We start from the raw sequence: 230,686 nt of genomic DNA, 5'->3' as shown, positions 1-230,686 counted from the left end.
ACCTTCGACCTTTGGCTCGTCCAGCGCGGCAAGTCCCTGTACAAGGATGACGGCTCGCTCGGCTTCACCGAGGCCGACCTCACCGCGTTCTGGGAGCTGACCGCACGCCTGCGCGACAAGGGTGTCTTCACCCCGCCCCACCTCACCGCCTCCTACGACGGCTCGACCGCGAGTTCCCTGCTGGTACGCAAGCTGTCCACCGCCGAGTTCAACCTCACCGGCACCGTCATGCCCTACTTCGAGGCCTACGGCGACATCGCCCTCGTCCCCTTCCCCACCGCCTCGGCCTCTGCGCCGCTGGGACTGACCGCGGGGCCGGGGATGATGTGCGTACGGCAGAGCAGCGCGCACAAACGGCAGGCCGCGCAACTCATCGACTTCCTGCTGAACGACCCGGCGGCCGGCAACGCCCTCGGCGTGGTGCGCGGACTGCCGCCGAACCGGAAGATCATGAACCGCATCGCTCCCGGACTCAGCAAGGGCGATCGGATGGTGTACGCGTACGTGAGCTCGCTGGAGAAGATGTTCTCGGCGTCCACGCTCCCCCCGTCCGGTTCCGACGAGGACAAGCTGGAGTTCCGGCGGGTCAACGAGGACGTGCTGTTCGGGAAGAAAACCGTACGGGAGGCTGCGGCCGAGATGTTCGAGAAGTACAACTCCACCGTCCCCAAGGGCTGAGTTCCGCGCAGATCACCGGGAGGGTTTCACACATGATCATCCAGGAACTGCGGATCACCCCCATCGCCATCGCCGACCCCCCGCTGCTCAACGCCGACGGAGTGCACCAACCCCATGTCCTGCGCGCCGTCGTCGAACTGGTGGTGTCCGACGGCCGGGGCGGCAAGGTGACCGGCCTCGGGGAATGCGCCGGACACGCCTGGCAGTTGGACTGGCTGGAGCTGGTCGGCTCGCGCCTGCCGGGTACGAGCGTGTACGAGACGGGAGCCCTGGCCCTACTGGTGCGGGAACTGCTGACCGGCCGCGCGGGCGGCGTCGAGTACGGTCCCGACGCGCCCTGGCGACGCTGGGCCGACCGCGCCGACCCGCCCGAGTCACGCGGACCGGCACCCGTTCCCGCGCCCGCCTTCGACATACGGCGGGTGTACGCGGCTCTCGAAGTGGCGTGCCTGGACGCGCAGGGGCGGCTGGCGGGCGTACCGGTGGTGGACCTGCTGGGCGGCCGGGTGCGGGACACTGTGCCGTACAGCGGCTACCTGTTCTACAAGTGGGCCGGGCATCCGGGTTCGGGCGCGGACGAGTGGGGCGCGGCCCTGACCCCGGACGGCGTGGTGGCCCAGGCGAGGCGCATGGTGGACCTCTACGGCTTCCGCTCGCTGAAGCTCAAGGGCGGGGTGTTTGCGCCGGACGAGGAGATCGCCGCCCTCCGCGCCCTGCGGGCCGAATTCCCCGACCACCCCCTGCGTCTCGATCCCAACGCCGCCTGGACCATGGAGACCGCCCTGGCGGCCGTCGGCGAGCTGGCGGACGTCCTCGAATACCTGGAAGACCCGGTGGCCGGCGTCGAGGACATGGCCGCCGTCGCCGCGCGAACACCGCTCCCGCTCGCCACCAACATGTGCGTGACCTCGCTGGAGAGCGTACGCCCCGCCGTGGAGCGCGGCGCCGTACGGATCGTGCTCGGCGACCACCACATCTGGGGCGGCCTGCGGGCCACCGTCGCACTCGGAGACGTCTGCCGGGCCGTCGGCTGGGGCCTGTCCATGCACTCCAACTCCCACCTCGGTATCAGCCTCGCCGCGATGACCCACGCCGCGGCAGCCACCGCCGCGCTCGACCACGCCTGCGACACGCACTACCCGTGGAACGCGGCGGAGGACGTCGTCGTACCCGGCGCACTGCCGTTCACCGACGGCTCGGTCGCGGTGCCGTGCGGCCCCGGCCTCGGCGTCGAGCTCGACCGCGCCGCCGTGGACCGGCTGCACGCCGTGTACCTGGCCCTGGGGCGTGAACACCGGGACGACACGGCGTATCTGCGGAGTGTGCAGCCGGAGTTCGATCCGAAGCCGCCCCGCTGGTAGGCGCGGTGCGTGACGGGCTCGCGCCTGTCCAGAACCGACACGACCTCCGTCGTCCGGGCCCGTCCACGACGGTTCCGCAGATTCCTCCGGCATCCGGAACCGCGCTGATTGCCACCGGCGTATGGTCCGGGGAGCCCGGTGTACGAGGCGCGGGTCGTGGTACTGAGCAAAGTGCGCGGCTCCCGGCGCCCGCTACACATAGATGGCGGGTGCCCCGTGAGCGGGCACCGCACCGCCCCTAACGCCGCTCGATCGCCGCCGTCGACCCCCGCACCACCAGATGCGTCGGCAGTACCCGCTGCAGCGGCTGCATGTCCTCTCCGGCTGGCGTCCCCAGGATCCGGAACAGCAGGTCCACCGCCGCCCGCGCGGCGTGTGCCTTGGGCACGCTGACGGTTGTCAGCGGTGGGGCGGCCATCCCGGCGAGCGCGATGTCGTCACAACCAACCACGCTCATCTCGTCCGGCACCCGGACCCCGCGGGCTGTGAAGCGGCTGATCAGCCCGAAGGCGACGATGTCGTTGAAGGCGACCACCGCGCTGGCGCCGCTCGCCAGCACCACGTCGGCGGCGCCCGTGATGCCGCCGTCGAAGTGGGGGGCGACGCTGCCGACCTGGACGATCTCGACCTTGCCGGAGTCCGCCATGGCCTCGATCCCGGCGGCCCGCTCCTGGGCGGTCCAGGTGCTGCGGGGGCCGCCGACGTAGGCGATCCGGCGGTGGCCGAGGGCGTGCAGGTGGGTGAGGGCGTCGGTCATGCCCTCGGCCATGTCGGCAGTGACGCTGGCGAAACCGGGCTCCTTGCGGTGCAGCAGCACGACCGGCTTCTTGGTGAGTTGGTCCAAGGAACGCAGTTCCTCGCTCCTCAGATGGGGAGCGCACAGCACGATGCCGTCCACCTCCGGCGCCATCGTACGGATCGCGTCCAACTCCAGTCCCTCGTCCCGCTCGGCATCGCTGACGAACACGGCGTGACCGAGGCCCCGGGCGCGGGCCTGCACGCCCTTGCAGATGTCCGCGAAGAAGGGATTGAGCAGGTCCGGGACGATCACTCCTACATGGCCCGTACGGCCGGTGATGAGGCCGCGGGCGGCCCGGTTCGGCTGATAGCCGAGCCGGTCGGCGGCGGCCTGGACCCGATCCCGGGTGACCGCGCTGACCGTCCCGTCCGGCGCCAGTGCCCGGGACACCGTGGACGGGGAGACCCCGGCTGCCTTCGCAACTTCTCGAATCGTCACCTGCACATGCCGAGGTTTGCACCCCCGTCCACGAGCGTCAATGTGAGGCCAGTGGTCAGGGCACCGTCAGTGCGATGACTGGCACAGAGGTAGGGGGATTCCGGCTCCTTCAACGGAATCGGGGCGTCGCTCTATCACTCCTGGCGCGCCACCGGATCGGAGCCCGCGAAGGCCGCCTCGTCGAAGCTTCCCCTCGGCTCAATCTCGGCAGTGGTTCCGAGACGCAGACGTACCGGGTCGGGGCAGCATTCGAGGTCGCACAGGTGACCCACGGGCTGGTGGAAACTTCTGCCCTCACCAGCATTTTCGATCTTCGCCCCGAGGGAGGGAAGGTATCGGGCCTGAATCCGTTCCATGTGTGGCATGCAGCCCAATGTTCGCGGCGCTGAGTGGGATACTGCTACGTCAACTCCTTCTGATGATTCCGCTTCGTCGGCGAGAAGGTCCAAAAGACAGATCAGCAGCGGAGGATACCTCCCGTCACGTGGAGTTCTTGCACCGCCGCCCAGCGCGCGATGTCCCGCAGATGCGCTCGGAGTGTGGTCAGGTCCTCCCGCTTCTTGGACTCACGGATGTAGGCGTCCACCAGGAGAGCTCGTGAGTCGGGCTACACGCCCGGGTCTGCGCAGCGGCATCGGCGCGCACATGGAGACTCGTACGCCGGGCCGTGCCCGGACTCCCGGTGATCCTGGCAGGCCACACCAACCACGGCAGCGCCGCCCGGCTGCGGGGTCGGCCTCTCAGTCCGGTCACCTACCACGCAACGGCCCTGAGCCGATCGGCCCCAAGATATCCGAGTTCAACGGAGCGTAGTCAGCACCAAGTCAGCACGGGAGGGGTGAACACGGGTGATGACGTGGGCTTTTAGTCAGCACCAAACCAGCACGGGAGTCAGCGCCGCACCATCAAATCACCCCGAACTGTGCGTCCCGGACAGCACTCGTTTCGACCACCTTCGAGCCCCTGAACCGCCCTTCCGTGAGCCGGCATGGTGGCCGCACGCATAGCCAACACTCGAACTATGTTGCCCCACCACATGTGCCCCTGACCTGCATCTTCCTACCGTGTGCCGACACGTACCCGTCCCCACCGCACACGAGGAAGTGGCGCACATGGCCTCCGCAGCACCCGCTCCCCCACCGCCCGCCAACCTCAAACGCATCGTCACCGCCAGCCTCATCGGCACCACCATCGAGTGGTACGACTTCTTCCTCTACGGTTCCGCCGCCGCGCTCGTCTTCAACAAGCTCTTCTTCCCGGACTCCGACCCGCTGGTGGGTACCCTGTTGTCGTTCCTCACCTACGCGGTGGGCTTCGCGGCCCGGCCGCTGGGTGCCCTGGTGTTCGGGCACTACGGTGACCGGCTCGGCCGCAAGAAGCTGCTGGTGCTGAGCCTGCTGCTGATGGGTGGGGCGACCTTCGCGATCGGCCTGCTGCCCACGCACGCCACGATCGGGACGGCGGCACCCGTGCTGCTGACCGTGCTGCGGCTCGTGCAGGGCTTCGCGCTCGGTGGCGAGTGGGGCGGTGCCGTCCTGCTCGTGTCGGAGCACGGGGACGCGCGACGCCGGGGGTTCTGGGCCTCGTGGCCGCAGACCGGGGCGCCCGCCGGACAACTCCTCGCGACCGGTGTGCTCTCGCTGCTGACGGCCGTGTTGTCGGACGCGGCCTTCACGTCCTGGGGCTGGCGGGTCCCGTTCCTGCTCTCGGGCGTCCTGGTGATCGTCGGTCTGTGGATTCGGCTGTCCGTCGATGAGTCGCCCGTCTTCAAGCAGGCCCTGGCGCAGGCCGAGGCCCGGAAGGCGGACGCGGTCACTGAGAAGCTCCCGCTGGTCGCCGTGCTGCGGCACCACTGGCGGGACGTGCTGGTCGCCATGGGCGCGCGCATGGCCGAGAACATCAGCTACTACGTGATCACTGCCTTCATCCTCGTGTACGCCACCACGTCGGCCGGGGTCTCCAAGCAGACGGCGCTCAACGCGGTCCTCATCGCGTCCGCCGTGCACTTCGCCGTCATCCCGCTCTGGGGTGCGCTGTCCGACCGGGTCGGCCGACGGCCCGTGTACCTGCTGGGCGCGGCAGGAGTCGGCCTGTGGATGTTCCCGTTCTTCTCGCTCATCGACACCGGCGGTTTCGGCAACCTGATCGTCGCCGTGACCGTGGGCCTCGTCCTGCACGGCGCGATGTACGCCCCGCAGGCGGCCTTCTTCTCCGAGATGTTCGCGACCAGGATGCGCTACTCGGGCGCCTCCATTGGTGCCCAGTTCGCGTCCGTCGCGGCGGGCGCACCCGCCCCGCTCATCGCGACCGCGCTGCTGGCCGAATACGACAGCTCGACCCCGATCGCCCTGTACGTGATCGCGGCGGCCGTGCTGACCCTCATCGCGGTGGGCGTCGCGAAGGAGACACGCCACCGCGACCTGGCCGACGTCACGACGACGGCCGACGCGGAGCCGACCGCACCCCGGGGCGCGGACGCCCGTACCACCTGAACCGGGTGGCACGGGCTGCCCCGCTCAGCGCGGGGCGGGCGACGACAACCGCCGTAGCCGCAGGGCCAGTTGGACCTCCAGTACGCGGTCGGGGCGCTGCCAGTCCTCACCGAGCAGCCGCCCCACACGCTCCAGCCGCTGGGCGACGGTGTTCACGTGCACGTGCAGGGCGTCCTTCGTACGGACCGGGCTCATGCCGCAGGCGAAGTACGCGTCGAGGGTGCGCAGCAGATCCGTACCGCGCCGTTCGTCGTATGTGACGACCTCGCCGATCGTGCGCTCCACGAACCCGGGGATGTCCCGGTCCCCGGCGAGCAGCAGCCCGAGAAACCCGAAGTCCTGGGCGGCGGCGCCGTCTCCCGTCCGGCCGAGCAGTCGCAGGGCCTCCAGGCACCGCAGTCCTTCGGCGTAGGCGGCGGCCACGGCGTCCGGGTGGGCGGCGAGGTTCTCGACGGGGGCGGAGGCGCCGACGGTGACCGCCTCGTGGACGGCCGTGCCGAGGTGGACTGCCGTACGGCGGGCCAGCTCCGTGGCCGTGTCGCCCTCGTCGAGGGGCAGCAGCAGGACGGTGCCGCCGTCGCGGGCCGAGGCGAGTCCGTGCCGTGTGGCTCCGAGGTGGGACGCCGCGGACCACAGGCGCCGGCGGGCCGCGGCCTCCTCGTCCGCGTCGGCCGCCGGTCCGTCGAGGCGGGCGGCCAACACCACATGGGTGGCGTCGAGGTCGGCCTCCAACCGGGCCGCCCGCTCACGCAACAGCCGCGGGTCGCGGTCGCGTGCGTCGAGCAGGTCGTCCAACAGCTCGCCCCGGACGCGCTGTTCGGCCTCGGAAGCCGAGCGTCTGGCGAGCAGCAGGAGGGAGGTGACCATGGCGGCGCGCTCCAGAGTGCGCTGGTCGACGGGGTCGAGACCCGGATGTCCGCGCAGCACCAGCGCGCCGAGCAGCTCACCGCCGCCCGTCACGGCGGCGATCCAGTCGTCCCCGTGCCGTACCGCGTGGCCCTCGGCGCGGGACGTCTCCAGGGCCGCACCGGGTGCGGCACCCTCCTCGGCGAACTCCACGGTGCCGCCGAGGACCCGGGAGACGGCCGCGGCCACGTCGTGGACCCCTCCGCCGCGCAGCACCAGCTCGGCGAGGCGGTCGTGGACCTCCGAGGCGCGCTCGATGACGCCGCTGCGGTCCCGGATGATCTCGTTGGCCCGCTCCAGGTCGGCGAGGGCCGAGCGGGTCTCGGTGAGCAGGTTCGCGGTGTCGATGGCAGCCGCCGCGAGGGCGGCGAACGAACCCAGCAGGGCGATCTGCTCCCGCTCGAAGACCCGCTGACGCCGGTCGGCGGCGAACAGCACCCCGATGACATGGGGCCCGAGCATGAGGGGCACTCCGAGAATGGCCACCAGCCCCTCGTCCCGTACACCGGCGTCGATGGTCCGGGTGTGCTGGAAGCGCTCGTCCTTGAAGTAGTCCTCGGTGACATACGGGCGGGCGGTCTGGGCGACGAGTCCGCCGAGGCCCTCCCCCATGCCGAGTCTCAGCTGCTGGAAGCGCGCCGCGACCGAGCCCTCCGTGACGCGCATGTAGGTGTCGCCCTGGTCCGGGTCGTTCAGACTGAGGTACGCGACGTCCGTGCCCAGCAGTGAGCGGGCGCGCTGGACGATGGCCCGCAGCACGGAGCCGAGGTCCCTCAGTCCCGCCAGGTCGTGCGCGGTCTCGAAGAGCGCGGACAGCTCGGCCTCGCGGCGGCGCCGCCCCTCCATCTCCGACCGCACACGCAGCGCCAGCCGCTGGGCGTGTTCGAGCGCGGCGACACGCTCGGGCGGCCGGCCCTCGGCGCGGGAGAGGAGCACCGGCTGCTCGTAGGCGTCGACGGACGCGCCCCTGGCCAGGAGCTCCAGGAACGGTGTCTCGACGCTGTCGGTGGACTGGTCGTGATCGCGGGACATGGACACAGGATTACTCATCGCACGGACTCGCCCGCCAGGCCTGTGGACAACTCGGCCCGGCCCGCCGGGTGCACGGCTGTGGACAACCCGGAACTCCCTGGTCAGTGCGCGGTCCAGCCGCCGTCCAGTACCAGGGACGTGCCCGTCACGAAGGACGCCTGCGGGGCGCACAGATACGCCACCGCCTCCGCCACCTCGTGCGTCTCGATGAGCCGCTTGACCGCGCTGTCCGTCAGCAGCACCTCGGTCAGCACCCGCTCCTCGGGGATGCCGTGCGCCCGCGCCTGGTCGGCGAGCTGTTGTTCGACCAGAGGGGTGCGCACATAGGCGGGTGCCACACAGTTCGAGGTCACACCGTGGGGTGCGCCCTCCAGCGCCACGGTCTTCGAAAGTCCTTCGAGGCCGTGCTTGGCGGTCACGTACGCCGACTTGAACGCCGAGGCGCGCAGCCCGTGAACCGACGACACGTTGACGATACGGCCCCATCCCTGCCCGTACATGTGGGGCAGCGCCCCGCGGATGAGCCGGAAGGGTGCCTCCACCATCACGGTCAGCACGGTGTGGAAGACGTCGGGCGGAAACTCCTCGACGGGGCGGACCAGTTGGAGGCCGGCGTTGTTGACGAGGACGTCGGTCCCCGCGGCGGCGTGTTCGGCCGCGTCGAGGTCGGTGAGGTCGAGAACGCGGGGTTCGACGGAGCCCGTGAGGCCCCGGGCCCGGTCGGCGAGTGCGGCCAGGCCCTCGGCGTCCCGGTCGACGGCCCGCACTTTGGCTCCAGCGGCGGCGAGCCGCAGCGCGCAGGCCTGGCCGATGCCTCCCGCGGCACCGGTGACGAGGGCGGTACGGCCGCCGAGGTCGAGTGAGGTGGTGTGGGGACCCGGAGGGGCGGGGTGCGCGGTCATGCCGGGACACTAGGCGCCGCTCACGCCCCGACCGATATGGTCAGCCCCCACACTTCTCCCTCAGGTCATAGGGTCGAACCACGTGGGGCCATCGGACATGGCCTGCTTGATCCGGTGCAGCCCGAACTCGTTCAGCTCCGGCAGCGCGGCCACCTCGAACCAGCCGACTTCGAGCGACTCGTCGTCGTTGACACACGCCTCCCCGCCGACGGCCCGGCATCGGAACGTGGTGTCCATGTACTGGCAGACGTCCCCGTTGTCGTACCGCACGGGGCCCAGGGCCTGGACGACGACGACCCGCTCGGCCACGCACTGCACCCCGGTCTCCTCGAAGACCTCCCGCACGGCGCAGACCGCCGGCTGCTCCCCCGGGTCCGGGATGCCTCCGATCACCGCCCACTTGCCCGTGTCCGACCTGCGGTTCAGCAGCACTCTGCCCTCGTCGTCGAAGACGATGGCGGTGACTCCGGGGAGCCAGAGCAGCTGGTGGCCGGCGGAGGTCCGCAGTTCGCGGATGAAGTCAGGAGTAGGCATGAGGTGACCCTAACGGCCCGGTGGGCGGCCCCTTGACGGATTCGGCCGCGCACGACCGGCGTACGGCTACACGCCACCGGCGCGCCGCTGGCGCACTCCCGTCACGACGGCCCATCCGAGCCCACCTGCCGCGATGAGCACCAGGAGCATCTCCGGCAGCACCCCGAGGCGGGTCGCGGGAGTCTCGGAGGAGCGCAGGGGCACCTTCTGGACCAGCGAGTCCGCGACGAACATACCCGTCTTCTGCGTGATCTCCCCGTCCGGCATGATCACGGCACTGACTCCGCTGGTCACCGGAACGGTGACCGTGCGGCTGTGCTCGACGGCGCGAATACGGGACATGGCGAGCTGCTGGTAGGTCATCTCGCTGCGGTCGAACGTGGCGTTGTTGCTCGGCACCGAGATCATCTGCGCGCCGTCGGTGACCTCGGAGCGCACGGCCCAGTCGAAGGCCGCCTCGTAGCAGGTGACGAGACCGACCTTGGTGCCGTCCATGGTGAACACGCCCGGCTCGCTGCCCCGGCTGAAGTCCTGGCGGACCATGGACGTCCACTCGCTGTTGATGGCGCCGATCAGCGACCGCAGCGGGAGGTACTCGCCGAAGGGCTGTATCTGCCGCTTGTCGTAGGTGTCGGTCGGGCCCTTGCTCGGATCCCACAGGATCTGCTCGTTGTAGAGCTTGCCGTCCTTCACGACCACCCCGCCGACCGAGATGGGGGCGCCGATCGCCTGGGCGGCACCGTCGATGACGGCGTACGCGTCGGGGTTCCTGAAGGGGTCGATGTCGGAGGAGTTCTCCGGCCACAGGACGAAGTCCGGCCGGGGGACCTTGCCCGCCCTGATCTCGGCGGCCAGCCGCTCGGTCTCGCGCACGTGGTAGTCGAGCACGGCCCGCCGCTGGGCGTTGAATTCGAGCCCCGCGCGCGGGACGTTGCCCTGGATGACCGCGACAGTCGCTGTGCCGTCCTCGGCCGTGTCGCTCACCAGGGTGCGGGCCCCGAGGGCTCCCACCACGGGCACGGCCACGCTCAGCAGCGCCACCGACGCGGCCGCGCGCCGTACGGCATGGGTGCGGCGCGCCTCGACTGCCAGGCGCACGAGTTCGTACAGCCCGAAGCCGCACAGGACGACCGCGAAGCCGAGCACCGGAGTACCGCCCAGCGCGGCGAGCGGCAGGAACACGCCATCGGCCTGCCCGAAGGCGATCTTGCCCCAGGGGAAGCCGCCGAACGGTACACGCGCACGTGCCGCCTCACCCGCGATCCAGAGGGCCGCCGCCCACACGGGTGCCCCGGGCAGCCTCGACGCGACGGCGATTCCCGCGCCGACGAGCCCGACGAACACCGCCTCGATGACGACGAGCGCCAGCCACGGACCGGGGCCGACCTCCACACCGGTCCACACGAGCAGAGGCAGCAGGAACCCGAGCCCGAAGAGATAACCGAGCCCGAAGCCGGATTTCCAGGTGCGGCCGCGCAGAACCCAGCCGAAGACCGCGAACGCGGGCAGGGCCAGCCACCACAGGGTGCGCGGGGGAAAGCTGACGTACAGCAGCACTCCGGAGAGCGCCGCAGCTGCGGCGGGAAGGAGCCTGCGCGCCAGTCCGGCCACCCGCGATGCGGGCGCGGACTGGGGGTCGAGCTGTTCCGGCTCGCCCACGGATGTTGCGGTGGCGGTCACTCGGGGAGTCTACGGCGCACGAGCGGGCCGCGGACAGCGTGGTCCGCCCGGCCGGGCCAGGCATCACCCACGCATCTGCCGTGATACTCCTGCCCAACACATCCACAAACCGGCACTTCACCCGTTACGGTGTGCCCGAGCCTCTGACCTGCGGCCGGATCCGGCCAGGGCGGTCGGGGCCCGTCACAGTCGGGGGTACGACGGGTGGGGTCCACGGGTACGGAGTCCGCGGCCGGTGCGCGGGCCGCGGGCGAGAGACGTGACGTCGTGGACGTCACGGGCGTGATCGCGCTCGGTGCGTTCGCGACCTGGTCGCTGATCACGGCCACCGTGCACGGCGGCCGCCCGGAGGGCGTACTGCTGGCGGTGCTGGCCCTGGCCGCGGGGTATGCGGCGGGCCGCATCTCCGGGGCGCTCCTGCCGGTCGCGGCGCCCTGCGCCGCGTCCCTGGCCGCGCTCGGTGTCGCGATCACCGCCCCGTCCACCCCGGCCGCCTCGCCGCTGGTCATCCCGCTCGGTCGTACGGGCGCGACCGCCGCTCTGCTGGCCCTGTCGGCGGGTGCCGCGTGCTGTGCGGCCTGGGCGGCCCGTGGCCTGGTGCTGCGGCTGGCACTGTGGGGGCTGGCGGCCGGGATCACGGTGACCGCGGCCGTGCTGGGCTCGACCGCGGGAAGTGCGGCCTGTGCCGGAGTGCTGCTCTGGTCGCTCGCCGCGGCCCGGATGCGCCGCCGTGGCCCGGGGCTGGTGGGGCTCGCGCTCGTCGCGGCCGTGGTGACCGGGACGAGCTGGGCGGTCGCCGGGGGCGTCCTGCCGGGCGGGCCGGCCGCCTCCCTGGAGGACCGGCTCGGCCCGCACCGGGTGCAGCTGTGGCGTGACGCGCTGGACATGGCCCATCGGGAACCGGTGCTCGGTGTGGGCCCGGGGCACTTCGAGCACCTCAGCCCGACGCTCGCGCGGGCACTGGCACCCGGCGGCAAGCCGCACTCCGCGCCGTTCCAGCTGGCTGCCGAGCAGGGCGTCATCGGCGTGGCGCTGCTGGCCACGGTGTTCTGCTGGGTCCTGTACGCGCTGTGGCGGGCCGCCCGCCCCACGCCGGTCGTCCTCACGGCGGCTGCGTCCCTGACCGCGCTGGCGGCCGTCGCCGCGGTCGGGAACGCGCTGAGCTTCACCGCGGTGACGGCGGGCGCGGGGCTGCTCGCGGGGATCGCGACGGCACGGCCGCTCGCGGAGGCGGGGGCACGGCACGAGACTGATCCGTCGGTGTCCGGTGATCCACCGGCACCCTGAGGGCTCGTGTCAGCGCGCGGCCCCGGACGGTGCCGGGCGCAGCCGGTCGCGGATGACCCGTACGGCCGACTCGGCGTCGTCCACCGTGATCGTGAACGTGTGGCCGTCCCAGAGGCGCAGCACGAGCCCCTCACCGCGCCGGACGACGACGGCCGTGCCTTTCTGGGGCCGCCAGCGGTAGCCCCAGCCGCCCCAGTGGCGGGGCGTGACCTGCGGCGCGAAGTCGGCGCCTGCCACCTCTGAGAGGGGGATGCGGCGGCGCGGCAGACCGATGTGGCCGCACCGCACTTCGAGACAGTCCTTGTCGACCTTCACGGCGACGTGCACGAACGCGAGCGTGCCGAACAGCACCAGCAGCCCCGCCGCGATGCAGCCGACGACCGACATGGCGAGCGGAGCGATGCCCGACGTCCATGCGGAGTCGACGGCCAGCTCGATGCCGAGCGCCATGAAGGCGCATCCGCCGAGTGACAGCAGCCACTGGGCGCGGTTGGTCGCGCGCCCGGTCCAGACTTCGGGATGTGCGGAGCCGTGGGTACCGCTCTGGCCGTGGGGGTGGTCCCTCATGTTTCGAGACTACTCAGGTTCCGCTGCGCGGGCACCATGTTGCGGAGCGTCACTGATCCATGCGAGCGGACGGCGCGTGGGCTCACCGTCCGGCGGGGCTCACTGCCTGGAGGAAGCGGCCCTCCTCGTACGCCAGCGCGGCTGACGGGAGCTGCGCTTCACGTCCGCTGAGGATGACGGTGAGGGTGCCCTCTACGGGTGCTTCCGGCGCGGGCAGCTCATTGATCCTGCGCAGGGCCTGGGCGGCGACGGCGACGGCCGAGCCGTGCAGGACGAGCGGCGGCAGACCCGCCTGCTGCACCGCGGCGCGGATGCGTCCGGCAACGAGTTCGTAATGGGTGCAGCCAAGGACGACGGTCATTACATCGGCCGGGGTACGCTCCGCGGCGTCAGAGATCGCGGCGTCGATGGCCGCCTCGTCCGCGTACTGCACAGCCTCGGCCAGACCTGGGCACGCGACCTCCGTGACGGTCACGCCGTCAGCGAAGTCCCGGATGAGACCTCGCTGATAGGGGCTGCCTGTAGTGGCGGGCGTCGCCCAGATGGCGACGGGGCCGCCTCCGGCCGCGGCGGGCTTGATCGCCGGCACGGTGCCGATCACCGGCAGGTCCGGTTCGAAACGGGCTCGCAGGGTGGGCAGGGCGTGCACGGAGGCGGTGTTGCACGCGACGATCAACGCGTCCGGGCGGTGCGCGGTGGCGGCTTCGGCGACTGCTAGAGAGCGGGCCCTGATGTCCTCAGGGGTGCGCGGTCCCCACGGCATGCCGTCGGGGTCCGAGGAGAGGACGAGATCGGCGTCGGGTCGCAGACGGCGTACCGCGGCGGCAGCCGCCAGCAGTCCGATTCCGGTGTCCATGAGCGCGATCTTCACCCGGGCACCCTACCGGATCGGCCTCAACGACCCGGTGCGGTGGGGCAGACTGCGACGCGTGAGTGCCCTCGTGTGGACCGCTGTCGGATCACTGGCCGCCTGGCTGTGGCTGCTCCTCGGCCAGGGCTTCTTCTGGCGTACAGATGTACGCCTGCCGCCGCGCGGGGAGCCCGACGTGTGGCCGTCGGTCTGTGTCGTCGTCCCCGCACGGGACGAGGCGGCCGTGCTGCCCGAGAGCCTGCCCTCACTGCTGACGCAGGACTATCCGGGGCACGCGGAGGTCTTCCTCGTCGACGACGGCAGTGGGGACGGCACGGGAGAGCTGGCGCGGGAGCTCGCGCGACGGCACGGCGGACTGCCGCTGACCGTCTCCTCTCCCGGCGAGCCTCCTGCGGGCTGGACGGGCAAGCTCTGGGCCGTACGACACGGAATCGGGCTGGCACGCGCGCGTGAGCCCGAGTTCCTGTTGCTGACGGACGCGGACATCGCGCACGGCCCGGACAGTCTGCGGGAGTTGGTGGCCGCGGCGCGCACCGGCGGCTTCGACCTGGTGTCGCAGATGGCCCGGCTGCGCGTGGAGAGCCTGTGGGAACGGCTCGTCGTGCCGGCCTTCGTCTACTTCTTCGCGCAGCTCTATCCGTTCCGCCGGATCGGTGTACGGGGCTCGCGGACGGCGGCCGCGGCCGGCGGGTGCGTGCTGCTGCGGACCGACGCCGCCGAGCGCGCCGGTGTCCCGGACTCCGTCCGGCAGGCCGTCATCGACGACGTGGCCCTCGCGAAGGCCGTCAAGGGCAGCGGCGGCCACATCTGGCTGGGGCTGGCGGACCGTGTGGACAGTGTGCGTCCGTATCCGCGGCTGTACGACCTGTGGCGCATGGTCTCGCGCAGTGCCTACGCCCAGCTGCGGCACAATCCGCTGCTGCTGCTCGGCACGGTGCTCGGCCTCGCCGTGGTCTATCTGGTGCCGCCGGTGGCGTGCGTCGCGGGTCTCGTCACGGGGAGTAGGGCGGCGGCGGTCGCCGGCGGGCTCGCGTGGCTGCTGATGACGGCGACGTACGTGCCGATGCTCCGCTACTACCGGCAGCCGCTCGGGCTGGCTCCGCTGCTGCCGTTCACCGCGCTGCTGTATCTCTTCATGACGGTCGACTCCGCGGTGCAGCACTACAGGGGGCGGGGCGCGGCCTGGAAGGGACGTACGTACGCACGGCCCGCGCCTGAGCAGCGGTGAGCCGTCCTGCCCTGGCGTCTCCCGCTCGCGGTCACTTCCGGCCCGGGGTCCAGTTCATGCCCCAGCCGTAGGCGTGGTCGACCGTGCGCTGCGGGCTGACCCCGCGCTCGGGGACCAGGTAACGGGCCTCGCGCTGGACGACCAGGTCGCCGTTCTGGTGGGTGATCAGGGCGAGCGCGCACACCGTGGAGGGGACCGTGCACTCGTCCAGGGAGAAGTCGACGGCCGCGCCGTGCTGCGGCTGGAGGGTGACTGTGGCGTGCAGGTCGGCGAAGGAGCGGGCGCCTTCGTAGATGGTCACGAAGATGAGGATGCGCCGGAAGGCGTGCTGGTGGTCGAGGTTGATGGTGAGGTTCTCGCCGCTCGCGGCGGCTCCGGTGCGGTCGTCGCCGTCGAGAAGGATGTAGGGCGGCTGGTGCAGCGCGCCGAAGGCGTTGCCGAGTGACTGGATGACGCCCTTGCGGCCGTCGGACAGCTCGTACAGGGCGCACAGGTCGAGGTCGAGGTCCGCGTGCATGGCGACCGGCCGGCCCAGTTTGGCGGCCCACCCGCTGAACTGCTTGCGCACCTGCCAGTTCAGGTTCACGCGCATGGCGCCCGATGTTCCGCCCTGCTTGGTCAGGGAGACCGCCGGGGCCGCCTTCGTCAGGGTGACCTTGGTCAGGCGGACCGGGGCCGGGGTGCGGCGGGCGGCGGAGGGGCGTTCACCGGAGGTGGCACGGTGACGGGCGGGGCCACGGGGGTGGCGTGGTGCCGGGCGGGGCGAGGGGTGCCGGCGGCGCCGCATGCTGTGGTTCGTCCACGGTGATGCCGAAGTCCGTCGCCAGTCCTTCGAGCCCGGTGCTGTAACCCTGCCCGACGGCCCGGAACTTCCAGGCGCCCTGGCGGCGGTAGAGCTCGCCCAGGACGAACGCGGTCTCCACGCTCGCGTCGGTGCTGTCGTAGCGCGCGACCTCGGTGCCGCTGCGGTCGTCGACCACGCGGATGTACAGGCCCGGCACCTGCCCGAAGGAGCCGCCGTCGGCGGAGGCCGCGAGGACCACGGTCTCGACCGCGGGCTCCACGCGCGCGAGTTCGACGAGCAGCGTGTCAATCACCTGGCCGCCCGCGCTGCGCTTGCCCTCGTGACGGACCGCGCCGGAGGAGTTCGCGGGCTGGTTGTAGAACACGAAGTCCGCGTCGGAGCGCACCTTTCCGGAAACCAGCAGGAGCGCCGAGGCGTCCGCGTCGGGCACGCCGGGGCCGGCACGCCAGCCCAGTTCGATGCGCAGCGCGGTCGTCGGCACCGCGACATTCGATCCCTTGGGCATTGACATGTTCGCCCCCATGCTTGCCTGCTCACCGCCGGGCCACGCCCAGGGCAGTCCGATCCGTTCGTGCCAAACCTATTCCCTCGGGGTCGTCAACCCCCAGAAGCCGTACGGGAAGAGGCGGAGCCCAACCCGCCGGTAACCCGCCCGGAACTCGGCCTTTACAAGAATGTCGTGAGGCGCGTTGCCCTTTTTCGCCGAGTTCGCTCGCATTGGGGATCCGGAGTCACTGCCCACACGGAAAACAACCCTCTTATCGGTCTCCCCAACCAGCACATCGTGGGCTTAACTTATGTGCCATGACCTCCCCCCGCTCCTATGGCGGCGGCTACTACTCCGCCTCGTCCTTCGGCGACACGCCTATCTACGACTCTCTCGTGGCCGAGCGGGGCACCCCGCAGATCGCCCCGATCCGGGTCCCCGCGGCGTACGACACACCGGGCAGCAACCTGCCCGCACTGCCGTCGGCGCTCCCCGCACTGCCGGCCGGCCCGTCGCAGTCGGCTCCCTCGTACGGCTATCCGCCGGCCCAGCAGCCCTCGCCGCTGCAGCAGGCCCCGGCGGCGTACGTCCCTCAGCAGACCGCGGCCCCCCGCGGGTACCCGGGCACCCAGCCGCAGCAGCCGCGTCCGGCGGCGGGCGGCACGGGCTACGAGGCGATGCGCCCCGCGGCCCCGCGCCCGGCGCAGGGTGCCCCGTACCAGGACCCGTACAACGGTCAGCAGTACCGCGGGTACTGAGGCGCTCCGCGCGGGGCTGTCCGTGCCTGGTGGCAGGATGGCCCCATGGGGAATCCGTCGCTGCACTCGATCCATGTCCACCCGCTGAAGGCGGCCCGGGGCGTCGCGCTCCACGAGGCCGTGGTGGAGCCCTGGGGGCTGGCGGGGGACCGGCGTTGGGTGCTGGTCGACGAGGCGGGCAAGGTCATCACGCAGCGCCCGCATCCGCGCATGGCGCTGGCCGCCGCCGAGCCGTTGCCCGGCGGTGGCCTCGTGCTGTCCGCGCCCGGCCGTGAGCCGCTGACCGTCACGGTGCCCGAGCCGGCCGGCACGACGACCGTCGAGATCTGGCGGGACAAGGTGGAGGGGGTCCTCGCCGGCTCCGCGGCGCACGCCTGGTTCAGCGACTACCTGGGGCTCGACGTGCGTCTCGTGCACCTCGACGACCCGGCCACCCGCCGCCCCATCGATCCGGAGTACGCACGTCCCGGTGAGACCGTCAGCTTCGCCGACGGGTACCCCCTGCTGCTCACCGCGCTGGCCTCACTCGACGCCCTCAACTCCCTGATCGCACAGGGCGACCACCCCGACGAGGGCCCGCTGCCGATGAACCGGTTCCGGCCGAACGTGGTCGTGGCGGGTACCGGGGCCTGGGCCGAGGACGACTGGCGGCGGATCTCGATCGGCGAGGTCACCTTCCGGGTGGCCAAGATGTGCGGGCGATGCGTGGTGACCACCACCGACCAGGGCACCGCCGAGCGGGGCCGGGAGCCGCTGCGCACCCTCGGGCGCCACCGCCGTTTCGGCGACAAGCTGGTCTTCGGCCAGAACCTCGTTCCGGAATCCGCCGGTACGGTCCGGATCGGCGACCCGGTGCGCGTCCTCGCATAGCCCGGCCGGGCCGGGCGGCGGGATCTCGTTCCTCGAATCACTTGACGTGGGGAACACACGCCAGGCCCACCTTCGTTGAGACTTTGTGAGAAGTTCATGAGAGGCCTCCGGGAAGGGTGACTTCGCTCTCTCTTCGCCGGACTACCGCGTGGACGGCTCCCACTGGGGTTATCACGGACGCAGAAGGGGGTGCGGGACGGTGCGAGCAATCGGCGGGCTCTGGAGCTGGCGGCACAATCCGCTGCGCCGCACGACGGATCTGGTCGAGGCCTGGCTGGCCCTCGCCGCTCTGGTGCTGATCCTCGTGGCCGCGCCGGTGATCGGCGCCGTCGTCGGGTCCGCCGCCCAGGATGGCCTGCAGCGGTCCGTGAGGGAGCAGCGCAAGGCCCGGTTCGAGGTGCCGGCCACCGTCGTCAAGAAGGCCGACAGTTCTCCGCTGGATCCGGACCCGGAGACCGCGACCGCCCGTGACCGAAGCAGACGTGTGGTCGCCGACTGGACCGCCCCGGACGGCACCCAGCGGCACGGCACGGTGCCGGCGAGCCTCAGGGACCCGCGCCCCGGCGACCGCTTCAAGGTGTGGACCGACGGTCAGGGCCGAATAGTGGGCCGCCCGCTGGACTCCGCCACGGCGGCGACGCATGCGGCGCTGGCCGGTTTCGGCTCCGCGGTGCTGGCCGCGGGGAGCGTGGAGGGTGCCAGGCGGCTGATCGTCTGGCGCATGGTCCGCCGCAGGTACGCCCGTTGGGACCAGGCATGGGACAAGGCGGGCCCGGACTGGGGCAGGACGGGCACGGGCAGCTGACGGCCTTGCTGCTCTGGTCAACCACCCGTCCTCGCGCACGCTACGGTGGACCGGCCGAACTGTTCGGCAGACGACCCGCGTGCGAGGGAGCCGTCGGGGCTGAAGCGCCCCGAAGGCGAACGAGCCATGAGTACCACGAGGTGGGGGCACAGCAGCGCCATGGCACAGGGCACGGTCCAGGTGACGCACACCGGAACATCGAGGTGGCGGCGCCGTACAGGTGAGTACGCATCGCTCGCCGCGGCTCTGGAGGCCGCGAGCGACGGCGACGTACTCACCATCGCTCCCGGTACGTACCGGGAGAATCTCGTGCTGCAGCGGTCCGTGACCCTGCGGGGCCCCGAGGGCTCCCCGGGCTCCGTGCGCATCGCCCCGGTGGACGGGGTGCCGCTGACCGTGCGGGCCTCCGCGGTGGTGCAGGACCTGCACGTGGAGGGCCAGGACTCGGCCGCGCCCGCCCTGCTCGTCGAGAGCGGTGTGCCGGAGCTGCTGGACGTGCGGATCGTGACACGGTCCGCGGCCGGCATCGAGGTGCGCGGCGAGGCGCGTCCGACGGTGCGCCGGTGCACGGTCGACAATCCGGCCGGGATCGGCATCGCCGTGGTGGACGGCGGCAGCGGAGTGTTCGAGGAGTGCGAGGTCGTGGCGGCCGGGCAGGCGGCCGTCGCCGTCCGCTCAGGCGCCCACCCGCGCTTCGAGCGCTGCCGGGTCCACCATGCCTCGGGGGTGGGCCTGTCCGCGACCGGCGAGAACTCCTCGCTGGAGGCGGTCGGTTGCGAGGTGTACGAGGTCCGGGGCTCCGGTGTGCAGATCACCGGGCGGGCCGCGGCACACCTCACGGACTGCGATGTGCACCGGACGAGCTCGGACGGGGTCACCCTGGACACGGACGCCGTGCTCACGCTCGCCGACTGCCGTATCCACGACATCCCGGAGAACGCGATCGACCTGCGCTCCCGCTCGGTCCTCACGCTGACACGCACGACCGTGCGGCAGTTCGGGCGCAACGGCCTGTCGGTATGGGACCCGGGCACGCGCGTGGACGCGAACCAGTGCGAGATCTTCGACAGCACCGGTGACTATCCGGCGGTCTGGGTCAGTGACGGCGCGACGGCCGTGCTGGAGTCGTGCCGCGTGCACGACGTACCCGACGCCCTGTTCGTCCTGGACCGCGGCTCGCGCGCGGACGTCGTCGACAGCGACCTCTCACAGGTCCGCAACACGGCCGTGTCCGTCAGCGACGGGGCGACCGCGCAGCTCGACGACTGCCGGATCCGGGAGGCCGCGACGGGCGCCTGGTTCCGTGACCACGGCAGCGGCGGCACGCTGTCCGGCTGCACCGTGGACGGCACACAGACGGGCGTCATCGTCACCAAGGGCGCCGACCCCACCATCGAGCGCTGCACGGTCACCTCGCCCGCGGAGGCCGGCTTCTACGTCTCGGCCGAGGGCCGCGGCAGCTTCGTGGGCTGCCGGGTGACGGGCAGCGGCGGCTACGGCTTCCACGTGATCGACGGCTGCCGCACGACGCTGCGGAAGTGCCGTACGGAGCGCTGTGCGCGCGGGGGCTACGAGTTCGCGGACGGCGGCCCCGGCGACACGGGCGGCGGGCCCGTGGTGGAGGACTGCACGAGCGACGAGAGCGCCGGGGTACGGACTCCGGCGGCCCCGGCGGCGCGGGAGACGGCGGTGCAGACCGCGAGCCAGTCCCCCGGCCTGCTGGGTGCGATCCCCGGTCAGCGCACCACCGAGCAGGAGCCGTTCGTCGCGGCCGTCCCGGAGCCCGAGCGGCCCGCACGGTCGTCGCAGGACGTGCTGGGTGAACTCGACGCGCTGGTGGGCCTGGACAGTGTCAAGCAGGAGGTGCGCGCCCTCACCGACATGATCGAGGTGGGCCGGCGCCGTCAGCAGGCGGGCCTGAAGGCGGCCTCCGCCCGGCGCCACCTGGTCTTCACCGGCTCCCCGGGCACCGGCAAGACGACGGTCGCCCGCCTGTACGGCGAGATCCTGGCCTCCCTGGGCGTCCTGGAGAAGGGGCACCTCGTCGAGGTGTCCCGGGTGGACCTGGTCGGCGAGCACATCGGCTCCACGGCGATCCGCACTCAGGAGGCGTTCGACCGGGCGCGCGGCGGAGTGCTGTTCATCGACGAGGCGTACGCGCTGTCGCCGGAGGACTCGGGCCGCGACTTCGGACGCGAGGCCATCGACACACTGGTGAAGCTGATGGAGGACCACCGGGAGGCGGTGGTGGTGATCGTCGCGGGTTACACCGCCGAGATGGAACGGTTCCTTTCCATCAACCCCGGTGTGGCCTCCCGCTTCTCACGGACCATCAGATTCGGTGACTACGGCCCCGAGGAGCTGCTGCGGATCGTGGAGCAGCAGGCCGAGGAGCACGAGTACCGGCTGGGCCCGGGCGCCTCGGAGGCCCTGCTGAAGTACTTCACGACAATCCCCAAGGGGCCGACGTTCGGCAACGGCCGGACCGCGCGCCAGACCTTCGAGGGGATGGTCGAGCGCCACGCGGGCCGCGTCGCGCAGGTCGCCGAGCCGAGCACGGACGACCTCACGCTGCTCTACCCGGAGGACCTGCCGGAGCTGCCGTGACGGCGCGGCACGGCGAGCCCGCCCGGGTGTGACCGGGCGGGACCTGCCGTCCGCTCGCCGCGGCGCTCGGCGGGCCTCACACCCCGCCGCTACTCCCCGCCCCGCGGGACCGGCACCTCCGGCCCGATCCGGTCCAGCAGCCGCTTGCGTTCCGCCGCGAACGCCGGGTCGGCCTGGTAGTCGGAGTGGCCGAGGATCGGGGCCGGCAGCGGATGAGCCCGGGTCCGGCCGTAGGCGAGGGGGTCCTTGAAGGGCTCGGCGTCGACCCCGGGTCCGCGGTCGCCGGGCAGGCGCACCGGGCCGCCGATGGGGTCGGTGACGCGGTACAGGTTGCGCCAGCAGTCCACCTCGCGGTGCAGGGAGTCGAGGGCGCGCGGCCCGAAGTGGGCCGGGAACCAGCGTCCGTACAGCCGCTCCAGCGGTGAGCCGTAGGTGAGCAGCGCGATCCGTTTGCGGACCGAAGGCGTCAGTTGCCAGGCGGCGGCCGCCGCGAGGACGCTGCCCTGGGAGTGCCCGGAGATCACCAGCCGCCCGCCCGTGGCCCGTGTCCACGTCGCCATACGCCAGGTCAGGTCGGGCACGGCCCGCTCGGCGTAGCAGGGCGGTGCGAAGGGGTGGGCGGCGCGCGGCCAGAACGTGCCGACGTCCCACAGGATGCCGATGGTGCGCCGCGCGGAGGCGTCCTTGTAGGCGCGGCGGCCGGACGCGACGAACAGTATGAATCCGAACCCGATCAGCCAGGACCCGAGGGCCTGCGCGGTGTCGGCGGCGCCCTCCACGAAGGGGTAGGTGCCGCGGGCGGCCTCGCCCGGCGCCTTCTCCGTGATCGTCGCACCCACCAGGGCGCCTAGGCCCAGGAGCAGCGTCACGGTCGAGATGATGCCGACCACGAGGGGTGCCCGGTCGGTGAGGGTGGCCATGGCGCGCGTACCGGCGATACGGCGGGTACGCGCCGTGTCCTGCCGCTCCGGCTCCTCGCCGGACCGTCCGGCCTGCTCCTCCCCGCCCTCAGCCCGTACTCCCCCTCCACGACACCCAGTTCGCCGCGTCGCAGGACCCAGGTGCGCCAGGCCAGCCAGCCGACGAGCACCACGACGACCAGCAGCAGCGCGGGTATCACGGACGCCTGCCAGGTCAGCAGCACCGGCGGGCCCAGGAACGCGTCGCCGCCGCCGTCCAGCCAGTCGGCGACGCGCTGGGCCACCCCGCCGGACATCACTCCGCCGAGGGCGCACGCGAGCATGGCGACAGCAGGACCGGCCAGGCCGCGCATCGCGGTACGGGAGTCGGGCTGGGAGCGGTACAGGACATGCGCCACCACGGCGAGCACGATCACGAGCAGGCCCTGCACGAAGGCGATCCCGCCGAACGTCATGTCGCCCGGCAGCCGCCCCCGCGACTGCCACTCGGGGCGCGACCAGCCCGCGTACAGCATGGCGAGGGCCAGCACGACGATGGACGCCAGGGGCAGCCGGCGCACCAGGTTGCGGTCCAGCTCCCTGTCCAGGCGGTTCTCACTGCGGCCCCGCCGGCACACCACCCACACCACGACGACCGCGCCCCCCACGAGCAGCGCGTTCACCAGCCAGCCCAGGCTCTCCAGCAGGACGGGGCCGCCGGGCCCGCGGTCGTGGCGGGCCGCGGGGGAGCCGACGGCCGCCGCGACCGTCAGGAACCCGGCCGCCGTGTGCGCCGCACGCAGCCGGGCCACCAGACGGCGGCCGTACCAGAAGCCGGGGCGGCCGAGTGCGGTGCGGCCGGTGGTGGCGTCGTCGTCGTGTTCGTCCCGGCGGTTCATCGGCTTCGTGGACTCGTACGCGCTCCAGGTGCGGTGGGACAGGTACCACAGCAGCCCGGTGAGCGCGGCGGGCACCAGGGAGGCCAGGGCGAGGCGGCGGCCGGGCTCGCTCCACCAGCCACCGCCGGACGCCTCGGGCGACAGGAAGCCCAGCCACGCGTGGTGCTCGGCACACGCCGGGGTGCCCGCGCACTGCCAGGCGGTCAGGTCGAGGGCGACCTCGCAGGCGGCGGCGACGAGCAGCACGGTCAGGGTCAGCCCGGCCAGCCGGACGAGCAGTCCGTACAGGCGGACGGCACGCCGCCGGCCCCGAGCCGTCGGGCGCATCCAGTGGGCCAGGTTGACCACCATGAACGGCAGCAGCAACAGCCACAGGGCGCGGGAGCCGTTTCCGGAGGTCAGGTTGGACCAGACGTACGCCTCGGGCACCGGTTCGCCGCGGTGGTCCTCGGGGTGGTCCTCCGCGTCGGCGTCGTCGACGCGCCGGAAGACCGCCGCGGTCCCGTCGCCCGTGATCCGCACGGTCCGCGGATCGTTCAGCATCTCCTCGGGCGTGGTGCCGCCCACGCCGTGCACCAGCAGTTCGAGGGCCGCTCCGGCGGGTTCGGCCGGCCGGTCCGGTCCGTGGTGCTCCCCTGTCGGGGCGTGCTTGGTCGCACTCGCCACTGTTCTGCCCTTCCCCCGTGATACGCCTATGGCAGGTGTGATGTGCAGGCACATGATCTCCGCTCCGGACAGGGCGTACACCCGTGGACACGGAATCTCCCCCGAACCGGGCACGATCAGGGCCCGGAGTCGAACAGCGTGACGTGTTCACATCGGCACGGGCAGTGGCGCCCGCGGTGCCGGAGCGTGCGAGTATGGGACCTCCTCGGGAAGAGCGACGGGGAGAATGTGCTCGTCGGAGGGGGTATGGAGGCGTGATGGGGCGAAAGGACCGGAGCGGGCGTGAGTGAGAACCAGAACCTCCTCGCGGAGCAGCGTCGCGCCCTGATCCTCGACGAGGTGCGGCGGCGCGGCGGAGTCCGGGTCAACGAGCTGACGCGCAAGCTCGGCGTGTCCGACATGACGGTCCGCCGGGACCTCGACGCGCTGGCCCGCCAGGGCGCCGTGGAGAAGGTGCACGGCGGCGCGGTGCCGGTGGCCGAGGCGAGCACGCACGAGCCGGGCTTCGAGGCCAAGTCGGGGCTGGAGCTGACCGCCAAGGAGGACATCGCCCGGGCCGCGGCCGAGCTGGTCGCGCCGGGTACGGCGATCGCGCTGTCCGGTGGTACGACGACGTACGCGCTGGCCCAGCGACTGCTCGACGTGCCGGACCTGACCGTGGTCACCAACTCGGTGCGCGTGGCCGATGTCTTCCATACCTCGCAGCGCAGTTCGGGACAGCGGCAGGGCGCGGCCACCGTCGTACTGACCGGTGGGGTGCGGACCCCGTCGGACTCGCTCGTGGGGCCGGTGGCCGACCAGGCGATCGCCGCGCTCCACTTCGACGTGCTGTTCCTGGGGGTGCACGGGATATCGGTCGAGGCGGGCCTGTCCACACCGAACCTGGCGGAGGCCGAGACGAACCGGCGGCTCGTGCAGTCCGCGCGACGCGTCGTCGTGGTGGCCGACCACACCAAGTGGGGCACGGTGGGCCTGAGTTCGTTCGCGTCCCTGGAGCAGGTCGACACGCTGGTCACCGACGCCGGGTTGCCGGCGGGGGCGCGTGCGGAGATCTCGGAGCACCTCAGAGAGCTCGTGGTCGCGGGCGAGTCCGGGGAAGACGGTACAGACATCTGACGGCCCGCCAGCTAGGGTGACGCTGCCCGGCCCACCGCCCCTGCCGTCCGGGGCGGCCGTCCCGCGAGGGGGTCACGTCCATGGTTCGCCGTCTGCGTCCGGTGGGGCTCGACTTCGTGGGGACCGCCCCCGTGCGGTTCGTGTTCACGCGCGAGATGTCCGCACCCCCGGAGGCCGTGTTCCGGGCCATGGCCGAGGACGTGCCGGGCTGGAGCGAGTGGTTCACCGGCGTGGCGTATGCCCGCCCGGTCGGGGACGGCACCCGGCGCGAGGTCCGGCTCAAGGGCGGCACCCGTTTCCTGGAGACGATCGTCGCGGCCGAGCCCTCCACGGTGTACGCGTACCGGGTGGACGAGACCAACGCGCCCGGGGTGGGCGCGTTACTGGAGGAGTGGCGGCTTGCTCCTGCCGGGGCGGGGACCCGTGTGCGGTGGAGCTGGGCCGCTGATGGTTCCGCGGTCTTCCGGTTCGCTCTGAGGCTTGCCCGGCCGGGGTTGCAGCGTGCGTTCCGTGACTCGGTGGTGGCGTTGGACCGCCGGTTGTCGGTGGGTTAGCCGCGGTCGTGGAGAGTTGGGTTAGCCGCGGTCGTGGAGAGTGTCGAGTTGCTCCTGGACGTTCTCGGCTTCCGGGATGCGTTGTTGCGCCTGGTAGAGGGTGAGGGCCTGCTGCCAGGCGTCGCGGGCGTGACCGTACCGGCCGAGAGCGTGGTGGGTCTCGCCGATGCAGGACAGGGTGTTCGCCTCCTCGTAGGTGTCGTTGAGCAGACGGCGCAGAGCCAGTGCCTGGCCGTAGTGCTCCAGGGCTGGTTCCAGGTCTCCGCAGCGGCGGGCGGTGTAGCCGAGGCTGTCGAGGGTGGCGGCTTCGCCTTCGCGGTAACCGACCTTGCGGCACAGCGCGAGGGCGTCCTGGCAGCGGGCGCGGGCCTGCTCGTAGGCGCCGAGCCTGGCCTGGAACCAGCCCACCGTGTTGGAGGCGCTCGCCTCCCACACCGTGTCCTTCAGCTGCCGGTAGATCCGCAGTGACCGCTCGGCATGATGCAGGGCCTGCCGGTCGTCGCCGGTCTGCTGCCACGCCTGGGCGAGGGCTTGATGTGTGTGGCCCTGGTTGAGGAGGTCGCCGGCGTCCTCGAACAGGGCCAGCGCGTGCCGGAGGTGGTCCCGCGCCGTGTCGTCCTTGCCGACCCGCAGGTCGGCCGCGCTGACCCGTCGGTGGGCCAGGGCACGGGCGCCCGGATCGCCGAGCCGTTCCGCGGCGAGGATGCCGGTTCGCCAGACGGCGAGGTGATCGTGGATACGGCCGCGCCGCCACAGGAAGGTGTCCACCGACCAGGCCAACTGCCAGGCCCTGCCGTACCAGCCCCGTGTCATGGCGGACGTCTGGGCGGCGAGCACGCAGGCGTACTCGGACTCGAACCACGCCATCGCCGCCTCCGGTCCGTCCGGTGTGTACGGCACGCAGCCCTCCGCCGGGGGTTCCGCCTCGGTGGGCACGGCGTGCGGGTCGAGTATGGCGTCACTGGCTCGGGCTGTGTGGACGTAGAAGTCCACCAGCCTCAGCAGCGCCTCGTCGCTGTCGCCCGCCGGGTGCTCCCGCGCCCGTTCGGCTGCGTAGAGCCGGGTCAGGTCGTGCATGCGGTAGCGGCCCGGGGTGTGTTCCTGGACCAGGTGGGCGGCCCGCAGTCTGCGCAGGAGCGCGCGTGCCTGCGCGGTCGGGAGGGCGGTGAGGCCGGCGGTGGCGGACAGGCTGATGTCGGGGCCCGGTGCGAGGCCGAGCAGCCCGAACCCGCGGGCGCTGTCGGGGTCGAGGGCGCGGTAGGAGGAGGCGAAGACCGCGCGCAGGTCGGCGGTGATGTCACCGGTGTCCAGGGCGTCGAGTCGGGTCTGGGTCTCGTGGAGTTCCTCGGCCAGGGCCGCCAGGGGCAGGTCGAGGTTCGTGGTGGCACGGGCGGCCAGGATGCTGATCGCCAGGGGCAGCCCCGCGCAGTGTTCCAGCAGGGTGGCGACTGCTTCGGGCTCGGCGCCCGCTCGTTCGGCGCCCAGGTGGCGGGTGAGCAGGTGGTGGGCCTCGCTGTCGGTGAGCACGTCCAGGGTGAGGGAGCGGGCGCCGTGGGCGGTGGACAGGCCCGTGAGCAGGCTTCGGCTGGTGACCAGGACGGTGCAGGTGGGACTGCCGGGCAGCAGGGGAACGACCTGGGTGGTGTCGCGGGCGTCGTCCAGCACGACCAGCATGCGCTTGTTCGCGGTCAGACTGCGGTAGAGCGCGGTCTGCGCGTCGGGGTCTGCGGGGATCTGCGAGGGGTCGGTACCGAGGGCGCCGAGGAAGCCACGCAGTGCCGTGTGTGGTGGAACGGGTTCGCCGGTGGGGTCGAAGCCGCGCAGGTTGGCGTAGAGCTCCCCGTCAGGGAACCGGTCCTGCTGTTGGTGGGCCCAGTGCAGGGCGAGCCAGGTCTTGCCGATGCCGCCGGATCCGTCGATCGCGGAGATCACCACCGCGCGGTCCTGCTCGCTGTGGGGGTCCAGCAGACGGTCGAGGAGCGCGAGCTCGCGGGCCCGGCCCGTGAACCACCGTGGTGCGGCGGGCAGTTGGCGCGGCACGATATGGTCCCGGGACGACGGGCTGCCGGAGGCGGCTTCTCCACCGGCCACCGGGACCGCGGTGGGGGCGTCACCGGGGGTGTCGATCGCCGGGTCGCCTGCGAGGACACTCTGGTGCAGTCGCCGCAGTTCGGGCCCCGGGTCGCTGCCCAGTTCCTCGGCGAGGGCGCGCCGGACCCGCTCGAAGCAGCGCAGGGAGTCGGCCGTGCGGCCGCTGCGGTAGAGCGCCAGCATGTACTGCGCGGTGAGGCGCTCGTCCAGCGGATGGCTCCCGTGGCAGTCGGCCAGCTCGGTCAGCAGCACGCCGTGGTGGCCGCGGCGCAACTGGACGTCGTTGCGGTCGAGTCGGCAGACGTACAGCTCCCTCAGCAGCGACTCCCGCAGCGAGTTGAACCACGGTGTGTCCACCCCGGCGAACGGTTCGCCCCGCCACAGCCCCAGCGCCCGCTCGAACAGGGCCGCGGCTCGGCCGTCGTCGTCAGCGGCGGCGCGGGCCTGCCCGGCCAGGTCGCGGAAGACGTGCACGTCCACCAGGCCCGGATCGGTGAGCAGCGCGTACCCACCTGAGCGACGTTCGATGGAGGTCGTGCCGGCCAGGGAGGCGTCCGCCGCCGTGCCCAGCGCCTGCCGCAGCCGGGACAGATAGCTGTACAGCGTCGACTTGACGCGCTGCGGCGGGCGGGCCCCCCACACCCGGTCGACCAGGACGTCCACCGGCACCGTGCGGCCCAGGTCCACCAGCAGCGCGGCGAGCACACAGCGCTGCCTGGCCGGACCCAGGTCCACGGCGATGCCGCCCCTGTGCGCCTGAACCTCTCCGAGCACGCCGAACCCGATCGTCACCGCGCCCCCCAGTCCCCCTGTGCCCCCGTCGCGCCCAAGTCTTGGCCCAACCCGTCCCACCAGCCAATTCAAGATCTGGCCAAGGTTTGTCCATACGGGGGCGCCCACGATGGCCTTGCTGATCCGGACGACGGACAGCCCGAGCACGACCAACACCACGATGTCCCCAACCACAGTGAAAGGACACGCCATGCGACAGTGGTTGCAGAATCTCTCCGACTCCCTGGTCGACCGCCTGGTACCGAGGGCTGAGGCCGCGGCGGCCCAGTGCTGGCTCGAGTGGCGCTGCGTCCGCGGCGGCGACACCAGCGGCTGCGCCTCCACCGGTCACGAGTGGTGGCAGACCCAGGAGTGCTGCGACGACGGCAGGTGCGGCCCTTGGACGTACTACGGCTGCGCCGACTGCCGCTGACCTGAACCGCTGAGCCGACGGGGGAACCGGCGGGGTGCGTGGGGGGCGCGCCCCGCCGGTGTGCTTCGCCGGCCGTCCAGCCGATGAGGAGTCCGCACGCCATGCACTTCATGGACCTTGTCGTATGGGCCAGTCAGGGGTGCCTGCTGCTGGTCTTCGCGCTGTCCGCCCACGGAAAGGCTCGCGACGGGCGGGCCTTCGAGGAGTTCACCGAGTCGGTGCGCGCCTTCGCGCCGGCCTTCGCCGGGCACGCCCGGTCGGTCGCCGCGCTCGTCCTGACCGGTGAGGCGGCCGCCGTGGTGACCCTCGCCGTGCCGGCCACCGTCCCCCTCGGCCTCGCCCTCTCCGCCGTACTGCTGACGGCGTTCACCGTGGCCATCGCCGCCAGGCCGCGCACCGGCGACGGCGTCCCGTGCCGCTGCTTCGGGGCGGCATCGGCGCAGCCGCGCACCGTCCTCCTCCTGCGCAACGGTGCGTTGCTCGCCGTGACGGGCGGCGGCATCACGGCTGCGGCCGTGGGCGGGCCCGGCCACGCCGCCACCCCGGCGGCCGCCGCGCTGGCGCTGTGCGCGGGCGGTGTGCTCGGCCTGCTCGCCGCCACGCTCGACGACCTCGTGGGCCTCTTCCGTCCGTTGACCTGAAGGGAAATTCCATCGTGAGCTACCTCGCTACGGCCGTCGCCGGAATCGGCGCGCTGTGTCTGCTCAACCTGGTCTTCGCGCTGGGCGTCATCAGGCGACTGCGCGAACACTCCGATCGACTGGCGCAGTTCGACAGGCCGGGAGCCGGGGCGCCCGACCACACCGTCCTGCCGGCCGGTGCCACGGTGGGCTCCTTCTCCACCGAGACGGTGAGTGGCGGCCCGCTCACCGACGAGGACCTGGCCGACGGCACCCTGGTCGCGTTCTTCTCACCGACGTGCAAGCCCTGCCAGGAAAAGCTGCCCGTCTTTGTCGCCGCACTGGCCGACCGGCCGGAGGACGAGGAGCGCGTCCTGGCGGTCGTCGTCGGTGACACCGAGACCTCAGCACCCATGCTCGCGTCCCTGGCGTCCGTCGTGCCCACCGTCCACGACGCGGAGAGGGGGGCCGTGAGCAGCGCCTTCGCCGTCCGCGCGTTCCCGGCGTGCGCACGCGTGGGGCGCGAGGCCGACGGGCGGCTGGTGGTGACGCAGACCGACGTGTGGCCGCGTCCGACCGTCCCCGCAGCCGCATGAGCGCGACAAGGGCGGACCACGACGACGAGGGCACCGACGGCGCGCTGCGCGTACTGGCCGCCGCGATCAGCCTGGTGTGCCGGGCCGCCCCCGTCTGCCTCACCGCCTGCGTCCTGCTCACCGTCGCCACCGCCGCGGTGCCCGTGGCCACGGCCTGGCTCCTGAAGACCGTGCTCGACCGCCTCGTCTCCGGCTCCGGTGAACTCGCCGCGCTGGCCCTGATGCTGGTCGGCTGCGGCGTCGCGGTCGCGGTCGTCCCCCAGATCCTGCAGTACGTGCGGGCTCGGCTGCAACGGGCGGTGGGTATGCGGGCCCAGTTGGAACTGCACACTGCGGTGGACCGGTTCGTGGGACTGCCGCGCTTCGAGGACCCCCGCTTCCTCGACCGGTTGCGGCTCGCCCAGCAGTCCGGAGGTTCCGCGCCCGTCGACGCGGCCGACAGCACGATCGGGATCATCGGAGGGCTGGTGACCCTCACCGGGTTCCTGGGAGCCCTCGCTCTGCTCGGGCCCTGGATGGCGGCGGCCGTCGTGGCATCCGGGGTACCCGTCCTGTGTGCCGAGATCGCGCTCAGCCGCCGCCGGGCCGCCATGTCCTGGGCCGTCGGGCCGGTGCAACGCAGGGAGCTGTTCTACAGCACTCTGCTGACGAACCTGCGGGCCGCCAAGGAGATCAGGCTGTTCGGTGTGGGCGGCTTCCTGCGTGAGCGAATGCTCGCTGACCGGCGTACCGCCGACGCCGCCAAGCAGCGGATGGACCGGCAGGAACTGCTGGTCCAGGCGAGCCTCGCCCTGCTGTCCGCAGTGGTGGCCGGATTCGGACTGCTGTGGGCGGTGGAGTCGGCCCGCTCCGGGCGCATCAGCATCGGCGATGTCACGGTCCTCGTCGCCGCCCTGCCGGCCGTGCAGGCCGCTTTGGGAAGCCTGGCCATCGACCTGGCCCGTGGTCATCAAGCGGTGCTGATGTTCCGTCACTTCACGGCCGTGATCGAGGCCCCACCGGATCTCCCGGTTCCGGCCCGTCCCCGCCCAGTGCCGCCGCTGCGCCACGGAGTGGAGTTCCGCGATGTGTGGTTCCGTTACGGTGCCGGGCATCCGTGGGTGCTGCGCGGCGTCGACCTGGTGATACCGGCGGGGCGGGCCGTGGGACTCGTCGGGCTCAACGGGGCGGGCAAGTCGACACTGGTGAAGCTGCTGTGCCGGTTCTACGACCCGGATCGCGGACAGATCCTGTGGGACGGGGTGGATCTGCGTGAGCTGTCTCCGCGTGAACTGCGCCGCCGGATCGGAGTGACGTTCCAGGACTTCATGGAGTACGACCTCACGGCCCGGGAGAACATCGCCCTCGGCGATCTCACGGCCCTCCAGGACGCCGTCCGAGTGCAGAACGCGGCCCGCCTCGCCGAGGTGCACGACCAGCTCGCCTCCCTGCCACACGGGTACGACACCCTGCTCAGCCGTGTCTTCTTCAGCGAGCGGGACAAGGAGGACGCGGACACGGGGCTGGTGCTCTCCGGAGGACAGTGGCAGCGGCTGGCCCTGGCCCGTTCCCTGGTGCGCTCCGACGCCGATCTGCTCATCCTCGACGAGCCCAGCTCCGGGTTGGACCCGGAGGCCGAACACGCCGTCCACCAGCGCTTGCGCCGGCACCGGGCGAGCCGTGCGGGGCTGCTCATCTCGCACCGCCTGAGCACCCTGCGCGACGCGGACGTCATCGCCGTGCTGCAGAACGGCCGGATCACCGAGACGGGTCCGCACCAGGACCTCGTTCACCGTGGCGGCGCCTACGCCCGGCTCTTCCGCCTCCAGGCCAGCGGGTACCAGCCTGCCGACCAGAGCGCACCGACGGCCGAGCAGGAGAGGGCATCATGACCGGACTCATCCGCCGTCTTCTGCGCGGACGTCTCCTCGCCGTCACCGTGACGGGCTCCAGCATGGAGCCCTCCCTCCGCGACGGCGACCGACTCCTCGTCCTGCGCAGACACCCCCGGCGTCTGACCCGCGGTCAGGTCGTCGTCCTCAGACCGCCGCGACACCGGCCTGAAGCCGTGCAGCCCCGCAGGGACGGCGACGTGCTGGTCCTGCGTCAGGGATGGAGTGCCCCGCAGGGCTCCCCGAGCCTCGTCATCAAACGGATAGCGGCCGCCCCGGGTGATCCCGTTCCGGCGGCCCTGGCCCCGGCCCTCGGCTCCCACCCCGGCGGAACCGTACCGCAGGACCACTTCGTGGTCCTCGGCGACAACCCGGCCCGCAGCATCGACTCCCGGCATTACGGCTACGTGCCCGAGGACCGGGTGATGGGGGTGGCGGTGCGCCCACTGCGGCGCGCGGGCGCGTGACGCCGGGGTCACAGCCTCGCGTCCCCTACGGGGCCCGCCACACCCCCGTCCGCAAGAACGACTCGATCGCCGCCTCGTACCGCCCGATGTCCAGCCCCTGCTCCGCCAGCCAGGCATCGGAGTAGTACTTGTCCAGGTAGCGGTCCCCCGGATCGCAGAGCAATGTCACCACGCTGCCCCGGCGTCCCTCGGCCACCATCTCCGCCACGATCTTCAGGGCGCTCCACAGGCCGGTGCCCGTGGAGCCGCCGGCCTTGCGGCCGATGGCCGTCTCCAGGGCCCGTACGGCCGCGACGCTCGCCGCGTCCGGGACCTTCATCATCCGGTCGATGGCGCCGGGCACGAAGCTGGGCTCCATACGCGGGCGGCCGATGCCCTCGATGCGGGAGCCGCAGTCACAGGTGACGTCCGGGTCGCCGGTGGTCCAGCCCTCGAAGAAACAGGAGTTCTCCGGGTCGGCGACGCAGACGCGGGTGTCGTACTGCATGTAGTGGACGTAGCGCGCGATGGTCGCCGAGGTGCCGCCGGTGCCGGCCGTGGCGACGATCCACGCGGGCTCCGGGAAGCGCTCCAACTCCAGCTGGCGGAAGATGGATTCGGCGATGTTGTTGTTGCCGCGCCAGTCCGTGGCCCGTTCGGCGTAGGTGAACTGGTCCATGTAGTGGCCGCCGGTCGCGGCCGCGAGCTCGGCGGACGCCTCGTACATCGTCCGGGGGTCGTCCACGAAGTGACATCGTCCGCCGTGGAACTCGATCAGCCGGCACTTCTCGGCGCTGGTCGTGCGGGGCATGACGGCGATGAAGGGCACGCCGATGAGCCCCGCGAAGTACGCCTCGGAGACGGCCGTCGAGCCGCTGGACGCCTCGATCACCGGGCGGCCCGGCCTGATCCAGCCGTTGCACAGGCCGTAGAGGAAGAGGGAGCGGGCCAAGCGGTGCTTGAGGCTGCCCGTGGGGTGCGTCGACTCGTCCTTCAGGTACAGGTCGATGCCCCAGTGCTCCGGAAGGGGGAAGGAGAGCAGGTGGGTGTCGGCCGAACGCTGGGCGTCGGCCTGGACCTTGCGGACGGCTTCCTTGAGCCAGGTCCGGTACTCCGCGTCGCTGTGGTCGACGTCAAGGGTGTCGACGGTCTCACCGGTGGTGGTCGGGTGAGGAATGCTCACTGCGGGCTCCTTCCGCGTCGCGCCGACGGCGGGTCGCGCGGTCGGACGCCCTGATCATAGACAGCAGGAGCACGCTCCTCACCTGCATAAACGCCCCTTTGAGCAACTCAAAGCGCCCCTGTGGCAAGGGGTGCGCGGGCGCATGGGGGCGCATGCACCGAGTGCTCCCCCACTCGCACCCCCGCCGCACCCTACGCACTGGTGCTCGACGCGGCAGACGTGCAAACTGCACCGCATGGGCCGAGATGCCCGGACGGGGAGGCACACTCAAACGGGGCACGCACACTGGATCACGAGCCACCCGGGTTCGTGACAGGACAGAACCGACACGTGCAAAGGGGCGGGAAGCATGGCGGAGCAGGAGTTCACGGCCAGGGGGGTGCGGATCGAGAAGAGGCTGCGCTCACTGACACGCGCCGGTCAGGTGCGGATCAGGGACGGCAGGCTGCAGTTGCTGACCAGCTACGGCAGCGAGATCGACAGCGCTCCGGTACAGGCGGTGCGCGCGTCCAAGCCCTGGTTCGCCCACGAGGACCGTGCGTTGGCCGATGTGAACGGCACGCGTTACACGCTGACCCTCGGTGAGACCGACCCCGCTCCGGGGAAGCCCGGCCCGCCCTCGGCGCGCCGGTTCATCGAGGCGGTACGCAAGGCCGCGGGGCGCAACCGCTGAGGAGCCGCGAGTTGCGGGATCACCCGCCCTGAGTCACGCTGTTCTCACGTCACTCTGGGTTTACCGGCGATAACGCTGCGAACCAGCCGCCGGTCACGACCGCGGACGGCCGTCGTACGCAGCCACACCGCGCCAAGAGATGCGGCCGCAGTGCGCGGTCGCCCGCAGCAGGCGGCGATTGTCCCGCAGCCACCTCGCTGGATCCGTTCTCCGTCTTCTTCCGGACCTCATTTCGGGGAGTCGCAGCCGTGATCAGCAAGCCAAGCAGGCACTGCACGGTGGAGCTCCAAGCCCTGCCGTCGCGGATCGGCCAGGTCCGCAGAATCATCTCTGCGCAATTGCGCTACTGGCACCTTGATTTCCTGATCGACCGGGCGGCACTCGGAGTGACCGAGCTGCTGACCAACGTCCACCGGCACGCAGAGCCGGACAAGCTGTGCACCGTGGAGATCGAGCTGCTGCTCGACCGGCTGACGGTCTCGGTGCGCGACAACGACCCTCGCCTGCCCGTGGTGCAGGACGCGGAACCCTTCGCCACGTGCGGCCGCGGCCTCGCGATGGTCGCCGCGGTGAGCGAGAGCTGGGGTGCCCGGCCGCACGAGGAGTCGGGCAAGGTCGTGTGGTTCACCCTTCCGGCCCACTCGGAGCCGGTCGCGGTGCCGAAGCGTTCGCGGTACGACACGGGCCACCGGCCCGCCGCCCGCAGGCGCGGCAGGGCCGAACACGCTCCCGCCCGGTCCGCCGTCGCAGGCTGACCGGGCGGTGACCGGGTGACCGTCGTCGCAGGGCCGACGCGGCGGCGGTCACCTCTCACTCGATGGTGATGGCACGCCACTTGGCGGCGACGGCAGACTCGCCCTGTCCAGGGCCCGCAGGACCGGGTGAACTCCGTTCACCCCTTCCCCGCGCGGCCGAAGTGCTCGTCCAGGACGGACACCCGGCGCCAGTACTCGTCCTCGTCGATCTCTCCGGAGGCGAAGCGGCGGCCGAGGACCGCCATGGGTGAGTCGGGCGAGTCGACGGGCGGGCGATAGCCGCCCATCGTGCGCCAGGGTCCGTGCCGGCCGCGCCAGACGGTGCGGCGGAGGACGGTCAGGACGCCGATGACGACGGCCGCCCAGATCAGCGGGAAGAACAGGATCCACGGGCCGGGTCCGCCGTCCCAGTGCGCAAGGGTCTCCATCTCGAACTCATCTCCTCTGAGTCTCTGGCTGCCTCTTTGGGCCTCTGAGCCGGTGGGGCCTCGGGGCCCGATTTCCGAGATGCCTTGAGACTCGCGCAGGGAGGAGGCCCGCGTCGTCGTACGGCCAGCGGCAGTGCGCGTACCCCGCGAGGAGTAGGCGGGGCCGCGGCGGCTGCTTCCTGGGACTTCAGGGGCGCAAGTGGCGGTGCCGCCGGTGTCGCCGATGCCGCCACCGTCGGTCACTGGCGCTTTCGGCGCCCGCATCCGCATCCGCGGCACGGTGACGTCTCCGCCACCTTGCGGATCACCATCACCATCACATCGGCGGCACCTACGTCGACCGTGACGGCCAGGTGATCGAGCTCAGCCTCCGATCCGTCAGACCAGCGCCGCGAGGGGGTCGTCGAGGACCGGTTGCCAGGCCAACTCGGCCGCTCCCACGAGGCTGTTGTGGTCCAGCGTGCAGGCCAGGATCGGCACGCTCCCGCTCTGCCCCCACAGGCTGCGGTCGGCGACGACCGCCCGCAGCCGCTCGGGGTCGGCGTCGAGGAGCGTGCGGTGCAGACCGCCGAGAATGATGCGGTCCGGGTTGAGGATGTTGACCAGGCCCGCGAGGCCCAGACCCAGCCGGTCGATCAACGTCTCCGTGGCCGTACGGACGGACGGGTCGGCGTACCGGGTGCGGATCAGGTCGTTGGCCTGCTGGAGCAGCGACACCTCGGGGCCGGGATCGCGACCCGCCGCCAGGAGGAAGGCCAGCGGGTCGGCCTCGACGTCGAGGCAGCCGCGGCTGCCGCAGTAGCAGGGGCGGCCCTCGGGGTTGACCGTGAGGTGGCCGACCTCCAGGGCGAGGCCCGAACTCCCCGAGTGCAGGCGGCCGTCGAGTACGAGGGCGCCGCCCACACCCCGGTGCCCGGTGGCCACGCACAGCAGGTCACGGGCGCCGCGTCCCGCGCCGTGACGGTGCTCGGCGAGCGCGGCGAGGTTGACGTCGTTGGCCGCGAAGGCCGGCCCCTCGATCCCGGCCGCGCGCACCCGCTCGGCGAAGATCTCCCGCACGGGCGCGCCCGGTGGCCAGGCCAGGTGCAGCGGGTTGAGGGCCAGCCCTTCCGGCTCGGCGACCGCCGACGGTACGGCGAGACCGGCGCCCACGCATCTCCGGCCGGTGTCGTGCAGCAGCTCGGCGCCCGCGTCGACGACCGAGCCGAGTACCTTCGCCGGGTCGGCGTCGACGGTCTCGCAGCCGGGTGCGGTGGCGACGATCCGCCCGCCCAGCCCGACGAGCGCGGCCCGCCATCCGTCGGCGTGGACCTGCGCGGCCAGCGCGACGGGCCCGCCCTCGGCGACCTCCAGCCGGTGTGAGGGGCGGCCCTGGGAACCGGCGGCGGCCCCGGGGTGCGCGTCGACCCGGATCAGGCCCAGTGCCTCCAGCTCGGCGGCCACGGCGCCCGCGGTCGCCCGGGTGACCCCGAGTTCGGCGGTCAGCACGGCCCGAGTCGGCGCGCGTCCCGTGTGCACGAGTTCCAGCGCCGGGCCGAGCGCGCCGCGCCCCCGGTCCAGCCGCGTCCGCGTGGTCCCTTCGCCCGTCGCCCTGGGGGCCGCCTTGCCTTCCATGAGAGCGAGTCTCCCATGATCCGTATGCCGGGGGCGCCGGTGCGCGCCGCCCGTAAGGGCTGTCTCTCATCACGGTACTTGGGGCGCAGCCCCCGTTTCCGCGTCGAAGCCGCTCACCCGCAGCGTGATGTTCAGCCGTCCCGTCAGGCCCAGCTCGGGCGGTGCCGTGTCCGGGTACACCTTCGGCACCCCGTGGTACGCCGGGCGGGACGGCCCGCCGAAGACGAAGAGGTCGCCGCTGCGCAGCTCCAGGTCCGTGTACGGACGGGTACGTGACTCGGTGTTGCCGAACCGGAAGAGGCAGGTGTCACCGAGGCTGAGGGACACCACTGGGGCGTCCGCCTTCTCGTCGCTGTCGCTGTGCATGCCCATGCGTGCGTCGCCGTCGTAGAAGTTGATCAGGGCGATGTCGTACGGGGCCGTGGCCGCCTCGGGTCCGAGGGTGTCCACGACCGCGTTCCGGCCCAGCTCGCCCAGCCACCGCGGGAACGGCTTCACGGGGGCGCCGTCGCCGTCGACGACCGTGCCGGCGTAGGCGTACGGGTACCAGTGCCAGCCGAGGCAGACCTGCCGGGCGGTCATCGTGCCGCCGCCCGGCGTGCGGACGGTGCGGAGTCCGGCGGGTGGCCGGGCCCACTCGCGGCATGCCTCCAGCAGTCGCCGCTGCTGCTCCGCGTCGAGCCAGTCCGGGAGGTGCACCGCGCCCCGCGCGATCTCCGTACGGCTCCTGGGGAACAGCTCGGCGTCCATGGGCCCATCATCACGCACCCCGGTGAAAGGATCCCAGGGCAGGTCGGCGGGTCGTGAGCTGCGGCTCGGCGAAGGCGTGGGCCACGGCTCGGTTAGCCTGGGCGCACGATGAACGACCGTATGACCGCGCCCTGGGCCGAGTACGAACTGGCCCGCTTCCCCGAGGATCCCCGCGACCGGCTGCGTGCCTGGGACGCGGCCGACGCGTATCTGCTGCGTCACCTGGCGGAGAGCGGGACACCGCTGACGGGGTCGGTCGTGGTCGTCGGCGACCGGTGGGGCGCCCTCGTCACGGCGCTGGCGGCGCACCGGCCGACGCAGCTCACCGACTCGTTCCTGGCCCGGCAGGCGACCCGCGCGAACCTGGCCCGCAATCAGGTCGCGGACGACGCGGTACGGCTCCTGACCACGCAGGACACGCCTCCCGACCGTATCGACGTGCTGCTCGTCCGGGTTCCCAAGAGCCTTGCCCTGCTGGAGGACCAGCTGCACCGGCTCGCGCCCGGCGTGCACGAGGGGACGGTCGTTGTCGGCGCCGGCATGGTCAAGGAGATCCACACCTCGACGCTGAAACTGTTCGAGCGGATCATCGGACCGACCCGCACCTCCCTCGCGCAGCAGAAGGCCCGGTTGATCTTCTGCACCCCGGACCCGTCCCCCACTGGGGCGCGGGGTGCCAACCCTTGGCCGTACACCTACCAACTCCCTGACGACGTCGGCCTGTTGTCCGGCCGCACGGTCGTCAACCACGCGGGCGTGTTCTGCGCCGACCGGCTCGACATCGGCACCCGTTTCTTCCTCCGGCACCTGCCGCACGGCCGTGGCGGCGGGCGTGTCGTGGACCTGGGGTGCGGCAACGGGGTCGTCGGTACGGCGGTGGCGCTGGGCGATCCGGAGGCCGAGGTGGTGTTCGTCGACGAGTCGTACCAGGCGGTGGCCTCGGCGGAGGCGACGTACACGGCCAACGCCGAGGGGAAGGCGGAGTTCGTCGTCGGCGACGGGATGGAGGGTTTCGCTGCAGGCAGCGTCGATCTCGTGCTGAACAATCCGCCGTTCCACTCCCACCAGGCGACGACGGACGCCACGGCCTGGCGGATGTTCCAGGGTGCGCGGCGCGCGCTGCGGCCGGGCGGTGAGCTGTGGGTGGTCGGCAACCGGCACCTCGGCTACCACGTGAAGCTGCGGCGGCTCTTCGGGAACAGTGAACTCGTGGCCGGCGACGCCAAGTTCGTGGTGCTGAGGGCGGTCAGGCGGTAGTTCCGCGCAGGGAGCGCGGCGAGGCACCCAGTTCGCGTCGGCACGCCTTGTTGAACGCCTGGAGGTCGGGGATGCCGACGGAGGCGGCCACGGCGGGGATCGAGAGGGTCGTGGCGCGCAGCAGATGGTGGGCGCGGTCGAGTCTGCGGCGCCGGATGTAGCCGACGACCGTGGTGCCCGTCTCGGCGCGGAACAGCCGCGTGAGGTGGTTGTGGGACACACCGGCCGCCCGGGCGATGTCCGGGACGGTGAACGGGGTGGCCAGGTGGGCCTCGATGTGGGCGATCGCGGTCATGACGGCCGGGTGGGGGCAGGGGTGCGCCACGGCCGGGGTGAGGTGGGCAATGCGCCACAGCGCCGTCCAGATCTCGGCCCGGGTGCGCTCGGGCGTGCCCGGGGCGGCCGCCATTGCCTGGAGCAACAGGCTGGCGAGGAAAGGGAGTTCGGGTCCCGCGTCCTGCACCACGGGGATCGTGCGGGAGGGGCCGGCCGGTGGGATGCGCAGGTGTGCGTAGAGGTGTTCCGAGCGGCCCTGGTAGCGGTAGCGGACCGTGGTGCCGGGCGGCACGAGGCTGACCCGGCCGGGGCGGATGGTGTGCGCCGTGCCGTCGACGGTCAGTTCGGCGTCGTACTGGTAGAGGTGCAACTGCCACAGCTCCGGCAGCCGGAAGACGTCCGTGCGGCTCGCGACGCCGTGCACGCCGACGCCGACGGTCGCGACGAAGGGCGGCTCACCGAGGTGGATCTCCGTCTCCCGCATGGGGAGAAATTACCAGTACGGCCGTCATGGGGCGGTCCGCGCACACAGCACGCCGACGAGCCGGGTCACCGTCGTCACCATGGCGTCCCGTCCCGCACGGACGTACTTTCGCGGGTCCACGACGTCGGGGTGCTCGGTGAGAAAGTCCCGCACCGCGCCGGTCATCGCCACATTGAGCGCCGTCCCGATGTTGACCTTGGCGATGCCGCCCGCGACGGCCGCCCGCAGTTCGGGGTCGGGGACGCCGGAGGAGCCGTGGAGGACGAGGGGTACGTCCAGCGCGGCGTTCAGGCGCCCCAGCAGGGTGTGGTCGAGCGTGGCCGTGCGCGTGGTCATCGCGTGCACGCTGCCGATCGCCACGGCCAGGGCGTCCACGCCGGAGTCGGTGACGAAGTCGCGTGCCTCGTCCGGGTCGGTGCGGGCGCCGGGTGCGTGCGCATCGAGGAGCGGTGCCCCGGCCTCGCCACCGGTCTGCGCCGCTTCTTTCCCGCCCACCCGGACCGTGTCCTTCCCACCCACCCAGGCAGCCTCCTTCCCGCCCACCCGGCCCAGCTCAGCCTCGATCCACATCCCTTGAGCGTGCGCCCAGTCCGCGGCGGCACGGGTCGTGGCGAGGTTCTCCGCGTACGGCAGGCGCGACGCGTCGTACATCACGGAGCTGAAGCCGGCGTCGGCCGCCTGGTGCAGCAGGTCGTCGCTCTGGACGTGGTCGAGGTGGAGCGCGACGGGAACCCTCGCTTGTTCGGCGGCGGCGGTCGCGGCGCGGGCCAGTGGGAGCAGCCGTCCGCCGCGGAACCTGACCGCGTTCTCGCTGACCTGGAGGACGACCGGCGCGCCGGCGGACTCGGCGCCCGCGACGACGGCCTCGACGTGCTCCAGGCTGATGACGTTGAACGCGGGGACGGCGGTGCGGGCCGCGGCGGCCCTGGTGATCAGTTCACCGGTCGTGGTGAGCGGCACGGCTCCTCCTGGTCAGCGGTTGGTCGAGCCGAGGATCACCGAGCGGGTGAGGTGGCGCGGCTGGTCGGGGTCGAGTCCGCGGGCGGCGGCCACGGCCACCGCGAGCCGTTGGGCGCGGACGAGTCCGGCGAGCGGGTCGATGCCGTCGGCCACCCACAACCCGCCCGTTTCCCGCACCTGTTGAGCCAGCCCTTCGGGCGCCTCTCCGAGCATCCAGGTCGCGGTTCCCCGGGTAGTGATGCTGATGGGCCCGTGCCGGTACTCCATCGCCGGATACGCCTCGGCCCATGCCAGCGAGGCCTCACGCATCTTGAGTGCGGCCTCGTTCGCGAGCCCGACGGTCCAGCCGCGACCCAGGAAGGTGAACTGAGTGCAGTCGACGAGGCCTTCGGGCAGCGGGGTGTCCAGCGCGGCGCGCGCGTCGGCGACGGCGGCGTCGGTGTGCAGCCCGAGGTGGGCGCGCAGCAGGGTGAGGGCCGTGGTCGCGAACCGGGTCTGGACGACGGACCGTTCGTCGGCGAAGTCCAGTACGACGAGGTCGTCGGCGGTCGTCGCCACGGGCGTGTCCGGGTCCGCGGTGATCGCGACCGTGCGCGTAAGGCCGCGCAGTCGGCCCAGGAGGTCGAGGACCTCGGTGGTGGTGCCTGAGCGGGTGAGGGCGACGACCCGGTCGTACGGGCGGCCGTGCGGGAACTCGGAGGCGGCGAAGGCGTCCGTCTCGCCCTGGCCGGCCCGCTCGCGCAGGGTCGCGACGGCCTGCCCCATGAAGTACGACGTCCCGCACCCCACGATCGCGACACGCTCCCCCGGCTCGGGCAGCACACCTGCGTGCCCCGCCGCTTCAGCGGCCGCACGGGTCCAGCACTCGGGCTGGCTGGTCAGCTCGTCCTCGACATGCGTCATGCCGTACCCCTTCCCCGAATGCTTGTTCTTGCAACATAACGCGCACTTTCAAGCACTATCAAGCATCAGACCTTGACGCGTGTGCGTTAGGGTCGCCGGGAGATCGACGAACGGAGGGTGCGGATGTCGCGCGACGCCCGTTGGAAGGCGCTGCTGGAACTGCTCGTCGAACGGGGCAGGCTGGACGTCGAGGAGGCGGCGGCCGAGCTGGAGGTGTCGGCCGCGACGATCCGCCGCGACTTCGACCAGCTGGCCGAACAGCAGATGCTGGTGCGCACCCGGGGCGGCGCGGTCGTGCACGGCGTGTCGTACGAGCTGCCGTTGCGCTACAAGACCGCCCGCCGTGCCTCGGAGAAGCAGCGCATCGCGAAGGCGGTCGCGGGCCTCGTCTCCCCCGGCGAGGCGGTGGGCCTGACCGGCGGCACGACCACCACGGAGGTCGCGCGCGCCCTGGCCGTACGCGCCGACCTCACCTCCGGCTCACCGGCGCTGACCATCGTCACCAACGCCCTCAACATCGCGAGCGAGCTGGCCGTGCGCCCCCAGTTCAAGATCGTGCTGACGGGTGGCGTCGCCCGCCCGTCCTCGTACGAGCTCATCGGCCCGCTCGCGGACGGTGTGCTCAGCCAGATCACCATGGACGTGGCCGTCCTCGGCGTGGTCGCCTTCGACGTCACGCACGGCGCGGCGGCCCACGACGAGTCCGAGGCGGCGATCAACCGTCTGCTGTGCCAACGCGCCGAGCGCGTTGTCGTCGCCGCCGACTCCAGCAAGCTGGGGCAGCGGGCCTTCGCCTGGATCTGCTCCACTGAGGCGGTGGACACGCTGGTCACGGACACGGCGGCGGATGCGGGGACGGTGGGGCGGTTCGAGGAGGCGGGGGTGCGGGTCCTGACCGTCTGACCGCGCCCCGCCGGACGTGGCGTGTCCGGCGGGACCGGGTGGCCGGCCACCATGGAGCCGGTGGCCGGCCGACGTCGATCCGGTGGATCAACGGAAGTTGACGTCACTGCACAGGAAGTACGTCTGGTCCATGTGCGACGCCTGCCAGATCGTGTAGACGACGTGACGGCCGCTCAGGCCCGAGGTGCTCACGTCGATCGAGTAGTTCTGGCTGGGTGCGTACTTGCCGGTGCGGGCGACCAGTTGGAGGTCGCTCCACTTCAGCGGTTGTGTGGTGGGGTCGTATCCCTGGCGGGTGACGTAGACCAGGAAGTAGTCGGCGCCGTGACTGGCCTGGTCGTACAGCTTCACGGTGAAGTTGCCGCCGATGTCCGTCGTCTTCCACGCGCCCACGGCGTCCAGGGAGTTGTAACGGCCGCCCTCGGTCCGGCCGCCGCTGCACAGCTGCCCGTCGGGGACGACGGCCGGGAAGTTGCCGGCGGAGCCGTCGCGGTACAGGCCGTTCCAGTTCCACATGGCGTTCGGGTTGTCCTGCCACGCCTGCCAGCACATCGGATCCTGCTGCGCCATGTCCGGGTTCTGGAAGTCGTCGCCCCACCGGAGCCAGCAGCCGTAGTTGCGGGACGCGGGGTCGACGACCGACCCGTGGGCGGCGGCGGTGCCGCTCCACGGGATCAGGCAGAGCAGTACCGCACCCAGCACGCTCAGGAGGAGCGCCGGCCGGGACAGGGTAGATCGGGTAGATCGGGTAGATCGGGTAGATCGGGTAGATCGGGTAGATATATCATGCGCATGACAATTCATCGCGCCTTCCTTCACATGTGGGGGATGTGATGCGTTCAGTTGTGGGGGGTGTGGCAGCACAGACCGGATGGGAGCGCTCCCACTTCGTTCAGAGTCCGCCGCGCGAAACAAGGCCGCAACATTCGATTGCGCCACTTCCTCGCGCTCGGTGGCGCGTTCGATGCGTTCGCGCGCCCCTCCCGGCCGGCAGTCGTCGCCGTACCGTGGCCCTGCTCGGGCAGACGTCAACCGACGTGCCGACGTTTCTCCGATGGCCGGGAACGCGGCGTTGACAGCTCGGGCGGCCGGGGGGACGGTGGTGGCCCGTCGTGCCCGGAGGTCGTCCATGGCTCCCTCGTCAGCAGCCGGCACCGATGCCGGCCTCGTCGAACGTCTGCGGGAGGTGCGGCCGCTCATCCGCGAGCACGCCCTGCGCACCGAGCGGGAGAGACGGGTGACGCCGGAGGTCGTCGCGGCGCTGACGGAGGCGGGGGTCTACCGGATGAACGTCCCCCGGCGGTACGGCGGTTACCAGAGTGGGCTGCGCACCCAGGTCGACGCACTGGCCGAGATATCCGGCGGGTGCGGTTCCGCCGGCTTCATGGTCCTGATCCAGGCCGGTTGTTCCTTCATCGCGTCGCTCTTCCCGGACGAGGCCCAGGACGAGATCTTGACCAGCCCCGATGTACGGATCAGCGGCACCCTCATACCGGACGCGACGGCGGTCCCGGCGGACGGCGGCTTCGTGGTCAACGGCACCTCGCCGTTCGCCACCGGGTCCCCGTACGCCGACTGGCATCTGCTGACGACCCGGCTGGAGTCGGGCGACGGGCCGCCCGAAGTGCTGTGGACGGCCGTCCCCATGGCCGAGTTGGAGCTCCTCGACGACTGGGACGTCTCGGGACTGGCGGGCAGCGGCAGCAACAGTGTCGTCGCCCGCGACGTGTTCGTGCCCGCGCACCGCGTGTTACCCGTCGGCCCGTTGCTCGGCGGCGTGTTCCCGTCCAAGAGCAACGCCGACGACCCCTTCTACCGCATGCCTGTCCTGCTGCTGTTCTGCGCGTGGACAGCGCCGAACGCGCTCGGCCTCGCCCGGACGGCCCTGGCGGAGTTCACCGAGCGGATCCACCGCCGGGGCATCACATACACCTTCCATGAGCGCCAGAACGAGGCAGCGGTCACTCATCTGCAGGCCGCCGAGGCAGCCATGAAGATCTCCTGCGCCGAACTGCTGACCGTCGAGTTCGTGGACCGGATCGAGGCCGGTGCGGCGAGCGGCGAGCCGTTCAGCGAGGAGGAGCGGGCCAGGATCCGGGCGCAGAGCGGCTATGTGACGCGGCTGTGCAAGGAGGCCGTCGACCTGATCGGCTCGGCGTCCGGCGCGTCCTCCCTGCAGCGGAAGGTGCCCGTCCAGCGGGCCGTGCGTGATCTGCACGCCCTGAGCCTGCACTCGTTCGTGAACCCCGCCACCAACCTGGAGCTGTACGGCAGGGTCCTGTCCGGGCTCGACGCCGGTACGCCCTTCCTGTAGCGGTCCCGGCGGCTCACTGTCCCTGTGGGGTGGTCACCGGCCGGTCCTCCCTCAGTTGTGCGAAGAGCTGCCGTGCCCTGGGCATGTCCCACTTCACCGCCGTGCCCTTGGACGTGGCGAACGCCGGGTCGGAGACGGGGACGTTGATCTGGCGTCCGTTGCCGCCCGTGACCTTGCGCATCGCCTGGAACAGCGACGTGATCTCCCGCAGGCCCGTTCCCTCGTCCACGGTGAGGGTGTCGAGGCCCGCGCCGAGGGTCGGGAAGACCTTGGCCGGGTTGAGCAGCGTGCCCGGGGTGGCGGTCTTCTCGGCGAGCGCGGCGAGGAACTTCTGCTGGTTCCGGGTACGGCCGAGGTCGCCCTCGGCCTCCTGCTTGCGCTGCCGTACGAACGCCAGCGCCTGGGCGCCGTCGAGGGTCTGGCAGCCCTTCTGCAGGTCCGCGCCCGAGTTCCTGTCCTTGATGGCCCGGTCCAGGCACATGTCCACTCCGCCGACCGCGTCGACGATGTCGACGAAGCCGGCCAGGCCGATCTCGGTGTAGTGGTCGATGTGCAGGCCGGTGTTGCGCTCGACGGTCCTGATGAGCAGATCGGGGCCGCCCAGTGAGAACGCCGCGTTCAGTTTGTTCGGCTGGTCGCGGTAGCGCCTGCCGGTCTCCGGGCGCAGGAACGACGGGATGGTCACCCACGAGTCACGCGGCAGGCTCATCATCGTGGTGCCGCCCGCGCCGGTGTGCACCAGGATCATCGAGTCGGTGCGGCGGCCCTCGGTCGATCCGGTGCGCAGTTCCTTCCTGGCCTGCTCGGACAGACCCTCACGGCTGTCCGAGCCCACGATCAGGTAGTTGGTTCCCCGGCCGCGCGGCGCACGGTCCTCGATCGTGCCCAGGTCGACGTCCTGGTCGAGCTCGGTGTCGGCCCACACGTACGCGCCTGCCGGGGAGACGAGCAGCGCGGTGACCGTGAGGATCGCCAGCCGCACGGCACGGCGGCGCCGGGTGGGGCGCCGCCGTGCGGGTCTGACGCTGCGGTCGGGGCCCCCGCCTTCTTGGGATCCGGCGCGGCGCCCGTGGGGGCGGCGCACCACGTCGGTGCGGCCCGCGGCGGTGGACGACGGCATGCCCGGCAGGGGCGCCGTACGTGCCGGGGGCGGGGACGATCTCCCGCCCGTCATCCGGCCGGTACCGGAGCCGGCGGGCTCCGGTACTCCACCACCGCCCCGCTCGTCGCCCGCCAGACGGTCAGTCCACTCGCTCATCGGCCCGTACAGTCCCTCACCACATCGGGATCACCTCGTCGGCAGGCTCTTATACGGGGCCCCGCCGCCGATCTGTTCAGCGGCCGTCCCGGAACGCCGCATGCGGTGCCACTTCAGCCGGCTGCCGAGGAACAGAGCGACCAGGGACTGGATGACGACCAGGTACATCAGCTGCCGGTAGACGAAGAACTGGAACGGCAGCGACCACAGGGTCTGCAGCCTCTCGCCGTCGAGCCTCAACGCGTAGCGGGCGCTGACCAGTTGGGAGCCCATGAAACCGAGCCAGACCCCGGCCGACAGCCAGGGGTCGAGGAACAGCACGCCGTACAGGGCGAACACGTCGATGACCGGGGCGAGCAGCGGCAGCGCGACCTGGAAGAGCGCGATGTACGTGAGTCCGCGCCGCCCGAAGCGCCCGGCCACTCCCCGGGCCAGGACGGCACCGCGGTGCTTCCACATGGCCTGGATCGTGCCGTAGCACCAGCGGTACCGCTGCCGCCACAACTGGCCCAGCGAGGTGGGCACTTCGGTCCAGGCGACGGCTGACTCCTCGTAGAGCACCCGCCAGCCCGCCCGCCACAGCGCCATCGTGAGATCGGTGTCCTCGGCGAGGGTGTCCTCGCTCACGCCGCCGACGCTCACCAGCGCGTCCCGGCGGAAGGCGCCGATGGCGCCGGGGACCGTGGTCATGCACTCCAGGACCTCGAACATCCGGCGGTCCAGGTTGAAGCCGAAGACGTACTCCAGGTGCTGCCACTTGGCCAGCAGGCCGCGCCGGTTGCCGACCTTGGCGTTGCCGCTGACGGCGCCCACGGCCGGGTGCGCCAGCGGCTGGACGATCCGGCGGACGGCGTCCGGTTCGAAGACGGTGTCGGCGTCGACCATGACGATGATGTCGTACCGCGCGTGCGCCAGCCCGGTGTTGAGGGCGGCCGCCTTGCCCGCGTTGGCCTGACGGACCACCTCCACGCGCGGATCCCCGATGCTCTCGGCGATGTCCGCGGTACGGTCCGTCGAACCGTCGTCGATCACGATGATCTGCAACTGCTGGTGGGTGGAGGCCAGCAGGGACAGCAGTGTGGACTCGATGCCGGCCTCCTCGTTGTACGCCGGCACGAGCACCGTCACCGGTTCGGTCACCTCCGGCAGCCAGGGGGCGCCGGGGCGGGAGCTCTCCAGGCGGCGGACATGGGCCCGGGCGAACAGGCCGAGCAGTGCCAGGCGCAGCAGTCCGAGGCCGCCCGCGATCGCGAGGGTCCACGTCAGGGCGCTCACGAAGGCGCGCCCGACTTTGGTGACCCGGATCAGGGCGGTGCCCTGCCATCGGTCGCCCGTGGTCGTGGCCGTGTACGGAACGAGCCTCAGCCCCGCCGACACGGTGGTGAAGCGGTCGACGTCCGGGTTCCTGAGGAGGCTTCTCGTCTGCTGGTAGGCGATCGACGTCTGGCTGAACTGGCGGACCAGGCCCTGGGCCGGCCTGCGGGACGATCTGTCAGCGGTGACGAGCACATAGCCCCGGCCGGTGGCCTGCCGTGCCGCCCGCCACTCACGGCCGCACAGTGTGTCCGGTGTGGTGATCCGCGGCATCCGCAGCAGGTTGGGGCGCAGGCCCGCGGCGCCCGCCAACGCGGTCCGCGTCAGGTCGAGTTCCGCCGAGAAACGGGCGGAGGACGCCTCGCCCAGGACGGCCCCGGTGTAGGTGTTCGAGCCGATTTCGTGGCCCTCGGCGCGGATCCGCCGCACCAGCTCCGGGTGACGCGCCGCCTGGGATCCGTAGAGGAAGAAGGTGGCGCGTGCGTCGTACTGCCGCAGCAGGTCGAGCAGGCGCGGGGTCCAGACGGGGTCCGGGCCGCCGTCGAAGGTGAGGGCGACGGTGCGGGCGGGCATCGAGGCGGTCTGGATGCCGCCCTCGTTGATGCCGATCACGGGTCCGCCGCGTGCCACGGCGTCCGGTGCGGGCGAGGTGCAGGGGGACCGTGTCTTCGCTGCGTCGACCTCGTGCGTGGTCCAGCCCTCGAAGAGCAGGACCGCGAACATCACGGGGAGGACGAGGATGAGTATGAGCCAGTGCCCCCGGGGGTCACGGGACTGCTTGTGGCGGCCCTTCACGGGATGCCGTCCCCCCTCTCGGCCGGGGTACGACGGCAGATGGCCGGCACACGGCCGGTCCGGCGCCCTCCCCCACCCGCCGGGACGGGCGGGTTCGCTCTTCTCCGCCCACGAGTGCCGGAACGCGGTGGGCGACGGGTAAGCGTCTTCAACTGCCTGTGGGGGCTTGCGTGGTGCATGGGGCGCGAGTGTAGTTACCGACGCTCCCGTGCAGGGCCCCAACGACGAGTCTCACAGCAGCGGCCCACGGGCGTGCGGGCCCGCCGCGGGCTGCTCGGTACTCCTCAGTGCTCGTGATCGGCCGACGGCTCTGCCGAGCCCGCGTCCGGGGGCGTTTGCGTTCCGGATGCTCCGGCCCGGACCGTGAACGCCGCGGTGTGGACCTTCCCTTCGTGCTGGAAGTCGAGGAAGAGGCGGTACGTGCCGCCGCTGGGCGCGGTGGCCGTGAACGAGATGCCGGGTCCGGGCCGGGTCTTGCCGTCGCCGGGCTCGCCGTTCGGGTGGACGTGCAGGTAGGCGAGGTCACCGGAGCGCAGGGCGACGAGGTGGCCGTACGCGCCGAGGTAGGGCTGGAGGTCGGTGACGGGCTTGCCGTTCCGGGAGACGTTCAGCTTCAGTTCGCCCGCCTCGCCCGGGCGCAGGCCTCCGTCCAGCCCGACCTCGTAGCCGTGGACCTCGGCGGTGGTGTTCGGGGCCGGCAGGTCCTGTGGCTCGTAGGGGCCCGAGGTCGCCAGGTCCGCGCCGAGGGTGAGGTTCTCGGCCCCCTTCTTCGCCGGGGTGAAGTCGGCGAAGACCCGGTAGCCGCCCGCCCGGGGCAGGTCGACGGGTGTGCTCCAGGTGCCGTCGGCGGCTCGTGTGGGGTGGAGGTGCCGGTAGGTGACCAGGTCGCGCGAGGCGAGGATCAGGTGGAGTTCCTTGTCGTGTTCGCGCCGGTAAGAGGTCAGCGCGCGGCCGGAGTCGTCGCGGATGACGAAGCGGAGGTCGGTGCGCTGCCCGGCAGTGACGCGCGAGGTCCGGAGGTCGAGGGTGTAGCCGCTTTCGGAGATCTGCAGTCCGCCGGCCGGGGCCGCTTCGTGCCCGGAGTGGCCGCCGCCTCCCTCCTGTGCGGGTGATGGGCCGCTGTGTCCCTTGTCGTGGGCGGCGGGCGCGCTGTCCGCGACGACGGGCTCCACGCTCCTGCCCACGCCGTAGGCGGTGCCGAACGTCGCGGCCAGCGCGGCGGCGAACGCGGTGATCTTCATCCCGGTGTTCATGACCGTCTCCTTGGGGACTGTGCCTCTCCTGCCTGAGTGGGAGGCCTCGATGCACTTCAAAGTACCCCCAGGGGGTATGAAGTCAAGCCCTCGGAACGGCTTGCGTTCTATACCCCTCAGGGGTATACAGGAACTCGTAGAGCATACCCCTGCCCCGTATCCAGCCCCACCACAAGCACACTCACCGGGAGGAACCCCATGTCGTCGTCCTGCTGCTCCACCGAAGGCACCTGCTCGACCGGCACCGCCGGCACCACAACGGCCACGGAGGCCGTCACCACCGCGTACGCCGTCTCCGGCATGACCTGCGGCCACTGCAAGGCCACGCTCACCAAGGTCATCGGCGAGCTGGACGGCGTGAGCGGTGTGGAGGTCGATCTCGACACCGGCCGCGTCACCGTCACCAGCGCCACCGAGCCGGACGACGCGGCCATCGCCGAGGTCGTCGACGAGGCCGGCTACGAGCTGACCGGCCGGGCCTGACCCGCACGCCCCGCACCGCCGGGGCCCGGGCATCCCCGGGCCCCGGCCGTCCATCCCGTACGAGGAGCAGCCATGACCACCACCACACCCGGTACCGCGGAAGTCGAACTCGCGATCGGCGGTATGACCTGCGCCTCGTGCGCGGCCCGGATCGAGAAGAAGCTCAACCGCATGGACGGGGTCGAGGCCACCGTCAACTACGCCACGGAGAAGGCCAGGGTCACGTTCCGGGAGGACGTGGCGGTGCGGGAGCTGATCGCCACGGTCGAGGCGACCGGCTACACCGCGCGGGAGCCCGCGCCTCCTGTACAGGCCGAATCCCCCGGTGGTGAGGGCGGTTCGGCGGAGGAGGACGACGGGCTGGGGCCGCTGCGGCAGCGGCTGGTCACGGCGGTGGCCCTGGCGGTGCCCGTGATCGTGATGGCTATGGTCCCGGCGGCCCAGTTCGAGTACTGGCAGTGGCTGTCGCTGACCCTGGCGGCGCCCGTGGTGACGTATGCCGCCTGGCCCTTCCACCGGGCGGCGTTCACCAACGCGCGGCACGGCGCGGCCACCATGGACACCCTCATCTCGGTCGGTACCTCGGCGGCGTTCCTGTGGTCGCTGTGGGCGCTGTTCTTCGGCACTGCGGGCGAGCCGGGCATGACCCACCCCTTCGAGCTGACCATCGCCCGCAGTGACGGCGCGGGGAACATCTATCTGGAGGCCGCGGCCGGTGTGACCGCGTTCATCCTGGCCGGCCGCTACTTCGAGGCCCGCTCCAAGCGCAAGGCGGGCGCGGCCCTGAAGGCGCTGCTGGAACTGGGCGCGAAGGACGTCACCGTGCTGCGCGCCGACGGCAGCGAACACACCGTCCCCACCGCCGAACTGACGGTCGGTGATCGCTTCCTGGTCCGTCCCGGGGAGAAGATCGCCACCGACGGGATCGTCGTGGAGGGCACCTCGGCCGTCGACGCCTCGATGCTGACCGGTGAGTCCGTGCCCGTCGAGGTCGTCACCGGCGACAGCGTCACCGGTGCCACGATCAACGCGGGCGGCCGTCTGGTCGTCGAGGCCACCCGGGTCGGCGCCGACACCCAACTGGCCCGGATGGCACAGCTGGTGCAGGACGCGCAGAACGGCAAGGCCGCGGCCCAGCGGCTCGCGGACCGGATCTCCGCCGTGTTCGTCCCCGTCGTGATCGCCCTGGCGCTGGGCACGCTCGGCTTCTGGCTCGGCAACGGCGGCGGGCTGACGGCCGCGTTCACCGCCGCCGTCGCCGTACTGATCATCGCCTGCCCCTGCGCCCTGGGCCTGGCGACCCCGACCGCGCTCATGGTCGGCACCGGACGCGGCGCCCAGCTCGGCATCCTGATCAAGGGCCCGGAAGTCCTGGAGGCCACCCGCCGGGTCGACACCATCGTCCTCGACAAGACCGGCACCGTGACCACCGGCCGGATGACCCTGCGCGCGGTACACACCGCCGACACCACCGACGAGGCCGAAGTCCTGCGGCTGGCGGGCGCCCTGGAGCACTCCTCCGAGCACCCGATCGCCCGCGCCGTCGCCGACGCGGCCCGAAGCAACCTGGGCTCGCTGCCCACACCCGAGGACTTCGCGAACATCCCCGGCCTCGGAGTCCAGGGCATCGTCGACGGCCACGCCGTCCTCGTGGGCCGCGAACGCCTCCTCGCCGAATGGGCCATGGAGCTGCCCGCCGGTCTGGAAAAGGCCAAGTCCGTGGCCGAAGCAGCCGGACACACCGCCATCACCGTCGCCTGGGACGGCGAGGCCCGCGCCGTCCTCGAAATCGCCGATGCCGTCAAGGACACCAGCGGCGAGGCCATCGACCGCCTGCGCGCCCTCGGCCTGACCCCGATCCTGCTCACCGGCGACAACCGGGCCGTCGCCGACTCCGTCGCCCGCGAGATCGGCATCACCCCCGAGAACGTCATCGCCGAGGTCCTGCCCCAGGACAAGGTGGATGTCGTCAAACGACTGCAGAGCGAGGGCCGCACCGTGGCGATGGCCGGGGACGGCGTCAACGACGCCGCCGCACTCGCCCAGGCCGACCTGGGCCTGGCCATGGGCACCGGCACCGACGCCGCCATCGAAGCCGGCGACCTGACCCTCGTACGCGGCGACCTGCGCACCGCCGCCGACGCCATCCGCCTCGCCCGCCGCACTCTCACCACCATCCGCACCAACCTCTTCTGGGCCTTCGCCTACAACGTGGCCGCCCTGCCCCTCGCGGCGGCCGGCCTCCTCAACCCGATGATCGCCGGGGCGGCCATGGCCTTCTCCTCCGTCTTCGTCGTCGGCAACTCCCTCCGCCTGCGCTCCTTCCGCGCCACCGCCTGAACCGGCCGCAGCGCTGCCCGGGTTCCTTCCCGGACAGCGCTGCGGCCCTGTCGGGGCAGGTGAGGCGGCGCCCGCCGCATTCCGGACGAGCCCGCTCTTATGGGATCGCGGCCCGGTCCGGCCGGGCGATGCCCGATGATGGGCGCGTCATGACCATGCTTCTCCGTACGCCGACGCACCCTGCGCCCCTGCCCGTCCTGCGGGCGACGGTGTTCGCGGTCGTCGGGACGGTGCTGGGAATGAGCGCCCACCATCTGGTCGCCGACGGACCGGCTCCGTGGCGGCCGGGCGCGGCGGCGGCCGTCGCGCTCTTCGGCGTGGGACTCGTCGGCACCCGGCGCCCGCGCTCCCTGGTCACGGTGGTGGCGACGTGCGGTGCCGCACAGGTGGGGCTGCATCTGTGGCTGACGGCGACCGGGCCCGCACACCACGCGGCGGCCATGGGAATGTCCGGGCACGCCCGGCATGGCATGAACCCGCCCGACTCACTCGCCATGACGGCCGTCCACGCCGGGGCGGCGCTGCTCGTCGCCGTCCTGCTGCACCGCGCCGATGCGGCCTGCTGGTTCCTGGCCCGTGGCGTGGTGGAGACCGTCGACTCCGTCCGGGCGCGGATCTCCACGGTCCGGGCCCTGTTGAGCGACCGCCGGGCTGCGGCGGAACCCGGTCTGCCGGTCCCCGTCCGGGCATGGCTGGAGCGACCACCGCCCAGGGGTGCGGTGCTCGCGGACGTGATGGTGCGGAGGGGACCTCCGCGGGCGCGGCTCACTCTCGCCCGCTGACCCCGCCGGAGCGGCTGCCACGCCGCCCGTGCCTTCCCCTTGCCTGGAGACACCCATGCCCCGCACCACCCGCCGGCCCGGCGGTATCCGCCGTACGGCCCTCGCGGCCGCCGTCGCCGCCACCGCCGTCCTGTTCACCGCCGGTCCGGCCGCCGCCCATGTGGAGGTCCAGTCCGACGACGCCCAGGCCCTCGCCCAGAACGTCGAACTCACCTTCAACGCCGAGTCGGAGTCCGGCACGGCCGGTATCTCCGAGCTGCGCGTGATCCTGCCGGAGGGCCTCGAACCCACCGACGTGACGTACGGCGAAGGCCCCGAGGGCTGGAAGCTCACGGCGAACAAGGACGGCTTCACCGTCAAGGGCACGGCCGTCAAGGTCGGTGAGGACGCCGAACTCTCCGTCGTTGTACGGCAGTTGCCCGACGCGAAGGAGCTGGTGTTCAAGACCCTGCAGACCTACAGCGACGGCAAGGTCGACCGCTGGATCGAGCTGGGCGAGTCCGGCGGTGACGGCCACGGCCACGGCAACACCGCCCCGGTGCTGAAACTCAAGGCCGCCGCGCCCGGCGCCGAGCCGGTCAGCCCGTCACCGAGCGAGGCCGAGAGCGAGTCCGCCTCCCCGACGCCGAGCGCCGAGCCGACCGAACCCTCGGCCTCCCCCGCCGCCCAGGCGACCACGGACGACGACAGCGGTCTGTCGGCCGGTGCCTGGACCGGCATCGGTGCGGGCGTGATCGTCGTGGCGGGTGGCGCCTTCTACCTCGTACGGCGTCAGGGCCGCGCCCAGGAGTAGAGGTGACTGCCGCACCACGGAGCACCTATGTCGTGGGCGGCTGATGTCCGAAGCGTGCCCCGTCCCATGCGGAGACCTGGGGATCCGGTCTCCGCTGGGCGGTGGTGCGCGGCGGTGCGGGCTCGACGGTCGCGTCGGGCTCGCCCGTGCGCCCGAGCCATGCCCGCAGGGCCTCGCGCAGCTGGTCGGCGACGGCGCGGTGGGAGGTCAGTCCGGCGAGGTTGTCCAACTCGTACGGGTCGGCGTGCAGGTCGTACAGCCCGGTCTCGACGTAGCGGGTCGCGGTGGGCTCGTGCCAGGCGTCGGCGTCCGGTGCGGCGACCGCGTACTTCCAGCGGTCCGTGCGCACCGCCCGGCCGACGTGGTCCTCACTGATCTGGACGTACACCTCGGCGGGACGGCCGGGGTCGGTGCCGCCGCCGGTCAGCGGCAGGAAGGAGCGGCCCTGCACCCCGTCCGGCACCGGTAGGCCGGCGGCCTGAAGGAGGGTGGGTGCCAGGTCGACGGTGCTGACGGGGTGGCGGATTCGGCCTCCGCCCGTGAATCCGGGGCCGGTGAGGGCCAGCGGGACGCGCACGGACGCCTCGTGGGCGGAGCGCTTGTACTCGCTGTTGCGGGTACGGAAGTGCGAGCCGTGGTCGGCGGTCCAGGCCAGGACCGTGGTGTCCGCGATGCCGAGGCCGCGCAGTACGTCGCGCAGCCGGCCCACGCCCTCGTCGACCCGTTTGATCTGGCCGAGGTAACCGCCGAGGTGGCGGTGGGCGCCGCCCTGCGGTGCGGCGGGGCTGAGCGCGGCCAGATCCGGGGGCAGCCAGCTGCCCTGGTAGCGCTCGCGGTAGCCGTCGGGCGCCGGGTGGTCGTCCGTGCCGTTCTGGTGGTGGGGCTCCAGGAGGGACAGGAAGAGCAGGAACGGGCGGTCGTGGTGGTCGGCGACGAATCGGATCGCGGCGTCGACCAGGGCGTCGGAGCGGTAGCCGGGGAGCCGCACCGGTTGCCCAGAGCCGTCGTACAGCACCGTGCGGTAGGCGTCCGAGGTGAACTCCAGCCGGTCCGAGGCCAGCCACTCCTGGTAACCGCCGCGCCGCTCGGGCGGGACGGGGCCGTCCGGCTGGTCCTCGCCCGCGAGGTGCCATTTGCCGATGTAGCCCGTCACGTATCCCGCCCGAGCGAACTCCCCCGCCAGGGTCGGGATGTCCGGTGGCAGCGCGAGACCGTTGCGGAACACGCCCGTCGCCGTCGGGAAGCGGCCCGTCTGCAGGGACGAACGGGCCGGAGCGCACACGGGGTTGGGGGTGATCGCCTGCTCCACGTGGGTGCCCTCTCGGGCGATCCGGTCGAACTCCGGTGTCACGTCGGCCGGATTGCCGTGCACTCCTGTGGTGTCCCAGCGCTGCTGGTCGGTGAGCACGACGATCATCGAGGGGCGACCCAACGACCCTGCGGAGTCCCTCACTTCATCGGGCGCGCGGCTGTACGCATCCGCCTCCATGATTCCTCAGCATAGGGCGGAAGGGCCGGGATCGCCCCCGTGCCTCCCGCTCGGCCAGGGAGACCGCACGGCGGGTACGGGGCTCACACGATCCGGATCACGTGCTTTCCGCGTACGCCGCCACGCTCCAGCGACCCGTGCGCGGCGGCGATGTCGGCGAGCGGATACACCGTGTCCACGACGGGCCGGATCGCTCCGCTCTCCGTGAGGCGTGTGAGCTCGGCGATGAGGGCGCGGGTGGGGTTTTCGCTGAAGAACCGTACGCGGCGCGGACCGAACACGGTCGACACGAGCAGGTACGACAGCGAGGCCGCCAGGTTCTCGGCGTCGAAGGCGATCGCCACCATGCGTCCCCCGGGGGCCAGGAGGCGCCGGTAGGCGGGGTGCGCGGTGCCGACCGTGTCGAGAACGACATCGAACCGGCCCAGGTCGGCCGGACCGGTGGTGGCGTAGTCGAAGGCCTCGTCCGCACCGAGGTCCCGTACGAAGTCGAGGTGCTTCGCCCCGGCGAGCGCCGTGACGTGGGCGCCGTAGGCCTTGGCGAGCTGGACGGCGACGCTGCCGACGCCGCCGCTCGCACCGCGGACGAGCAGCCGTTCGCCTGCCGTGAGACGGGCCTTGTCACGCAGTGCGGTGATGGTCGTGGTGCCGACGGCCGGCAGCGCCGCCGCCTGGACCAGGTCGAGGCCGCTGGGCGCCAGGGCCAGCTGACGCGGAGCCACCGCCACGAATTCCGCGGCGCTGCCGAAACTGCGGGGCAGCAGCCCCCACACCCGGTCACCCGTCGCCAGACCCGAGTCGGAGGCACCTGGGTCGACGACTTCTCCGGCGAAGTCGATCCCGGTGCGCTTCGGGAAGCCGCGTCCCATCAGCCCGGTCACCAGGCGCACCTTGCCCGCCCGCCCCAGCAGCTCGCCTCCGTTGACGCTGGCGGCATGGACGCGCACCAGGACCTCCCCCGGTTTGGTGTCCGGCTTCGGCACGGTGCCTTCGTAGAGCACGTCCGGAGGGCCGTACCTGTCGTACAGGGCTGCACGCATGTCACTCACTCTTTCCACTGCCTCGGTCGATCGGCCGTGGCCGGACGCCCTGTGGACGCCGAACCGCCGGTGACCGTCACGCTAACCACGTAACCGGAGAGGTCAGTCCGGTTGAGCTAAGGTGAGAAACATGCCCGCCGGTTCCTCTCGGATGAAGCCTTCTTCTGCCGACGCGTCCCCCCGGGAGCCGGGTCGGCGTGCGGACGCACGGCACAACCGCGGCCGCATTCTCGAAGCGGGCCGCGCCTTGTTCGCAGCGCGGGGCCTCGACGTGCCGATGGCGGCCGTCGCCCGCCACGCCGGTGTCGGCGTCGCCACCCTGTACCGGCACTTCCCCACCCGTGAGGCGCTGATCACGACGGTCTTCGCCGACCAGATCACGGCCTGTACAACGGTCGTCGACGACGCGCTCGCCGAACCCGACCCGTGGGACGGCTTCCGCCTGGTCATCGAGAAGATGTGCGTCATGAACGCGCTCGACCGCGGATTCTCCGCGGCCTTCCTGACGGCGTTCCCGGACGCGACGGACTTCGAGAGGGAACACGTCCGCGTGGAGCGGGGATTCGCCACCCTCGTACAGCGAGCGAAGGACACCGGGCGTTTGCGCGCCGACTTCGAACGGTCGGACCTCTCGCTCCTCCTCATGGCGAACAACGGCATCACCGCCGGATCCACGGAGGCCGCGGTGGCGGCGTCCCGTCGGCTCGCCGCCCTCCTGCTCCACTCCTTCCGTGCCGATCTCGCGGACCGGACCGCCCCCTTGCCGCCCCCGGCGCGGCTCGCCCCTCCCATCTGCCGTGGCCCCCGGCGAGCTGAGGCGGAGCAGCGACCGGAGCGGAAGTACATCGGATCTATCTTCGGCTCGTTCCATACATTGACGCGCTTTGAGCGTCAGTCCTACGCTGCGCCAGACGATAGATCCGATGAATCGTTCCTGTGATCCGCCCGCTCGACCCCCACACCAGCGCGACGCCCACCAGGAGTGATTGACATGAGCCCTTCACATTTAGAGCCGTCGAGACGTGCGGTTCTCGCAGCCGGCGGCCTGCTCGCCGGCGGCGCGGTCTGGGCGATGACCCCGGCGACGTCCATTGCCGCACCCGCCTCACCCACGGACGGCTGGAAGAAGACCGCGTTCACCTACGGCATGCAGAAACCGTGGAACCTCGACCTGAGCGACCGCTACACCAACAGCGGCGGTGTCCACCGCATGTGGGTGTACGACACCGACGAGCCCATGTCGCAGGGCAGTTCCACCGACCCGCGCACCGAGATGCGCTGGAACCAGGAGTACACGTCCGGGCAGCACATGTGGGACGCCGACGTGTACCTCCCGTCCGGCACGAACGGCGCGACCTTCGTGCAGATCCTCCGTGTGATCCACCCCTCGGGCACCCCCGCCACGGACTTCATGCTCAACGCCTACAGCGCGAGCGGCGGATCGGTGCGGGCCTACGACAGCACCGTCCTCAAGACGAACGCCTACAACACGTGGTTCAACGTCAAGCTCGAACACAACGCCTCCAGCGGCAGCGTCAAGGTCTACTTCGACGACGAACTGGTGCTGACCAGAGAGGACCGCGGGCCCGCCACCCGCCACTTCAAGAACGGCGTCTACCACCACGGCAGCGGCCGCGCCGAGGCGCGCTTCCGCAACCTCACCTACTGGACGCGATGACCCGTGCGGAGACGCACGGAGGACCTTGACGAACCGTCGTACCTTGGAGGCACCCGCAATGACCTCTAGAAGAACCGTGCTCGGTACCGTGCTCGGCGGCACGACGCTCGCCGCCCTGCCCACGGTCGCCGAAGCCGCTTCCCCCGGCGCCCCCGCAGGCGCCGCCGAGGGCGAAGGCCTCGCGGCCGGTCCCGGCCGCGCCCCATGGACGCTCCGCAACCGCATGGACTCCAGCGGCGCCTGGTCCGGCTTCCTGCGCCGACAGGACCTGATCTGGCACAAGCTGCCCAAGCTGTGGCACGAAGGGCCGTTCCTGGGTGACGGACGGCTGGGCAGCATGGTGTACCAGGATCCGGATACGAACGGCATCCGCTTCACCGTCCAGCACGGCGAAGTGCAGGACCACCGCCCCGAGTTCGGCAGCGGCTGGGGCACGTGCCGGCTGCCCGTGGGGCACCTGACCCTCGATCCGGTCGGCACCGTCACCGCGGTCGACTGGCGGCTGAGCCTGTGGGACGCCGAGCTCACCGGCACGGTCACCACGGACAAGGGCTCCCTGACGTTCGCCGCGTTCATCCACGACGGAATCCTCGCCACACGTGCGACGGCCGACGGCGGCGAGAAGGTCCGCTGGACGTTCCACCCGGAGGAGGCGATCAGCCCCAGGAAGATCAGCGAGGAGCCGCCGGCCGGATACACCCCCAACCCGCCCTGGACGACCCGGACCACCGGCGATGTACAACAGATCCTCCAGCCGCTCACCGGCGGCGGTCAGACCGCGACGGCCCACCGCCGCTCCGGTGACGTCCTGCTGCTCACCGTCGCCCACAGCCATCCCTCGGACACGCGGGCAGGCGAAGCCTCGTTGAAGAAGATCCAGCGGGCGGACGCCTACGGGGTGCTCCGCAGCCGCCACATCACCTGGTGGCACGCGTTCTACCGCAAGAGCTTCGTCTCGGTCCCCGACGAGCGGCTGCAGAGCTTCCACTGGATCCAGCTCTACAAGATCGCGTCGGCCAGCCGCGAGGGCGGCCCGGTGATGGCCACCTCGGGACCGTGGCTGGAGCCCACGCCGTGGCCCGCCGTGTGGTGGAACCTCAATGTGCAGCTCGAATACTGGATCGTCCACGGCTCCAACCACCCGGAACTCGACTCGCTCGCCAGCACCCTCCGGCAGAGCCAGGAACAACTGACCGCGAACGTACCCGCCGCCTACCGGTCGGACAGCGCCGGAGTCGGCCGCAGCTCGGACATGTTCATGAACCGCAGCGCCCCCACCCCGGGAAGCGGCGGCGAGTCGGGCAACCTGACCTGGGCCCTGCACAACGCGTGGCTGAGCTACCGCCACACCATGGACGAGGGTCTGCTGCGCGACACGATCTACCCGCTGCTGCGCCGCGCGATGAACTACTACCTGCACTTCCTCCAGCCGGAGGACGACGGCAGGCTGCACCTGCCCTCGACGCTGTCCCCGGAGTATCCGGTGGTCCCCCCGAAGGACACCAACTACGACCTGTCACTGATCCGTTGGGGCTGCGCCACACTGCTGGAGGCCTCCGAGCGCCTGGGAGTCGACGACCCCCTGAAGCCGCGCTGGCAGGAGGTGCTGACCAGGCTCACGCCGTACCCGGTGGACGGGAACGGATTCATGATCGGTGCGGACACCCCGTACGCCCAGTCCCACCGCCACTACTCCCACCTGCTGATGGTCTATCCGCTCTACCTCGTCAACTGGGACCAGCCGGAGCAGCGCGAGCTGATCGAGAAGTCGGTCGCCCACTGGCACGCGCTGACCGGAGCCCACCGCGGGTACAGCTACACGGGCGCCGCGTCGCTGTACGCGATGATGGGCCGCGGTGACACCGCGCTGTCGTACCTGAAGATGTTCTTCGACCCGACGACGCGCTACCCCTGCCGGGCCAACACCCACTACACCGAGGCCGGTCCGGTCATCGAGACCCCGCTGTCGGCGTCGCAGTCCCTGCACGACATGCTCTGCCAGAGCTGGGGCGGTGTCGTACGGGTCTTCCCCGCCGTACCGGAATCCTGGGCCGATGTCACCCTCCACGACTTCCGCACCCAGGGCGCCTTCCTCGTCAGCGCGGCCCGTACCGGCGGCATCACACGCTTCGTCCGCGTACGGAGTCTGGCGGGCGAGCCGCTGGAACTCCGGCACGGTCTGAGCGGCGGCCCGGTGACCGCGCTCCTCGACGACGGCTCCCCGGCCCGCACCCGCCCCACGGACGACGGCACCCTCGCCATCGACCTTCCCAAGGGCCGCGAGGTGCTGCTGTACGCGGGCAGGCGACCCGACCTGGTCATCGCCCCGGTGACCGTGAGCGAGCCGGGCGAGCCCTGGGGGCTGCCGTAGCTGGTGCGACCCGCTTCCGCTCTCCGCACCCGGTGCCCGGCCGCTCTCGTCGTTCGCGGCCGGGCGCCGGGCCCGACCACCGTGTCGTCAATGTCCGCGAAACGCGTCCTCAAGCCACCAGGCTCCTCGGTCCCCGACCACCTTGGCGTCGACGAGCAGCGGCGCGGACCGTGGCCCGGCGACCCAGTCCTCGACGGCCTTCAGGTCCGTCCGCGTGCGCACGGTCACGGCCTCGAAGCCGTACCCCCGCGCCACTGCGGCGATGTCGGTCGGCGGGAACACGACCGTGTCGAGCGGATGTCCGTGGGGCCCGAAGTGGTGCACCTCGGCTCCATACGCGTCGTCGTTGTACACGACGACCACCATCGGCAGCCCCAGCCGGCGTACCGTGTCGAGTTCCGCTGCGCCCATCAGCGCGCCACCGTCCCCGAGCGCGGCCACCGCAAGCCGGTCCGGCCGCGCCAGCGCGGCACCGATCGCGGTCGCCAGCCCCAGGCCGATCGACTGGAACGCCTGCGTGAAGCAGAGGCCGTTCTCGTCCGGCACCGACAGATACATGCTCGGGTAGCCCATGAAGTTGCCGGAGTCCACGCCGATCACCCGCTGTGCGGGGAGGATGTCGTCGAGCGCGATGCTCAGCGTGCGCGGGTCGATCCGCTCACGCGTGCTCGTGTCCTCGTACGGCACATCCCGCCAGCGCACGCCCGCGGCGATGGCCGAGGCGGTGCCGTCGGTCCGGCAGCCCTGCCGTTCCGCGTCCCCCGCGTACCGTTCCAGCACACGCCGCGCCGTGAGTTCCACGTCGCCGGTGACCCCCACCTGCACCTGGCGATGTGCCCCGAGCGCCGACGTGTCGTCGTCGACCTGCACGACGGTCGTGTCGGCACCGATCAGCCGGCCGTGCCTCGTGGTCCACATGTTCAGCGCGCAGCCCCAGCCCACGATCGTGTCCGCCGCCCCGATGAGTTCGGCTGCCAGGGGCGACGAGAAGCCTCCCGACACGTCGAGGGACCACGGGTTGCCGTGGAACAGACCGCGCGCCACGGCGGATGTCGCCAGCAGCGCACCGCAGCGGTCGGCGAGCGCCTCAAGGGCATCCCGGGCACCGGGTGAGCGTGATCCCCGGCCGGCCACGAAGACCGGCCGCCGCGCCCGCTCCAGCACCTGCGCCAGGGCCGCCACGTCGGTCGGCGCCGGCTCGACCGCTGTCCGTTCCGGCGGTGGCGCGGCCTGCGTCAGGACACCGTCCGGCACGTCCAGGGCCTGCACCTCCAAGGGGAGGTTGAGCAGCACGGTGCGTCGTTCGTGCAGGGCCCGGTGCACCGCGGCGCGGGCCTGCCCCACCGCGTCCTCGGCCGACGTGATCCGTACCGGGACCGCGCCCACCGCGCACGCCAGGGCCGCTTGGTCGATGTGGAAGTTGGATCTCGGCTCGGTCACCTCGGCTGCCAGCACGAGAAGCGGCGTACGGCTCTTGGCCGCCTCGGCGATGCCCGTCATGGCGTTCGTCAGGCCGGGCCCCTGATGCACGCTCACGGCGGCCACGGTGCCGCTCATGCGCGCGTACGCGTCGGCCATCGTCGCCGCGCCGCCTTCGTGACGTGCGGCGACAAAGCGTGACCCTGCCGCGACCATGGCATTGGTCAGATGGAAGTTGCCCGATCCGACCACTCCGAAGACATGACCGACCCCGGCCGCGGACAGCGCCCGCCCGACGGCCTCCGCGACCTTCACGAGCGCTCCACCAGCGCGAGGACCCGCGCGGGAGAGCCGGACCCGGCGACGATGGGCAGCGGTCCCGCGATGACGACGGAGCCGGTCGCCGGAAGTGCCCCCAGGTTCTGCAACTGCGTCAGTCCGTACTTGTCACTACCCATGAGATAGGAGTGGCAGGGGAAGGCCGGGTCGAACGCGTGCCCACGCCCGGCGTCGGTGCCCACCGTCTCCACTCCGAGGCCGATCACCGGCGACTCCTGAGCCACCCAGCGGGCGCACTCCGCCGACAGGCCGGGGGTGTGCGGTCCGTTCTCGTCCACGTTCAGGAACTCCTCCTGCGCGTGCGAGCGAGCGTCCCACCCGGTGCGCAGCAACAGCCAACCGGCTTCGGGCAGGGGCCCGTTCTCGTCCTCCCATGCCTTCACGTGCCCCACCTCCACGAGGAAGTCCGGGTCCTCCTGTGCCTCGGCGGTGAAGTCCAGAACGGCGGCCGGTGCGATCAGCCGACGCGCGGGCACGGACGCCACGTCGGAGAGGTCCTTCCCGGTCACCCAGTGGTTCGGGGCGTCGAAGTGGGTACCGGTGTGCTCGCCACTGCGGAAGTTGTTCCAGTACCAGGCCGGCCCCCGGTCGTCGTACCGGCTGATCTCCTCCAGCTCGAACACGGCAGTCTGACCGAACTCGGGCGGCAGCTGGATCACCGGCGTCGACGACGACAACGGCGAGGTGAGGTCGACGACTTCGATCGCCCCACCGCGCAGGGCGGACACCAGCGAAGCGAGGACGGACGGCTCGGGCATGGGGGCCTCCTGACACACGGCGGAACTGAAGGCGGAACTGGCGGCGGAACCGCCACGCTGGACAGAAATACTGAACACCAATGCGGAACTGACAGCATGACAGCGGCCCGGCCCCCGGACACGTAGTCCGGACGGCGGGCCGTCGGGTGCGGAGAAGCGTTATCCCTTCTTCCCTGGGTTCACCGCGTCGAAGACGAGCACCTTCCGTTCGAGGTCGGCGTGGAACGTCGCCGTGTAGCGGTCCCCGGTGACGGCAGGGGTGAAGTCCGTGCTCGTCTGCCACCGGGTGCCGGCCGGCACCTGAACGCGCAGGTCACTCGGGACCTCCAGCTGTCCGGACGCCTCCTGCCAGGCGTAACCGTCCCGCAGCCGGGCGCGTCGGCATCGGGCAGCTACTTGATGGAGTTCACAGTTGAAACAGTCGCATGGACGCGACTTTATGCCCGATATTTCCGCCTGCTGGAAAGAAGCCGACGCCGTACGGTATAACCCGGTCCGGCCTCAGTCCGCGCGAGCTGAGTGCATCGGTGATTCACTTGTCGAGGGGGAATTCATGGGCAGCTCCACCGCGAAGTCCGAAGAGAAGTCCGAAGAGAAGTCCGAAGAACTGCCGCAGGACGGGAAGACCGGCGCGAAGACCGGCAGTCCGGACCGCGCCGGGGTGATCACGGCCGCCGTGGCGCTCGCCGCGTGCGGCGGACTCGTGCTCTACGGAGTGCTCTCCGGGGGCGGCGGAGATGAGAAGAAGGAGCGCGAGGTGCCCACCGCCTCGGTCACGTACGAGGTGACCGGCACCGGCACCGCCGACATCACCTATCAGGCGCGCAGCGAGTCCGGGAAGGCCACCGTGGTGAGGGCTGCCGCCCTGCCGTGGCGCAAGACCGTGCCGGTGCCCCTTGGCAGCAGCCCCGTCGTGAGCATCGTGCTCGGCGAGAAGGGCGGCGAGGCCCGCTGCGCCGTCGCCGTACAGGGTCGGCACATGCAGAGCGCCACCGCCAGCGGCGACTTCGGCCGCGCCACCTGCACCGGAACGCTGCCCAGCCCACCCCCCGGTCCGGACCCGGCCGACGCCGCGGGCTGACCGCGCACCCCCTCGCGCGCCGCACGCTCTGCCGTTCACGCACCACCTGGCTGGCCACCGGCGCGACCGTTCTCGGCGGTGCCGGGCTGGCGACGATCGCGGTCGCCTCCGACGAGGGCTCCGGCACCGAGGACACGGCCCGCCCGGCAAGCGCGCAGACCATGGCGTTCGGCAGGACCGGCAAGGCCAAGGGCACCCTGCCGCGCACCGAGCCCAAGTCCTTTTCGCTGATCGGCGTCTCCTGGTCGGACCACACCCGGCGCTTCGACGGCACCGCGCAGATCCGCACCCGCAGCGCCGGGACGGGCGAGTGGACCGACTGGCGCGACGGGATAACGCAGGGCGAACTCCCGTGAGCTGAGCCCCGTCAGCTCCAGCAGCGCCCGCAGACGCGCACCGAACTCCCCCCTGATCCTGTCATTCTCCTCCAGCGACAACTCCCCGCCCGTACGCTCCGGCAGGTCTTCCCCCGGCTGCATCATCGGTTCCCCCTTCAACAGATCCTGGGCCCCACCAGAACCACCAGTCGTCTCTCCGGCGCAGTCGCCCACCGCCCAGCCGGAGTCAGGACGGTCCCAGATGATCACGCACTGCCGAGTCTGGCGACTCTGTCGATGATGGCGTCGGCGACGCTCGGGGCGATCCACGGCATCCGGGAGACCGCGCGCTGGTGCTCCAGCCCGTGCAGGCAGACCCAGAGGGTGACCGCGTCCGTCTGCGGGTCGGTGGTTGCCGATTGCCCTGCCGCACCACAGTCGGCGAGGGTTTCGGCAAGCAACTGCATGGCGTCCGCACCGAGGGTCGTCAGATCCTCGGCTGTCAGCGAGTTCTCCCCCAGGGTCGGCATCCACTGGCCTCCGAACATGGCGCGGTAGCGCCCGGGGTGTTCCTCCGCGTAGCCGAGATAGTCGTGGCACAGGGCGTACAGCCGATCCCGGGCATCATCACCGGCGGCATTCGCGGCGGCCCTGAGATGGGATTCCAGGGCGGTGAACTCCCGTCGGACCACAGCCAGCATGATGGCCGGCTGGTCGGGGAAGTGCGGGTAGATCGACGGAGCGGAGATGCCGAGGCACGTGCCGTCCCCGCCCGCCATCACGATCCGAGAGCTGGCCCAGCGCTGTGCAGCCGCCGCGGGCCGACCTCCGATCAGACTGATCCAGATGCCACGCTTTGTGATGCGCTCAGCGGGGGTCGTGGTACCCATCGCCCGCGAGATGGCCGAGATGGACTACCAGTGGTACGCACCGTTCCACATGGACGCAGACGAAACCGCGGCCACCTTCGGTCTCACCGCCACCGACCTCGACACCGCCGTCCGCGACCAGGTCGGAGCCCCGGCACAGCCCTGAAGGACACCGGCCGCCGGCGCAAGCCGCGGCCGTCTCCCCCTACGACCCGACGGCCCGTTACGCGCGGCGCGGTCAGACCACTCGCTGGAAAGGGTTCGTCGCGCATGTCACCAAGACCTGTTCCCCTGACGACGTCAACGTGATCACGGACGTGGCCACCACGGACGCCACCGACTACGACGCGAAGGCTCTGCGTGGCATCCACACCCGGCTGAAGCGCCGTGGACTGCTGCCCGCCGAGCACCTGGTCGACGGCGGCTACACCTCCCTGGTCCATCTGAAGCAGGCAGCCCGGGAACACCAGGTCACGGTCACCGGGCCACTGCCGGTCAACTCCACCAGCCAACACCCCAAGAACGACGGCTTCGGCCGCGACCTCGACCTCGACCTCGACCTCGACCGCTCAAGATCCCCGACAGAGTCACCTACTGAGTAGAGTCGGGCAATGCCCCAGCTGAAGCGGCTGCATGCCGACCACGCCTCGGCGGTCCTGGCCTTCGAGCTGGCGAACCGCACCTACTTCGCTGCCTCGATCTCCGACCGCGGCGACGACTTCTTCGACCAGTTCACCGACCGGTACAACGCCTCGCTGGCCGAGCAGGGGGCCGGCATCTGCGCCTTCTACGTGCTCGTCGCCGAGGACGGCTCGGTACTCGGCAGGTTCAACCTGTACGACTTGGAGGACGGCACTGCCAGACTCGGCTACCGGGTCGCGGAGCGGGTCGCCGGCCACGGCGTGGCGACCGCGACCGTCCGGGAGCTGTTCCGGATGGCGACAGCGATGCACGACCTGCGCACACTGCGGGCGGCCACCTCCCACGACAACGCCGCGTCCCAGAAAGTCTTGGCCAAGGCCGGGTTCGTCCCGGTTGGCCCTGCCACCCCGGCCGATCTCGGCGGCAAGTCAGGCACTTGGTACCAGCGCGACCTCCACTCATAGACCTTGATGTTGCTCGTGGGTCGGCTGCGGGAAGGCTGCGGCCACCGCGTAGACCCTGCTCGCCGGCAGGAAGCGTTCGAGGGCCTGATGAGCCGGATAGCCGGCCGGTTCGCCCGGGTTGAACCCCGGCGTCGGGTACGGGATCTGATGCTGGGGCTGCTGTCGGACCTGCCCCTCGACGCTGTCGCGCCGAACTCAACAGCCGCCCACGCAAGACGCTCGACTGGGAAACCCCAGCCGATCGTCTCTCTACACTGCTCGCAGCCGCCCAACACGATCACGTGTTGCAACGACCGCTGGAATCCGCCTGGTGAGCCGCACAGGGGGGCTTGGTGCCGTCGGTCTTTCCCGCCGCTCCAGACCCCGAGAGCAGGCCGACCGGCGGCCCGCCAACCGTCACGGCGGCGGCACGGTCGACCATCTGGTCTACGCGGTGTTCAACTACCCGACGCTCGCGGAGTCCTACAAGGTCGCCGCGCTGGACGCGACCAACAAGCTGCGGCAGACCGACCGGATAGGCGATGAGACCCCGGTCCGTGTGTGCGCGGACCGGGGTCACCGCCCGGCGGGGCAGACGCGAGGACACACCCCTGCCGTGCCCTGGAGCCGGTCGGCCCTCCTTGCCCCGCACCGGCACCCCACTTAGCCTGACTTTGTGCCGCGAATAAACAAATCCCGAACTCACAACGTCGTGCCGGGCAACGACCTCACCCGGCTCCGTATCGCGCTCACCACCTTCTTCGCCCTCGACGGCTTCATCTTCGCCGGCTGGGTCGTCCGCATCCCCGCCATCAAGCAGCAGACCGGCGCCTCGGCCAGCGCCCTCGGCCTCGCCCTCCTCGGCGTGTCCGCGGGCGCGGTGATCACGATGATGCTCACCGGCCGCCTCTGCCGCCGCTTCGGCAGCCACCCCGTGACCGTGGTCTGCGGCATCCTGCTCTCGTTCAGCGTCGCCCTGCCGCCGCTCACCCACTCGGCACTGGCGCTCGGCGCCGTACTGCTGGTCTTCGGAATGGCGTACGGCGGCATCAATGTCGCCTTCAACAGCGCCGCAGTCGACCTGGTGCGTGCGCTGCGAAGGCCCGTCATGCCCAGCTTCCACGCCGCTTTCAGCCTCGGCAGCATGATCGGCGCCGGGCTCGGCGGACTGGTCGCCGGGGCGCTGTCCCCCACGCGTCATCTGCTCGGCCTCACCGCGATCGGTCTGATCGTCACCGTCCTGGCGGGCCGCACCCTGCTGCGCCACCGTCCTCCGACGTCACCGGAGAACGCGTCGGACAAGGAGCCCGCGCCACGCCACCTGGACAACGCCACCCGTGGCCTTGTGATCACGTTCGGCCTGATCGCCTTGTGCACGGCTTACGGGGAGGGAGCCCTGGCCGACTGGAGCGCACTGCACCTGGAACAGGATCTCGACGCCACACCGGGCGTCGCGGCCATCGGCTATTCCTGCTTCGCGCTCGCCATGACCGTGGGCCGGCTGACCGGCACCAAGCTGCTCGAACGCCTGGGCCAGACCCGCACGTTGGTGTCCGGCGGCACGACCGCCGCGGTCGGCATGCTGCTCGGCGCGCTCGCCCCCTCTCTGTGGGCGGCACTCCTCGGCTTCGTGATCACCGGGCTCGGCCTCGCCAACCTCTTCCCGGTCGCGATCGAACGCGCCGGCACGCTGGCCGGTCCCGACGGAGTCGCGATCGCATCCACTCTCGGTTACGGCGGCATGCTCCTGGGCCCGCCCGCCATCGGGTTCATGGCTGACTGGTTCTCCCTTCCCACCGCCCTCACCAGCGTGGCGGCTCTGGCCGCGTTGGCCACGGTCATCGCTTTCACGACACGGCGCGCCGCAGCAGGCTCACACCCTGCCCCTCCCACGTCCTGAGGAGGGGGCCTTGAGATCGCCTCGCCTCGTGAACCGCTCTACGGCCTCGCGTCGTCCTGGGTAGTGCCACTGCCAGATGACGACGAGGGGCCAGGGATTGAGGATCGGTACAGAGGCCGCGGCTGACACTGGTCCCGGAGGGAAGGCCGAGGCGGGTCGCAGCGGCGGCCGTCCCTCACCGCCGTCGGCACGGCGTCAGGTGCTGCGCCGCTCGCGTCGGCTGGCCGCCGTGCTGGTCAGCGTCTGCGCCCTGCTGGGCGCGGTACGGCTGGTCGTGCCGGCCACCGCGGACACGGACGGAGAACCGCCCGGGGTCCGGCGGCAGCTGGCGTTCCTGCGTGAGGAGTTGGACGACGGAGCCGGCGCCGAGGCGCAGAGGATGTTCCCCGAGGGCTACTTCTTCCTGCACGCGCTCTACGGTCTGAGCCGGGTCGAGATCGGGATGCGCGAACCCGTCGGCGACAGGTCGACGGCGTTGCGAGAGGCCCGGTGGGCGCTGGCGAGGCTTGACTCCCCGTCCGGCCGCGCCCCGTTCAGCCCGGAACTCACCCCTCCGTACGGCGTCTTCCACCGCGGCTGGAGCAACTGGCTGCGCGGCGGCGTGCTGAGCCTGCAACCAGCCGAGCACCGCGACCCCGGCGAGGTGCGCCGGTTCACCCGTGACTCGGCCGCGCTCGCCGCGGCTTTCGGCGCCTCGCGGTCGCCGTATCTGGAGGCGTACCCCGGTCAGGTGTGGCCGGTCGACTCGACCGTGGCGATCGCGTCGCTGCGGCTGCACGACGCGCTGCTGACCGACCGGTTCACCGAAACCGTTCAGCGGTGGGTGCGGGAGGTGCGCGGGCGGCTCGACCCGCGCACCGGCCTGCTCCCGCACCGGGCCGAGCCGGACACCGGCGATCCGATCGAGGGGGCCAGGGGCACCTCGCAGAGCCTCATCCAACGTTTCCTGATCGATATCGACCCGGTCTTCGCCGGTGAGCAGTACCTGCGCTTCCGCGACCGGTACCTCACCTCGCCGCTCGGCCTCGGGCCCGCCGTGCGAGAGTACCCCGACGGCACGGACGGCCCGGCCGACATCGACTCCGGCCCGCTCCCGCTCGGCGTGAGTCTCTCGGCGAGCGTGGTCACCATCGGCGCGGCCCAGGTCCACGGCGACGTTCCGCTCGCCGCCGCGCTGGCAGGCGTCAGCGAGCTGACCGGCCTCCCCATCGACACCCCGTGGACCAAGCGGTACGCCTTCGGTCTGGTCCCCGTCGGTGACGCGTTCCTGGCATGGTCGAAGACCGCACGGCCGTGGGTGGCGAAGGCGCCGCCCCCACCACCGGCGCAGATCTCGGGGTGGTGGCGCGTTCCCCTGCTGTCGCTGCTGGCCGTACTCGCCGCCGCACCATGGCTGCCCACGCTGGACCGCCGGCACCGGCGGCGGACCTGAAGCGGCGCCGGGTGCCCACCAGTTTGCAGTTCCTCAACTGGTGAACCTGGCTCGGAGTTGAGCTTTGCACCGCACATCATGTACGGGACGCGTGCGGTGACGTGCGTCGTTGGTGCGGGGATCATCACGCGAGCGTGACGGGGTCGCGGCGCCGAATGGTGCCGCCCGCGATCACATCGGCGTAGACCCCTACATGCACCTGATTGTGCTGCGCTGCCGTACGCAGGATTCCCACGTCTCGCGGCAAGTCCCCTTGTGGCAGCGTGGTCATGACGCAGCGAGGGCAGGGGCCGGAGATCCGCAAGCGGACCTCGTTGCCGATCGCGACCGTGTGACCGATCCAGTCGTTCTCCACGAAGCCCTGCTCGTCCGGGCCGGTCGCCACGACAATGTTCGGCCGGAACCGCCGAGCCTCGAAGCGTCCATCGGGATACAGCGCGTGCAGCCGTTCGATCGTCGCCGTCGTCAGCAGGTGCACGACCGCCATATCGAAAAGGGTGCCCGGCGGCATTTGCCACTCGGTGACCGTGTCTCTGTGATCGAGACCCTCCATATCCGGCCAGTACTCCTCGGCCGTCGCACCCGACGACTCTCCCTCGCCTCGCGCCTGCGCGAGCACGACCTCTCGGCCGAGTTCCTTGGAGAGGATCTGCGGCACGTGGGGCTGGTCGCTCAGCGCGGTGGTTCCATCGGGCAGGGTCAGGCGAACGGCAGGCAGTTTCGATCCCGCCCGAGGAGGCGCGACATAGGCAGCACGGAAATCGAAAAAATTCCCCCACTTGCGCGGATTCTTCGCGCCCGCGACCTTTCCCGTCGCCGCGTCGACAATGGCGAACTGTCGATCCCCGACGAGACCGCGCTCCGTGACCTCGGAGGCATTCAATTCCTCCCCCAGCATCGACTTCACCGGGTAGCGCCACAATCCGACAACCGTGCCGCCTCTCGCATGCGTGGAGGGCGAGAGCGATTGCGACGGATCCGTTTGCATGACGGCTTCCTCCTGTTCAAGGCACGAGCGCAGCACGTAACGCCGGCGTCGCCCTTCAAGCGGAAAGCCTCGCCATACTCCTGTCAAACGGACAGCCGCAGGTGCGTGAAATCCGGAGTGCGCGACTCGGGAACTGCCGGACCTCCGACCGGGTGATGGGCATGTTCAGCGAGTCCACGTCAGGAGGCGGCATCCGCCGCCTCGTTTCCCCGGCTGCGCCTTCGCTGTTCTTCACCACCGTGGCCGACGGGCCTTTGGCCGTGTCACACACCCTCTTCGTCGACCGCTGCTGCTCGCACACGGTCAGCTTGAACAACTCGACAGTGTGATCGCCGACCGCGTTCGTGCAGGACGGTGCTGGATGAGTACGGCGCAGGTGTTGTCGCCGGAGTCCTTCGGGGACACGTGACTCGTCGTCCCAGGTGACCTCGCTCCACAGGGCCCGGGAGATCCCGAAGTCCGTGAGCCTGGCGACGCCTTCGTCGGTGACCAGGATGTTCTCCGGGGTCACGTCGCCGTGCACGGCACCCTCCTCGTGGGACTTCGCCAGGGCGTCCGCGATCCGGCTGCGGATCGCCCCCGCCTGCTCGGGGGTGAGCGGGCCTCGGACCGCGACGATCTGCGCGAGGCTGCGTGCGGGCACGTACTCCATGACGATCCAGCAGGTGCGCCCTCGTTGTCGTAGTCGAAGACGGCGACCGCGCTCCATCCGGCACACTCGCCCCATGGAGACTGCCGAGCACATCGAAACCCTGGACAGGGAGGGCCGGCTGCTGGTCGCGGCCGCCGAGCGCGCTGGGACCGGGGCCCGGGTGCCGACGTGCCCGGGTTGGCAGGTGCGAGATCTGCTACGGCACACGGGGACGGTGCACCGGTGGGCCGGGGCGTTCGTCACCGAGGGGCACACGTCGTACCACCCCGGCGCGGGCGAGCCGGACCTGGACGGCGCGGAACTCCTGGACTGGTTCCGGGAGGGCCACCGGCAGCTCGTCGACACCCTCACGGCGGCGCCCGCAGACGTGGCGTGCTGGAGCTTCCTGCCCGCGCCCTCGCCGCTGGCCTTCTGGGCGCGGCGGCAGGCGCACGAGACGACGGTCCACCGGGCCGACGCGGAGTCGGCGCGCGACGGCACGGCCGACGCGGTCGGCGCGATCGCCCCCGAGTTCGCGGTCGACGGCATCGACGAGTTGCTGCTCGCCTTCCACGCGCGCGAGAAGAGCCGGGTGCGCATCGACCAGCCGCGGGTCCTGAGGGTACGGGCGACGGACACAGGCACCGTGTGGACCGTACGGCTGTCATCCGGGCCGCCGGTGAGTGAGCGGGGCAAAACGGCGGAAGCGGACTGCGAGGTGGCGGGTCCCGCCGCGCGGCTCTATCTGTCGCTGTGGAACAGGCAGCCGTTCCCGAGCGTCACGGGCGACGAGTCACCTGCCGCGCTGTGGCGCGAGAAGTCCGCCGTGACCTGGGGGTAGCGCGCCGCACCACACACAGGTCGCCGCATGACGACCGCGTACCCACGCCGTGCTGCCGCCGACGTTCGTTCCGTCTGTCCGTCTGTCCGTCCAGCAGTCCACGTTGAAGGCCTGCAGCCGGTAGCCCCCTCCCCCACGACGGTGCAGGACGTGGTGCCGCAGGTTCGGATCGCCATCCCGTCGGCGTTGAAGAAGCCCGGTGCCTCGCTCAACATCCAGGCCACGAACGGTGTGGACGACCATGAGCAGGGCATGGTCTCCGGTCGCCCGTCCGGGAGGAGGCGGACGCGGAGCGTGTTGCGGTTCGCGACTGAGGGGGTACCTCCTCCCTGGTGTGCGCCTGGCGGGCTGCCATGCCCCCGCCCGGCACACACTTGTTCCATACGGCTTCATACGGTTTCATACGGCGCGCGGAGACGAACGGGGGGCGAGAACGCATGATGTACGTGGGGCAGGGGCGCCGGACGCAGGCCGAGCGGGACGCGATCACCGTGGAGATCGGGTACGCGCTGTTCAGTGCGGCGTTCGCGGCGGCCGTGGTGTTCGGGGTTGTGGCGGGTCCAGCGCTGCTCTTCGCGCTGCCGCCCGGCGTGGAACGAATGCTCGTTCTCTTCGGTCTGGCACTGGCCGCCCCGCTCTTCGTCGCCCGTGTGGTGAGCGTGCTGCTGCGCTTCCGCCGGGGCGCCAGTCCGGTGGTGGTGCCGCGCTCCTCGCCCGGTACGCCAGGTCCTCAGCCCAGCCAGCCCGGGCGCACCAACCCGGACTCGTAGGCCAGCACGACCAGTTGGGCCCGGTCGCGGGCGCCCAGCTTCACCATCGTGCGGCTCACATGGGTCTTGGCGGTCAGCGGGCTGACGACGAGACGGCGGGCGATCTCCTCGTTCGACAGGCCGATGCCGACGAGGGCCATCACCTCCCGTTCCCGCTCGGTGAGTCCGCCGAGCGACGCGGCTGCCGCGGGCTCCTTGGAGCGGGCCGCGAACTCCGAGATCAGCCGGCGGGTCACCCCCGGCGAGAGCAGCGCGTCGCCCTCGACCACGGCCCGTACCGCACGCAGCAGTTCCTCCGGCTCGGTGTCCTTCACCAGGAAGCCCGACGCGCCGGAGCGGATGGCCTCGAAGACGTACTCGTCGAGTTCGAACGTGGTCAGCATGACCACCTTGACGTCCTTCAGGCCCTGATTCTCGGTGATACGGCGGGTCGCGGCCAGCCCGTCGAGGACCGGCATCCGGATGTCCATCAGGACGACATCGGGCCGCAGTTCGCGCACCTCGCGCAACGCCGCCTCGCCGTCGGCGACCTCCCCGGCCACCTCGATGTCGGGCTGCGCGTCGAGGAGCGCCTTGAAGCCTGCGCGGACCAGGGACTGGTCGTCGGCGAGCAGTACGCGGATCACCGGCCCTCCTTGGCCTCGTGGTACTGGGCGGGCGGCGTCTTCAGCGGCAGTACGGCGAGTACCCGGAATCCGCCGTCGGCGCGCGGCCCCGCCTCGATCGTGCCACCCAGGGCGGCGGCCCGCTCCCGCATCCCGGCCAGTCCGTTGCCGCTGCCGCCGGCGTCCGCGCCGGTCGCGGGCCCGTCGTCGTCGATCCGCAACCGCAGCGCCCCGGCCGCCGGTCCGAGGCGCACGCGCGCGTGCCGCGACCCCGAGTGCCGTACGACGTTGGTGAGGGCCTCCTGCACGATGCGGAACGCGGCGAGGCCGGCGCCGGGCGGGAGTGGGGGCGCCTCGCCGTCGACCTCCACCGTGAGGCCCGCGTCGGCCGCCTGCTGGACGAGCTCGGGCAATCGGTCGAGCCCTGGTGCGGGGGCGCGCGGGGCGACACCCGGCGTCCGCAGCGTGTCGAGCACTTGGCGGACCTCGCCGAGGGCCTCCTTGCTGGCCGCCTTGATGGTGGTGAGCGCGGTGCGGGCCTGCTCGGGGTCGGAGTCGAGGAGCGCGAGGCCGACGCCCGCCTGCACATTGATCACCGAGATGCTGTGCGCGAGGACGTCATGCAGCTCCTGGGCGATCCGCAACCGCTCCTCGTCGGCGCGCCGCCGGGCCGCCTGGGCGCGCTCGGCGCGTTCGCGGGCCCACTGCTCGCGGCGTACCCGGGCCAGTTCGGAGACCGCGACGATCGCGATGATCCAGGCGGTGACGGGCACCTCCTGCCCCCAGTCGGCCGCGTGGTCCCCGGCCGGCGGCAGCCACTGGTACAGCCAGTGCGCCACCAGCACGTGTCCCGCCCAGAACATGCCGACCGCCGACCAGGCGGCCTTGCGGTGCCCGGTGACGATCGCGCTGAAGCAGCCCAGGGCGACCGTGAGGAACACCGGGCCGTACGGATACCCGGCACCCAGATAGACCGTGGCGGTGGCAGCCGTCCCGAAGGCGACGAGCACCGGGTACCGCTGCCGCCACAGCAGCATGCCCGAGCCGAGGAACAGGAGCACGCGCCCGAACGAGTCGAGGGACGCGTGCTCGCCCTCCTGGAACCGGGCAGCGGCGTTCGAGCCGACCAGCACGAAGACCGTGAGCAGCAGCGTGGAGCGCCACGGCCACCGGGGACCCACGTCCTCGTCCGGCCCCGTCCGCCACGGAGGATGCCCCGGCCACCACGGCGGACCCCCCGGCCTCCCTCGCCGCGGCGGTCCGCCCCACGCCGGGGACGTGTGCGCGCCCTGCTCTTCCATGACGGCCACGCTAGACGCCGCGCACCGCCCGCAGCGTCACCCGAGCGAGGTGATCACACGTACTCCCGGCGAAGTACGCCCTCCGCGGACGACTCCACGGGCGTCTTCCCCGCCCCTTCGCTGATCCCGAACCGCTCGTGCAGCCGGCGCAGCGGACGCGGCGCCCACCAGTTCGCGCGACCCGCGAGACGCATCGTCACCGGCAGCAGGACGACCCGGATGAGAGCCGCCTCGTCGCCGCGCTCCCCCTGCGAGAACGGCCCGTCGAGCTGCTGATGCTCGCGCTGTACCGGACCGGCCGCGGCGTGGACGCGCTGATGGCGTACGAGGAGCTGCGGCAGCGGCTGATGGAGGCGCTGGGCGCCGACCCGGGGCCGGCGCTGTGCTCACTCCACGCGCGGATCCTCCGTCAGGACCCGGCCTTGATGGCACCGCCGCCCGTGCCGGTCGGCTGAGGGAACACCAGCCCGACGTGGTGGGCGAGTCGGGCCGCGGCGTGCCGGAAGAAGGCCTCCCGTTCCTCGACGACGCGGTGGAACTGCCCGAACACCTCGAAGTTGACCAGCCCGAACAGCTGCGCCCAGGCCGAGACGAGCACCGCGACCACGGCGGGCGGCAGATCGGGAGCGAGCTCGGCGGCCATCCGCTCCGCCTCCGGCACGACCTCGGCGGGCAGCTTCCACTGGGCCACGCCCTTACCGTGGTGCGCGTCCCGCACGATCCCGGCGAGCAGTTGTCCGACCCGTGAGGCCGCGGGCACGGTGGTGGCGGGCGCGGAGTAGCCGGGCACGGGCGATCCGTAGATCAGCGCGTACTCGTGTGGATGCGCCAGGGCCCAGTCGCGCACCGCCGCGCACACGGCGATCCAGCGCTCGGCCGGCGCCGCCCCGGTGACCTGGGCGTCCGCGGTCTCGGCGGCCTGGCCGAGGGAGTCGTAGGCGTCGATGATGAGCGCGGTGAGCAGGTCGTCGCGGCTGGGGAAGTAGCGGTAGAGGGCGGAGGAGGCCATACCGAGCTCGCGGGCGACGGCGCGCAGCGAGAGCTTGGACGCCCCCTGCGCGGCGAGCTGTCTGCGCGCCTCTTCCTTGATGGCGGCGGTGACTTCGATCCGGGCGCGGGCACGGGCTCCTTGTGTGGCGGCGTGGGCTCCTTGTGTGGTGCTCATGCGGGGCAGTGTGCCATGTATTCAGAGCGGTGCACACAATCGCGAGCAGTGCTCCGCAAAGAGATCGCCCGCCCTCCGTTCAGAGCACCGCACAAAATCGAGAGCAGTGATCTTGCTTTGGATCGCCGATCTCGTGCACACTGCCTCTTGCGAGAGCAGTGCTCTCACTCAAGAGCAACGCTCACGCAGCCCCGCCACCCTCAGGAGGTTCGCCATGTCCACGTATGTCAAGAAGCCCGACTGGTTCACCGTCAACGTCCTCAACCGCGTCATCGCCTGGCTGACCGGCCGCGGCGTCAGTGTCTGGGGCTCCCGAGTGCTCGCCGTCCGCGGCCGCAAGAGCGGGCAGTGGCGCACCACCCCCGTCAACCTGCTGACCGTGGACGGCGTGCAGTACCTCGTCGCGCCGCGCGGCCACGTCCAGTGGACGCACAACATGCGGGCCGCCGGCGGGGGCGAACTGCGGCTCGGGAAGAACGTGGACGTGTTCACCGCGACCGAGGTCGGCGACGACGACAAGGTTCCGCTGCTGCGGGCCTACCTGAAGAGGTGGAAGGCCGAGGTGGGCGCGTTCTTCAACGGCGTCGGCCCCGACTCGCCCGACGCGGAGCTGCGCCGGATCGCCCCCGACCACCCCGTCTTCCGGATCACCGTCAAGCCGTGACCGACGCCGAAGCCACCCGTTCGTTCAGCGGTCGAGCGCGGTCAGGGCGCGCTGGGCCACCGGATGGCTGCGGACGATCTCGCCCAGTGAGGTCGACCCGCTCGTGATGTCCTTGAAGGCCTTCCAGGCGGGACGGAAGCCGGTGAGGGCCGCGTGGAAGAGACCGGGGCGGCGCTGGAAGGCCGTCAGCAGCCGCTTGCCGACGCTCATCTCGACGCCGAGCCCCGCCTTGATCGCGAACGCGTAGTTCAGGGCCTGGCGCCGGGTGTCCACGGCGTCGTGCGCCTCCGCGATCCGCACCGCCCACTCCCCCGCGAGCCGCCCCGACCGCAGCGCGAACGAGATGCCCTCGCGGGTCCACGGCTCCAGCAGCCCCGCCGCGTCCCCGCACACCAGCACCCGCCCGCGCGACAGCGGCGAGTCGTCGGCACGACAGCGCGTCAGGTGTCCCGAGGAGATGCTCGGTTCGAAACCGGCGAGCCCGAGCCGCCCGATGAAGTCCTCCAGGTACCGCTTCGTGGCGGCACCTTCACCCCGCGCGGAGATGACCCCCACCGTCAGCGTGTCGCCCTTGGGGAAGACCCACCCGTAACTGCCGGGCATCGGGCCCCAGTCGATGAGAACCCGCCCCTTCCAGTCCTCGGCGACGGTCTCCGGCACCGGAATCTCCGCCTCCAGACCGAGATCGACCTGGTCGAGCTTCACCCCGACATGCGCTCCTATGCGGCTGGCGCTGCCGTCCGCGCCCACCACGGCCCGCGCGAGCAGCGTCTCGCCACCCTGCAGGACGACGGCGACCGTGCGCCGGTCCGGCACGGCCGACCCGTGTTGCTCGACCCGGGAGACGGTGACGCCCGTACGCAGCTCCGCGCCCGCCTTCTGCGCGTGCTCGACGAGTTGCTGGTCGAACTCGGACCGGTTGATCAGCCCGAACAGCATCTGCTTGGACCGGCGCGTACGCGAGAAGCGGCCGTCCAGCGTGAACGTGACCGCGTGCACCCGGTCCCTGAACGGCAGCTCGAAGCCGGGCGGCAGAGCATCGCGCGAGGGTCCGATGATGCCGCCGCCGCACGTCTTGTAGCGGGGCAGCTCCGCCTTCTCCAGCAACAGGACGCGCCGTCCCGCGACCGCCGCCGCGTAGGCGGCCGAGGCCCCCGCGGGTCCCGCGCCCACCACGACGACGTCCCACACCCGCTGCACGTCGTCCGCCGAAGAGTTCTCGCTGCTCACGATGGCCTACTGCTCCCGATCCAACCGCCTGCCGCTTCTGACCCCCGCATCCTACGGCGGGCATCCCCGCAGGCCACTGTGGGAGTATCGGCAGGCGCGTGCGCCCTACACAGGTCCGCGCATACGCAGCTGCGTACCCAGAAGCACAACGTCGCACCCACCAGGAGCGTGCCCATGTCGTCGAATCCGGTTGCCGAGACCGTCGCCTCGCTGATGCCGCGCGCACGGCAGGAACTGACCGAGCTGGTGGCCTTCAAGTCGGTGGCGGACTTCGCACAGTTCCCGAAGAGCGAGAGCGAGGGGGCCGCGACCTGGGTGGCGGACGCGCTGCGCGCCGAGGGCTTCAGGGACGTCGCGCTGCTCGACACCCCCGACGGCACGCAGTCGGTGTACGGGTATCTGCCGGGGCCCGAGGGCGCGAAGACGGTCCTCCTGTACGCCCATTACGACGTGCAGCCGCCGCTGGACGAGACCGCCTGGATCAGCCCGCCGTTCGAGCTGACGGAGCGGGACGGCCGCTGGTACGGGCGCGGCGCGGCCGACTGCAAGGGCGGCGTGATCATGCACCTGCTCGCGCTCCGGGCCCTGAAGGCGAACGGCGGTGTCCCCGTCCACGTCAAGGTGATAGCCGAGGGTTCGGAGGAGCAGGGCACGGGCGGGCTGGAGCGGTACGCCGAGCAGCACCCGGAGCTGCTCGCCGCGGACACGATCGTCATCGGCGACGCCGGCAACTTCCGGGTCGGCCTGCCCACGGTCACCTCGACACTGCGCGGCATGACCATGGTGCGCGTCCGGATCGACACCCTGGAAGGCAACCTGCACTCGGGGCAGTTCGGCGGCGCGGCCCCCGACGCGCTCGCCGCGCTGATCCGCGTCCTGGACTCGCTGCGCGCCGAGGACGGCTCGACGACGGTCGACGGGCTCACGGCCGACGCGCAGTGGGACGGCCTGCGGTACGAGGACGAGCAGTTCCGCCAGGACGCCAAGGTGCTCGACGGCGTGGAGCTGATCGGCTCGGGAACGGTCGCCGACCGTATCTGGGCGCGCCCGGCCGTCACCGTGCTCGGCATCGACTGCCCGCCGGTGGTGGGCGCGACCCCGTCCGTGCAGGCGAGCGCCCGCGCACTGATCAGCCTGCGGGTCCCGCCGGGCGTGGACGCGGCCGGGGCGACCAAGCTGCTCCAGGCCCACCTGGAGGCGCACACCCCGTGGGGCGCGCGGGTGGACTGCGAGCAGATCGGCCAGGGGCAGGCGTTCCGCGCGGACACCTCCAGCCCGGCGTACGAGGCGATGGCCGCCGCGATGGCCGTCGCCTACCCGGGCCAGGAGATGCAGTACGCGGGCCAGGGCGGCTCGATCCCGCTGTGCAACACTCTCGCCGCCCTCTACCCCGACGCCGAGATCCTCCTGATCGGCCTGAGCGAGCCGGAGGCGCAGATCCACGCGGTCAACGAGAGTGTGTCCCCCGAGGAGTTGGAGCGCCTCTCGGTGGCGGAGGCGCTGTTCCTGCGCAACTACGCGGCGCACTAGGCGCGTTGACGGGAGGGCAGGCGGACCGCGGTCACACGGGTACGCCCGCCTCCAGGTAGAACGCGGCGCCGCGTTCCCGCGCCCGCAGCGCCCACCGCAGCCGCTCGTAGCGCACGGGCGGAAGCAGGTCGGCGGCCTCCTCCTCGGTGACGAAGCGCCAGCCGCGCAGTTCGGGCCCAGGAAGGACGGGCCGCTGGTCCTTCTCGGTGAGGCGCCCGCCGTCGTACAGCAGACGCAGTCCTCCGTATCCCGGGGGCGCGGGCGGCTCCCAGTCCACGACCAGCAGCCTGGGTACGTCGTCGAGCCGTATGCCGGTCTCTTCCGCGACCTCCCGCATGCCCGCCCGCGCGGGCGCCTCGCCGGTTTCGACGACGCCCCCGGGGAACTCCCAGCCCGCCTTGTACGTGGGATCGACGAGCAGGACCCGATCCTGCTCGTCGAACAGGAGGACGCCCGCGGCGAGGGTCTCGGCGGTGGGCTCGGGGGTCTGCACGATGTCGCACGCGGGTACGTCTCCGGTGCGGACGGCCTCGGCGATGTGCCGGGCCGTCTCGTACGGGGTCTGGGCACTGGTGTCGACGAGGTGGGCGTCGGCGGTGAGCCAGGAGCCGAGGGCCGCGTGGTACGGCTCGATGTGGTCGTATGCCCACTGCCGGACCCGCATCTCGCCGTCGGGGAGGTCCGGGGGGATCTCCCGGCCGGCTATTCGCTCGCGCAGGATCGTTTCGGCCGGGGCGAGCAGGACGTGCAGCACCGGAATCCGGCGCGAGGCGAGGCCGCCGAATATCTCGTCGCGGTAGTCCTGGCGCAGCAGGGTCATGGGGACCACGAGGGTTCCGCCGAGCTCGGCGAGCAGCGCGGCCGCGGTGTCCACCACGAGCCGTCGCCAGCTCGACAGATCCTGGAAGTCGCCGACCTCGGCGAGGCGCTTGGCCGGCAGCAGGTGTGTGAGTGCGCCGCCGATGACCTCGGGGTCGAAGAGCGTGCTGTTCGGGATCAGCTCGATCAGTTCCCGTGCGGTGGTTGTCTTCCCCGCACCGAACGCACCGTTGATCCAGACGATCACGGTTCCCCCTCTTCTGTTGGCCCCCTGAGGCTTGCCCGCTTCAGCCCGCCACGGAAACCAGCCGGTTTTGAAGCGCCGCACACACGACGCCCAGCGGGACCGCTACCCGCCTGCACCGGCGCGAATGCGGCCCCTGGGGGTCCCTCCTGTCTCACGGGCATCGCTGGATCAGGACAACCAGCCGGGGTCTCGGTGGGAAACAGCGGCGGTGGACGGAAAATCCGCTGTCAGGATCAGTTCCGGGGGGCCGGAGCATTCGGCCGACGGCGGCGAAACGGCTACCGGGCCGAGCCGGGGGGGTGCCAGACCCCCGCGCCGTGCCTACTCCAGCCCAACCAGGGCGGTGGTGGCATCGGACGGCGTTCGGTCACAGGTCCGTGGGACCACAGGTCCGTGGGATCACAGGTCCGTGGCGTCACAGGTCCGTGGGATCACAGGTCCGTGGCGTCACAGGTCCGTGGGGTCACAGGTCCGTGGCGTCACAGGTCCGTGGGGTCACAGGTCCGTGGGGATACCGCTCGCCTCGGCGATGCCGCGCAGTTCCTCGTCCTCCCGGTAGCGGGCGCGGATGCAGTCCGCGATGTCCTTGCGCCGTTCCGGGTCGGCCGCCGTGTCGGGATCGGTGACGACCCGGACGGGCTCGCCGCCCTCGATCTCGATCTGGATGAGTTCGTTGTCGACGCGCCCCGTGACAGCGGTGGCGATGACCAGGGCGGCCTCGTCACGGACCGCCTGTGAGATGTCGGCGGCGGGTTCGTCGTCCAGGTCCGGGCCGTCCGGCCCGGCGTCCTCCGAGTCGAGCGCCCTCAGCACCGGCTCGACCATGCCCAGCAGGAGCTCGTACTCCTCGGAGGTCATGCTCATGCGCAGGAGGCCGAGGTGGATGTCCAGGGCCTCACCGTGGGGTGGGAGATTCGGCTCGTTCATGGTCTCCGGGTTCCCCGATATCCGGATCGCTCCCAGCAATCTTCGAGACGGGCGTGGAGCTGCCGTTTCCTCATCCGGGTCCGTGCTGTCGCAGTGCGCCGTCACAGCGCGTGGCCCTCGTCCGGGGCCCGGGCACCGGACGAGGGCCGACGTCCACGAAGCCCTCCTCGGACCGGCCTGCTCCGTGATCGTTCATCGACAGCTCATGCCGTCGGGTCAGCGGTTACGGCTGGTGCTGCCTCCGCCTCCGTGGCCACCCTGCTCCCCCTGTCCCAGCGTGTTCCCACCGACGGTCGGGGCCTCGCCTGCGATAGTCCGGTCGAGGGTGCTGTGGGTGTCGTCCACGTCCAGGTTGCCGAGAGAGCCGGCGTCGAGACCGTGGGACGGCGTGATGGCCGCGACGACGAAACCGGTGGCCAGGGAGGCAATGGCAAGCATGCTGCGCTTCTTCATGCCCCGTTCAACTGCGAAACCGGCCGGTAGTCACGCATCCATCGCGAGGGTGTCACCTGCCCGGCGTGCCGCGAACACGCCCGCGCACCGGCGGGCAATGCGTTCATCAGGTGCCCACCACTGGCCAGACCTCACCGTGACATCCGATGACCTGTCCGCCCCTTGTCAGCCCAGCCGCTCCCTCCCCGCTCCTTCCACCCGGCTTTCACACGCCCTACCGTAAGCCCGCACAGATGACGCGAACATGAAGACCTCCCATCTTTCGCGAGGACGAAGGAGCGTAACAATGCGTCACCTTCCCACCCGCACAACTCGTCGAAGACTGGTCGGAGCGTTCACCGCGGGGCTGCTGGGCCTCGCCGGACTCTCCGTACCGGCCGCGGCCACCCCCGCCGTACAACCGACCGCCCCCACCCTGGACGACGGCCTCGCCCTCACCCCGCCGATGGGGTTCAACAACTGGAACTCCACGCACTGCCGGGCGGAGTTCAACGAGGCCATGGTCAAGGGCATCGCGGACCTGTTCGTCGAGAAGGGGCTCAAGGACGCCGGGTACGAGTACGTCAACCTGGACGACTGCTGGGCACTGCCGCAGCGGGACGCGGACGGCAAGCTGGTGCCCGACCCCGTACGCTTCCCGAACGGGATCAAGGCGGTCGCGGACTACGTGCACTCCAAGGGCCTCAAGTTCGGCATCTACACCAGCGCGGGCACGAAGACGTGCAGCAACGTCGGGTTCCCGGGCGCGCTGGGCCACGAGTACAGCGACGCACAACAGTTCGCGGACTGGGGCGTCGACTACCTCAAGTACGACAACTGCAACAACCAGGGCGTGGACGCCAAGCTGCGCTACACGACCATGCGCGACGCGCTGCGAGCCACGGGGCGCCCCATCGTCTACAGCATCTGCGAGTGGGGCCAGAACGAGCCCTGGGAGTGGGCCGCGGAAGTCGGACAGCTGTGGCGCACGACGGGCGACATCAGCGACAACTGGGGGGCGATGCTGTCGATCCTGAAGAAGAACCTGCCGCTCGCGCCGTATGCCGGACCCGGGCACTGGAACGACCCGGACATGCTGGAGGTCGGCAACGGCGGGATGACGGACACCGAGTACCGCACACACTTCTCGATGTGGTCGATCATGGCGGCACCGCTGCTGATCGGCTCCGATCTGCGGTCGGCCTCCGACGAGACCTTCGACATCCTGGGCAACCGGGAGGTCATCGCGGTGGACCAGGACCCGCTGGGCAAGCAGGGCACCGTCGTGTCGTCCGAGGGCGGTCGCTGGGTCGTCGCCAAGGAGATGAAGGACGGCAGCCGGGCCGTGGCCCTCTTCAACGAGACGGGCAGCGCACAGCGGATCTCGACGACGGCCGGAGCCGTCGGCCTTCCCGAGGCCGACGCGTACACCCTGCGTGATCTGTGGCAGCACAAGAGCTACAACACCGCGGGCACCATCTCGGCGACCGTCCCCGCGCACGGCACCGTCCTGTTCCGTGTCCGGGCCGACGACAGGTGGGCCGCGCATCCTCCGGCCGTCGAACTCGGCCTGCAAGGCGGCGCGTTGATCGAGGCAGGCAAGCCGACCGGGCTCACGACCACGGTCACCGGCCTCGGCCGCTCTCCGGCGAAGGGCGTCCTGGTCGCGCTGTCCGGGCCGACGGGGTGGGCGGTGCGGGCGACCTCGCCCACCACCGCGGGCGCACTGCCGACGGGACGCTCCCTGCGTACGTCGTGGAAGGTGACCGCGCCGGAGGGCACGACCACGGGGTCGTACGACCTGACCCTCAAAGCGACGTACCGGTCACCGACCGGGGTACGGGCCGAGAACGTGGTGCCCGTGCGGTTCTCCGTGGTCGTGGCGCCGCCCTCGGGCACGTCGTACCTGAGCGATCTGCCGTGGCTGTCGACGACCAACGGCTGGGGACCCGTCGAGCGCGACACCAGCAACGGCGAGAGCGCGGCGGGCGACGGCAACCCGCTCACCGTCAACGGAACCGTGTACGCGAAGGGTCTCGGTGTCCACGCGCCGAGCGCCGTCGAGTACTACACGGGGAGTGCCTGTGACACGGTCACGGCCCAGGTGGGTGTCGATGACGAGGAGGGTGCCGACGGGTCCGTGGCGTTCGAGATCCAGGCGGACGGTACGACGGTCGCGTCCACGGGGACCATGACCAACGCCCAGGCCGCGCAGCGGATTTCAGCCGATGTGAGCGGCGCCCGGATGGTCTCGCTCGTCGTCACGGACGGCGGCGACGGCATCACCTCGGACCACGGGGACTGGGGGGATGCGCAGCTGAGTTGCTGACGGAGGGTCCATCGCCCCCGCCGCCCCTACCCGTTCCCTTCCCTTCCCTGAGGGCTGCGCACCCAGACCCCCGCTTGTCGGCCTGAACGGCCTCGTCCTCAAACGCCGGACGGGCTGGTGGTGCCTGGCCTCGGCTGAAAATCCCCAACTGGAAGATCCCGGCCTCAGCTGGAAGGTCACAGCCCCGGCCGGGGCCCGAGCCCAGCCCAGCTGGCAGAACCCGGCGCCGCCCGCACATTCCAGGCCCTCCGGCGTTTGAGGAGCGAGGGTCCGAGGGCCGACCCCCCGAACGGGGTCCGGGGCGGAGCCCCGAAGAAGGGGTCCAGGAGGCACAGCCCTCTCGGCGGGGTCGAAGGGGCGGAGCCTCTGGGATGGGGGAAGGGGCGGCGGGGGCGTTCGTCGGCTCGTACGGTCTGGCCCACGAGCACCGGACCGCCACCCGCCCAACGGCCCCCACCCCTCACGCCGACGTGACGCTCGGCCTCCGGGCCAGCGCCGCGGCGGCCGAGCCGACCAGGCCCGCGTCCGTACCCATCTGCGCGGGCGTCACCATCAGCCGCTGGACGAACGACAGCGTGGCGTAGTCCTTGAGTGCCGCGCGCAGCGGGGCGAACAGGACGTCCCCCGCCTTCCCCACTCCCCCGCCGATCACCGCGATGTCGATCTCGACGAGCGTCGCGGTGGCCGCGATACCTGCCGCCAGGGCCTGGGCGGCCCGTTCGAAGGAGGCCAGGGCCACCGCGTCGCCGGCCCGCGCTGCCGCGGCCACCGCGGCGGCCGAGGCGTCGCCGTCAGGACCCGGCTGCCACCCGTTCTCCAGGGCGCGACGGGCGATGTTGGGCCCGCTCGCGATGCGCTCCACACAGCCACGCGAGCCACACGGGCAGGGGTCACCGTCGATATCGACGCTGATGTGGCCGATGTGACCCGCGTTGCCGGTGGGTCCCGGGTGGAGTTGCCCGTTCAGGACGAGTCCGCCGCCGACCCCCGTCGACACGACCATGCACAGCGCGTTGTCGTGGCCGCGGGCCGCGCCCTGCCAGTGTTCGGCGGCCGTGATGGCCACGCCGTCACCGATCAGCTCGACGGGCAGGTCGCCCGTGGCCGCGCGTACTCGCTCGACCAGCGGGTATCCGCGCCAGCCGGGCACGTTCACGGGACTCACCGTGCCCGCGGAGGCGTCCACGGGACCCGCACTGCCGATACCGAGTGCCCGCGCCCTGCTCCACAGCGGAGAGGCCGTCAACTCGCCGAGCACCTCTTCGACGGCCCCCATCACGGTGTCGCCGTCCTCCTGCGCGGGCGTCGCACGCTGGGCGCGCACCAGGATCCCGCCCTGGCCGTCCACCAGCGCTCCGGCGATCTTGGTGCCGCCGATGTCGAGCGCGGCCACGAGGTCGGTGTGCATCAGTGTCAGTTCTCCCGCTGCTGTGTCGTGCCCGTCGGACCGGGACGTACCGGGTTCCCCGGCCGGGGGCGGCAGCGCGACGCGCCCCGGGAAGGGGCGCGGGCCGGAGAGCGCGGTGGACAGTGTCCCTCGGATCTGACAACGTTGTCCAGGCTCTATGCTCGACGCCACATCCTCATACAACCCCATGGACCGACTGCAGCCACACGGACCGACGCAGCACCATGGACAACAGGACAGGACACCGCATCGTGGCCGAGACCGCCGCACCCCGAGGAGAGCGCCGCGCAGACCGCAACTCCGCAACTCGCTACGGCAACCGTCCGACCATGAAGGACGTGGCCGCACGTGCCGGAGTGGGGCTGAAGACGGTCTCGCGCGTCGTCAACGGTGAGCCGGGGGTCACCGCGGACACCGAGCGCCGGGTGCAGGAGGCGATCGAGGCCCTGGGGTTCCGGCGCAACGACAGCGCGCGGGTGCTGCGCAAGGGCCGTACCGCCAGTATCGGCCTGGTTCTGGAGGACCTCGCGGACCCCTTCTACGGCCCGCTGAGCCGCGCGGTCGAGGAGGTGGCGCGCGCCCACGGCGCCCTGCTGATCAACGGCTCCAGCGCGGAGGACCCGGACCGCGAACAGGAGCTGGTGCTCGCGCTGTGCGCCCGCCGCGTGGACGGGCTCGTGGTCATTCCCGCCGGCGACGACCACCGCTATCTGGAACCGGAGCTCAGGGCAGGTGTCGCCACGGTGTTCGTGGACCGTCCAGCGGGGCGGATCGACGCCGACGTGGTGCTCTCGGACAACTTCGGCGGTGCCCGTGACGGCGTCGCCCACCTCATAGCGCACGGCCACCGCCGGATCGGCTTCATCGGCGACATGCCCCGCATCCACACGGCCGCCGAACGTCTGCGCGGCTACCGCACGGCCATGGCGGACGCCGGTATACCGGTGACGGACTCCTGGACGTCCCTGGGTGTCACGGATCCGCAGCGGGTGCGCCGGGCGGCCGAGGACATGCTGTCCGGCCCCGAGCCGGTCACGGCGATCTTCGCGGGCAACAACCGGGTGACGGTCACCGTCGTGCGGGTCCTCGCCGAGCGCTCCCGTCCGGTCGCCCTCGTCGGCTTCGACGACTTCGAGCTGGCCGACCTGCTCCAACCGGGCGTCACGGTGGTCGCCCAGGACGCGGCCCAGCTGGGGCGCACCGCCGCCGAGCGCCTCTTCAGCCAGCTGGACGGCACCCTCGTCACCCCGGAACGCACCAAACTGCCGACCCGGCTGATCACCCGCGGCTCGGGCGAGCTGCCCCCGGCGAAATGAGCCGCGCATGCAGGGACGCACACTGGAGGAGCTCGGCCTGGCCGTGGCTCCGCGCGACGAACCACTGAGCTATCCGGGCAGGTGGCCGGAGGAGTCCGGGCTCCTCGCGGGCGACCGGATGCTGCCGCTGGACGGGCACGACACCTACGAGGGCCGTGTCCCGGTGCTCGCAGTCGGCTCGAACGCCTGCCCGGGGCAACTCCGTCACAAGATGGCCGAGTCCGGCGTCACCTCGCCCATCCCCATGGTCAAGGCGCGCGTCACCGGCCTGGATGTCGGGGTGTCGGGGCATGTGAGCCTCATGGGGTACGTGTCGGCGTCGCCGTTCAAGGCCCGAGGAACCGTACGGGAGTTGTTCCTGACCTGGCTCGACGCCAAGCAGCTCGCGGTCGTCGACGCGAGCGAGGGGGTCGCCTCGCCCACGGGGGCGTACGGCCGCGCCTGGCTGCCGTCGAGCGACGTACGGGTGGAGCCCGAGCTCGACTGCGGGCGGCCTCTCCCGGGCGCGTACGTGTACGTCAACCGCCGTGGCGTCCTGCACGACGGGAACCGTGCTCCGCGCCGGCATCGGGACCAGCACTCCCTGCTCACCGAACTCCTCGTCTCGACACCGCGGTTGAGGGAGCTGTTCGGCGACACTCCCGAGGAGTTCTGCGCCCGTGCCCGCTTCGACCGGCGGCTGTGCGCCCGGGGCACACGGCTGTTCGCCGAGGAGAAGCTGGTGGTCGCCTCCGGGCTGGAGCCGTACGTGAGGTGAGTCGGTGCGTGCGGTGTGCGGTGCGGGCCAGAGGCAGGGGCAGGGTCAACAGACCGGGAGGCCCGGCACCGGCTCGTTGTTGTCGCCGCCCTTGATGTAGACGTCGCTGACGAAGACGCTCGCGTTGCCGCTGTCGTCGTACGTCTTGGCCCACCACACGTTGGTCCACTCGCCGTAGGTCTCGCGGCGGCCCAGGTTCTGCTGGCAGTAGAAGTAGTTGGTGCCCTGGTTGAGGACGCCCGCCGCGGTGCCGGAGGCGGTGTACGACTCGGCGGTGGTCCACACCTGGCAGTTGTACTTGCCACCGCCGATCGCGTCGCAGACGGGTGCGGGACTCGGTTCCTGCCCGCCGCCGGTCGTGCCGCCGCCGTTCGAACCGCCCACGTCACCCGAGCCGCCGCCCGTGGTGCCGCTGTCGGCGGGCTTGGAGGCGGACGCCTCCGGCGCCGCCTCGGTCTGCCGGCTCGGCTTCGCGTCGGGGGTCGGGGGCTTCTTGCTGCCTTGCTCGGTGTGCTTGTCGAGGTCCTGGGAGGGGTCTGGGAACAACCCTGGCTCGCCGTGTTCGGTGGGAGTCGCGCTGCTGCTCCGGTCCGTCGACGACCTGGCGCCGGTCTCGGAGCCGTCCGAGCCGTTCAGGAGGGCCACGGTGACACCGGTCGCGGCGAGCACGACCGTGACGGCCGCGGCGGCGAGGAGGGCACGGCCCTTGCGGCGCCCGGGCGCGGGGGCGACGGGCGTGGAGGCGGTGGCCGCCCAAGAGGGGTCACCTGGCCCCGGCCGCGCCGATCGAGGCCGCCTCGCGCGGGTCGAGCGGGCCGCGCTCGCGCAGGACGTCCTCAGCGTGGCACAGGATGTGAGCCAATCCCCTTCATGCCCTGGTGCTGAACGGCAGGACCGGTCAGCCCGCGTGGCATGTCCCTCCGGACGCTGGTCGGCCAAGACGCAGCCCCGACCGAGGAGGGTGCCCGACGTCGCCTGGGCGCCGGGCGGGCGCGTGACAGACTGCCACAGGATCGCTACGAACTGCTAATCCGATTCGCTGAGCCTACGGGCAACGGTGACCGCGTGGGCCGCGACGACGACTGTGACAGGCCCGCCAGGCGCCGGGGACGCTCAGGACGTGCCGGAGACCGTCAGGTCCGCACGCCGGGTGTCGCGAAGTGCTCCAGGTCGGCCCGGGTCAGACCGTCGGTCGCCCTGGCCACCTCGTCGCCGTCCAGCGCGCCGCAGTCCAGACCGCGCAGCAGGTAGCCGCTGAGCGCCTTGGCCGTCGCCGGCTCGTCCATCACGTCTCCGCCGGCGCGGTTGGCATACCGGGCCAGGCGCTCGGCGGCCTGCTCGAAGCCCTCGCGGTAGAAGGCGAACACGGCGGCGTACCGGGTGGGGAGGTGGCCGGGGTGCATGTCCCAGCCCTGGTAGTAGGCGCGGGCGAGCGCCCGGCGGGTGAGGCCGTAGTGCAGCCGCCAGGCGGCGTGGACCTTCTCGCTCGGGCCGACGGGCAGCACGTTGGTGGAGCCGTCGCAGACACGGACGCCCGTGCCCGCCGCCGCGACCTGCATGATCGCCTTGGCGTGGTCGGCGGCCGGGTGGTCGCTGGCCTGGTATGCGGCCGAGACGCCGAGGCCGGCGCTGTAGTCGAAGGTGCCGTAGTGCAGTCCGGTGGCGCGGCCCTCTGCGGCCTGGATCATGCGGGCCACGGTCGCGGTGCCGTCGGTGGCGAGGATGGACTGGCTGGTCTCGATCTGGATCTCGAAGCCGATCCGGCCGGGCGCGACAGCGCATGCCTTCTCGAAGGCCTCCAGCAGCCGCACCATGGCGGTGACCTGCTCGGCGTACGTCACCTTCGGCAGGGTGAGGACGAGACCGTCGGGCAGTTCACCGGCCTCCAGCAGGCCGGTGAGGAAGATGTCGAGCGTGCGGATGCCGCGGTCGCGGACGGGCGCCTCCATGCACTTCATGCGGATGCCCATGTACGGGGCCGCCGTGCAGTTCGCGTACGCCTGCGCGATCAGGCGGGCCGCGCGGGCCGCCGTCTCGTCCTCCTCGGCGTCGGGGCGCGAGCCGTAGCCGTCCTCGAAGTCGACGCGCAGGTCCTCGATGGGTTCGCGCTCCAGCTTGGCGCGGACGCGGTCGTGGACCGGCTCGGCCAGATCGTCGGCGAGGCCGAGTACGGTCGCGAAGGCGGCGGCGTCCGGGGCGTGTTCGTCGAGGGCGGCGAGGGCCCGGTCGCCCCAGGAGCGAATCGTGTCCGCGGCGAACAGGTCTCCGGGAACGTAGACGGTGTGGACGGGCTGGCGGGTGCCGGGGTCGCCGGGGTAGTGGCGCGCCAGCTCGGCGTCGACCGGGGCGAGGGAGGCGCCGATCTCCTCGCTGACGGCACTCGCGAGACTCGTCGCCACGTGTTCGTGTCGGCCCTGCCCCATGCCACAGCCTCCTGTATTCCACTTCACGGAATCAGCAATCCGTATGGCGAAGCTATCCGGCGTGCTTCCAGCCGGTCAACACCTTTCCGGCACCCTCCGGTGTGCGATCCGCCATGATCACAGCAGTCGCGCCCGCTTCTTTCGTATTGCTGTACACACCCTTCATCCTGACTCCCAAGGGGAGGAGATCGCGTGCCGAACGACGCACGAGTGACGCGCCGCCAGGGTCTGCGGACCGCGGCGGCCGCCGCCATCGCCGTGCCACTGCTCACCACGGCGGGATCCACACTGCCCGCCGCGGCCGGCGAACATGCGGGAGCGCTGAACGTCATGACGTTCAACGTGCGCTTCGCGACCGTCGTCGACAGCACACCACGCTGGTCCGTGCGCCGCCCGGTGATGCGGGAGCTGCTGCGCCGCGAGCGCCCCCATGTCATCGGCACCCAGGAGGGGCTCTACCAGCAACTGCGCATGATCGAGAAGGACCTCGGCGGACACTACGACTGGATAGGCACCGGACGCGGGGGCGGTAGCAAGGACGAGTTCATGGCGATCTTCTACGACACCAGACGCCTGGAGCCGATCGAGTTCGACCACTTCTGGCTGTCGGGCACTCCGTACGTGATCGCCTCGAACACCTGGGGGGCGGACTGGCTGCGCATGGTGACATGGGTCCGTTTCAGCGATCTGAGTGACGGGGGCCGGGAGTTCTACGTCCTCAACACCCATCTGGACAGCGTGAGCCAGTACGCGCGCGAGCGCTCCGCTCAGCTGATAGGCGAGACGATCGCCGGGTTCGACCGCGGCTTACCGGTGATCGTGACCGGCGACTTCAACGTCGCGGCCCACCGCAACCGCGTGTACGACCTGATGCTGGACGCCGGGCTCGTGGACACGTGGGACGCCGCGGGGGCGCGGAGCCCGGGGTACGGGACGTACCACGGCTATCGGAAGCTGAAGCCCGGCGGCAGGCGCATCGACTGGATCCTCAGTACCCCCGGAGTGACCACGCACTGGGCGGCCATGAACACCTTCACCCTGAACGGCCAGTACCCGAGCGACCATCTGCCCGTGCAGGCCTCGCTCACCCTGGGCTGAGCGGCGGCACGGAACGCGCAGAGGCTCCCGTGGCCGTCCGGATGTCCGGACGGTCACGGGAGCCTCGTACACCAGAAGGCAGAACCGGAGTCGCTCAGCCCTTGCGGGCCTTGACCTCCTCGGTGAGCTGCGGGACGACGTCGAAGAGGTCGCCGACGACGCCGTAGTCGACCAGGTCGAAGATCGGGGCCTCGGCGTCCTTGTTGATCGCCACGATCGTCTTCGAGGTCTGCATACCGGCGCGGTGCTGGATCGCGCCGGAGATGCCGGAGGCGATGTACAGCTGCGGGGACACGCTCTTGCCGGTCTGGCCGACCTGGCTGGAGTGCGGGTACCAGCCGGCGTCCACCGCGGCGCGCGAGGCGCCCACGGCCGCGCCGAGGGAGTCGGCCAGGGCCTCGACGATCGCGAAGTTCTCCGCACCGCCCACGCCGCGGCCGCCGGAGACCACGATCGCGGCCTCGGTCAGCTCCGGACGCCCGGTCGACTCACGCGGCGTACGGCCGGTGATCTTCGTGCCGGTGGCCTTCTCCGAGAAGGACACGGCGAGGGCCTCGACGGCACCCGCGGCCGGGGCGGCCTCCACGGCCGCGCTGTTGGGCTTGACGGTGATGACCGGGGTGCCCTTGGCGATACGGGACTTGGTGGTGAACGACGCGGCGAACACGGACTGCGTGGCCACCGGACCCTCGTCGGACGCCTCCAGGTCGACGGCGTCGGTGATGATGCCCGAGCCGATGCGCAGCGCCAGGCGGGCGGCGATCTCCTTGCCCTCGGCGGAGGACGGCACCAGGACGGCGGCCGGGGAGACGGCCTCGCAGGCGGCCTGGAGGGCGTCCACCTTCGGGACGACGAGGTAGTCGGCGTACTCGGCGGCGTCGTGGGTGAGGACCCGGGCCGCGCCGTGCTCGGCGAGCGTGGCGGCGGTGTCGGCGGCACCCGCGCCGAGGGCGACGGCGACCGGCTCGCCGATGCGGCGGGCCAGGGTCAGCAGCTCCAGGGTGGGCTTGCGGACGGCGCCGTCCACGTGGTCGACGTAGACGAGGACTTCAGCCATGGGACTTCTTCTCTCCTGCTTGCGAAGTGTGCGGGGCGGTAAGCGACTGCCGGGCTGTCAGATGAACTTCTGGCCCGCGAGGCTGCATCAAATGAATTTGCGCTCCGCGAGAAAGGCAGCGAGCTGCTTGCCGCCCTCGCCCTCGTCCTTGACGATCGTGCCGGCGGTGCGCGCCGGGCGCTCGGTCGCGGAGTCGACGACCGTGTAGGCGCCCTCCAGACCGACCTCCCCGGCCTCGATGTCCAGGTCGTCCAGGTCCCAGGAGGTGACCGGCTTCTTCTTGGCCGCCATGATGCCCTTGAAGGACGGGTAACGCGCCTCGCCCGACTGGTCGGTGACCGACACGACCGCGGGAAGCGAGGCCTCCAGCTGCTCGCTGGCGGTGTCGCCGTCACGGCGGCCCTTCACAACGCCGTCCTCGACGGAGACCTCCGACAGCAGGGTCACCTGCGGCACGCCCAGGCGCTCGGCGACCAGGGCCGGTACGACACCCATGGTGCCGTCGGTGGACGCCATACCGGAGATCACCAGGTCGTAGCCGGCCTTCTCGATCGCCTTGGCCAGGACCAGGGAGGTGCCGATGGCGTCGGTGCCGTGCAGGTCGTCGTCCTCGACGTGGATGGCCTTGTCGGCGCCCATGGACAGCGCCTTGCGGAGCGCGTCCTTGGCGTCCTCGGGGCCGATGGTGAGCACGGTGATCTCCGCGTCATCGGCCTCGTCGGCGATCTGCAGCGCCTGCTCGACCGCGTACTCGTCGAGCTCCGAGAGCAGACCGTCCACGTCGTCACGGTCGACGGTCAAGTCATCGGCGAAGTGCCGGTCGCCAGTGGCGTCGGGCACGTACTTCACAGTGACAACGATCCTCAAGCTCACGCCGGCTCTCCTACTGCATCGTCATTTCCGGGCTGCCTTCTTGCAGGCAGCATAGGCGCCTGAAGCGGCAGGTCCCGGTCGGGGCGGCCCGCGCTCCGACCAAAATATTACTCACCAGTACGCACCTCTACGTTCCCCCAGTCCTTCCCCCTAAGCAAGCGCTTTGAACTGTGACCTTGACAACGCTGCGTAATCAGGCGGGCATCCGCGGGGAACGTCAGTCGCGCAGACCGTTGAAACGGCCCTGGTGATAGAGCAGCGGCCGGCCGGCGCCCGACGGATCACCGAGAACGACCTCGGCGAGGACGATGCGGTGGTCCGCCGCGGGGACCCGCGCCACCACGCGGCAGACGAGCCAGGCGAGCACGCCGTCCAGCACGGGAACGCCTTCCGCTCCGGTACGCCATTCGGTGGGTGCGCCGAAGCGGTCGGCGCCGCTGCGGGCGAAGGTGGCGGCCAGCTGCTGCTGATGCTCGCCGAGTATGTGCACCCCGACGTGGCCCGCCCGGGAGATCACGGGCCAGCTGGAGGCTCCGGTGCTGACGCCGAAAGAGAGCAGCGGGGGCTCGGCGGAGACCGAGGTGAGCGAGGTGGCGGTGAAGCCGACGGGTGTGTCGCCGTCCTGCGCCGTGATCACGGCGACTCCGGCCGCGTGTCGCCGGAAGACGGAGCGGAGCAGATCGGAGGAGGCGAGCCGATGGGTGCCGAGACTGGGGCCGGCGGTCATGGAGTTGTCCTTCTGCAGGAGGTGGCGTGATGATCCGTGGCTGCTCAACAGCCCGGACAGCGCGCGCTCGCTGTTCGGGCGAGGTCCACGTGGACGCGCTCGAAGAGAAGGAGTTCCGGGGGCATACGGCCAGGCTGACGATAGGTGACGCCTACAGTCAAGTGCGCCCTTACATCTGGGAGGCGGGACACCGTCGACGGCTCACACGGCCTCGCCGAGCGCCGCGATGACGTCCGCCGTGCGTGGCTGGCCAATGGCGCGCCGGACGATGTGGCCGTCCGCGTCGAGGACGAGCACGGTGGGGGTCTTGAGGATGTCGAGGCGCCGTACGAGGTCGAGGTGCTGCTCGGCGTCGATCTCCACGTGGGCGACCCCGGGCACCATCGCGGCGACCTCGGTGAGCACCCGCCGGGTGACCCGGCAGGGCGCGCAGAAGGCGCTGGAGAACTGGACGAGTGTGGCCCGTTCGCCGAGCCCCTCCCCCAGCTCCGCCGCGCCGAGCCGCTTGCCGCCGTCCCGCACACGCACCCCGCCTCTCCCGCTCCGCCGCCGTTGCGGCACTCCGTGGCCCCTCGCCGCGGTGAGCACCACGACGGACACCACCAGTCCGGCCATCGCCCGCTTCAGCGTTCACGGGACCGCGGAGATTCCCGACTCCGGGAAGCGTTTCCACTGCGGAAGGCTTGATTCACTCGCGGCGACCGGGGCGGCTCGCCACCGCCTTCCCAACGCGGTGTTCGGGTACTGTTTGCGGTGCGAAATATCCCTGTTCGTCCGATGAGTGACGGTACGTGCGAAGCGAAGGCGGGCAGGGCAGAAGCTGTTCGGTCGAGCGACGTGACGAGGATCTCGCCGTTCGCCGTCACCAGGGCTGGTTCCCCGCCGTTTCTTGGGGCACCATCTGCGAGATGCCGTAAACCTACGGCTGCGTAACTTCCCGCCGGGAGTCCCTTCCCTGGCAGAGAGAAGGGTCCACTCCGTCCCATGGCTGAGCTTGTCTACCGTCCCGCCATCGGCCTCGCCCGCACGCTGTTCAAGGCGTGGGACCTGAAGATCGACTGCAGAGGCTCGGAGAACATCCCGCGGTCGGGCGGTGCCGTGCTGGTGAGCAATCACATCAGCTATCTGGACTTCATCTTCGACGGCCTCGCCGCACTGCCGCAGAAGCGCCTGGTGCGCTTCATGGCGAAGGAGTCGGTCTTCCGGCACAAGATCTCCGGTCCTTTGATGCGCAACATGAAGCACATCCCCGTGGACCGCAACCAGGGCGAGGCGGCGTACGCGCACGCACTGGACTCGCTGAGGTCCGGCGAGGTCGTGGGCATCTTCCCCGAGGCCACCATCTCCCGCTCCTTCACCCTGAAGAGCTTCAAGTCGGGTGCCGCCCGCCTGGCCCAGGAGGCGGGCGTTCCCATCGTGCCGGTGGCGCTGTGGGGCACACAGCGGCTGTGGACCAAGGGGCACCCGCGCAACTTCAAGCGCAGCCACACCCCGATCACGATCCGCGTCGGCGAGGCGATCGAGGCCTCCAAGGACAAGTACGCGGGCGCCATCACCCGGCAGGTGCGGGAGCGCGTCCAGGAGCTGCTGGAGGCCGCCCAGCGCGCCTACCCCGTACGCCCCAAGGGCCCGGACGACACCTGGTGGATGCCCGCGCACCTGGGCGGTACGGCCCCGACGCCCGAAGAGGTCCGCGCGGCCGAGGCCCGCTGACGCCGCCAGGGGTTCCCTTGCGTCGGCGGGGAGCCGAGCCGGTCAGTTCGTGACCGCCGCGGCCGTGGCGGGCCCGCCACCGCGCACGGTCGTGTCACAGTGTTCGCGGCTCATGGACGGTGACACGCGCCCCGGCGCCGAATTTCTCCAGCAGTTCGGCGAGTTCCGCACCCGCCGCCTCCACGTCGGCTACCGGCATCGACGCCAGGCTCTCCAGCAGGAAGAGCGCCGAGGTGGTCTCCTCGGTGAGCCGCGTGCGCGGGCCCTGGCGCCAGTTCCAGCGACGGCAGGTCACGCCCGTCTCGTCGCGCCACACCACCTCCCCGGCGTCGGGGTGCTCGACGACCTCCTCGCCGCCGGCGACCGTCACGAAGTCCTCCTGCCCCGTGGCGCGGACGAGGCTCATCCCGCCCTGGATGTGGTCGAGGTCCTCCCCACCCACCGGGATCAGATGGGCCACGCTGATCGCGTTGTAGAGGTCGACCAGCAGGTTGATGCGGGGCAGGCCCGCCTCGGACAGCGCTCGCTTGGCCAGCGCCTCGGCCGAGTTGCGGGTGCGCGACGGCTTGGAGCCGAAGGCCGAGTACGCCTCGCGCCAGGCCGCCATGTGCGGGTCCTCGTGCGGGGCGCGACCGTCCAGACGTACGGCGAGCCGGCGGGCCGCGTCGTCGAGGAGCGCCGCGCTTTCCTCGGTGCTGGGCCCGTTCACGAGTCCGTACGCCTCGATCATCACATGCGTGAATCCGGGCGCGAGGGCGCGCACGTCGTCGGACACGGTCAGGGTGAGAGTCATCGCCTGCCTCACAGTGCGGTGGGGAGCGTCTTCCAGAGGTATGGCCGGTCGGGAGCGGCCTTGAGGACACTCAGTACCGCCGGATGCGGTTTAGCGTACAGGACCGGATAGTCCATCTCATTGGACTTCAGGTCGGGCACGAAGGCCAGCCGCTCACCCTTGAGGGAGAACTGCGCGTCCACCCCCGGCTTGTTGCCCCGCGGGTCCTGGCGGTGCCAGGCGCCGTTGAAGCGCACGGCGACCAGACCGTGCACCTCCTCGAACTTCTGGTAGCAGAGCGCGGTCGGGATGTCCTCGGCCCGCAACAGCGCGGCCAGCGCATGAGCCTTGGCGTAGCAGATACCCGTGCCCTGCTCCAGAACGTCGGAGGCCCGCCAGGTGACGCGGAGGTCCCCCGAGTCCTGCGAGTGCGGAATGGCATCCCGGACGAACTCGAAGGCGGATCGCGCATAGGAATACGAATCCTCCGCCCCGCGAGCAAGCCGTGCGGCCGCTTCACGCACGAGGGGGTGACGGTGATCAATAACGTCGTCAGCGGCCAGATATGCGGACAGGTCTGACGTTTCCTGGATCAGCTGCATACCCATAGAGCATAGAAAGACGATCACCCGAGTGTCAATGGATTTTCGGGTGACCGTATATCTATGCAAGCAGGGCTCGGCGTCCTGGAGCCCGGCGGCCTACCGGGCCATCTCCTCCTTGAGCGCCGCCACGAACCCGTCCACGTCCTCCTCGGTCGTGTCGAACGCGCACATCCAGCGGACGTCGCCGGCTGCCTCGTCCCAGAAGTAGAAGCGGTAGTGCTTCTGCAGCCGTTCGCTCACCTCATGCGGCAGGCGTGCGAAGACCGCGTTGGCCTGCACCGGGTGGAGGATCTCCACGCCGTGCACCGCGCGCACGCCCTCGGCGAGCCGCTGGGCCATCTCGTTGGCATGCCGGGCATTGCGCAGCCAGAGGTCCCTGGCGAGCAGTGCCTCCAGCTGCACCGAGACGAAGCGCATCTTCGAGGCGAGCTGCATGGACAGCTTGCGCAGGTGCTTCATGTGGCTGACGGCGTCCTGGTTGATCACCACGACCGCCTCACCGAACAGGGCGCCGTTCTTCGTCCCACCCAGGGAGAGGATGTCGACACCGACCGCGTTGGTGAACGTGCGCATGGGGACGTCCAGGGAGGCCGCCGCGTTGCCCAGCCGGGAGCCGTCCACGTGCACCAGCATGCCGCGTGCGTGGGCGTGCTCGCAGATCGCGCGGATCTCGTGGGGTGTGTAGACGGTGCCCAGTTCGGTGCTCTGGGCGATCGAGACGACCTGCGGCATCGCGCGGTGCTCGTCCTCCCAGCCGTACGCCTGCCGGTCGATCAGCTCGGGCGTGAGCTTGCCGTCGGGTGTCGGGACGGTGAGCAGCTTCAGCCCGCCGACCCGCTCGGGCGCCCCGCACTCGTCGACGTTGATGTGGGCGCTCTCCGCGCAGATCACCGCGCCCCACCGGTCGGTGACCGCCTGAAGCGCGACGACGTTGGCGCCCGTGCCGTTGAAGACCGGGAACACCTCGGCACTCGCGCCGAAGTGACTGCGGATCACCTGCTGGAGGTTCTCCGTGTACGCGTCCTCACCATAGGCGACCTGATGCCCGCCGTTGGCCAGGGCAAGGGCGGCGAGCACCTCGGGGTGGGCCCCCGCGTAGTTGTCACTGGCGAAGCCGCGGACCTCCGGGTCGTGGTGGCGCCGCGCGTCGGTCTTCGGAGGGTTCACGGCTTCTCGGTCAGCCACAGACGGTTTCCGTTCACTTCGGCGGCGGGCTTGTCCCAGATGCCGACGATGGCCTCGGCGAGGTCCTTGACGTCCGTGAAGCCCGCGAACTTCGCGTTGGGGCGGTCGGCGCGCATCGCGTCGTGCACCAACGCCTTCACGACCAGGATGGCAGCCGCGGAGGTCGGCCCCTCGGCCCCCTCCGCCTTCCCTGCCTTGCGGAAGTAGTCGGCCAGCGCCAGCGTCCACGCCTCCGCCGCGGCCTTGGCGGCGGCATAGGCGGCGTTACCCGCGGTGGGCTTGCTCGCGCCCGCGGCACTGATCAGGACGTACCGGCCGCGGTCACTGCGCTGCAGCGCCTCGTGGAAGGCGAGGGAGGTGTGCTGCACTGTGCGGACGAGCAGCAGCTCCAGCAGATCCCAGTCGTCGAGGCTGGTCCTGGTGAAGGTCTCGCTGCCGCGCCAGCCGCCGACGAGGTGGACGAGGCCGTCGACGCGACCGAAGTCCTTCTCGACATGTGCGGCCCAGTCGAGCGTGGACTGCCGGTCGAGCAGGTCGACCGTGTCACCGATGACGGTGGCGCCGCCGTACGCGTAACGCGCCGCGTCCACGGCCTCGGCCAGCCGCTCCGGGTCGTTGTCGGAGCCGATGACGACCGCTCCCGCGTCGGCGAGCCGCATCAGCGTGGCCCGGCCCGCGGGTCCGCCCGCGCCGGCCACCGCGATCACCGCACCGCTCAGTGCCCCGTTCCTGTTGGTCATCGTCGCCTCCTGAGCCGGCTGAGCGTTCTCGGTACGGGTGGCACTCATGCGGCGACCCGCTGGGTGCTCTCCCCGGTGATACCCCGGGTCGAGGCGATCACATGCTTCAGCTTCCTGGAAAGCGCCTCATAGAACATGCTCAGCGGAAACTCGTCCGGAAGCACGTCGTCGACGAGTCTCCGCGGGGGCTGGGTCAGGTCCAGGGCGTCCGGACCCTTGGCCCAGCGGGAGCCCGGATGCGGGGCGAGGTAGGTGGAGACCAGCTCGTACCCGGCGAACCAGTGCACGAGCTTGGGGCGGTCGATGCCGTCGCGGTACAGCTGCTCGATCTCGGCGCACAGCCCGTTGGTGACCTGGGGCGCGCGCTGCCAGTCGATGGAGAGCTTGTTGTCGGTCCAGCGGACGACGTCGTGCTTGTGCAGGTAGGCGAACAGGAGCTGACCGCCGAGGCCGTCGTAGTTGCGGACGCGCTCACCGGTGACGGGGAAGCGGAACATCCGGTCGAACAGCACCGCGTACTGCACGTCACGGCCCTGGGAGAAGCCGTCGGCCTCCAGCTTCACGGCCTCCCTGAAGGCGGTGAGATCGCAGCGCAGCTCCTCCAGGCCGTACATCCAGAACGGCTGCCGCTGCTTGATCATGAACGGGTCGAAGGGCAGGTCGCCGTGGCTGTGGGTGCGGTCGTGGACCATGTCCCACAGGACGAACGCCTGCTGGCAGCGCCCCTGGTCGGAGACCATCTCGCGGATGTCGTCGGGCAGTTCGAGCCCGAGGATGTCGACGGCGGCCTCCGTGACACGGCGGAAGCGGGCGGCCTCGCGGTCGCAGAAGATCCCGCCCCAGGAGAAACGTTCCGGCGCCTCGCGTACGGCGATGGTCTCCGGGAAGAGGACGGCCGAGTTGGTGTCGTAGCCGGCGGTGAAGCCCTCGAAGGTGATGCCGCAGAACAGCGGGTTGTCGTAGCGGGTGCGCTCCAGCTCGGCCAGCCAGTCCGGCCACACCATGCGCAGGACGACGGCCTCCAGGTTGCGGTCCGGGTTGCCGTTCTGCGTGTACATCGGGAAGACGACCAGGTGCTGAAGTCCGTCCTCGCGGTGGGCCGCGGGCTGGAAGGCCAGCAGCGAGTCGAGGAAGTCGGGCACGGCGAAGCCCTCGTCGGCCCAGCGGCGCAGGTCCTTCACGAGCGCCTGGTGGTAGGCGGCGTCGTGCGGCAGCAGCGGCGAGAGCTCCTCTACGGCGGCGACGACCCGGCGTACGGCCAGTTCGGCGTCCGAGCGGTCCGGGGCACCCTCGGCGCCGAAGTCGATGGAGCCGTCCTTGGCCTGCCATGGCCGGATCTGCTCCACGGCATCCTTGAGCACGGGCCAGGCAGAGTGATCCACCACCTTGACCACAGGAGGAACCTTCCCCTCCACGCCTGTCTGCACAAGAATTTCCGTCATCACCCATCCTCCACGGGAGAACCTCGCGTAAGGACACCGTATGCAGGGCCGGATCATTCATGCAAGACCAGCCATCAGGAAGTCATCCTGCACAAGACCGCATTCACCGGCAATTTTCCTGTCTGAATCGGATTCGGCAACGCCTTCTGCTCTACTCGCCCCCTCGGACGCACCCGTCGAGTGCAGTCGTGTGACGAGAGTCAAACGCTCGCCGGACTCGCCCACCTCGGAGTGACCGAATCTCCACGGTCACCGGCGGAACCTTCCTGCTCTCCGGCGTCGTACGCCACCACGAGCCCGTGCACGACCGGATGCATCGCACGTCCAGGCGACTACGCTGCGGCCTTGCCGCGTGGAGCGCTCCCTTCCGGCCACGCGGTCCGAGCCGCCGTCGACGGAAGCGAGTCAACCTTGAACTTCCTCACCATCGGTCATCGCGGAATCATGGGCGTCGAGCCCGAGAACACCCTCCGTTCCTTCGTCGCCGCGCAGCAGGCCGGCCTCGACCTCATCGAACTCGACCTCCACCTGAGCAAGGACGGAGCCCTCGTCGTCATGCACGACGCCGACGTGGACCGTACGACGGACGGCACCGGGGCCATCGCCGACAAGACCCTCGCCGAGCTGCGCGCCCTCGACGCCGGCCACGGTGAGCGCATCCCGACGTTCGAGGAGGTCCTGGACGCGGTGAAGGCCCCGCTCCAGGCCGAGATCAAGGATGTGGCGGCGGCGCGGGCGCTCGCGGAGGTGATGCACCACCGTGACCTGGTCTCGCGCGTGGAGGTGCTGTCCTTCCACGACGAGGCGCTCGCCGAGATCAGCCGCCTCGTCCCGGGTGTGCGGACCGCACTGGTGGCCAGCCGCTACGGCACGGACATCGTGGGGCGCGCCACCGCGGTCGGCGCGACCACGCTCGTCCTGAACATCCGGCGGATCACGCTGGAGGTCGTCGAACACGCCCGCAAGGCGGACCTGAGGATCATCGGCTGGGTAGTCAACACGCAGGACCACCTGCGGCTGGTGCGCGCGCTGGAGCTGGACGGCGCGACGACCGACTACCCGGAGATCAAGCGCACGGGCCGTTTCACGGCGTAACGGTCCCGGGGTTCGGCCCCGGCCGGCCCAGCTCCTTGACCAGGAGCTCGAACTGCAGATCGTCACGCTGTGGGATACCGAACCGCTCGTCGCCGTACGGGAAGGGGGTCATCCGTCCCGTACGGCGGTAGCCGCGCCGCTCGTACCAGGCGATGAGGTCGCCGCGCACGGAGATCACGGTCATGTGCATCTCCCGGGCGCCCCAGGTCTCGCGCACGGTCCGCTCGGCCTCCGCCATGATCACCTTGCCGAGCCCGGTGCCCTGGAGCTGCGGGCTGACGGCGAACATCCCGAAATAGGCGTGGTCACCGCGGTGTTCGAGCTGGCAGCAGGCCACGACGGTGCCCTCGCGCTCGACGGTGAGCAGACGGCTGTCGGGTGACTTGATGACGGCGAGCACGCCCTCCGGGTCGGTGCGCTGCCCCTGAAGGATGTCCGCCTCGGTGGTCCAGCCGGTCCGGCTGGAGTCCCCGCGGTACGCCGACTCGATCAGCGCGACGAGGGCGTCCACATCGGCGTCGGTCGCGTCGCGGAAGGTCAGGCCGGTGGCGGCGGTGTCCATGGGGCGGCTCCTGGGGCGGTCGTGGCGCGGCGCGGGCACCGTTGAGCGTATCCCTGCGCCCACTACGCTCCGCACGTATGGTCCACGTACTGAGCAGCCGCATCCTCCTGCGCCCCACCGACCCCGACCGCTCCCGCGCCTTCTACGGCGGGCAGCTGGGCCTTCCCGTCTACCGCGAGTTCGGCACGGGCCCCGAGCGCGGCACCGTGTACTTCCTCGGCGGCGGCTTCCTGGAGGTCGCGGGGCGGTCCGACACCCCGCCGTCACCCGCGCTGAAGCTGTGGCTCCAGGTCGCGGACGTGACGGGATCCTACGAGGAGCTCGGGGCTGCCGGGGTCGAGGTGCTCCGCCCGCCGGTGACGGAGCCCTGGGGGCTGGTCGAGATGTGGATCGCGGACCCGGACGGCACGGAGATCGTGCTTGTCGAGGTCCCCGCGGACCATCCACTGCGCTACCGGCCGGGGACCTGAGCGTCCGCCCCAGCAGGAACAGCGACTCGCCCAGCAGGCCGGCCAGTTCACGCTGCCGCCCGGTCTCGATCCCGGACCCCGTCGCGCTGTGCGCGGCCGCTGTGCGTGGCTCCACCCGCCTGCGATGCCCTCCCACACGCCCCCACGTACACCCTTGCGCTCGCGTGCGCACCGCGCGCTGCGGGCATGCCCTGACCGTTGTCCGACACCGTCGAGGGGGAGGTGCGCGGTGTACGGAGCGGTTCCTTCCGGCTGGCTGCTGGTCGCGCTGTGCGCGGCTGCCGGCGTCTACTGCCTGCTGCGGACGCGCAGCGTTGTCGAGGAGCAGCGCCGCACTGCGGGCGACGAGGCGTTCATGGCCTTCGGCATGGCCGCGATGGCCGTGCCGAAGGCAGTCCTGGCCCCGCCGCGCTGGGCCTGGCTGGCGTACGCGGCCGTGTTCGGCGTGGCAGCGCTGCGCGCGCTGTGGGCGGCCCGGACGAGCCCGCCCCATCTGCACCACTCGGTGGGCGTGCTGGCGATGGTCTACATGGCGGCGGCAATGGCCGCCGCACCCGCTGCCCATGGCGGGCACGGCCCTTCGGGGGTACCTCTGGTGACGGGTGCGCTCCTGCTGTACTTCACCGCGTACGTCCTGTGGGCCGGTATCCGGCTGATACCGGTGGCGGCTGTCGCGGGAGGCGCACGTTACGCGGGAACCATGGGCTGGAGCGACCGGCCCGAGGTGGCGCGGGCGTGTCGGCTGTCGATGGGCATCGCGATGCTCGCCATGCTGCTGGCGATGTGACCGAGCGCCCCAGGCAAGGTCGTCGCCCTTGGGGCGGTACGAAACGTGGTCTGCGTCACTTTGCTGCCCGTGGCCATGTCCCCATGGGCCGCGTCACTCATAGGCTTCGCCCATGATGGTCCCCGCAGCACTGATGCTGCTCGGCGCCCTGACCGCCGTCGTCGCCCCGCGGCTGCTCGCCCGGGCCGACTGGCCGGACCGTGAACCGGTGGTCGCCCTCTGGATGTGGCAGTGCGTGGTCGTCGCCGTGCTGCTGTGCTGCGCGCTGTCGATGACGCTGAGCGCGGCCGCCGCGTGGGCGGCCGTGCGGGGCCATGTGTTCGCACCGGCGCCGCACGAGGTCGTGGAGGCTTACGCGCTGAGCACGGGTAACCCGTGGGCCGCGACGACCGCCGTGGCGCTGGCGTGCGGTGGCCTGTGGACCGCGGCGATGCTGGTGCGCGAGGTCGTACGGGCGCGGCGGCGCCGTCGGCAGCGGCGGGCCGAACTCCTGGTGCGCGCCCCGCTGTTGCCGGGCGAGGAGCCCGGCACCGACCGTCTCGTCGTCCTGGAGGGCGAGCGCGCCGACGCCTGGTGGCTGCCGGGGACGGCACCCCAACTGGTCATCACCACGGCCGCGTTGCGGCGTCTGAAGGGGCGGCAGCTGGACGCCGTCCTCGCGCACGAGCAGGGGCACGCACGGGCGCGGCACGACTGGCTGCTGCACTGCTCGGCCGCGCTCGCGAACGGGTTTCCACAGGTGCCCGTGTTCGCCGCGTTCCGCGACGAGATGCACCGTCTGGTCGAGCTCGCCGCCGATGACATGGCCTCGCGCCGCTTCGGCCGCCTCACGATCGCCCTCGCCCTCGTCGGGCTCAACGAGGACCGGGGTGTCTTCGGCCCTTGTCCGACCCCGGAAGCCCATGTCCCGCAGCGCGTCAACCGGCTCCTCACTCCCCCCGACCGGCTCACCGCCGCCCGGCGGTTGCGTCTGACGGCGGCCGCGGCGCTGGTGCCCGTGGTCCCCCTGCTGGTGACCTTCGTGCCGGGGCTGCGGGCGCTCGGCTGAGCGGGCTTCGGGGAAGTGCCCGTGATTTCCGCGTGGTTGCAGGCGCTCACGGGATCCGGTCGGGCCAAGGACAACGAACCAACCGGACGGCATGGTTCCCTTCGCGTCACGTGATGGGGACCTCACGCTCCGGCGATCGCCTCAGACCCCTCTGGTCGGCGAGGATCACCTTATGCACCCCGTGTCCGTCGACTCACCCACCCGCTCACCCGGCCCCCGGACCGTCGTACGCACCGCCGGCGCCCTCGCCCTGCCCTCCGTGCTGCTCCTGCTGCTGGTGACCGCCTCCTGGCAGCCGCTCATGTCGCTCGACGGCGATATCGCGCGCACCACGCATCGCTGGGCGGTCGAAGAGCGGGGCGTCACCCAGGTGTTCCGCATCCTGACGGACTGGGTGTGGGACCCGCTCACGATGCGCGTCATCGCGGCGATCGCCGTCGTGTGGCTGGTGTGGAGACAGTCGGCCCGGATGCTCGCCCTCTGGGTGGCAGCGACCTGCGCCCTGGGCACCCTGCTGCAGCAGGGCATGAAGGCCGCGGTCGGCCGGGAGCGGCCCGTGTGGCCCGACCCCGTGGACTCGGCCAACTACGCGGCGTTCCCGTCGGGCCACGCCATGGTCGCCACGGTGGTGTGCGGACTGGTGCTGTGGCTGCTGCACCTGTACGGCGCCGGGCGCGTCCTGTGGCGGACGGCGGTCACCGTGGCCGTGGTCTCCGTCGTGGGGGTAGGTGTGAGCCGGATCTGGCTGGGCGTGCACTGGGCGTCGGACGTGCTGGGCGGCTGGCTGCTGGGGGCGCTGATGGTGGTGCTGGCGATGTGGTCGTACGAGAAGTGGCACGGCGCGTGGCGTTCTTGACCTTTTCGGGGCCCGGCACGAAGGATCCTCGTCATGACGATCAAAGCCGTGCTCTTCGACTTCTCGGGCACCCTCTTCCGTATCGAGTCCACCGAGTCCTGGCTGCGCGCGGTGCTGGCTGAGGCCGATGTCGCCCTGCCGGAGTCCGATGTGATCCGCACCGCCGAGGCCCTGGAGAGGGCGGGTGCGCTGGCGGGCGGGGCGTTCCCGGCGACAGCGCCGACGGGTGTGCTGGGCGACCTGTGGGCGATCCGGGACGAGAGCGCCGAGCACCACCGGGCCGCCTACACCGGTCTCTCCCGCCAGGTGTCCCTGCCGGATCCGGCGCTCCACGAGGCCCTGTACGACCGCCACATGGCGCCGGTCGCCTGGGACCCGTACCCGGACGCGGCCGAGGTCCTGACCGCGCTGCGCGAGCGCGGTGTGGCCGTCGGCGTGGTCAGCAACATCGGCTGGGACCTGCGGCCGGTGTTCCGGCACCACGGGCTCGACCCGCATGTGGGCACGTACGTGCTGTCGTACGAACACGGCATCCAGAAGCCCGATCCTCGACTGTTCGCCGTCGCGTGCGAGGCGTTGGGGGTGGCGCCCGAGGACACTCTGATGGTGGGCGATCAGCCTGCCGCCGACGGAGGTGCCGCGGCGCTGGGCTGTGCGGTGCACTTCGTTGACCATCTGCCGGCGGCGGAACGGCCGGACGGACTGCGGCCCGTGCTGGATCTGGTCGGCTGAGGAAGCGTCAGAGGTCACCGGGTGACATGCCGCAGACCGGTGGCTTTTCACACCCGTCCCGGACCATCCCCCGCGTGGCCCGGGACGGGCAGCTCAGGGTGCACCCACGCAGGGTGATCACCCGGAGGCGCTGAGTATAGTTGACTGACGGCCAGTCAACGCAGGAGTTACAGGATCTCCCCACACAACGCCTCGGTCAACGAAGAATCGTGACGGCGTTCCAGGAAACGGCCTCCGCGGGCACACCGGTCGTCCGGCCCCGCGGACGGGGCGGACGACCGGTGTGCGGATCAGACGGATGAGACCGATCGGGCAGATCAGGCAGATCAGTTGAAGTAGTCTGGCTGCGTCTGCACGTTGAGCTCACTCATGCGGACCCGCTCGGCCGCGTCGGTGCGCCGGTCGCTGAGCTTCAGGACGTCGAAGCCCTTCACCATGTCGTTCGAGTAGATGTAGCCGTTGTAGTAGTACGCCGACCAGGTGCCGCCGCCCACGAGGGTGTCGGTGCTGATCGGGCCGCGCTCGAAGTAGGCGATCTCCTTGGGCTTCGAGGAGTCGGTGAAGTCCCAGACGGAGACGCCGCCCTGGTACCAGGCCTGGACCATGATGTCCTTGCCCTTGACCGGGATCAGCGAGCCGTTGTGGGCGACGCAGTTCTCGGTGTCCGCCTGGTAGCGCGGGATCTTGTAGTAGCTGCGGAAGACGAGCTTGCGGTCGTCGCCCTTGCCGACGATGTCGTAGATGCCGTCCGCACCGCGGTTCGGTCCGATGGCCTCGTTGCAGGTGGCCGCGCCGCCGCCGCCCAACTCGTCGGTGAAGACCACCTTGTTGGCCTTCTGGTTGAAGGTCGCCGAGTGCCAGAACGCGAAGTTCACGTTGTCCTGGACCTGGTCGATGACCTTCGGGCGCTCCGGGTCCTTGATGTCGAGGAGGATGCCGTCACCCATGCAGGCGCCCGCCGCGAGGTCCTTGGAGGGCAGCACGGTGATGTCGTGGCAGCCGGTCGTCTTGGACACACCCGGGTTGGTGGGCCCGCCCGGGTTGCCGCCGCCGTCCGGCCCCTCACCGGGGAAGAGCACCGGGAAGTTCACCACGGCCGCCTTCTCGGGCGCGTTGCGCGGCACCTTGATGACGGAGATGCCGTCGTGCGGCGGCTGGCAATCGGGGAACGAGGCGCTCGGCGAGTACGAGGAGACGTAGATGTAGACGTTCTTGCGCTCGGGCACCAGCGAGTGGGTGTGCGAGCCGCAGGCGGTCTCGACGGCGGCGACGTACTTGGGGTTCTTCTTGTCGCTGATGTCGAAGACCTTCATGCCCTCCCACGAGGACTTCTCGGTCGCGGGCTGCGTGGTGCTGTTGCAGGAGCTGTCGCTGCGCGAGGAGTCCGTGGACAGGAACAGCAGGTTGCCGGAGACGGAGATGTCGTTCTGCGAGCCCGGGCACAGCACCTGGGACACCGTCTTCGGCGCCTTCGGGTTGCTGATGTCGAAGATACGGAAGCCGTCGTAGTTGCCGGCGAAGGCGTACCTGCCCTGGAAGGCCAGGTCCGAGTTGGTACCGGGCAGCAGGTCCTTGGGGACATTGGTGACGTGCTTCATGTTGTCGGAGTGGACGATCTCGTCCTTCCCCGGTATGTCACCGCTCTCGATCGCCGCCCTCGCCTCGGCGGCGTCGCTCTTGGAGACCTTCTCCGGGGCGGCGGGACTGTCCCCGGGGTCGGGAGTCGCGGCCGCCGGCCCGGCGGTGAGCAGTGCGGCCAGGAGCCCCACCGCGGTCGCGGCAACTCCGAGGCGTCTGCGGCGCGTTCGCAGGTCGTTCAACAGGGTCACTGTGTCCGTCCTCCCTCGTAGCCGTTCGCTGGTGAACGGTTCATGGACCCCCGCAGTATCGTCTGCATCATGCACAGATCAACAGATGGCAACACACTCGTAATGAATATTTTTGATCACTGATGCTCCGAAGCGTGCTAGACCGGTCACCAACACTCACGAGGTGTACGTCAGTTCCTGTGCTCCAGGAGGTCACTGTGCTCGTTCGTCGTACGTCCCGCGCGCCACTGATCCCGGCGTTGGCGGCGGCTGCCCTGCTCGCGCTCACGGGGTGCGACTCCGGGGCGGACTCGGGCGAGGACGCCGACTCCGCGAAGGCGACCGGGCCCGCGGTGATCGCCCCCGGCAAGCCGGGCGAGGCCGCCGAGACCCTTTCCGCCGAGGACGCCAAGAAGCGGCGCGCGGAGGACGACTCACCCAACGCGGCGGACTTCGCCTACGCGCAGATGATGATCAAGCACCACACCCAGGCCGTGGAGATGACCGCACTCGTGCCCAGCCGCGCCGAGTCGACCCAGGTCAAGCGCCTCGCCGCGCGCATCTCGGCCGCGCAACAGCCGGAGATCGACGCCATGAAGGGCTGGCTGAAGAACAACGGCGGCGAGAAGAAGGACACTTCGGGCGGGCACGAGCAGCACGAGGCGATGCCCGGAATGGCCACCGAGGCGCAGCTGGAGAAGCTGCGTGCGGCGAAGGGGAAGGCGTTCGACCAGCTCTTCCTGACGCTGATGACCACCCATCACGAGGGCGCCGTCACGATGGCCACGGACCTGAAGGCCGCGGGCAACAACATCCTGGTCGAGGAGATGGCCGACGACGTGATCGCGCAGCAGACCGCGGAGATGAGCCGGATGCGCGAGATGCTGTGACGGCCCCCGCACTCGACGGCGACCGACCGGATCGGATCCCCTGGCACCGCGTGTGACGACAGGGCCTAGCGCCGTGCGTGACGTGGTGTCAGGAAGCCCTCGTCCCGTGCTCCGGCGATCAGCTTGAGCGATCTGCGGCGGCTGTGACCGGTCGCACGCATCACCGCGAGGACCGGATCGATCCCCTGCTCCTGGGCGGCGCGGTACTCCTCGGCGACGCGCCGCCGCCCCTCGACGCCGTGCGGCCAGGCGGACCGGGCGCCGCACGCCTCGAAGAGCGGACCCTCGATCCAGTCCGCGAGCACGGTCAGGTCGTCCAGGGACAGCGACGGCTGGGCCCGTACCTCTTCGAGGAGGACGTGCCCTTCGGACACCACGGCGAGTACGTCGACACGGGCACCGTCGGGGAAGATCAGCTGAGCGTTGTACCAGGCCGTGGCTCCGTCGTGCTCCTGCACTTCCCACGCGGGCCACACGGAGACGACCCCATCCGGACGGTTCCGGCCAGAAAGGTGAATGAAGGATTCTGCCAGCACCCGCACAACGTAAGTGAATGATCACATCCGCTGCGCAGCACCACGCGCGCCCGTGCCCCTACGGCACCCCGTCAGCGCAGCGGGCGCCACCCCCTCGGGTGGTGTCCCGCTCGTGTCCCTCCCGTGTTGGACGGTGCGGTGCGATGCTGAAGGCATCAGCGATCTCCTCGTCTAAGGAGTCCCCCGTGCTGCGTGTCGCCGTCGTCGGCTCGGGTCCGAGCGGGGTCTACACCGCGCAGACCCTGGTGCAGCAGGATCCCTCGGTGCACGTCGACGTCCTGGACCGGCTGCCGTGCCCCTACGGCCTGGTGCGGTACGGGGTCGCGCCCGACCACGAGAAGATCAAGTCGCTGCAGAACAACCTGCGGACCGTGCTGGAGCACGAGCGGGTCCGTTTCCTGGGCGGCGTCGAGGTCGGTCCCGCCGGACTGCCGGTCGAGCGGCTGCGGGAGCTGTACCACGCGGTGGTGTACTGCGTGGGTGCCGCCACGGACCGGCGTCTCGGCATCCCGGGTGAGGACCTGTGGGGCAGCTGGTCGGCGACCGAGTTCGTGTCCTGGTACAGCGCCCACCCGGACTCTCGCACGGACGGGTTCGTGCTCGGTGCCCGGGCGGCCGTGGTGATCGGCGTCGGCAACGTCGCAGTGGACGTGACCCGGATGCTGGCCCGGGGCGCGACGGAGCTGAGCCCCACCGACATGCCGCAGGACGCCCTGGCCGCGCTCGCCGCCAGCGAGGTCACCCAGGTCCACATGGTGGGCCGGCGCGGCCCGTCGCAGGCTCGCTTCACCACCAAGGAACTGCGCGAGCTGGGCAGCATGCCGGACACCCGGGTGAGCGTGAATCCGTCGGAGCTGGAGCTCGATCCGGCGTATGTCGACCCGTCCGGTCTGCCCGCCCCCCAGCGCCGCAACGTGGAGGTGCTGCGTGGCTGGGCCTCCTCGCCCACCGGGGACGACCGGCACACGATCTCGCTGCGCTTCTTCCTCCGGCCCGTCGAGTTCCTCGCCGACGGCGACCGCGTGTGCGGGGTGCGCTTCGAGCGGACGGAGCCGGACGGGCGGGGCGGGGTGACGGGCACCGGCGAGTACGAGGAGATCGAGGCCCAGCTGGTGCTGCGGTCCGTGGGCTACCGCGGGGTGCCGCTCGACGGGCTGCCGTTCGACGCGGAGCGCGGCACGGTGCCGCATCTGGCCGGGCGGGTGCTGCGCCAGGGTGTGGTGGCGCCGGGCGAGTACGTGGCCGGATGGATCAAGCGGGGCCCGACCGGGGTGATCGGCACCAACCGGCCGTGCGCCAAGGAGACGGTGACCTCGCTGCTGGAGGACGCCCCCGTCCTCGCACGGCGGAAGGTGTCCGACGATCCGCTCGCCGTGCTGCGGTCGGCGGGGATCACGCCCGTGGAATGGTCCGGGTGGCAGGCGATCGAGCGGGCCGAGGCGGAGCTCGGGGCCTCGCTCGGGCGCGGTGTGGTGAAGCTGCCGGACTGGAAGTCGCTGCTGTCGGCGGCGCGCAGCGGGAGCGCATGACAGGGGTGCCCGCGGGGCAGGCCGTACCAGGGTCGCCCGTGCTTCGGTGGCCATGACACCCATCGGCAACACCGCCGAAATCAACAAACGGTGCAAGCCCGTTACGGTCTCGTGCTGTTCAAGCCGTCTCCGCATTGTCATGCCCCTGATTGGCCCGCTCGCCTCTGGAGTACCCATGGCCACGCCCGCACCCGTGCACCCCGTGGACGAAGTCCCGCCCATACGCCAGTTGGCCGCCTTCGGCCTGCAGCATGTGCTCGCGATGTACGCGGGCGCCGTGGCGGTCCCGCTCATCGTCGGCGGAGCCATGGGGCTACCGCCCGCCGACCTGGCATACCTGATCACCGCGGACCTGCTGGTGTGCGGGATCGCGACGCTCATCCAGTGCGTGGGCGTGTGGCGGTTCGGGGTGCGGTTGCCGATCATGCAGGGCTGCACGTTCGCGGCCGTGTCGCCGATGGTGCTCATCGGGACGGAGGGCGGCGGACTGCCCGCGATCTACGGCTCGGTGATCGTGGCCGGACTCGCGATCATGCTGCTGGCACCCGTCTTCGGCAGGCTGCTGCGCTTCTTCCCCCCGCTCGTCACGGGCACGGTCATCCTCATCATCGGCGTCTCCCTGCTGCCCGTCGCGGGCAACTGGGCCGCCGGCGGGGTGGGCGCGGAGGACTTCGGGGAGCCGGAGAACCTGGCGCTCGCCGCCTTCGTACTCCTCGTGGTGCTGGGCGTGCAGCGGTTCGCGCCCGTGTTCCTGAGCCGGATCGCGGTACTGGTCGGCATCGGCGTGGGGCTCGCGGTCGCGGTGCCGTTCGGGTTCACGGACTTCAGCGGGGTCGGGGACGCCGACTGGCTGGGCATCAGCACACCGTTCCACTTCGGCGCGCCCACATTCCATGTCTCGGCGATCCTGTCGATGCTGGTCGTGGCCCTGGTGACGATGACCGAGACGACGGGTGACCTGATAGCCGTCGGCGAGATGACCGACCGGAAGATCGAGCCGCGTTCGCTCGCCGACGGTCTGCGGGCCGACGGCTTCTCGACCGTCCTCGGGGGTGTGTTCAACACCTTCCCGTACACGGCGTACGCCCAGAACGTGGGCCTCGTCAGCATGACCCGTATACGCAGTCGCTGGGTCGTCGCCACCGCGGGCGGCATCCTCGTGCTGCTCGGCCTGCTGCCCAAGCTGGGCGCGGTGGTCGCGGCGATCCCGGCGCCGGTGCTCGGCGGTGCGGGCCTGGTGATGTTCGGCACGGTCGCCGCGAGCGGACTGCGCACGCTGGCCCGGGTCGACTTCCGGGGCAACAACAACCTGACGGTCGTGGCGGTCTCGGTGGCCGTGGGCATGCTGCCGGTCGGGGTGCCGACGGTCTACGACAAGTTCCCGGAGTGGTTCCAGACGGTGATGGACAGCGGGATCAGCGCGGGCTGCCTGACGGCGATCGTGCTGAACCTGCTCTTCAACCACCTGCCCGCGAGGTCCGGTTCAGCCACCGAGGCGGGCGGCCTGGCGAGCGGCGGCGGCGAGAAGGCTGTCGAGGAGCCCCGGGAAGAGGTCGTCTAGGTCGTCGTCGCGCAGGCCGTTCATCTTGGCCGTGCCCCGGTAGGTCTGCCGGATCACCCCGCTCTCGCGCAGCACCCGGAAGTGGTGCGTGGTCGTGGACTTGGTGACCGGCAGGTCGAAGTCCGAGCAGGTCAGTTCGCCGCCGTCGGCGGCGAGCTCTCGCACGATCCGCAGACGCATCGGGTCGGAGAGCGCGTGCAGGACGCCCTCCAGCCGGATCTCGTCGCTCGCCGGGTGCGGGAGGGCGCGGCCTGCGGCGGCAGGGGCGGCGGGGGTCACGGCGGCTCCAGTTCGTTCGCGAGACCTCCATTGTACGAGAGGCATCGTAGTTTGACACCTCCCGTACTACGATGCCTATCGTATGAGTCGTCCTTCGGCCCCGTGACGAATGGAGCAGCTCACCATGAGCGCCCTCTTCCAGCCCCTCAGCCTGCGTGACGTGACGATCCCGAACCGGGTGTGGATGGCCCCGATGTGCCAGTACTCGGCCGCGCCCGAGGGACCGGACACGGGCGCTCCCGGCGACTGGCACTTCGCGCACTACGGGGCCCGTGCCGTCGGCGGCACGGGCCTGATCCTCGTCGAGGCGACCGCTGTCCGCCCCGAGGGCCGGATCTCCCCGTACGACCTCGGGATCTGGAACGACACCCAGGTCGAGGCGTTCCGCCGGCTCACGCGCTTCATGAAGGCGCAGGGCACGGTGCCGGGCATCCAGCTCGCTCACGCCGGCCGCAAGGCCTCGACGGACCGGCCCTGGAAGGGTGGCGCGCCGGTCGGGCCGGACGCCCACGGATGGCAGCCGCTGGCTCCGAGCGCGATCGCGTTCGACGAGGGGCACCCGGTGCCGGACGAGCTGACCGTGGATCAGATCCGGGAGATCACGGGCCAATTCGCTCAGGCCGCCCGGCGTGCCCTGGCCGCCGGTTTCGATGTCGTCGAGATCCACGGTGCGCACGGTTACCTGATCAACGAGTTCCTCTCCCCGCACTCCAACCACCGCACGGACGCGTACGGCGGCTCGTACGAGAACCGCATCCGCTTCGCCCTCGACGTCGTCGACGCGGTGCGGGAGGTGTGGCCCGACGACAAGCCGTTGTTCTTCCGCATCTCCGCCACCGACTGGCTTGAGGACGCGGGCTGGACGGCCGACGACACCGTCCGCTTCGCCTCCGCGCTCCAGGAGCACGGCGTCGACCTGCTGGACGTCTCCAGCGGCGGCAACGCCCCGCACGTCCGCATCCCGGTGGGCCCCGGCTACCAGGTGCCGTTCGCCGCCCGGGTGAAGGCCCGGGCCACGCTCCCCGTGGCCGCCGTCGGTCTCATCACCGACACGGAGCAGGCCGAGAAGATCCTGGTCAACGAGGAGGCGGACGCGGTCCTGCTGGGCCGCGAACTGCTCCGCAACCCCTCCTTCGCCCGACTCGCGGCCCGCGAACTCGGCGCGGACATCCACGTACCGGACCAGTACCTGCGGTCCGCCTGAGCGGACCTCCCGGGCCGCACCGTGCCGCGCGCCCCCACCGGGAGTACGGCCGCATTCAGTCGGCGGTGAGGCCGGAGGGCCGGGGCGGGGTGCGGAAGAGCCGTGGGTACGGTGGCGGCCAGGGTCCTGTAGCCCTCGGGGTTGAGGTGCAGCCAGTCCCCGTCGTGGAGTTCGGTGCGCAGACGGCGCGGGTCCGCGGGGTCGCGTACCGCGCGGTCGAGGTCGATGACCGCGTCGAAGATGCCGCTGGTGCGGATCCAGTCGTTGACGGCTCGCCGTGAGGCCTCGCGCAGCCCGGCGGGGTCGTCGTACAGGGTGTTGCCGCCGAACGGCAGGAGCGTCGCGCCGTACACACGGATGCCCTGCGCGTGCGCGCGAACGGCGATCTGTTCGTAGGCGGCGACGAGGTCGGCGGTGACGGCGCGCTGGGCGGTCTCGGTGGCCGCCGCGGTGCCGATGTCGTTGATGCCCTCGAAGACGATCAGCCAGGCGACACCGCTGCGGGCCAGGATGTCGCGGTCGAGGCGGGCGAGGACGCCCGGACCGAGGCCGTCGTTGAGGATCCGGTTGCCGCCCGCGGCCTGGTTCAGGACGGCGACGTCGGCCGTGGCGGGATGCGCCTGGAGACGGTCGAAGAACTGGTCGGGCCAGCGGTTGTTGCCGTTGGTCGTGGAGCCGCGGCCGTCGGTCAGTGAGTCACCGAGGACGGCGACGGCGGCCGTGGTGGAGCGGGAGACGACCTCGACGTCGCTCAGCAGGTACCAGTGGTCGGTGGGGGTCGCCCCGGACATGTCCGCGGCCGTCGTGTGGTCGCCGTGCCGGAGGTACGACGTCGTGCGGGAGCCGGGGTGGGAGGTGAGCGCGAGGGACTTCTGGCCCTCGGCCAGGTAGGCCGTCACGGTCAGGTTGGTGCCCGGCCGGAGGTCGAACTCCAGAGGGTCGGAGACCAGTTGGGCGCCGACCGGCACGGTGGCCGATCGGCGCCCGTTGAACGTCACCCGCTGAAGGCTCCTGGGCTCGATGGCACTGACTCCGGCGCGCCCGTCCCGGGACAGGGCCACGGTCACCGCGGTGAGGGGCAGCGCGGTGCCGCCGAAGGCGTTGGAGAAGCGCAGCCGGACGCGCTCACCGCCGGTGGAGACGCGCACCGTCTGCCGCAGGGTGGTGTCGGCCAGGACTGCGTCACTCCCGGTGAACGGCGGGGGCGGCATGTTGCCGGGCTCGGTGAGCTGCGGCATCGCGGTCCAGGTGTTCACCCAGTGCCACTGGGCGGTGCGCGACTGCTGGGCGGCCGCCGGTTCACCGCTGTGGCCGACGGCACCCATCGCGGATGAGGTGGCGATGAGGACCGACGCCAGCACGCACACGGCGATCAGGTTGACGAGAGGTGCGCTTCTCCACGGCTGCGACGGATGCGACGGCTGCGATGACTGTGACGGATGCGACGGATGTGGCTCTCCGGGCGACGACTTCACGAGCGACGTGCCTTCCTGTGCGCGGGGTGGCATCGGCGGGCGCGCGCCGGGGGCCCGGCGCGCGCCTGGGAAACGGTGGTGTGCGTGGAGTCCGTCAGGTGGTGCAGGTGGCGCCGTTGAGGGCGAAGGCGGTGGGGCCCGCGCTGCCGCCGGTGTGGCCGGCCTGGTAGCCGATGCCGACGCTCGCGCCCGGGGCGATCGTGGCGTTGTACGCGGCGTTGGTGGCGGTCACCGCCCCGCTCGCCGGGGCATAGGTGGCACCCCAGCCGTTGGTGATGGTCTGGCCGACGGGGAGCGTGAAGGCGAGACTCCACCCGTTGACGGCGGTGGTGCCGGTGTTGGTGATGGTCACCGAGGCGGTCAGGCCGGTGCTCCAGGCGCTGGTGGTGACGGAGACCTTGCAGCCGCCGGGCTGGGGTTGGGGCGCGGGGCCGCCGCTGTCCAGGCCGAAGAAGGTGATCACGCGGGCCGCCATGCCCGTGGTGATCAGATTGTGGCCGACGCCCTGGAGGCTGATGGCCTCGACGGGGGCCTGGTCACCGGTGGAGCCGTAGCGGGTGCGGGTCCAGCCGGACGCGGGCGAGTCGGTGCGGGCGGGCGTCTGGCTGATGCCCAGCACCTCGGTCCACTGCTTGATCATCTCCCCGAAGTTGGGGTAGCGCAGGACGTCGTCCTCGGTGCCGTGCCAGAGCTGCATACGGGGGCGGGGGCCGGTGTATCCGGGGTAGGCTCCCCGGACGAGGTCACCCCACTCCTTCGGGGTGTGGGTCACGGTGCCGCCCGCGCAGGCGCTGTTCCACTCCGAGCCGTCGGTCGTGGCGAAGCAGCCGAAGGGCACGCCCGCGAACGCGGCGCCGCCGGCGAACACGTCGGGATAGTCGCCCAGCAGGACGTTGGTCATCATCGCCCCCGAGGAGACGCCGGTGGCGAAGATCCGGCCGGTGTCGGCCTCGTAGGTGCGAGTGACGTAGTCGATCATGGACTTGATGCCCACCGGGTCACTGCCACCGCCCCGTTTGAGGGCCTGGGGCGAGGAGACGTCGAAGCACTTGCTACTGCGAGTGACCGAGGGGTAGATCACGATGAACCCGTAGCGGTCCGCGAGCGAGGCGAACTCGGTGTTCGAGTAGAACACCGGGCCGGAACCGGTGCACCAGTGGACGGCCACCAGGACCGCGGGGTTCTCGGTGACGGTGTCCGGCACGTACAGGTACATCTGGAGATTGCTGGGATTGGGGCCGAAGTTCGTCACCTCGGTGAGGGACGCGGTGGGTGCCGCGTTCCCGGCCGGGGCGGCGGGAGCCACCGCCGCCCCCGGAGGGACAGCTGTGGTCTTGGGGGCGGCCGAGACCTGAGGGGCGGCGCACAACAAGGCCGCGAGTAAGGGAATCAAGCCTCCGAGGAGCGCGAGGAGTGTCGTGCGGAGTGGTCTTCTCGCGGTGGTGCCGGCAGGGGTGGACACGTCCTCGTCCCTTTCTGAAGCCGCGGACAACTGTGGGGAGCAACTGCGCGGAGCAACCGCGCGGGAACCGGCCTCCGGCCGTGGAGACCAAAGGCATCGTGACATGCACATGCAGGCCTTGGAAGCGCTCCCACTCACCGAAAAGATTCGATGAACACGGGGACGGGGCGGGCGCGAAGCGGCCCGAAAACCTTCTGCGTGAACCGTTGACCAGAAAGCGCTTACCCCCTACCTTCCGTTCAGAAGCGTGACCCGACAGCTCCCTCGCACACATGAGACCGGAGCGGCCGGAGGTCAGCACCACCTGGGGAATTGCACTCGTTGAAACCCCACTGCCTCCCTGTCGGGCGCCTCGGCTCGCGCGCGGCGACCAGATTGGCGAACAACAGTCACGTACATGACCCACCAGTCCTCCTGAAGGGACGCCCCCGCATGCGCACTCTCCCCCCACGTACACGAGCGCGGCGATCCACTCCGGCCGCGGCCACCGCGGCCACCCTCGCAGCCGTCGCCGTGGTCGCCGTGGTCGCCGTCCCCCAGCCGGCGGGTGCCGCCGAGACCTCGCCCATCGGATTCGGCTCGGGCACCACCGGCGGCGGCAGCGCCGGCCCGGTGACCGTGTCGACGCTGTCCGCCTTCCAGACGGCCGTCGCCGGGAACGCGGCGAAGGTGGTGCGTGTCAACGGGCTGATCTCGCTGAGCGGTCAGGTCGACATCGGCTCCAACACCACGGTTCTGGGCGTCGGTTCGTCATCCGGCTTCACCGGCGGCGGCCTGCGGATCAAGGGGGCGACCAACGTCGTCGTCCGCAACCTCAACATCAGCAAGCCGGTCGCACCCTCCGACGGCATCACGGTCCAGGAGTCGACGAAGGTGTGGATCGACCACAACTCATTCTCGGCGGACCGCGATCACGACAAGGACTACTACGACGGTCTCCTCGACATCACCCACGGCTCCGACTACGTCACGGTGTCCTGGAACACCTTCAAGGACCACTTCAAGGGGTCACTCGTCGGCCACAGCGACAACAACTCCTCGGAGGACACCGGCCACCTGAAGGTGACGTACCACCACAACGAGTTCAGCAACGTCTACTCGCGCATCCCGAGCCTGCGCTTCGGCACCGGGCACTTCTACAACAACTACGTGAACGGCGCCGACACCGCCTGCCACTCGCGCATGGGCGCCCAGATGCTCGTCGAGAACAACGTCTTCCGCTCGACGAAGATCGCGGTCACCACGAACCGCAGCAGCGACATCGACGGCTACGCGAACCTGCGCGGCAACGATCTCGGCGGAGCCGCCACCGAGGTCTCCCAGGTCGGCAGCTTCACGAGCCCGCCCTACAGCTACACCGCCGAGTCCGCCTCGTCCGTCGTCGCCTCGGTGACGTCCGGCGCGGGCGCGGGGAAGCTCTAGCCCCCACGGGACCACCCCCGCATTCACCCCCACAACCACCCCCGCCAAAGAGCACAGTCCACACCTCAACAGACGGAAGGAATCGGGACATGACTTCTGCGGCACGTCCGCGCGCCCGCACGCGCGCGCTGACCGGAGCGCTGGCCACACTCGGCCTCTCGGTTGGCATGATCATGACTGGCAGTGCCTCTCCTGCGAGCGCCGCCACCTGGCCCACCCCGAACGGCAGCGAGGGGGTCTCCGCCACCATCCCGATCTCCGGCACCAAGGATTACGGGATGAAACGCCTCTACGGCACCGGGGACCTCGGCTCCGGCGGCCAGGAAGAGGACCAGGGACCGATCCTGGAGCTCGCTGCCGGCGCCGTGCTGAAGAACGTCATCATCGGCGCCCCCGCCGCGGACGGCATCCACTGCAAGGGCAGCTGCACACTGCAGAACGTCTGGTGGGAGGACGTCGGCGAGGACGCGGCGACGTTCCGGGGCTCCTCGTCGTCCAACGTCTACACCGTCTCCGGTGGTGGCGCGAAGGAGGCCACCGACAAGGTGTTCCAGTTCAACGGGGCGGGGACGCTCAACATCTCCAACTTCGCCGCGAAGAACTTCGGCACCTTCGTCCGCTCGTGCGGCAACTGCTCCACGCAGTACAAGCGGACGATCAACCTCAACACCATCGAGGCGACCTGGAAGGGCGGCAAGCTCGTCGGCATCAACACCAACTACGGCGACAGCGCCACCCTGAGGGGCATCACGATCGTCGGGGACTCCAGCAAGAAGATCGTCCCCTGCCAGAAGTACATCGGTAACAACACGGGCGCAGAGCCGCCCACCAACGGCAGCGGGCCCGACAGCACGTACTGCAAGTATTCGGCGTCCGACATCAGGTACAGCTGAGTGATCAGGTACATCTGAGTGATCAGGTGCAGCTGAGTCGCATTCGGTATCGGCGGGTCCCGAGTTCGGCCGAGTTCATCGCACTCTCTCCTGCTGCGGCCGGAGCCGGGCGGCTGTGCGAAGCGTCTCTGACGGGCGCCTTCGTCCAGCCGCCCCATCGTGCAGGGCGTGCGGGCGCGGCCGTGCGCCCGCTACTCGCCGCTACCAGGTCTTACGCCCCCACAACGGCCCGACACGCTCCCACTCCTCGTCCCACTCCTCCATGCGGCGGCGCTCCAGGCGACCGCGTACAAGGCGGCCGCCCACAAAGGGGACGCCCGCGGCGGTCACGCCCACGAGGACGCCGATCAGCGAGGAGCGGACACGGGCCTCGGACCGTGTGGCCGGTTCGGTGACCATGCGGCCGTCGGTGTCGGTCCAGACCGTGACCGGCGTGCCCACGGCGCTGGCGGGCGCGACCCGGGTCTGGCCGGTGTGGGCGGAGCCGTCCCTCGCCGTCCAGCGGACCTCGGCCCACACGCGCGTGGATCCGGGGGCGGACGTCGCGGCCGCTCCTGGGGCGTCCTCGGTGAGCTGCGCCACGACGGGGCGCCACTCGATGCGCTGCCGGTCGAGGTTCTGCTCGACGGACCTCGTCGCCAACAGTCCGGTGACCACCCCGCTGAGCACGGTGAAGGTCCAGGCCGCGAGGACCACCCATGCCTCGATCCGGTCGCTGCGGCGCCGCAGCGGATTCCGCCGCCATCGCCACAACCACACCTTCGGACCTCGGAATGCCACCATCGAGGGCACCCTCCTCACGAACGCACAGACAAGCCAGGGCGCCCTCCCATACGCGGGTGGCCTCTCCGATGCTCATGACGAATGCGTCACCCCGGCCGGACGGCGCGTTCCGTACGGTCGTCGCGAGCTCCGGCAGGGCCGAATCCAAGCCGGCGTGGTGGCCCGGCCGACATGCCCGTTCGGCGCCGGACACCCGTTCCGACCTGCGGCGACATCCTCTCCGGGGGTGAGTGTCAGTGGTGGGGTGCAGACTGGCCCGTGTCTGAGACAACGACGTCCCGGAGGTGGCCGGCATGGCCGACATCCTGCTCACCGTAGGCACACGCAAGGGTCTGTTCATCGGACGGCGGCGCGGCGGCGCCTGGGAGTTCGACGAGAGCCCGTACTTCAACGCGCAGGCCGTGTACGCGGTCGCGATCGACACCCGAACCGACACCCCCCGGCTGCTGGTCGGCGGCGACAGCGCGCACTGGGGGCCGTCCGTCTTCCACTCCGACGACCTCGGCCGGACCTGGACCGAGCCCGCCCAGGCCGCCGTGAAGTTCCCCAAGGACACCGGAGCGTCGCTGGAGCGGGTGTGGCAGCTGCACCCGTCGGCGGCGGAGCCGGACGTGGTGTACGCGGGCACGGAGCCGGCCGCCCTGTACCGCTCGGCGGACCGCGGGGAGAGCTTCGACCTCGTCCGGTCCCTGTGGGAGCACCCGACGCGCGACAAGTGGGTGCCCGGTGGCGGCGGGGAGGGCCTGCACACCATCCTCACCGACCGGCGCGACCCGCAGGTGATGACGGTCGCCGTCTCCGCGGCCGGCGTGTTCCGCACCCAGGACGGGGGCACGAGCTGGGCGCCCTCCAACTCCGGTGTCTCCGCGGTGTTCCTGCCGGATCCGAACCCGGAGTTCGGTCAGTGCGTGCACAAGGTCGCGCGGGACTCGGTGACACCGGACCGGATGTACCTGCAGAACCACTGGGGTGTGTACCGCAGCGACGACGCGGGCGCGCACTGGACGGACATCGGCGAGGGGCTGCCGTCCACGTTCGGGTTCGCCGCGGCGGCCCATCCCCACCGCGGGGACACCGCGTACGTCTTCCCGATCAACGCCGACGCGGACCGCGTCCCGGCCGGGCGGCGCTGTCGTGTCTTCCGCACGACGGATGCGGGCAGGACCTGGGAGCCGCTGTCGGCGGGCCTGCCGGACGAGGACCACTACGGCACGGTGCTGCGCGACGCGATGTGTACGGACGACGCGGACCCGGCGGGCGTGTACTTCGGCAACAGAAACGGAGAGGTGTACGCGTCGGCGGACGACGGCGACAGCTGGCGGCAGTTGGCGTCCCACCTGCCGGACGTGCTGTGCGTGCGTGCGGCGGTGGTGGGCTGACGGGCACGCCGGGGTCCGGGGGGCCTGATCGTCGGGCGGGACCCGTATGCGGTTCGAGGACATGTGGGAAGTGGGAAGCAGATGTCCCGGTGTCGCATACGGGTCGGGAGTCTTCTCCTACGGCTCCCGCGCACGTCTGGGCTGCCAGGCCGGCCCTCACGGGAACGAACAGCCGGCCCCGGCCGCCGTCTACGGCAGGCGCCAGTCCACCGGCTGGGCTCCCTGGCGGGCAAGAAAGTCGTTGGCGCGGCTGAACGGGCGGGAGCCGAAGAAACCGCGGTCCGCCGACATCGGCGAGGGATGAGCCGACTCAATGGCCGGGAGATCCCCGAGCAGGGGCCGCAGATTGCGCGCGTCGCGTCCCCACAGGACGGATACCAGCGGTTTACCGCGCGCGGCCAGCGCCCGGATGGCCTGCTCGGTGACTTCCTCCCACCCCTTGCCCCGGTGCGCCGCGGGCTTGCGTGGGGCCGTCGTCAGCGCCCTGTTGAGCAGCAGCACACCCTGTTGCGTCCACGGCGTCAGATCCCCGTTCGACGGCCTGGGCAGCCCCAGGTCGGAGTTCATCTCGCGGAAGATGTTCTCCAGACTGCCCGGCAGGGAACGCACCTCGGGCGCCACCGCGAAGCTCAACCCGATGGCCATCCCCGGTGTGGGGTAAGGATCCTGGCCGACAATCAGGACGCGAACGTCGTCGAAGGGCTGCTGGAAGGCCCGCAGGACATTCGGTCCGGACGGCAGATAGGTCCGGCCGGCCGCTATCTCGGCCCGGAGGAAGTCGCCCATGGAGGCGATGCGTTCGGCCACAGGTTCGAGGGCCTTCGCCCAGCCTGCCTCAACAAGTTCATGCAAGGGTCGTGGTGCCACGGCGCGTCACTCTACTGGTCCACGCGATGCCCCCGCACAAACGGAGAAGCCCTCACGCGCGGACGCTGTTCTCGGCGCTACTCTTCCTCCTCGTCCAGATCTTCGTCGTCCAGATCTTCCTCTAGATCTTCGAGCCCGCCGAGCAGGTCGCGCTGCCGGTCACCGGGCAGGAGAGGAGCTTGGTGCGTCCGCTGGTCAAGTCACTCCGCCGTGGTCGTCATGCCCACCCCTCCCCCGTGTCCGCGGACCGCGGATTCTTCGGCTCCCGCCCGTTCGGCCGCGTCAACCACCTGTTCGCCCCGCAGGGAACGCAGCCCGCGCATCGGCGGCTGCCATGACCGGCACCCGAGACCTCGCCCCACCCGTCGTGCTCGCCGTGGACTCGGGTGGCTCCGGGCTCCGCGCGGTGCTGGCCTCGGAAGGCCGGGTCCGCTCCGCTCCGTTGGCGTCCAGGGAGCCGGTGCGGACCGGCCCGCAGGGCATCGACGCCGGGCATCTGCTGGAGCAGCTCCTGCCCATGGCACGGCAGTTGCTCGACGACGCCGGGAGCGGCCCGCCGCGGGCGGTGGCGATCGGCGCCGCCGGGTTCGCGACCCTGGGCGACCGGATGCGCGCCGAACTCCCGGAAGCCCTGGAGCGCGAGCTCGAGGTGCGACGGGTCGCGCTGGCCGCCGACGCGGTCACCGCGTACGTGGGCGCCCTCGGGACGCGGGCGGGTGCGGTGGTCGCCGGCGGCACCGGGCTGATCGCCATCGGCACCGACCTGGAGAGCTGGCGCCGGGCGGACGGGTGGGGGCATCTGCTCGGCGACTGCGGCGGCGGGGCGTGGATCGGGCGGGCGGGCCTGGAGGCCGCGCTGCGCGCCCACGACGGCCGACCCGGCGGCTCGGCGCGGCTGCTGGCCCGCGCCGAGGAGCTGTTCGGCCCGGTCGCCGGACTCCCCGGACGGCTCTACCCGCGCACCGACCGCGCCGCGGTGCTGGCCTCCTTCGCGCCCGAGGTGGCCGACTGCGCCGAGGGTGACCCGGTGGCGGCGGAGGTCCTGCGTGCGGCGGCACGGCACATGGCCGAGTCCGCGGCCGCCGTCTGCCCAGCTGCCGGCGAGCCCCGAGTCGCTCTCACCGGTGGCCTGTTCAGGATGGGCGACCCCCTCCTCCTACCCTTGGAGGCGGAGTTGGCCGAGCGGCTGCCGTATGCGCGGCGCGTCGCGGCCGAGGGCGACCCGCTGCAGGGCGCGGTACGCATCGCGGCCGAGTTGGCCGAGGGGGTGCCGACGCTGCCTGACGACGAGAGGATGCTGCACGTGCAGATGGCCGAAAAGTAGTACCCCAAAACGGACTCGCTCCCCCCGTCGGTCACACTGTGAAATGCGCCACTAATGCCGCCCCATGTCAGCGTGAAGTCACGCGGTTTTCTGTCGATCGTCACGTAACTCATCAGACAAATCCGGACGGATACCGCTCACCTGCACCCTCCCCGAACAGGGGAACCCAAGAAGCCAGTAGCATGCGGCGCCATGAGCTCCCCCACTGGGCCCGCATCCGGCCTGCCTGTACGAATGCCGCGACCCCGCCAGCCCGGGCGGCACCGCCGCCCCGAGCCCCTGGCGGCTCCTGAAGGCGCGCCCGCGCTCGTCCTCGCGGTGCCGGGCAAGCCCAGCGCCGCCACACGCAGCCTCGCCGAGGAGGTCGTGAGCATCGCGCGCTCCGAGCTGCCCGGCCTGGACGCGCGGATCGGGTACCTCGACGGGAACGGCGACGAGTTCCCCACGCTCCAGTCCGTCCTCGCCCGCGCCGCCGAGGAGCGCACCGCCCGCTTCGAGCAGGCCCGAGCCGCCGGCATGGACGTCAAGGAGCCGGACGGCCCCGTCGCCGTCGTCGTGCCCCTGCTCGCCGGCCCGGACGGCTCGCTGCTGCGCCAGGTCCGCCAGGCCGTCATGGAGAGCCGCGTCGCGGCCGACCTGACCGATGTCCTCGGCCCGCACCCGCTGCTCGCCGAGGCGCTGCACGTGCGGCTGTCCGAGGCGGGCCTGGCGCGCGCCGACCGCGCCCGCCTGTTCACCGTGGCGACCGCCGCGGACGGCATCATCCTGGCGTCCGTCGGCGGCGACGAGGCCGTGCAGGCGGCCGGGATCACCGGCATGCTGCTCGCCGCTCGCCTCGCCGTGCCGGTGATGGCCGCGGCGCTCGACCAGGACGGCTCGATCACGGCCGTCGCCGAGCAGCTGCGTTCCTCGGGCTCGCAGAACCTCGCGCTCGCCCCCTACCTGATCGGCCCGGAGATCGACGCCGGCCTGATCGACGCGGCCGCCAAGGAGGCGGGCTGCTCCCCCGCCGAGGCCCTCGGCCCGTACCCGGCGATCGGCAAGCTGGCGCTCGCCAAGTACACGTCGGCGCTGGGCATCACCCCGCAGCAGCCGCAGGGCATGCCGGTCCGCTGAGCCGCGTCCGGCGTCCGGCGTCCCCAGACGCCCGTGACCGTGCGAAAGGGCCCACACCCCTCTCGGGGGCGGGCCCTTCGCCATGAGACCTGCGACATGAGGCCTGTGCCGTGACGCCTGCGCCGGCCTCGGCGCATGAGGGGCAGTGACCGGCGATCGGTGCCGGTCGGCGCCTCAGCCCAGGATCACGCACGAAGCCGCGGGAACCGCGACCGAGCCCTCCGGTCGGGGCATGCCCGTGTCCGGGTCGAGCGCGAACCAGCTCACGTTCCCCGAGCGCTCGTTCGCGACGTACAGGAATCCGCCCGAGGCGGTGAGCGCGCGCGGCCAGTGGCCGCCGCACGGCGCGGTGCCCGCCGGCATGAGTTCCTCCCCGCCCCCGTCGACCGTGAGGACGGACAGCATGTCCTGGCCACGTGTCGCCGTCCACACGAAGCGGCCGTCGGGCGACACGACGATGCCCGACGGGTACGCGTCGCCGTCCGGTGTGCCCGGCAGCACCGGGGTCTCGCCGAGCGGTGTCAGCTCGCCGCCGTCCGCGTCCCAGCGGCAGACGGTCACGACCGGCGCGAGTTCGTGGACCACGTACGCGTACGAGCCGTTCGGATGGAAGGCCAGGTGGCGGGGCCCGGAGCCCGGCCGGAGCGGGGTTGCGCGGTGCAGGACGGGCACCCCGGAGTCCAGCTCGCAGACCAGCACATGGTCGGTGCCCAGGTCGACGGAGACGGCCCAGCGGCCGCTCGGGTCCGGCTGCACGTGGTGGGCGTGCGGCCCCTCCTGGCGTTGCTCGTCCGGCCCCGAACCGGTGTGGCGGAGGAGTCCGGACGCGGTGTCCGCGAGGGTGCCGTCGGCGCGAAGGGGTACGGCGGTGACGCTGCCGGAGCCGTAGTTGGCGGTCAGGACGTGCCCGGCGACAAGGGAGAGGTGCGTGGGCCCGGCGCCGTGGACAGCGACCGGCGGCCCGGTGAGCTCCGGCCGCGCACCGGTCACGCGGTACGCGGCGACCGCGCCCTCGGCCGTCTCGCTGACCGTGTAGAGGATGTCGCCGCCCGGCGCCAGGGCGAGGTACGACGGGTCGGGGACGTCGTCCGCGCTGCTCAGGACGGTCAGCGCGCCGCTCGTCTCGTCCACGGCCGCCACGACGACGCCGGGACCGCCCGCGCTCGTGAACGAGCCGATGTACGCCCGTCGTCGCCTGCCGCCGTCCACACTCGCATCCGCCACTGCCACTGCTGTCCCCTCTCGGTGACACGCCTGCCGGCACCGTGCCGCCGGGGCCGACGGCAGCAGTAGGTCTAGACCATACCGTCGGCATGTCGAGTTCCGCGCGGAGAGCCGTGACTCGGCGCGCCATCCTTTCGGGTGATCGAGGAGGCGCCGTCGAGGATGAGGGGGTGGTGAGGTCCGTGCCGGAAGCTGAGCGCGGGGTTCATCACGGGCACTGGCATCCTGAATCCCATGGGCATTCTCGGCGACACCTCGGTCATCTTCGATCTCGACGGAACGCTCGTGGACAGCGAGCCCAACTACTTCGAGGCGGGCCGGCAGACCCTCGCCGGGCAGGGTGTCACGGACTTCACCTGGACGGATCACGAGCGGTACGTGGGCATCAGCACCCAGGAGACGATCGTCCGCTGGAAGGAGCGGTACGGCCTGACCGCGTCCGTCGACGAGCTGCTAGCCGACAAGAACCGCCGCTATCTGGAGCTCGCCCGCGCCACCACCCGGGTCTACCCGGAGATGCGGGCGTTCGTGGAACTGCTGGCCGCCGAGGGTGTCCCGATGGCCGTGGCCTCCGGATCGTCGCCGGAGGCCATCGAGGCGATCCTGACGGGCACGGGTCTCACCGACCGGCTCAAGACCGTCGTCTCGGCCGACGAGGTGGCCCGGGGCAAGCCCGCGCCCGACGTGTTCCTGGAGGCCGCGCGCCGGCTGGGCGCCGACCCGGCCGACTGTGTGGTCCTGGAGGACGCGGCGCCCGGCGCGGCCGCGGCGCACGCGGCCGGTATGCGCTGCCTGGCGATTCCGTATGTCGCCGCCCAGGCCGACGACCCCGCGTTCGCGACGGCGGGGCTGTTGGTACGCGGCGGCCAGAGCGCGTTCACGGCGCGAGAGGCGTACGACTGGCTCATCCGGTCGGTTCGGACCGACTGACCGCGGACGGAGTTCGGCGTCGCAGGGCCTTCGCCACGGCACTGGTGACACCGGCGGCGGCAGCAGCGGCGGCGAGGCCGGTGCCCGCGAGGGCGAGGGACTTGGCCAGGCGGCCCGGTGGCGCGGGGCGGGCGCCGGGCGCGACGCCGTACACCGTACGGAACGGGTCGTCGCTGTCCGGGAGGGCTGACGCGAGCAGTTCCGCGAGGTGCACGGCCTCGTGGCCGCCGCTGTCCAGTTCGTGGATCTGGGTGCGGCAGCTGAAGCCGTCGGCCAGCACCACCGTCTCCGCGGCGGCCTCGCGCAGCCGGGGCAGCAGTACACGTTCGGCGCAGGCCTCGCTGACCTCCAGGTGGCCCCGCTCGAAGCCGAAGTTGCCGGCCAGCCCGCAGCACCCCGACTCCAGGTGCTCGGCGTCCACCCCGGCGCGGCGCAGCAGTTCCCGGTCGGCGTCCCAGCCGAGGACCGCGTGCTGGTGGCAGTGCACCTGGGCGAGGGCACGTGCCGAACGGTCGGGTACCGGCGGGGGCTCGTAGTGGGGGCTGTGCTCGGTGAGGAGTTCGGCGAGGGTCACCGTCTGCCGTCGCAGTCTGCGCACATCGAGGTCGCCTGGAAACAGCTCGCCCGCGTCCGAGCGGAACACCGCCGTGCAGCTGGGCTCCAGGCCCACCACCAGTCCCCCGCCGCGCACGTGCTCGGCGAGATGCCGGACCGTACGCGTCAGGATCCGTTTGGCGGTGGCGAGTTGGCCGGTGGAGATCCAGGTGAGGCCGCAGCACAGGGTCTCGGCGGGCAGGGTGACCCGCCAGCCGGCGTGTTCCATGAGCTGTACGGCGGCCCGGCCGATGTGCGGGTGGAAGAAGGTGGTGAACGTGTCGGGCCACAGGAGGACCGTGCCCCGGGCGCCGTCGCCGTCCGGCTCGTGCCGGGCGAACCACTGTCGCAGCGTCTCGTCGGCGAACAGCGGGAGTTCACGGTGCTCGACCCCGGCGACGGCGACCGCGGCCCGGGAGAGCAGCGACGTGTGCGTGAACGCGTTCACCACCCGACCGGTGCGGGTGCGGCCCACCGCCTGGGCGAGAGCGGGCAGCCAGCCCATCGTGAGGTCGGAGCGGGGGCGCCTCCACGGGCGTCCGGCGTAGTGGTGGGCCAGGAACTCGGCCTTGTACGTGGCCATGTCGATATCGGCGGGGCAGTCGCTCTTGCAGCCCTTGCAGGCCAGACACAGGTCGAGCGCGTCCTTCACCGCCGCCGAGCGCCAGCCGTCCCGTACGGCGCTGTCGCCGTGTCCGTCGAGCATCTCGAACAGCAGCCGGGCCCGGCCCCGGGTGGAGTGCTCCTCCTCCCTCGTCACCTGGTAGGAGGGGCACATCACCGCGCCGCCCTTGTTGGTGAGCTGCCGGCACTTGCCCACGCCCACGCAGCGGTTGGCGGCCTGGGCGAAGGAGCCACCGTCTTCCGGGTAGCGGAAGTACAGGTCCTGCGGGTCGTAGGGGGACCAGTCGCCGCCGAGCCGGAGGTTCTCGTCCAGCCGGTACGGCGCCACGACCTTGCCCGGGTTCATCCTGTTCTCCGGGTCGAAGAGGGCCTTGAGACGCCCGAACGCCTCGACGATGTCCGGCCCGAACATCCGCTCCAGCAACTCCCCGCGACTCTGCCCGTCGCCGTGCTCCCCGGAGAAGGAGCCGTCGAACTCGGCGACGAGACCGGCGGCGCGTTCCATGAAGCGGCGGTACTCCGCCACGCCGTGCGCGGTGTAGAGGTCGAAGGGGATGCGGGTGTGGACGCAGCCGTGCCCGAAGTGGCCGTACAGGCTGGGGCCGGTCTCGTCGGCGTAGCCGAACTCTTCGTAGAGGTGCTGGAGTCGGCGCAGGTAGTCACCGAGCCGTTCGGGCGGGACCGCCGAGTCCTCCCAGCCCTCGAAGGTGTCGGGGTGGCCCGGCACGTGCGCGGTGGCGCCGAGGCCCGCCTCACGGACCTGCCACAGCTCGTCCTCGTGTCCCGGGTCGTCGAGCAACGCCACCTCCGGGTCGTGCTCGGACTCCTGGAGCGCGTCCAGCATCCGGTGTGCCCGCTCGTCGGCCTCGTCGACTGTGTCGCCGCCGAACTGGACCATCAAGTAGGCGTTGCCTTCGGGGAGTTCGCCGATCACCCGGAGGTTGAGGCGCTTGAGCCGCTGGTCGCGGATCAGCCGCTGGTCCATGCCCTCCAGAGCGATCGGCTCGTACGGCAGGATCGCGGGCACGCAGTCGGCGGCTTCGTGGACGCTGGAAAAGCCGAGGACGACCAGGGCTCGTTCCTTGACCACCGGTACCAGTTCCAGCTCGGCCCGCAGGACGGTGGCCAGGGTCGACTCGCTGCCGACGAGCAGACCGGCGACGTCGAAGCCGTGCTCCGGCAGCAGGGAGTCCAGGTTGTAGCCCGAGACGCGGCGCGGGATGTCGGGGAAGCGGCGGCGTATCTCGTCCGCGTAGGTGTCGCGCAGCCCCCGCAGTCCGCGGTGCACGGCCGCCGCGGGGTCGCCGCGGTGCTCGATCCGGGCGTACTCCTCGTCGGTCGTCTCCCCGCACCAGAAGCGGGTCCCGTCGTAGAGCAGCACTTCCAGGCGGGCGACGTTGTCGACGACCTTGCCGGTGCGCTGGGCGGTGGCGCCGCAGGAGTTGTTGCCGATCATGCCGCCGATGGTGCAGTTCATGTGGGTGGCCGGTTCGGGGCCGAAGCGCAGACCCGAGAAGGCCAGGCGCCGGTTCAGTTCGTCGAGGACGATGCCGGGCTGGACCACGCAGGTGCGGGCGTCGGTGTCGACCGACTCCAGGTGTGTGCAGTACTTCGACCAGTCGATCACCACGGCGGTGTTGGTGCACTGCCCGGCGAGGCTGGTGCCGCCGCCCCGGGAGAGCACCGGGGCACCGTGCTCGCGGGCCACCGCGACCGCCTGCGCGGCGGCCTCCGGGGTGCGGGGGACGACCACGCCGATGGGGGTCTGCCGGAAGTTCGACGCGTCGGTGGAGTACGCGGCACGGCTGCCGGCGTCGAAGCGGACCTCGCCGTCCACGCGTTCGCGCAGCGCGGCGCACAACGGTGTCTCCCTCACGCCCATGGCGCCTCCCTGCCCCCGCCTCGCTGTCGAACGGGGTCACCGGGTACCCGGTGAGGCGGAGGACAACCACGACCGGGTCAGCTCGGCGGGAGGGTCCGGGTGCCGTCCTCGTCGGATGCCTGCCAGCCGCTCCACCGCAGCACGGTGACCACGATCACCGGTCCGTCCGGCGGCCGGCCCCGGTACTGGGCGTACTTCTGTCGCAGCAGGTCGATGGCCGCGGTGTACTCGGCCCGCGCGTCTTCCCCGGGCGCGTCGGACGGTACGACCCGGGCGCCGCCGTCGGCCCGTACCCACCACAGCTGGTCCCAGTCCTCGTCGTAGGCGTCCACGAGCAGGCAGACGGCCGGGTGGACGGCGATGTTGTGCAGCCGCCCGAGCTGCCGGGTCTTCTTCGGTTTGTGGTCGACGGCGCTGACGATCGTGTCGTCGTGCAGGGCGAACACGATCGGCACGAGGTGCGGGCGCCCTCCGGGGGCGACCGTCGCCAGCCGTGCGACCCGGGCGCCGCTGAAGCGCCGTCGCGCCTCGTCGGGTGCCATGTCGGGCACCGTGCCCTCCCCTCAAGGTCTCCTTCAACGGCCGTGCAGCGCCGCGAGCACGTCGTCGTCCGTCAGCTGGTCGAAGTTCTGGTACCACTCGCCGACGGCCATGAAGGCGCGCGGCCGGTCCAGGCAGACCACGTCGTCGGCCTCGTTCTCCAGGATGCGGGCCGCTTCCGGTGAGCAGACCGGTGCGGCCATGACGATGCGTTCGGGCTCCCGGCCCCGCACGAAACGCAGCGCGGCCCGTGCCGTCGATCCGGTGGCCACCCCGTCATCGACTACGACCACGGTGCGGCCCCGCAGTTCCGGGGCCTCGCGGCCCTGCCGGTAGAGCGCCTCACGCCGGTGCAGCTCCGCCCTCTCGCGGTCGACCGTGGGGGCGAGGGACATCTCGCTGATCCCGAGCCGCTCCAGGGCGCGCGTGTCGAACAGCGGCGGATCGTCGCCCACGATCGCGCCGATGCCGTACTCCTCGTGGAACGGGGCGCCGATCTTCCGCACCACGAGGACGTCGAGCGGGGCGTCGAGTGCCAGCGCCACCTCACGGGCCACCGTGACGCCGCCGCGGGGCAGGGCGAGGACGACGGGGTCGGGCAGCGCCCCCTTGTCGTGGAGGATGCGCAGTTGTTCAGCCAGTTCCTGCCCGGCCTCCCTGCGGTCACGGAACAGCATGTGCTTCCATCTCCCTCTGTTCCTCACGGGGAGCTTCCCCACGCTCACGGGGAGCCACGAGATGGCCGTGTCCTTGGTCCTTGTTCTCACTGGCGGGTACCCGGGCCGATGGCCCCTACACGGCACCCGTCGGGACCGTGGCTCGGCGGGCGAGGAGGGAGGCGCAGATCTCCCCGGCCCGTACCGCGACGGTGGACAGCAGGGTCGAGGTGAGGCCGTGGGTGTGCTCGGTGCCGCCCTGGAGGTAGATGTCGGCGGTGACGTTGGGCGCTGTCTCCACGCGGTGGTCGCGTCCGACGCGGAGGGCGTCCTCCTCGTCGCGCAGGCAGAGTTTGCCGACCTCGCCGAGGTTGTCGCCGATGCCCTGGGGCTGGTAGCCGGTGGCGTACACGAGCAGGTCGGAGGCGAGGACCTCGCGCTCGCCCGTCGGCAGGAACTCCACCGTCACCCGCACCTCGTCGGTGGCCGCCTCGACCTCGCGGATGCGGGAGACGTTCAGCATCCGCAGCCGCTCCTGGCCCTGGACCTTCTCCTGGTACATCGTCCGGGACAGGGACTCGATCAACTCCATGTCGACGACGGAGTAGTTGGTGCCGCGGTGGTACTCGAAGAGCGACTGCTTCACCTCGGCCGGTGCGCCGTAGTACAGGTCGACGGCCTCGGGGTCGAAGATCTTGTTGGCGAACGGGCTGTCGTCGGCGGGCGTGTAGCCGTACTTGGCGAACACGGAGCAGACCTCGGCACCGGGGAGGCTGCGGTGGAGGTAGTCGACGGCCTCTGCCGCGCTCTGGCCGGCGCCGAGCACGATCGCCCGTCGAACCTCCGTGCCGGACCGCAGGAGTTCGTCGACCTTGGGCAGCAACTCGCTGTTGTGCCAGACGCGTTCGGAAAGTGAGGCGTCGGGCGGCAGGTGGGGTTCCAGTCCGGTGGCCACACTGATGCTGCGGGTGCGGCGGACGTTCGTCCGCCCTGTGCCGGGATCGCGGCTGGTGACGTCGAAGAAGCGGATCTCGCCGTCCTCGGTGACGGGCCGGACGGAGACGACCTCGGCGGAGTACTCGACGAGGTGGCCGACGCGGGCGGCGGCCCACTCGAAGTAGTCGTGGAACTCGATGCGGAGCGGGAAGAGCGTCTTCTGGTTGAGGAAGTCGACCAGCCTGCCGCGCTCGCGCAGGTAGCACAGGAAGCTGAAGTCGCTGGTGGGGTCGCGCATCGTCACCAGGTCCTTGAGGAAGGACACCTGCATGGTGGCGTCGTCGATGAGCATGCCGCGATGCCAGCCGAACCGCGGCTGTTTCTCCAGGAATCCGGCGCGCAGCCCGTCCCCTTCGTATGCCGCCGCGGTGTGCTCGTGGAGCGCGATCGCGAGTGCGAGATTCGATGGGCCGAAGCCGATACCCAGTACGTCGTAGATCTCGTCAGTGGAGTCCGGCCCGTCCTGGAACGTCGTCACCGCGTCATCTCCTCCTGTCCTCAAGGGGAGTACAGGTTTCCCGAGCTGGAACACAGCCTCCCCCAAGCAGGCTCATGTTAGATAAGGTTAGCCTTACCTAGCAATGGCTGAGGAGGGCTCACATGCGGGTCGTCATGTTCGGGTACCAGACCTGGGGACACCGAACGCTGCAGGCTCTGCTGGATTCCGGACACGACGTGGTCCTGACGGTCACTCACCCCAGAAGCGAGCACGCGTACGAGAAGATCTGGAGCGACTCGGTCGCCGATCTCGCCGAACAGCACGGTGTCCCGGTGCTGTTGCGCAACCGTCCGGGCGACGACGAACTCCTGCGGGCACTCAAGGAGGCCGAGCCGGACATCATCGTGGCGAACAACTGGCGCACCTGGCTGCCGCCGGAGATCTTCGACCTGCCACCGCACGGCACGCTCAACATCCACGACTCGCTGCTGCCCTCCTACGCCGGCTTCTCGCCGCTGATCTGGGCGCTCATCAACGGCGAGCAGGAGGTGGGCGTCACGGCCCACCGCATGGACGCCGAACTCGACATGGGCGACATCCTGTTGCAGCGCGCGGTGGCCGTCGGCCCGGCCGACACGGCAACGGACCTGTTCCACCGCACGGTCGACCTCATCGGCTCGATCGTCGCCGACTCCATGGACCTCATCTCGTCCGGGAAGGCGGTGTGGACGCCGCAGGACCGCTCCCGGTCGAGCTTCTTCCACAAGCGTTCTCAGGAGGACAGCCGCATCGACTGGACGTGGCCCGCTGAGGATCTGGAGCGGTTCGTCCGGGCCCAGTCCGACCCGTACCCGAACGCCTTCACCCACCACCGCGGCGAGCGCCTGCGCATCGTCTCGGCGGCGGTCTCCGAGGGACGTTACGGCGGCACGCCCGGACGGATCTTCATCAAGGAGGGCGAGGGGATCGTCATCGTCGCCGGTGCCGAGGCGCGTTCCGGGCGGCTGCCCGGTCTGCTGGTGAAGCGGGTTCGGACGGAGGGCGGCACCGAGTACGCGGCGACGGACTACTTCCGCACGATGGGCGGCTATCTGACGGCCCGTCCGTAGCAGGTGCCTGCCCGGGTGTCGCCGGTTGCCGTACGGTTCGGCTCAGCCGGCGGTGCCCGGCACGGCCACGGCGGGCGCGTCCGTGCCCTCGTGGTGACGGCCCATCGGGACGACCATCGGTGTCCCGCTCACCGGGTCCTCGCCGACCACGCAGCGCAGTCCGAAGACGTCCTCCACCATCGCGGCGGTGATGACGTCGACGGGCGCGCCCTCGCCCGCGATGCGGCCCCCCTTCATGGCGATGACGTGGTCGGCGTACCGGCACGCCTGGTTGAGGTCGTGCAGCACCATGACGACGGTGCGGCCCTGGTGCCGGTTCAGGTCGGTGACCAGGTCGAGGACGTCGATCTGGTGGGCGAGGTCGAGGTACGTCGTCGGCTCGTCCAGCAGCAGCACGGGGGTGTCCTGGGCGACGGCCATGGCGATCCAGGCGCGCTGGCGCTGTCCGCCGGAGAGTTCGTCGACGGCACGGTGCGCGAGATCGGTCATCGCGGTGGCGCGCAAAGCCTCGTGCACGGCCTCCTCGTCGGTGCTCGACCACTGCCGCCACCAGGTCTGGTGGGGCGAACGGCCGCGCCCCACCAAGTCGATGACGGTCAGTCCCTCGGGGGCGACGGGTGACTGCGGCAGGATGCCGAGCCGCTGCGCGAGGGCGCGGGTAGGCATCGAGTGCACGGAGCGCCCGTCGAGGTGGACGGCGCCCGCCCTGGGGTTGAGGAGCCGGGCCAGGGCGCGCAGGAGGGTCGACTTGCCGCAGGCGTTGGCGCCGACGATCGCGGTGACCCTGCCGGAGGGGATCACCAGGTCGAGGTCCTCGACGACGACCCGGTCGTCGTACGCGAGACACAGGCCCTCGGCGCGCAGGTCGGGGCCGTCCGCCGGAGCCTGGTGTGCCGACGGCACGTCGTACTTCGATGACACGTTCTCAGCCTCCTGAACCGGCGCGGTTGGCGCGGACGAGCAGCCACAGCAGGACGGGTGCGCCGAGCACACCGGTGACGACCCCGACCGGAAGCTCGGTGCCCGGGACGAGTTCGCGTGCGATCAGGTCGGACACGAGCACCATCACGGCACCGGTCAGCCCCGCGGCGAGAGGCGGCGGACCGGAGGTGCCGGCCAGGCGCTGGGCGACCTGGGGGGCGGCGAGCGCCACGAACGCCACGGGACCGGCGGTCGCCGTGCCGAACGCCACCAGGACGACGGCGATCAGCAGGACGGTCACCCGGACGGTCTGGACGCGGGTGCCGAGGCCGCGGGCGATGTCGTCCCCGAGCTGCAGGGTGCGCATCAGCCGGCCGAGCAGCAGCGCCGCGGGTACGAGGACAGCCATGGTCACGGCGAGCGGGCCGATCTGGTCCCAGGTGCGGCCGTTGAGATTGCCGACGAGCCAGCCGAGCGCCGCCTGCGCCTGGAAGCGCTGGCCGCGGGCCATGAGGTAGTCGGTGGCGCTGGTGCAGATCCAGGCGACGCCGACGCCCACGAGGACGATCCGGTAGCCGGTGGTGCCCCGCTTCCACGCCAGGACGTACACGAGCAGGGCCGCGGTCAGCGCGCCGAGCATCCCCAGGGCCTGGGTGCTCAGGCCCGCGTCCCAGCCGAGCACGATGCCGGCGACCACGGCGGTGCCCGCGCCCTGGGTGACGCCCATCATGTCGGGGCTGGCGAGCGGGTTGAGCGTCATGGTCTGGAGCAGGGCGCCCGAGATGCCGAAGGCGATGCCGACGAGGAGTCCCGCCAGGGCCCGCGGCAGGCGGAGTTCGTGGACGATGAGTTCGGTGGCGGGGTCGCCCGTGCCGACCAGGGCCTTCATCACGTCGGTGAGCGGCAGGGAGATGTCCCCGACGGACGTCTCCACGCAGAACGCCAGGAAGGCGGCGGCCACGAGCGCCAGGCAGGCGCCCACCAGCCGGGGCCGCAGCACGCCGGAGACGGGCGGGGCGGGCAGCCGGAAGGCGACGCGGTCGGCGGTGCGGCGGGCCGGTGTCCGGTCCGCGAGGGCTCGTTCGCCCGGACCGGGCGCGAGGTCGCTGGTCATGGGCTCACAGCTCCGCGAGTCGTCGGCGGCGGACCAGTGCGATGAAGAACGGGCCGCCGATGAAGGCGACGAGGATGCCGGCCTGGACCTCCGCCGGCCGTGCGACCAGCCGCCCCGCGATGTCGGCGGCCAGCAGCAGACAGGGCGCCAGCACGGCCGACAGCGGCAGCAGCCAGCGGTGGTCGGGGCCGATGCCGCACCACTGTGCGAGGACGCGGGCGATGTGCGGCACGACCAGGCCGACGAACACGACGGGCCCGATGACCGCGACGGCACCGCCGGTGAGCAGTGTGACGGCCACGACGCCCTGGACGCGGACCAGTCCGAGCCTGAGCCCGAGTGACTTCGCCACGTCGTCGCCGAGCGCCAGGCCGTTGAGGGCGGGGGCGCAGGCCAGGGCGAGGATCGCTCCGACGGCGAGGAACGGCAGGACGCGCAGCAGGACCTGGTCGTCCTGGTTGGCCAGTGAGCCCGCGTTCCAGAAGCGGTAGCGGTTCAGGGCGTCCGGGTCGGTGAGGGCGATGGCGCTGGTCAGCGAGAACAGCAGGGAGGTAACGGCGACGCCGGCCAGGGCGAGTTTGACCGGTGTGGTGCCCGACCGTCCGAGCCCGCCGAGGAACTGGACCAGCACACTGGAGGCCAGCGCCCCGGCGAAGGCGAACCAGATGTAGCCGTAGGCGGAGTTGATGCCGAGGACGCCCACGGAGAGAACGACGGCGAAGGCCGCGCCCGCGCTGACACCGAGGATGCCGGGGTCGGCCAGCGGGTTGCGGGTCAGGGCCTGCATCAGCGCACCGGACATGCCGAGGGCGGCCCCGGTCGCGAGGGCGAGGAGGGTGCGTGGCAGCCGTACGGACCAGATCACGTTGTCGATACGGGAGTTGGGCGGGTCGCCGAGCAGGGTGTGCCAGATCTGGTCGAGGGGGACGGCGAGCGCTCCGTACGCCATCGAAAGGGCGCACAGCGTCAGCAGGGCCGCGCCCGAGAGCGCGAGCAGGAGTACTGCGCGGGGGCCTTTCGCCGCCCGGACCGCCGAGGTCCCCACGTGTGAACTTCCTTAGATGAGGCTTGCCTTAACTGTAGGGCGTTGTCGCTTGGCGTCGCATCCCCCTGGGCACCTTCCCTGAGCACCCTGTGAATTAGGTAACCCTTACCTTAGTATGGCGCCGATCCCGGCCTGACCCGGGGCCGATCCGCTGGGGAGGCTCGCTGCTGTGTGCGGTTCCGAGGACGTCCTGACGTACTGGCGGCGGTTGCTCACCCCTCCCGCCGGAGGTCTCGCTCCCCACCGACCGCCCCCATCCACCCGAGCCGGTCACGGAACGGGAGATCCGTACGCTGTCCGGCGTTCCCGACGCCCCCTCCCCCGTACTCCTCGCGGCCTTCGTCGCCCTGCTGCACCGCTACAGCGGCGCGGTGGACCTGACGGTCGGTCATGAGGGTCTCCCGGTACGGGTGTCGGTCGACCATGAGCCCACGTTCCAGGAACTGGTGCGGCGGGTCACGCAGGCGGGGGAGGATGCCGCGACGCACCGGATTCCCGTCGGCGTCCTCATCGACGAGCTGCACCCCCGGCCCACGCGCGGCGGCGGACTGTTCGTCAACACGGCGTTCGCAACGACCGGCCGACCCGTCGGCGAACTGCCCGGCCCTGTCGACGTGTTGCTGGAAGTGAGCGCGGGCACGGCAAGGGTGACGTACCACCCGGGTCTCTTCGACGCGGCGACGGTCGAGCGGTTGCTCGTCCACTACCGGACCCTGCTCACCGACGCACTGGCCCGGCCCGAAGCGTCCGTGGCCCGCCTCACGCTGATGGGCCCCGACGAGTACCGGCAGGTCGTCGTCGACTGGAACGCCACCGAGCACGCGATCCCCCCGGACACCTGGCCCGCGATGTTCGCCGAGCAGGTCCGCTCACGCCCCGACTCGGTCGCCCTGGTCTTCGAGGACGAGGAGCTCACCTACGCCCAGCTCGACGAGCGGGCCAACCGTCTGGCCCACGCCCTGATGGCGCGCGGCGCCGGTCCCGAGCGTATCGTCGCGCTGGCGCTGCCGCGCTCCACGGACCTCTTCGTCGCCGAGGTCGCCGTCCTCAAGTCCGGCGCGGCCTACCTCCCCATCGACCACGACTACCCGTCGGACCGCATCGCCTACATGCTCGGCGACTCCTCACCCGTCTGCATGGTGACCACGGACCAGACCGCACGGGACCTGCCCGAGCAGGACGGCATGGCGCTGGTGCGACTCGACTCACCAGGAATGGCCGTCGAGTTGGCGGACCGGCCCGCCCACGATCCCACCGACGCGGACCGCGGTGCGCCCCTCGACGTCCGGAACGCCGCGTACGTGATCTACACCTCGGGCTCGACCGGCCACCCCAAGGGGGTGGTGCTCGCGCACAGCGGTGTGGCGAAGCTCGTCGCCACACAGAGCGAGCGGTTCGGCATCGGTCCGCACAGCCGGGTGCTGCAGTTCGCCTCACCGAGCTTCGACGTCGCCTTCTGGGACCTGTGCCTGGGGCTGCTGTCCGGTGGCCGTCTCGTCGTCGTACCGGCGGAACTGCGGGTCCCGGACGCGGCGCTCGCGGACTACGCGAACGCGCACGGCGTCACGTTCATGATCCTGCCGCCCGCGCTGCTCGCCGCCCTGCCCGACGACGTCCGGCTGCCGCGCGCCGCGACGCTGCTGGCGGGCACCGAGCGCGTCTCGCCCGAACTGGTGGGGCGTTATGCGCGCGGGCGGATGATGTTCAACGCGTACGGTCCGACCGAGGCGACCACCAACTCCACGCTCGGGCTGTGCGATCCGGACACTCCGGCGGGTGCCGTCGTGCCGATCGGCGTCCCCGACCCGGGCACCCGGGCATATGTGCTCGACGCGTTTCTGCGGCCGGTTCCGGCGGGTGTCACGGGTGAGCTGTATCTGGGGGGCGCGGGGCTCGCGCGGGGCTATCTGGGCCGACCGGACCTGACCGCCGAACGGTTCGTGGCCGACCCGTTCGGCGCGCCGGGCGAGCGGCTCTACCGTACGGGCGACCTGGTGCGCCGACGCGGCGACGGGCGGCTGGAGTTCCTGGGCCGCGCCGACGCGCAGATCAAGATCCGTGGCTTCCGTATCGAGCCGGGCGAGATCGAGTCGGTGCTGCGCGGCCATCAGGCCGTCGACCAGGTCACGGTGGTCGCCCGGGAGGACCGGCCCGGCGACCGGCGTCTCGCCGCCTATGTCGTGCCCGCGCTGGACGGACCCGACGTCCGTGTGGAGGAGTGGAAGGATGTCCACGAACTCCTCTACAGCGCCGCCGGTTCGGAGAGCTTCGAGGAGAACTACGCCGGCTGGAACAGCATGTACGACGGCCGGCCGATCCCCGTCGAGGAGATGCGCGAGTGGCGGGAGGCAACCGTCGAGCGCATCCTCGGCCTCGCGCCGCGGCACCGCGTGCTGGAGATCGGTGTGGGCAGCGGCCTGATCCTTTCCCGGATCGCGCCCGACTGCGAGACCTACTGGGGAACCGATCTCTCCGCCGAGGCGATCGGGGCGCTGCGCACCCAGCTGGACGGGGAACTGGCGGCCAAGGTCGAACTGCGCACCCAGCCCGCGCACGACACGGCCGGCCTGCCCGCCGGGTACTTCGACGTCGTCATCCTCAACTCCGTCGCGCAGTACTTCCCGAGCGCGGACTACCTCACCGACGTGCTTCGTCAGGTCAGGGGGCTGCTCGCCCCCGGCGGGCTGATCTTCCTGGGTGACGTGCGCAATCTGCGGCTGCTGCGCACCCTGCGCGCGGCCGTCGAGACGCGACGGGCCGTCCCCGAGGACAAGAACGCCCTGCGCGCGGCCGTCGAGCAGTCGGTGCGCTGGGAGCGCGAACTGCTGCTGGACCCGGAGTACTTCGCCTCCCTCGACGGCTTCGACGCCGAGATCCGGATCAAGCGGGGCGTCCACCACAACGAGCTGAGCCGGTACCGGTACGACGTCGTCCTGCGCCCCGGGCCGCACACGGTCACCCCTGAGGAACGGGAGGTCCCCTGGGCGGAAGTCGGCTCACTCGACACGCTGCTGACGCAGCGTTCACCACGGCTGCGGATCACCGGTGTGCCCAACGCCCGCCTCGCCGGCGACCTGGCGGATCTGTGGCGGCTGGAGGGCAGCAGCGGCGAGACGGCCGCGGGCGCGGACCCGGAGGAGGTGTACGCCCTGGCCGCCCGGCACGGCTACCGGGCGGCCCTCACCTGGAACGGGAGTGCCGACGACGGCGCCTTCGACGCGGTACTGGCCCTGGACAGCCCGCTGACCGGCCTGTACCGCACCACCGGCGCCTTTCCCCACTCCAACCGCCCCGCGCCCTTCCGTGATGTGGCGGCACTGATGCGGACGCTGCGTGCCCACGCCGCCGAGTGGCTGCCCGATTACATGGTCCCGTCGGCGTTCGTCCCCCTGCACGCGCTGCCGGTCACCCCGAGCGGCAAGATCGACGGGAAGGCGCTGCCCGCCCCGGACCGCGCGGCGATGAGCTCCGGCCGCGCCCCGCACACGGCCCGCGAGAAGCTGCTCAGCGGCCTGTACGCCGACGTGCTCGGGCTGGACGCGGTGACGGCGGAGGACGACTTCCTGACCCTCGGCGGCGACAGCATCACCGCGATCCAGCTGCTCATCAGGGCACGTGAGGCGGGGTTACGGCTCACCACCCGCGATGTGTTCCGGCATCGCACCGTCGAGGCCCTGGCGAAGGCCGCCGTCGAGCGTGTCGACGAGCGCGCCCTCGACCGTCCGCTGGTGGCGGCCGACGAGAGCGAACTGGCCGAGATCCAGGGCGCCCGGCCGCTCCTGATCGAGGAACTGCTGCCGCTCACTCCGCTCCAGCAGGGCTTCTACTTCCACTCGACGGCCGGGGGTGGGGACGGCGACACCTATGTCGTCCAGCAGGTCCTCGACCTGGCCGGTCCCGTCGACGGCGACACCCTGCGCCGGGCCGCGGGGCGGCTCCTGGACCGTCACGCGCCGCTGCGGGCCGCCTTCCGGCAACGCCCGGACGGCACGCCGGTGCAGATCATCACCCGCCACGCCGAACTGCCGTGGCGGGAGGTCGATCTCTCCACCCAGGACGGCACCGTGCGGGAGACGCTGGGCGAGGAGGTGGCCGCGGACGAGCGGGCCGCCGGGTTCGACCTGGGCGCGCCGCCGCTGGTGCGCTGTGCCCTGGTCCGCCTCGGGGAACAGCACAGCCGCCTGATCCTGACGTTCCATCACATCGTGGCTGACGGCTGGTCGTTGCCGGTCCTGCACCGCGAGCTCATGGCGTTCTACGGCACCGCCGACCCCGCGCTGCCCGAGGTCACCCCGTACCGCGCTTTCCTGCGCCGCCTCGGCGAGCAGGACCGCGACGCGGCCGGTGAGGCCTGGCGCACCGCGCTCGCCGGGCTCGACGGACCCACCCGGCTGGTCGGGACACCGGCCGACTCAGCGCCCGTACGACCCGCGCACGTCCGGGTCGAGCTGTCCGAGCGGACCACCGCGCGGCTCGCCGAGCGCGCCCGTGAGCACGGAGTCACCCTCGGCACGGTGGTCCAGGCGGCCTGGGGTCTGCTGCTGGGCAGGCTGACCGGCCGGGACGACGTGTTGTTCGGCACGACCGTCTCAGGCCGGGACAGCGAGGTCGACGGCATCGCCTCGATGGTCGGCCTGTTCATCAACACCCTTCCCACCCGCTTCCGTTGGGCACCGGGCGAGGCGCTCGGGGAGTTGCTGGTCCGGCTCCAGGAGGAGCAGGCGCGGCTGCTCGACCACCAGCATCTGGGTCTGGCGGAGATCCAGCGGCTGACCGGGCACGCGGGCGAGGGCGAACTCTTCGACACCCTCGTGGTGTTCGAGAACTACCCGGCCGAGACCGGTCTGCGGGACGCGTCGGGCAGCGTACGGATCACCGGGGACGCCTTCCACGATGCCGTCCACTATCCGCTCGCCCTCGTCGTCAAGCCCGGCCGACGGCTGGACCTGCGGCTCAAGCACCACGCCGAGCGGCTGGACGGGGACGCCGTCCGCACGCTCGGCGACCGGCTGACGCGCATCCTGGACGTCATCGCCGACGACCCCGCCCGACCCGCCGCCTCCATCGAACTGCTGTCGCCCGACGAGGCGCTGCGGGCCCACCCGTCCGGCGAGGAGCGCCCTGTCCCGGCGACCACCCTGGCCGAGGCGTTCGCCGCACAGGTCGCGCTGACTCCGGACGCGACGGCCGTCGTCTTCGAGGGCGAGCAGCTCACCTACGCCCAACTGGACGCCCGCGCGGAGGCGTTGGCGGCCCGGCTGCGGTGCCGTGGCGCCGGTCCGGGAGCGTTCGTCGCGGTCGCAGTCCCGCGCTCGGCGGAGCTGATGGTCGCCCTGCTCGGCGTGCTCAAGTCGGGCGCGGCCTATCTGCCGGTGGATCTGGACTATCCGGCCGACCGGATCACGCACATGCTGGCCGACTCCGGTGCCACGACGGTGGTCACGCTGTCCGGCACGGCCGGCCGGTTGCCTCGGAGTGTTCTGGCACCCCTGCTGCTCGACACCGAGGAGGGTGAGCCCCAGGAAGTTCCCGGACCCGTGGCCGCCCCCGACGACCCCGCCTACCTCATCTACACCTCCGGCTCGACCGGCCTGCCGAAGGGCGTCGTCGTCACCCACCGCGCCATCCTCAACCGGCTTGCGTGGATGCAGGGCGCGTACGGGCTGAACCCGGACGACCGAGTGCTGCAGAAGACTCCCTCCAGCTTCGACGTGTCCGTGTGGGAGTTCTTCTGGCCGCTCCTCGAAGGCGCGGCCGTGGTGCTCGCCCGGCCGGACGGCCACCGCGATCCCGCCTACCTCGCGGCCCTTGTCAGCGAACAGGGCATCACCACGATGCACTTCGTGCCCTCCATGCTGGAGGCGTTCCTCCAGTCGGAGGAGGTCACGAGCGACCCCGCCTGGTCGGCGTCCCTGCGCCGCGTCCTGAGCAGTGGCGAGGCGCTCCCCGTCGCCGCCGCGAGCCGCTGGCACGCGCTGACCGGCGTCCCGCTGCACAACCTGTACGGGCCGACCGAAGCCGCCGTCGACGTCACGTACCACCCGTACGATCCGCATGCTGCGCACGAGGACGGTGGCGCGGGTCCCGCCGTGCCCATCGGGCGGCCCGTGTGGAACACGGGTCTGCGGGTGCTGGACTCCTGCCTGCGGCCCGTTCCCGACGGCGTCCCCGGAGAGCTCTACCTGACCGGCGTCCAGCTCGCCCGCGGCTACCACGCCCGCCCGGGGCTCACCGCCGAGCGGTTCACGGCCGACCCGTACGGGCCGCCCGGCACCCGTATGTACCGCACCGGCGACCTCGGGCGCCGCCACGCGGACGGGGTGATCGAGTACCTGGGCCGCACCGACCGGCAGGTCAAACTGCGCGGCAACCGCGTCGAGCCCGGCGAGATCGAGGCCGCGCTGGTCCGCCTGCCCGAGGTGGCCCGGGCCGCCGTGAAGGTACGGGACCAGGCGCTCGTCGCATACGTCGTACCGTCGGCGTCCGGGGACCTGGACGTCACCGCGCTGCGCACCGCCCTGGCCGGCTCGCTCCCCGCTCCTCTGGTCCCGGACGCCTGGGTCGTCCTCGACGCCCTGCCGCTCGCCCCGAGCGGCAAGCTGGACCGGGCCGCGCTGCCCGCCCCGCAGGCCGTACGGGCCGCCGCCACCCGCGCCCCGGGCACCCCTCGGGAGCGGCTGCTCACGGAGATCTTCGCCGCGGTACTGAAGGTGAACGACGTCGGAGTCGACGACGACTTCTTCCTGCTCGGCGGCGACAGCATCAGCTCCATCGCCGTCTCCAGCCGGGCCCGCCGCGCCGGGCTGGTACTCGGCCCGCGTGAGGTGTTCGAGCACCGCACTCCGGCGGCGCTCGCGGCAGCGGCGACCGTCGCGGAGACCACGGACGGGGAGACGGAGGCGTCAGCGTTCGCGCTCACCGGGGAGGAGCGTGAACGCGTCGAGAGGCTCGCTCCGGGCCGGATCGAGGACGTGTGGCCGCTGGCCCCGCTCCAGGAGGGCCTGTTCTTCCACTCCACGTACGACGAAAGCTCCCTGGACGTCTACACGGTCCATGAGTCCTTCGACTTCGCCGAACGCGTGGATGCCGAGCGGCTGCGGGCCGCGGCACGCACCCTGCTGGCCCGCAATCCCAGCCTGCGTGCCGGGTTCACCAGTGAAGGGCTGCGCCAGCCGGTGCAGTTCATCGTGCGCGAGGTGGGGAACGACGGAATCCCGCTGACCGAGGTGGATCTGTCGGGGCTGCCGCGGACCGAACAGGACCGGCGGATGCGGGAGTTGATGGACGAGGAGCGGTCGCGCCGCTTCGACCTCGCCCGCCCGCTGCTCTTCCGGATGCTGCTCGTGCGGCTCGGCGGCGGGCGCGGTGACCGGCTCGTCGTCGGCCGCCATCTGATCCTGTGGGACGGCTGGTCGGCCTGGCTGTTCCTGGACCAGCTGTTCGCGCTGTACGAGAGCGGAGGCGACCCGGCGGGGCTCGCCCGTCCCGGCTCCTACCGTGACTACCTGACCTGGCTGGAGCGGCAGGACGACACCGAGGCGACCCGCGTCTGGCGCACCGCCCTGTCCGGTTTCGACGAGCCCACGCTGCTTCTGCCCGCCGTCTCGGACCGGGGCCTCGAACCGGTGATCCCGGAGCATCTGAACGCCGTCCTCGACGCGGACGCCGCCGAGCGGCTGCGCGACACCGCCCGCCGCCACGGCCTGACCCTCAACACGGTGCTCAGCGCCGCGTGGGGGCTCGTTCTCGCGAGTGCCACGGGCCGTACCGACATCGTCTTCGGTACGACGGTCGCCGGGCGTCCGAGCGAGGTGCCGGACGTCGGACACGTCATCGGCATGTTCCTCAACACCGTGCCCGCCCGAATCTCCTACGACCCGCGCGAGCCGGTGCTGGACCTGCTGCGCCGCGTCCAGGGCGAACGGATGGAGCTGATGCCGTACGACTACCTGGGCCTCGGCGTGCTCCAGGCCGAGACGGGCCACCGGCGCCTGTTCGACACGCTGTTCGTGCTGCGCAACGCCGACACCGACGAGCGGCTCGCCGAGCTGCGCGAACGGCACGGGGCCACGGCGGTCGCCAACGTGGACGCCACGCACTACCCGGCCAACCTGGTCGTCACGCCCGGCGAGCGGGTCCGGGTCACGCTCGCGTACCGTCCGGACCTCCTGGACGGCGCGTACGCGCGGGGGTTGCTGGCGCGGTTCGTGCTCCTGGTGGACGGGCTGGTGTCCGCCCCGTCCGCCGCGGTGGGCTCGCTGACCGCCCTGCTGCCCGCCGAGGCCGCCGCGCTGGCCCGCGAGGAGGCCGGGAGTCGGCAGCCCGTGCCACACGAGACGGTGGCGGACATGCTGGCCGCCCAGGCGGCCCGCACCCCGGACGCGACCGCGCTCGTCTTCGGCGCGCAGACGGTCACGTACGCGGAACTCGACGCCCGCTGCAACCGGATGGCCCGGCTGCTGATCGCCCGCGGTGCCGGCCCCGAGCAGGTCGTCGCGCTCGGTCTGCCGCGCTCGATCGACATGGTGGCGGCGCTGTTCGCGGTGCTGCGCACGGGGGCCGCGTATCTGCCGTTGGAGCTGGACCACCCGGCCGAGCGGTTGTCGCTGATGCTGGCCGACGCCCGCCCGCTGCTCCTGCTGTCGACGGCGGCGGTCTCCCGGACGCTGACGGGCGACACCCCGCGCGTGCTGCTCGACGACGCGGAGGCGGCGGCCGAGCTGGCGGGCCTGCCCGCCGCTCCCGTGGCGCGGTCCTTCAGCCTGGACCACCCCGCGTACGTGATCTACACGTCCGGGTCGACGGGCCGTCCCAAGGGCGTCGTCACGCCGTACGTCGGGCTGACGAACATGCAGCTCAACCACCAGAAGGAGATCTTCGCCCCGGCGATCGCCGCGGCGGGCGGACGGCGGCTGCGGATCGCGCACACCGTGTCGTTCGCGTTCGACATGTCCTGGGAGGAGCTGCTGTGGCTCGTCGAGGGGCACGAAGTGCACGTGTGCGACGAGGAGTTGCGGCGTGACGTGACCGCGCTGGTGGCGTACTGCGAGGAGCACCGCGTCGACGTCGTCAACGTGACGCCCACGTACGCCCATCTCCTCATCGAGGAGGGCCTGTTGGAGGGGCATCGGCCGCCGCTGGTGCTGCTCGGCGGGGAGGCGGTCACCGAGACGGTGTGGAACACGCTGCGGGACACCGAGGGCACCTACGGCTACAACCTGTACGGGCCCACCGAGTACACGATCAACACGCTCGGCGGCGGAACCCACGACAGCCCCACGCCGACCGTGGGCCGCCCGATCCGCGCCACCCGCGCCCGCATCCTCGACACCTGGCTGCGGCCGGTGCCGGACGGAGTCGCGGGCGAGCTCTACATCGCGGGTGTGGGGCTGGCCCGCGGCTACCTCGGCCGGCCGGGCCTGACCTCCGAGCGGTTCGTCGCCGATCCGTACGGGCGGCCGGGTGAGCGCATGTACCGCACCGGTGACCTGGTGCGGCGCCGCCCGGACGGCAACCTCGACTTCCTCGGCCGCACGGACGACCAGGTCAAGATCCGGGGTCACCGGGTGGAGCTGGGCGAGATCGAGACCGTGCTCGCCCAGCACCCCGAGGTGTCCCAGGCCGCCGTCGTCACCCGCGACGACACCTCCGCGCCGGGCACCAAGAGGCTGGTGGGGTACGTCGTCCCGGCCGAACCCGGCAGCGAGGCACGGCAGGCGGCCGAGCGGGCGCAGATCGGCGAGTGGCAGGAGATCTACTCGGCCGAGTACACCGAGATCGGCACGGCCGTCCGCACCGAGGACTTCGCGGGCTGGGACAGCTCCTACGACGGCGGGCCGATCCCGCTGGAGCACATGCGGGAGTGGCGCGAAGCCACGGTCGAGCGGATTCGTGAGCTGCGGCCGCGGCGGATTCTCGAAATCGGCGTCGGTTCCGGTCTGCTGCTGTCGCAGCTCGCGCCGGCCGCGGAGTCGTACTGGGCGACGGACTTCGCGGCGCCCGTCATCCGCAAGCTGGGCGAGGACCTGAAGGCCGACCCGGAGCTGGCCCGGAAGGTCGAACTGCGGTGCCAGGACGCCAAGGTGACGGATGGTCTGCCCGTCGGGTTCTTCGACACGATCGTCATCAATTCTGTCGTGCAGTACTTCCCGAGCCTGGACCACCTGCGCACGGTGATCCGGAGTGCGATGGACCTGCTGGCGCCGGGCGGAGCCCTGTTCCTCGGAGACGTACGGGACCTGCGGCAGGCCCGCGTGTTCCAGACGGGCATCCAAGCCGCCCGCGCCGGTGCGGACGCCGAGCCGGAGGTGCTGCGCCGGGCCGTGGAGCGGGGTCTCGCCCTGGAGAAGGAACTGCTCGTCGACCCGGACTGGTTCACCACGCTCGGCTTCGGTGTCGACCTGCGCACCAAGGCGGGGCGGCACCACAACGAGCTGACGCGGTACCGGTACGACGTGGTGCTGTACGACGCGTCGACGGCGGACGCGCTGCGGCTGGACGACGCGCCGGTGACCGACTGGTCCGGGGCGAGCGCGCTGCGGGCGGGTCTCGAAGGAGTGGAGCTGCTTCGGGTGCGCCGGATACCGGACGCCCGTACGGCGGACGACCTCGCCGCGGTGCGGTGGGTGGACGCCGGGACGGCACAGCGGCAGGCCGCCGGGAGGCCGTCGGGTCCTGTCGCGGCGGGCGTGGAGCCGGAGGACCTGCACGCCCTCGGCGAGGCCCACGGCTACCGGGTCCTGACCACCTGGTCGGACGAACCCGGGTTCTTCGACGCCGTGTTCGTGCGTGCCACGGAGCCCCGGCGGACGGCGGGTCTGCACCGCCCCCGTGCCGACCGCGGCACCGCCCCCTACGCCAACACCCCCACCGCCAGGCGCGGCGACGGCGCCCTCGTCCGGCGGCTGCGCGAGGACCTGGGGCAGCGGCTGCCCGGCTACATGGTCCCGGCCGCCTTCGTGGTCCTGCCGCGGCTGCCCATGAACGACAACGGCAAGCTCGACGCACGGGCGCTCCCGGACGCCGAGCCCGCGGTCGCGCTGTCGGAGGGGCGGGGGCCGCGCACTCCCGTCGAGGAGGTGCTGTGCCGGCTCTTCGCCGAGGTACTGGGGCTGCCCCGCACCGGCGCGGAGGACGACTTCTTCGATCTGGGCGGCCATTCGCTGCTCGCGACACGGCTGATCAGCCGCGCCCGCACCGAGCTGGGTGCCGAGCTGGCGATCCGCGACCTGTTCGAGGCCCCGACCCCCGAGGCCCTCGCGCTCCGTGCGGACGAGGGCAGGCCCGCCCGCCCCGCCCTGGAGCCCGCGCCCGTGGCCGAACGCCCCGCGCACCTCCCGCTGTCGGCGGCCCAGCGACGGCTGTGGCTGGTGGAGCGGATCACGGGTGGCGGGGTCGCGTACAACTTCCCGCTGGTCTTCCGCCTCCGCGGCACCCTGGACCTCGACGCTCTGCAGACCGCCCTGAGGGACGTGACGGATCGGCACGAGGTCCTGCGTACGCGGTTCGTGGAGGAGAACGCCGAGCCGTACCAGTGGATCGTGCCGCCGGGGGCGGCCGAGCCCGAGTTCCGCGTGGCGGACATCGGCGAGGGCGAGATGGCCGGGCTGATCGAGGAGGCGCAGCGTCGCCCCTTCGACCTGAGCACGGAACTTCCGGTCCGGGCCGCAGTGTTGAGGCTGGGCGGGAACGACCACGTGGTGGCGCTGGTGCTGCACCACATCGCCACCGACGAATGGTCGGACCTGCCGTTCCTCACCGACCTCACCACCGCCTACCAGGCCCGCCGCGAGGGACGCGCACCCGAGTGGGCGCCGCTGCCCGTCCAGTACGCCGACTACACCCTGTGGCAGGACACCCTGCTCGGCCAGGTCGGCGAGGTGCAGCTCGCGCACTGGACCGAGGCCCTGCGCGACCTCCCCGAGGAACTGTCCCTGCCCCTCGACCGGCCCCGGCCGGAGGAGCCCACCGGGCGCGGCGGCAAGGTCCGTATGGAGCTCTCCCCCGACACCGGCCGTGCCCTGCGGGAGCTGTCCGGCGCCACGGGCACCAGCATGTTCATGCTGTTCCAGGCCGCCACGGCGGCTCTGCTGCACCGGCTCGGCGCCGGAGACGACATCCCGCTGGGCGCGCCCATCGCCGGCCGTACGGACGCCGCGCTCGACGACCTGGTCGGCTTCTTCGTCAACACGCTCGTCCTGCGCACGGACCTGTCCGGGAACCCAGGGCCCCACGAAGGCGTGACCTTCCGTGAACTGCTCGCGCGTGTCCGGCAATCGTCCCTGGAGGCGTTCGAGTTCCAGGACCTGCCCTTCGACCGGGTCGTCGAGGCCGTCAACCCGCCCCGGGTGGCGGGCCGCAACCCGCTCTTCCAGGTCATGCTCGGCTACCACTACCGGCCCGACGGCGACCCGGACGTGCTCGGCATGCCGGCCGAGTGGTTCGACATGGACACCGGCATGGCCAAGTTCGACCTCCACTTCACGTTCGTGGACGAGGTGGGCCGGGACCGGCTGGTGCTGCTCCTGGAGTACGCGCTCGACCTGTGCGACGAGTCGACGGCCGAGCGGACGGCCGGGCGGTTGGTGCGGCTCCTGGAACAGGTGGCGGCCGAACCGGACCGGCCCATAAGGGATGTGGAGGTGTTGGAGCAGGCCGAACGGGAGTCGGTCCTCGTCCGGTGGAACGACACCGTGCACGAGGTACCGGCGACGACCCTGCAGGAGCTGTTCCGCGCTCAGGCGGCACGGACACCCGGCGCACTGGCGCTGGTCTTCGGCGAACAGCGGCTGACGTACGCGGAGCTGGACGCCCGGGTGGAGCGGACGGCACGGGTGCTCGCCGGTCTGGGCGTGGGCCCCGAGCGCACGGTGGCCGTGGCGCTTCCCCGCTCGGTGGACCTCGTCGTCGCCCTGCTGGCCGTGCACCGCGCGGGCGGGGCGTATCTGCCCCTGGACACCGGCCGGCCGAGGGAGCGGCTCGCGATCGTGCTGGAGGAGGCCCGGCCGGTGTGCGTCATCGAGGACGTGCTGCCGGAGGGCCCGGAAGGTGAACTGCCCACGAGCTTCGACCCGTTGAGCCCGGCCTATGTGATCTACACCTCGGGGTCGACGGGCCGCCCCAAGGGCGTGGTCGTCCCGCACGAGGGCATCGTGAACCGTCTGCTGTGGATGCAGGACGCGTACGGGCTGACGGGCCAGGACCGGGTGCTGCAGAAGACCCCGTCCGGCTTCGACGTGTCGGTGTGGGAGTTCTTCTGGCCGCTGATCACGGGGGCCGCGCTGGTGGTGGCGCGGCCCGGTGGCCATCAGGACCCGGCGTACCTGGCCGGGTTGATCCGGGAGCAGGGCGTCACGACGGCGCACTTCGTGCCGTCCATGCTCCAGGTGTTCCTGGAGGAGCCGGCCGCCGCGCGGTGCACCGGTCTGCGCCGGGTGATGTGCAGTGGTGAGGCGCTGCCGGTCGCGGTGGCGGGGCGCTTCCACGAGATGCTGTCCGCCGAGCTGCACAACCTGTACGGGCCGACCGAGGCCTCGGTCGACGTCACGGCCGTCGAGGTGCTGCCGGGCGACGAGCGCGTGGTGATCGGGCGCCCCGTGTGGAACACGCGGGCGTACGTGCTGGACGCCGGGCTGCGGCCGGTGCCGCCGGGTGTGGCGGGAGAGCTGTACCTGGCGGGCGTCCAGGTGGCCCGCGGCTATCTCGACCGGCCCGGCCTCACCGCCGAGCGGTTCGTCGCGGACCCGTACGGCGCGCCCGGCGCCCGTATGTACCGGACGGGCGACCTGGCCCGCTGGCGGCCCGACGGGACGCTCGACTTCCTCGGCCGCACCGACCACCAGGTCAAGATCCGCGGTGTGCGGATCGAGCCCGGCGAGATCGAGACCGTCCTCGCCCGGCACGGTTCCGTCGGGCACGCGGTCGTCGTCCCGCACGACCAGCGGCTGGTGGCGTACGTCGTCCCGGCCGCCGGAGAGGTCACGGACGCGGCGGCACTGCGCGGTCACACCGCTGCCGCGCTGCCCGAGCACATGGTCCCCGCGGCGTTCGTCACGCTCGACGCGCTGCCGCTCACGCCGAACGGCAAGCTCGACCGCCGGGCGCTGCCCGCTCCCGACTTCGCGGCGGGCAGCGGCAGTGGCGGCCGGGCGCGTGACCTCCGCGAGGAGATCCTCTGCGGCCTGTTCGCGGACGTCCTGGGTGTGGAGCGGATCGGTGTCGACGACGACTTCTTCGCCCTGGGCGGCCACTCGCTGCTGGCCATGCGGCTGGTCGCCGGAATCCGGGGGGTGTTCGGGGCCGGGGTGCCCCTGCGCACGGTGTTCGACGCGCCGACGGTGGCCCGGCTCGCGGCACGGCTGGCAGCGCGGCCGGCCGAGGACGGCACGTTCGGTGTCCGCCCCGCGCTTGCACCGCGTGAACGTCCCCGGCGGCTGCCGCTGTCGTCCTCGCAGCAGCGTCTGTGGGTGCTGTACCAGGTGGAGGGCCCCAGCGCGACGTACAACATCCCGTGGGTCTGGCGCCTGACCGGCGCACTGGACGTCGAGGCGCTGCGGGCGGCGGTGCACGATCTGGTCGTACGGCACGAGACGCTGCGCACGGTGTTCCCTGACGAGGAGGGCCGGGCCTTCCAGCACGTACTGGAGCCGGACGAGGTCCGCGTCCCGTTCGCGGTGGAAGAGACGGACGCCGCCCGCCTGCCCGGGCGACTCGCGCAGGCCGGGGCGTACGGCTTCGAGCTGGACCGCGAGACCCCGCTGCGGGTGCACGTGTTCCGTACGGGCGAGGAGGAGTGGACGCTGCTGCTCCTGCTGCACCACGTCGCCGGTGACGAGTGGTCGGAGGGACCGCTTAACCGGGACCTGGCGGTGGCCTACGCGGCCCGGACCGCCGGCAACGCCCCCGAGTGGGAGCCACTGCCCGTCCAGTACGCCGACTACACGCTGTGGCAGCGGGACGTCCTCGGGGACGAGAGGGACTCGGAGAGCTTGGCGGCGCGTCAGATCAGTTACTGGCAGGAGGCGTTGGCCGGGCTGCCCGAGGAGCTCGTCCTCCCCGTGGACCGTCCGCGGCCCCCCGAGTCGAGCTACCGCGGCGGGAGCGCCGATCTCTCGCTGGACGCCGAACTGGCTGCGGAACTACACCGGTTGGCCCGGGACAACGGCGTCACCGTGTTCATGGTGCTCCAGGCCGCCGTGGCGACGCTGCTCAGCAGGCTGGGGGCGGGCCACGACATCCCGATCGGCAGCCCGATCTCAGGGCGCACCGACGTGGCGCTGGAGGACCTGGTCGGGTTCTTCCTCAACACACTGGTGCTGCGGACCGACACCTCGGGCGACCCGACGTTCCGGGAGCTGCTGGCCCGGGTGCGGGAGGCCGACCTGGCCGCCTTCGACCACCAGGACGTGCCCTTCGAGCGGCTGGTGGATGCGCTGGGCCCGGCCCGGTCGCTCGCCCGGCACCCGCTGTTCCAGGTGATGGTGGTGTACCTGGCGTCGGACGGGGACGGGACGGGGCTGCTTCCCGGGCTGAGCGGCGGCCGGGACGAGGTGGCGAACACCACCGCCAAGTTCGACCTGTCCTTCGACTTCGTCGAGCGCGCCGACGGCGACGGCGTGGACGGTGTGCTGGAGTACAGCGCCGACCTGTTCGACCACGCCACCGCACAGTCCTTCGCGGACCGGCTGCGGCGCGTCCTGCGGGCCGTGACCGCCGACCCCGACCTGTCGCTCGGGCACATCGACATCCTCGACGAGGACGAGCGGCGCCGACTGCTCGGCGGGTGGCGGAGCCGTCCGGTCGTGGCCGCGCCGACCACCGTGCCCGCCCTCTTCGAGGAACAGGTGCGTCGGACCCCGGAGTTGCCCGCCGCGGCCTCCGACGGCATAGAGCTCGACTTCGCCGAACTGAACGCGGAGGCCAACCGGCTGGCCCGCCTGCTGGTCGAACTCGGCGCGGGACCGGAGCGGTTCGTGGCGCTGTCACTCCCCCGCACCGCACGGTTCCTGGTGGCCGTGCTCGCGGTGCACAAGGCGGGAGCGGCCTATCTGCCGCTCGACCCGGACGCGCCGGTGGACCGTACGGCGGACGTCCTGGCCGACGCGCGGCCGGTGCTGGCCCTCACCACACGTGATTTGCTGGGCACCCTGCCCGCCGACGTGAGCACGGCTGCGCTGGTGCTGGACGAACCGGCCACGGCCGAGCGGATCTCCGCGCAGTCCCCAGCCGATCTCACGGACGGCGACCGGACAGCCCCTCTGACGCCCCGCCACCCGGCCTACGTCATCTACACCTCCGGCTCGACCGGCCGCCCCAAGGGCGTCGTGGTCACCCACGAGACCCTCGGCAACCTCTTCCACAGCCACCGTGAGACGCTCCACCGGCCGGCGGTCGAGGCCACAGGACGGCGGCATCTGCGGGCGGGCCACGCCTGGTCGTTCTTCTTCGACGCTTCCTGGCAGCCCCAGTTGTGGCTGCTGGACGGGCACTGCGTGCACATCGTGTCGGAGGAGGTGCGGCGCGATCCCGAGCTCCTCGCCGCGGCCGTCGTGGAGCACGGGTTCGACTTCCTGGAGGTCACCCCGTCGTTGTTCGCGCAGATGGCCGAGACCGGTCTGCTGCGCGGCGACCGCTGCCCGCTCGCGGTCGTCGGCGTGGGCGGCGAGGCGGTACCGGTCGCGCTGTGGCGGCGGCTGGCCTCGCTGCGCGGCACGGAGGCGTTCAACCTGTACGGGCCCACGGAGTCGACCGTGGACGCCCTGGTGGCGCGGGTCCGTGACAGTGAACGCCCGCTGGTGGGACGGCCGGTGGCCGGGACGCGGGCGTACGTGCTGGACGGGCTGCTGCAGCCGGTGCCGCCCGGGGTGACCGGCGAGCTGTATCTGGCGGGCGGCGGTCTCGCCCGGGGCTACCTGGGCAGTCCCGGGCTGACGGCCGAGCGGTTCGTGGCCGACCCGTTCGGCGAGCCGGGCTCGCGGCTGTACCGCACGGGTGACCTGGCCCGCTGGACCGCCGACGGGTACATCGACTGCCTAGGCCGGGCCGACGACCAGGTCAAGATCCGTGGCTTCCGTATCGAGCCGGCGGAGATCGAGTCCGTACTCGCCGGTCATCCGGCCGTCGGACAGGCACTCGTGACGGTTCGTCAGGAGAGTTTGCGGACGTCACTCGTGGCCTACGTGGTCCCGTCCCCTGGCGGTGTGCCGGACCCGGGCGAGTTGCGCGGCCATGTCGCCGCCCGGCTGCCGGACCACATGGTCCCTGCGGCCGTGGTCGCACTGGACCGGTTCCCGGAGCTGGCGAACGGCAAGCTGGACCGGGCCGCGCTGCCGGCACCCGACTTCTCCGCCCTGTCGTCCGGGCGTGCGCCCGCCACCCCCGTGGAGAAGGCCCTCTGCGCGGTCTTCGCCGAGGTGCTGGCGCTGGAACGGGTCGGCGTGGACGACGACTTCTTCGCCCTCGGCGGCGACAGCATCGTCGCCATGCAGCTCGTGAGCCGGGCCCGTGGGGCAGGCGTGCGGATCACTCCGCGGCTGGTCTTCCGGCACCGCACGGTGGCCGCGCTGAGCGCGGTAGCCGAGACCACCGACGCCGCCGCCCCGCGCCCGGAGGACGACGGCACCGGAAGCGTGCCGCTCACCCCGGTGATGCACTGGCTGCGCGAACTGGGCGGCCCGTTCGCCACCTATCACCAGTCGGCGCTCGTCCGCACTCCGGCGGAGCTGGACCTGCCCGGTCTGACCGCCGTGCTCCAGGCGCTGGCCGACCGGCACGACCTGCTGCGGGCGACGTTGGTGCGGCCGTCACGGGAGGGCACTGAGGAGTGGTCGCTGCACGTCCCGGCGGCCGGTGCCGTCGATGCCGCCGGGTGGATCGACCGCGTGGATGTGAGGGGCTTCGGCGCCGAGGCGCTGAGCGATGCCGTACGGGAACAGGCGCACGCGGCCCGGGCGTTGCTGGACCCGGACGCCGGGGCCGTGGTGAGGGCCGTGTGGTTCGACGCGGGCGACGCTCCGGGACGGCTGCTGCTCATGGCCCACCACTTGGTGGTGGACGGCGTGTCGTGGCGCGTGCTGCTGCCGGATCTGGCGGCGGCCTGGCGGGACGTCCGTGCCGGGCGGCCGGTGGGGCTCGACCCGGTCGGTACCTCGTTCGCCCGCTGGTCGCGGCTGCTGTCCGAGCTGGCGCGGGACCCGGCGCGGGAGGCGGAGCTGCCCGTGTGGGCGGCCGTCCTGGACGGCGACGGCGGCACGGAGCCGTTCCCGCTGGCCCGGGAGGCCGATCCGGACCGCGACACCACCGCGACCCGGTGCGAGGTGATCCTCCGGATGCCGGCCGAGCGCACCGGGCCGCTGCTGTCGTCCGTGCCCGCCGCGTTCGGCGCCGGTGTCAACGACGTCCTGCTGGCGGGGCTCGCGCTGGCCTTCGCCGACTGGCGGCGGCGCGGCGGCGGGTCCGACACCTCGGTGCTCGTCGACCTGGAGGGCCATGGCCGCGCGGAGGCGCTGGCCGGGGACGACATCGACCTGTCCCGCACCGTGGGCTGGTTCACGAGCGTCTTCCCGGTCCGGCTGGACCCGGGCCCGGCCGATCTCGCCGAGGCCTTCGCGGGTGGTCCGGCGGCGCGGGAGGTCGTCCACCGGGTCCGTGAGCACCTGGCGTCGCTGCCGGGGAACGGTGTCGGCTACGGCATGCTGCGGCACCTCAACCCCCGTACGCGCGAGGTGCTGACGGGCAACGAACCGGCTCGCGTGGAGTTCAACTACCTGGGCCGGTTCGGCGTTCCGGAGGAGACGGACTGGTCGTACGCGCCCGAGGAGGACGTGGCCGACATCGGTCCCGAGGCCGCGATGCGGCAGGGCCACGCGCTGGAGATCAACGTGGTGGCCGAGGACCGGGCCGAAGGGCCCGTGCTCGCCGCCCACTGGGCGTATCTGGAAGAGCTGTTGCCGCGCGACACGGTCCAGGACCTCGCCGAGACGTGGTTCAGGGCGCTGGAGGGGCTGGTCGCGTGGGCAGAGAACAACCGACGGGCCTGAGGCCGTAAGGAGAGGAAGAACATGAGTAATCCGTTCGAGGACCCCGAGGGCGTGTACTCGGTGCTGGTCAACGACGAGAACCAGCACAGCCTGTGGCCGGACTTCGTGGAGGTGCCGGCCGGCTGGCGGGTGGTCCACGGACCCGCGTCACGCCAGTCCTGCCTGGAGTACGTCGAGACCCACTGGACCGACATGCGGCCGCGGAGCCTGGCCGAGTCCATGGCGGCTGATGGCGGCTGAAGGCGACTGAAGGCAAGGGAAGACGCTGGAAGACGGCTGGGGAGGGAGCCGCGAGCCCCCTCCCCGCCGCCTGCGCTGCCGCGGTCAGGGCGCGGGCTGCTCCACCTTCGTGGCGCTGTCGCCGTCGACGGCCGCCGCCAGCTGCGGGACCAGTCGCTCGATCACGTAGGGCAGGCTGAGGACGGTGCCCATGGACAGGGCGTTGCCGTAGTCACTGGTCTCGTCGACGAAGACCTCGCGGCCCTCCTTCACGACCTTCAGGTCCTTGTAGGAGGCGTCGTCGTGGAGCTTGGCGGCGTCCTTGGTGACGTCGCCGACCTGCCACACGACGGCGCTCTGGTCGAGCAGATCACTGCGCTCCTTGCTGATGTTCGCGCCGAACTGGTCGCCGATCACCTTGTCGAGGTCCTCGGGCAGGGCGAAGCCGAGGTCGTTCAGGAGGTGCGAGCGCGGGTCCTGGCTGCCGAAGACGAACATACCCTCGTACGGGGTGGCCATCACGGCGGTGGCGCCCTTGAAGTCGGGGTGCTCCCCGGCGGCTGCCCTGATCTTTCCCTCGGTGTCGGCGACCGCCTTCGCGGCCTCCTCGGGCTTGCCCAGCGCCTTGCCGATCGTCTCCGTCTGCTCCTGCCACGGGACGCCGTAGTCGTTGTACTTCTCGGGCTGGGCGACCACGGGGGCGAACTTGGACAGCGACTCGTACTGCTCCTTGGTGAGTCCGCCGTACACCGCGAGGATCAGGTCCGGCTTGAGCGCGGCGATCTTCTCCACCTGCGGGCCGGTTCCGGTGTCCTTGAGCACGGTCGGCGTCCCGTCCCCGCCGAGCCTGTCCTCGGCCCAGGGGCCGACGGCGCCCTTGTAGCCGCCCAGCCATTCGGTGGTGCCGACCGGGGTCCTGCCGAGCGCGAGCACCGAGTCCTGGTCGGTGAGGCCGACGGTGACGATCCGCTTCGGCTCGGACTTGATGGTCGTGCTGCCGTACTTGTGGGCGACGGTGACCGGGAAGGCGGACCCGCCGGAGCCCGACTCCGCGCCGGCGCCCGTGTCGTCGGAACCTGAGTCGTCGCCGCCGCAGGCCGTGGCGGTGACGAGGAGCATGGCGGCGGAGGCGAGCGCGGCGGCGAGGCGCGGCGCTCTGCGGGAGCGGAACATCGGTGGTGTGATCCTTCGTCTCGGGTTTCCTGTGGTGCCGGGAGGTGCGGAGGGGTGCGGGGGGGAACTGCGAGCCGGTGTCGTGCGTCTCTCAGCCGGTGCGGTGAACGTCGTCGTGATCAGTGCGACGGGGATCAGTGCCGTGGGCATCGTCTGTGCCCGTGTCCCGGTTGTCGGACCACGCCTTCCAGAGGGCCGCGTACGCACCTCTGGCGACGCGCAGTTCGTCGTGGGTGCCGGTCTCGACGATGCGTCCGGAGTCCATGACGACGATGCGGTCGGCGGCCGCCGCCTGGCTGAGGCGGTGGGCGACGATCAGCGCGGTGCGGCCGTCCACGGCACAGGAGACAGCCTTCTCCAGGGCGCGCGCCCCGGCGCTGCCCGCTTCGGCGGTGGCCTCGTCGAGGATCACGAGCGGCGGATCGGCGAGGATCAACCGGGCCAGCGCGAGGGCCTGCGTCTGCGCTCCGCCGATCCGGTGTCCGCCGTCGCCGACCACGGTGTCGAGGCCGTCGGGCAGCGCCTCCGCCCAGGCGAGGGCCTCGACGCGGTCGAGGGCGGCCCGCAGTTCGTCGTCGGTGGCGTCGGGCCTGGCGAGGCGGAGGTCGTCGGCGAGCGGGCCCGCGAAGACATGGGTCTCCTGGGTGATCAGGGAGACCGTGCTGCCGTTGGCGGCCGGGCCGAGCTCGGTCGGTGGGACCCCGCCGATCAGGACGGTTCCGGTGGTGGGCGGCTGGATCCCGGCGACGAGTCGGGCCAGGGTCGTCTTGCCCGCTCCGCTGGCGCCGACGAGGGCCACCCGCTCTCCGTGACGGATCGTCAGATCGATACCGCGCAGGACGGGATGTCCGCTGCGGTAGGCATGACCGACCCCGCTCACGGTGACCTCGGCGGTCTCCGGGACGACGGGCCGGGTCGGCCGTGCGGGCGGCGGCTCGTCGGTGACGCCGACGAGCCGGGCCAGGCCCGCCGTGGCCGACTGGGCGTCGTCGAGCAGGACGAGGGCGGCGTTGACGGGGCCGAAGAGGCTGTGGAAGTACAGGGCCGCGGCGGTCGCCGTGCCGATGCCGGCCGAACCGTCTCGGACCAGCCAGTACCCGGTGACGAGGACGGCGGCGAGCCCGATGTACTCGGCGATGTGCAGCCGGCTGTAGAAGCCCAGCACGAGCCGCACCCCGCGCATCGTCAGACCCACCAGTGACCAGGACCGCTCGGTGACCCGCGCGATGTGCTCGCGCTCCAGCCGGAACGCCCGCACGGTGGAGCTGCCGCCGATGGTGTCGAGCAGTTGCTGCTGCTGGACACTGCCCGCCGTGCGCTGCTCGGCGTACAGGGGGATCGCGCGGCCGATGTACCAGCGCGCGGTGGCCGCCTGCACCGGCACGGCGAGCAGCGCGGCCAGCAGGAACCGCCAGTCGAGCAGGGCGAGGGCACCCAGGGTGAGCACGATGGTGAGGAGTGAACGGGCCAGTTCCGGCAGGGCGCCCCGTACGGCCTCGGCGATGAGGGACACGTCGGCGGTGACCCTGGCCGTCAGGTCTCCGGAACCCGCCCTCTCGACCCGCTCCAGCGGCAGGTCCAGGGCCCGTTCCACGAACCGTTCGCGCAACCGGGCCAGGGTCGTCTCGCCCAGCCGGGACACCAGGGACAGGCCGAGCCCGGTACTGAGGCCCTGCACCACGGCGACGGCCGCGAGAAGCGCCGCGGTGGTCGTGATCGCGTCGGCCGGTCCCCGGTCGGCGGCCAGGTCGACGATCCGGCCCAACAGGGGCTGCACGAGCAGGCCGACGGCGGTGGCGCCGACCATGACGGCGACCGCGGTCAGCGCCAACGCCCGGTGCGGGCGCACGAGTTCGACGACGGCCGCGCGGGTGCGCGCGGGCGAGGCGACGGGGAGCAGCGACGGCTCGGCCTGGTCGGATGCCTCGTGGGGTGCCTGGTTACCCGGTTGCCGGCCGGTCATGCGAGGACCGCAGTCCGGTAGGCGACATGGTCGTGGACCAGGTGTTCATGGCCGCCCGTCGCGGCGATGCGGCCGGAGTCGAGGAGGACGACCCGGTCGGTCACGGCGAGCAGGGCGGGGCTGTTGGTGACGAGGACGGTCGTACGGCCTCGGCGGACCTCCCTGATCCCGGCGGCTATCCGGGCCTCCGTGACGGCGTCGACGGCGGTGGCGGGCTCGTGGAGGACGAGGACGGGGGCGTCGGAGGCCAACGCCCGGGCGAGGGCCACTCGTTGACGCTGTCCGCCGGAGAGGGAGCGTCCGCGCGCGGTGACGGCCGTGTCGGCGCCGTCGGGCAGGGCGCGGGCCACCTCGTCCGTGCTCGATGCCGCCATTGCGGGCCCGAGGTCCGCTGCGACGGGTGCCGCGGCGCTGACGTTGTCGCGGAGGGTGCCCTCGAACAGGTCCGCGTCGTGTTCGGCGACGAGGATCGCGGCGCGCGCCTCCGCCAGGCCGAGCGCGGTGAGGTCGGTGCCGTCGAGCTCGACGGCTCCGGTGTCAGGGTCCGTGCGGCGGCCGAGGCAGCGCAGCAGCGCCGAGGCGTCGGCGGGGTCGCCCGTGGCGATGCCGACGGTCTCACCGGGGGCGATGTCGAGGTCCACCTCGCGCAGCGTCCCGTACGACAGTCCGCGCAGCCTCAGCCGGCCTTCCACCCGGCGCAGCACGGGCCCGCCGGACGCGGGGCCGGGCGGCACGGCGGGCTCGGCGCCGAGGATCTCCGCGATACGGGTGGCGGAGGCACGGCCCTGCGCGAACTGCGCGTTGACCCAGGAGAACTCGGAGAGCGGGCCCATGAGGAACAGGGCGAGGCCGACGGACGAGACCAGTTCGCCGAGGCCGATGTCGCCGCGAGCGGCGAGCCGGCCGCCGACGAGCGCCACCAGCGCGAGGAAGACTCCGGTGAGGAGCGTGACGACGCCGTTCTGCCAGGCCTCCGCTCGGGCAGCGCGCAGAGTGGCGGTCAGCGAGTCCTGGCTGATGCGGCGGTAGCGGGCGACGGCCGCCGGTTCGGCGCCGATGCCCTTGAGGACGCGGAGCCCGGCCACCAGGTCGGCCGCGACGCCGGAGGCCTGTGCCGCGCGCTCCTGCTCGGCCCCGCTGCGCCGTTCCAGGGGCTTGCTCAGCAGGTGGCCCAGCCACAGCAGCAGCGGGGTGCCCAGCAGGACGAGGAGGCCGAGGGTGAGGGACACGCGCAGCAGGACGACCGCGCTGACGGCCACCCCGGTGGCGGCCGCGATCCCGAAGATGAGGGCCAGGGTGACGGCGCCGACCCGTTTGGCGTCCTCGGTGGCGGTGTTCACGAGCTCTCCGGGCAGCCGCCCGTCCTCCGCGCCGCCCTCCTGGGCGAGGATGCGGCCGACCAGCGCGGTGCGGAGGTGATGCGCGGCGGTGAGGGAGGCGCCTTCGCCGGCCCGTGCGCCGTAACGGAAGCTGAAGGAGAGTCCGACGTAGACGGCGGCCAGGATCCCGAGCCACCCCAGGAGACCGGCGACGTCACCGTCCACGGCTCCCCGGTCGATGGCCAGTCCGATGAGCAGCGGCACGAGGGCCTCACCGGCCTGATGGCCCATGCCCAGGACCGCGCCGAACACGACGGCCCGGCGTTGACCTCCGACCGCGCCCCACAGAACGTCCCGTCCCGGCGGGTCCGCTCGCCTCACGCATCCTCCGGAACCGTACACAGGTGACCCTCGTGAAGAATTTAGGTAAGGCTAACCAACTTTCCTGTCCTGAGCCAGTCCTGAGGAGGCGTCATCTGAGGAAGTGAAGGCACCGTCGTCCGATCGGGCCGACCGGGGCGCACCCATGCCGCGTGTGCGCCTCGGCGGCAGCCGTCGCGTGTACGTGCGCCCCACTGCGCCGGGTGCACAGGGCATGGGCGACCGGCGTGGGAGGCGCGGGCCCGTCGCGGGGGCTGCCTCACTCCGTGGAAATGCACCTCCGTAGCACGAAGGCGCCCCTTTCACGCTGTTCCCGGCCGCCAGCCATGACTGTTTGGCTTGACGGGCAACGCACACAGCCCAGCCGCACGCACCGTCACGAGGTCCCACCATGGCGTCCCGCTCCCCAGAACCCGTCTTCGAGCTCCACCGCCTCGGTGAACCCACCCACTCCCCAGGCCTCCGCGGGACCCGCTGCCCCGCGCCGTAACCGCCCCGGGAGATCGCGAAGCGCCAGTCCGCGGCTCAGCCGTGGCGCGCCCTCACCCACGGATGCCCCGTCACTCGCCGCCGAAGGCCAGGGCTGTGTCCGCCTACGTCCACCTCACGTCCGCCCAGGTCCGCCCACGTAATCGGAGGGAATGTGTCCGCACCGGAAAGCGCCCCGGAAAGCGCCACCGACGAACAGCAGTTCACCAGTCTCAGCACCCAGGCGGCACGCCAGCTCGCCACGACGACCAAGTCCGAACCCCAGATGCAGGCCATCACCTCACGATGGCTGCTCAAGATGCTGCCGTGGGTCGACGTCAAGGGCGGCACCTACCGGGTAAACCGCCGTCTTCAGCTGAGCGTCGGCCGGGGACGGGTGCAGTTCGACCACAACGGCGCCGACGACATCAAGGTGATCCCTGAGACGCTGACCGAACTGCCAGCCCTGCGCGGCTACTCCGACACCGCGGCGCTGCGGGAGATCGCCTCGAAGTTCCGGGTGCGGGAGGTGCGCGCCGGCCAGGTCCTCGTCGACGCGGGGCAGCCCGTGACGGAGGCGTATCTCGTCGTACACGGCCGGCTCACCCGTTACACCACGGGCAAGTACGGCGAGGAGGAGGTCATCGGGGTCATCACCGACGGCGACGGCATGGGCGACGAGGCCGTCGGCCGGGACGACCCGCTGTGGCTGAGTTCGGTGCGCGCCGAAACCCCCGGCGTGGTGCTGGCCCTCAACTGGGACACGCTCACGGCGCTCGTCGAGCGCACACCGTCCCTCGCCGCGCACCTGGACGCCTTCGCGGAGCAGCAGAGCCGGCCCATGAACCGCAAGGGCGAGGCCGACGTCCCCGTGCAGGCGGGACACGTGGGCGAGCCGATCCTCCCGGGCGGCTTCGTCGACTACGACCTCTCGCCGCGCGAGTACGAACTGTCGCTCACCCAGACGGTGCTGCGCGTCCACACCCGGGTCGCCGACCTCTACAACAACCCGATGAACCAGACCGAGCAGCAACTCCGGCTGACCATCGAGGAGATCCGGGAACGCCAGGAGTGGGAGCTGGTCAACAACCGCGAGTTCGGGCTGTTGCACAACGTCGACTACGCCCAGCGCACCAGCACCTTCTCCGGTCCCCCGACGCCGGACGACATGGACGAGCTGTTGTCGATGCGGCGCAAGACCCGGCTGTTCCTCGCCCATCCGAAGGCGATCGCAGCGTTCTTCCGGCAGTGCAACCGACGCGGTCTGGTGCCCGGCACCGTGAACGTCGACGGGCACGAGGTGCCCGCGTGGCGCGGCGTTCCGATCTTTCCGTGCGGCAAGATCCCGATCAGTCCGCAGCACACCAGCAGCATCATCGCGCTGCGCACCGGAGAGAAGGACCAGGGAGTCGTCGGCCTCCACCAGACCGGCATCCCCGAGGAGTACGAGCCCTCTCTGAACGTCCGGTTCATGAGCGTAGACACCATGGCGATCATGAACTACCTGGTCACCGCCTACTACTCGATGGCCATCCTCGTGCCCGACGCCGCGGGGATTCTGGAGAACGTGCAGGTCGGACGGACCGCGGAATGAGCGCACCATCCGCACCCTCCACACCGTCGGCACCGTCCGCGCCATCCGCGCCGACCGCCCTGGCGGCCGGTTCCGGGGCCCCGCCCCCGGCCCCGGCCCCGGACGCACCATCCCCGCCGACGGCACGGCCACCGTTCCGGCTGCCCGGACCACCCGTCCTCACCCGGCGGGCACCGGCAGCCGGCCCCGAAGCCCCACCACCACCCACACCACCCACCTCGGCCACACCACGGCTGCCGGAGACAGCGCCACCATTCCGGCCACCCGGGCCACCCCGCGTCACCCGCACCACACCCTCACCCAGCCCCGGTGCCCCGTCGTCACCGTCCCCTGCCACATCACGGCCGCCGGAGACGGCGCCCACGTTCCGGCTGCCCGGACCGCCCCACCCCGCGTTCGCCGCCCGGGGCCGGCGTGGCGGGGCGATTCCCGGGCTGCGGTACCGGCCCGCCGTCCCCGCCGACCCCGGGAAGGCCGCGGAGATCGACGGCCGGCTGGAGGCCTGGGCCCGTGGGCTGGACCTGTTCCCGCCCGCCTGGACGGGGGACTTCTCGGGGTTCCAGTTCGGCCGGGCCGTCGTCCTCCAGCATCCGGGCGCCGCCGACCTCGAACGCCTCACGGTGGCCGGCAAGTTGCTGCTCGCGGAGAACATCGTCGACAACTGCTACTGCGAGGCGGACGAGGGCAAGGGCGGCTCGCCGCGCGGGCTGGGCGGCCGGCTGATCATGGCTCAGTCGGCGCTCGATCCGTACCACGGCACCCCCGAGCTGGAGGAGGAGTGGCGTGGCGGCGTGCGGGCCGACGGACCGCTCCGCTCATACCACTTCGCTCTGCGCGACTACGCCGCTTTCGCCACCCCCAGCCAGACCGACCGGTTCGTGCACGACATCGCCCGCCTGCACATGGGCTACCTGGCCGAGGCCGCCTGGTCCGAGATCCGGTACGTCCCGCAGGTGTGGGAGTACCTGGTGATGCGGCAGTTCAACAACTTCCGGCCCTGTCTGTCGATCGTCGACGCCGTGGACGGCTACGAACTGCCCGAGGCGGTCTACGCCCGGCCCGAGATCCAGCGGATCACCGCCCTCGCCTGCAATGCCACCACCATCGTCAACGACCTGTACTCCTTCACCAAGGAGCTGGCCGCCGATCCGACCCATCTGAACCTGCCCCAGGTCATCGCCGCCAACGAACGGTGCGGCCTGAAGACCGCCTACCTGAAGGCGGTCGAGATCCACAACCGGATCATGGCGGCGTTCGAGGAGGAGTCCGCGGTCCTGTCCGCCACCTCACCCCTGGTCGAGCGCTACGCCCACGGCCTCGCCGCCTGGGTGTCCGGCAACCACGAGTGGCATGCCACCAACTCCCACCGCTACCACCTGCCCGACTACTGGTAACGCGCGGCCCTGGCCGACGCCCCACCGCACCACGAGGAGCAACTGTTGACCATCATCGACACCACCCCGGCAGCCACGACGGTGCCGACCCAGTCCAGGTACCAGACCCGCGTCGCGGACTACTGGAACGCCGAGGAGAACCCGGTCAACCTCGAACTCGGGAAGATCGACGACCTGTACCACCACCACTACGGCGTCGGAGGCGTCGACTGGACCGTCCTCGATGACGGCACCGACCCGGCGACGCGCGGGGAGCGCATCACCGCCGAGCTGCACCGTCTGGAGCAGGCCCAGGCCGAACTGCTCGCCTCCCACCTCGGCCCCCTCTCCCCCGCCGACCGCGTCTTCGACGCCGGCTGCGGGCGCGGCGGCGGCAGTGTGGTGGCCCATCTGCGGTACGGCTGCCACGCCGACGGTGTCACGATCTCCCGGAAGCAGGCCGACTTCGCAAACGAGGAGGCGCGTAGGCGGGGCATCGACGACCGGGTTCGCTACCACCATCGCAACATGCTCGACACGGGCCTGAAGTCCGGCGCGTACGCCGCGTCCTGGAACAACGAGTCCACCATGTACGTGGAGCTGGACCTGCTGTTCGCCGAGCACGCCCGGCTGCTGCGCCGCGGCGGACGCTATGTGACGATCACCGGCTGCTACAACGACACCTATGGGCGCGCCTCGCGCGAGGTGTCCCTCATCAACGCCCACTACATCTGCGACATCCACCCACGGTCGGAGTACTTCCGCGCCATGGCCCGCAACCGCCTCGTCCCGGTCCATGTCGAGGACCTGACCGCCGCGACGATCCCCTACTGGGAGCTGCGCAAGCAGGCCGACCACCTGGTCACGGGCATCGAGGACACCTTCCTGAGCGCCTACGAGAACGGCAGCTTCCAGTACCTGCTGATCGCGGCCGACCGCGTCTGACTCAGCGGACGGCGTCACACGTCCGCCGTGACCGGCATCGTTCCGGGTGACACCGGCACAGCCCCGGCACGGCGGACACGTGACGCCGTGTATCCACCTGCGCTCCGGAACGACGCGGCCCCGCACCTCCGGACGGAGCAGTACACACCGATTTGCCCACTCCGGCTTGGCCATGAAAATCCCCATCCTGGTGCACTGCCGACATCCAGGTATCACCCGACAAGCCACTCTTAACGCAAGTTTGACGTCATCGAACGCCTCATCAACGGGCCCATGCGTCACTCTCCGCTTACGCTGGTGGCGCCGTCCGCGTGACGGCCGCACCCCGCACCGCGCCGCACATCAGGAGAGCACGTCGATGGCCGCCACCGAACACCCGCCGCCGAGCCGGCTGCGGAGGTGGATGCTGGAGGGCCTCTCCGACATGCCGGGGGCCCAGCACGTACCGCACGCCCAGACCGAGGCCCCGCACCAGGGCCGGCCGTGGTGGCGCGTGATGTGTCTGACCGGGGTCGACTACTTCTCCACCCTCGGCTACCAGCCCGGCATCGCCGCGCTCGCGGCCGGACTGCTGTCGCCCGTGGCCACCGTCGTGCTGGTGCTCGTCACTCTGGCCGGCGCGCTGCCGGTGTACCGGCGGGTGGCCGAGGAGAGCCCGCACGGGCAGGGGTCGATCGCGATCCTTGAACGGCTGCTCACGTTCTGGAAGGGCAAGCTGTTCGTCCTCACGCTGCTCGGGTTCGCCGCGACGGACTTCCTGATCACCATCACTCTCTCGGCGGCCGACGCCTCCACGCACCTGGTGGAGAACCCCCATCTGGCCGACGTACTGCACGGCAAGCAGATGCTGATCACCCTGATCCTGGTCGCATTGCTGGGCGCGGTGTTCCTCAAGGGCTTCCTGGAGGCGATCGGCGTCGCCTTCGCACTGGTGGCGGTCTATCTCACGCTCAACGCGGTCGTCGTGGTGACCGGGCTCTGGCACGTCCTCAGCGCGGAGCATGTGGTCACGGACTGGACCACCGCCCTGACCGCCCAGCGCGGAAACGTTTTTGTGATGGTAGGGGTGGCCCTGCTGGTCTTCCCGAAGCTGGCGCTGGGCCTGTCCGGGTTCGAAACCGGCGTGGCGGTGATGCCGCACGTCCAGGGCGACCCCGGCGATACCGAGGACAGACCCGTCGGCCGGATCCGGGACACGAAGAAGCTCCTGACCACCGCCGCAGTGATCATGAGCGTGTTCCTGATCACCACGAGCTTCATCACCACCCTGCTCATCCCGGCGAAGGAGTTCCAGCCCGGCGGCAAGGCCAACGGCCGTGCCCTCGCCTTTCTCGCACACGAGTACCTGGGCAACACGTTCGGCACCGTCTACGACGTGTCGACGATCGCCATCCTCTGGTTCGCCGGCGCCTCCGCGATGGCCGGGTTGCTGAACCTGATGCCGCGCTATCTGCCCCGCTACGGCATGGCCCCGCACTGGGCCCGCGCCGTCCGCCCCATGGTGATCGTCTTCACCCTGATCGGCTTCCTCGTCACCTGGATCTTCGACGCGAACGTGGACGCCCAGGCCGGCGCGTACGCCACGGGTGTGCTGGTCCTGATCTCCTCGGCGGCGATCGCCGTGACCATCGCCTCGCGCAAGGCCCGTCAGCGGAACTGGACCATCGGGTTCGCAATCATCTCCGCCGTGTTCCTCTACACCACGGTGCTGAACGTCATCGAGCGCCCCGACGGTGTGAAGATCGGCGCCTGCTTCATCGCCGGCATCATCCTCGTGTCCTTGCTCTCCCGGCTCGCCCGCGCCTTCGAACTCCGCGTCACCAGCGTCGAGCTGGACGACATGGCGCAGCGGTTCGTCCGGGACGTCGCCAGCCGCACCATACGGTTCATCGCCAACGAGCCGGACAGCCGGGACCTCGCCGAGTACCGCGACAAGATCGAGCAGATCCGTCACGACAACGACCTCCCGGCGCCAGAGGACTTCGTGTTCGTCGAGGTCACGGTCACGGACCCGTCAGAGTTCGAGACGAGCCTCACCGTGCGCGGCGAGGTCCTGCACGGCCGCTACCGGGTCCTGACCATGGAGAGCTCCTCGATCCCCAACGCGCTGGCGGCCCTGCTCCTCCACGCCCGGGACACCACCGGCCAGATCCCGCACATCTACTTCGAGTGGACCGAGGGCAGCCCCTTCCACAACTTCCTCCGCTTCATCCTCTTCGGTCAGGGCGAGGTCGCGCCCGTCACCCGCGAGGTCCTGCGTGAGGCCGAACACGACCGCTCGCGCCGGCCTCACGTCCACGTGGGCTGAGGCTCAGCGGCCGACGGCGTCCGCCGGGTCCTTCTCGCAGGTCGTGTCCCGTGCGGGCAGTTCGCCCGTACGGAGGTAGTCGTTGACCTGCTGGTGGACACAGCGGTTCGGGTAGAGGGCGTAGACGCCGTGCACCTGGGCCTTCAGGGTGATCAGACGGGAGTTCGGCATCTTCTGGTGGAGCCCCTGCCCGTTGGCGTAGCTGGTGCGCGTGTCGCCGGTGGCCTGCACGATCAGGCCCGGCACATCGTTGCCGCTGGTCACGGGCGGCTCGATCGGCTCACTCGGCCAGAACGCGCACGGGTGCACACCGTTGAACACCGGCCCGAAGAGCGGTGCCGTCGCGCGGCTGCGCTCGACGTTGTCCCGGTACCAGGACAGGTCGCGCGGTGCGGCACGGTCCGCGCACTGCAGGGCCATCTGCAGGGAGTTCTGGACCTCAGCCTCGTCGTCCGGCGGGCCGAGCGCCGCCCGCAGAGTCTCGGTCGGTTCGACGGTACGGCCGAGCGCCGCGTCGTACAGGACCCGGACAGTCTCGGCGGTCCGCGCGAACTCCCGGTCGTCGGCCATGGTCATCCCCAGTGCCTGCGGTACCTGCTGGCCGTCGGCGGTGTACGGGCCCACCTTGAGCGGAGTGCGGGCGGCTTGCCGGGCGATTCCCTCGACGGTCGCCCGGACCTTCGCGGCCGAGTCGCCGAGCCCGTAGGTGTCGTGGCGGCGGGCTGCCCACGCCGCCCATGTGTCGAGGTACGCCTCGTTCGCCGCGGTCGCGTCCCGGAACCCCGCGACGTACCACTGGGCCGGGTCGATCGCGCTGTCCAGCAGCAGCCGGTCGACACGGCTCGGGAACATCTTTGCGTAGACCGCGCCGAGGTACGTGCCGTACGAGATCCCGAAGTACGAGGTCTTCCGCTCGCCCAGCACCGCCCGGAGCAGGTCCATGTCACGGGCGGTGTTACGGGTGGTGAAGTGCCCGAGGTACGACAGGTCCTTGCCGTAGACGCGCTGACAGCTCTTCACCAGGTCCGCCTCGTAGCGGGCCTGGGCCCGGAACCCGGCGGTGTCGTACCCGGCGGAGCGCAGCCAGTGCCCGGAGGTGCCGCAGCGCAGGGGACTGCTGCGGCCGACGCCGCGCGGGTCCATGCCGATCAGGTCGTAGCGGGCGGCCAGTTCCTTGCCCATCGCGGGCGCGTCGAGCAGCGGCATGTCGAGCGTGATTCCGCCGGGGCCGCCGGAGTTGTGCATCATCAGCCCGATGCGGTTCCTGGTGTCGGTGGCCTTGATGCGGGAGAAGCCGATGGTCAGGGTGCGTCCCTCGGGGTGCCGGTAGTCCAGCGGCACCCGAATCGTGGCGCAGCGGGCACCTGCCTCGTCCAGCTCCTTGTGGTCGCAGGCCGTCCAGCTCGGACGCTGTTCGACGAAGCGGCGCAGGGAGGCGGGGTCATCGCCGGTCACGGCGGTCGCCGGGCTCGGGGACCGCTCGGGTGACGCCTGGGCGAGGGTCGGGCTCACGGCCATCCCCATGGTCGCGGCGAGCGCGCCGACGGCGAGGGTACGCGTGACGCGGCGCAGGCTCCGTCCGGGGGCGGACCAGGCCCGCGCGTCCGGCTCCGGCCGTGCGGGTGGTGATAACGCAGGGGACAAGGCAGCGCTCGATGGCACCGAATGAGAGATCGTCATGTCGCACCAGCCTCCCCTCACCCCCGGGCCCCAACAATCCAGGGCGCCCCCGGGGACGCCCTGGGGCTGTCCCCCGGAAAAGAGGAGGCCGCCCCGGATTGCCCGTTCGGCGGTGTGTCAGCCTGGAGTGTGATCGCGCTGGTGGCGGGCGTCCGCAGGCACGGCATCCGCTGACGCCCAGTCCACGATCTGTGTCGCCGCGCCCGCGGCCTCCGCGCCCCGGCAGTGCGCGTGGTGGCGCCGGGCGATGCCGTCGAGGTCGAGGTGCGTACCGAACGCGGGGTGCTCCGTGAGGCGTCGTGCGTACGTCCACAGCTGCCGGTGACCGGCGATGCGGTGCACCGCGGCGGCGTCCAGGTGGTGGCGGTGCACCGTGTCCAGCTGGACCAGCGTCACCCACAGCCGTACGTCCGCGGCGGTCAGCCGGCCTCCGAGCACGTAGGCGTGCGAGGCGATCCGCCGCTCCAGTTCGCCGAGTGCGCGGAGCAGGGTGGCGAGCGCCGCCTCGCGCACCGCCGGATCGATGGCGGCCTCTCCCGCGCGCTGCGCGGACGCGGTGATGTCCTGCTCGCAGAGTCGGACGACGGCCCTGACGGCGGCCTCCGTACCGTGCGGGTGGAGGACGGGGCCGTCGCCGCCGAGCAGGCGGGTCAGGTCCCGCAGGATGTCGGGAGCGTGGGTGCTGACGATCCGTCCGGTCCAGTCGTCGCTGAGCACCGGCGCCACGGCCGGGCCGCGGTGCCGGTGCTCACTGGCGTCGTACAGCGGGCGCAACGCCTGGTGCCCGCCGCCGGGTGCGTCGGGCACGGCGGGCAGCAGCGTCACCGGCAGGCGGTCGGCGAGGCCGAGCAGGCTGTGGGTGACGGCGATCTCCAGGCCGTACGGACAGGACAGCGCGAGGTGGAGCCGGTAGCGGTGCGGCACGGCGTAGTAGCCGCTCCGCGCGTCACGGCCGATCCTGCTCCGGAAGGACGGCACGGCTGCGGGGGATGTGGCGGACATACGTCTCCCTGGGAGTCTTCGGGCACGGGCGTACTGCGGCGACGGCGCGCGGCGGCCTCGGCGCGGCCGGGGATGCGGGGTTCGGGGGGCGTCAGGCGCGGGCGGGCGCGCCGCCGCCGACGGGCGGGAGACTCGCCGCGCTGCACACACGCAGCAGATCGATGTGGCGGCGGGACGTCAGCGGGGGCCGCAGACGGACGGCGGCATGGATGCGGGCGGTGTCACTGGCACAGACCGGCCCCGAGCTCCCCATCACTTTTCCTACCGATTCACTAGGATTCCCATGTGGAGTGTCAGGCCGTAGCGGGCTCCCGTCAAGAGGACCTGCCCCGGATCGGGTTCGGTATCGGGACTCCGGCCGGTCAGGGATTTGTCCACGCCTCCGGGTCCTCGGCGAGCCCCTGGACCTCATCGGGCAGTTTGGCCGTGGCCACGTCGGCCAGGGTGACCTCGCCCAGGATCTTGCGGACGTTGGCGCGTACCGCGATCCACAGGGGCAGCAGCGACTCCGCGGGGCCGACATAGGAGAGCTCGGGCGGGCGCACGCCTCGTACGGACACCAGCGGCCCGTCCGCCACCCGGATCACGTCGGCGATGGCGATCGTGTCCGCGGGCCGGGCCAGCCGGTAGCCGCCCTTTCCGCCGCGCTGGCTGACCACGAGCCCGCCCCGGCGCAGGTCGCCCAGGATGCCTTCGAGGAACTTGTGCGGAATGCCCTGCGCCGCGGCGATCGCCTCGGCCTTGAGTGACGCGTCGTCACTTACCGACGCCAGCTCCAGCGCCGCCCGCACCGCATAGTCCGCCTTGGCCGAGATCCGCATGCCCCGATTATCCGCCACCGCCGCGTCGCTCCGTCACCGGCCGCATGGTCTGTCAGGCGGGGAGGACGAACGGCGGGTGCGCGCCGCCCAGCCAGTACTCCCCGACCTCGCGCAGCCGGGGGGCCACGGGCTCGCGCAGGGTGTGGGTGCGGGCGTTGCGCCAGAAGCGGTCGAATCCGTGCCGTGCGGAGGCCGCACCGGCACCGATGACGTCCAGAGCGTGTGTGGTGATCTCCTGTGCCGCGCGGGCGGCGGCGGCCTCGGCGGCGCCCGCGAGGACGGTGATCTCCGCGCACTCGTCGTCCCCGACGTCCTCGCCGTGGGCGAGCCCGGACAGCAGGAACTCGACCGCCTGGTCGGCGAGCGCCGATGCGGCATGTGCGGCGACGGCGAGTTCCCCGAAGGCGGTCAGCGTGTACGGGTCCTGCGGCGGGCCGCCCGGCCAGGGCCCCTGGCCCGGCAGCTGCCGGGAGCCGTGTGTGGCCCTGCTGTACTCGCGGGCTTCGCAGAGCAGTCCGTCGGCGATGCCGAGACAGAACTGGGCCGAGACCAGACGCGCCGTCGGTACGGCCAGGCCGGCGAACGGGGACAGGACGCCCTCGTCCGAGGAGAGCGAGCCGAACACGTCGCCGGCCGGGACCTGCACCGAGTCGAACTCGACACTGCCGCCGGCTGCCAGCCGCTGCCCGAACACGTCCCCGTCACTGACGCAGGTCACGCCGGGGCGGGCGGGATCGACGAGGACGGCCAGGGGTTCGCCGGTGTCGGACCGTGCGGCACGGACCGCCAGCCGGTCGGCGACCGCGACGCCACAGGCGTAGTCCTGGCGGCCGTCCAGCAGATAGCCGTCTCCTGTGGGGGTCAGCCTCAGCGGTGGCTCGTCGGCGGCGAAGCCGCCGCCCCAGCACCACTGCCCCGCCGCCGACTCCCGCTCGACCCGTGCGGCGAGAGCGGGAGCGGCGAAGAACCGTGCGCCGAAGGACAGGAAGTAGTGACAGCCCAGCAGCCGGCCGATGGCGCCGTCGGCCGCCGCTACCGTCCGGACGACGGCGTAGGCCGTGCGCCAGTCCGCGCCTCCCCCGCCGTGTTCGGCCGGTGTCAGCAGCGTCAGCAACCCCGCCTCACGCAGCCGCGAGACCTCGTCGAGCGGCACCTTCCCGGCCTGCTCACGGTCGACCGCGTCCGTGGCCAGGTCGTCCGCCACCTCGCGGGCCGTGTGCAGCCGGCGGTCGTGTCCGGACTCGGCTTCGTCACCCCCGGCCGGGCACGCACCCGCGGCCGGCCCGCCATACCGAATCCGCACCATGTCCGCCATCCTCATCCACCCCCATGACCGGGTCAACGCTTCCCTAGTAAATCGATAGGAAAACTAGGGAAGCTGGCCGGATTGCGACCGATCGGCCTTCCGCGATGGCGAGTTCGCGAGGGGAGCGCCCTCGTGGTTACTTGTTGGTCCTGGGCAGACCGGGCGGGTTGATCTCCGACTTGGTCACGGCCTCGTCGGACAGGCCCCAGCGCTTCAGCACCTTGGCGTACGTGCCGTTCTCGATGATGTGGTTGAGCGCGTCGGCGAGCGGTTCGACCAGTCCGCTGTCCTTCTTGGTGGTGGCCGCGATGAGTCCCTGGAGGGTGGCCCCGGCTCCGGAGTAGGTGCCGACGACCTCGGTCTTCCCGGTGGTGGCCGCATGGTAGGCGGCGGTGGGGTTGGGGCCGAGGTAGAGGTCGATGCGACCGGACTGGAGGGCGAGGTAGGTGTCGCTGTCGTTCTGGAAGTACTTGATGTTCACCGGCTTGAGGCCGGCCTTCTCGTTCTCCCTGCTCCACTCGATGAGCAGCTTCTCCTGGTTGGTGCCGCTGCTCACGGCGACGGTCCTGCCCGCGACGTCCTTCGGTCCGGTGACCTTCAGGCCGCTGCCCTTCTTCGCCTCGAAGCCCAGGTTGTCCTCGCGGTAGCCGGCGAAGTCGTACTTCTCCTTGCGTTCCTCGGTGACGGTGATGTTGCTGAAGCCGGCGTCGTACTTGGCGCTGTCGAGGCCGACGAAGATGTTCTCCCACGACACCGTGTTGATGTGCGGCTTGAGGCCGAGCACGTCGGCGACGAGGTGGGCGATGTCGGGCTCGACGCCGATGACGGTCTTGTTGTCGGTGGCGTAGAAGGTCAGCGGGGCGGCGGAGCCGGACGAGGAGACGAGCTCCAGCGTTCCTCTCCTGCGGATCTCCTCGGGGACCTCGGCGGCTATGGAGTCGACCTTGTCGGTGGTGATCCGGTTCTGGTCCGGGCTCAGATTGATCTTCGTGCGGGCGCCGGTCCTGTCCGCCACCTCGGTGGTTCCGCCGTCCGAGGGGTTGCTGCAGGCGGAGAGGACGAGGGCGGAGACGAGTCCCACCGCGACTGAGGCGGATCGGCGGGCGAGGTTGACGGACATGGTCGTACTCCTTGCACAGTGAAGGGGGTGAGGGTCGGTCAGAGGACCTTGGACAGAAAGGCGCGGGTGCGTTCGTGGTGCGGGGCGTCCAGGACGGCCGCGGGCGGTCCCTGTTCCACGACGGCACCGTCGTCCATGAACACCACGGTGTCGGCGACCTCGCGGGCGAAGCCGATCTCGTGGGTCACGACGATCATGGTGGTTCCGGTGGCGGCCAAGTCCTTGATGACGTCGAGGACTTCACCGACCAGCTCAGGGTCGAGCGCCGAGGTGGGCTCGTCGAAGAGCAGCACCTTGGGTTCGAGGGCGAGTGCTCGGGCGATGGCGACACGCTGCTGCTGGCCTCCGGACAACTGCCGGGGGTAGGCGTCGGTCTTGTCCGCGAGCCCGACCCTCTCCAGCAGCCGGCGGCCGGTCTCCTCCGCCTCCGTGCGCGGGCGGCGCAGCGCGGAGACCGGTGCCTCGACGAGGTTCTCCAGCACGGTCAGATGCGGGAAGAGGTTGAAGTTCTGGAAGACGAACCCGATGTGCGTACGCTGCTTCAGAACCTCCTTCTCCTTCAGCTCGTGCAGCTTGCCGCCGGAGCGGCGGTAGCCGATGAGTTCGCCGTCGATGCTGATCCAGCCGCGGTTGACCTTCTCCAGGTGGTTGATGGTCCGCAGCAGCGTGGACTTGCCGGAGCCGGACGGACCGAGGATCACGGTGACCTCGCCGGCACGGACCTGGAGGTCGACGCCGCGCAGCACCTCCAGCGGGCCGAAACTCTTGTGGACGCCGCGGACGTCCACCATCACCTCGCTCATCGGTCGGCTCCCACCGTCTTCGAGGGGACATCGGGCCGGTCGCGCCGGGCCGCCGCGGCACGCAGGCCACGGACGAGGCGACGGGCGCGCTGGACGGGTGTGGGCGGCGGGGTGCGGTTGGCGCCCCGGGCGTAGCGCCGCTCCACGTAGTACTGCGCGATCGACAGCAGCGAGGTGAGGACCACGTACCAGGCGGTGGCGACCATCAACAGCGGGATCACCCGGCCGTTGCGCCCGTAGATGACCTGCACCTGGTAGAAGAGCTCGCCGATCGCCATCACGTAGACCACGGACGTGCCCTTGAGCAGGCCGATGATCTCGTTGCCGGCCGTGGGCAGAATGCCGCGCATGGCCTGCGGCAGCACGATCCGGCGGATCTGCCGGAGCCGCGGGATACCGAGCGCGGCGGCGGCCTCCAACTGCCCGTGGTCGACGGCGATGACACCACCGCGGACGATCTCGGCGGCGTACGCGGCCTGGTGCAGCGACAGGCCGATGAGCGCCGCCCCGATGGTGCCGATCAGGCTGTTGCTGTCGACGGACCAGAACACCGGCCCGAAGGGGATGCCGACGCCCAACTCGTCGTACAGAGCACTGAGGTTGAACCAGAACACCAGCTGGACGATCATCGGGATCGACCGGAAGACCCAGATGTAAGTCCAGGAGACGGTCTGCAGCACCGGGCTGCGCGACAGCCGCATGAAGGCCAGGACCGTTCCCAGGAGGAAGCCCAGCACCGTGGCGTAGGCGGTGAGCTGGAGGGTCACGCCGACCGCCTGGACGATCGTCTCCGACAGGACGTAGTCACGGAAGACGTGCCACTCCCAGACGGGATTGGTGATCAGGCCGTGCGCGAACTGGGCGACCAGCACGATCACGGCGGCGGCCGCCACCCAGCGGGCGTAGTGGCGGGCCGGGACGACCTTGAGTGAGGCCAGGTCGAACGCGGCGGGCGGAGCCGCAGGGCTGTCGCCCGGGGCCGCCGTACCCGGTGGCGCGGCGGCGGAATCGGTGGAGAGTCCCATCGTGGTGTTCCTGCTCAACTCTCAGGCATGCGCGGGTGGATTGACCGGCGAGGTGTCGGTCGCGGAGGCGGAGGTGCCCCGTCGGGCAGGAGCGGGGGCGGGCAGGTGCTTCTCGAACGGCAGGGGGCCGATCGTTTCCGGGTCCGCCTCCGTGTCGAACAGCGGGAGGTAGCCGGTGGCCAGGTACAGGGCGCGCGCCTCGGGCTGGCGCGGTCCCGTGGTCAGATAGATGCGCCGGTAGCCGCGGGCTGCCGCCTCGCGCTCCAGTTCGTCGACGACGCGTCGGGCGAGACCGCGCCGGCGGTGGGCGGAGTGCGTCCAGATCCGCTTGAGCTCGGCCGTGGTCGCGTCGTACCGGCGGAAGGCGCCACCCGCGACCGGCTCGCCGCCTTCGAGGAGCAGGAGCAGGACGCCGCCGTACAGTGTGGTGAACTCCTCGTCGGGGTAGCGGGAGATCTCGGCGTGGGCGTCCTTGCCGTAGCGCGTCGAGTACTCGTGGCCGAGTTCTCGCAGCAGCGGTCTGACGCGCGGGTCGGCCACCGTCACCTGAACCACCGTCAGTTCAGCTGGTGGCGGCGATGGTTGTGCGACGGAGGTCATCCGTTCACCGCCGTGAGGGTCCCCGGACCGCTGGCCGCTCGCTCGGCGTCGCGCTTGGCGACCTCCTCGCGGACGATCGGGATCACGTGCCGGCCGAAGTCGATCGCGTCGCCCAGCAGGTCGTAGCCGCGGGCGGAGAGGATGTCGACACCGAGGTCGTAGTAGTCCAGGAGGGCCTGGGCGACGGTCTCCGGCGTACCGACCAGGGCGTTGGAGTTGCCCGCGCCGCCCGTGGCGGCGGCCGTCGGGGTCCACAGGGCACGGTCGTAACGCTCCCCCGCCTCGGCGATGGCGATCAGCCGCTGCGAGCCCGTGTTCTGCGGCTGCTCCTGACCGTTGTGGCGCTTGGTGATCGCCTCGCCCTTCTCCTTGCGGGCCTTGATCGCGCCGACCGTGCGACGGGCCTTCTCCCAGGCCAGTTCCTCGGTCGGGGCGATGATCGGCCGGAAGGCCACCTGGATGCGCGGCACGTCGGTGCGGCCGGCGGCCTTCGCGGCGGCCTTCACGTTCTCGATCTGCTCGGCGGTCCTCGCGAGGGGCTCACCCCACAGGCAGTAGATGTCGGCCTCGGCGCCTCCCGCTGCGTACGCGGCGGGCGACGAGCCGCCGAACGACACGTTGGGGCGCGGCTGCTGGACCGGGAAGACGTCGCTGACGAAGTCGTGGAAGCGGTAGTGCTCGCCCTCGTGGTCGAAGGGGTCGTGGGTGGTCCAGATCTTCTTGACGATCCGGATGTACTCACGGGTGCGGGTGTAGCGCTCGTCCTTGGTGAGGGTGTCGCCCTCGCGGCCCTGTTCGCGGTCGTTGCCGCCGGTGATGAAGTGCACGGTCAGCCGGCCGTCGCTGATCTGGTCGAGGGTCGCGAAGGTCTTCGCGGCGTAGGTCGGGTACGAGACGTTGGGCCGGTGGGCGAGCAGGATCCGGAGGTGGTCCAGCCTGCTCGCGATATAGGCGGCCGCGGGTGCGGGGTCCGGCGATCCGGAGCCGTAGGCGAACAGCACCCTGTCCCAGCCGTGGTCCTCGTGCGCGCGGGCGAGGCGGAGTGTGTAGTCCTTGTCGAAGGCGGCGCCGGAGCGCGGTGCGGTTTCGGAGCCGTTGTTCGTCGCGGCGATACCGAGGAACTCCACGGGCATGAGAGGGAGCCTTTCGTACGGGCTGTGGGCCGGTCGGACGACGCACGCGGGCAGGGCGGAACAGCCCTGCGCGCGGCCCTACATGACGGTCCGCCAGGGACGATGAAGGTGCGGTGAGGTGGAGCGTGCGTGCGGACGCCGTGGCGTCGGGGAAACGGGGCGGCGGCAGCGCGCGTCGGCGGTGCGAGAGGAGAACTCGGCCCGCTACGGGGTCACCGAGGGAGAGATGGGCCGGTCAGACGGCCCGCCGCCGTGTCAGGCGCAACACGCCGCGGACCACACCCGACCGAAGTCGATGTGGTCGCGCGAGACCAAGCGCTGCTGGGCGTTCATGCGACCAATTGAGCATGACAACCCGCTCATCGTCAACCAGCGCTCGCATGCCGGACCGGCTCCGACCGGCTTCCCCTCGGCCTGCCGGGTCGTCCCACAGCTGGATCACCCCGACGGGTGAAGCCGGGCCGGTCTCGCCGCCGAGGCCTCCCGGGTCGCGGCACGCCGGCGACCGCGCTGATCTGCCGGGGCGACCTCCACTTGCGCCGAGCGCGCCCTGGAGCAGACGCCGGCGCAGCACAGCCGTCCGTCCGCCGACGATCCGGCGCTCGGCCGCGCGGCCCGCTCCGTGACCCGGTGGCTGGGCGGCGATACCGGCACTCCCGCACACCGCAGGGGCGGCGAGGTTCGCGACTTCGTGTTCGAGGCCCTCAGCGGCATGCGGCAGGAGCTGCGCTCGCTGCTCGCCGCCACGGCCGCCGACGAGCCCGCCCAACTCGCCGCATTCGAGGGGGCGGTGCGTTCGGCGGCCGCCATCGGGGCCCGTGGGGAGCGCCGTGAGGCCTCCCTGCTCCTCGGACAGCACGCGGGCAGGCTCACCTGGCTCGCCACCAGACACCCTGGCGCCCGGGCCGAGCAACTGCGCGGCCAGGCCGCCCTCATGCTCGGCACCTTCGCCCTGGCGTGCGGCCGCGACGCCGCCGCCGCGCACGGGTTCACCCAGGGCATCGCGGCCTACCGCACCCTGGTCGGCGGGCACGGGCGCCGCGACTGCGTCGACCGCTACCTGCGCGCGATGTGCGCCCAGGTCATGCTGAACGGCGCCCGCGGGGGCGAGGCGGCAGGGGTACGCGCGGCGGTCCGCACACTCGAAGACCAGGCCCGGCGGTACGACCCACGGAATGTGACCCGCTGGGTCGAGCACGCCCGCGCTTCCCTGGCCGGCATCGCCCCGCCGGGCGCCGTGACGGGCCCCGGGGAGCCCTGAGCGAAGCCCGACGCGTCGCGTCCCACCCCGCTTCAGGCCGCCACCACGGCGCCCCGCTCACCTCCGTCACGGTGGATGGGTGTCCCCGAGCCGGTCAGCGGAACGCCCGTCCCGCCCCTGCGGAGCGCGACGATCTCCGCCGCGATGGACAGGGCGGTCTCCTCGGGGGTGCGGGCGCCGAGGTCGAGGCCGATCGGTGATCTGAGGCGGGCCAACTCCCCTTCGGTGAGGCCCACTTCGCGCAGTCGCCGCTCGCGGTCGGTGTGGGTGCGGCGGGAGCCCATGGCGCCGACGAAGGCGACCGGCATCCGCAGGGCCTCCTTCAGCAGGGGCACGTCGAACTTGGCGTCGTGGGTGAGCACGCACAGCACGGTGCGCCCGTCGGTCTCCGTGCTCCGCAGGTAGCGGTGCGGCCAGTCGACGACGATGTCGTCGGCGTCGGGGAAGCGGGCCCGGGTGGCGAAGACGGGGCGGGCGTCGCACACGGTCACGTGGTAGCCGAGGAACTTGCCGGCGCGCACCAGCGCCGCCGCGAAGTCGATCGCCCCGAAGACGATCATGCGGGGTGGCGGCACACTCGACTCGATGAGCAGGGTGAGGCCGCCGGGGCAGTGTGATCCGTCCTCGGAGAGCTCGATCGTGCCAGTGGTGCCGGTGTCCAGCATGGCCCTGGCCTCGGCGAGCGCCGTGCGGTCCAGCTCCGCGTGGCCGCCGAGACCCCCTTCGTGGGAGCCGTCGGGGCGCACGAGCAGGGCCTGGCCGAGGAGTTCGGCCGGGCCGCGGACGACCCGGGCCAGGGCCGTCGGCTCACTGTGGGCGGCGGCCGACAGCGCCGGCCGGAGCACCGGCCTCACCGGTGCGTCCGCGCCGACCGGTGTGACCAGGATGTCGATGACCCCACCGCAGGTCAGCCCGACCGCGAAGGCGTCCTCGTCGCTGTAGCCGAAGCGTTCGACAACGCTCTCACCGTCCTTCAGCGCCTGCGCGCACAGGTCGTACACCGCTCCCTCCACACAGCCCCCGGAGACCGATCCGATGGCCGTGCCCTCGCTGTCGACGGCGAGGGCCGCACCGGGGCCGCGTGGTGCGCTGCCGCTGACGGCCACGACGGTGGCCACGGCGAAGCTCCGACCCTCCTCGGCCCAGCGGTGCAGCTCCTCGGCGATGTCAAGCATGTCCGCCGGCCGTCAGTACGCGGTCCGGGCGGATGGGGAGGTCGCGGTGGCGTACCCCGGTCGCATGCCACACCGCGTTGGCGACCGCAGCCGCCGCGCCCACGATGCCGACCTCGCCGATGCCCTTGATCCCGACGGGGTCGTCCGGGTCCACGTCGTCCACCCAGTCCGCCTCGATGTGCGGGATGTCGGCGTGCGCGGCGACGTGGTAGCCCGCGAGGTCGGCACCGTAGTGACCGCCCGTGGCCGCGTCCCGGACCGCCTCCTCGTGCAGGGCCATGGAGATGCCCCACGTCATCCCGCCGACGAGCTGGCTGCGGGCGGTCAGCGGGTTGACGATCCGGCCCGCCGCGAAGATGCCGAGCATGCGCCGTACCCGCACCTCGCCGGTCGCGGGGTCCACGGCGACCTCGGCGAACTGCGCCCCGAAGGAGTGCCGTTCCTTCTGGGAGAGGGCGCCGATGGCCGCGGTGGTGTCCGACCGTACGGTGATCCCCTCCGGCGGGATGCCGGTGTTCAGGGCGAGCCGCTCCCGCAGTTCCTCGGCCGCGATCATGACCGCCCACGACCAGGAGCGGGTGCCCATCGAACCGCCGGCGATGATCGCCGGTCCCAGGTCGCTGTCGCCGATGTGCACACGAATGTGATCCGGTGTGGTCCGCAGCGCGTCGGCGGCGACCAGGGTGAGCGCGGTCCGGGCCCCCGTTCCGATGTCCGAGGCGTTGACCCGCACGGTGAAGGTCCCGTCCGCCTCCGCCGTCACGGCCGCCGTGGACGGCATGGCCATCGCGCCGAAAGAGGCCGCAGCCGTGCCGGTGCCCAGCAGCCAGCGGCCGTCCCGGCGCAGGCCCGGACGGGGGTCCCGGTCGGCCCAGCCGAACCTGCGGGCGCCCTCCCGGAAGCAGGCGATCAGGTTGCGGCTGCTGAACGGCAGCCCGGAGACGGGACCCCGCTCGGGTTCGTTGCGTACGCGCAGCTCGATCGGGTCGATGCCGCACTTCTCGGCGAGCTCGTCGACCGCCGACTCCAGCGCGAACGACCCCGGCGCCTCACCAGGCGCCCGCATGAAGGTCGGGGTCGGCACGTCGAGCCGTACGAGCCGGTTGGCCGTGTGGTGGGCGTCGGCGTCGTACATCACCCGGGCCGGCCCGGCACTCGCCTCGACGAACTCGTGCACGGTCGAGGTGAGGCTCAGGGAGCTGTGCTCCAGTGCGCGCAGCCGGCCGTCGGCGTCGGCGCCGAGCCTGACCCGCTGCGTGGTGGGGCTGCGGTAGCCGGCGAGCGAGAACATCTGACGGCGCGTCATGACGACCCGGACGGGCCGCTGGAGCACGGTCGCGGCCATCACGGCGGCCACCTGGTGGGCGCGCAGGCCCTTGCTGCCGAAGCCGCCGCCGACGTGCTCGGACCGTACGTGCACCGAGGCCGGGTCGAGGGAGAACAGGTTCGCGAGCTCGCTCGCGACCCAGGTGGTGCCCTGGTTCGAGTCGACGACTTCCAGTCGCCCGCCGTCCCAGAGGGCCGTCGCCGCGTGCGGCTCCATCGGGTTGTGGTGCTCTTCCGGGGTGGTGTACTCGGCGTCCACGACGACCGCGGACGCGGCGAGTCCGGCGTCCAGTTCGCCCTTGGCCATCACCGCCGGACCGAAGGCGTCCAGCTCGTACGCGTCCGGGCGGTCGGCGGAGAACGCGACGTCGTGCGGCTCCTGCTCGTAGTGCACGACGAGCGCTTCGGCTGCTTCCCTGGCCTGCTCGGACGTCTCGGCGACGACCAGCGCCACCGGCCATCCCACATGCGGCACCCGGTCGTGCTGGAAGACGGCGGCGGTCGGGTCCGGGGCGCCGAGCAGCCCCACGTAGTCGGTGTCGACACGCGGGGCGTTCTCGTGGTGCAGCACGGTCAGCACGCCCGGCATGGCGAGGACGGTCTCGGTCTCGACCGAGCGGATGCGGCCGCGGGCGACGGTGGACAGCGCCAGCCAGCCATGGGCGAGTTCGGCGAACGGGATCTCACCCGCGTACCGGGCCGTCCCCGTCACCTTGTCCCGGCCCTCCACACGGGTGTGCGCGGTGCCGACGGAGCCGTTGACCGCCCTGGTACCGGTCGTGGTCGTGGCGGTGGTCATCGGGCGGTCTCCTCGGCGAGTTCGGTCAGCACGGCCACCACGAGGTTGCGCATCAGGGTCACCTTGTATCCGTTGTGCGGCAGCGGCTCGGCGGCCGCCAGTTCGGCGTCCGCGGCGGCGGCGAAGGTCTCGGCGTCGGCCGGTGCCCCGGCCAGGGCGCGTTCGGCGGTGCGGGCCCGCCACGGCCGGGACGCCACCGCCCCGAAGGCCAGCCGCACGTCCTGTACGACACCGTCCTTGATGTCGAGCGCGGCGGCGATCGAGCCGATGGCGAAGGCGTAGGAGGCGCGCTCGCGCACCTTCCGGTACCGCGAGTGGGCGGCGACCGGCGCGGGCGGCAGGGTGACGCCCGTGATCAGCGCACCCGGCGGCAGGGCGGTCTCCCGGTGCGGGGTGTCGCCCACGGGGAGGTAGAACTCGGCGAGCGGCAGCTCGCCGGGCCCGTCGGCCGTCTCGTACGACACGACGGCGTCGAAGGCCGCCAGCGCCACCCCCATGTCGGAGGGGTGGGTGGCCACGCAGTGCGCGGAAGCGCCCAGGATCGCGTGGTTGTGGTGCTCCCCCTCGACGGCGGGGCAACCGCTGCCGGGCTCACGCTTGTTGCACGGCTTGGTCACGTCGGCGAAGTAGCCGCAGCGGGTGCGCTGGAGCAGGTTCCCACCGACCGTGGCCATGTTGCGCAGCTGCCCGGACGCGCCCGCCAGCACCGCCTGCGTCAACGCCGGGTAGCGGCGGCGGACTTCGGGGTGGGCGGCGAGGTCGCTGTTGGTGACGGTCGCGCCGATCCGCAGGCCGCCGTCCTGAGGCACCTCTATGCGGTCCAGCGGGAGTTCACGGACGTCGACGAGGCGGGCGGGCCGCTCGACGCCGGTCTTCATCAGGTCGACGAGGTTGGTGCCGCCGCCGAGGAAACGGGCGTCCGGGTCGGCGTCGAGCAGCGCGACCGCGCCGGAGATGTCGAGCGCGCGCTGGTAGGAGAACTCCTTCATGCCGCCGCCTCCGCAGTCTCGGCGGTCTCGGCGGTCTCGGCGGTCTCGTTCCCGGCCGTCCTCGCCTCGACGGCGGCGGCACGGGCGACCGCCTGGACGATGGACACGTACGCGCCACAGCGGCACAGGTTGCCGCTCATCCGCTCCCGGATCTCCTCGGGCGTCAGGGGTGGCGGCCCCGCCTCGGGCCGGACGTCGTCGGTGGCGGCGCTGGGCCAGCCCGCGGCGTGCTCCTCGATCACCGCGATCGCCGAACAGATCTGTCCCGGTGTGCAGTAACCGCACTGGTAGCCGTCCAGATCGAGAAACGCCTGCTGCACCGGGTGCAGTTGCTCCCCCTCGGCCACGCCCTCGATGGTCGTGATCTCACGTCCCTCGGCCGCCACCGCGAGCTGCAGACAGGACACGGCCCGACGTCCGTCGAGCAGGACCGTGCAGGCACCGCACTGCCCCTGGTCACAGCCCTTCTTGGTGCCGGTCAGATCGAGGCGCTCACGCAGGGCGTCGAGCAGGGTGGTGCGGTGGTCGACGGACAGCGCGTGCTTCTCGCCGTTGATGTTCAAGGTGATGGCGCTGTACGTCGAGGAGGGGACTGGGGCCATGATCAGCCTTCTTTCGCATATCCGGAGCACGTCGGGGAGACGATCCGGCAGTCAGACGCATCAGGAGACATATCGGAAGGTGACGTATCAGAGGGTGACGTATTGGTTGGTGACCTGAAAGGGGCGATAAATGAAGGAGAAACAGTGATGGCGCTGCACGTGACGACGCCGGTTCGGGAACATGCACGCGGGGGGACAGTGAGAGCGACGACCATCGGCCGCCGACACCACCCGCCTCCACGGGTAAGGTGACCCTGACCGGACGGCTGTCCGTTCATAGAAACGTAACGGACAGCTGTCCGGTTAAGCAAGGACGGGTTTCGGCCACGGGCCCGCGAGGAGGACGCGTGCAGAAGAAGGACGCACCTCTGCGCTCGGACGCGCAGCGAAATCGCGAGCGCATCCTGGAGGTCGCAGTGGCCGAGCTGACCCACTGCGTGGACGCCCCGCTGAGCGCGATCGCCAAGAAGGCGGGCGTCGGGCAGGGTACGTTCTACCGCAACTTCCCCAATCGCGAGGCGCTCGTCCTGGAGATCTACCGGCACGAGATGCAGCAGGTCGCCGACAGCGCCGCCCAGCTGCTCAGGACCCGGGAACCCGACCAGGCGCTGCGCGAGTGGATGGACTGCCTCGCCCGGTTCGCCATGACCAAGGCCGGCTTGGCGGACGCGATCCGGCAGGCCACCAGCGGACCGGGGTCCGCGGAGAAACCGGGACACGCCCCGGTGACCGCCGCGGCCGAACTCCTGCTCCGCGCCAACGAAGAGGCCGGCACCATCCGTCCGGGAGTGACCGCCGAGGACTGCCTCCTCGCCATCGGCGGCCTCTGGCAGATCGACCCTCGCGGGGACTGGCAGCCGCGCGCCACCCGGCTCCTGGACCTGATCATGGACGGACTGCGCGCGGGAGCGCCCGGACGCTGAGCTGCGCCCCGCCCCTTACCTCCCGATACGGACGGGACTCCCCCAACTCGCACTCACCTCCCCACGCAGACAGTCGAGTCACCGCGGGCGCCGATCACGGTGTTCACATGCGCCCCTCAAGTACCCAGACGTCACATCAAGGACAACTGGTGCGTGCACGACTGTTGTCCGGATCGGCACCAGGCGGCTTACATAGGGGGAAGCTCCGACGAATGCGCTTTCCTGCACCACGAACTCCGGCCGACCCGTATGGCGTGTCCAGCCGACGAGGGGTGTCCAGCGATGATCAGAACGCACCGTCTGCAAGGAGGGATCGCCGCAGCCACGCTCGCCCTGGTGCTCACCGCCAGCGGATGCAGCTCGGGCTCCGGCTCCCAGGAATCGTCCGATGACCCCATCGTGATCGGTGTCTCCTTACCGTTGACCGGCGACTTCTCCGAACCCGGCAAGGGCGTCGAAAGGGGATACAAGGCCTGGGCGAAGATCATCAACGCTCAGGGCGGACTCCTCGGCCGCAAGGTCGAGCTGAAGATCCTCGACGACCAGTCCAATGCCGACCGCGTCGTCTCCGACTACGAGCAACTGATCGGCAGGGACGAGGTCGACCTGGTCTTCGGCCCCTTCTCCACCCGGCTCGTCGTCCCCTCCGCGCGTGTGGCCGAGGAGTACGGAATGCTCTTCGTGGAGCCGGCGGGAGCGGCACCGGAGGTCTTCACCCAGGGTTTCGAGAACCTCTTCTACGCGGCTCCGGCCGTCGCCGACGACCACTACAACCACCTGGCCGACTACATCCTGGCGATGCCGGAGAGCGAGCGTCCCCGGACGGTCGCGTACGCCGCCATGGACGACCCCTTCGCCCAGGGGACGGCGTACGGGCTGAAGGACAAACTGGAGAAGGGCGGCGTCAGGACCGTCGCCGACGAGGTCTACCCGCCCAACACCACCGACTTCGGCAACATCGCGGCCAAGATCGCCGACTCCGGGGCGGACATGGTGGTGGGCGGCACCCAGTACCAGGACGGCGTCAACCTGATCGTCGCCCTCCAACAGCTCGACTACCAGCCGAAGATGGCAGCCTTCTCCACCGCACCGACCGAACCGGAGTTCGCCAAGGCCATCGGCAACAAGACCGAGGGAATCCTCGCCCCCACCGGTTACACCCAGAAGGCCGACTACCCGAGCAACAAGGAGTTCGTCGAGAAGTACACCGAGCAGTTCGGCGAGGCCCCCGAGGAGGACGAGGCCAACGCCTACACGACGGGCCAGGTCGTCGCGGCGGCCGTCGAGGCGGCCGAGTGCGCCTCCCAGGACCCGGACTGCCAGGGCAAGCTGGTGGAGTGGCTGCGCGGCAACACGGTGCAGACCGTCGTCGGGCCCCTGAAGTGGGACGACAAGGGTCGCCCCCAGAGCGCGCACATGATCCAGCAGTGGGTCGACGGCGAGATCCAGATCGTGCTCCCCGAGGCGCAGCAGGAAACCGGTCCGGTCTACCCGAAGCCGAAGTGGTGATGCCCGCGTGCCCTCCGCGAGCCTCGTCTTCCAGAGCGTCGTCCTCGGTGTGCTGCTGGGTGGGCTGTACGCCCTCCTGGCCGCGGGTCTCACCCTCTACTTCGGCGTCATGCGCGTCGTGATGATCGCCCACGCCGCCTTCCTGATCCTCGCCGCCTACCTCGCGTGGTACGCCCACCGGGAGGCCGGGATCGACCCGCTGCTCACCCTGTTCGTCACCGTGCCGCTGTTCTTCGCCGCCGGAGTCGCCATGCAACGGCTGCTCCTCACCCGCCTCCGACCGGCGACACTCACCATGATGTCGGTGCTGCTCACCTTCTCGGTGGCGCTGGTCATCGAGGGGCTGCTCGGTTACGTGTTCAGCGGCACCCAGCGCCGTATCCGGCTCGGCTACAGCTCGGCGAGCATCGAGTTCTTCGGGGCGCGCGTCGCGGTGGTCAAGCTGATCGCCTTCGGGATGGCGGCGCTCGCCCTCCTCGGGCTCTACGTCCTGATGAAGCACAGCCGGTTCGGCCAGGCGCTGCGGGCCACCATCCAGCACCGCGAGGCCGCCCAGCTGCTCGGCATCGACACCGACCGGATCGCCGGCTACGGATTCGGGCTCGGCCTCGCCACGGCGGCCGTCGGCGGTACGGCACTCTCCCTCGACACCACCATCTACCCGTCGCTGCACTGGCACTGGATCGGTCCGCTGATGGCCATCATCGTCGTCGGGGGCCTCGGCAGCGTGCCGGGAGCCGCCATCGCCGCCATGACGCTGGGCATGCTGCAGAGCCTGCTGCAACTGGAGCTCTCCACCACCTGGGCGCAGACCGTCTTCTACGTCGCGCTCTTCGTCACCCTGGCGGTCAGGCCGCAGGGATTCTTCGGGGGGCGGCTTGCGCAGCGATTCTGACACCCTGTCGTCCGTCCCGTTCCCGAGGCGCGGGCTGCTGCACCTCGGCGTCCTGCTGGCCGCTGTCGCCGTGGCCGTCTCCTTCCCGTCCATGGCCCCGAGCCCGTACGAGATCACGGTGGGCATCGCCATCCTCAACTACGCGGTGCTGTCCACCTCCTGGAACTTCGTCGGCGGCTTCACCGGCTACATCTCCCTCGGTCACGGGGCATTCGCCGGACTCGGCGCCTACGGGACGGGGTTGCTGGTCGTCAAGGCCGAACTCCCACCGTTCGTCGCGCTGTTCGTGGCCGGTGCCCTGGTGGCCGTGCTCGCCGTCCCCGTCGGCTACGCGGCTCTGCGGGTACGCGGCGCCTCGTTCGTCATCGTGTCCATCGCGCTCGTCCTCGTCCTGCTGCTGGTCTTCCAGAGCTGGGCCTCCTTCACCGGCGGTTCCCGGGGACTGGTCGTACCGCGGCCCTTCCCGGGCATGCTGCGTGCCGAGCACCACCGCACCTTCTACTTCCTCTTCCTGGCGCTGCTCGCGACGGCCCTGCTGGCCTGGTGGGCCATCGACCGTTCGCGGTTCGGCATGGGGCTGAAGGCGATCCGCGAGGACGAGGACAAGGCCCAGTCCCTCGGTACGCCCACGTACACCTACAAGCTGGTGGTCTTCGTCGTCTCCGCCGCCTTCACGGCGCTGGCCGGCGGGCTCTACGCGCTCTGGTTCGGCGATCTCGACCCGGTCTTCCAGTTCTCCATCCTCAGCGGGTCGTACATGGTGCTGATGGCCCTGCTCGGGGGCGTACGCCACCTGTACGGGCCGCTGCTCGGGGCCGTGGCCGTCGGATACGCGCTGGAGTACGCCAAGGTCGAGTACGGGGACACCCCTCTGCACCTGGTGGTGGCGGGGCTGCTCCTGGGAGTGGTCGTGACGTTCATGCCGGACGGAGTCATCCCGGCCGCCGGAGCTCTGCTCGGCCGGTTCCGCGACAGCGGCGGGACGTCGATCCGGGAGGTGACCGCCGCCGAACTGCGGGGGCGGCGCGAACAGAGCGACGGAACGGAGGTGAGGGACGGTGAACGAAGCGGAAGGAGCGCCTGAGGTCGTGCCCGAGCCAGAGCCGAGTCTGGCGACCGCAGGGCTCACCAAGGCCTTCGGCGGGGTCACCGCGCTGGACTCCGCCACCGTGACCTTCCACCACGGCAAGGTCAACGCCCTGATCGGCCCCAACGGCTCGGGCAAGACGACCTTCTTCAACTGCGTCACCGGGATGATCCGCCCGGACGCGGGCCGCGTCACCTACCGAGGCCGCGACCTCACCGGCAGGCCCTCGCACCGGATCGCCCGCGCCGGCATCGGGCGCTCCTTCCAGCTCTGCCGTGTCTTCCCCCGGATGACGGTGCTGGACAACCTCCTCGCCGCCGTGCGTCCTCCCTCTCTCGCCGGACAACTCGCACGCGCGGGCGGACGCGAGGAGACCGAGCGGGCGCGCGGCTGGCTGACCCGTATGGGCATCGAGCATCTGGAGCGGGCGGAGGCTCGCCAACTGTCGTGGGGGCAGCAGAAGTTGCTGGAGCTCGCGGGGGTGCTGATGAGCGAGCCGGAGCTGATCCTGCTGGACGAGCCGGCGGGCGGCGTCAACCCGGCGCTGATCGACCGCATCTGCGACCTGGTCCGCGAACTCAACGCCGAGGGGCGGACGTTCCTGATCGTCGAGCACAACATGGACATGGTCATGAGCCTCAGCGACCACGTCATCGTGTTCGACCGCGGCCGCCCGATCGCGCAGGGGCCGCCCTCGGTGATCCAGTCCGACGAACGAGTCCTCGGGGCATACCTTGGTGTCTGACGCTGACTTTCCCTCTGAATTCCACTCTGAATCCAGCTCTGAATCCAGCTCTGAATTCCTGCTCGAACTCGACGACATCCGCGCCGGTTACGGCCGGGCGGCCCTGGTCCTGCGCGGGCTGACGGTCCGGGTGCCCGCCGGGGCGATCGTCTGCCTGGTCGGGCCCAACGGCGCGGGCAAGTCCACGGTCCTGAAGGTCGCCAGCGGACTCCTCACCCCCCGCTCCGGCAGGATCCTCGTCGACGGCGAGGACGTCACCGGCCGCGGACCGCAGCGCATGCTGGCCGCCGGAGTGGCGCATGTCCTCCAAGGGCACAGCGTCTTCAGGGAGATGACGGTCGCCGAGAACGTCCTGCTGGGCGGCTACACCCTGCGGGACAAGGCGGTCGTCGCCGAGCGGGTGGCGTTCGTGCGGGATCTCTTCCCTGTCGTGGCCGAGCGATGGACGGACCTCGCCGGGCTGCTCTCCGGCGGCCAGCAGAAGCAGGTGGAGTTCGCGCGCTCGCTGATGGTCAGCCCGCGGGTGGTGCTGCTCGACGAGCCGTCCATGGGCCTCGACCCCAAGGCGACCGGTGTGGTCTTCGAGCAGATCGTACGGATGCGGGACGCGGGGACCGCCGTGCTGCTGGTCGAGCAGAACGCGCGACGCGCCCTGGAGGCCGCCGACACCGGCTGCGTCCTCGACCTCGGCCGGGTCCATGTCGCGGGCCCGGCACACGAGTTGCTCGCCGACCCACAGCTCGGCGAGCTCTATCTCGGTGGCCGACCCGTGCGCTGACCGGCCCTGGACCCGCCCCCCGTCCATGCCCCACCGCGCCAAGGAGCGAGTGGAATGTTCAAGCGACGCAGTCGGCCCACGGCCACGGCCCTCACCTGGGCTGCGGCCGCCTCCCTGACCGCCCTGACCGCCCTGGCAGCGGCACCCGCCGAAGCCGGGGGCCGCCCCGGCCTCGTACACCCCTCTCTGCGGCCCCACCTCGCGGCGTACTACGACTTCGAGCACCCCGTGCGCGGTGCCCCGGCGAAGGAACGGGACCTGGGCTTCTCCCGGACGGACATCGACCTGGTGAACGGCGGGGCCCGGATGCGGACGGCGGACGGGGCGCACCGGGGCAGCCGGACCTCGCTCCAGGTACGGCAGGTGAACCCGCAGGCCCCGGGCAACGACGACTGGAAGGCGGGCGTCTACGGTCCCTCCGGTATTCCGACACTGCGGGCCTTCAACGCGGCCGAGGGAGTCACCGTCATGGGCTGGTTCAAGACGACCGGCCCGAATCCGGCCCCCAACAGCAACACGGCCGCCCCGGACGACCATTACGGCGCCGTCGGCCTGGCCGGAGTGCTGTCGGGGGACTCCGACGGCCACGCGGTGCGGGCCCTGCTGGAGATCATCGACGTGAACGGCGAGCTGCGGCTGGTCGCCCTCGGCCGACGCGTCGACGGGGCAAGCTCGCAGACGTTCGCCGCCTCCCGGGACTGGCGGACCCTGCTGCCCGAGGGTGAGTGGGTCTTCCTCGCCGCCACCTTCGACTTCGGCACCGGAGCCATGGCGCTGTACCGCAACGGGCAACGGCTCGACGGCTTCTACACAGTGCCCGGCGATCCCTGGGACCTGTCGGGACCGGGCCCGCACCGGTCATCGCCCACCGATCCTCGGGGCATCAAGATCGGCGGCAGCTTCCCGCAGAACACCGCGGAGCGCAATCCCTGTGCCTGCCGCATGGACAGCCTGATGTTCCTGAACCGGGCGGTGGACGGGGAGCACATCCGGGCCCAGTACCGCCTGGTGACCAGTCGCTGACCCCTGGCCCCTGCCCTCCGCCCCCTGCCCCCTGCCCCGCCCTCCTACCCACTGCCCTCTCGCCACCGCCCGCCGCCCGCCGCCCCTCCGCGTCACGAAGGAGTGTCACCCGTGCCCGCATCTCCCTGCGTGAGACCGAGAGCCCTCTTACTGGCGCCTCTCGTCGTCCTCGCCCTGCTGCTGTCGGCCCTCGTCGCCCTCCCCGGCACGGCGTACGCGGCCGGTGACCCCGTCACCGACCCCATACCCGAGCGGCCCGCCGCCTCCGGGATCGGGCTGACCGTCGAGGAGTACGCCGCCTTCCCGAAGACCGAGCCGTCACCCGGCCCGGTCACCGATCCACGGCTCGTACGGCAGGCCCGCATCAACTACCTGAGCGAACTACCCGACCGGTCGGGCCGGATGGCCGTCCCCGACCTCAACGGCAAGCTGTACCTGGTCGAGGACGGCACGCCGCGTGTCTACCTCGACGTCGCCGCCGCCTTCGCCCCGCAGTTCTTCGCCAGCCAGGGCATGGGCCAGGGCTTCGGGTTCGTCACCTTCGACCCCGGCTTCCGGCGCAACGGCCGCTTCTACACCGTCCACACCGAACTGGCCTCCGCCACCACCGCGGTACCCGATTTCCGGCAGACCGCCACGACGAAGTACCACGGCGTCATCACCGAGTGGACCGCCGACGACCCTACGGCCGACAGCTTCCGGGGCACCCGTCGCGAGGTCCTGCGCATCGGCTTCGCGGGCACGATCCACGGCATCCAGCAGATCGACTTCAACCCCACGGCCCGGCCCGACAGCCCCGACCGAGGCCTGCTCTACGTCGCCGTCGGCGACGGCGGCGAGGGCGTGCGGAACACCGAACCCCAGGACCTCGCCCTGCCGCACGGCAAGATCCTGCGCATCGACCCACGGGGCACCGACAGCGCCAACGGCAAGTACGGCATCCCGGCCAGGAACCCGTTCACCTCCACTCCCGGCGCGCTGGGCGAGATCTACGCGTACGGCATGCGCGACCCGCACCGCTTCAGCTGGGACCCGAGCGGCAGCCACCGCATGTACCTCGGTCACATCGGCGAGCACGCCGTGGAGTCCGTCTACGAGGTACGCGCGGGCGACAACCTCGGCTGGAGCGAACGCGAAGGGGCCTTCGTCTTCGACAGGACACCTGCCAACCCCTGCGAGCGGCTCCGCACGCTCCCCGAGGACGACGAGCGGTACGGCTACACGTATCCCGTCGCCGCCTACGACCACGATCCGCCCGCCGACTGGAACTGCCGCTCCGATGTCGGCCGGGCCGTCGTCGGCGGCTTCGTCTACCGCGGCCGTGACCTGCCCGAGCTGCGCGGCACGTACATCTTCGGGGACCTCGTCGACGGACGTCTGCTGTTCGCGGACACCAAGGACATGCGGCGCGGCAGCAAGGAACTCGCCCAGCTGTACGAGCTCATGCTGTACGACGAGAGCGGCAAGCGCGTCACGATGCGGGATCTGGCCGGGGACACCCGGGTGGACCTGCGCTTCGGGCGGGACGCCGACGGCGAGCTGTATCTGCTGTCCAAGGCCAACGGCAAGATCTGGAAGGTCACCGGCACCCGCACGTTCGCCTCCTGCGACACCGACGGCTCCCGGCTCACCCATGTCATGGACGGTGCGAACTGGGCGCCGGTCACCCCGGCCAAGTGGCGGTTCCCGGGCCGCGAGGCCGTACTCGCCGAGGCCGGGGTCCAACGCCCGGGCCCGCGCCGCCCGTTCGAGTACGCCGTGCTGACCGCGGGTCGGGAGTACGCCAACGTACGGATCGACGCGGAGGTTCGGATCGACACCCCCGTGGAGATCACCAACCGGGACGTGATCCTCGTCTTCGACTACCAGTCGGACACGAAGTTCTCGTACGTCCATCTGTCCTCGGACAACACCATCTACCCGCACAACGGCGTGTTCGTCGTCAACGACGCCGACCGGGTGCGGATCGAGGACCAGTGGAACGGCAGGACGGGCGCACCGCCCGCCATCGACGACACCGACTGGCACAGGGTGCGGGTGGTGCGCTGTGCGAGCAGCGGCGAGATCGCGGTCTACGTCGACGGCTCGAAGCGTCCGCTGATGACGGCCGTCGACACCACCCTCGCCTCCGGCAGGGTGGGCTTCGGATCGTTCGACAACACGGGAAGGCTGCGGAGCCTGAAGGTCTCGTCTCCCGAAAGACCGCGTGAGTGATGAACAATCACCCGTCGCTGTAGTCGGGGCAGCACCCGTCAAAGATGGTTCGTCACATGCCTGGTTCGATCAGATCGCCATCGATGACGCCCTGGAGCAGGACGAACTTCTGGGTCGTGCCCATGGCGTTGACGGGGATGTCATCGGCCACGTACCAGTGGCGTGGTGCCGTGCAACCCCTGGCGCCGTACGCCTGATGGATCATCAGTTTCCGCAGGGCGAGCCGGTTCACGCCCCTGCCGGTCGGCGGCGAGGCCGCGCTGGGTACGGCCGCCGCACTCCGTTGACGACCCGCCCGGGGCCTTGACGTGTAAATGACAAGGTGGCTTGATGACTCATGGGAGCGCTCCCACCTTACGAGGGAAGGGACCATCATGCGCAGCACCCGCCACTTACCGCCACGGAACACCTCCGTGCGGATCATTGCGGTTCTCGGCCTCCTGGCCGCCCTGCTCCTGGCCATCGGGGGACCACTCGCGCCCCGCGCCACAGCCACCGCGAACCCCACGACCAGGACCGTACGCATCATGCCGCTGGGCGACTCGATCACCGGCTCGCCGGGCTGCTGGCGGGCGGTGCTGTGGAACCGGCTGCAGAGCACCGGCTACACGGACATCGACTTCGTCGGCACCCTCGGCCCTCAGGGCTGCGGACAGCCGCATGACGGGGACAACGAGGGCCACGGCGGCGAGTTGGTCACCAGCGTGGCGGATCAGAACCTCCTGCCGGGCCGGCTGGCCGCCACCCTGCCGGACATCGTTGTCATGCACTTCGGCACGAACGACGTCTGGAGTGCCATCGCACCCGACCGCATTCTCGCCGCCTACTCCAAGCTCGTGGAGCAGATGCGGGCCTCCAACCCGGACATGAAGATCCTCGTCGCGCAGCTCATCCCGATGAACCCCGGCAGCTGCACGGCCTGCGCCCAGCGCGTTGTCGACTTCAACGCCCGGATCCCCGACTGGGCCCGGACGACGAGCACCGACCGCTCCTCCGTGACCGTGGTCGACCAGTGGACGGGCTTCAGCACCGCCACGGACACCTACGACGGCGTACACCCCAACGCCTCCGGCGACGACAAGATCGCCGCCCGCTGGTACCCGGCCCTGGCCGCGCTGCTCGACGCGGGTACCCCAGGAGACCCCGGCGACCCCGGTGACCCGGGCGATCCAGGTGACCCGGGCGGCGGTCAGCCCTCCTGCTCCGCGTCGTTCCGGGCGCCCTCCGTCTGGCAGGGCGGCTACCAGGGCGAGGTGACGGTGACCAACACGTCCGCGTCCCCCGTCTCGGGCTGGACCGTGACCGTCGCACCGGCCGACGGCGCCCGCCTCACCCAGATCTGGGGAGGCACCCTCACAACGACGACCGACGGCACGGCCGCCGTCACCAATGAGGCTTGGAACGGCACCCTCGCTCCCGGCGCGAGCGCCACCTTCGGCTTCATCGCCAGTGCCCCGGCAACGGCCGGCGCCCCGTCGGCGACTGTCACTTGTACGGCGCGCACCGCTTCTTCCTGACGGACCGTCACCCCATCTCACCCTTGGGAGCCGCCATGAGATCCCGCACCCGCACCGCCCCACGAGTGGCCGCCGTCGTGGCCGCCCTCCTGAGCCTGCTCGTCCCCTTGCTCTCCTTCGCCACGCCTGCCCAGGCAGCGGCCACCGGCCTCCACATCACCAACGGCCGTCTGGTGGAAGGCAACGGCAACGACTTCGTCATGCGGGGCGTCAACCACGCCCACACCTGGTATCCGAACCAGACGCAGTCGCTGGCCGACGTCAAGGCGCTGGGCGCCAACACCGTGCGGGTGGTTCTCGCCGACGGCCATCGATGGACCGCGAACAGCGCCTCGGACGTGGCGAACGTCATCTCCCAGTGCAAGGCCAACCGGCTCATCTGCGTCCTGGAGGTGCACGACACCACCGGCTACGGCGAGGATGCCGCGGCCGGGACCCTCGACCAGGCGGCCGAGTACTGGATCGGTCTGAAGAGCGTGCTCGCGGGCCAGGAGAACTACGTCGTCATCAACATCGGCAACGAGCCCTGGGGCAACACCAATCCCGAGGGCTGGACCGATCCCACCATCGCCGCGATCAAGAAGCTGCGCAACGCCGGCTTCGAGCACACGATCATGGTGGACGCTCCCAACTGGGGCCAGGACTGGCAGGGCGTCATGCGCGCCAACGCCCAGTCCGTCCATGCCGCCGACACCACCGGCAACCTGATCTTCTCGATCCACATGTACAGCGTCTACGACACCGCGGCGGAGATCACCGACTACCTGAACGCCTTCGTCAACGCGAAACTCCCGATCCTCATCGGTGAGTTCGGCGGCCCGGCCGACCAGTGGGGCGACCCGGACGAGGACACCATGATGGCTGCCGCCCAGCAGTTGAGGCTCGGCTACCTGGCCTGGTCCTGGAGCGGCAACACCGATCCGATCCTCGACCTGGCGGTCAACTTCGATCCCAACCAGCTCAGTTCGTGGGGCCGGCGCGTCTTCAACGGCGCCAACGGCATCGCCGCCACCTCGAAGGAAGCCACCGTCTACTCCTCGGGCGGCGGCGACACCACTCCCCCGACCGCTCCCGGGACACCGACCGCCTCCGCCGTGACCTCCTCGTCCGTCAGGCTGACCTGGGCCGCCGCCACCGACGCGGTCGGCGTCACGGGTTACGACGTGGTCCGCGTCAGCGGCGGGAACGAGACCGCGGCCATCAGCACGGCCGCCACCTCCGCCACCGTCACCGGCCTCGCCCCGTCCACCTCCTACACCTTCGCCGTCTATGCCCGCGACGCCGTCGGCAACCGCTCACCGCGCTCCGGCACCGTGACGGTCACCACCGCCTCCGGCGGATCCTCGGCGGCCTGCGGCGTCGGCTACCGGGTGACGAACGAGTGGTCCGGCGGATTCCAGGGCGAGATCGTCATCCGCAACACCGGCAGCACGGCGATCGACGGCTGGACCCTCCGCTGGACCTTCCCCGACAGCCAGCGCATCACCAACCTGTGGGGCGGCACCGCGACGCAGAGCGGCGCCGAGGTCAGCGTCGCCTCCGCCTCGTACACCGCGACGATCCCCGCGGCGGGCTCGGTCACCGTCGGCTTCACGGCCACCCGCGCGACCGCCAACCCCAGCCCCGGCGCCTTCACCCTCAACGGCTCCGCCTGCTCACTGACCTGACCCCGGCCACCGCCGCCTGACACCATTGATCACTCGCCTGGGCGGACATAGATTTCCGTGCATGACGAGGATTCGGATCGGTGTGATGTACGACCGCGACTGGGCTCCGGAGGGGTTGCCCGGGTTCGCACGCGAGGTCGAGGCACTCGGAGCGGACGACCTCTGGGTGGTCGAGGACCTCGGGTGGCCCGGAGGGGTGTCGGCCGCGTCCGTCGCGCTCGGAGCGACGGAACGCCTGCGGGTCGGCATCGGGATCATGCCCGCGCCGCTGCGGAGTCCGGCATTGCTGGCGATGGAGGTGGCGACGCTGGCACGGGTGTTCCCGGGTCGGCTCGTGGCCGGGATCGGGCACGGGGTGCAGGAATGGATGGCGTCGGTCGGCGTCGCGGCGCGGTCGCCCCTCGCTCTGCTGGAGGAGACCATCACCTCCGTGCGCGCCTTGCTGCGTGGGGGGCGCGTCGAAATGGACGGGCGGGAAGTACGCCTGGACGGTGTGGAGTTGGTGCATCCGCCCGCGGAGCCGCCGCCGCTGGTCGCGGGTGTCGTGCGGCCCCGCTCGCTGGAGCTGTCCGGGCGGGTCGCCGACGGCACACTGATCGCCGAGGGGCACGGGCCGCGTGACCTGGAGAGCGCTCGGGCACTGATCGACAAGGGCGGAGCCACTGCCGACCACACGCTGACGGTGTTCGCCTTCTGTTGTGTGGGCGACGACGCCGACCAGGTGGCGCAGGCGCTACGGCCTCATGTCGAGGGCCAGAGTGCCTGGCTCGGCCGCCCGGCCGAGCAGGTGTTCACCGTGTCCGGCACAGCCGTGGAGGCCGCCGGACAGGTCCGCGAACTGGCGGAGGCCGGTGCGGACACGGTCGTGTTGCGGATGGCCGGACCCGAGCCGGTCCGGCAACTGGGAACGATCCTGAAGGCTCTGGGACGCTAGGGCTGCAGTCGCGGTGAGCGCTCCGCATGAGCGGTGAGCGCACCGCCTCCCCGTCGCAGCCGTGCGTCCGTAGCCGTGCATCCGCAGCCGTCCATCCGCAGCCGTCCGTCCTACGCCCGGCACACGGCCCCGCCGGCCGGTGTCCCCTCGCCTACGATGTACCGCCGCAACACAGCACCTGGAGACACCGGCATGGCCGACAACGATGCCCGCGCTTCTCGCGCCGGGGAGGATTCTCCGGAGTCCCCGAAGTTCCTGGAACTCGTCACCGATGGGTGTGAGCCCGGCCGGGTACTGATCGGCGTCCGGGACTTCGACTCCGCCTTCCTGCTCATGGTCTCCCTGGCCCAGGGCCTCGGCTCCAGTGAGTTGCGGCTGGACCGGGGACGGGCGGGGAAGGTCCGGCTCGCGGAGTTCCGGCGCGTCGGAAACCGGGTGCTGTTCCTCGTACGGAACAAGCACGTCCGGACCAGCGGCGATCCGGCCGCCGTACGGGCCGGTGCGGAATCCTTCGCGCCGTCCGTCGTGTGGAGCGGACCGGTGCTCCGGGAGCACGACGGTGTCGTGGTCGTCGATGTCACCGGTCTCGTCGTCACCGACCACGACCGGATCGCGGAGCAGTTGCGCGAGCACGGGCAGGGTGACTACGTCCTCGACTCCTCGACCAGCCTTCCCCTGACGGCCGACAGCCGCACCGGTCCCCGTGGCGTCCGGCTGCCGGCCCTGCTCACCTTCCGGGGGCCCGGACAGGGTGCGGCGGTGCGGGAGGCCGCCGCCGATCCGGCCGTCCTCACCTTCGTCCAGCAGCTCCAGCTGATGCGGCTGCCCGATCCGCCACTGCCGCCCCGGCGTTACCACCCCGCCTCGGGCGGCTACGGCATCGGCTACACCGACCACCGGCTGGCCGGGACGGCGGACACCCAGGTCAAGGTGCAGCCCAGGTTCCGGCTGGAGCGGACGGGGGCGGACCCGGCGCGGGTCCGGCGGCCGATCGTCTTCCAGGTGGATCCGGCGGTCCCGGAGCCGTTTCACTCGGCGGTGGTCGAGGGCGGCAACTGGTGGCAGGACGCCTTCGCCCGGATCGGGCAGGCGGACGCCTACCGGGTGGAAGTGGGTGGCGCGGACTTCGACCCGTACGACCCCGATGTCAACGCGGTGGTCTGGGTGCATCGCGCCGGGCGCGGCTGGTCACACGGGCAGGCGCTCACCGACCCCCGGACCGGCGAGATCCTGACCGCGCGGGTACGGCTCGGCTCGCAGCGCCTCGACCAGGTGCGGGCGCTGGGCGAGGCCCTGCTGGCGCCCTACGGTCATCCCGAGGAAGCGGAACGTGTGGCCGCAGTGGAGGAGTTGGTCCTGGCCCGGGTCCGCCAGCTCGCGGCCCACGAGATCGGACACGCCCTCGGCTTCATGCACAACTTCGCCAGTACCCGGCACCCCCGGCCCTCGGTGATGGACTACCCGCACCCGCACATCGGGGTGACCGCTGAGGGGCGGCTCGATCTGTCCGCCGCCTACGGCACCGGCCTTGGCCCCTGGGACCACTTCCTGGTCGCCCACGCCTACGGCGAGTTCCCGGGCCGCGACGAGGAGGACGCGCTCGCCGCGCTGCGCGCCGAGGCCGCGGCGGCCGGGCTGGTGTACGTCACCGACGAGGACGGACGCGGGCCGGAGGCCGGACATCCCGACGGGGTGCCCTGGGTGATGCCGGGTGCCGGGGACGCGCTGGACGCGCTCGCCGCGTGTCTGCGGGTGCGCCGTGTCGCCCTGGCGGGTTTCTCCCCCGGCGTGCTGCCGCCCGACCGGCAGACCGGGGAGTTGGAGGAGCGGATCGTGCTCCTGCATCTGCTGCACCGGCACGAGGTGGCGGCCGCGGCCCGCCTGATCGGCGGTGTCCGCTACGCGTACGGGCGGGCCGGGGAGAACGGCGGCGGGACCGTGGCCGTGGACGCCATGCTGCAGCGGCGGGCCGTGAGCGCACTGACGGAGCTGTTGCGCGCCGAGGAACTGGCTCTGCCCGACCGGGCGTTGGCGGTGCTGACTCCCCCGGGCATCCGCTACGGCCGGACCTCGCAGTACTTCGACACCCTGGCGGGACGTGTCTTCGATCCGTTCGCGGCGGCACGGACGGCCGCGGCGATGGTCACCGAACAGCTCCTGGAGCCCGGTCGTCTGAACCGTCTCGCCTGGCAGCATGCCGTCGATCCCGCCGTGCCCGGCGTGACCGAGCTGCTGGACGCGACTCTGGCCGCCACGTGGCGGCGCACCGACCCGGTCCCTTCCGGTGTCACGGCAGGCGCCGCCGTCCAGTACACGGCGGGCTGGCTGCTCCTGCACCATCTGCTGACCGTCCTGGGCGGCACCGGGCTGCACGCGCCGGTCCGGGCCGAGGTCCTTGCCGTGGTGCGCCGGCTCGCCGCCGATCTGCGGCGTCCCGCGGGCCCCGGGCAGGAGGGCGCCCAGGAGTACGAGGCCGCGGAGCTGCTGTCCGCCTATCTGGCGGACCCCGATGCGGTACGGGTCGAACCGCTGCCCCGCATCCCGCCGGGCGCGCCCAACTGACGGGCGCCCCCGCTCAGGCGATGTCCACGCCGTCGGACACCGCGGGTATCTCGTAGGCGAGCCGGAAGCGTTCACCGGGGACCACCAGGTCGGCGGTCTCCAGGGCGTGGGCGTCGGCGTAGTAGGTGCGCTCGATCGCCGCGACGGGAGCGCCCTGCACCACGTCCAGGGCGTCCGCCTCCTCCCGGGTGGCGAGCCGGGCCGTGACCGTCTCGGTGGAGCGGGTGATGTCCAGCCCGATGGAGGACATACGGGCGATGACGCTGTGGCCCGCCATGGGGCCGGCTCCGGGGAGGGCGACCGGTGTGCCGCCGGTGATGCTGAGCGGTTCCCAGCTCACGCAGAACATGGCCGGTCTGCCGTCCCGGGCCAGGAGGTACTCGCTGCGCACCACGAGGTCCGCCGGCGCGATGCCCAGGCGCCGGGCGACGTCCTCCCCGGCCGGTTCGGTCCTGGAGTGCGGGGTGCTGCGCACCGAACGGTCGTCGGAGCTGTCGCGTCCGCCGTCGACCGCCAGTCTTCCCTGGAGCCGTTGGTGCGTCCACGACCTGGCCATGGTCGTCGACGAGGACGGCTCGCGGACGAAGACGCCCACCCCTGCCCGGCCCTTGACGAGTCCGTCCGTCTCCAGGGACCGCACCGCGGCGGCGGCGACGTTCGAGCCGACGCCGTACACACGGGCGATGTCGGCGCGTGAGGGAAGCGGCTCGCCCGGTGCGATCTCACCCTGTTCGATCCGGCGACGCAGATCGGCGGCGACCGCCCGATAGGCAGCGACTTCCATACGTCTCACTTCCTGGACAATGTCTCATCATTCGAGAAGTTTTGTTAAACGTCGAGGCCGCGCCACCGACGCCGGAGGGGGATCCACCCCGCAGGCCGCCCTCACCTGTTGCAACAGGTGAGGTCACATGTCCGCCTTCTCGCGAAGTCTGCCACGACCGACCGGAAGCCTGTTGCATCAGGTACCGGGTCACGAGGCTCCACAGCACCCCTCTCCCAGGCCCTGAACAGCTTTGTTACAGGCAGCACAGCCCTTTGCGCGGCGCTCGGAGCCGGGGCTACCTTGCACCTCCGGCCACGACCCGCCACGTCTCACTGAGCGGACGTCCGCGTGGAACGGCCCGTCGGTGAGGAGGACAGACATGAGGGACGGCACGCCCTACCGCCCCGGACTCGTCGAGCACATGGACGCCACCCGGCGCGCCCTGCTCGCCCCCGAGTCCTCAGGTGCCCTCACTCCCGGCCTGCGCGCCTGGGCCGCCGCACGGGTCGCCGTGATCACGGGCCGCCCGGACCTGGCCGCCACCTACTCCGCCGAGGCCGCGGACGGCCCGGCGACCGCCGGAGCCACGGGCACCGAGCCGCCGGCCGGTGATCCCGCCCTCCTCGATGCCGTAAGACGCTTCACGGACGCCGTCACCCGCGCACCCCGCGCCGTAAGCCCCGAGGCCCTGGGCGATCTGACCGCCCAGGGCCTCGGTCCGGCCGAGATCGTCTCGCTCGCCCAGATCTGCGCCTTCGTGGCCTTCGAGGCCCGGGTCGCCGCCGGACTGGCGTTGCTCGACGCACCCCCGGCACCCGCGGCCGCCCCCGGCACGGCCGTAGACCCCGCGGACGATCGGCCCACAGGCGAGCAGCCCACGGGCGAGCCGGTCGCCGAGGAGCCGCTCACGGCCCCCGTCTTCACCCTGGCCCAGCTCACCTGGCAGCCCCGCATCCCCGCCGTGGACGCCGCGTCCCTCAGTGCCGTACAGCAGGCGGTGATCGACGCGCACGCCACGCTCTCGGTCGCCTCCCCCTACTACCGAACCCTGCTGCACGACCCCGCGGCCCTCGACCACCGCACGCACGTCTACAACACGGTCATGTACGGCCGCGGCGGCCTGCCCAGGCCCGAGCGGGAGCTTGCGACGCTGCTCGTCTCGCGGATCAACGGCTGCGTGTACTGCGCCTCGGTGCACGGCCGCAAGTACGCCCAGCTCTCCCGTGACGAGGCCGCCGCCGAGAAGGTTTTGCACACGGGCGGCGCCGCGCTGGCCGCCTCGCCCCGTCCGGCGGCCATCGCCCGGTTCGCCGAGCGGCACACGCTCACCCCGCCGCGCACCGATGCCTCAGACGTGGCCGCGCTGCGCGCCGCCGGGCTGACCGAGGTGGAACTGACCGATCTCGTGTACTCCGTCGCCCTGTTCGCCTGGGCGAACCGGCTGATGCTGGTCCTCGGCGACGCCGAGCCGTCACAGCGGCCGGACGGCGACAGCGACGGCCCGGCCGCCCGCGAGTCCTGTAGCAGGACGTCCGGCTGACGCCCACGGCCGTACGTGGTGCCGGGCCGGCCGGACGTCGCCCTCGCCGCTCCCCCGCTGCTTCCCCGACGACTCTCCCCGGAGAACGACATGCCCTCCCTTCGCTCTGTCCTCACCGCGTCCGCGGCACTGACCGCGACCGCCCTCTTCGCCACCGCCTGCTCCTCCAACGCCGCCTCACCCGCCGGTGGTTCGGGTGACGGAGGGGGCAAGCAGACCATCACGTTCATGGGCTTCTACGGCACCTTCCAGGACGCGTTCACCAAGACGGTGATCGACCCGTTCGAGAAGGCCAACCCGGACATCACCGTCAAGTACGTGCCCATCCAGAACTCCGCCGAGGTGCTGGCGAAGCTGCGCGCGAGCAAGTCACGGCCGGTCGCCGACGTGGCCCTCATCGACCGCTCGGTCGCCCCGACGGCCAACAAGGAGAAGCTGTTCGCCAAGCTCGACACGGCGAAGGTGCCCAACCTGGACCGGCTCGTCGAGTCCGCGCGCAACAAGGACGGCTACGGCCCCGGCTTCAGCATCGACAGCCTGTCGATCCTCTACAACTCCAAGAAGGTCAAGCAGGCCCCCACCAGCTGGAACGACCTGTGGGACCCGGCGTACAAGGGCAAGCTGGCGATGCCCATCGCGGACACCCGGGGCGTCGCCCTGATCATCGCCCTGGAGAAGATCCTCGGTGCCGACTACAAGACGGACATCGATCCGGCGATCAAGAAGCTGAAGAGCCTCTCCGGTGGCGTGGAGACGTGGCAGCCCTCCCCCGACGTGTACACCGCGGTGCAGTCCGGCGAGGCGGACGTCGCCGTCGGCTGGAACGCCCGCGGCCAGTACTACAAGGACTCGTCCGGCGGCGTCGTGCAGCCGGTGCTGCCCAAGGAGGGCACGGTCACCCAGATCAACACGATCAACCTGGTCAACAACTCGGCGCATGCCGCGGCGGCGCAGAAGTTCATCGACTACGCCATCGGCGCCAAGGCCCAGAAGGCGTTCGACGAGGCCGCCTTCTACGCCCCCGTCAACCAGGACGCGTCGCTGTCCGCGGCCGTCAAGGACCGTACGACCGCGTCCGAGACGCAGGCGAAGAACCAGATCCCGGCCGACTGGGACTGGCTCACCACGCGCTACACCACCTGGGTCGACCGCATCAAGCAGGAGGTCATCGGTGGGTGACACCCCCCATCTGGTCCTGAGCGGGCTGGCCAAGACGTATCCGGGTGCGGACGGCGCCGCCGTGCGCGGGATCGACCTCACGGTGGAGCGTGGCCGGATCCTCGCGGTGCTGGGCCCGTCCGGCTGCGGGAAGTCGACGACGCTGCGGCTGATCGCCGGTCTCGTGGCGCCCACCGCGGGCCGTATCGAGGTCGACGGACGTGACCTGACCGATGTGCCGGTGCACCGCCGTGACATGGGCGTCGTCTTCCAGTCGTACGCGCTCTTCCCCCACCTGGACGTGGCCCGCAACGTCGCCTTCGGCCTGGAGATGCGGTCGGTCGGCAAGGCGGAGGTGAAGCGCCGGGTCGGCGAGGCGCTGGAGCTGGTCCGGCTCGGGCACCTCGCCGGGCGGCGGATCGCGCAGCTGTCCGGGGGGCAGCAGCAGCGGGTCGCGCTGGCCCGTGCGCTGGTCGTCGAGCCGTCAGTGCTGCTGCTGGACGAGCCGCTGTCCAACCTGGACGCGCGGCTGCGCTCGACGATGCAGGACGAGATCGGCCGTATCCAGCGCGAGACCGGCATCACCACCGTGTTCGTCACTCACGACCAGCAGGAAGCCCTGTCGATGGCGGACTCCGTCGCTGTGATGAACGAGGGCCGCATCGAGCAGACGGGCACCCCTCAGGACATCTACGAGCGGCCCGCCCGGCCGTTCGTCGCCCGCTTCGTGGGCCGGGCCAACATGGTCGAGGGCACCTCCCGGGGCCGCGACGGCGAGCGCACCGTGGTGGAGCTGCCGGGCCTCGGCAAGGTGCCGGCCGCCGGTGACCCCGTCGAGACCGGGCGCCCCGCCACCGTCATGCTGCGCCCGCACCGCATCACCCTGGCGGCGGCACCCGAGAGCGGCGGAGCCCGCGGCACGGTGCTGTCGGCGGCGTACGCGGGCGAGACCGTGGCCTACCGGGTGCGGCTCGGTGACGACGGGCCGGTGCTGGACGTGGAGCGGCCCACCGGCAGCGAGGCGTCCCACGGCCCCGGCGCCGAGGTCGCGCTCTCCTGGGACCCGGCGGCTCCCCGGCTCGTGGCGGACCCGTCATGACCGCCGAGACCGCCGAGGCGGTGGCCGCGCCTGCCGTGAGACCGGTGCGGCCGAGCGGGCCCGGCCGCCACGCGCTCGCGCTGCTGGCGCCCGGGATCATCGCGCTGCTGCTCACGTACGCCATGCCGCTGGTGTGGGTGCTGCGGATGTCTCTCAACGAGTCGGGGGAAGGCGGCCTCATCCGGCAGACCGTGTCGTTCGCCACCTTCGCCGAGGTGCTGAGCAGTGCCCACTGGTGGAACGTCATCGGGCAGACCGTGGAGCTGGGCGTCCTCGTCACCGTCTGCACGCTCGTCGTCTCCTATCCGCTGGCGCTGTTCCTGGCCCGCACCACCAGCCGCTGGCGTGGCCTGCTGGTCGCGCTGGCCGTGACGCCGCTGCTGATCTCCTCGGTGGCGCGCACCTTCGGCTGGATGGCGATCCTCGGCAACCAGGGACTCGTTAACAAGACGCTCGGCGGCCTCGGGCTCATAGGCGAGCCCCTGCAACTGGCCAATAACCTCACGGGCGTCATCATCGCGTCGACGGAGATCTACATGCCGTTCGCGATCCTCGCCATGATCAGCGGCTTCGGCCGGCTCGACCCCGAGCTGGAGCACGCCGCCGCCTCGCTGGGCGCGCCCCGCCGCACCGTCTTCCGCCGGGTCGTGCTGCCGCTGACGCTGCCCGGTGTGCTCACCGCGGCGCTGATGGTGTTCGTGCTCAGCCTCAGCGGCTACGTCACTCCCCGTCTGATCGGCGGCGGCCGGGTGTTCGTGCTGGCCACCGAGATCTACGACCAGGCCACCACCGCCCTGGACTGGCCGGTGGCCGCCGTTCTGTCGGTGCTGCTGCTCGCCCTGTTCGGGGTGGTTATCGCGGTGTACCTGCGCGCCCAGAAGGTGCTCGAAGCCCGCTTCACCGGACCGCAGGGGGCACGCTCATGACCGTACGCCGCACGGGCCGGATACCGTGGGCCCACCGGCTGGGCCGGGCCGGGTGGTCGGCCGTCCTCGTCGCCCTCTATCTCTTCCTGCTCGCCCCGATCCTCGTGGTGCTGGTGGAGTCGTTCGACGACGCGACCTATCTGCGGTTCCCGCCGCAGGGGTTCACCTTCGACGCCTACGGACAGGTGTTCGCCAACGAGTCGTTCCGCCTGGGTATCCAGGTCAGCGGTGTCACGGCCGCGGTGACCGCGCTGCTCGCCATGATCGCGGGGGTGCCGGCCGCGCTGGCTCTCACCCGGCTGCGGTTCCGGGGCCGGTCCGCGATCGAGGCGGCCTTCCTGTCGCCGCTGCTGGTGCCGCACATCGTGCTGGGCCTCGCGCTGCTGCTGATCCTGGCGCCGATCCCGTTGACCGACACGTACTGGGGGCTGATCCTGGCCCACCTCGGCGTGACGGTGCCGTACGTCGTACGCACCGTGTCGGCGGCCCTGATGTCGTCCGACCCGCGTGCGGAGGAGGCCGCCCGGACCCTCGGGGCGAGCGGCTTCACGGCGTTCCGGCGGATCACGCTCCCCGCCATCCGGTCGGGGCTGCTGTCCGGAGGTGTCATCGCCTTCCTGCTGTCCTTCGACGAGACGGTGATCTCGCTCTTCGTGTCCGGGCAGAACACCGTGCCCCTGCCGGTCGCCGTACTCCAGTACGTCGAGTACCGCAGTGATCCTTCGATCGCCTCGCTGTCGGTGCTGCTCGTCCTGCTGTCCGTCGTCGTGGTCGTGCTCGTCGAGCGCGGCCTCGGCCTGCGCCGTTCGCTGCGCTCCGGCTGACCTTCCCGGAAATCACTCCTGTATCGCCCCTGTATCACCCCTGTACCGCCCAAGTACCGCTCGGTAGTACCGCTCTGTTCCAAGGAGTTCCCCCGTGCCCCTCGATCCCGCCACCCTCCACCGCGACAGCGTGGTCTTCAACGCCCTCGACTGCACCCCGCTGGCATGGGCCGACGAGACCTATCTCGGCAAGCTCGCCGCCTCCGGCGTGACGGCGCTCAACCACGCGGTGTCCATCTCCCAGGACTACGACGCGGCGGCCGCGGCCCTCGTCGGCTGGCAGCGACGGCTGGCCGAGACGGACGGGCGGGTCTTCCAGGCGTTCGGCCTTCAGGACGTGGCCCGCGCCAGGGCCGAGGGCTCCGTCGCCTGGTTCGCCGGGTTCGAGGACAGCAAGCCGGTCGGCGAGGACCTGTGGCGGCTGGCGGCCTTCCACCAGATGGGCCTGCGCTTCATGGGGCTCACCTACCAGAACCGGAACTACGCGGGCGACGGCAGCGGTGAGACGGCCAACGGCGGCCTGAGCCGTTTCGGCCGCTCCCTGGTCAAGGAGTGCAACGCGCTCGGCGTCGCCCTGGACCTGTCGCACACCGGTGAGCGCTCCACGCTGGAGACCATCGAACTGTCCGACAAGCCGGTCCTGGTCACCCATGCGGGGCTGACCCGCTTCGTGGACAGCCCGCGCAACAAGAGCGACGTCGTCGTACGGGAACTGGCCGCGCGCGGTGGGGTCTTCGGGCTCGCCTCCAAGTCCGGGTTCCTGGACAAGGACGGTCTGACCCGCCGGCCGAGCGCGCAGGTGTTCGCCGACAACATCGACTATCTGGTCGAGCTGGTCGGCATCGACCACGTCATCGTCGGCACCGACGTCGGTGACGAGCGCAAGTACTCCCGCGAGGGCATGGCGCGGGTCCGCCGGCTGTACCCCGAGATCCCCATCGTCGGCGAGGACCTCGACCTGGACCGCATCCACCCCGAGGGCATGGGCACCCCCGCCGACCTGCCGGTGATCACCGAGCTGATGGTGGGCCGCGGGTACAGCGCGGAGGACGTCGTCAAGGTCCTCGGCGGCAACCTCCAGCGTGTCCTGGCCGACATCTGGGACATGGCGGCGTGACCGGGCGTACGGCGCACATCGCGGTCGTCGGGGCCGGGCCGCGCGGCACCGCCGTACTGGAGCGGCTGATCGCGGGCCTCGGCGACCGGGCGGCCCGACTGCATGTCGTCGAGCCCCGGTCGCCCGGCGCCGGCCGTGTGTGGCACCCGGGACAACCCGAGCACCTGCTGATGAACACCCTCGCCGGGCACGCCACCGCGTTCCCCGACAGCAGCGTACGGATGGCCGGTCCGGCCACCACCGGGCCCGCCTTCCTGGACTGGGCCCGCGACCACGCTCCGGACCTGGCGCCCTGGGACCATCCAGGGCGGGCCGAGATGGGCCGCTATCTGGTGTGGGCGCATGAGCGCATCGTGGCGTTGGCCGCGCCGGGCATCCAGGTCGTCCACCATCCCGCACGGGCCGTCGCGCTCGACGAGGAGAGCACGGACAGCGGGGACAGGGGGGACAGGGGGGACAGCGAGGGAGGGGCCGGCCGGCTGCGGCTCGGGCTGGACGACGGCAGCGCGCTGGTCGTGGACGCGGTGGTCCTCGCCACCGGCCACACCGACCGGCGTCCCGCCCCGGAACAGCTGGAACTCGCTGCGGCGGCCCGCGAGTCGGGGCTGGTGTACGTCCCTCCGGGGCAGCCCCACGAGGCACCGCTGGATCTGCTGCCGCCGGGCGAACCGGTGCTCGTACGCGGTCTCGCGCTCAACTTCTTCGACCACATGGCGCTGCTCACGCACGGCCGGGGCGGGCGGTTCACGACCGTTGGCGGACGGCTGCGCTACCGGCCGTCCGGGCGCGAACCACGGCTGATCGTCGGCTCGGGCCGGGGCGTGCCCTATCTGGCCCGGGGCCAGGTGCCCGGCCGGATGCCCGAGGGCCACACGTTGCGCCACTTCGACGGCGCGACCGTCGAGCGCCTGACCTCGCGGGAGCCCGGCACGGTCGGGTTCATGGCGGAGGTCTGGCCGCTGATCGCCAAGGAAGCGGGGGCGGCCTGGTACCGGGCGCTGCTGGCGGTCCGCCCGGACGCCGTGCGAACGCCCGGCTTCCTGGAGCGGTACGCGGCCGTGGAGCACGGGTCGGAGCAGTGGAAGGACCTGCTCGACCGGGAAGTGCCCGACCCGGCGGACCGGTTCGACCTGCTGACGCTCGACCGGCCGCTGGCGGGGCTGCGGTTCGCCGACCGGACGGCCTTCGGCGGCTGGCTCGCCGAGCGGCTGCGCGAGGACCTGGACGCGGCCCGGGATCCCGGGCGGAGCCCGCTGAAGGCGGCGGCCGGCGCGGTGGCGGCGGTCAAGGGGCAGGTGCGGCGGATCGTCATCTCCGGTGTGCTGACCGGTCCCTCGCACCGCGAGCTGTCCTGGTTCCGGGCGTTCGGCGCGCATCTGTCGAGCGGGCCTCCGGCGCTGCGGATCGCCGAGCTGATCGCCCTCCACGAGGCGGGGGTCGTGGAGTTCCTGGGCGCCCGGCCGACCGTCACCGTCGAACGGGGGGAGAGCCGTTTCCACGCGGTCTCCCCGACCACCGGCGGGCCGGCGGCGACGACCGGCGCACTGCTCGACGCCTGGCTGCCGGGCGCGGATCTGGCGAGCACCGCGGACCCCCTGCTGCGCGCCCTGCTCACCTCGGGCCTGGCCCGCCCGCATGTCGCGGGAGGCGCGGACGCACCGGAGGCGACCGGGGCGGTGGACGTGGAGCTGCCCGAGTTGCGGGTGCGCCGCGCGGACGGGCGCCCGAACCGGGGGCTGTACGCGTTCGGTATCCCCACGGAGGGGATCCACTGGAACACCGCGATCGGCGCGCGGGCCCACGCCAACGCGGACATGTTCCGCCAGGCGGACGCCATCGCCCAGGCGGTGCTGCGCTCGCTGCCGGAGGAGTAGGGCGGACCCGGGGCGGGACGCGTTGCGCAGTTTCATGGGCTGTGTCCGCGTCACCTCCGGTGGCGGCGACCTCGGAGATCACCCGGGTCGGGCCGGGCCGGCTCAGGTCAGATCAGGTCAGATCCGTGCCCCGAGGTCCGCGCCGTTGCCAGGACGCAGGAACGCGGAGGGCGGGACGGAGCCGTCGGCCGCCCTGGGTCCGGTGATCGTGCTCGGGTCAGTGCTCGCGAACGACCATGTGCCGCCGAGGTCCCAGGAGTTGCCGCTGCCCGTGGAGGTGGAGCCCAGCGAGGCGTCGGTGCCGTTGGCCACTGCCAGGTTCTTCGTCAGGGTGCTGGAGGAGCGGCTGAAGTTGAATCCGGTCTTCGGATTGCGCCACGCCGTACAGCGGTCGATCTTCATCCGCCCGGGGTTGTTGTTGTCGACGAAGCCGCCGGCGGAGTTGTCCCAGGCGATGCTGTTGCGCACGGTGTGGTCGACGGCCACACCGTTGCCGCCCATCTTGAACCCGTTGCCGTCACCGGTGAAGTCGGGCAGGTTCCACCGGTTGAACCCGTTGCCCCAGGCGAGGCTGTTCTCGACGAGGATCGGTGACGCGTCGAACATCCAGAAGTCCAGCCCGTCGTCGGAGTTGTTCCACAACCGGGCGCCGCGTACGACGTTGCCGCTGCCGGAGCCCTCCTTGATGGCCAGACCGTCGGCGCTCTCCCCGTTCTTGCGCGGGTCGCGGTTGCCGTAGCTGTCCAGGTTGACGATCTGGTTGTCGCTGGACGAGCCCTGAAGGTGCAGGCCCGACTCGTAGTTGTCCCTGGTGACGAGTCGGTCGAAGACGTTGCTGCTGGTGTCCACGCCGAAGACCCCGTAGGGCCCGTGGATGATCTCCAGCCCGGAGAGCCGCCAGTACTCGCCCTCGATGTGGATCGCGCCGCGTTGGGCGCGGGGGATGGTGGAACCCACCTCTCCGGGGGTGTACGGCATGCCCTCCCCGTCGATGACGACCCGTTCGCCGTTGTAGTTGCTCATCGTGATCGGCTCGCTCGCCGAACCGCTCTTCAGCAGCTGGATGTTCGTGGTCGGCGCGTAGGTGCCGCCACGGATCAGGATCGTGTCCCCCGGCTGTGCCAGGTCCACGGCCCGCTGAATCGACCGCAGCGGCGCCGACGGTGTCCCTGAGTTGCTGTCGCTGCCGGTCGTCGCCACGTACAGGGTGGTCGCCAAGTCGGACGCCGCGTGCGCCGTGACGCCCGGCAGGGTGACGAGGGTGGTGGCCGCGAGGCTCAGCAGGGCTGCCGTGGCTGAGTGCGCGGTGAAGGTGCCGGGCTTCGGACGCATCGGTCGTCTCCGGGTGGTCGGCTCACTGCGAAACCTGCTGGAAAGCGCTTACCGTGCCGGAGAAGATTAAGAGCTCGCCGTGGGCACGTCAATAACCGTCCCGGGCACCAGCGTCGGAAGGGCGGGTACGCCCGGCCGATGCGGGTACCTCGGGCCACATGGCTGACATCGACCTCAAAAGCAATGCATTCAATAATCACTCCTTCATCACGCGGCGGTACGCATACGAGGGCGAGAACACGTCCCCGCCGCTGACATGGAGCGGCGCACCGGACGACGCGGCCGAACTGCTGCTCATGTGCGAGGATCCGGACGCACCGTCGGGCACCTTCGCCCACTGGATCGTGGTGGGCATCGACCCCCACAGCGACGGTGTGGACGCGGGGCACGTCCCGCCCGGCGGCACCGAACTCGTCAACGGCTTCGGAGACCACGGCTGGGACGGACCACATCCGCCTCCGGGAGACAAAGCGCACCGGTACTTCTTCCGCCTCTACGCCCTTTCGGAACCCTGTGTGCTCCCCGACGCACCCAGCGCCGACCAGGTACATCGGATCATCGAGAAACGACAGCTCGCGAGCGGCACCCTCGTGGGGCTCTACCAACGCTGAACAGCGCCAGCGGACGGACATCGGGAGCGGGTGCGTGGGCGGGCACCCGGAGAACAGCACCTCAGCACTCGCGGAGCTGAGGCAGCCGGCCCCTCACGCCACCGGGAGCACCCGGGACGGCTCCCCGACGTGATGCCCAGAGGACTTACGACTCGCGCTCCAGGCCGGACCACGGACTCGTCCACACTGGACTCCTAAGTCCTCGACCAGCACCGCGAAGCGGCCCTCACCTTGGCCGCTGTGAACATCCTGCCGTGCCGCACCACCGCAGCCGAGGCCCCGCGGGGCGCGACGCGACGGCACCCCACCGCTCCGCGCCCACGGCACGGAACCGACGCCGACGCCGACACCGACACCGACACCGACACCAATCGACGGATCTGGACCTCACATCGACAACCGACGTGCCGCGCACGGACGTTGGCCTCATCGCCGAGTACCTCATTGCCTGTAATTGGTATGGACCTACCCGTGTTCCACGGCTATGCTCTGCCCCGCATGCAAGTGAGAGCGCTCTCAAGCTCTGCTGTTCCACCCCCACCCTGCTGGAACAACGAAGGGGCACTCCCTTGAGACGCACAACAGCCCTGCGTACCGGACTGTCCGCGCTCCTCTTGCTCGGCACCTGGGTCACCGCGAGCACCCTGCCCGCCTCCGCCGCGGACTCCCCGGCCCGCTCGGCCGAGGCACCGGCCTCCCCCGAGCTCCTCTCCGCCATGCAGCGCGATCTGGGCCTGACCAGGAGTCAGACCGAGGCGCGCCTGGCCGCGGAGAAGACCGCGACAACCGTGGAGCGGAAGGCGAAGCGTGCCGCCGGGTCGTCGTACGGCGGCTCGTGGTTCGACGCCGAAAGCGGAAAGCTGACTGTCGCCGTCACCCGCAGCGCGGACACCGAGGCCATCCGCGCCACCGGCGCGACCGTGCGCCTCGTGAAGCACAGCGCGCAGCAGCTCGACGCGGCGAAGGCGCGCATCGACGACCTGTCCGCGCCCGCCGGTGTCAGCAGCTGGTACGTCGACCCCAAGGCCAACAAGGTCGTCGTGAACGTCGTCACCGCCCGCCAGGATGACAACGATGTCCAGGACTTCCTGGCACAAGCCCGTCAGACGGGCCCCGTGACCGTGAAGCAGACCCCCGCCGCACCGCAGACCTTCGCCGCCGGGACCGTGGGCGGCGACCCCTACTACACCGGCAACGTCCGCTGCTCCATAGGCTTCTCGGTGCACGGCGGCTTCGTCACCGCCGGGCACTGCGGCGGTGCCGGTGCCGCGGTGTACGGCTGGGACCGCTCGTACGTCGGCAACTTCCAGGGGTCTTCGTTCCCTGACAACGACTACGCCTGGGTGAACGTCGGCAGCGGCTGGTGGACCGTACCGGTGGTCCTGGGCTGGGGCACCATCCCCGACCAGCTCGTCCGCGGTTCCAACGAGGCCCCCGTCGGTACGTCCATCTGCCGCTCCGGCTCCACCACGCACTGGCGCTGCGGCGCCGTCCTGGCCAAGAACGAGACGGTCAACTACAGCCAGGGCGCCGTCCACCAGATGACGAAGACGAGCGTCTGCGCCGAGGGCGGTGACTCCGGCGGCTCCTTCATCAGCGGCGACCAGGCGCAGGGCGTCACCTCCGGCGGCTGGGGCAACTGCAGCTCCGGCGGCGAGACCTGGTACCAGCCCGTCAACGAGATCCTCAACCGCTACGGCCTGACGCTGCACACCGCCTGACCCTCCATCATCACGGACGAGCGGGCTCCGTCGCGGACCGGCCGACGGAGCCCGTTCAGATCCCCCTGCGGTGTGGACCTCGGCCGAACCGGTCAGCTCGCAAGGCCGGCCTTCGTCAGCCACTCCTTCGCGACCGTGGCGGCGTCCTCCTTGTCGTTGACGAGTTTCTTCATCATTTCCAGCAGGTCCGGGGTGGTGAGCTCCGCCGAGACCGCGTTGAGCGCGGACTTGGCCTTGTCGTTGACCGCGGACTTGTAGATCAGGGGCGTGACGTTCTGTGAGGCGTAGAGGTTCTTCGGGTCCTCCAGTACCACCAGCTTGTCCTCGATGATCGCGGGATCGGTGGTGTAGATGTTGGCGGCCTGCACCTTGTTCGAGTTGAGCAGCTTCAGCAGGGTGCTCTGGGAGCCCGCGTCGAGCGGCTGGAACTTCCCGAACTCGACGCCGTAGATCTTCTTCAGACCGACCCCGCCCTGCATACGGGTCTTGAACTCCGAGCCGGCACCGATCGTCCAGTCCCCCGCCACCGGCTTGAGGTCGGCGATGCTCTTGAGGTCGTACTTCTTGGCGGTCTCGGCCGTGACCGTGACCGAGTCCTTGTCCTCGGCCTCGGCGGAGTCCAGGATCGTCACCGCCGACGGGAGTTTCTTCTTCAGTTCGGCGTTGATGTCCTCCGTGCTGGTCGCGGTGCTCGTCTTGTCGACCGCCACCGCCAGCAGCGCGCCGTTGTACTCCGGGAAGACCTGGATGCCCCCCTTGACCACTTGGTCGTAGTAGACCTCACGGGCGCCGATGTCGAACTTGCGCGTCACCTTCAGGCCCTTGGCCTCAAGGGCCTCGGCGTAGATCTCGGCGAGCAGTTGGCTCTCGGGAAAGTTCGCCGAGCCGACGACGATGGACTTGCCGTCACCGCCGTCGCCTCCCGTCAGCGGGTTGCTGTCGCTGTCGTTCCCGCCGCCGCACGCGGTCAGCGAGAGCGCGGCGATCAGGCCGAAGGCAGCGCCGTGGTGGATGCTTCTCATGGGTGTTTCCCTTTCTCGGAGCCCGGAGCCCGGAGCCCGGAGGCCAGGGCCCGGACAGCTCAGGACTTGGAGACCGTGGCCCGCAGGCCCGGTGAGACGATGGTGCGCCGCAGCGCGGTGAACACGATCTGGACGACGAGCGCCAGTACGACGACGAGCGCGGAGCCGCCGATGACCAGCTCGTAGTCGTTGCGGGAGAGTCCGTCGACGATGAAGCGGCCCAGGCCGCCGAGACCGGGATAGGCCGCGACGGTCGCGGTGGCCACGACCTGGATCGCGGCGATCCGCAACCCGAGGAGGATCAGCGGCAGTGCCATCGGCACCTCCGCCCGCACCAGGACCTGCCACTCGGTCATGCCGACCCCGCGCGCGGCGTCCCTGGTGGCGGGGTCGACACCGCGCACACCCTCGAAGGTGTTGATGAGGATCGGCGGGACCGCGAGCGCGACCAGGGCGACCAGCACGGGCGTGGTGCTGAGCCCGGCGAGCGTCACGACGAGGACCACCAGGCCGAAGGTGGGGATCGCCCTCGCCAGGTTGGCCACGCCGGCCACGGCGAACGCCCCACGGCCGGTGTGCCCGACGAGCAGCCCCAGCGACAGCCCGATCAGGGCGGCGAACAGCAGAGACAGACCGCTGTAGGTGAGGTGCTCCAGGAGCCGCTGGGGGATTCCCCCGTCACCGTGCCACTGCTTCGAGGACGCCAGCCAGTCCCCCACGAGCCGGAGTTGGTTCAGGAGATCGTTCATGACGCCGTCACCTTGCTCCGGGACCAAGGGGTGAGCAGTCGCTGTGCCAGGACCAGCAGCGCGTCGGTAGTGAGCGCCAGCAGCATGATCAGCACGATCGCGGTGACGATCGGCGTCGGGAAGTCGAGCTGGAGGCCACGGGTGATGTAGTAGCCCAGACCGCCCTGTCCGATCAGTTGTCCCACGGCGACGAGGCTGATGGACGAGACGGCGGCGACGCGTACGCCGGCAATGACGATGGGCACGGCGATCGGCAGTTCGACCTGGACGACACGCCGTATCGGGCCGAATCCCAGCGCGGTGGCCGCCTGCCGGACCGGTTCGGGGACCGAGGCCAGCCCGTCCACGACATTGGGTACCAGGACCGACAGCGTGTAGAGCGTCAAGGGGATCATCACGGTGCGCTCGGTCAGCCCGGTGTACTTGACGAAGATCATGAACAGGGCCAGTGACGGGATCGAGTACAGGATGTTGGCCACGGTCAGCACCGGCCCGTACAGCCATCGCCAGCGATGGCAGAGGATCCCGAGGGGCACCGAGATGATCAGCCCGAACAGTACCGGCAGAAGGCCCAGTCGCAGGTGGATACCGGTGTAGTCGGCCAGTTCACCGGCGTGGTCGCCGATCCACTGCCACCGGACGAGCGGTTCGCCGTCGCTCATCCTTCACCGCCGCCCGCGCTGCCCGTGTCCGCCTTGCCCCCGGCCTCCTCCTCGGCCCCGGCTGACTTGTCCCAGGCTGCCTCCGCCTCCGCCCTGTCGGCGGCGGCAGTCGCGGCGGACAGCTCGTACGCGTCCGCGACTCCGACGACCGCGCCGTCCGTGTCCACGCCCACCGCGAGCCGGGAGGGCGACAGGAGCGCCGAGTCGAGGGCGGCCCGCGCCGAGTCGCCGACGAGGCTGAAGGTGTGGCCGAGCCGCGTGAGCGACGCGTCCGCGAGCGTTCCGTTCTCCGGCAGTTCGGCTGCCGCGGCCCAGCCGAGCGGTCGCCGCTCGTCGTCGACGACGAGCACCCACGGCTCGCCCGCCGCCCGTGCGCGCGCCACGGGAGTGGTCGCCGGCAGCACCGGGCCATCGCGCAGCGGCACCTCGGCCGCCTTGACGAAGGACAGCCGTCGGATGCCCCGGTCCTGTCCCACGAAGCCGGCCACGAACTCGTCGGCGGGGTGGGCGAGCAGCCGCTCGGGGGTGTCGAACTGCGCGAGCCTGCCGCCGGTCCGGAACACCGCGATGTTGTCGCCGAGTTTGATCGCCTCGTCGATGTCGTGAGTGACGAACACGATCGTCTTGTGCAGCTCCTTCTGCAGTCGGATGAACTCCGCCTGCAGCTCCGCCCGCACGATCGGGTCGACCGCGCTGAACGGTTCGTCCATCAGCAGCACCGGCGGATCGGCGCCCAGTGCCCTGGCCACCCCGACGCGCTGCTGCTGACCGCCGGAGAGCTGGTTCGGGTAGCGCTTGCCCATCTCGCCGGGCAGCCCCACGAGTTCCAGCAGTTCCGCCGCCCGCGCCCGCGCCTTCCTTCGGTTCCACCCGAGCAGCAGCGGAACCGTCGCGATGTTGTCGAGGATGGTGCGGTGAGGGAACAGGCCGGCGTGCTGGATCACGTACCCGATGCCACGGCGCAGCTCGGGGGCGCGGATCTCCCGGATGTCCTGGCCGCGCAGGCTCACCGTCCCGGCCGTCGGCTCCACCATGCGGTTGATCATGCGCAGCGTCGTGGTCTTGCCGCAGCCGGAGGGGCCGACCAGGACCGTGATGCCGCCCTCGGCCAGTTCCAGGGACAGCTCGTCCACGGCCGTGGTGCCGTTGGGATAGTTCTTGCTCACCGTGTCGAATCTGATCAAGGTTGCCCCTTACCCGACTGCATATGGTCATGCAGCGTTATCGGTGGCTGAATGGCAGTCAAGCTCGACTGTGAATGGCGTGTTACGTTCGCACGAAATCAGGCCGGGGGCGTCCGTAATGTCCACGTAATGCCCACATTCTCTTGCTGATGTGCCGTTCAGAATGGGCCAGCTCAGACGTAGGGAGACACACCCATGGAACCGGTCTGGTTCACCTTCGTGAACGGCTCGGACATCGAACAGCTCGAACTGGCCGACTTCGAGATACTCGACGCCGTCGAGGACGGGCTGCGCGCCCAGGGCCTCGGAGAGACGGTCATCGAACCGCGCGTCCATCTGATGCCCGATTCCGCGTTCAACGGCCACTTCAACGTCCTCCGCGGCTATGTCGCCCCGCTCGGGCTGGCCGGGGTCAAGATCGTGGGCGACTACGTCGACAACTACAAGGCGGGGCTGCCCTCCGAGATGGCGCTGCTGAACCTCTTCGACCCGCGCACCGGCATGCCGGTGGCCGTGCTCGACGCCACCGCGCTCACCGAGATGCGGACCGGTGCGCTCACCGCGCTGGGGGCACGTCACCTGGCCCGCCCGGACGCCAGGGTCCTCGGGCACATCGGTGCCCGCGCCACGTCGTACTGGAACGTCCGCCTGCTCGACCGGCTCTTCGACCTCACCGAGATACGCGTCCACTCGCGTCGCCCCGAGAGCCGCCATGCGTTCGCCGAGCGACTGGAACGGGAACTCGGAAAGCCCGTCATCGTCACCGAGGACTGGAAGACCTGCGTGGAGGGCGCGGACATCGTGGTGGAGGCGTCCCGCCTGGAGCGGCCCGAGCCGCTGCTCAGGACCGAGTGGATCACCCCGGGCGCACTGGTCGTGCCGTACGGAACGAACAGTGCCGTCGAACTCGGCCTCACGGACATCATGGACAAGATCGTCGTCGACGACTGGGGCCAGGCCCACGCCGGGCCGTTCGGCGCGCTGCGCGCACACGTCGACTCCGGCAGACTCGACGAGACCAACCTGCACGCTGAGTTGGGCGAGATCGTCGCCGGCCGCAAACCCGGCCGGGAGAGTGCGGACGAGACGAACCTGTTCTGGCACCGCGGGCTCTCGCTCTCCGACATCGCGCTGGGTGCCGCCCTGCTCAAGAAGGCCGAGGAGCGCGGCCTGGGCCAGAAGCTGCGATTCTCGTGACAGGGATCGTCGCCGAGGTCGTCGTCAACGGGAGGACGCTGTCCTACGACGATGTCGTCGCCGTCGCCCGCCACGGCGCCCGCGTTGTGCTGGCGGACGAGGTACTGCCCCGGCTGGCGCGCGAACGAGCGGTCGTGGACGACGTCGTCGACCGCCAGGTGCCGGCCTACGGCCTGACGACGGGCCTGGGCACCCGCTCGTCGTACGCACTGCCACGCGGCGAGCTCGAGGTGTTCAGCGTCCGTACGGTCCGGGGACGGGCCAACGCGGTCGGCGATCCGCTGCCGGTTCCCGTCGTACGTGCCGCCGTCCTCGCCCGCGTGAACGGCATCGCGGGCGGAGGCAGCGGAGTGCGGCCGGAGATCCCCCGGCTGCTCGTGGCGATGCTCAACACGGGGGTGCATCCCGTGCTACCCGAGGTGGGGTCGATCGGCGCCTCCGATCTGTGTCAGATGGCCCATGTCGGCCTGGTCGTCATCGGTGAGGGCCGAGCGGAGTTCGGCGGCACCGTGCTCGACGGCGCCGAGGCCCTGCGGCGGGCCGGCCTCGCCCCCGCCGCGCTGGGCCCGAAGGACGGGCACGTGCTGTGCAGCGCGAGCCCGCTGGCGGCCGGACAGGGTGTTCTCGCCCTGCACGAGACCGCCGCCGTCCTCACCTTGGCCCAGGCGGTCACGGCGCTGACCTACGAGGGTTTCCGGGCGAACACGAGCCCGCTCGATCCCCGGGTCCTGGGCCTGCGCCCCGCCCCGGGTCAGTCCCGCGCGGCGGGCGAGCTGCTCGCCCTGCTGGCGGGCGGCCAACTGACCGATCCCCGGCACGCGCGGCGGGTTCAGGACCCCGTCAGCCTGCGCTGCTCGGCCCAGGTGCACGGTGCGCTGTACGCCGCGCTGGGCTTCGCCGACGACGCGCTCGGGCCGGAGCTGGGCGGCTGCGGCGACAATCCGGTGGTGCTGGCCGACACCGGCGAGATCCACTCGTCCGGCAACTTCCACACCCCGGCCCTGGCGCTCGCCTTCGACACCCTCGCGCTGGCCCTGACGCAGACCGCGTCGCTCTCCGCCGAGCGCATGCGCCGGCTGCTCGACCCCGCCGTCAGCGGGCTGCCCGCGAACCTGTCGCCGTACGGTCCGGAGCGCTCGGGCTTCGCGCCGCTGGCCAAGACGGCGCAGGCACTCGTCGCCGAGATCCGCATGCTGTCCACACCGGTGTGCACCGACCCCCGTCACGGTGCGGACGCCGTCGAGGACGACTCGACCAATGCGGCGCTCGGGGCACGGCGGCTGACCACGGTCCTGGCCCGGCTGCGTCACCTGCTCGCCGTGGAGGCCGTGGCCGCCGCCCAGGCAGTGGATCTGGCCGCACCGTCCACGCTGGGGCGGGGACCGGAGCTTCTGCACCGGACGATCCGGGAGATCGTGCCGCGCCTGGACGAGGACCGGCCCTGCGGGGTGGACGTGGAGGCGGTGAGCCGCGACATCCTGGGATCCGACGAGGTCCTGAGCACACTGCGCGGCTTGTTGGGAGGAGCGTCATGACCACCGTCGACGTACGGTCCGTGCGCCGTCGAGGCCATGGTCCGCACGCTGGGGGTCGATGCCGTCGTCCAGGGCTCGGACCGGCCCTACGCGGAGCCGCCGCCGCATACCGGCTTCGGTCTGGACGGAGCGGCGGCGTACGCCTTCCGTGTCGCCGATCCGCGGCGGCTGCTCAGAGGGGAGGATCGAGCGTGGGCCGGTTCGCGGGGTGAGCCTGGAGCGTCTTGGTGAACGGAGTGACGGGCCGCTCCAGGCGTTCGCCGTCCACGGTGATGTCGACCGCCTCGTTGTAGAAGGCGAGAAGGCCCTTGACGGCACCCACCGCGGGCAGCGGGGCCGCGTAGCTCCAGACGACGTTCGGCGCCACGTCGGTGTCGCCCCGCAACGACCAGTACTCGGCGGTGCCCTTGTACGGGCACCTGGTGCTGTGGTCGGTGGGGTCGAACAGGTCGAGGCGGACGTCCTCGCGCGGAATGTAGTACCGCGTCGGCAGCCCGGTCTCGAAGAGCAGGACCGGGCGGCGGGTGTCCGCGACGACCGTGCCGGCGATCTCGACCCGGACATGGCGGCTGCTGGGAACGGCGTCCACCCGCTTGTGCGGGTCGCGGGGGTGGATGAAGATCTCTTCCTCCTCCTCGTACCAGTGGTCGAGGCCCTTGCCGCTGCGCCGGAACCACTCGAAGGCGATGTGACCGCCCAGGTCGTCGGCGGGGTACGTCCAGGCCGCGTTCTCGAACAGATCACCGTCGACCTCGAGGTCGTAGAAGATCCGTGACCCGGTGTGCGCGCCCGTCGGGGGATTCTTCGCCTGGCGCAGCAGATCCTCGCGGACCTCCGCGCGGGGGAAGGCATAGAGCGGCACCGGCACATCGGGCTCCCACACCAGGACGGGATGCCTGCTGTCCACGACGGTGACATCACCCTTACGGCCGCGCACCCAGCGTTCGCTGGGCTCCCACAGGAGTCCTTCCGGAGTGACCCTGACGGCACGGGCTGTGGGGAACGGGGTGGTTGGGGTGGTCATGACCGGCTCTCCTCCACTCGTCGCGACGGACGACAACACCAGTGTGGTCCGCCGGGTCCTGTCCCGCAGAGCATGCCGCGGACGCGGGTGCGCCTCCCCGGCGGCGGAGCATGACGGTCCGGTACGCGCCCCGTTCCGGGGTTCGCGCCCCGTTCCGGGGATGGCGTCGCACCGGCCGTACGGCGAGGATGCTCCTCCCCGCACCGAGGATCGGAGGGTCTCCCGATGGGTTCCCACGCGGCACCGCACCGTCGCAGGCGCACCCTGCTCATCCCCCTGGGTCTGCTGCTCCTGGCCGTTCTCCTCGGTGTGCCCCGTGCTGACGGAGCGCCCGGGCCGGCCGAGGCCTGCCCCACCGGGGGCACCGAACTGCCCCGCGGCGACTGCGGGCCCTTCTGGCAGGTCCTCGCGGAGGACTTCAACGGTGACCGGGTGCCGCTGGGCGCGTTCAGCGACTGTGACCACCATGTCGACACCTCCGCCGCGTACTGTGGAGGCCTGAGCGGCACGTACCGCGACAACTGGTGGGCCTATCCGACGGGTTGGCCCGACACGGCGGGCGACCGGGGCCGGGATGTCGTGGGTGTCCACCACCCCGAGGACACCGTGAGCGTGGGTCCCGCGGAGAACGGCGACGGACGCATGTTCATCAGGATGTGGCGACCTGAGAACGGAGGTCCCGTGCATGCTGCGGCAGTTGTGCCGCGCGCTGTCATGCAGATGAAGTACGGCAAGTACAGCGCCCGTATCAGGGTGACCAAGCCGGCACCGGGATACAAGTCGGCGTGGCTGCACTACGGCGGGGGCTGCGAGATGGACCATCCCGAAGGTGAGTGGACGGGCCCGCTCACCGCCTTCCATCATCCGTGCGGCGGAGGCAGGCAGGGCTACTTCCCGGGGAGCGACGACTGGACGGAGTGGCACACCGTCTCGACGGAGTGGACGCCCGGACATGTGCGGTTCTTCGTGGACGGCCGGCAGACCGGACATGACACCCGCGACGTGCCGGACCGTCCACTGTCCTGGGTGCTCCAGAACGAAAGTGCCCTGCGGGGGCCTGGCGCGGCTCCCGGCAGCAGCGCCCAACTCGACATCACCTGGGTCGCCGCGTACGCGTACGGATGGAAGTGACCCTCCTTGAAGCACCCGACAGGTTCACAGGGGGATGGTCAGAGTCGCCCACACGGCGTTCCCCCCGGTGAGCAGCGATCGATCTACTCCCCAGCTGTCCGCGATCTCCTGCACCAGGAGCAGTCCGCGGCCGCTCTCGTCGTCCGGGCCCGGCTCGCATGTGGGCAGACCGCGGCCCGTGCCGTCCTGGTCGTGCACTTCGAGGCGGAGACACGCTTCCGTGATGAGCCCGATGCCGCACAGGAACCGCGCACTGAGCGTGTGGCGTACGGCGTTGGTGGCCAGCTCCGACACGAGCAGTTCCGCGTCCGCACACAGTTCACCGGGCAGGCGCCACGCGGTGAGCCGCGCACTCATGGAGCGACGGGCGACTCTGACACTGGAACGCTCTGCGGGGAGTTCAAGCCAATGCGCTCGACTTGGGCTCGCGACGTCCGTGAGCCGGGGGGAGGGAGTCGTGTGGGGGGACACGGTTGTCGCCTTCCATAGTGGGGCGGCCGCAGTGCGGAGACGGGGAGGGTGAGCAGCGGGCCCGCCGGTAGGGGACGGCTTGTGACCCGGACGTCAGAGCACGCCAACTCCACCGGACACAAGTGCAGTTGACGAGGATCGCTCGTCGCCCGGCGGGATCACTCACACAAGTAACTATGCTCACAGGCGAGTTCAGGCTGCAACCGCCTGCCTGATAATTTCAGGAAGGCGGTATCCGACTGCTGGTATCCGTCTGGCGACATCAGCAAGTCACTGTCAGACTCGTGCTCAGGGCAGTCCTCAGGAGGTAGAGCGTGAGCGAGGCTCGTTCCGGCGCAGGCACCAGCGCGCCCACCGTTCTCCGCATGATCCTCGGCCGGCGGCTGCAGGACATGCGGCAGGGTGCGGAGGTGTCACTGGACGACGCCGCGAAGGCCCTGCGGGTGAAGCCCCTGACCATCCGCCGCCTGGAGAAGGCGGAGGTGGCCCTGAAGCCCCTCTACGTCGAGAAGTTGTTGCAGACCTACGGGGCCGGCCAGCAGGAGATCGACGAGTTCGTCACGCTGGCCGAGCGGGCCAACCAGCCCGGCTGGTGGTACCCGTACCGCGATGTGCTGCCCACCTGGTTCACCGCTTATGTGAGTCTGGAGACCGGCGCCAAGACCCTGCGCACCTACGAACCCCACTACGTCACGGGGCTGTTGCAGACGTACGGATACGCGCGCGCCCTGCTGCACGCGGGCTTCCCGCACGACAGTGACGAGGACCTGGAGCGAAGAGTCGATCTGCGGCTGCGCCGCCAGAGCCTGCTGGAGAAGGCCGACCCGCCCACCTTGTGGGTCGTGATGGAGGAAGCGGTGCTGCACCGCGTGGTGGGCGGGCCCGAGGTGATGCGGGACCAGATCGACCGGCTCCTGGCGGCATCGGAGCTCGACCACGTCAGCATCGACATCGTGCCGTTCTCCGCGGGCGCCCACTTCGGGGTGTGTGCCCCCTTCACCTACTTCCGGTTCGAGGAACGTGAGCTGCCCGACATCGTCTACAGCGAGATCCTCTCCGGCTCCATGTATCTCGACCAGCGCTCCGACGTCGCTGCCCATCTTGAGGCGCACAACCGGATGTCCCTGCTGACCTCCTTGGCGGACAGCAAGGCCCTGTTGAACCGCATGCGCAAGGAGTACTCATGACCATCACCGGCGGAAGTGTCTACAACGGAATGCCCGCGGCGGCCCTCGGCGAGCAGGGCTGGGAGTGTCCGTGGAGCGGCCCCAACGGAGGTCAGTGCGTGGAGACGAAGCAACTCGCCGACGGCCGCGTGGCCCTGCGGCAGTCGGCCGATCCGGCCGGCCCCGCGCTGATCTACACACCGGAAGAGATCGCCGCGTTCGTCGCGGGAGTCAAGCGAGGCCTCGCCGACCATCTGGCAGCCGGCTGAACCAGAGCACGTGCGGGACGGATTCGGGCCCACCCTGGTCACGGCCTGCCCGGCACGCCGACGTACACCACTGAAGGGAACAGCATGAGCACCCCCCACGCCGCGCGGGACATCGACACCAGTCGGCCGCACTCCGCCCGCATGTACGACTACTACCTCGGTGGCAAGGACCACTTCGACATCGACAAGAAGGCGGCCGAATCGGTCGCCGCGGCCTATCCCGGCATCTTCGTGTGCGCCCGCGAGAACCGTGCCTTCATGCACCGGGCCACCCGCGTCCTCGCGCGCGAGCACGGCATCCGGCAGTGGCTCGACATAGGCACCGGCATCCCCACCGAGCCGAACCTGCACCAGGTGGCCCAGGCCGTGGTGCCCGAGGCCAAGGTGGTCTACGCCGACAACGATCCCCTCGTCCTCAAGTACGCCGAGCGCCTCATGCGCAGCACGTCCCAGGGCCGTACCACGTATATCGAGGCGGACGTCAACGACCCCCAGTCGCTCCTGGACGCCCCCGAACTGGCCGAGGTCCTGGATCTCGGCCGGCCCGTGGCCCTGTCCCTGAACGCGCTCATGCACTTCATCACCGACGCCCAGGACCCTTACGGCATCGTCGACCGTCTGCTGGGCGTCCTCCCCTCGGGCAGCGCCCTGGCACTGAGCCACTGCACGCCCGACTTCGACCCGTCCACCTGGGAGAAGGTCACCGCGATCTACACCAACGCCGGAACACCGGTGCAGTTCCGCTCCCAGAAGGACGTCGCGCGCTTCTTCGAAGGGCTCGACCTCCTCGACCCCGGCATCAGCGTCGGCCACCGCTGGCGCCCCGACGCCCCGGCCGGTGACGCCACCCCCACGGACGCCGAGGTCAGTCTGTGGACCGGGGTGGGCATCAAGCGGTAGGAACCGCGGTGAGGGGCCGGGCGACCGGCCCCTGAGCGCCACCGGAATCACCCCCGCTCACCACTTCCCAAGCACACCTCGGGGTATGTCCAACGTCAGGCGGCATGCCGGCTGACGGCTTGGAGGAGGTGGTCGACGTCCTGGGGAGTGGTGGCGAAGGAGGTGACGAAGCGGACGACGCCCGGCTCCCAGCGGTCGTGGTAGAAGGCGTAGCCGTCGGCCAGGAGCCCCTCCGTGACCTGCTGGGGCAGACGGCAGAAGAGGATGTTGGCGTCGGCGGCGCCGAGCAGTCCGACCTCGGGTATGCCCTTCAGTCCCTCCTGGAGACGGGCGGCCATGGCGTTGGCGTGGGTCGCGTTGCGCAGCCACAGGTCGTCGGTGAGGTAGGCGTCCAGCTGGGCGGCGTGGAAGCGCATCTTGGAGGCGAGCTGACCGGCTCGCTTGGCGCGGAAGGCCAGTTCGGCGGTGAGGGAGCGGTCGAAGACGACGATCGCGTCGGCGGTCATCGTGCCGTTCTTGGTGGCACCGAAGGACAGCAGGTCGACACCGGCCCGCCAGGTCAGCTCGGCGGGAGTGCAGCCGACGGAGGCGACGGCTCCCGCGAACCGGGCACCGTCCATGTGCAGGCGCAGCCCGGCATCCTTGGCGATCGAACCGAGGGTGCGGATCTCGTCGAGGGTGTAGACCGCCCCGGTCTCCGTGGCCTGAGTGACGCTCACGACCGAGGGTTCCACGCTGTGTACGTCACCGGCCTTGTGCCGTCCGGCCGCCCGCAGTTCACCGGGGTCGATCTTGGCGTCGTCACCACCGAGCGGGACGAGTTTGGCGCCCGCGGTGTAGAACTCGGGCGCCCCGCACTCGTCGTTGTTGATGTGGCTGTCGCGGTGGCACAGGACGCTGCCCCAGGGCGGAGTCAGCGCGGCCAGGCTCAGTGCGTTCGCCGCCGACCCCGTGGAGACCAGCAGTACGTCCACCTCGCGCTCGAAGATGTCGCCCAGCCGACGCCGTACCGCGGCCGTACTGTCGTCGGCCCCGTAGGGCATGGCATGCCCGGAGGCCGCCCGCGCCACGGCCTCGATGATCTCCGGGGAGGTGCCGGCGGCGTTGTCGCTGCTGAAGATGCGTGCGGTGGGAGTCGTGGTGCTCATGGCCGAAGTCCTTGCTGTTCCTGGGCGATAAAGGGGGGGCGGTGGTCGTGTTGTCCCGGCTCGGTGTGATGTCCCGGCTGAGTGGCCGGCGAGTCAGGCTCCGCGGCGGCGACCGGGTACCGCGGAGCCCGCAGGCGGAGCGGGCGTCGCGGCCGGGTCGGCCGCGTGGATGAGCTGGCGCAGGGCCTCGTAGTAGACCTCGTGGTCGGTCACGGCAGGCACGATCGCGGCGAGATGGCCGGTCAGCACCGGGAACGCCTCCGGGTCGAGCGCGGCCAGCGCCGTGCGGGTCGCCGTCTGGGCCGACTTCGGGTCGCGGTGGTCGACGAAGCTCGCGCTGCCGAGGGTGAGCAGGTACATCCGCCGGTACGCGGCGATCGCCGCCTCGGGGGTCATCCCGGCCGCGAGGCTGTCGGCAAGCTGCGGCTCGACCAGGCGGGCCAGCAGGTTCGGGCCCAGCCAGGGGCGCGTGCCACGCAGCGCGAGCAGTCCCGGATGAGCCGCCAGCAGTCGGTACAGCGCGGTGAACCGGGTCTCGGTGGCATCGGCCCAGTCGGTGTCGGGCTCGGCCTCGGGCAGCCGGGCGGCCAGGTGGTCGGTGCACAGGTCCAGCAGTCCGGCCAGGTCGGTGCAGCGACGCTGGAGAGAAGCGAGGGAGATCTCCAGCCGCGTGGCCAGCGCACGGAAGGTCAGTGCCTCGGGGCCGCCCTCATCGATCAGGAGGAGGGCGGTTTCAGCGATGCGGTCCGGGGTCGCCCGGTCCAGTGACGGGGAGTGGCGAGGCATACGAGTCATTGTACGGTACGCCGTATCGAACCTGTTCGCCGGCAGTCCCTGTCCCTCTCGGATCAACTGCCTCGACGGCTCGGTTCAGGCCCTGTCCGGTTCGCGCTCGCGGAGGTACGCCTCCAGTTCGGCGGCCCCGGCCAGCATCGCGCGCCCGCGGGCGGACAGTCGGCTGCGCCAGTCGTACAGGGCGGTCTCCAGCGGCTCCAGCCCACCGGCTGCCCGCACCTGGGCGATCAGCGGGGCGATCTGCTCCAGCAGGTAGCCGCCCCGCCTGAGTTGGTGGGCCAGCCGGGCGTCCCGCACGTCGGCCTCGTCGTAGACGCGGTACCCGGTCAGGGGGTCGCGGCGCGGGTGCACCAGCCCGGCGCGCTCCCATTTGCGCAGCGTCGCGGGCCGGATTCCGAGCCTTCCCGCCAGCGGCCCGATGAACGTGGCGCCGGGCTCGGGCACCGCAGTCGGCTCGGATTCGGACGCTCCCGCCCCCGTGGGCGCCAGGTCGCGGAGAGCGCTCTCCACGGCCTGGAGGGTCCGGCGGTCGTCGAGGAGCTCTGCGTGGCTCTCGTCGATGAGGCGGAACGCCTCCTCGGTCGCGCCCTCGTTCACGGCCCGCATGATCGATGCCGCCGTCCGGTGGCTGTGGCCGGGCACCAGGGCGAGAAAGGCGCGCAGGGCCGCCGCGTGCAGCGAGGTGTAGGTGCGATAGCCGTGAGCCGTGCGACCGGCGGCCGGAAGGATGCCGGCCTCCTCGTAGTTCCTGATCGCCTGCGTGGACAGACCGTGCCCACGTGCCAGATCAACCGGCCTGAGCCGTTCGCCGTTTTGAAGGTTTCGCGCCATGGGCCTGCCGATATCACGGAGAAGTTTCAATCGAAGGTTCAACGATAGCGTTGAAGGCATGGTTACCGACATCAAGGACACCGCCCATGCCGTCGAGGCCGCCGCCGTCATGAGGCTGCTCCCGGCCCGGCCGCGGTTGCTCGCCCTGGGCGAGCCCACCCACGGCGAGGACAGCCTGCTCGACCTGCGCAACGAGCTCTTCCAGCAGCTCGTCGAGCAGGAGGGCTACCGGACGATCGCGATCGAGAGCGACTGTCTGATGGGCCTGGTCGTGGACGGCTACGTCACCTCGGGCACGGGCACGCTCGACGACGTCATGGAGCAAGGATTCAGCCACGGGTGGGGCGCGTCCGCGGCCAACCGCGAGCTCGTGCGCTGGATGCGCGCCTACAACGTCCGCGCCGACAACGACGGCCGGCCCGCGTCCGAGCGGCTCCGCTTCGCCGGTTTCGACGGCCCGCTGGAGATCACCGGCGCCGCGAGCCCCCGGCAGGCCCTCACCGCGCTCCACGACTGCCTCTCGGCCCAGGTGGACGCGGACCTGCTCCCCTGCGCCGCGGAAACGCTCGACCGCCTGCTCGGCGCCGACGACCGGTGGACCAATCCCGCCGCGATGATGGACCCGGCTCAGTCCGTGGGGCAGTCGGCCGAGGCAAAGGAGCTGCGACTGCTCGCCGACGATCTGGTGGCGCTGCTCGACGCGCAGACGCCGCACCTGATCACGGCGACCTCGCGGGACGACTGGGACCGGGCCCGCTTGTACGGGCGCACCGCAACCGGCCTGCTGCGCTACCACTTCTGGATGGCCGACACCTCACCGACCCGCATGGCGCGGCTGGTGGGCCTGCGGGACCTGATGATGGCCGACAACCTCCTCGCCGTCGCCGAACGGGGCCCGGCACTGGTCCACGCCCACAACGGGCATCTCCAGCGGCACAAGAGCACGATGCGCATGTGGGACCAGCCACTGCTGGAGTGGTGGAGCGCGGGCGCGCTGGTGAGCGCCCACCTGGGCGGCGGGTATGCCTTCCTGGCCATGGCGCTCGGCACGATCCGGCACCAGGGTGTGGACACCCCGCCCCCGGACTCCGTCGAAGGACTTCTGTACGCGCTCCCGGAGGACCACTGCGTCGTCGACCCCCGTCGGCTGGCCACCGCCCTCGGCGACACACGGCCCGCTGCCCGCGTGTCCCCCTACTACGGCTACTCCCCACTCGACCCGACCCACCTGGCCGGGAACGACGGGATCGTGTTCGTCAAGGACGTCCCGCAGGGGCCCTAGCCCCGACAGCACCCGTACAGCACCGCGACAGTGCCCCGACGGTCGATCCGGCAGTCCTTCGGCCGCGCGCTCGTGCCTCGTGCACCTGGTGTCCGTCCCCCGTGCGAGCTACGCGCAGGTGTCCACTCTGTGGTGACGATTCCGGACCACCGACTCCGTAGCGTTCGACTCAACCGCGGCGCTCCGGCCGCGCGTTGGGCGAAGGAGTCTTCAGTGAGACTGGTCTGGCAGCTCGTGGCCGTCGCGGCGGTCGCCCTCATCGGCAGCCAGGGCGTTGCCGCAGTGCGGGGGAATCCGTGGCTCACGCCGGCCCTCGGCCTCCTGACAGCGGTACTTGCGGTACTTGTCCACGGGTGGGTGGTGCGGCGGACCGAGCACCGCCCGTCCATGGATGTGGCCCGGGAGGGTGCAGCGGCCGCGATCGGCCGGGGTGTGCTGATCGGCGTCGCGATGTTCGGGGCCGTCATCGTGAACATCGCCTTCCTCGGGGGCTACGAGATCAACGGCCTGGGCTCGCTGACGGGCGCGGTGGGGCTGTTCGGCCTCATGGCCGCCGCCTCCGTAACAGAGGAACTGATGTTCCGCGGCATCCTGTTCCGGATCGTCGAGGAACGCACCGGCACATGGATCGCGCTCGCGCTGACCGGCCTGCTGTTCGGCCTGATGCACTTGTTCAACCCGGACGCCAGCCTGTGGGGTGCCATCGCCATCGCGATCGAGGCCGGCGGCATGCTCGGCGCCGCGTACGCCGCCACCCGCAACCTGTGGGTGCCGATCGGCCTGCACTTCGGCTGGAACTTCGCCGCGTCCGGCATCTTCAGCACCGTGGTCTCGGGCAACGGCACTACGCGGGGACTGCTGGACGCCACGATGTCCGGCCCGGTGCTGATCACCGGCGGCGACTTCGGCCCGGAGGGAAGCCTGTACTCGGTGCTGTTCGGCGTACTGCTGACGATCGTGTTCCTGCGGCTGGCCCGTCGGCGCGGCCATCTGGTGCCCCGCCCGGCCCGCCGTCGGCGCGCCGACCGGATCACCGCCGACGCTACACTCCCCCGGTGATCGATCTTCGGCGGGTCCCGGAACGGTGGCGCCGGTTCGATGTCACCGTCCGGGATCTCCCCCTGGGGCTGCTGTTCCTCGCCGCGTCGTGCGTGCCGGCCTTCGCCAACCACGGGACGCGGCTCGGCGGCGTGCCGGACCGCCCCTTCGACGCAGTGGCCGTCGTGGTGGTCGCCCTCGAATGTCTCCCGCTCGCCGTGCGCCGACGGTGGCCGGTCGTCTGTCTCGCCCTGGTGTCGCTCGGCTTCGCCCTCGACCAGCTCCGCGGCTACCACACACTCGCGGGTACCGCGCTGCCCATCGCGCTGCTCAGCACGGGAGCCCATCTGGAACGGCACCGGCGCGCCACCGCACTCCTCTTCTCCGTGGCGTATGTGCCACTGGCGGTCGCGCTCCTACAGCTCGGTTCGGGCGAACCGCCGGTGGAGTTCATGACGTTCTACCCGGTGCTGGCCCTCGCCTGGGGCGCCGGGGCCTGGCTGCGCCGCGACCGGGCCGCGGAGGCCGAACGCCGCCGTCGCGTCGCCGAGGACACCCGGACCGCCGAACGCGCCCGCATCGCCCGCGAACTCCACGACGTCGTGACCCACCATGTGACGGCGATGGTGGTGCAGGCCGAGGCGGCACGCTATCTGACCGCCGCGCCGGAGCGCCTCGACCAGACCCTCACCGCGGTCACCGATACCGGCCGACGGGCCATCACCGACCTTCGGCACCTGCTCGACCTGCTCAACCCCGACCACGGCACCGGGGCCAGGACACCGTCCGTCGGCAGACTTCTCACGCTCGTGGAGCAGACGCGCCGGGCCGGGCAGCCGGTGGAGTTCACCGAGAAGGGCACGCCGGCGGAGTCGACCGGCAGCGCCGACCTCGTGGCCTACCGGGTCGTGCAGGAGGCCCTGACGAACGCCCTCAAGTACGCCCACGGCAGCCGCACCTCGGTCCAGGTGCACCACGGCGAAAGGGAGATCACCGTGGAGGTCAGCACGGACGGTTCCGGCTCGCGGACCCGGTCCCCCGGCGGGAGCGGGCGGGGTCTGGCCGGTCTCCGTGAACGGGTCGACGTCCTCGGCGGCGACTTCAGCGCGGGAGACCGAACGGGCGGCGGCTTCGTCGTGCGGGCGCGTATACCCGCGGGCAGCCCGTCGTGACCGCGCCGATCCGGGTCCTGGTCTGCGACGACCAGATGCTGATCCGCACCGGACTGGTCACGATCATCGATGCCCAGCCCGACCTTGAGGTCGCGGGCGAGTGCGGAGACGGGCAGGCCGCGGTCGACCTCGCGGGTCGGCTGAGCCCCGATGTCGTGGTGATGGACGTACGCATGCCCGTGCTCGACGGCATCGAGGCCACTCGCCTGCTGGCCGGGGCGGGCGTGCCGCATCCGGTCAAGGTGCTCGTGGTGACCACGTTCAACCTGGACGAGTACGTCTACGAGGCGCTGCGCGCGGGAGCGAGCGGGTTCCTGCTCAAGGACGCACCGCCGGCCCAACTGCTCCACGGGATCCGGACCGTGGCCGCGGGCGCGGCGCTGCTGGACCCCGAGGTGACGCGGCAGCTCGTGGGCAGGTACGCCGCCCGGATCCGGCCCCCCGAGGGCACCTCGCACGACATCCCGCTGACCCCCCGTGAACTGGAGGTCCATCGCCTCATCTCGGCCGGCCTCTCCAACAGCGAAATCGCCGCGACCCTCCTGATAAGCCAGGAGACCGTCAAAACCTTCGTGTCCCGTATCCTCGCCAAGCTCCAACTCCGCGACCGCGTACAAGCAGTCGTCTATGCGTACCGCCGAGGCCTGGTGACCTGAGCCGAGGCCTGGTGACCTGACGCGCCGCACGGGCGGCGGAGCCTGAGAGTGGCGGCCGCGCTGCGCCCCTTCAGAGTCCCGCCGGCCACCGTCGTCGACGGGGCCCGGAACGGCTTCACCGTCGTCGGTGTCGACGACCACGAACTCGCCGAAGTGATCGGGCTGACCACCGTCGCACAGCCGGTTGCCGGCCGGGGAGCCGAGGCGGCCCGGCTGCGGCTGCAGCACCTCGACTCGCCTGATACCGAGCCGCCTGGGCACGGGCAGATGCCCACCCAGGAGAGTCGCTATCATCCCGCTTGTGGAACGTTCCCAAAGTGAATCATCAACCATAGTCGTCTGGGATCTCGGCGGCGTCCTGGCTCCCTCGGGCCGTGCGCTGGGCGCGCTGGCCGCCGCTCTCGACGTGCCCGAGTCCGACCTCGCCGGCCCGTACTGGGCCTACCGCGATGCCTACGACCTGGGCGGCCCTCCCGATGAGTACTGGCACCGGATCGCCAAGGATCTGGGGCGCCCGCTGGACGAGGCTTGGGTCGACCGGTTGGACCGTATCGACACCGAGTGCTGGGCGGCGCTCGGATCCGACGCCGGCGAACTGCTCACCCGGTTGGCAGGTCACGGAATACCGTTGGGGGTCCTGTCCAACGCGCCGGGCTCGCTGGCGAAGGCGGTCCGGCGGGCCTCATGGAGCGGCCTCTTCGAGACGCTGGTCTTCTCCTCCGATCTCGGGCTGATGAAACCGGACCCCCTCATCTACCGGGGCGCCGACGAACGGCTCGGCCGCGCCTCCTCGGATGTCGTGTTCTTCGACGACCGGCGGGAAAACGTCGCGGCGGCGCGCGCCCACGGCTGGCGCGCCCACGTGTGGACGGGAGCCGAAACGGCCGCCGCCGTGCTCGCCCAGGAGGGTGTGCTCGATGGCTGACCGGCCGCGCAACCCCACGATCATCGACGTGGCCCGGCTGGCCGGGGTGTCCAAATCGGTGGTGTCCCGGGTCGTCTCGGGGCGCGGCAGCGTAGGAGAGGAGACCCGGCGGCGGGTGCTGCGGGCCGCGGAGGAACTGGGCTATGTCGTCAACGCCGTGGCCCGGGCCATGG

Annotated in this window: 193 protein-coding genes and 4 pseudogenes (2 of these 197 only partly in view); 104 read left to right on the top strand and 93 right to left on the bottom strand. The window is 71.2% G+C overall.

The genetic code is table 11. The annotated features are described in order from the left end of the window. Window positions 1-678: the 3' portion of an ABC transporter substrate-binding protein gene (locus E0500_RS39560; protein ID WP_165935029.1), read on the top strand. It extends 624 nt beyond the left edge of the window; only the last 678 of its 1,302 coding nucleotides appear in the window; its start codon lies off the left edge, out of view; it ends in the stop codon at window positions 676-678. Window positions 679-710: 32 nt separating this feature from the next. Next, window positions 711-2,039 (top strand): enolase C-terminal domain-like protein, encoded by a 1,329-nt coding sequence (locus E0500_RS39555; protein WP_131564264.1) that lies wholly within the window; start codon window positions 711-713, stop codon window positions 2,037-2,039. Window positions 2,040-2,277: 238 nt separating this feature from the next. Here E0500_RS39555 and E0500_RS39550 read toward each other — a convergent pair whose 3' ends face one another. After that, the gene (locus E0500_RS39550) at window positions 2,278-3,276 is read right to left on the bottom strand and encodes a LacI family DNA-binding transcriptional regulator (RefSeq protein ID WP_309505299.1); all 999 of its coding nucleotides are present in this window, start codon (window positions 3,274-3,276) and stop codon (window positions 2,278-2,280) included. Between the two features lie 1,112 nt (window positions 3,277-4,388). On the opposite strand from E0500_RS39550, the gene E0500_RS39545 reads away from it, so the two are divergent. Next, window positions 4,389-5,768: an MFS transporter gene (locus E0500_RS39545; protein WP_131564260.1), complete on the top strand. Its 1,380-nt coding sequence runs from the start codon at window positions 4,389-4,391 to the stop codon at window positions 5,766-5,768. A 24-nt stretch (window positions 5,769-5,792) separates the two neighbouring features. On the opposite strand, the gene E0500_RS39540 is transcribed toward E0500_RS39545, so the two are convergent. The 4 genes from E0500_RS39540 to lnt form a co-directional block, all read right to left on the bottom strand. Further along, entirely contained in the window at window positions 5,793-7,706 is a 1,914-nt protein-coding gene (locus E0500_RS39540; RefSeq protein WP_131564258.1) for a GAF domain-containing protein, read from the bottom strand. Between the two features lie 101 nt (window positions 7,707-7,807). Further along, window positions 7,808-8,608 carry a 3-hydroxybutyrate dehydrogenase gene (locus tag E0500_RS39535; protein ID WP_131564256.1) on the bottom strand — a complete coding sequence of 267 codons (801 nt, stop codon included), beginning with the start codon at window positions 8,606-8,608 and terminating at the stop codon, window positions 7,808-7,810. Between the two features lie 60 nt (window positions 8,609-8,668). Next, window positions 8,669-9,142, bottom strand: coding sequence for an NUDIX domain-containing protein (locus tag E0500_RS39530; RefSeq protein ID WP_131564254.1), 474 nt, complete (start codon window positions 9,140-9,142; stop codon window positions 8,669-8,671). A 66-nt stretch (window positions 9,143-9,208) separates the two neighbouring features. Beyond that, the gene (gene lnt, locus E0500_RS39525) at window positions 9,209-10,822 is read right to left on the bottom strand and encodes an apolipoprotein N-acyltransferase (protein WP_131564252.1); all 1,614 of its coding nucleotides are present in this window, start codon (window positions 10,820-10,822) and stop codon (window positions 9,209-9,211) included. A 204-nt stretch (window positions 10,823-11,026) separates the two neighbouring features. On the opposite strand from lnt, the gene E0500_RS39520 reads away from it, so the two are divergent. Then, on the top strand, window positions 11,027-12,109 hold the full coding sequence (locus E0500_RS39520) for an O-antigen ligase family protein (RefSeq protein WP_309505298.1): 1,083 nt from the start codon (window positions 11,027-11,029) through the stop codon (window positions 12,107-12,109). 9 nt (window positions 12,110-12,118) lie between these two features. On the opposite strand, the gene E0500_RS39515 is transcribed toward E0500_RS39520, so the two are convergent. Then, a complete protein-coding gene (locus tag E0500_RS39515; RefSeq protein ID WP_131564250.1) occupies window positions 12,119-12,676 on the bottom strand; it encodes a hypothetical protein in 558 nt (185 codons plus the stop codon). A gap of 82 nt (window positions 12,677-12,758) precedes the next feature. Then, window positions 12,759-13,547, bottom strand: a complete 789-nt coding sequence (locus tag E0500_RS39510; protein WP_131564248.1) for a glutamate racemase — start codon at window positions 13,545-13,547, stop codon at window positions 12,759-12,761. 58 nt (window positions 13,548-13,605) lie between these two features. Here E0500_RS39510 and E0500_RS39505 point away from each other — a divergent pair, with 58 nt between their 5' ends. After that, on the top strand, window positions 13,606-14,775 hold the full coding sequence (locus E0500_RS39505) for a glycosyltransferase (RefSeq protein ID WP_309505336.1): 1,170 nt from the start codon (window positions 13,606-13,608) through the stop codon (window positions 14,773-14,775). Between the two features lie 31 nt (window positions 14,776-14,806). On the opposite strand, the pseudogene E0500_RS44615 reads toward E0500_RS39505, so the two are convergent. After that, a pseudogene (locus E0500_RS44615) lies at window positions 14,807-16,091 on the bottom strand (TerD family protein). Between the two features lie 293 nt (window positions 16,092-16,384). On the opposite strand from E0500_RS44615, the gene E0500_RS39490 reads away from it, so the two are divergent. The 4 genes from E0500_RS39490 (at window position 16,385) to E0500_RS39475 (ending at window position 21,107) form a co-directional block, all read left to right on the top strand. Further along, on the top strand, window positions 16,385-16,825 hold the full coding sequence (locus tag E0500_RS39490) for a DUF6643 family protein (protein ID WP_131570028.1): 441 nt from the start codon (window positions 16,385-16,387) through the stop codon (window positions 16,823-16,825). Between the two features lie 45 nt (window positions 16,826-16,870). Next, a complete protein-coding gene (locus tag E0500_RS39485; protein WP_131570026.1) occupies window positions 16,871-17,695 on the top strand; it encodes an MOSC domain-containing protein in 825 nt (274 codons plus the stop codon). 199 nt (window positions 17,696-17,894) lie between these two features. Continuing rightward, the gene (locus E0500_RS39480) at window positions 17,895-18,500 is read left to right on the top strand and encodes a hypothetical protein (RefSeq protein WP_165935190.1); all 606 of its coding nucleotides are present in this window, start codon (window positions 17,895-17,897) and stop codon (window positions 18,498-18,500) included. A 159-nt stretch (window positions 18,501-18,659) separates the two neighbouring features. Then, a complete protein-coding gene (locus E0500_RS39475; RefSeq protein ID WP_165935191.1) occupies window positions 18,660-21,107 on the top strand; it encodes a right-handed parallel beta-helix repeat-containing protein in 2,448 nt (815 codons plus the stop codon). 89 nt (window positions 21,108-21,196) lie between these two features. On the opposite strand, the pseudogene E0500_RS43350 reads toward E0500_RS39475, so the two are convergent. Then, window positions 21,197-23,571, bottom strand: a pseudogene (locus tag E0500_RS43350) (hypothetical protein). A gap of 282 nt (window positions 23,572-23,853) precedes the next feature. Here E0500_RS43350 and E0500_RS39460 point away from each other — a divergent pair. Then, window positions 23,854-24,687, top strand: a complete 834-nt coding sequence (locus E0500_RS39460) for a DeoR/GlpR family DNA-binding transcription regulator (protein ID WP_131570020.1) — start codon at window positions 23,854-23,856, stop codon at window positions 24,685-24,687. A gap of 80 nt (window positions 24,688-24,767) precedes the next feature. Then, on the top strand, window positions 24,768-25,241 hold the full coding sequence (locus tag E0500_RS39455) for an SRPBCC family protein (RefSeq protein ID WP_131570018.1): 474 nt from the start codon (window positions 24,768-24,770) through the stop codon (window positions 25,239-25,241). A 21-nt stretch (window positions 25,242-25,262) separates the two neighbouring features. On the opposite strand, the gene E0500_RS39450 is transcribed toward E0500_RS39455, so the two are convergent. Beyond that, the gene (locus tag E0500_RS39450; protein ID WP_181587375.1) at window positions 25,263-28,124 is read right to left on the bottom strand and encodes a BTAD domain-containing putative transcriptional regulator; all 2,862 of its coding nucleotides are present in this window, start codon (window positions 28,122-28,124) and stop codon (window positions 25,263-25,265) included. 190 nt (window positions 28,125-28,314) lie between these two features. Between E0500_RS39450 and E0500_RS39445 the strand changes: the two genes are divergently transcribed. The 5 genes from E0500_RS39445 (at window position 28,315) to E0500_RS39425 (ending at window position 32,090) form a co-directional block, all read left to right on the top strand. Beyond that, window positions 28,315-28,536, top strand: a complete 222-nt coding sequence (locus E0500_RS39445; RefSeq protein WP_131570284.1) for a hypothetical protein — start codon at window positions 28,315-28,317, stop codon at window positions 28,534-28,536. Between the two features lie 101 nt (window positions 28,537-28,637). Beyond that, window positions 28,638-29,177: a MauE/DoxX family redox-associated membrane protein gene (locus E0500_RS39440; protein ID WP_165935199.1), complete on the top strand. Its 540-nt coding sequence runs from the start codon at window positions 28,638-28,640 to the stop codon at window positions 29,175-29,177. Between the two features lie 14 nt (window positions 29,178-29,191). Then, window positions 29,192-29,752 carry a redoxin domain-containing protein gene (locus tag E0500_RS39435; protein ID WP_165935200.1) on the top strand — a complete coding sequence of 187 codons (561 nt, stop codon included), beginning with the start codon at window positions 29,192-29,194 and terminating at the stop codon, window positions 29,750-29,752. Next, window positions 29,749-31,623 carry an ABC transporter ATP-binding protein gene (locus tag E0500_RS39430; protein ID WP_131570289.1) on the top strand — a complete coding sequence of 625 codons (1,875 nt, stop codon included), beginning with the start codon at window positions 29,749-29,751 and terminating at the stop codon, window positions 31,621-31,623. Before E0500_RS39435 ends, E0500_RS39430 begins: the two co-directional genes overlap by 4 nt. After that, window positions 31,620-32,090, top strand: coding sequence for a S26 family signal peptidase (locus tag E0500_RS39425; protein ID WP_131570291.1), 471 nt, complete (start codon window positions 31,620-31,622; stop codon window positions 32,088-32,090). The genes E0500_RS39430 and E0500_RS39425 overlap by 4 nt, the downstream gene beginning before the upstream one ends. A gap of 25 nt (window positions 32,091-32,115) precedes the next feature. On the opposite strand, the gene E0500_RS39420 is transcribed toward E0500_RS39425, so the two are convergent. Then, entirely contained in the window at window positions 32,116-33,252 is a 1,137-nt protein-coding gene (locus tag E0500_RS39420; RefSeq protein WP_131570293.1) for a PLP-dependent cysteine synthase family protein, read from the bottom strand. A 349-nt stretch (window positions 33,253-33,601) separates the two neighbouring features. Here E0500_RS39420 and E0500_RS39415 point away from each other — a divergent pair, with 349 nt between their 5' ends. Together E0500_RS39415 and E0500_RS39410 are read left to right on the top strand one after the other, a co-directional pair. Beyond that, window positions 33,602-33,925, top strand: coding sequence for a hypothetical protein (locus tag E0500_RS39415; protein WP_131570295.1), 324 nt, complete (start codon window positions 33,602-33,604; stop codon window positions 33,923-33,925). A gap of 248 nt (window positions 33,926-34,173) precedes the next feature. Next, window positions 34,174-34,680 (top strand): ATP-binding protein, encoded by a 507-nt coding sequence (locus E0500_RS39410; RefSeq protein ID WP_131570297.1) that lies wholly within the window; start codon window positions 34,174-34,176, stop codon window positions 34,678-34,680. A 137-nt stretch (window positions 34,681-34,817) separates the two neighbouring features. Here the strand turns inward: E0500_RS39410 and E0500_RS39405 are convergent, their stop codons facing one another. The 3 genes from E0500_RS39405 to E0500_RS39395 all read right to left on the bottom strand — a co-directional run bounded on the left by E0500_RS39405 (window position 34,818) and on the right by E0500_RS39395 (window position 37,472). Next, a complete protein-coding gene (locus E0500_RS39405; protein ID WP_131570298.1) occupies window positions 34,818-35,108 on the bottom strand; it encodes an SHOCT domain-containing protein in 291 nt (96 codons plus the stop codon). A gap of 378 nt (window positions 35,109-35,486) precedes the next feature. Continuing rightward, window positions 35,487-36,722: an ROK family protein gene (locus E0500_RS39400; RefSeq protein ID WP_131570300.1), complete on the bottom strand. Its 1,236-nt coding sequence runs from the start codon at window positions 36,720-36,722 to the stop codon at window positions 35,487-35,489. A gap of 69 nt (window positions 36,723-36,791) precedes the next feature. Next, complete coding sequence (locus E0500_RS39395; RefSeq protein ID WP_131570302.1) at window positions 36,792-37,472, bottom strand: alpha-ketoglutarate-dependent dioxygenase AlkB; 681 nt, start codon at window positions 37,470-37,472, stop codon at window positions 36,792-36,794. Window positions 37,473-37,580: 108 nt separating this feature from the next. On the opposite strand from E0500_RS39395, the gene E0500_RS39390 reads away from it, so the two are divergent. Continuing rightward, window positions 37,581-38,729 (top strand): methyltransferase, encoded by a 1,149-nt coding sequence (locus E0500_RS39390; protein ID WP_181587374.1) that lies wholly within the window; start codon window positions 37,581-37,583, stop codon window positions 38,727-38,729. Here the strand turns inward: E0500_RS39390 and E0500_RS39385 are convergent. From E0500_RS39385 to E0500_RS39375, 3 genes are read right to left on the bottom strand one after another with little or no spacing between them, the layout of a single operon-like run. Next, on the bottom strand, window positions 38,719-39,489 hold the full coding sequence (locus E0500_RS39385; RefSeq protein WP_131570304.1) for an AraC family transcriptional regulator: 771 nt from the start codon (window positions 39,487-39,489) through the stop codon (window positions 38,719-38,721). The two genes, E0500_RS39390 and E0500_RS39385, sit on opposite strands and share 11 nt — an antisense overlap. Before the next feature lie 24 nt (window positions 39,490-39,513). Then, window positions 39,514-40,449 carry a class II fructose-bisphosphate aldolase gene (locus E0500_RS39380; protein WP_181587373.1) on the bottom strand — a complete coding sequence of 312 codons (936 nt, stop codon included), beginning with the start codon at window positions 40,447-40,449 and terminating at the stop codon, window positions 39,514-39,516. 12 nt (window positions 40,450-40,461) lie between these two features. Continuing rightward, the gene (locus tag E0500_RS39375) at window positions 40,462-41,352 is read right to left on the bottom strand and encodes an SIS domain-containing protein (RefSeq protein ID WP_131568999.1); all 891 of its coding nucleotides are present in this window, start codon (window positions 41,350-41,352) and stop codon (window positions 40,462-40,464) included. A 123-nt stretch (window positions 41,353-41,475) separates the two neighbouring features. On the opposite strand from E0500_RS39375, the gene E0500_RS39370 reads away from it, so the two are divergent. After that, entirely contained in the window at window positions 41,476-42,255 is a 780-nt protein-coding gene (locus tag E0500_RS39370; RefSeq protein WP_131569001.1) for a DeoR/GlpR family DNA-binding transcription regulator, read from the top strand. Window positions 42,256-42,342: 87 nt separating this feature from the next. On the opposite strand, the gene E0500_RS39365 is transcribed toward E0500_RS39370, so the two are convergent. Beyond that, window positions 42,343-43,059 (bottom strand): lytic polysaccharide monooxygenase, encoded by a 717-nt coding sequence (locus E0500_RS39365; protein WP_399121059.1) that lies wholly within the window; start codon window positions 43,057-43,059, stop codon window positions 42,343-42,345. A gap of 325 nt (window positions 43,060-43,384) precedes the next feature. On the opposite strand from E0500_RS39365, the gene E0500_RS39360 reads away from it, so the two are divergent. After that, entirely contained in the window at window positions 43,385-44,569 is a 1,185-nt protein-coding gene (locus E0500_RS39360) for a flavin-dependent monooxygenase (RefSeq protein WP_131569003.1), read from the top strand. 13 nt (window positions 44,570-44,582) lie between these two features. Here E0500_RS39360 and E0500_RS39355 read toward each other — a convergent pair whose 3' ends face one another. The 3 genes from E0500_RS39355 to E0500_RS39345 all read right to left on the bottom strand — a co-directional run bounded on the left by E0500_RS39355 (window position 44,583) and on the right by E0500_RS39345 (window position 49,189). After that, window positions 44,583-45,827, bottom strand: coding sequence for an LCP family protein (locus E0500_RS39355; RefSeq protein WP_131569005.1), 1,245 nt, complete (start codon window positions 45,825-45,827; stop codon window positions 44,583-44,585). Window positions 45,828-45,857: 30 nt separating this feature from the next. Next, window positions 45,858-47,936, bottom strand: coding sequence for a glycosyltransferase (locus E0500_RS39350; protein WP_309505296.1), 2,079 nt, complete (start codon window positions 47,934-47,936; stop codon window positions 45,858-45,860). Between the two features lie 284 nt (window positions 47,937-48,220). Then, window positions 48,221-49,189: a hypothetical protein gene (locus tag E0500_RS39345; RefSeq protein WP_131569007.1), complete on the bottom strand. Its 969-nt coding sequence runs from the start codon at window positions 49,187-49,189 to the stop codon at window positions 48,221-48,223. A 198-nt stretch (window positions 49,190-49,387) separates the two neighbouring features. Between E0500_RS39345 and E0500_RS39340 the strand changes: the two genes are divergently transcribed. From E0500_RS39340 to E0500_RS39325, 4 genes are all read left to right on the top strand, one after another. Continuing rightward, complete coding sequence (locus E0500_RS39340) at window positions 49,388-49,672, top strand: heavy-metal-associated domain-containing protein (protein ID WP_131569009.1); 285 nt, start codon at window positions 49,388-49,390, stop codon at window positions 49,670-49,672. A 72-nt stretch (window positions 49,673-49,744) separates the two neighbouring features. Continuing rightward, window positions 49,745-52,012 (top strand): cation-translocating P-type ATPase, encoded by a 2,268-nt coding sequence (locus E0500_RS39335; protein ID WP_131569011.1) that lies wholly within the window; start codon window positions 49,745-49,747, stop codon window positions 52,010-52,012. Window positions 52,013-52,161: 149 nt separating this feature from the next. Then, window positions 52,162-52,794 (top strand): hypothetical protein, encoded by a 633-nt coding sequence (locus tag E0500_RS39330; RefSeq protein WP_131569013.1) that lies wholly within the window; start codon window positions 52,162-52,164, stop codon window positions 52,792-52,794. 55 nt (window positions 52,795-52,849) lie between these two features. Beyond that, window positions 52,850-53,587 carry a DUF1775 domain-containing protein gene (locus E0500_RS39325; protein ID WP_131569014.1) on the top strand — a complete coding sequence of 246 codons (738 nt, stop codon included), beginning with the start codon at window positions 52,850-52,852 and terminating at the stop codon, window positions 53,585-53,587. Between the two features lie 25 nt (window positions 53,588-53,612). On the opposite strand, the gene E0500_RS39320 is transcribed toward E0500_RS39325, so the two are convergent. Together E0500_RS39320 and E0500_RS39315 are read right to left on the bottom strand one after the other, a co-directional pair. Next, window positions 53,613-55,076 carry a sulfatase-like hydrolase/transferase gene (locus E0500_RS39320; protein WP_258573773.1) on the bottom strand — a complete coding sequence of 488 codons (1,464 nt, stop codon included), beginning with the start codon at window positions 55,074-55,076 and terminating at the stop codon, window positions 53,613-53,615. An 83-nt stretch (window positions 55,077-55,159) separates the two neighbouring features. Beyond that, entirely contained in the window at window positions 55,160-56,116 is a 957-nt protein-coding gene (locus E0500_RS39315; protein ID WP_131569016.1) for an NAD(P)-dependent alcohol dehydrogenase, read from the bottom strand. A 130-nt stretch (window positions 56,117-56,246) separates the two neighbouring features. Between E0500_RS39315 and E0500_RS39310 the strand changes: the two genes are divergently transcribed. The 3 genes from E0500_RS39310 to E0500_RS39300 are packed head-to-tail and all read left to right on the top strand — an operon-like array spanning window position 56,247 to window position 60,165. Beyond that, window positions 56,247-57,056, top strand: a complete 810-nt coding sequence (locus E0500_RS39310) for a TetR/AcrR family transcriptional regulator (RefSeq protein WP_181587372.1) — start codon at window positions 56,247-56,249, stop codon at window positions 57,054-57,056. Between the two features lie 51 nt (window positions 57,057-57,107). Beyond that, window positions 57,108-57,794: a cinnamyl alcohol dehydrogenase gene (locus E0500_RS39305; RefSeq protein ID WP_131565960.1), complete on the top strand. Its 687-nt coding sequence runs from the start codon at window positions 57,108-57,110 to the stop codon at window positions 57,792-57,794. A 58-nt stretch (window positions 57,795-57,852) separates the two neighbouring features. Then, window positions 57,853-60,165, top strand: a complete 2,313-nt coding sequence (locus E0500_RS39300; RefSeq protein WP_181587371.1) for a glycosyl hydrolase family 95 catalytic domain-containing protein — start codon at window positions 57,853-57,855, stop codon at window positions 60,163-60,165. Between the two features lie 87 nt (window positions 60,166-60,252). Here E0500_RS39300 and E0500_RS39295 read toward each other — a convergent pair whose 3' ends face one another. From E0500_RS39295 to E0500_RS39285, 3 genes are all read right to left on the bottom strand, one after another. Continuing rightward, on the bottom strand, window positions 60,253-61,899 hold the full coding sequence (locus E0500_RS39295) for a thiamine pyrophosphate-binding protein (RefSeq protein WP_131565963.1): 1,647 nt from the start codon (window positions 61,897-61,899) through the stop codon (window positions 60,253-60,255). Further along, window positions 61,896-62,681, bottom strand: coding sequence for a cyclase family protein (locus E0500_RS39290; RefSeq protein ID WP_131565966.1), 786 nt, complete (start codon window positions 62,679-62,681; stop codon window positions 61,896-61,898). Before E0500_RS39290 ends, E0500_RS39295 begins: the two co-directional genes overlap by 4 nt. A 159-nt stretch (window positions 62,682-62,840) precedes the next feature. Then, entirely contained in the window at window positions 62,841-62,981 is a 141-nt protein-coding gene (locus E0500_RS39285; protein WP_165935082.1) for a hypothetical protein, read from the bottom strand. Between the two features lie 253 nt (window positions 62,982-63,234). Here E0500_RS39285 and E0500_RS39280 point away from each other — a divergent pair, with 253 nt between their 5' ends. Both E0500_RS39280 and E0500_RS39275 read left to right on the top strand, forming a co-directional pair. Beyond that, the gene (locus E0500_RS39280) at window positions 63,235-63,762 is read left to right on the top strand and encodes a hypothetical protein (RefSeq protein WP_258573772.1); all 528 of its coding nucleotides are present in this window, start codon (window positions 63,235-63,237) and stop codon (window positions 63,760-63,762) included. Window positions 63,763-63,923: 161 nt separating this feature from the next. Then, window positions 63,924-64,118 (top strand): hypothetical protein, encoded by a 195-nt coding sequence (locus E0500_RS39275; protein ID WP_131565969.1) that lies wholly within the window; start codon window positions 63,924-63,926, stop codon window positions 64,116-64,118. Window positions 64,119-64,345: 227 nt separating this feature from the next. Here E0500_RS39275 and E0500_RS39270 read toward each other — a convergent pair whose 3' ends face one another. Next, window positions 64,346-64,858, bottom strand: coding sequence for a TetR-like C-terminal domain-containing protein (locus E0500_RS39270; protein WP_220141496.1), 513 nt, complete (start codon window positions 64,856-64,858; stop codon window positions 64,346-64,348). Window positions 64,859-64,925: 67 nt separating this feature from the next. On the opposite strand from E0500_RS39270, the gene E0500_RS39265 reads away from it, so the two are divergent. The 6 genes from E0500_RS39265 (at window position 64,926) to E0500_RS39240 (ending at window position 69,365) form a co-directional block, all read left to right on the top strand. Then, complete coding sequence (locus E0500_RS39265) at window positions 64,926-65,114, top strand: hypothetical protein (RefSeq protein WP_165935081.1); 189 nt, start codon at window positions 64,926-64,928, stop codon at window positions 65,112-65,114. Window positions 65,115-65,253: 139 nt separating this feature from the next. Continuing rightward, window positions 65,254-65,550, top strand: coding sequence for a hypothetical protein (locus E0500_RS39260; protein WP_131565975.1), 297 nt, complete (start codon window positions 65,254-65,256; stop codon window positions 65,548-65,550). A gap of 9 nt (window positions 65,551-65,559) precedes the next feature. Beyond that, window positions 65,560-66,054, top strand: a complete 495-nt coding sequence (locus E0500_RS39255; protein WP_131565977.1) for a GNAT family N-acetyltransferase — start codon at window positions 65,560-65,562, stop codon at window positions 66,052-66,054. A 310-nt stretch (window positions 66,055-66,364) separates the two neighbouring features. Continuing rightward, on the top strand, window positions 66,365-66,700 hold the full coding sequence (locus E0500_RS39250; RefSeq protein ID WP_131565980.1) for a hypothetical protein: 336 nt from the start codon (window positions 66,365-66,367) through the stop codon (window positions 66,698-66,700). Window positions 66,701-66,745: 45 nt separating this feature from the next. Beyond that, entirely contained in the window at window positions 66,746-67,933 is a 1,188-nt protein-coding gene (locus E0500_RS39245) for an MFS transporter (protein ID WP_131565983.1), read from the top strand. A 97-nt stretch (window positions 67,934-68,030) separates the two neighbouring features. Then, complete coding sequence (locus E0500_RS39240; protein ID WP_258573771.1) at window positions 68,031-69,365, top strand: hypothetical protein; 1,335 nt, start codon at window positions 68,031-68,033, stop codon at window positions 69,363-69,365. A gap of 124 nt (window positions 69,366-69,489) precedes the next feature. On the opposite strand, the gene E0500_RS39235 is transcribed toward E0500_RS39240, so the two are convergent. Together E0500_RS39235 and E0500_RS44610 are read right to left on the bottom strand one after the other, a co-directional pair. Continuing rightward, on the bottom strand, window positions 69,490-70,353 hold the full coding sequence (locus E0500_RS39235) for an MOSC domain-containing protein (RefSeq protein WP_131565986.1): 864 nt from the start codon (window positions 70,351-70,353) through the stop codon (window positions 69,490-69,492). A gap of 55 nt (window positions 70,354-70,408) precedes the next feature. Continuing rightward, window positions 70,409-71,005, bottom strand: coding sequence for a protein kinase domain-containing protein (locus E0500_RS44610; protein ID WP_399120794.1), 597 nt, complete (start codon window positions 71,003-71,005; stop codon window positions 70,409-70,411). Between the two features lie 73 nt (window positions 71,006-71,078). On the opposite strand from E0500_RS44610, the gene E0500_RS39225 reads away from it, so the two are divergent. Together E0500_RS39225 and E0500_RS39220 are read left to right on the top strand one after the other, a co-directional pair. Beyond that, window positions 71,079-71,825, top strand: coding sequence for a maleylpyruvate isomerase family mycothiol-dependent enzyme (locus E0500_RS39225; protein ID WP_131565989.1), 747 nt, complete (start codon window positions 71,079-71,081; stop codon window positions 71,823-71,825). A gap of 440 nt (window positions 71,826-72,265) precedes the next feature. Next, window positions 72,266-72,595: a DUF6332 family protein gene (locus E0500_RS39220; protein WP_131566030.1), complete on the top strand. Its 330-nt coding sequence runs from the start codon at window positions 72,266-72,268 to the stop codon at window positions 72,593-72,595. On the opposite strand, the gene E0500_RS39215 is transcribed toward E0500_RS39220, so the two are convergent. Further along, on the bottom strand, window positions 72,556-73,221 hold the full coding sequence (locus tag E0500_RS39215) for a response regulator transcription factor (protein ID WP_131565994.1): 666 nt from the start codon (window positions 73,219-73,221) through the stop codon (window positions 72,556-72,558). The two genes, E0500_RS39220 and E0500_RS39215, sit on opposite strands and share 40 nt — an antisense overlap. Next, entirely contained in the window at window positions 73,218-74,501 is a 1,284-nt protein-coding gene (locus tag E0500_RS39210; RefSeq protein ID WP_131565997.1) for a sensor histidine kinase, read from the bottom strand. The genes E0500_RS39215 and E0500_RS39210 overlap by 4 nt, the downstream gene beginning before the upstream one ends. A 137-nt stretch (window positions 74,502-74,638) precedes the next feature. On the opposite strand from E0500_RS39210, the gene E0500_RS45225 reads away from it, so the two are divergent. Beyond that, window positions 74,639-74,956, top strand: a complete 318-nt coding sequence (locus E0500_RS45225) for a BTAD domain-containing putative transcriptional regulator (RefSeq protein ID WP_131565999.1) — start codon at window positions 74,639-74,641, stop codon at window positions 74,954-74,956. Here the strand turns inward: E0500_RS45225 and E0500_RS39200 are convergent. Continuing rightward, the gene (locus E0500_RS39200; protein WP_131566001.1) at window positions 74,911-75,666 is read right to left on the bottom strand and encodes a TetR/AcrR family transcriptional regulator; all 756 of its coding nucleotides are present in this window, start codon (window positions 75,664-75,666) and stop codon (window positions 74,911-74,913) included. The genes E0500_RS45225 and E0500_RS39200 overlap by 46 nt on opposite strands. Window positions 75,667-75,880: 214 nt before the next feature. Between E0500_RS39200 and E0500_RS39195 the strand changes: the two genes are divergently transcribed. Next, entirely contained in the window at window positions 75,881-76,330 is a 450-nt protein-coding gene (locus E0500_RS39195) for a nitroreductase family deazaflavin-dependent oxidoreductase (protein WP_131566004.1), read from the top strand. A 24-nt stretch (window positions 76,331-76,354) separates the two neighbouring features. On the opposite strand, the gene E0500_RS39190 is transcribed toward E0500_RS39195, so the two are convergent. After that, complete coding sequence (locus E0500_RS39190; RefSeq protein ID WP_131566007.1) at window positions 76,355-77,560, bottom strand: geranylgeranyl reductase family protein; 1,206 nt, start codon at window positions 77,558-77,560, stop codon at window positions 76,355-76,357. Window positions 77,561-77,734: 174 nt separating this feature from the next. On the opposite strand from E0500_RS39190, the gene E0500_RS39185 reads away from it, so the two are divergent. Next, the gene (locus E0500_RS39185; protein ID WP_131566010.1) at window positions 77,735-79,090 is read left to right on the top strand and encodes a dipeptidase; all 1,356 of its coding nucleotides are present in this window, start codon (window positions 77,735-77,737) and stop codon (window positions 79,088-79,090) included. Between the two features lie 31 nt (window positions 79,091-79,121). Here E0500_RS39185 and E0500_RS39180 read toward each other — a convergent pair whose 3' ends face one another. The 3 genes from E0500_RS39180 to E0500_RS39170 form a co-directional block, all read right to left on the bottom strand. After that, window positions 79,122-80,156, bottom strand: coding sequence for an NUDIX hydrolase (locus tag E0500_RS39180; protein ID WP_131566012.1), 1,035 nt, complete (start codon window positions 80,154-80,156; stop codon window positions 79,122-79,124). Window positions 80,157-80,651: 495 nt separating this feature from the next. Continuing rightward, a complete protein-coding gene (locus E0500_RS39175) occupies window positions 80,652-81,083 on the bottom strand; it encodes a hypothetical protein (protein WP_131566015.1) in 432 nt (143 codons plus the stop codon). Window positions 81,084-81,299: 216 nt separating this feature from the next. Further along, on the bottom strand, window positions 81,300-81,521 hold the full coding sequence (locus tag E0500_RS39170; RefSeq protein ID WP_399120789.1) for a hypothetical protein: 222 nt from the start codon (window positions 81,519-81,521) through the stop codon (window positions 81,300-81,302). Window positions 81,522-81,822: 301 nt separating this feature from the next. Between E0500_RS39170 and E0500_RS39165 the strand changes: the two genes are divergently transcribed. Next, on the top strand, window positions 81,823-83,844 hold the full coding sequence (locus tag E0500_RS39165; protein WP_181587370.1) for an NPCBM/NEW2 domain-containing protein: 2,022 nt from the start codon (window positions 81,823-81,825) through the stop codon (window positions 83,842-83,844). A 460-nt stretch (window positions 83,845-84,304) separates the two neighbouring features. Here the strand turns inward: E0500_RS39165 and E0500_RS39160 are convergent, their stop codons facing one another. Continuing rightward, on the bottom strand, window positions 84,305-85,252 hold the full coding sequence (locus E0500_RS39160) for an ROK family protein (protein WP_131563954.1): 948 nt from the start codon (window positions 85,250-85,252) through the stop codon (window positions 84,305-84,307). A 224-nt stretch (window positions 85,253-85,476) separates the two neighbouring features. Here E0500_RS39160 and E0500_RS39155 point away from each other — a divergent pair, with 224 nt between their 5' ends. After that, window positions 85,477-86,568 (top strand): LacI family DNA-binding transcriptional regulator, encoded by a 1,092-nt coding sequence (locus tag E0500_RS39155; RefSeq protein WP_131563953.1) that lies wholly within the window; start codon window positions 85,477-85,479, stop codon window positions 86,566-86,568. A 7-nt stretch (window positions 86,569-86,575) separates the two neighbouring features. Next, a complete protein-coding gene (locus E0500_RS39150) occupies window positions 86,576-87,325 on the top strand; it encodes a hypothetical protein (protein WP_131563952.1) in 750 nt (249 codons plus the stop codon). Window positions 87,326-87,370: 45 nt separating this feature from the next. Here E0500_RS39150 and E0500_RS39145 read toward each other — a convergent pair whose 3' ends face one another. Both E0500_RS39145 and E0500_RS39140 read right to left on the bottom strand, forming a co-directional pair. Further along, complete coding sequence (locus E0500_RS39145; RefSeq protein WP_131563951.1) at window positions 87,371-87,994, bottom strand: hypothetical protein; 624 nt, start codon at window positions 87,992-87,994, stop codon at window positions 87,371-87,373. A gap of 444 nt (window positions 87,995-88,438) precedes the next feature. Beyond that, window positions 88,439-89,748 (bottom strand): annotated as a pseudogene (locus tag E0500_RS39140) (DUF6986 family protein). Window positions 89,749-89,940: 192 nt separating this feature from the next. On the opposite strand from E0500_RS39140, the gene E0500_RS39135 reads away from it, so the two are divergent. Next, window positions 89,941-90,846, top strand: a complete 906-nt coding sequence (locus tag E0500_RS39135; protein WP_131563949.1) for an endonuclease/exonuclease/phosphatase family protein — start codon at window positions 89,941-89,943, stop codon at window positions 90,844-90,846. Window positions 90,847-90,940: 94 nt separating this feature from the next. On the opposite strand, the gene E0500_RS39130 is transcribed toward E0500_RS39135, so the two are convergent. The 4 genes from E0500_RS39130 to E0500_RS39115 form a co-directional block, all read right to left on the bottom strand. Then, on the bottom strand, window positions 90,941-91,903 hold the full coding sequence (locus tag E0500_RS39130) for an electron transfer flavoprotein subunit alpha/FixB family protein (protein ID WP_131563948.1): 963 nt from the start codon (window positions 91,901-91,903) through the stop codon (window positions 90,941-90,943). 87 nt (window positions 91,904-91,990) lie between these two features. Further along, a complete protein-coding gene (locus E0500_RS39125; protein ID WP_131563947.1) occupies window positions 91,991-92,776 on the bottom strand; it encodes an electron transfer flavoprotein subunit beta/FixA family protein in 786 nt (261 codons plus the stop codon). A 217-nt stretch (window positions 92,777-92,993) separates the two neighbouring features. Beyond that, the gene (locus E0500_RS39120; protein WP_131563946.1) at window positions 92,994-93,503 is read right to left on the bottom strand and encodes a flavin reductase family protein; all 510 of its coding nucleotides are present in this window, start codon (window positions 93,501-93,503) and stop codon (window positions 92,994-92,996) included. Between the two features lie 201 nt (window positions 93,504-93,704). After that, window positions 93,705-94,118 carry a thioredoxin family protein gene (locus E0500_RS39115; RefSeq protein ID WP_131563945.1) on the bottom strand — a complete coding sequence of 138 codons (414 nt, stop codon included), beginning with the start codon at window positions 94,116-94,118 and terminating at the stop codon, window positions 93,705-93,707. 369 nt (window positions 94,119-94,487) lie between these two features. On the opposite strand from E0500_RS39115, the gene E0500_RS39110 reads away from it, so the two are divergent. Continuing rightward, complete coding sequence (locus E0500_RS39110) at window positions 94,488-95,216, top strand: 1-acyl-sn-glycerol-3-phosphate acyltransferase (RefSeq protein ID WP_131563944.1); 729 nt, start codon at window positions 94,488-94,490, stop codon at window positions 95,214-95,216. Window positions 95,217-95,310: 94 nt separating this feature from the next. Here the strand turns inward: E0500_RS39110 and E0500_RS39105 are convergent, their stop codons facing one another. From E0500_RS39105 to E0500_RS39085, 5 genes are all read right to left on the bottom strand, one after another. Continuing rightward, window positions 95,311-96,009 carry a B3/4 domain-containing protein gene (locus tag E0500_RS39105; RefSeq protein WP_131563943.1) on the bottom strand — a complete coding sequence of 233 codons (699 nt, stop codon included), beginning with the start codon at window positions 96,007-96,009 and terminating at the stop codon, window positions 95,311-95,313. 8 nt (window positions 96,010-96,017) lie between these two features. Beyond that, window positions 96,018-96,590 (bottom strand): transglutaminase domain-containing protein, encoded by a 573-nt coding sequence (locus E0500_RS39100; RefSeq protein ID WP_131563942.1) that lies wholly within the window; start codon window positions 96,588-96,590, stop codon window positions 96,018-96,020. A 99-nt stretch (window positions 96,591-96,689) separates the two neighbouring features. Further along, window positions 96,690-97,760 carry a low specificity L-threonine aldolase gene (locus E0500_RS39095; protein ID WP_131563941.1) on the bottom strand — a complete coding sequence of 357 codons (1,071 nt, stop codon included), beginning with the start codon at window positions 97,758-97,760 and terminating at the stop codon, window positions 96,690-96,692. Further along, on the bottom strand, window positions 97,757-98,518 hold the full coding sequence (locus E0500_RS39090) for an SDR family NAD(P)-dependent oxidoreductase (RefSeq protein WP_131563940.1): 762 nt from the start codon (window positions 98,516-98,518) through the stop codon (window positions 97,757-97,759). The genes E0500_RS39095 and E0500_RS39090 overlap by 4 nt, the downstream gene beginning before the upstream one ends. A gap of 44 nt (window positions 98,519-98,562) precedes the next feature. After that, complete coding sequence (locus tag E0500_RS39085; protein ID WP_131563939.1) at window positions 98,563-99,960, bottom strand: DUF6421 family protein; 1,398 nt, start codon at window positions 99,958-99,960, stop codon at window positions 98,563-98,565. A 411-nt stretch (window positions 99,961-100,371) separates the two neighbouring features. On the opposite strand from E0500_RS39085, the gene E0500_RS39080 reads away from it, so the two are divergent. Next, on the top strand, window positions 100,372-101,055 hold the full coding sequence (locus tag E0500_RS39080; RefSeq protein ID WP_131563938.1) for a glycerophosphodiester phosphodiesterase family protein: 684 nt from the start codon (window positions 100,372-100,374) through the stop codon (window positions 101,053-101,055). Here the strand turns inward: E0500_RS39080 and E0500_RS39075 are convergent. Further along, window positions 101,045-101,617, bottom strand: coding sequence for a GNAT family N-acetyltransferase (locus tag E0500_RS39075; RefSeq protein ID WP_131563937.1), 573 nt, complete (start codon window positions 101,615-101,617; stop codon window positions 101,045-101,047). The two genes, E0500_RS39080 and E0500_RS39075, sit on opposite strands and share 11 nt — an antisense overlap. Window positions 101,618-101,694: 77 nt before the next feature. On the opposite strand from E0500_RS39075, the gene E0500_RS39070 reads away from it, so the two are divergent. The 5 genes from E0500_RS39070 (at window position 101,695) to E0500_RS39050 (ending at window position 105,510) form a co-directional block, all read left to right on the top strand. Further along, window positions 101,695-102,087: a VOC family protein gene (locus E0500_RS39070; protein ID WP_131563936.1), complete on the top strand. Its 393-nt coding sequence runs from the start codon at window positions 101,695-101,697 to the stop codon at window positions 102,085-102,087. A gap of 229 nt (window positions 102,088-102,316) precedes the next feature. Continuing rightward, window positions 102,317-102,874: a DUF5134 domain-containing protein gene (locus tag E0500_RS39065; protein WP_131563935.1), complete on the top strand. Its 558-nt coding sequence runs from the start codon at window positions 102,317-102,319 to the stop codon at window positions 102,872-102,874. 112 nt (window positions 102,875-102,986) lie between these two features. Further along, window positions 102,987-103,922, top strand: coding sequence for a M56 family metallopeptidase (locus E0500_RS39060; protein ID WP_131563934.1), 936 nt, complete (start codon window positions 102,987-102,989; stop codon window positions 103,920-103,922). A 172-nt stretch (window positions 103,923-104,094) separates the two neighbouring features. Continuing rightward, window positions 104,095-104,778 (top strand): phosphatase PAP2 family protein, encoded by a 684-nt coding sequence (locus E0500_RS39055; RefSeq protein ID WP_131563933.1) that lies wholly within the window; start codon window positions 104,095-104,097, stop codon window positions 104,776-104,778. A gap of 33 nt (window positions 104,779-104,811) precedes the next feature. After that, window positions 104,812-105,510, top strand: coding sequence for an HAD family hydrolase (locus E0500_RS39050; protein ID WP_131563932.1), 699 nt, complete (start codon window positions 104,812-104,814; stop codon window positions 105,508-105,510). Between the two features lie 326 nt (window positions 105,511-105,836). On the opposite strand, the gene E0500_RS39045 is transcribed toward E0500_RS39050, so the two are convergent. Then, on the bottom strand, window positions 105,837-107,339 hold the full coding sequence (locus tag E0500_RS39045; protein ID WP_131563931.1) for an LVIVD repeat-containing protein: 1,503 nt from the start codon (window positions 107,337-107,339) through the stop codon (window positions 105,837-105,839). Window positions 107,340-107,536: 197 nt separating this feature from the next. On the opposite strand from E0500_RS39045, the gene E0500_RS39040 reads away from it, so the two are divergent. Next, window positions 107,537-108,208 (top strand): DUF305 domain-containing protein, encoded by a 672-nt coding sequence (locus tag E0500_RS39040; protein WP_309505295.1) that lies wholly within the window; start codon window positions 107,537-107,539, stop codon window positions 108,206-108,208. A gap of 65 nt (window positions 108,209-108,273) precedes the next feature. On the opposite strand, the gene E0500_RS39035 is transcribed toward E0500_RS39040, so the two are convergent. Continuing rightward, window positions 108,274-108,744 carry a DUF6214 family protein gene (locus tag E0500_RS39035; RefSeq protein ID WP_131563929.1) on the bottom strand — a complete coding sequence of 157 codons (471 nt, stop codon included), beginning with the start codon at window positions 108,742-108,744 and terminating at the stop codon, window positions 108,274-108,276. Window positions 108,745-108,929: 185 nt separating this feature from the next. Here E0500_RS39035 and E0500_RS39030 point away from each other — a divergent pair, with 185 nt between their 5' ends. Both E0500_RS39030 and E0500_RS39025 read left to right on the top strand, forming a co-directional pair. Beyond that, window positions 108,930-110,273 (top strand): FAD-dependent oxidoreductase, encoded by a 1,344-nt coding sequence (locus tag E0500_RS39030; RefSeq protein ID WP_131563928.1) that lies wholly within the window; start codon window positions 108,930-108,932, stop codon window positions 110,271-110,273. A 175-nt stretch (window positions 110,274-110,448) separates the two neighbouring features. After that, complete coding sequence (locus tag E0500_RS39025; protein WP_131563927.1) at window positions 110,449-111,834, top strand: nucleobase:cation symporter-2 family protein; 1,386 nt, start codon at window positions 110,449-110,451, stop codon at window positions 111,832-111,834. On the opposite strand, the gene E0500_RS39020 is transcribed toward E0500_RS39025, so the two are convergent. Continuing rightward, window positions 111,757-112,113, bottom strand: a complete 357-nt coding sequence (locus E0500_RS39020) for a helix-turn-helix domain-containing protein (protein ID WP_309505294.1) — start codon at window positions 112,111-112,113, stop codon at window positions 111,757-111,759. The two genes, E0500_RS39025 and E0500_RS39020, sit on opposite strands and share 78 nt — an antisense overlap. 124 nt (window positions 112,114-112,237) lie before the next feature. Here E0500_RS39020 and E0500_RS39015 point away from each other — a divergent pair, with 124 nt between their 5' ends. Further along, complete coding sequence (locus E0500_RS39015; protein WP_131563925.1) at window positions 112,238-113,317, top strand: NADH:flavin oxidoreductase/NADH oxidase; 1,080 nt, start codon at window positions 112,238-112,240, stop codon at window positions 113,315-113,317. A gap of 95 nt (window positions 113,318-113,412) precedes the next feature. Here E0500_RS39015 and E0500_RS39010 read toward each other — a convergent pair. Together E0500_RS39010 and E0500_RS39005 are read right to left on the bottom strand one after the other, a co-directional pair. After that, a pseudogene (locus tag E0500_RS39010) lies at window positions 113,413-114,693 on the bottom strand (SGNH/GDSL hydrolase family protein); the annotation flags it as partial. Between the two features lie 193 nt (window positions 114,694-114,886). Next, window positions 114,887-116,098 carry a PHB depolymerase family esterase gene (locus tag E0500_RS39005; RefSeq protein WP_399120778.1) on the bottom strand — a complete coding sequence of 404 codons (1,212 nt, stop codon included), beginning with the start codon at window positions 116,096-116,098 and terminating at the stop codon, window positions 114,887-114,889. A 588-nt stretch (window positions 116,099-116,686) separates the two neighbouring features. Here E0500_RS39005 and E0500_RS39000 point away from each other — a divergent pair. Further along, a complete protein-coding gene (locus E0500_RS39000; RefSeq protein WP_131563923.1) occupies window positions 116,687-117,676 on the top strand; it encodes a polysaccharide lyase family 1 protein in 990 nt (329 codons plus the stop codon). An 89-nt stretch (window positions 117,677-117,765) separates the two neighbouring features. After that, window positions 117,766-118,569 (top strand): pectate lyase, encoded by an 804-nt coding sequence (locus E0500_RS38995; protein WP_131572092.1) that lies wholly within the window; start codon window positions 117,766-117,768, stop codon window positions 118,567-118,569. A 201-nt stretch (window positions 118,570-118,770) separates the two neighbouring features. Here E0500_RS38995 and E0500_RS38990 read toward each other — a convergent pair whose 3' ends face one another. Beyond that, the gene (locus tag E0500_RS38990) at window positions 118,771-119,352 is read right to left on the bottom strand and encodes a hypothetical protein (RefSeq protein WP_131572093.1); all 582 of its coding nucleotides are present in this window, start codon (window positions 119,350-119,352) and stop codon (window positions 118,771-118,773) included. Window positions 119,353-119,645: 293 nt separating this feature from the next. Between E0500_RS38990 and E0500_RS38985 the strand changes: the two genes are divergently transcribed. Further along, window positions 119,646-120,731, top strand: coding sequence for a sialidase family protein (locus E0500_RS38985; RefSeq protein WP_131572094.1), 1,086 nt, complete (start codon window positions 119,646-119,648; stop codon window positions 120,729-120,731). 189 nt (window positions 120,732-120,920) lie between these two features. Here the strand turns inward: E0500_RS38985 and E0500_RS38980 are convergent, their stop codons facing one another. After that, a complete protein-coding gene (locus E0500_RS38980) occupies window positions 120,921-121,598 on the bottom strand; it encodes a uracil-DNA glycosylase (protein ID WP_131572095.1) in 678 nt (225 codons plus the stop codon). 334 nt (window positions 121,599-121,932) lie between these two features. Between E0500_RS38980 and E0500_RS38970 the strand changes: the two genes are divergently transcribed. Together E0500_RS38970 and E0500_RS38965 are read left to right on the top strand one after the other, a co-directional pair. After that, complete coding sequence (locus E0500_RS38970) at window positions 121,933-122,922, top strand: N-acetylglucosamine kinase (protein ID WP_181587368.1); 990 nt, start codon at window positions 121,933-121,935, stop codon at window positions 122,920-122,922. A gap of 192 nt (window positions 122,923-123,114) precedes the next feature. Next, on the top strand, window positions 123,115-124,038 hold the full coding sequence (locus tag E0500_RS38965) for a sirohydrochlorin chelatase (protein WP_131569724.1): 924 nt from the start codon (window positions 123,115-123,117) through the stop codon (window positions 124,036-124,038). Window positions 124,039-124,212: 174 nt separating this feature from the next. On the opposite strand, the gene E0500_RS38960 is transcribed toward E0500_RS38965, so the two are convergent. Then, a complete protein-coding gene (locus E0500_RS38960) occupies window positions 124,213-125,268 on the bottom strand; it encodes a lactonase family protein (protein ID WP_399120774.1) in 1,056 nt (351 codons plus the stop codon). A 228-nt stretch (window positions 125,269-125,496) separates the two neighbouring features. On the opposite strand from E0500_RS38960, the gene E0500_RS38955 reads away from it, so the two are divergent. Beyond that, window positions 125,497-126,192: an HAD family phosphatase gene (locus E0500_RS38955; RefSeq protein ID WP_131569725.1), complete on the top strand. Its 696-nt coding sequence runs from the start codon at window positions 125,497-125,499 to the stop codon at window positions 126,190-126,192. On the opposite strand, the gene E0500_RS38950 is transcribed toward E0500_RS38955, so the two are convergent. The 4 genes from E0500_RS38950 to E0500_RS38935 all read right to left on the bottom strand — a co-directional run bounded on the left by E0500_RS38950 (window position 126,167) and on the right by E0500_RS38935 (window position 131,962). Next, a complete protein-coding gene (locus E0500_RS38950; protein WP_131569727.1) occupies window positions 126,167-129,292 on the bottom strand; it encodes an FAD-binding and (Fe-S)-binding domain-containing protein in 3,126 nt (1,041 codons plus the stop codon). The genes E0500_RS38955 and E0500_RS38950 overlap by 26 nt on opposite strands. A 77-nt stretch (window positions 129,293-129,369) precedes the next feature. Beyond that, on the bottom strand, window positions 129,370-129,834 hold the full coding sequence (locus tag E0500_RS38945) for a TIGR03668 family PPOX class F420-dependent oxidoreductase (RefSeq protein ID WP_181587367.1): 465 nt from the start codon (window positions 129,832-129,834) through the stop codon (window positions 129,370-129,372). A 33-nt stretch (window positions 129,835-129,867) separates the two neighbouring features. Next, the gene (locus tag E0500_RS38940; RefSeq protein ID WP_131569731.1) at window positions 129,868-130,509 is read right to left on the bottom strand and encodes a phosphoribosyltransferase; all 642 of its coding nucleotides are present in this window, start codon (window positions 130,507-130,509) and stop codon (window positions 129,868-129,870) included. Window positions 130,510-130,624: 115 nt separating this feature from the next. Next, window positions 130,625-131,962, bottom strand: coding sequence for a lysine N(6)-hydroxylase/L-ornithine N(5)-oxygenase family protein (locus tag E0500_RS38935; protein ID WP_165935181.1), 1,338 nt, complete (start codon window positions 131,960-131,962; stop codon window positions 130,625-130,627). 122 nt (window positions 131,963-132,084) lie between these two features. Between E0500_RS38935 and E0500_RS38930 the strand changes: the two genes are divergently transcribed. Continuing rightward, a complete protein-coding gene (locus E0500_RS38930; RefSeq protein ID WP_131569734.1) occupies window positions 132,085-133,032 on the top strand; it encodes a methionyl-tRNA formyltransferase in 948 nt (315 codons plus the stop codon). 42 nt (window positions 133,033-133,074) lie between these two features. Here E0500_RS38930 and E0500_RS38925 read toward each other — a convergent pair whose 3' ends face one another. Genes E0500_RS38925 through E0500_RS38915 form a run of 3 tightly spaced genes read right to left on the bottom strand, consistent with a single transcriptional unit; the run spans window position 133,075 to window position 136,112 of the window. Continuing rightward, window positions 133,075-133,953, bottom strand: a complete 879-nt coding sequence (locus E0500_RS38925; RefSeq protein ID WP_131569736.1) for an ABC transporter ATP-binding protein — start codon at window positions 133,951-133,953, stop codon at window positions 133,075-133,077. A 4-nt stretch (window positions 133,954-133,957) separates the two neighbouring features. Then, the gene (locus E0500_RS38920) at window positions 133,958-135,067 is read right to left on the bottom strand and encodes an iron chelate uptake ABC transporter family permease subunit (RefSeq protein ID WP_131569738.1); all 1,110 of its coding nucleotides are present in this window, start codon (window positions 135,065-135,067) and stop codon (window positions 133,958-133,960) included. Between the two features lie 4 nt (window positions 135,068-135,071). Next, a complete protein-coding gene (locus tag E0500_RS38915; RefSeq protein WP_131569740.1) occupies window positions 135,072-136,112 on the bottom strand; it encodes an iron chelate uptake ABC transporter family permease subunit in 1,041 nt (346 codons plus the stop codon). Between the two features lie 371 nt (window positions 136,113-136,483). On the opposite strand from E0500_RS38915, the gene E0500_RS38910 reads away from it, so the two are divergent. Both E0500_RS38910 and E0500_RS38905 read left to right on the top strand, forming a co-directional pair. Then, on the top strand, window positions 136,484-155,149 hold the full coding sequence (locus E0500_RS38910; RefSeq protein ID WP_399120769.1) for an amino acid adenylation domain-containing protein: 18,666 nt from the start codon (window positions 136,484-136,486) through the stop codon (window positions 155,147-155,149). Window positions 155,150-155,170: 21 nt separating this feature from the next. Continuing rightward, the gene (locus E0500_RS38905; protein ID WP_131567960.1) at window positions 155,171-155,389 is read left to right on the top strand and encodes an MbtH family protein; all 219 of its coding nucleotides are present in this window, start codon (window positions 155,171-155,173) and stop codon (window positions 155,387-155,389) included. 84 nt (window positions 155,390-155,473) lie between these two features. Here the strand turns inward: E0500_RS38905 and E0500_RS38900 are convergent, their stop codons facing one another. The 3 genes from E0500_RS38900 to E0500_RS38890 all read right to left on the bottom strand — a co-directional run bounded on the left by E0500_RS38900 (window position 155,474) and on the right by E0500_RS38890 (window position 160,204). Continuing rightward, complete coding sequence (locus tag E0500_RS38900) at window positions 155,474-156,541, bottom strand: iron-siderophore ABC transporter substrate-binding protein (protein ID WP_131567958.1); 1,068 nt, start codon at window positions 156,539-156,541, stop codon at window positions 155,474-155,476. 91 nt (window positions 156,542-156,632) lie between these two features. Further along, window positions 156,633-158,504, bottom strand: coding sequence for an ABC transporter ATP-binding protein (locus E0500_RS38895; protein WP_131572007.1), 1,872 nt, complete (start codon window positions 158,502-158,504; stop codon window positions 156,633-156,635). Continuing rightward, complete coding sequence (locus E0500_RS38890; RefSeq protein WP_131572008.1) at window positions 158,501-160,204, bottom strand: ABC transporter ATP-binding protein; 1,704 nt, start codon at window positions 160,202-160,204, stop codon at window positions 158,501-158,503. Before E0500_RS38890 ends, E0500_RS38895 begins: the two co-directional genes overlap by 4 nt. A gap of 643 nt (window positions 160,205-160,847) precedes the next feature. Between E0500_RS38890 and E0500_RS38885 the strand changes: the two genes are divergently transcribed. The 4 genes from E0500_RS38885 (at window position 160,848) to E0500_RS38870 (ending at window position 166,892) form a co-directional block, all read left to right on the top strand. Beyond that, window positions 160,848-162,266: a family 2B encapsulin nanocompartment shell protein gene (locus E0500_RS38885; RefSeq protein ID WP_181587366.1), complete on the top strand. Its 1,419-nt coding sequence runs from the start codon at window positions 160,848-160,850 to the stop codon at window positions 162,264-162,266. Window positions 162,267-162,406: 140 nt separating this feature from the next. Beyond that, window positions 162,407-163,660 (top strand): family 2 encapsulin nanocompartment cargo protein terpene cyclase, encoded by a 1,254-nt coding sequence (locus tag E0500_RS38880; RefSeq protein WP_399121057.1) that lies wholly within the window; start codon window positions 162,407-162,409, stop codon window positions 163,658-163,660. Window positions 163,661-163,705: 45 nt separating this feature from the next. Further along, on the top strand, window positions 163,706-164,584 hold the full coding sequence (locus E0500_RS38875) for a geranyl diphosphate 2-C-methyltransferase (protein ID WP_131565257.1): 879 nt from the start codon (window positions 163,706-163,708) through the stop codon (window positions 164,582-164,584). A gap of 358 nt (window positions 164,585-164,942) precedes the next feature. Further along, on the top strand, window positions 164,943-166,892 hold the full coding sequence (locus E0500_RS38870; RefSeq protein ID WP_131565259.1) for an APC family permease: 1,950 nt from the start codon (window positions 164,943-164,945) through the stop codon (window positions 166,890-166,892). 3 nt (window positions 166,893-166,895) lie between these two features. Here E0500_RS38870 and E0500_RS38865 read toward each other — a convergent pair whose 3' ends face one another. The 10 genes from E0500_RS38865 to E0500_RS38820 all read right to left on the bottom strand — a co-directional run bounded on the left by E0500_RS38865 (window position 166,896) and on the right by E0500_RS38820 (window position 176,382). Then, complete coding sequence (locus E0500_RS38865; protein ID WP_220141494.1) at window positions 166,896-168,536, bottom strand: alpha/beta hydrolase; 1,641 nt, start codon at window positions 168,534-168,536, stop codon at window positions 166,896-166,898. A 153-nt stretch (window positions 168,537-168,689) separates the two neighbouring features. Further along, complete coding sequence (locus tag E0500_RS38860; protein WP_131565263.1) at window positions 168,690-169,574, bottom strand: glutathione S-transferase C-terminal domain-containing protein; 885 nt, start codon at window positions 169,572-169,574, stop codon at window positions 168,690-168,692. A gap of 91 nt (window positions 169,575-169,665) precedes the next feature. After that, complete coding sequence (locus E0500_RS38855; RefSeq protein WP_165935050.1) at window positions 169,666-169,827, bottom strand: hypothetical protein; 162 nt, start codon at window positions 169,825-169,827, stop codon at window positions 169,666-169,668. 109 nt (window positions 169,828-169,936) lie between these two features. Next, window positions 169,937-170,395: an Rrf2 family transcriptional regulator gene (locus E0500_RS38850; protein WP_131565265.1), complete on the bottom strand. Its 459-nt coding sequence runs from the start codon at window positions 170,393-170,395 to the stop codon at window positions 169,937-169,939. Window positions 170,396-170,447: 52 nt separating this feature from the next. Next, entirely contained in the window at window positions 170,448-171,701 is a 1,254-nt protein-coding gene (locus tag E0500_RS38845) for an acyl-CoA dehydrogenase family protein (protein WP_131565267.1), read from the bottom strand. A 136-nt stretch (window positions 171,702-171,837) separates the two neighbouring features. Continuing rightward, the gene (locus tag E0500_RS38840) at window positions 171,838-172,821 is read right to left on the bottom strand and encodes an ABC transporter substrate-binding protein (RefSeq protein ID WP_131565269.1); all 984 of its coding nucleotides are present in this window, start codon (window positions 172,819-172,821) and stop codon (window positions 171,838-171,840) included. 38 nt (window positions 172,822-172,859) lie between these two features. Then, window positions 172,860-173,624, bottom strand: a complete 765-nt coding sequence (locus E0500_RS38835; protein WP_131565271.1) for an amino acid ABC transporter ATP-binding protein — start codon at window positions 173,622-173,624, stop codon at window positions 172,860-172,862. Continuing rightward, window positions 173,621-174,649 carry an amino acid ABC transporter permease gene (locus E0500_RS38830; RefSeq protein WP_131565273.1) on the bottom strand — a complete coding sequence of 343 codons (1,029 nt, stop codon included), beginning with the start codon at window positions 174,647-174,649 and terminating at the stop codon, window positions 173,621-173,623. Before E0500_RS38830 ends, E0500_RS38835 begins: the two co-directional genes overlap by 4 nt. Window positions 174,650-174,670: 21 nt before the next feature. Then, the gene (locus E0500_RS38825) at window positions 174,671-175,249 is read right to left on the bottom strand and encodes a GNAT family N-acetyltransferase (RefSeq protein WP_131565275.1); all 579 of its coding nucleotides are present in this window, start codon (window positions 175,247-175,249) and stop codon (window positions 174,671-174,673) included. Further along, window positions 175,246-176,382, bottom strand: coding sequence for an LLM class flavin-dependent oxidoreductase (locus E0500_RS38820; RefSeq protein WP_131565277.1), 1,137 nt, complete (start codon window positions 176,380-176,382; stop codon window positions 175,246-175,248). Before E0500_RS38820 ends, E0500_RS38825 begins: the two co-directional genes overlap by 4 nt. Before the next feature lie 622 nt (window positions 176,383-177,004). On the opposite strand from E0500_RS38820, the gene E0500_RS38815 reads away from it, so the two are divergent. Next, window positions 177,005-177,643: a hypothetical protein gene (locus tag E0500_RS38815; protein ID WP_131565279.1), complete on the top strand. Its 639-nt coding sequence runs from the start codon at window positions 177,005-177,007 to the stop codon at window positions 177,641-177,643. Between the two features lie 32 nt (window positions 177,644-177,675). Here the strand turns inward: E0500_RS38815 and E0500_RS38810 are convergent, their stop codons facing one another. Genes E0500_RS38810 through E0500_RS38795 form a run of 4 tightly spaced genes read right to left on the bottom strand, consistent with a single transcriptional unit; the run spans window position 177,676 to window position 182,534 of the window. Next, complete coding sequence (locus tag E0500_RS38810; RefSeq protein ID WP_131565281.1) at window positions 177,676-178,818, bottom strand: XdhC/CoxI family protein; 1,143 nt, start codon at window positions 178,816-178,818, stop codon at window positions 177,676-177,678. Continuing rightward, entirely contained in the window at window positions 178,811-180,943 is a 2,133-nt protein-coding gene (locus E0500_RS38805) for a xanthine dehydrogenase family protein molybdopterin-binding subunit (protein WP_131565283.1), read from the bottom strand. Before E0500_RS38805 ends, E0500_RS38810 begins: the two co-directional genes overlap by 8 nt. After that, a complete protein-coding gene (locus E0500_RS38800; protein ID WP_131565285.1) occupies window positions 180,940-181,932 on the bottom strand; it encodes a xanthine dehydrogenase family protein subunit M in 993 nt (330 codons plus the stop codon). The genes E0500_RS38805 and E0500_RS38800 overlap by 4 nt, the downstream gene beginning before the upstream one ends. Further along, on the bottom strand, window positions 181,929-182,534 hold the full coding sequence (locus E0500_RS38795; protein WP_131565287.1) for a (2Fe-2S)-binding protein: 606 nt from the start codon (window positions 182,532-182,534) through the stop codon (window positions 181,929-181,931). Before E0500_RS38795 ends, E0500_RS38800 begins: the two co-directional genes overlap by 4 nt. 347 nt (window positions 182,535-182,881) lie before the next feature. On the opposite strand from E0500_RS38795, the gene E0500_RS38790 reads away from it, so the two are divergent. The 8 genes from E0500_RS38790 (at window position 182,882) to E0500_RS38755 (ending at window position 191,708) form a co-directional block, all read left to right on the top strand. Next, window positions 182,882-183,457, top strand: a complete 576-nt coding sequence (locus tag E0500_RS38790; protein ID WP_131565289.1) for a TetR/AcrR family transcriptional regulator — start codon at window positions 182,882-182,884, stop codon at window positions 183,455-183,457. Window positions 183,458-183,739: 282 nt separating this feature from the next. Further along, window positions 183,740-184,966 (top strand): amino acid ABC transporter substrate-binding protein, encoded by a 1,227-nt coding sequence (locus E0500_RS38785; protein WP_131565291.1) that lies wholly within the window; start codon window positions 183,740-183,742, stop codon window positions 184,964-184,966. A gap of 7 nt (window positions 184,967-184,973) precedes the next feature. Further along, entirely contained in the window at window positions 184,974-185,861 is an 888-nt protein-coding gene (locus E0500_RS38780) for a branched-chain amino acid ABC transporter permease (RefSeq protein WP_131565293.1), read from the top strand. Next, the gene (locus tag E0500_RS38775) at window positions 185,845-186,945 is read left to right on the top strand and encodes a branched-chain amino acid ABC transporter permease (RefSeq protein ID WP_220141493.1); all 1,101 of its coding nucleotides are present in this window, start codon (window positions 185,845-185,847) and stop codon (window positions 186,943-186,945) included. Before E0500_RS38780 ends, E0500_RS38775 begins: the two co-directional genes overlap by 17 nt. 4 nt (window positions 186,946-186,949) lie before the next feature. Next, a complete protein-coding gene (locus E0500_RS38770) occupies window positions 186,950-187,693 on the top strand; it encodes an ABC transporter ATP-binding protein (RefSeq protein ID WP_131565295.1) in 744 nt (247 codons plus the stop codon). Continuing rightward, window positions 187,686-188,471: an ABC transporter ATP-binding protein gene (locus E0500_RS38765; protein WP_220141492.1), complete on the top strand. Its 786-nt coding sequence runs from the start codon at window positions 187,686-187,688 to the stop codon at window positions 188,469-188,471. The genes E0500_RS38770 and E0500_RS38765 overlap by 8 nt, the downstream gene beginning before the upstream one ends. A 54-nt stretch (window positions 188,472-188,525) precedes the next feature. Continuing rightward, window positions 188,526-189,494, top strand: a complete 969-nt coding sequence (locus E0500_RS38760) for a hypothetical protein (protein ID WP_131565297.1) — start codon at window positions 188,526-188,528, stop codon at window positions 189,492-189,494. 111 nt (window positions 189,495-189,605) lie between these two features. Continuing rightward, window positions 189,606-191,708 carry a PQQ-dependent sugar dehydrogenase gene (locus E0500_RS38755; RefSeq protein ID WP_309505292.1) on the top strand — a complete coding sequence of 701 codons (2,103 nt, stop codon included), beginning with the start codon at window positions 189,606-189,608 and terminating at the stop codon, window positions 191,706-191,708. Between the two features lie 52 nt (window positions 191,709-191,760). Here E0500_RS38755 and E0500_RS38750 read toward each other — a convergent pair whose 3' ends face one another. Next, entirely contained in the window at window positions 191,761-191,940 is a 180-nt protein-coding gene (locus E0500_RS38750) for a hypothetical protein (RefSeq protein ID WP_131561957.1), read from the bottom strand. 142 nt (window positions 191,941-192,082) lie between these two features. On the opposite strand from E0500_RS38750, the gene E0500_RS38745 reads away from it, so the two are divergent. The 4 genes from E0500_RS38745 (at window position 192,083) to E0500_RS38730 (ending at window position 198,388) form a co-directional block, all read left to right on the top strand. Next, window positions 192,083-193,225 (top strand): GDSL-type esterase/lipase family protein, encoded by a 1,143-nt coding sequence (locus tag E0500_RS38745; protein WP_131561959.1) that lies wholly within the window; start codon window positions 192,083-192,085, stop codon window positions 193,223-193,225. Window positions 193,226-193,260: 35 nt separating this feature from the next. Beyond that, window positions 193,261-194,892, top strand: a complete 1,632-nt coding sequence (locus E0500_RS38740) for a cellulase family glycosylhydrolase (RefSeq protein WP_131561961.1) — start codon at window positions 193,261-193,263, stop codon at window positions 194,890-194,892. Between the two features lie 61 nt (window positions 194,893-194,953). Beyond that, window positions 194,954-195,826: an LLM class flavin-dependent oxidoreductase gene (locus tag E0500_RS38735; protein ID WP_131561963.1), complete on the top strand. Its 873-nt coding sequence runs from the start codon at window positions 194,954-194,956 to the stop codon at window positions 195,824-195,826. Between the two features lie 192 nt (window positions 195,827-196,018). Next, window positions 196,019-198,388: a zinc-dependent metalloprotease gene (locus tag E0500_RS38730; RefSeq protein ID WP_131561965.1), complete on the top strand. Its 2,370-nt coding sequence runs from the start codon at window positions 196,019-196,021 to the stop codon at window positions 198,386-198,388. A gap of 13 nt (window positions 198,389-198,401) precedes the next feature. Here E0500_RS38730 and E0500_RS38725 read toward each other — a convergent pair whose 3' ends face one another. Continuing rightward, complete coding sequence (locus E0500_RS38725) at window positions 198,402-199,172, bottom strand: GntR family transcriptional regulator (RefSeq protein ID WP_131561967.1); 771 nt, start codon at window positions 199,170-199,172, stop codon at window positions 198,402-198,404. 361 nt (window positions 199,173-199,533) lie between these two features. Between E0500_RS38725 and E0500_RS38720 the strand changes: the two genes are divergently transcribed. The 7 genes from E0500_RS38720 (at window position 199,534) to E0500_RS38690 (ending at window position 207,692) form a co-directional block, all read left to right on the top strand. Beyond that, window positions 199,534-200,694: a peroxidase-related enzyme gene (locus E0500_RS38720; RefSeq protein ID WP_131561969.1), complete on the top strand. Its 1,161-nt coding sequence runs from the start codon at window positions 199,534-199,536 to the stop codon at window positions 200,692-200,694. 90 nt (window positions 200,695-200,784) lie between these two features. Then, the gene (locus tag E0500_RS38715; RefSeq protein ID WP_131561971.1) at window positions 200,785-201,873 is read left to right on the top strand and encodes an ABC transporter substrate-binding protein; all 1,089 of its coding nucleotides are present in this window, start codon (window positions 200,785-200,787) and stop codon (window positions 201,871-201,873) included. Beyond that, entirely contained in the window at window positions 201,866-202,951 is a 1,086-nt protein-coding gene (locus E0500_RS38710) for an ABC transporter ATP-binding protein (protein WP_131561973.1), read from the top strand. Before E0500_RS38715 ends, E0500_RS38710 begins: the two co-directional genes overlap by 8 nt. After that, entirely contained in the window at window positions 202,948-203,877 is a 930-nt protein-coding gene (locus E0500_RS38705; protein ID WP_131561976.1) for an ABC transporter permease, read from the top strand. Before E0500_RS38710 ends, E0500_RS38705 begins: the two co-directional genes overlap by 4 nt. Next, complete coding sequence (locus tag E0500_RS38700) at window positions 203,874-204,701, top strand: ABC transporter permease (protein ID WP_258573766.1); 828 nt, start codon at window positions 203,874-203,876, stop codon at window positions 204,699-204,701. The genes E0500_RS38705 and E0500_RS38700 overlap by 4 nt, the downstream gene beginning before the upstream one ends. Window positions 204,702-204,795: 94 nt before the next feature. Continuing rightward, window positions 204,796-205,818: a dipeptidase gene (locus tag E0500_RS38695; RefSeq protein ID WP_131561978.1), complete on the top strand. Its 1,023-nt coding sequence runs from the start codon at window positions 204,796-204,798 to the stop codon at window positions 205,816-205,818. Beyond that, window positions 205,815-207,692, top strand: a complete 1,878-nt coding sequence (locus E0500_RS38690; protein ID WP_131561980.1) for an FAD/NAD(P)-binding protein — start codon at window positions 205,815-205,817, stop codon at window positions 207,690-207,692. The genes E0500_RS38695 and E0500_RS38690 overlap by 4 nt, the downstream gene beginning before the upstream one ends. Window positions 207,693-207,809: 117 nt before the next feature. Here the strand turns inward: E0500_RS38690 and E0500_RS38685 are convergent, their stop codons facing one another. Further along, window positions 207,810-209,024, bottom strand: a complete 1,215-nt coding sequence (locus tag E0500_RS38685) for a right-handed parallel beta-helix repeat-containing protein (protein ID WP_131561982.1) — start codon at window positions 209,022-209,024, stop codon at window positions 207,810-207,812. A 158-nt stretch (window positions 209,025-209,182) separates the two neighbouring features. Here E0500_RS38685 and E0500_RS38680 point away from each other — a divergent pair, with 158 nt between their 5' ends. Together E0500_RS38680 and E0500_RS38675 are read left to right on the top strand one after the other, a co-directional pair. After that, complete coding sequence (locus tag E0500_RS38680; protein WP_131561984.1) at window positions 209,183-209,635, top strand: YbhB/YbcL family Raf kinase inhibitor-like protein; 453 nt, start codon at window positions 209,183-209,185, stop codon at window positions 209,633-209,635. 569 nt (window positions 209,636-210,204) lie between these two features. Further along, a complete protein-coding gene (locus E0500_RS38675) occupies window positions 210,205-211,356 on the top strand; it encodes a S1 family peptidase (protein ID WP_131561986.1) in 1,152 nt (383 codons plus the stop codon). A 92-nt stretch (window positions 211,357-211,448) separates the two neighbouring features. Here the strand turns inward: E0500_RS38675 and E0500_RS38670 are convergent, their stop codons facing one another. The 4 genes from E0500_RS38670 to E0500_RS38655 are packed head-to-tail and all read right to left on the bottom strand — an operon-like array spanning window position 211,449 to window position 214,973. Next, window positions 211,449-212,378 (bottom strand): ABC transporter substrate-binding protein, encoded by a 930-nt coding sequence (locus tag E0500_RS38670; protein WP_220141491.1) that lies wholly within the window; start codon window positions 212,376-212,378, stop codon window positions 211,449-211,451. Window positions 212,379-212,437: 59 nt separating this feature from the next. Then, window positions 212,438-213,127: an ABC transporter permease gene (locus E0500_RS38665; protein WP_131561988.1), complete on the bottom strand. Its 690-nt coding sequence runs from the start codon at window positions 213,125-213,127 to the stop codon at window positions 212,438-212,440. Beyond that, complete coding sequence (locus E0500_RS38660; RefSeq protein WP_131561990.1) at window positions 213,124-213,789, bottom strand: ABC transporter permease; 666 nt, start codon at window positions 213,787-213,789, stop codon at window positions 213,124-213,126. Before E0500_RS38660 ends, E0500_RS38665 begins: the two co-directional genes overlap by 4 nt. Beyond that, window positions 213,786-214,973, bottom strand: a complete 1,188-nt coding sequence (locus E0500_RS38655) for an ABC transporter ATP-binding protein (RefSeq protein ID WP_131561992.1) — start codon at window positions 214,971-214,973, stop codon at window positions 213,786-213,788. The genes E0500_RS38660 and E0500_RS38655 overlap by 4 nt, the downstream gene beginning before the upstream one ends. A gap of 195 nt (window positions 214,974-215,168) precedes the next feature. On the opposite strand from E0500_RS38655, the gene E0500_RS38650 reads away from it, so the two are divergent. Next, window positions 215,169-216,170 carry an ornithine cyclodeaminase family protein gene (locus E0500_RS38650; protein WP_131561993.1) on the top strand — a complete coding sequence of 334 codons (1,002 nt, stop codon included), beginning with the start codon at window positions 215,169-215,171 and terminating at the stop codon, window positions 216,168-216,170. Then, window positions 216,167-217,705 carry an aromatic amino acid lyase gene (gene hutH / locus E0500_RS38645; RefSeq protein WP_309505291.1) on the top strand — a complete coding sequence of 513 codons (1,539 nt, stop codon included), beginning with the start codon at window positions 216,167-216,169 and terminating at the stop codon, window positions 217,703-217,705. Before E0500_RS38650 ends, hutH begins: the two co-directional genes overlap by 4 nt. A gap of 172 nt (window positions 217,706-217,877) precedes the next feature. Here the strand turns inward: hutH and E0500_RS38640 are convergent, their stop codons facing one another. Continuing rightward, window positions 217,878-218,729, bottom strand: a complete 852-nt coding sequence (locus E0500_RS38640; protein ID WP_131561997.1) for a DUF427 domain-containing protein — start codon at window positions 218,727-218,729, stop codon at window positions 217,878-217,880. A gap of 225 nt (window positions 218,730-218,954) precedes the next feature. Between E0500_RS38640 and E0500_RS38635 the strand changes: the two genes are divergently transcribed. Continuing rightward, complete coding sequence (locus tag E0500_RS38635; protein WP_131561999.1) at window positions 218,955-219,860, top strand: glycoside hydrolase family 16 protein; 906 nt, start codon at window positions 218,955-218,957, stop codon at window positions 219,858-219,860. 24 nt (window positions 219,861-219,884) lie between these two features. Here the strand turns inward: E0500_RS38635 and E0500_RS38630 are convergent, their stop codons facing one another. Then, a complete protein-coding gene (locus E0500_RS38630; protein ID WP_131562001.1) occupies window positions 219,885-220,331 on the bottom strand; it encodes an ATP-binding protein in 447 nt (148 codons plus the stop codon). 314 nt (window positions 220,332-220,645) lie between these two features. Between E0500_RS38630 and E0500_RS38625 the strand changes: the two genes are divergently transcribed. From E0500_RS38625 to E0500_RS38615, 3 genes are all read left to right on the top strand, one after another. Further along, entirely contained in the window at window positions 220,646-221,518 is an 873-nt protein-coding gene (locus E0500_RS38625) for a helix-turn-helix transcriptional regulator (RefSeq protein WP_131562003.1), read from the top strand. Then, window positions 221,515-221,766 carry a DUF397 domain-containing protein gene (locus tag E0500_RS38620; RefSeq protein WP_131562005.1) on the top strand — a complete coding sequence of 84 codons (252 nt, stop codon included), beginning with the start codon at window positions 221,515-221,517 and terminating at the stop codon, window positions 221,764-221,766. The genes E0500_RS38625 and E0500_RS38620 overlap by 4 nt, the downstream gene beginning before the upstream one ends. A gap of 84 nt (window positions 221,767-221,850) precedes the next feature. After that, the gene (locus E0500_RS38615; RefSeq protein ID WP_131562007.1) at window positions 221,851-222,666 is read left to right on the top strand and encodes an SAM-dependent methyltransferase; all 816 of its coding nucleotides are present in this window, start codon (window positions 221,851-221,853) and stop codon (window positions 222,664-222,666) included. 95 nt (window positions 222,667-222,761) lie between these two features. Here E0500_RS38615 and E0500_RS38610 read toward each other — a convergent pair whose 3' ends face one another. The 3 genes from E0500_RS38610 to E0500_RS38600 form a co-directional block, all read right to left on the bottom strand. Continuing rightward, entirely contained in the window at window positions 222,762-223,814 is a 1,053-nt protein-coding gene (locus tag E0500_RS38610; RefSeq protein ID WP_131562009.1) for a low specificity L-threonine aldolase, read from the bottom strand. Between the two features lie 93 nt (window positions 223,815-223,907). After that, complete coding sequence (locus E0500_RS38605) at window positions 223,908-224,600, bottom strand: TetR/AcrR family transcriptional regulator C-terminal domain-containing protein (protein ID WP_131562011.1); 693 nt, start codon at window positions 224,598-224,600, stop codon at window positions 223,908-223,910. An 84-nt stretch (window positions 224,601-224,684) separates the two neighbouring features. After that, window positions 224,685-225,440: a TioE family transcriptional regulator gene (locus E0500_RS38600; RefSeq protein ID WP_131562013.1), complete on the bottom strand. Its 756-nt coding sequence runs from the start codon at window positions 225,438-225,440 to the stop codon at window positions 224,685-224,687. A gap of 58 nt (window positions 225,441-225,498) precedes the next feature. Between E0500_RS38600 and E0500_RS38595 the strand changes: the two genes are divergently transcribed. From E0500_RS38595 to E0500_RS38565, 7 genes are all read left to right on the top strand, one after another. Continuing rightward, on the top strand, window positions 225,499-226,722 hold the full coding sequence (locus E0500_RS38595) for an erythromycin esterase family protein (RefSeq protein ID WP_131562015.1): 1,224 nt from the start codon (window positions 225,499-225,501) through the stop codon (window positions 226,720-226,722). A gap of 213 nt (window positions 226,723-226,935) precedes the next feature. Further along, complete coding sequence (locus E0500_RS38590) at window positions 226,936-227,781, top strand: CPBP family intramembrane glutamic endopeptidase (protein WP_131562017.1); 846 nt, start codon at window positions 226,936-226,938, stop codon at window positions 227,779-227,781. Continuing rightward, window positions 227,778-228,932, top strand: coding sequence for a histidine kinase (locus E0500_RS38585; protein ID WP_131562019.1), 1,155 nt, complete (start codon window positions 227,778-227,780; stop codon window positions 228,930-228,932). Before E0500_RS38590 ends, E0500_RS38585 begins: the two co-directional genes overlap by 4 nt. Beyond that, window positions 228,929-229,588, top strand: coding sequence for a response regulator transcription factor (locus tag E0500_RS38580; RefSeq protein WP_131562021.1), 660 nt, complete (start codon window positions 228,929-228,931; stop codon window positions 229,586-229,588). The genes E0500_RS38585 and E0500_RS38580 overlap by 4 nt, the downstream gene beginning before the upstream one ends. Before the next feature lie 48 nt (window positions 229,589-229,636). Continuing rightward, window positions 229,637-229,909, top strand: coding sequence for a hypothetical protein (locus tag E0500_RS38575; RefSeq protein ID WP_258573765.1), 273 nt, complete (start codon window positions 229,637-229,639; stop codon window positions 229,907-229,909). Next, window positions 229,890-230,513 carry an HAD-IA family hydrolase gene (locus E0500_RS45220; protein ID WP_165934941.1) on the top strand — a complete coding sequence of 208 codons (624 nt, stop codon included), beginning with the start codon at window positions 229,890-229,892 and terminating at the stop codon, window positions 230,511-230,513. Before E0500_RS38575 ends, E0500_RS45220 begins: the two co-directional genes overlap by 20 nt. Further along, window positions 230,506-230,686, top strand: partial view of a LacI family DNA-binding transcriptional regulator gene (locus tag E0500_RS38565; protein ID WP_131562025.1) — the start only. It continues 833 nt past the right edge of the window; the window shows 181 of its 1,014 coding nt (coding positions 1-181); it begins with the start codon at window positions 230,506-230,508; its stop codon lies off the right edge, out of view. Before E0500_RS45220 ends, E0500_RS38565 begins: the two co-directional genes overlap by 8 nt.

Source organism: Streptomyces sp. KM273126 (assembly GCF_004337435.2).
Lineage (GTDB): Bacteria > Actinomycetota > Actinomycetes > Streptomycetales > Streptomycetaceae > Streptomyces > Streptomyces acidicola.
Note: the sequence above shows the minus strand (reverse complement) of the source record. Positions and strands in the feature narration are given on the sequence as shown.

Excerpts from the sequence above, each read along its gene's own strand:
- E0500_RS39490 (WP_131570028.1), top strand. The coding sequence starts at position 16,385 with ATGACCTCCCCCCGCTCCTATGGCGGCGGCTACTACTCCGCCTCGTCC.
- E0500_RS39265 (WP_165935081.1), top strand. The coding sequence starts at position 64,926 with ATGCCACGCTTTGTGATGCGCTCAGCGGGGGTCGTGGTACCCATCGCC.
- E0500_RS39195 (WP_131566004.1), top strand. The coding sequence starts at position 75,881 with ATGTCCACGTATGTCAAGAAGCCCGACTGGTTCACCGTCAACGTCCTC.
- E0500_RS39345 (WP_131569007.1), bottom strand. The coding sequence starts at position 49,189 with ATGAACACCGGGATGAAGATCACCGCGTTCGCCGCCGCGCTGGCCGCG.
- E0500_RS38635 (WP_131561999.1), top strand. The coding sequence starts at position 218,955 with ATGGGTTCCCACGCGGCACCGCACCGTCGCAGGCGCACCCTGCTCATC.
- E0500_RS39475 (WP_165935191.1), top strand. The coding sequence starts at position 18,660 with ATGGCACAGGGCACGGTCCAGGTGACGCACACCGGAACATCGAGGTGG.
- E0500_RS38990 (WP_131572093.1), bottom strand. The coding sequence starts at position 119,352 with ATGGTGGCATTCCGAGGTCCGAAGGTGTGGTTGTGGCGATGGCGGCGG.
- E0500_RS39105 (WP_131563943.1), bottom strand. The coding sequence starts at position 96,009 with ATGACTCTCACCCTGACCGTGTCCGACGACGTGCGCGCCCTCGCGCCC.
- E0500_RS38715 (WP_131561971.1), top strand. The coding sequence starts at position 200,785 with ATGCCCTCCCTTCGCTCTGTCCTCACCGCGTCCGCGGCACTGACCGCG.
- E0500_RS38920 (WP_131569738.1), bottom strand. The coding sequence starts at position 135,067 with ATGACCAGCGACCTCGCGCCCGGTCCGGGCGAACGAGCCCTCGCGGAC.
- E0500_RS38950 (WP_131569727.1), bottom strand. The coding sequence starts at position 129,292 with ATGGGCGTGAGGGAGACACCGTTGTGCGCCGCGCTGCGCGAACGCGTG.
- E0500_RS39405 (WP_131570298.1), bottom strand. The coding sequence starts at position 35,108 with ATGGAGACCCTTGCGCACTGGGACGGCGGACCCGGCCCGTGGATCCTG.
- E0500_RS38615 (WP_131562007.1), top strand. The coding sequence starts at position 221,851 with ATGAGCACCCCCCACGCCGCGCGGGACATCGACACCAGTCGGCCGCAC.
- E0500_RS38620 (WP_131562005.1), top strand. The coding sequence starts at position 221,515 with ATGACCATCACCGGCGGAAGTGTCTACAACGGAATGCCCGCGGCGGCC.
- E0500_RS38895 (WP_131572007.1), bottom strand. The coding sequence starts at position 158,504 with ATGACCGGCCGGCAACCGGGTAACCAGGCACCCCACGAGGCATCCGAC.
- E0500_RS38860 (WP_131565263.1), bottom strand. The coding sequence starts at position 169,574 with ATGTCCGCCACATCCCCCGCAGCCGTGCCGTCCTTCCGGAGCAGGATC.
- E0500_RS39270 (WP_220141496.1), bottom strand. The coding sequence starts at position 64,858 with ATGGCGGGCGGGGACGGCACGTGCCTCGGCATCTCCGCTCCGTCGATC.
- E0500_RS39330 (WP_131569013.1), top strand. The coding sequence starts at position 52,162 with ATGACCATGCTTCTCCGTACGCCGACGCACCCTGCGCCCCTGCCCGTC.
- E0500_RS38760 (WP_131565297.1), top strand. The coding sequence starts at position 188,526 with ATGTTCAAGCGACGCAGTCGGCCCACGGCCACGGCCCTCACCTGGGCT.
- E0500_RS39090 (WP_131563940.1), bottom strand. The coding sequence starts at position 98,518 with ATGACCAACAGGAACGGGGCACTGAGCGGTGCGGTGATCGCGGTGGCC.
- E0500_RS39200 (WP_131566001.1), bottom strand. The coding sequence starts at position 75,666 with ATGAGCACCACACAAGGAGCCCACGCCGCCACACAAGGAGCCCGTGCC.
- E0500_RS39555 (WP_131564264.1), top strand. The coding sequence starts at position 711 with ATGATCATCCAGGAACTGCGGATCACCCCCATCGCCATCGCCGACCCC.
- E0500_RS38665 (WP_131561988.1), bottom strand. The coding sequence starts at position 213,127 with ATGAACGATCTCCTGAACCAACTCCGGCTCGTGGGGGACTGGCTGGCG.
- E0500_RS38855 (WP_165935050.1), bottom strand. The coding sequence starts at position 169,827 with ATGGGGAGCTCGGGGCCGGTCTGTGCCAGTGACACCGCCCGCATCCAT.
- E0500_RS39115 (WP_131563945.1), bottom strand. The coding sequence starts at position 94,118 with ATGGCCGGACTGGTGGTGTCCGTCGTGGTGCTCACCGCGGCGAGGGGC.
- E0500_RS38800 (WP_131565285.1), bottom strand. The coding sequence starts at position 181,932 with ATGAAGGAGTTCTCCTACCAGCGCGCGCTCGACATCTCCGGCGCGGTC.
- E0500_RS39530 (WP_131564254.1), bottom strand. The coding sequence starts at position 9,142 with ATGCCTACTCCTGACTTCATCCGCGAACTGCGGACCTCCGCCGGCCAC.
- E0500_RS38650 (WP_131561993.1), top strand. The coding sequence starts at position 215,169 with ATGGAACCGGTCTGGTTCACCTTCGTGAACGGCTCGGACATCGAACAG.
- E0500_RS39325 (WP_131569014.1), top strand. The coding sequence starts at position 52,850 with ATGCCCCGCACCACCCGCCGGCCCGGCGGTATCCGCCGTACGGCCCTC.
- E0500_RS39015 (WP_131563925.1), top strand. The coding sequence starts at position 112,238 with ATGAGCGCCCTCTTCCAGCCCCTCAGCCTGCGTGACGTGACGATCCCG.
- E0500_RS39425 (WP_131570291.1), top strand. The coding sequence starts at position 31,620 with ATGACCGGACTCATCCGCCGTCTTCTGCGCGGACGTCTCCTCGCCGTC.
- E0500_RS38660 (WP_131561990.1), bottom strand. The coding sequence starts at position 213,789 with ATGAGCGACGGCGAACCGCTCGTCCGGTGGCAGTGGATCGGCGACCAC.
- E0500_RS39290 (WP_131565966.1), bottom strand. The coding sequence starts at position 62,681 with ATGCCCGAGCCGTCCGTCCTCGCTTCGCTGGTGTCCGCCCTGCGCGGT.
- E0500_RS38985 (WP_131572094.1), top strand. The coding sequence starts at position 119,646 with ATGGCCGACATCCTGCTCACCGTAGGCACACGCAAGGGTCTGTTCATC.
- E0500_RS38705 (WP_131561976.1), top strand. The coding sequence starts at position 202,948 with ATGACCGCCGAGACCGCCGAGGCGGTGGCCGCGCCTGCCGTGAGACCG.
- E0500_RS39430 (WP_131570289.1), top strand. The coding sequence starts at position 29,749 with ATGAGCGCGACAAGGGCGGACCACGACGACGAGGGCACCGACGGCGCG.
- E0500_RS38940 (WP_131569731.1), bottom strand. The coding sequence starts at position 130,509 with ATGCTGTTCCGTGACCGCAGGGAGGCCGGGCAGGAACTGGCTGAACAA.
- E0500_RS38900 (WP_131567958.1), bottom strand. The coding sequence starts at position 156,541 with ATGTTCCGCTCCCGCAGAGCGCCGCGCCTCGCCGCCGCGCTCGCCTCC.
- E0500_RS39255 (WP_131565977.1), top strand. The coding sequence starts at position 65,560 with ATGCCCCAGCTGAAGCGGCTGCATGCCGACCACGCCTCGGCGGTCCTG.
- E0500_RS39130 (WP_131563948.1), bottom strand. The coding sequence starts at position 91,903 with ATGGCTGAAGTCCTCGTCTACGTCGACCACGTGGACGGCGCCGTCCGC.
- E0500_RS38930 (WP_131569734.1), top strand. The coding sequence starts at position 132,085 with ATGCGGGTCGTCATGTTCGGGTACCAGACCTGGGGACACCGAACGCTG.
- E0500_RS39025 (WP_131563927.1), top strand. The coding sequence starts at position 110,449 with ATGGCCACGCCCGCACCCGTGCACCCCGTGGACGAAGTCCCGCCCATA.
- E0500_RS39235 (WP_131565986.1), bottom strand. The coding sequence starts at position 70,353 with ATGCAAACGGATCCGTCGCAATCGCTCTCGCCCTCCACGCATGCGAGA.
- E0500_RS39275 (WP_131565969.1), top strand. The coding sequence starts at position 63,924 with ATGGCGTTCGGCAGGACCGGCAAGGCCAAGGGCACCCTGCCGCGCACC.
- E0500_RS39220 (WP_131566030.1), top strand. The coding sequence starts at position 72,266 with ATGTACGTGGGGCAGGGGCGCCGGACGCAGGCCGAGCGGGACGCGATC.
- E0500_RS38700 (WP_258573766.1), top strand. The coding sequence starts at position 203,874 with ATGACCGTACGCCGCACGGGCCGGATACCGTGGGCCCACCGGCTGGGC.
- E0500_RS39160 (WP_131563954.1), bottom strand. The coding sequence starts at position 85,252 with ATGCACACCGACCTCGTGGCCGCGCTCGACATCGGCGGCACCAAGATC.
- E0500_RS39335 (WP_131569011.1), top strand. The coding sequence starts at position 49,745 with ATGACCACCACCACACCCGGTACCGCGGAAGTCGAACTCGCGATCGGC.
- E0500_RS38850 (WP_131565265.1), bottom strand. The coding sequence starts at position 170,395 with ATGCGGATCTCGGCCAAGGCGGACTATGCGGTGCGGGCGGCGCTGGAG.
- E0500_RS39110 (WP_131563944.1), top strand. The coding sequence starts at position 94,488 with ATGGCTGAGCTTGTCTACCGTCCCGCCATCGGCCTCGCCCGCACGCTG.
- E0500_RS39365 (WP_399121059.1), bottom strand. The coding sequence starts at position 43,059 with ATGAATTGTCATGCGCATGATATATCTACCCGATCTACCCGATCTACC.
- E0500_RS38970 (WP_181587368.1), top strand. The coding sequence starts at position 121,933 with ATGACCGGCACCCGAGACCTCGCCCCACCCGTCGTGCTCGCCGTGGAC.
- E0500_RS39395 (WP_131570302.1), bottom strand. The coding sequence starts at position 37,472 with ATGGACGCCGAGCTGTTCCCCAGGAGCCGTACGGAGATCGCGCGGGGC.
- E0500_RS39455 (WP_131570018.1), top strand. The coding sequence starts at position 24,768 with ATGGTTCGCCGTCTGCGTCCGGTGGGGCTCGACTTCGTGGGGACCGCC.
- E0500_RS38605 (WP_131562011.1), bottom strand. The coding sequence starts at position 224,600 with ATGCCTCGCCACTCCCCGTCACTGGACCGGGCGACCCCGGACCGCATC.
- E0500_RS38995 (WP_131572092.1), top strand. The coding sequence starts at position 117,766 with ATGACTTCTGCGGCACGTCCGCGCGCCCGCACGCGCGCGCTGACCGGA.
- E0500_RS38670 (WP_220141491.1), bottom strand. The coding sequence starts at position 212,378 with ATGAGAAGCATCCACCACGGCGCTGCCTTCGGCCTGATCGCCGCGCTC.
- E0500_RS39340 (WP_131569009.1), top strand. The coding sequence starts at position 49,388 with ATGTCGTCGTCCTGCTGCTCCACCGAAGGCACCTGCTCGACCGGCACC.
- E0500_RS39000 (WP_131563923.1), top strand. The coding sequence starts at position 116,687 with ATGCGCACTCTCCCCCCACGTACACGAGCGCGGCGATCCACTCCGGCC.
- E0500_RS39445 (WP_131570284.1), top strand. The coding sequence starts at position 28,315 with ATGCGACAGTGGTTGCAGAATCTCTCCGACTCCCTGGTCGACCGCCTG.
- E0500_RS39545 (WP_131564260.1), top strand. The coding sequence starts at position 4,389 with ATGGCCTCCGCAGCACCCGCTCCCCCACCGCCCGCCAACCTCAAACGC.
- E0500_RS38725 (WP_131561967.1), bottom strand. The coding sequence starts at position 199,172 with ATGGAAGTCGCTGCCTATCGGGCGGTCGCCGCCGATCTGCGTCGCCGG.
- E0500_RS39225 (WP_131565989.1), top strand. The coding sequence starts at position 71,079 with ATGGAGACTGCCGAGCACATCGAAACCCTGGACAGGGAGGGCCGGCTG.
- E0500_RS39150 (WP_131563952.1), top strand. The coding sequence starts at position 86,576 with ATGCAGGGACGCACACTGGAGGAGCTCGGCCTGGCCGTGGCTCCGCGC.
- E0500_RS38730 (WP_131561965.1), top strand. The coding sequence starts at position 196,019 with ATGGCCGACAACGATGCCCGCGCTTCTCGCGCCGGGGAGGATTCTCCG.
- E0500_RS38905 (WP_131567960.1), top strand. The coding sequence starts at position 155,171 with ATGAGTAATCCGTTCGAGGACCCCGAGGGCGTGTACTCGGTGCTGGTC.
- E0500_RS39400 (WP_131570300.1), bottom strand. The coding sequence starts at position 36,722 with ATGGAAGGCAAGGCGGCCCCCAGGGCGACGGGCGAAGGGACCACGCGG.
- E0500_RS39055 (WP_131563933.1), top strand. The coding sequence starts at position 104,095 with ATGCACCCCGTGTCCGTCGACTCACCCACCCGCTCACCCGGCCCCCGG.
- E0500_RS38735 (WP_131561963.1), top strand. The coding sequence starts at position 194,954 with ATGACGAGGATTCGGATCGGTGTGATGTACGACCGCGACTGGGCTCCG.
- E0500_RS39370 (WP_131569001.1), top strand. The coding sequence starts at position 41,476 with ATGTCGCGCGACGCCCGTTGGAAGGCGCTGCTGGAACTGCTCGTCGAA.
- E0500_RS39100 (WP_131563942.1), bottom strand. The coding sequence starts at position 96,590 with ATGCAGCTGATCCAGGAAACGTCAGACCTGTCCGCATATCTGGCCGCT.
- E0500_RS38600 (WP_131562013.1), bottom strand. The coding sequence starts at position 225,440 with ATGGCGCGAAACCTTCAAAACGGCGAACGGCTCAGGCCGGTTGATCTG.
- E0500_RS39305 (WP_131565960.1), top strand. The coding sequence starts at position 57,108 with ATGAGCCCTTCACATTTAGAGCCGTCGAGACGTGCGGTTCTCGCAGCC.
- E0500_RS39170 (WP_399120789.1), bottom strand. The coding sequence starts at position 81,521 with ATGCTTGCCATTGCCTCCCTGGCCACCGGTTTCGTCGTCGCGGCCATC.
- E0500_RS39315 (WP_131569016.1), bottom strand. The coding sequence starts at position 56,116 with ATGCGTGCAGCCCTGTACGACAGGTACGGCCCTCCGGACGTGCTCTAC.
- E0500_RS39320 (WP_258573773.1), bottom strand. The coding sequence starts at position 55,076 with ATGGAGGCGGATGCGTACAGCCGCGCGCCCGATGAAGTGAGGGACTCC.
- E0500_RS39440 (WP_165935199.1), top strand. The coding sequence starts at position 28,638 with ATGCACTTCATGGACCTTGTCGTATGGGCCAGTCAGGGGTGCCTGCTG.
- E0500_RS39210 (WP_131565997.1), bottom strand. The coding sequence starts at position 74,501 with ATGGAAGAGCAGGGCGCGCACACGTCCCCGGCGTGGGGCGGACCGCCG.
- E0500_RS38785 (WP_131565291.1), top strand. The coding sequence starts at position 183,740 with ATGATCAGAACGCACCGTCTGCAAGGAGGGATCGCCGCAGCCACGCTC.
- E0500_RS38870 (WP_131565259.1), top strand. The coding sequence starts at position 164,943 with ATGGCCGCCACCGAACACCCGCCGCCGAGCCGGCTGCGGAGGTGGATG.
- E0500_RS38745 (WP_131561959.1), top strand. The coding sequence starts at position 192,083 with ATGCGCAGCACCCGCCACTTACCGCCACGGAACACCTCCGTGCGGATC.
- E0500_RS38810 (WP_131565281.1), bottom strand. The coding sequence starts at position 178,818 with ATGCTTGACATCGCCGAGGAGCTGCACCGCTGGGCCGAGGAGGGTCGG.
- E0500_RS38835 (WP_131565271.1), bottom strand. The coding sequence starts at position 173,624 with ATGAGCGAGGTGATGGTGGACGTCCGCGGCGTCCACAAGAGTTTCGGC.
- E0500_RS39515 (WP_131564250.1), bottom strand. The coding sequence starts at position 12,676 with ATGAGGGACCACCCCCACGGCCAGAGCGGTACCCACGGCTCCGCACAT.
- E0500_RS38610 (WP_131562009.1), bottom strand. The coding sequence starts at position 223,814 with ATGAGCACCACGACTCCCACCGCACGCATCTTCAGCAGCGACAACGCC.
- E0500_RS38825 (WP_131565275.1), bottom strand. The coding sequence starts at position 175,249 with ATGACCTCCGTCGCACAACCATCGCCGCCACCAGCTGAACTGACGGTG.
- E0500_RS39385 (WP_131570304.1), bottom strand. The coding sequence starts at position 39,489 with ATGCGGGAGACGGAGATCCACCTCGGTGAGCCGCCCTTCGTCGCGACC.
- E0500_RS39050 (WP_131563932.1), top strand. The coding sequence starts at position 104,812 with ATGACGATCAAAGCCGTGCTCTTCGACTTCTCGGGCACCCTCTTCCGT.
- E0500_RS39310 (WP_181587372.1), top strand. The coding sequence starts at position 56,247 with ATGCCCGCCGGTTCCTCTCGGATGAAGCCTTCTTCTGCCGACGCGTCC.
- E0500_RS39075 (WP_131563937.1), bottom strand. The coding sequence starts at position 101,617 with ATGGACACCGCCGCCACCGGCCTGACCTTCCGCGACGCGACCGACGCC.
- E0500_RS39165 (WP_181587370.1), top strand. The coding sequence starts at position 81,823 with ATGCGTCACCTTCCCACCCGCACAACTCGTCGAAGACTGGTCGGAGCG.
- E0500_RS38740 (WP_131561961.1), top strand. The coding sequence starts at position 193,261 with ATGAGATCCCGCACCCGCACCGCCCCACGAGTGGCCGCCGTCGTGGCC.
- E0500_RS38680 (WP_131561984.1), top strand. The coding sequence starts at position 209,183 with ATGGCTGACATCGACCTCAAAAGCAATGCATTCAATAATCACTCCTTC.
- E0500_RS39085 (WP_131563939.1), bottom strand. The coding sequence starts at position 99,960 with ATGACGGAAATTCTTGTGCAGACAGGCGTGGAGGGGAAGGTTCCTCCT.
- E0500_RS39120 (WP_131563946.1), bottom strand. The coding sequence starts at position 93,503 with ATGACCGCCGGCCCCAGTCTCGGCACCCATCGGCTCGCCTCCTCCGAT.
- E0500_RS39155 (WP_131563953.1), top strand. The coding sequence starts at position 85,477 with ATGGACAACAGGACAGGACACCGCATCGTGGCCGAGACCGCCGCACCC.
- E0500_RS39355 (WP_131569005.1), bottom strand. The coding sequence starts at position 45,827 with ATGAGCGAGTGGACTGACCGTCTGGCGGGCGACGAGCGGGGCGGTGGT.
- E0500_RS39485 (WP_131570026.1), top strand. The coding sequence starts at position 16,871 with ATGGGGAATCCGTCGCTGCACTCGATCCATGTCCACCCGCTGAAGGCG.
- E0500_RS39060 (WP_131563934.1), top strand. The coding sequence starts at position 102,987 with ATGATGGTCCCCGCAGCACTGATGCTGCTCGGCGCCCTGACCGCCGTC.
- E0500_RS38945 (WP_181587367.1), bottom strand. The coding sequence starts at position 129,834 with ATGGCACCCGACGAGGCGCGACGGCGCTTCAGCGGCGCCCGGGTCGCA.
- E0500_RS38685 (WP_131561982.1), bottom strand. The coding sequence starts at position 209,024 with ATGCGTCCGAAGCCCGGCACCTTCACCGCGCACTCAGCCACGGCAGCC.
- E0500_RS39185 (WP_131566010.1), top strand. The coding sequence starts at position 77,735 with ATGTCGTCGAATCCGGTTGCCGAGACCGTCGCCTCGCTGATGCCGCGC.
- E0500_RS39360 (WP_131569003.1), top strand. The coding sequence starts at position 43,385 with ATGGCTCCCTCGTCAGCAGCCGGCACCGATGCCGGCCTCGTCGAACGT.
- E0500_RS39375 (WP_131568999.1), bottom strand. The coding sequence starts at position 41,352 with ATGACGCATGTCGAGGACGAGCTGACCAGCCAGCCCGAGTGCTGGACC.
- E0500_RS38795 (WP_131565287.1), bottom strand. The coding sequence starts at position 182,534 with ATGGCCCCAGTCCCCTCCTCGACGTACAGCGCCATCACCTTGAACATC.
- E0500_RS38845 (WP_131565267.1), bottom strand. The coding sequence starts at position 171,701 with ATGGTGCGGATTCGGTATGGCGGGCCGGCCGCGGGTGCGTGCCCGGCC.
- E0500_RS38805 (WP_131565283.1), bottom strand. The coding sequence starts at position 180,943 with ATGACCACCGCCACGACCACGACCGGTACCAGGGCGGTCAACGGCTCC.
- E0500_RS44610 (WP_399120794.1), bottom strand. The coding sequence starts at position 71,005 with ATGGAGTACGTGCCCGCACGCAGCCTCGCGCAGATCGTCGCGGTCCGA.
- E0500_RS38840 (WP_131565269.1), bottom strand. The coding sequence starts at position 172,821 with ATGTCCGTCAACCTCGCCCGCCGATCCGCCTCAGTCGCGGTGGGACTC.
- E0500_RS38595 (WP_131562015.1), top strand. The coding sequence starts at position 225,499 with ATGGTTACCGACATCAAGGACACCGCCCATGCCGTCGAGGCCGCCGCC.
- E0500_RS38830 (WP_131565273.1), bottom strand. The coding sequence starts at position 174,649 with ATGGGACTCTCCACCGATTCCGCCGCCGCGCCACCGGGTACGGCGGCC.
- E0500_RS39415 (WP_131570295.1), top strand. The coding sequence starts at position 33,602 with ATGGCGGAGCAGGAGTTCACGGCCAGGGGGGTGCGGATCGAGAAGAGG.
- E0500_RS38640 (WP_131561997.1), bottom strand. The coding sequence starts at position 218,729 with ATGACCACCCCAACCACCCCGTTCCCCACAGCCCGTGCCGTCAGGGTC.
- E0500_RS38965 (WP_131569724.1), top strand. The coding sequence starts at position 123,115 with ATGAGCTCCCCCACTGGGCCCGCATCCGGCCTGCCTGTACGAATGCCG.
- E0500_RS38720 (WP_131561969.1), top strand. The coding sequence starts at position 199,534 with ATGAGGGACGGCACGCCCTACCGCCCCGGACTCGTCGAGCACATGGAC.
- E0500_RS39280 (WP_258573772.1), top strand. The coding sequence starts at position 63,235 with ATGGGCAGCTCCACCGCGAAGTCCGAAGAGAAGTCCGAAGAGAAGTCC.
- E0500_RS39070 (WP_131563936.1), top strand. The coding sequence starts at position 101,695 with ATGGTCCACGTACTGAGCAGCCGCATCCTCCTGCGCCCCACCGACCCC.
- E0500_RS38955 (WP_131569725.1), top strand. The coding sequence starts at position 125,497 with ATGGGCATTCTCGGCGACACCTCGGTCATCTTCGATCTCGACGGAACG.
- E0500_RS39540 (WP_131564258.1), bottom strand. The coding sequence starts at position 7,706 with ATGTCCCGCGATCACGACCAGTCCACCGACAGCGTCGAGACACCGTTC.
- E0500_RS39390 (WP_181587374.1), top strand. The coding sequence starts at position 37,581 with ATGAACGACCGTATGACCGCGCCCTGGGCCGAGTACGAACTGGCCCGC.
- E0500_RS39300 (WP_181587371.1), top strand. The coding sequence starts at position 57,853 with ATGACCTCTAGAAGAACCGTGCTCGGTACCGTGCTCGGCGGCACGACG.
- E0500_RS39175 (WP_131566015.1), bottom strand. The coding sequence starts at position 81,083 with ATGAACGAGCCGAATCTCCCACCCCACGGTGAGGCCCTGGACATCCAC.
- E0500_RS38820 (WP_131565277.1), bottom strand. The coding sequence starts at position 176,382 with ATGCCCGTGGAGTTCCTCGGTATCGCCGCGACGAACAACGGCTCCGAA.
- E0500_RS39535 (WP_131564256.1), bottom strand. The coding sequence starts at position 8,608 with ATGACCGCGCACCCCGCCCCTCCGGGTCCCCACACCACCTCACTCGAC.